At 72.0% G+C, this 226,304-nt stretch carries 205 protein-coding genes and 7 tRNA genes (1 of these 212 running past the window's edge); 85 read left to right on the forward strand and 127 right to left on the reverse strand.

The annotated features are described in order from the left end of the window. Positions 1–78: 78 nt before the first annotated feature. Positions 79–150, reverse strand: a tRNA-Val gene (locus tag ABT070_RS19990). Positions 151–228: 78 nt separating this feature from the next. After that, positions 229–690 (reverse strand): TIGR02611 family protein, encoded by a 462-nt coding sequence (locus tag ABT070_RS19995; protein WP_351762228.1) that lies wholly within the window; start codon positions 688–690, stop codon positions 229–231. A gap of 191 nt (positions 691–881) precedes the next feature. On the opposite strand from ABT070_RS19995, the gene ABT070_RS20000 reads away from it, so the two are divergent. Next, entirely contained in the window at positions 882–1,295 is a 414-nt protein-coding gene (locus tag ABT070_RS20000) for an SsgA family sporulation/cell division regulator (protein ID WP_004002642.1), read from the forward strand. 275 nt (positions 1,296–1,570) lie between these two features. Further along, positions 1,571–2,131 carry a CGNR zinc finger domain-containing protein gene (locus tag ABT070_RS20005; protein ID WP_351762231.1) on the forward strand — a complete coding sequence of 187 codons (561 nt, stop codon included), beginning with the start codon at positions 1,571–1,573 and terminating at the stop codon, positions 2,129–2,131. Positions 2,132–2,316: 185 nt separating this feature from the next. On the opposite strand, the gene ABT070_RS20010 is transcribed toward ABT070_RS20005, so the two are convergent. Both ABT070_RS20010 and ABT070_RS20015 read right to left on the reverse strand, forming a co-directional pair. Continuing rightward, on the reverse strand, positions 2,317–2,469 hold the full coding sequence (locus tag ABT070_RS20010) for a hypothetical protein (RefSeq protein ID WP_199825075.1): 153 nt from the start codon (positions 2,467–2,469) through the stop codon (positions 2,317–2,319). A 179-nt stretch (positions 2,470–2,648) separates the two neighbouring features. Continuing rightward, the gene (locus ABT070_RS20015; RefSeq protein WP_351762233.1) at positions 2,649–3,095 is read right to left on the reverse strand and encodes a hypothetical protein; all 447 of its coding nucleotides are present in this window, start codon (positions 3,093–3,095) and stop codon (positions 2,649–2,651) included. A 265-nt stretch (positions 3,096–3,360) separates the two neighbouring features. Between ABT070_RS20015 and ABT070_RS20020 the strand changes: the two genes are divergently transcribed. After that, complete coding sequence (locus ABT070_RS20020) at positions 3,361–3,909, forward strand: DsbA family protein (protein ID WP_351762235.1); 549 nt, start codon at positions 3,361–3,363, stop codon at positions 3,907–3,909. A gap of 22 nt (positions 3,910–3,931) precedes the next feature. On the opposite strand, the gene ABT070_RS20025 is transcribed toward ABT070_RS20020, so the two are convergent. The 3 genes from ABT070_RS20025 to ABT070_RS20035 all read right to left on the reverse strand — a co-directional run bounded on the left by ABT070_RS20025 (position 3,932) and on the right by ABT070_RS20035 (position 6,702). Beyond that, positions 3,932–4,756 (reverse strand): GNAT family N-acetyltransferase, encoded by an 825-nt coding sequence (locus tag ABT070_RS20025; protein ID WP_351762236.1) that lies wholly within the window; start codon positions 4,754–4,756, stop codon positions 3,932–3,934. A gap of 75 nt (positions 4,757–4,831) precedes the next feature. Continuing rightward, positions 4,832–5,653: an aminotransferase class IV gene (locus ABT070_RS20030; protein ID WP_351762239.1), complete on the reverse strand. Its 822-nt coding sequence runs from the start codon at positions 5,651–5,653 to the stop codon at positions 4,832–4,834. Further along, entirely contained in the window at positions 5,650–6,702 is a 1,053-nt protein-coding gene (locus ABT070_RS20035) for a chorismate-binding protein (RefSeq protein WP_351762242.1), read from the reverse strand. Before ABT070_RS20035 ends, ABT070_RS20030 begins: the two co-directional genes overlap by 4 nt. Before the next feature lie 189 nt (positions 6,703–6,891). Here ABT070_RS20035 and ABT070_RS20040 point away from each other — a divergent pair. The 5 genes from ABT070_RS20040 to ABT070_RS20060 all read left to right on the forward strand — a co-directional run bounded on the left by ABT070_RS20040 (position 6,892) and on the right by ABT070_RS20060 (position 7,353). Beyond that, positions 6,892–6,964, forward strand: a tRNA-Gly gene (locus ABT070_RS20040). Positions 6,965–7,002: 38 nt separating this feature from the next. Further along, positions 7,003–7,076 (forward strand) — tRNA-Cys (locus tag ABT070_RS20045). Position 7,077: 1 nt separating this feature from the next. Next, positions 7,078–7,149, forward strand: a tRNA-Val gene (locus ABT070_RS20050). A gap of 26 nt (positions 7,150–7,175) precedes the next feature. Then, positions 7,176–7,247 (forward strand) — tRNA-Val (locus ABT070_RS20055). Between the two features lie 34 nt (positions 7,248–7,281). Continuing rightward, a tRNA-Val gene (locus tag ABT070_RS20060) sits at positions 7,282–7,353 on the forward strand. Positions 7,354–7,408: 55 nt separating this feature from the next. Here the strand turns inward: ABT070_RS20060 and ABT070_RS20065 are convergent. The 3 genes from ABT070_RS20065 to ABT070_RS20075 all read right to left on the reverse strand — a co-directional run bounded on the left by ABT070_RS20065 (position 7,409) and on the right by ABT070_RS20075 (position 9,165). Next, positions 7,409–7,708 carry a TFIIB-type zinc ribbon-containing protein gene (locus tag ABT070_RS20065; RefSeq protein ID WP_351762245.1) on the reverse strand — a complete coding sequence of 100 codons (300 nt, stop codon included), beginning with the start codon at positions 7,706–7,708 and terminating at the stop codon, positions 7,409–7,411. 81 nt (positions 7,709–7,789) lie between these two features. Further along, complete coding sequence (locus ABT070_RS20070; protein ID WP_351762247.1) at positions 7,790–8,725, reverse strand: phosphotransferase enzyme family protein; 936 nt, start codon at positions 8,723–8,725, stop codon at positions 7,790–7,792. 245 nt (positions 8,726–8,970) lie between these two features. After that, positions 8,971–9,165 carry a hypothetical protein gene (locus ABT070_RS20075; protein WP_351762250.1) on the reverse strand — a complete coding sequence of 65 codons (195 nt, stop codon included), beginning with the start codon at positions 9,163–9,165 and terminating at the stop codon, positions 8,971–8,973. Between the two features lie 613 nt (positions 9,166–9,778). Between ABT070_RS20075 and ABT070_RS20080 the strand changes: the two genes are divergently transcribed. Continuing rightward, on the forward strand, positions 9,779–11,143 hold the full coding sequence (locus ABT070_RS20080; protein ID WP_351762862.1) for a serine/threonine-protein kinase: 1,365 nt from the start codon (positions 9,779–9,781) through the stop codon (positions 11,141–11,143). Positions 11,144–11,188: 45 nt separating this feature from the next. Here ABT070_RS20080 and ABT070_RS20085 read toward each other — a convergent pair whose 3' ends face one another. The 3 genes from ABT070_RS20085 to ABT070_RS20095 all read right to left on the reverse strand — a co-directional run bounded on the left by ABT070_RS20085 (position 11,189) and on the right by ABT070_RS20095 (position 13,039). Beyond that, the gene (locus ABT070_RS20085) at positions 11,189–11,941 is read right to left on the reverse strand and encodes an anti-sigma factor (protein ID WP_351762253.1); all 753 of its coding nucleotides are present in this window, start codon (positions 11,939–11,941) and stop codon (positions 11,189–11,191) included. After that, positions 11,938–12,504: an ECF RNA polymerase sigma factor SigK gene (sigK, locus tag ABT070_RS20090; RefSeq protein WP_351762255.1), complete on the reverse strand. Its 567-nt coding sequence runs from the start codon at positions 12,502–12,504 to the stop codon at positions 11,938–11,940. Before sigK ends, ABT070_RS20085 begins: the two co-directional genes overlap by 4 nt. A gap of 94 nt (positions 12,505–12,598) precedes the next feature. Further along, a complete protein-coding gene (locus tag ABT070_RS20095) occupies positions 12,599–13,039 on the reverse strand; it encodes an ATP-binding protein (protein WP_351762258.1) in 441 nt (146 codons plus the stop codon). 373 nt (positions 13,040–13,412) lie between these two features. On the opposite strand from ABT070_RS20095, the gene ABT070_RS20100 reads away from it, so the two are divergent. Beyond that, a complete protein-coding gene (locus ABT070_RS20100) occupies positions 13,413–13,754 on the forward strand; it encodes a hypothetical protein (protein ID WP_351762260.1) in 342 nt (113 codons plus the stop codon). 70 nt (positions 13,755–13,824) lie between these two features. Here ABT070_RS20100 and ABT070_RS20105 read toward each other — a convergent pair whose 3' ends face one another. The 8 genes from ABT070_RS20105 to ABT070_RS20140 form a co-directional block, all read right to left on the reverse strand. Beyond that, the gene (locus ABT070_RS20105; RefSeq protein WP_351762263.1) at positions 13,825–14,679 is read right to left on the reverse strand and encodes a TrmH family RNA methyltransferase; all 855 of its coding nucleotides are present in this window, start codon (positions 14,677–14,679) and stop codon (positions 13,825–13,827) included. A gap of 63 nt (positions 14,680–14,742) precedes the next feature. Next, positions 14,743–15,975, reverse strand: a complete 1,233-nt coding sequence (cobA, locus tag ABT070_RS20110) for a uroporphyrinogen-III C-methyltransferase (RefSeq protein ID WP_351762266.1) — start codon at positions 15,973–15,975, stop codon at positions 14,743–14,745. Between the two features lie 147 nt (positions 15,976–16,122). Further along, the gene (cobT, locus tag ABT070_RS20115; RefSeq protein ID WP_351762269.1) at positions 16,123–20,436 is read right to left on the reverse strand and encodes a nicotinate-nucleotide--dimethylbenzimidazole phosphoribosyltransferase; all 4,314 of its coding nucleotides are present in this window, start codon (positions 20,434–20,436) and stop codon (positions 16,123–16,125) included. A gap of 458 nt (positions 20,437–20,894) precedes the next feature. Then, positions 20,895–22,118: a precorrin-6y C5,15-methyltransferase (decarboxylating) subunit CbiE gene (gene cbiE / locus ABT070_RS20120; RefSeq protein WP_351762272.1), complete on the reverse strand. Its 1,224-nt coding sequence runs from the start codon at positions 22,116–22,118 to the stop codon at positions 20,895–20,897. A gap of 96 nt (positions 22,119–22,214) precedes the next feature. Next, positions 22,215–22,853, reverse strand: coding sequence for a GNAT family N-acetyltransferase (locus ABT070_RS20125; RefSeq protein ID WP_351762275.1), 639 nt, complete (start codon positions 22,851–22,853; stop codon positions 22,215–22,217). A gap of 169 nt (positions 22,854–23,022) precedes the next feature. Then, on the reverse strand, positions 23,023–23,850 hold the full coding sequence (locus tag ABT070_RS20130) for a MetQ/NlpA family ABC transporter substrate-binding protein (RefSeq protein ID WP_351762278.1): 828 nt from the start codon (positions 23,848–23,850) through the stop codon (positions 23,023–23,025). 76 nt (positions 23,851–23,926) lie between these two features. Next, entirely contained in the window at positions 23,927–24,664 is a 738-nt protein-coding gene (locus ABT070_RS20135) for a methionine ABC transporter permease (RefSeq protein ID WP_351762281.1), read from the reverse strand. Continuing rightward, complete coding sequence (locus ABT070_RS20140; RefSeq protein ID WP_351762284.1) at positions 24,661–25,704, reverse strand: methionine ABC transporter ATP-binding protein; 1,044 nt, start codon at positions 25,702–25,704, stop codon at positions 24,661–24,663. The genes ABT070_RS20135 and ABT070_RS20140 overlap by 4 nt, the downstream gene beginning before the upstream one ends. Before the next feature lie 671 nt (positions 25,705–26,375). Here ABT070_RS20140 and ABT070_RS20145 point away from each other — a divergent pair. Both ABT070_RS20145 and ABT070_RS20150 read left to right on the forward strand, forming a co-directional pair. Further along, positions 26,376–26,735: a hypothetical protein gene (locus ABT070_RS20145; protein ID WP_171396173.1), complete on the forward strand. Its 360-nt coding sequence runs from the start codon at positions 26,376–26,378 to the stop codon at positions 26,733–26,735. 1 nt (position 26,736) lies between these two features. Then, positions 26,737–27,159 (forward strand): hypothetical protein, encoded by a 423-nt coding sequence (locus ABT070_RS20150; protein WP_351762287.1) that lies wholly within the window; start codon positions 26,737–26,739, stop codon positions 27,157–27,159. Here the strand turns inward: ABT070_RS20150 and ABT070_RS20155 are convergent. The 3 genes from ABT070_RS20155 to ABT070_RS20165 form a co-directional block, all read right to left on the reverse strand. After that, positions 27,149–27,646, reverse strand: a complete 498-nt coding sequence (locus ABT070_RS20155) for a GNAT family N-acetyltransferase (RefSeq protein WP_307167523.1) — start codon at positions 27,644–27,646, stop codon at positions 27,149–27,151. The genes ABT070_RS20150 and ABT070_RS20155 overlap by 11 nt on opposite strands. Before the next feature lie 45 nt (positions 27,647–27,691). Next, positions 27,692–28,198, reverse strand: a complete 507-nt coding sequence (locus ABT070_RS20160) for an RNA polymerase sigma factor (RefSeq protein WP_351762290.1) — start codon at positions 28,196–28,198, stop codon at positions 27,692–27,694. A 67-nt stretch (positions 28,199–28,265) separates the two neighbouring features. Further along, positions 28,266–29,447: a glycerophosphodiester phosphodiesterase gene (locus ABT070_RS20165; RefSeq protein ID WP_351762293.1), complete on the reverse strand. Its 1,182-nt coding sequence runs from the start codon at positions 29,445–29,447 to the stop codon at positions 28,266–28,268. Between the two features lie 312 nt (positions 29,448–29,759). Between ABT070_RS20165 and ABT070_RS20170 the strand changes: the two genes are divergently transcribed. Further along, positions 29,760–30,431 carry a lysophospholipid acyltransferase family protein gene (locus ABT070_RS20170; protein ID WP_142269965.1) on the forward strand — a complete coding sequence of 224 codons (672 nt, stop codon included), beginning with the start codon at positions 29,760–29,762 and terminating at the stop codon, positions 30,429–30,431. A 115-nt stretch (positions 30,432–30,546) separates the two neighbouring features. Here the strand turns inward: ABT070_RS20170 and ABT070_RS20175 are convergent, their stop codons facing one another. From ABT070_RS20175 to argH, 4 genes are all read right to left on the reverse strand, one after another. After that, entirely contained in the window at positions 30,547–32,070 is a 1,524-nt protein-coding gene (locus ABT070_RS20175; RefSeq protein ID WP_351762296.1) for an MFS transporter, read from the reverse strand. A 171-nt stretch (positions 32,071–32,241) separates the two neighbouring features. Continuing rightward, the gene (locus tag ABT070_RS20180; RefSeq protein ID WP_351762299.1) at positions 32,242–32,802 is read right to left on the reverse strand and encodes a TetR/AcrR family transcriptional regulator; all 561 of its coding nucleotides are present in this window, start codon (positions 32,800–32,802) and stop codon (positions 32,242–32,244) included. 101 nt (positions 32,803–32,903) lie between these two features. Further along, entirely contained in the window at positions 32,904–33,875 is a 972-nt protein-coding gene (locus ABT070_RS20185; RefSeq protein ID WP_351762302.1) for an aldo/keto reductase, read from the reverse strand. Positions 33,876–34,040: 165 nt separating this feature from the next. After that, positions 34,041–35,474 carry an argininosuccinate lyase gene (gene argH, locus ABT070_RS20190; protein ID WP_351762305.1) on the reverse strand — a complete coding sequence of 478 codons (1,434 nt, stop codon included), beginning with the start codon at positions 35,472–35,474 and terminating at the stop codon, positions 34,041–34,043. 211 nt (positions 35,475–35,685) lie between these two features. On the opposite strand from argH, the gene ABT070_RS20195 reads away from it, so the two are divergent. The 7 genes from ABT070_RS20195 (at position 35,686) to ABT070_RS20225 (ending at position 43,364) form a co-directional block, all read left to right on the forward strand. Next, complete coding sequence (locus ABT070_RS20195; protein WP_351762308.1) at positions 35,686–36,576, forward strand: hypothetical protein; 891 nt, start codon at positions 35,686–35,688, stop codon at positions 36,574–36,576. Positions 36,577–36,716: 140 nt separating this feature from the next. Next, on the forward strand, positions 36,717–37,298 hold the full coding sequence (locus ABT070_RS20200) for a pyridoxamine 5'-phosphate oxidase family protein (RefSeq protein WP_351762311.1): 582 nt from the start codon (positions 36,717–36,719) through the stop codon (positions 37,296–37,298). Positions 37,299–37,438: 140 nt separating this feature from the next. Then, complete coding sequence (locus ABT070_RS20205; protein WP_351762314.1) at positions 37,439–39,139, forward strand: peroxidase family protein; 1,701 nt, start codon at positions 37,439–37,441, stop codon at positions 39,137–39,139. 83 nt (positions 39,140–39,222) lie between these two features. Further along, a complete protein-coding gene (locus ABT070_RS20210; RefSeq protein ID WP_351762317.1) occupies positions 39,223–39,930 on the forward strand; it encodes a L,D-transpeptidase family protein in 708 nt (235 codons plus the stop codon). Between the two features lie 116 nt (positions 39,931–40,046). Further along, positions 40,047–41,429, forward strand: a complete 1,383-nt coding sequence (locus ABT070_RS20215) for a ferredoxin reductase family protein (RefSeq protein ID WP_351762320.1) — start codon at positions 40,047–40,049, stop codon at positions 41,427–41,429. Between the two features lie 56 nt (positions 41,430–41,485). After that, a complete protein-coding gene (locus ABT070_RS20220; protein WP_351762323.1) occupies positions 41,486–42,571 on the forward strand; it encodes an FMN-binding protein in 1,086 nt (361 codons plus the stop codon). Further along, on the forward strand, positions 42,564–43,364 hold the full coding sequence (locus tag ABT070_RS20225) for an FAD:protein FMN transferase (protein WP_351762326.1): 801 nt from the start codon (positions 42,564–42,566) through the stop codon (positions 43,362–43,364). Before ABT070_RS20220 ends, ABT070_RS20225 begins: the two co-directional genes overlap by 8 nt. Positions 43,365–43,754: 390 nt before the next feature. On the opposite strand, the gene ABT070_RS20230 is transcribed toward ABT070_RS20225, so the two are convergent. From ABT070_RS20230 to argC, 5 genes are read right to left on the reverse strand one after another with little or no spacing between them, the layout of a single operon-like run. Further along, positions 43,755–44,300, reverse strand: a complete 546-nt coding sequence (locus tag ABT070_RS20230; protein ID WP_351762329.1) for an arginine repressor — start codon at positions 44,298–44,300, stop codon at positions 43,755–43,757. A 31-nt stretch (positions 44,301–44,331) separates the two neighbouring features. Next, complete coding sequence (locus ABT070_RS20235; protein ID WP_351762332.1) at positions 44,332–45,516, reverse strand: acetylornithine transaminase; 1,185 nt, start codon at positions 45,514–45,516, stop codon at positions 44,332–44,334. Continuing rightward, positions 45,513–46,466 carry an acetylglutamate kinase gene (gene argB / locus ABT070_RS20240; protein ID WP_351762335.1) on the reverse strand — a complete coding sequence of 318 codons (954 nt, stop codon included), beginning with the start codon at positions 46,464–46,466 and terminating at the stop codon, positions 45,513–45,515. The genes ABT070_RS20235 and argB overlap by 4 nt, the downstream gene beginning before the upstream one ends. Further along, on the reverse strand, positions 46,463–47,614 hold the full coding sequence (gene argJ / locus ABT070_RS20245; RefSeq protein ID WP_351762338.1) for a bifunctional glutamate N-acetyltransferase/amino-acid acetyltransferase ArgJ: 1,152 nt from the start codon (positions 47,612–47,614) through the stop codon (positions 46,463–46,465). Before argJ ends, argB begins: the two co-directional genes overlap by 4 nt. Further along, a complete protein-coding gene (gene argC, locus ABT070_RS20250; protein WP_351762340.1) occupies positions 47,611–48,639 on the reverse strand; it encodes an N-acetyl-gamma-glutamyl-phosphate reductase in 1,029 nt (342 codons plus the stop codon). Before argC ends, argJ begins: the two co-directional genes overlap by 4 nt. A gap of 126 nt (positions 48,640–48,765) precedes the next feature. On the opposite strand from argC, the gene ABT070_RS20255 reads away from it, so the two are divergent. Then, positions 48,766–49,476 carry a hypothetical protein gene (locus ABT070_RS20255; RefSeq protein ID WP_351762343.1) on the forward strand — a complete coding sequence of 237 codons (711 nt, stop codon included), beginning with the start codon at positions 48,766–48,768 and terminating at the stop codon, positions 49,474–49,476. Positions 49,477–49,532: 56 nt separating this feature from the next. Here ABT070_RS20255 and ABT070_RS20260 read toward each other — a convergent pair whose 3' ends face one another. After that, positions 49,533–52,031, reverse strand: a complete 2,499-nt coding sequence (locus ABT070_RS20260; RefSeq protein ID WP_351762346.1) for an alpha-L-arabinofuranosidase family protein — start codon at positions 52,029–52,031, stop codon at positions 49,533–49,535. Between the two features lie 159 nt (positions 52,032–52,190). Between ABT070_RS20260 and ABT070_RS20265 the strand changes: the two genes are divergently transcribed. After that, positions 52,191–52,688, forward strand: coding sequence for a DUF6314 family protein (locus ABT070_RS20265; protein ID WP_351762349.1), 498 nt, complete (start codon positions 52,191–52,193; stop codon positions 52,686–52,688). Here the strand turns inward: ABT070_RS20265 and ABT070_RS20270 are convergent. From ABT070_RS20270 to ABT070_RS20280, 3 genes are all read right to left on the reverse strand, one after another. Beyond that, on the reverse strand, positions 52,670–53,263 hold the full coding sequence (locus tag ABT070_RS20270) for a histidine phosphatase family protein (protein ID WP_351762351.1): 594 nt from the start codon (positions 53,261–53,263) through the stop codon (positions 52,670–52,672). The genes ABT070_RS20265 and ABT070_RS20270 overlap by 19 nt on opposite strands. A gap of 254 nt (positions 53,264–53,517) precedes the next feature. After that, a complete protein-coding gene (locus tag ABT070_RS20275; RefSeq protein WP_351762865.1) occupies positions 53,518–53,970 on the reverse strand; it encodes a GNAT family N-acetyltransferase in 453 nt (150 codons plus the stop codon). Positions 53,971–54,015: 45 nt separating this feature from the next. After that, positions 54,016–55,500 carry an aminotransferase-like domain-containing protein gene (locus ABT070_RS20280; RefSeq protein ID WP_351762353.1) on the reverse strand — a complete coding sequence of 495 codons (1,485 nt, stop codon included), beginning with the start codon at positions 55,498–55,500 and terminating at the stop codon, positions 54,016–54,018. Between ABT070_RS20280 and ABT070_RS20285 the strand changes: the two genes are divergently transcribed. Further along, on the forward strand, positions 55,499–56,485 hold the full coding sequence (locus tag ABT070_RS20285; protein ID WP_351762356.1) for a DMT family transporter: 987 nt from the start codon (positions 55,499–55,501) through the stop codon (positions 56,483–56,485). The two genes, ABT070_RS20280 and ABT070_RS20285, sit on opposite strands and share 2 nt — an antisense overlap. A gap of 43 nt (positions 56,486–56,528) precedes the next feature. Further along, a complete protein-coding gene (locus ABT070_RS20290; RefSeq protein ID WP_351762358.1) occupies positions 56,529–56,729 on the forward strand; it encodes a DUF1918 domain-containing protein in 201 nt (66 codons plus the stop codon). 1 nt (position 56,730) lies between these two features. Here ABT070_RS20290 and ABT070_RS20295 read toward each other — a convergent pair whose 3' ends face one another. Continuing rightward, on the reverse strand, positions 56,731–57,951 hold the full coding sequence (locus ABT070_RS20295; RefSeq protein WP_351762360.1) for a glycoside hydrolase family 10-like protein: 1,221 nt from the start codon (positions 57,949–57,951) through the stop codon (positions 56,731–56,733). Positions 57,952–58,131: 180 nt separating this feature from the next. On the opposite strand from ABT070_RS20295, the gene ABT070_RS20300 reads away from it, so the two are divergent. Together ABT070_RS20300 and ABT070_RS20305 are read left to right on the forward strand one after the other, a co-directional pair. Continuing rightward, positions 58,132–59,004 carry a 3-hydroxybutyryl-CoA dehydrogenase gene (locus tag ABT070_RS20300; RefSeq protein WP_307162312.1) on the forward strand — a complete coding sequence of 291 codons (873 nt, stop codon included), beginning with the start codon at positions 58,132–58,134 and terminating at the stop codon, positions 59,002–59,004. 183 nt (positions 59,005–59,187) lie between these two features. Continuing rightward, positions 59,188–59,445, forward strand: a complete 258-nt coding sequence (locus ABT070_RS20305; protein WP_351762363.1) for a hypothetical protein — start codon at positions 59,188–59,190, stop codon at positions 59,443–59,445. Here the strand turns inward: ABT070_RS20305 and ABT070_RS20310 are convergent. From ABT070_RS20310 to infC, 10 genes are all read right to left on the reverse strand, one after another. Next, the gene (locus ABT070_RS20310) at positions 59,393–59,989 is read right to left on the reverse strand and encodes an NUDIX hydrolase (protein WP_351762868.1); all 597 of its coding nucleotides are present in this window, start codon (positions 59,987–59,989) and stop codon (positions 59,393–59,395) included. The two genes, ABT070_RS20305 and ABT070_RS20310, sit on opposite strands and share 53 nt — an antisense overlap. Before the next feature lie 142 nt (positions 59,990–60,131). Beyond that, entirely contained in the window at positions 60,132–61,472 is a 1,341-nt protein-coding gene (locus ABT070_RS20315) for an NsdA family TPR-like regulatory protein (protein WP_351762366.1), read from the reverse strand. A 209-nt stretch (positions 61,473–61,681) separates the two neighbouring features. Further along, positions 61,682–62,740 carry a PP2C family protein-serine/threonine phosphatase gene (locus ABT070_RS20320; protein WP_451100843.1) on the reverse strand — a complete coding sequence of 353 codons (1,059 nt, stop codon included), beginning with the start codon at positions 62,738–62,740 and terminating at the stop codon, positions 61,682–61,684. A 224-nt stretch (positions 62,741–62,964) separates the two neighbouring features. Further along, the gene (gene pheT, locus ABT070_RS20325; RefSeq protein ID WP_351762368.1) at positions 62,965–65,487 is read right to left on the reverse strand and encodes a phenylalanine--tRNA ligase subunit beta; all 2,523 of its coding nucleotides are present in this window, start codon (positions 65,485–65,487) and stop codon (positions 62,965–62,967) included. Further along, positions 65,487–66,608, reverse strand: coding sequence for a phenylalanine--tRNA ligase subunit alpha (pheS, locus tag ABT070_RS20330; protein ID WP_351762370.1), 1,122 nt, complete (start codon positions 66,606–66,608; stop codon positions 65,487–65,489). Before pheS ends, pheT begins: the two co-directional genes overlap by 1 nt. Before the next feature lie 151 nt (positions 66,609–66,759). After that, complete coding sequence (locus ABT070_RS20335) at positions 66,760–67,899, reverse strand: sensor histidine kinase (RefSeq protein WP_351762373.1); 1,140 nt, start codon at positions 67,897–67,899, stop codon at positions 66,760–66,762. Between the two features lie 53 nt (positions 67,900–67,952). Continuing rightward, complete coding sequence (locus tag ABT070_RS20340) at positions 67,953–68,813, reverse strand: TrmH family RNA methyltransferase (RefSeq protein ID WP_351762376.1); 861 nt, start codon at positions 68,811–68,813, stop codon at positions 67,953–67,955. 214 nt (positions 68,814–69,027) lie between these two features. Next, complete coding sequence (gene rplT / locus ABT070_RS20345) at positions 69,028–69,411, reverse strand: 50S ribosomal protein L20 (protein WP_319094073.1); 384 nt, start codon at positions 69,409–69,411, stop codon at positions 69,028–69,030. Between the two features lie 98 nt (positions 69,412–69,509). After that, complete coding sequence (gene rpmI / locus ABT070_RS20350; protein WP_006374321.1) at positions 69,510–69,704, reverse strand: 50S ribosomal protein L35; 195 nt, start codon at positions 69,702–69,704, stop codon at positions 69,510–69,512. Positions 69,705–69,811: 107 nt separating this feature from the next. Then, positions 69,812–70,531, reverse strand: coding sequence for a translation initiation factor IF-3 (infC, locus tag ABT070_RS20355; RefSeq protein WP_351762379.1), 720 nt, complete (start codon positions 70,529–70,531; stop codon positions 69,812–69,814). Positions 70,532–70,903: 372 nt separating this feature from the next. Here infC and ABT070_RS20360 point away from each other — a divergent pair, with 372 nt between their 5' ends. Then, on the forward strand, positions 70,904–71,284 hold the full coding sequence (locus tag ABT070_RS20360) for a DUF1844 domain-containing protein (protein WP_351762381.1): 381 nt from the start codon (positions 70,904–70,906) through the stop codon (positions 71,282–71,284). A 9-nt stretch (positions 71,285–71,293) separates the two neighbouring features. Here ABT070_RS20360 and ABT070_RS20365 read toward each other — a convergent pair whose 3' ends face one another. Further along, positions 71,294–72,025 carry an SseB family protein gene (locus ABT070_RS20365; RefSeq protein WP_351762384.1) on the reverse strand — a complete coding sequence of 244 codons (732 nt, stop codon included), beginning with the start codon at positions 72,023–72,025 and terminating at the stop codon, positions 71,294–71,296. A 151-nt stretch (positions 72,026–72,176) separates the two neighbouring features. On the opposite strand from ABT070_RS20365, the gene ABT070_RS20370 reads away from it, so the two are divergent. Continuing rightward, entirely contained in the window at positions 72,177–73,169 is a 993-nt protein-coding gene (locus ABT070_RS20370; protein ID WP_351762387.1) for a serine hydrolase, read from the forward strand. Here the strand turns inward: ABT070_RS20370 and mycP are convergent, their stop codons facing one another. Beyond that, on the reverse strand, positions 73,170–74,372 hold the full coding sequence (mycP, locus tag ABT070_RS20375; RefSeq protein ID WP_351762390.1) for a type VII secretion-associated serine protease mycosin: 1,203 nt from the start codon (positions 74,370–74,372) through the stop codon (positions 73,170–73,172). Next, the gene (locus ABT070_RS20380; RefSeq protein ID WP_351762393.1) at positions 74,369–76,576 is read right to left on the reverse strand and encodes a hypothetical protein; all 2,208 of its coding nucleotides are present in this window, start codon (positions 76,574–76,576) and stop codon (positions 74,369–74,371) included. The genes mycP and ABT070_RS20380 overlap by 4 nt, the downstream gene beginning before the upstream one ends. Positions 76,577–76,854: 278 nt before the next feature. Between ABT070_RS20380 and ABT070_RS20385 the strand changes: the two genes are divergently transcribed. Next, positions 76,855–78,057: an amino acid deaminase/aldolase gene (locus ABT070_RS20385; RefSeq protein WP_351762396.1), complete on the forward strand. Its 1,203-nt coding sequence runs from the start codon at positions 76,855–76,857 to the stop codon at positions 78,055–78,057. A gap of 21 nt (positions 78,058–78,078) precedes the next feature. Here the strand turns inward: ABT070_RS20385 and ABT070_RS20390 are convergent, their stop codons facing one another. From ABT070_RS20390 to ABT070_RS20400, 3 genes are read right to left on the reverse strand one after another with little or no spacing between them, the layout of a single operon-like run. Continuing rightward, positions 78,079–78,870, reverse strand: coding sequence for a 3-oxoacyl-ACP reductase (locus ABT070_RS20390; RefSeq protein ID WP_351762399.1), 792 nt, complete (start codon positions 78,868–78,870; stop codon positions 78,079–78,081). After that, positions 78,867–80,267, reverse strand: a complete 1,401-nt coding sequence (locus ABT070_RS20395; protein ID WP_351762402.1) for an aldehyde dehydrogenase family protein — start codon at positions 80,265–80,267, stop codon at positions 78,867–78,869. The genes ABT070_RS20390 and ABT070_RS20395 overlap by 4 nt, the downstream gene beginning before the upstream one ends. A 38-nt stretch (positions 80,268–80,305) precedes the next feature. Then, entirely contained in the window at positions 80,306–81,670 is a 1,365-nt protein-coding gene (locus tag ABT070_RS20400; protein ID WP_351762404.1) for a glutamine synthetase family protein, read from the reverse strand. A 104-nt stretch (positions 81,671–81,774) separates the two neighbouring features. On the opposite strand from ABT070_RS20400, the gene ABT070_RS20405 reads away from it, so the two are divergent. Next, a complete protein-coding gene (locus tag ABT070_RS20405; RefSeq protein ID WP_351762407.1) occupies positions 81,775–82,509 on the forward strand; it encodes a FadR/GntR family transcriptional regulator in 735 nt (244 codons plus the stop codon). A gap of 53 nt (positions 82,510–82,562) precedes the next feature. Then, a complete protein-coding gene (locus tag ABT070_RS20410; protein WP_351762410.1) occupies positions 82,563–83,273 on the forward strand; it encodes a gamma-glutamyl-gamma-aminobutyrate hydrolase family protein in 711 nt (236 codons plus the stop codon). Positions 83,274–83,362: 89 nt separating this feature from the next. Here the strand turns inward: ABT070_RS20410 and ABT070_RS20415 are convergent, their stop codons facing one another. Next, entirely contained in the window at positions 83,363–84,292 is a 930-nt protein-coding gene (locus ABT070_RS20415) for a LysR family transcriptional regulator (RefSeq protein ID WP_351762413.1), read from the reverse strand. Positions 84,293–84,362: 70 nt separating this feature from the next. On the opposite strand from ABT070_RS20415, the gene ABT070_RS20420 reads away from it, so the two are divergent. Further along, complete coding sequence (locus ABT070_RS20420) at positions 84,363–85,529, forward strand: TDT family transporter (protein ID WP_351762416.1); 1,167 nt, start codon at positions 84,363–84,365, stop codon at positions 85,527–85,529. On the opposite strand, the gene ABT070_RS20425 is transcribed toward ABT070_RS20420, so the two are convergent. The 4 genes from ABT070_RS20425 to ABT070_RS20440 form a co-directional block, all read right to left on the reverse strand. After that, positions 85,441–86,160 carry a helical backbone metal receptor gene (locus ABT070_RS20425; RefSeq protein ID WP_351762419.1) on the reverse strand — a complete coding sequence of 240 codons (720 nt, stop codon included), beginning with the start codon at positions 86,158–86,160 and terminating at the stop codon, positions 85,441–85,443. The two genes, ABT070_RS20420 and ABT070_RS20425, sit on opposite strands and share 89 nt — an antisense overlap. Beyond that, positions 86,160–86,744 (reverse strand): helix-turn-helix domain-containing protein, encoded by a 585-nt coding sequence (locus ABT070_RS20430; protein ID WP_057607009.1) that lies wholly within the window; start codon positions 86,742–86,744, stop codon positions 86,160–86,162. The genes ABT070_RS20425 and ABT070_RS20430 overlap by 1 nt, the downstream gene beginning before the upstream one ends. Positions 86,745–87,154: 410 nt before the next feature. Next, positions 87,155–88,969, reverse strand: a complete 1,815-nt coding sequence (locus ABT070_RS20435) for an ABC transporter permease/substrate binding protein (protein WP_351762422.1) — start codon at positions 88,967–88,969, stop codon at positions 87,155–87,157. Continuing rightward, positions 88,962–90,047 carry a quaternary amine ABC transporter ATP-binding protein gene (locus ABT070_RS20440; RefSeq protein WP_351762424.1) on the reverse strand — a complete coding sequence of 362 codons (1,086 nt, stop codon included), beginning with the start codon at positions 90,045–90,047 and terminating at the stop codon, positions 88,962–88,964. The genes ABT070_RS20435 and ABT070_RS20440 overlap by 8 nt, the downstream gene beginning before the upstream one ends. Before the next feature lie 204 nt (positions 90,048–90,251). Here ABT070_RS20440 and ABT070_RS20445 point away from each other — a divergent pair, with 204 nt between their 5' ends. Together ABT070_RS20445 and ABT070_RS20450 are read left to right on the forward strand one after the other, a co-directional pair. Further along, complete coding sequence (locus ABT070_RS20445; protein WP_351762426.1) at positions 90,252–91,193, forward strand: 5'-3' exonuclease; 942 nt, start codon at positions 90,252–90,254, stop codon at positions 91,191–91,193. Positions 91,194–91,354: 161 nt separating this feature from the next. Continuing rightward, entirely contained in the window at positions 91,355–92,200 is an 846-nt protein-coding gene (locus ABT070_RS20450; RefSeq protein WP_351762429.1) for a siderophore-interacting protein, read from the forward strand. Positions 92,201–92,316: 116 nt separating this feature from the next. On the opposite strand, the gene ABT070_RS20455 is transcribed toward ABT070_RS20450, so the two are convergent. The 3 genes from ABT070_RS20455 to ABT070_RS20465 form a co-directional block, all read right to left on the reverse strand. Continuing rightward, entirely contained in the window at positions 92,317–93,093 is a 777-nt protein-coding gene (locus tag ABT070_RS20455; RefSeq protein WP_351762431.1) for an ABC transporter permease, read from the reverse strand. Next, entirely contained in the window at positions 93,090–94,118 is a 1,029-nt protein-coding gene (locus tag ABT070_RS20460) for an ABC transporter ATP-binding protein (RefSeq protein ID WP_351762434.1), read from the reverse strand. The genes ABT070_RS20455 and ABT070_RS20460 overlap by 4 nt, the downstream gene beginning before the upstream one ends. Positions 94,119–94,282: 164 nt before the next feature. Beyond that, on the reverse strand, positions 94,283–94,906 hold the full coding sequence (locus tag ABT070_RS20465) for a PadR family transcriptional regulator (RefSeq protein ID WP_351762437.1): 624 nt from the start codon (positions 94,904–94,906) through the stop codon (positions 94,283–94,285). A 238-nt stretch (positions 94,907–95,144) separates the two neighbouring features. Here ABT070_RS20465 and ABT070_RS20470 point away from each other — a divergent pair, with 238 nt between their 5' ends. Next, the gene (locus ABT070_RS20470; protein WP_351762440.1) at positions 95,145–96,701 is read left to right on the forward strand and encodes an amino acid permease; all 1,557 of its coding nucleotides are present in this window, start codon (positions 95,145–95,147) and stop codon (positions 96,699–96,701) included. Positions 96,702–96,807: 106 nt separating this feature from the next. On the opposite strand, the gene ABT070_RS20475 is transcribed toward ABT070_RS20470, so the two are convergent. Next, complete coding sequence (locus ABT070_RS20475; RefSeq protein ID WP_351762442.1) at positions 96,808–97,389, reverse strand: GNAT family N-acetyltransferase; 582 nt, start codon at positions 97,387–97,389, stop codon at positions 96,808–96,810. 68 nt (positions 97,390–97,457) lie between these two features. Between ABT070_RS20475 and ABT070_RS20480 the strand changes: the two genes are divergently transcribed. Beyond that, complete coding sequence (locus tag ABT070_RS20480) at positions 97,458–98,429, forward strand: RluA family pseudouridine synthase (protein ID WP_351762444.1); 972 nt, start codon at positions 97,458–97,460, stop codon at positions 98,427–98,429. Here ABT070_RS20480 and ABT070_RS20485 read toward each other — a convergent pair. The 6 genes from ABT070_RS20485 to ABT070_RS20510 all read right to left on the reverse strand — a co-directional run bounded on the left by ABT070_RS20485 (position 98,423) and on the right by ABT070_RS20510 (position 104,005). Then, complete coding sequence (locus ABT070_RS20485; protein WP_351762447.1) at positions 98,423–99,931, reverse strand: cytochrome P450; 1,509 nt, start codon at positions 99,929–99,931, stop codon at positions 98,423–98,425. The two genes, ABT070_RS20480 and ABT070_RS20485, sit on opposite strands and share 7 nt — an antisense overlap. A gap of 58 nt (positions 99,932–99,989) precedes the next feature. Then, the gene (locus ABT070_RS20490) at positions 99,990–100,610 is read right to left on the reverse strand and encodes a GTP-binding protein (protein ID WP_351762450.1); all 621 of its coding nucleotides are present in this window, start codon (positions 100,608–100,610) and stop codon (positions 99,990–99,992) included. Next, positions 100,591–101,022: a DUF742 domain-containing protein gene (locus ABT070_RS20495; RefSeq protein ID WP_351762453.1), complete on the reverse strand. Its 432-nt coding sequence runs from the start codon at positions 101,020–101,022 to the stop codon at positions 100,591–100,593. The genes ABT070_RS20490 and ABT070_RS20495 overlap by 20 nt, the downstream gene beginning before the upstream one ends. Next, on the reverse strand, positions 101,019–101,426 hold the full coding sequence (locus ABT070_RS20500) for a roadblock/LC7 domain-containing protein (RefSeq protein WP_062646899.1): 408 nt from the start codon (positions 101,424–101,426) through the stop codon (positions 101,019–101,021). Before ABT070_RS20500 ends, ABT070_RS20495 begins: the two co-directional genes overlap by 4 nt. Further along, entirely contained in the window at positions 101,423–103,051 is a 1,629-nt protein-coding gene (locus ABT070_RS20505) for a sensor histidine kinase (RefSeq protein ID WP_351762456.1), read from the reverse strand. The genes ABT070_RS20500 and ABT070_RS20505 overlap by 4 nt, the downstream gene beginning before the upstream one ends. Before the next feature lie 327 nt (positions 103,052–103,378). Then, on the reverse strand, positions 103,379–104,005 hold the full coding sequence (locus tag ABT070_RS20510; protein WP_351762459.1) for a TetR/AcrR family transcriptional regulator: 627 nt from the start codon (positions 104,003–104,005) through the stop codon (positions 103,379–103,381). 185 nt (positions 104,006–104,190) lie between these two features. Here ABT070_RS20510 and ABT070_RS20515 point away from each other — a divergent pair, with 185 nt between their 5' ends. From ABT070_RS20515 to atzF, 4 genes are read left to right on the forward strand one after another with little or no spacing between them, the layout of a single operon-like run. After that, positions 104,191–105,018 carry an urea amidolyase associated protein UAAP1 gene (locus tag ABT070_RS20515; RefSeq protein WP_351762462.1) on the forward strand — a complete coding sequence of 276 codons (828 nt, stop codon included), beginning with the start codon at positions 104,191–104,193 and terminating at the stop codon, positions 105,016–105,018. Further along, positions 105,015–105,623 carry an urea amidolyase associated protein UAAP2 gene (locus ABT070_RS20520; RefSeq protein WP_351762465.1) on the forward strand — a complete coding sequence of 203 codons (609 nt, stop codon included), beginning with the start codon at positions 105,015–105,017 and terminating at the stop codon, positions 105,621–105,623. Before ABT070_RS20515 ends, ABT070_RS20520 begins: the two co-directional genes overlap by 4 nt. Next, a complete protein-coding gene (locus tag ABT070_RS20525) occupies positions 105,620–109,132 on the forward strand; it encodes a 5-oxoprolinase/urea amidolyase family protein (protein ID WP_351762468.1) in 3,513 nt (1,170 codons plus the stop codon). Before ABT070_RS20520 ends, ABT070_RS20525 begins: the two co-directional genes overlap by 4 nt. 52 nt (positions 109,133–109,184) lie before the next feature. Then, positions 109,185–110,840 carry an allophanate hydrolase gene (gene atzF, locus ABT070_RS20530; protein WP_351762471.1) on the forward strand — a complete coding sequence of 552 codons (1,656 nt, stop codon included), beginning with the start codon at positions 109,185–109,187 and terminating at the stop codon, positions 110,838–110,840. Between the two features lie 99 nt (positions 110,841–110,939). On the opposite strand, the gene ABT070_RS20535 is transcribed toward atzF, so the two are convergent. From ABT070_RS20535 to ABT070_RS20590, 12 genes are all read right to left on the reverse strand, one after another. Then, the gene (locus tag ABT070_RS20535; protein ID WP_351762474.1) at positions 110,940–113,798 is read right to left on the reverse strand and encodes a DEAD/DEAH box helicase; all 2,859 of its coding nucleotides are present in this window, start codon (positions 113,796–113,798) and stop codon (positions 110,940–110,942) included. 63 nt (positions 113,799–113,861) lie between these two features. Continuing rightward, a complete protein-coding gene (locus tag ABT070_RS20540) occupies positions 113,862–114,752 on the reverse strand; it encodes a diacylglycerol kinase (RefSeq protein WP_351762477.1) in 891 nt (296 codons plus the stop codon). 31 nt (positions 114,753–114,783) lie between these two features. Beyond that, positions 114,784–115,743: a twin-arginine translocase subunit TatC gene (tatC, locus tag ABT070_RS20545; RefSeq protein ID WP_351762479.1), complete on the reverse strand. Its 960-nt coding sequence runs from the start codon at positions 115,741–115,743 to the stop codon at positions 114,784–114,786. A 47-nt stretch (positions 115,744–115,790) separates the two neighbouring features. Continuing rightward, positions 115,791–116,078 (reverse strand): Sec-independent protein translocase subunit TatA, encoded by a 288-nt coding sequence (gene tatA / locus ABT070_RS20550; RefSeq protein WP_351762481.1) that lies wholly within the window; start codon positions 116,076–116,078, stop codon positions 115,791–115,793. 283 nt (positions 116,079–116,361) lie between these two features. Further along, positions 116,362–116,556 carry a hypothetical protein gene (locus tag ABT070_RS20555; protein ID WP_351762483.1) on the reverse strand — a complete coding sequence of 65 codons (195 nt, stop codon included), beginning with the start codon at positions 116,554–116,556 and terminating at the stop codon, positions 116,362–116,364. 20 nt (positions 116,557–116,576) lie between these two features. Beyond that, entirely contained in the window at positions 116,577–116,867 is a 291-nt protein-coding gene (locus ABT070_RS20560) for a hypothetical protein (protein ID WP_351762485.1), read from the reverse strand. After that, positions 116,864–117,943 carry a helix-turn-helix transcriptional regulator gene (locus tag ABT070_RS20565; protein ID WP_351762488.1) on the reverse strand — a complete coding sequence of 360 codons (1,080 nt, stop codon included), beginning with the start codon at positions 117,941–117,943 and terminating at the stop codon, positions 116,864–116,866. Before ABT070_RS20565 ends, ABT070_RS20560 begins: the two co-directional genes overlap by 4 nt. 18 nt (positions 117,944–117,961) lie before the next feature. After that, the gene (locus ABT070_RS20570; protein ID WP_351762490.1) at positions 117,962–118,939 is read right to left on the reverse strand and encodes a helix-turn-helix transcriptional regulator; all 978 of its coding nucleotides are present in this window, start codon (positions 118,937–118,939) and stop codon (positions 117,962–117,964) included. A 130-nt stretch (positions 118,940–119,069) separates the two neighbouring features. Beyond that, positions 119,070–119,441, reverse strand: coding sequence for an FKBP-type peptidyl-prolyl cis-trans isomerase (locus ABT070_RS20575; protein WP_351762493.1), 372 nt, complete (start codon positions 119,439–119,441; stop codon positions 119,070–119,072). A gap of 62 nt (positions 119,442–119,503) precedes the next feature. Then, entirely contained in the window at positions 119,504–120,499 is a 996-nt protein-coding gene (locus ABT070_RS20580; protein ID WP_351762495.1) for an FKBP-type peptidyl-prolyl cis-trans isomerase, read from the reverse strand. Positions 120,500–120,634: 135 nt separating this feature from the next. Next, on the reverse strand, positions 120,635–121,996 hold the full coding sequence (pafA, locus tag ABT070_RS20585) for a Pup--protein ligase (protein ID WP_351762497.1): 1,362 nt from the start codon (positions 121,994–121,996) through the stop codon (positions 120,635–120,637). 9 nt (positions 121,997–122,005) lie between these two features. Continuing rightward, positions 122,006–123,265 (reverse strand): MFS transporter, encoded by a 1,260-nt coding sequence (locus ABT070_RS20590; RefSeq protein ID WP_351762500.1) that lies wholly within the window; start codon positions 123,263–123,265, stop codon positions 122,006–122,008. A gap of 120 nt (positions 123,266–123,385) precedes the next feature. On the opposite strand from ABT070_RS20590, the gene ABT070_RS20595 reads away from it, so the two are divergent. Next, entirely contained in the window at positions 123,386–124,402 is a 1,017-nt protein-coding gene (locus tag ABT070_RS20595) for a LacI family DNA-binding transcriptional regulator (protein WP_351762503.1), read from the forward strand. A gap of 63 nt (positions 124,403–124,465) precedes the next feature. Here ABT070_RS20595 and prcA read toward each other — a convergent pair whose 3' ends face one another. The 6 genes from prcA to arc all read right to left on the reverse strand — a co-directional run bounded on the left by prcA (position 124,466) and on the right by arc (position 130,608). Beyond that, positions 124,466–125,203, reverse strand: coding sequence for a proteasome subunit alpha (prcA, locus tag ABT070_RS20600; RefSeq protein ID WP_351762506.1), 738 nt, complete (start codon positions 125,201–125,203; stop codon positions 124,466–124,468). 62 nt (positions 125,204–125,265) lie between these two features. Beyond that, complete coding sequence (gene prcB, locus ABT070_RS20605) at positions 125,266–126,111, reverse strand: proteasome subunit beta (protein ID WP_351762508.1); 846 nt, start codon at positions 126,109–126,111, stop codon at positions 125,266–125,268. After that, a complete protein-coding gene (locus ABT070_RS20610; RefSeq protein WP_351762511.1) occupies positions 126,063–126,656 on the reverse strand; it encodes an endonuclease VII domain-containing protein in 594 nt (197 codons plus the stop codon). The genes prcB and ABT070_RS20610 overlap by 49 nt, the downstream gene beginning before the upstream one ends. A 33-nt stretch (positions 126,657–126,689) precedes the next feature. Further along, a complete protein-coding gene (locus ABT070_RS20615; RefSeq protein ID WP_020128324.1) occupies positions 126,690–126,908 on the reverse strand; it encodes a ubiquitin-like protein Pup in 219 nt (72 codons plus the stop codon). A gap of 188 nt (positions 126,909–127,096) precedes the next feature. Then, positions 127,097–128,608, reverse strand: coding sequence for a depupylase/deamidase Dop (gene dop / locus ABT070_RS20620; protein ID WP_351762514.1), 1,512 nt, complete (start codon positions 128,606–128,608; stop codon positions 127,097–127,099). 233 nt (positions 128,609–128,841) lie between these two features. Next, entirely contained in the window at positions 128,842–130,608 is a 1,767-nt protein-coding gene (gene arc, locus ABT070_RS20625) for a proteasome ATPase (protein ID WP_351762517.1), read from the reverse strand. Between the two features lie 243 nt (positions 130,609–130,851). Here arc and ABT070_RS20630 point away from each other — a divergent pair, with 243 nt between their 5' ends. Next, the gene (locus ABT070_RS20630) at positions 130,852–131,157 is read left to right on the forward strand and encodes a ferredoxin (protein WP_351762520.1); all 306 of its coding nucleotides are present in this window, start codon (positions 130,852–130,854) and stop codon (positions 131,155–131,157) included. Between the two features lie 57 nt (positions 131,158–131,214). On the opposite strand, the gene ABT070_RS20635 is transcribed toward ABT070_RS20630, so the two are convergent. The 3 genes from ABT070_RS20635 to ABT070_RS20645 form a co-directional block, all read right to left on the reverse strand. Beyond that, positions 131,215–131,793, reverse strand: a complete 579-nt coding sequence (locus tag ABT070_RS20635) for a hypothetical protein (RefSeq protein WP_351762523.1) — start codon at positions 131,791–131,793, stop codon at positions 131,215–131,217. 261 nt (positions 131,794–132,054) lie between these two features. After that, complete coding sequence (locus tag ABT070_RS20640; protein ID WP_351762526.1) at positions 132,055–132,957, reverse strand: tRNA (adenine-N1)-methyltransferase; 903 nt, start codon at positions 132,955–132,957, stop codon at positions 132,055–132,057. Between the two features lie 52 nt (positions 132,958–133,009). Continuing rightward, the gene (locus tag ABT070_RS20645; protein WP_351762529.1) at positions 133,010–134,569 is read right to left on the reverse strand and encodes a site-2 protease family protein; all 1,560 of its coding nucleotides are present in this window, start codon (positions 134,567–134,569) and stop codon (positions 133,010–133,012) included. A gap of 187 nt (positions 134,570–134,756) precedes the next feature. Between ABT070_RS20645 and ABT070_RS20650 the strand changes: the two genes are divergently transcribed. Both ABT070_RS20650 and ABT070_RS20655 read left to right on the forward strand, forming a co-directional pair. Continuing rightward, on the forward strand, positions 134,757–135,803 hold the full coding sequence (locus ABT070_RS20650) for a RecB family exonuclease (protein ID WP_351762531.1): 1,047 nt from the start codon (positions 134,757–134,759) through the stop codon (positions 135,801–135,803). Positions 135,804–135,817: 14 nt separating this feature from the next. After that, complete coding sequence (locus ABT070_RS20655) at positions 135,818–136,489, forward strand: response regulator (protein WP_020128315.1); 672 nt, start codon at positions 135,818–135,820, stop codon at positions 136,487–136,489. 84 nt (positions 136,490–136,573) lie between these two features. Here the strand turns inward: ABT070_RS20655 and ABT070_RS20660 are convergent, their stop codons facing one another. The 4 genes from ABT070_RS20660 to metH form a co-directional block, all read right to left on the reverse strand. After that, the gene (locus ABT070_RS20660) at positions 136,574–138,157 is read right to left on the reverse strand and encodes an ABC transporter substrate-binding protein (protein ID WP_351762534.1); all 1,584 of its coding nucleotides are present in this window, start codon (positions 138,155–138,157) and stop codon (positions 136,574–136,576) included. A gap of 64 nt (positions 138,158–138,221) precedes the next feature. After that, positions 138,222–139,829: an ABC transporter substrate-binding protein gene (locus ABT070_RS20665; RefSeq protein WP_351762537.1), complete on the reverse strand. Its 1,608-nt coding sequence runs from the start codon at positions 139,827–139,829 to the stop codon at positions 138,222–138,224. 477 nt (positions 139,830–140,306) lie between these two features. Next, complete coding sequence (locus tag ABT070_RS20670) at positions 140,307–141,005, reverse strand: HAD family hydrolase (RefSeq protein ID WP_351762540.1); 699 nt, start codon at positions 141,003–141,005, stop codon at positions 140,307–140,309. Positions 141,006–141,118: 113 nt separating this feature from the next. Continuing rightward, positions 141,119–144,640, reverse strand: a complete 3,522-nt coding sequence (gene metH, locus ABT070_RS20675) for a methionine synthase (protein WP_351762543.1) — start codon at positions 144,638–144,640, stop codon at positions 141,119–141,121. Positions 144,641–145,013: 373 nt separating this feature from the next. Here metH and ABT070_RS20680 point away from each other — a divergent pair, with 373 nt between their 5' ends. The 4 genes from ABT070_RS20680 (at position 145,014) to ABT070_RS20695 (ending at position 150,224) form a co-directional block, all read left to right on the forward strand. Further along, positions 145,014–145,778: an IclR family transcriptional regulator gene (locus ABT070_RS20680; RefSeq protein ID WP_351762546.1), complete on the forward strand. Its 765-nt coding sequence runs from the start codon at positions 145,014–145,016 to the stop codon at positions 145,776–145,778. Positions 145,779–146,190: 412 nt separating this feature from the next. Continuing rightward, a complete protein-coding gene (locus ABT070_RS20685; RefSeq protein ID WP_351762548.1) occupies positions 146,191–146,985 on the forward strand; it encodes an MIP/aquaporin family protein in 795 nt (264 codons plus the stop codon). A gap of 74 nt (positions 146,986–147,059) precedes the next feature. Next, complete coding sequence (gene glpK / locus ABT070_RS20690; protein ID WP_351762550.1) at positions 147,060–148,598, forward strand: glycerol kinase GlpK; 1,539 nt, start codon at positions 147,060–147,062, stop codon at positions 148,596–148,598. A 9-nt stretch (positions 148,599–148,607) separates the two neighbouring features. Continuing rightward, a complete protein-coding gene (locus tag ABT070_RS20695; RefSeq protein ID WP_351762553.1) occupies positions 148,608–150,224 on the forward strand; it encodes a glycerol-3-phosphate dehydrogenase/oxidase in 1,617 nt (538 codons plus the stop codon). A 167-nt stretch (positions 150,225–150,391) separates the two neighbouring features. Here the strand turns inward: ABT070_RS20695 and mtnK are convergent, their stop codons facing one another. Genes mtnK through ABT070_RS20715 form a run of 4 tightly spaced genes read right to left on the reverse strand, consistent with a single transcriptional unit; the run spans position 150,392 to position 155,285 of the window. Next, positions 150,392–151,564, reverse strand: coding sequence for an S-methyl-5-thioribose kinase (mtnK, locus tag ABT070_RS20700; RefSeq protein WP_351762555.1), 1,173 nt, complete (start codon positions 151,562–151,564; stop codon positions 150,392–150,394). Positions 151,565–151,578: 14 nt separating this feature from the next. Then, positions 151,579–152,625, reverse strand: coding sequence for an ABC transporter permease (locus tag ABT070_RS20705; protein WP_351762558.1), 1,047 nt, complete (start codon positions 152,623–152,625; stop codon positions 151,579–151,581). A gap of 37 nt (positions 152,626–152,662) precedes the next feature. Beyond that, positions 152,663–154,201 (reverse strand): sugar ABC transporter ATP-binding protein, encoded by a 1,539-nt coding sequence (locus tag ABT070_RS20710; RefSeq protein ID WP_351762561.1) that lies wholly within the window; start codon positions 154,199–154,201, stop codon positions 152,663–152,665. Next, positions 154,188–155,285, reverse strand: coding sequence for a substrate-binding domain-containing protein (locus ABT070_RS20715; protein WP_351762563.1), 1,098 nt, complete (start codon positions 155,283–155,285; stop codon positions 154,188–154,190). Before ABT070_RS20715 ends, ABT070_RS20710 begins: the two co-directional genes overlap by 14 nt. A 542-nt stretch (positions 155,286–155,827) precedes the next feature. Here ABT070_RS20715 and ABT070_RS20720 point away from each other — a divergent pair. From ABT070_RS20720 to mtnB, 3 genes are read left to right on the forward strand one after another with little or no spacing between them, the layout of a single operon-like run. Next, a complete protein-coding gene (locus ABT070_RS20720) occupies positions 155,828–156,427 on the forward strand; it encodes a 1,2-dihydroxy-3-keto-5-methylthiopentene dioxygenase (protein ID WP_351762566.1) in 600 nt (199 codons plus the stop codon). Continuing rightward, entirely contained in the window at positions 156,424–157,158 is a 735-nt protein-coding gene (gene mtnC / locus ABT070_RS20725; RefSeq protein WP_351762569.1) for an acireductone synthase, read from the forward strand. Before ABT070_RS20720 ends, mtnC begins: the two co-directional genes overlap by 4 nt. Further along, positions 157,155–157,763, forward strand: coding sequence for a methylthioribulose 1-phosphate dehydratase (gene mtnB / locus ABT070_RS20730; RefSeq protein ID WP_351762572.1), 609 nt, complete (start codon positions 157,155–157,157; stop codon positions 157,761–157,763). The genes mtnC and mtnB overlap by 4 nt, the downstream gene beginning before the upstream one ends. Positions 157,764–157,883: 120 nt before the next feature. Here the strand turns inward: mtnB and mtnA are convergent, their stop codons facing one another. Continuing rightward, on the reverse strand, positions 157,884–158,915 hold the full coding sequence (gene mtnA / locus ABT070_RS20735; protein WP_351762575.1) for an S-methyl-5-thioribose-1-phosphate isomerase: 1,032 nt from the start codon (positions 158,913–158,915) through the stop codon (positions 157,884–157,886). Between the two features lie 380 nt (positions 158,916–159,295). Between mtnA and ABT070_RS20740 the strand changes: the two genes are divergently transcribed. From ABT070_RS20740 to ABT070_RS20775, 8 genes are all read left to right on the forward strand, one after another. After that, complete coding sequence (locus tag ABT070_RS20740; RefSeq protein WP_351762578.1) at positions 159,296–160,351, forward strand: BMP family ABC transporter substrate-binding protein; 1,056 nt, start codon at positions 159,296–159,298, stop codon at positions 160,349–160,351. After that, positions 160,332–161,888: an ABC transporter ATP-binding protein gene (locus ABT070_RS20745; protein WP_351762581.1), complete on the forward strand. Its 1,557-nt coding sequence runs from the start codon at positions 160,332–160,334 to the stop codon at positions 161,886–161,888. The genes ABT070_RS20740 and ABT070_RS20745 overlap by 20 nt, the downstream gene beginning before the upstream one ends. Beyond that, positions 161,885–162,931: an ABC transporter permease gene (locus tag ABT070_RS20750; protein ID WP_351762583.1), complete on the forward strand. Its 1,047-nt coding sequence runs from the start codon at positions 161,885–161,887 to the stop codon at positions 162,929–162,931. The genes ABT070_RS20745 and ABT070_RS20750 overlap by 4 nt, the downstream gene beginning before the upstream one ends. Further along, positions 162,931–163,797, forward strand: coding sequence for an ABC transporter permease (locus ABT070_RS20755; protein WP_082412605.1), 867 nt, complete (start codon positions 162,931–162,933; stop codon positions 163,795–163,797). Before ABT070_RS20750 ends, ABT070_RS20755 begins: the two co-directional genes overlap by 1 nt. After that, positions 163,794–164,552: a nucleoside phosphorylase gene (locus ABT070_RS20760; RefSeq protein ID WP_351762586.1), complete on the forward strand. Its 759-nt coding sequence runs from the start codon at positions 163,794–163,796 to the stop codon at positions 164,550–164,552. Before ABT070_RS20755 ends, ABT070_RS20760 begins: the two co-directional genes overlap by 4 nt. Next, positions 164,549–165,844, forward strand: coding sequence for an amidohydrolase (locus ABT070_RS20765; protein WP_351762589.1), 1,296 nt, complete (start codon positions 164,549–164,551; stop codon positions 165,842–165,844). The genes ABT070_RS20760 and ABT070_RS20765 overlap by 4 nt, the downstream gene beginning before the upstream one ends. Positions 165,845–165,959: 115 nt before the next feature. Next, a complete protein-coding gene (locus ABT070_RS20770; protein WP_328482883.1) occupies positions 165,960–166,631 on the forward strand; it encodes a FadR/GntR family transcriptional regulator in 672 nt (223 codons plus the stop codon). A 231-nt stretch (positions 166,632–166,862) separates the two neighbouring features. Then, positions 166,863–167,798 carry a PAC2 family protein gene (locus ABT070_RS20775; RefSeq protein ID WP_351762592.1) on the forward strand — a complete coding sequence of 312 codons (936 nt, stop codon included), beginning with the start codon at positions 166,863–166,865 and terminating at the stop codon, positions 167,796–167,798. Positions 167,799–167,884: 86 nt separating this feature from the next. Here the strand turns inward: ABT070_RS20775 and mshC are convergent, their stop codons facing one another. The 4 genes from mshC to ABT070_RS20795 all read right to left on the reverse strand — a co-directional run bounded on the left by mshC (position 167,885) and on the right by ABT070_RS20795 (position 171,449). Further along, entirely contained in the window at positions 167,885–169,114 is a 1,230-nt protein-coding gene (gene mshC / locus ABT070_RS20780; protein ID WP_351762595.1) for a cysteine--1-D-myo-inosityl 2-amino-2-deoxy-alpha-D-glucopyranoside ligase, read from the reverse strand. A 149-nt stretch (positions 169,115–169,263) separates the two neighbouring features. Further along, entirely contained in the window at positions 169,264–170,097 is an 834-nt protein-coding gene (locus tag ABT070_RS20785) for an SCO1664 family protein (RefSeq protein ID WP_351762597.1), read from the reverse strand. After that, positions 170,061–170,651: a DUF3090 domain-containing protein gene (locus ABT070_RS20790; RefSeq protein WP_020128287.1), complete on the reverse strand. Its 591-nt coding sequence runs from the start codon at positions 170,649–170,651 to the stop codon at positions 170,061–170,063. The genes ABT070_RS20785 and ABT070_RS20790 overlap by 37 nt, the downstream gene beginning before the upstream one ends. Before the next feature lie 111 nt (positions 170,652–170,762). Beyond that, a complete protein-coding gene (locus tag ABT070_RS20795) occupies positions 170,763–171,449 on the reverse strand; it encodes a histidine phosphatase family protein (protein ID WP_351762600.1) in 687 nt (228 codons plus the stop codon). A 62-nt stretch (positions 171,450–171,511) separates the two neighbouring features. Between ABT070_RS20795 and corA the strand changes: the two genes are divergently transcribed. Next, a complete protein-coding gene (gene corA / locus ABT070_RS20800; RefSeq protein ID WP_351762603.1) occupies positions 171,512–172,507 on the forward strand; it encodes a magnesium/cobalt transporter CorA in 996 nt (331 codons plus the stop codon). A gap of 140 nt (positions 172,508–172,647) precedes the next feature. Here corA and ABT070_RS20805 read toward each other — a convergent pair whose 3' ends face one another. Both ABT070_RS20805 and ABT070_RS20810 read right to left on the reverse strand, forming a co-directional pair. Beyond that, entirely contained in the window at positions 172,648–173,436 is a 789-nt protein-coding gene (locus tag ABT070_RS20805) for a ferritin family protein (protein WP_351762605.1), read from the reverse strand. A 284-nt stretch (positions 173,437–173,720) separates the two neighbouring features. Continuing rightward, on the reverse strand, positions 173,721–174,776 hold the full coding sequence (locus tag ABT070_RS20810; protein WP_351762608.1) for an LLM class F420-dependent oxidoreductase: 1,056 nt from the start codon (positions 174,774–174,776) through the stop codon (positions 173,721–173,723). 199 nt (positions 174,777–174,975) lie between these two features. Here ABT070_RS20810 and ABT070_RS20815 point away from each other — a divergent pair, with 199 nt between their 5' ends. After that, positions 174,976–175,962 (forward strand): aldo/keto reductase, encoded by a 987-nt coding sequence (locus tag ABT070_RS20815; RefSeq protein WP_351762611.1) that lies wholly within the window; start codon positions 174,976–174,978, stop codon positions 175,960–175,962. Then, positions 175,959–178,370, forward strand: coding sequence for a helix-hairpin-helix domain-containing protein (locus ABT070_RS20820; protein ID WP_351762614.1), 2,412 nt, complete (start codon positions 175,959–175,961; stop codon positions 178,368–178,370). The genes ABT070_RS20815 and ABT070_RS20820 overlap by 4 nt, the downstream gene beginning before the upstream one ends. 100 nt (positions 178,371–178,470) lie before the next feature. On the opposite strand, the gene ABT070_RS20825 is transcribed toward ABT070_RS20820, so the two are convergent. Continuing rightward, positions 178,471–179,151 (reverse strand): hypothetical protein, encoded by a 681-nt coding sequence (locus ABT070_RS20825; protein WP_351762617.1) that lies wholly within the window; start codon positions 179,149–179,151, stop codon positions 178,471–178,473. A gap of 47 nt (positions 179,152–179,198) precedes the next feature. Here ABT070_RS20825 and ABT070_RS20830 point away from each other — a divergent pair, with 47 nt between their 5' ends. Further along, complete coding sequence (locus ABT070_RS20830; RefSeq protein ID WP_005485166.1) at positions 179,199–179,387, forward strand: DUF5703 family protein; 189 nt, start codon at positions 179,199–179,201, stop codon at positions 179,385–179,387. Positions 179,388–179,456: 69 nt separating this feature from the next. Here the strand turns inward: ABT070_RS20830 and ABT070_RS20835 are convergent, their stop codons facing one another. The 3 genes from ABT070_RS20835 to ABT070_RS20845 form a co-directional block, all read right to left on the reverse strand. Next, positions 179,457–180,344, reverse strand: coding sequence for a chaplin (locus tag ABT070_RS20835; RefSeq protein WP_351762620.1), 888 nt, complete (start codon positions 180,342–180,344; stop codon positions 179,457–179,459). Positions 180,345–180,530: 186 nt separating this feature from the next. Next, entirely contained in the window at positions 180,531–180,764 is a 234-nt protein-coding gene (chpH, locus tag ABT070_RS20840; protein ID WP_028806602.1) for a chaplin ChpH, read from the reverse strand. A gap of 177 nt (positions 180,765–180,941) precedes the next feature. Then, on the reverse strand, positions 180,942–182,270 hold the full coding sequence (locus ABT070_RS20845; protein ID WP_351762624.1) for a M20/M25/M40 family metallo-hydrolase: 1,329 nt from the start codon (positions 182,268–182,270) through the stop codon (positions 180,942–180,944). Positions 182,271–182,477: 207 nt separating this feature from the next. On the opposite strand from ABT070_RS20845, the gene ABT070_RS20850 reads away from it, so the two are divergent. Together ABT070_RS20850 and ABT070_RS20855 are read left to right on the forward strand one after the other, a co-directional pair. Next, positions 182,478–182,562 (forward strand) — tRNA-Leu (locus ABT070_RS20850). Between the two features lie 206 nt (positions 182,563–182,768). Continuing rightward, the gene (locus ABT070_RS20855; RefSeq protein WP_351762626.1) at positions 182,769–185,552 is read left to right on the forward strand and encodes a SpoIIE family protein phosphatase; all 2,784 of its coding nucleotides are present in this window, start codon (positions 182,769–182,771) and stop codon (positions 185,550–185,552) included. 84 nt (positions 185,553–185,636) lie between these two features. On the opposite strand, the gene ABT070_RS20860 is transcribed toward ABT070_RS20855, so the two are convergent. Then, a complete protein-coding gene (locus ABT070_RS20860; protein ID WP_351762629.1) occupies positions 185,637–186,515 on the reverse strand; it encodes an ABC transporter substrate-binding protein in 879 nt (292 codons plus the stop codon). 440 nt (positions 186,516–186,955) lie between these two features. Here ABT070_RS20860 and ABT070_RS20865 point away from each other — a divergent pair, with 440 nt between their 5' ends. The 3 genes from ABT070_RS20865 (at position 186,956) to ABT070_RS20875 (ending at position 192,849) form a co-directional block, all read left to right on the forward strand. Further along, positions 186,956–190,822 (forward strand): Pls/PosA family non-ribosomal peptide synthetase, encoded by a 3,867-nt coding sequence (locus tag ABT070_RS20865; protein WP_351762632.1) that lies wholly within the window; start codon positions 186,956–186,958, stop codon positions 190,820–190,822. Between the two features lie 77 nt (positions 190,823–190,899). Next, on the forward strand, positions 190,900–192,252 hold the full coding sequence (locus ABT070_RS20870; RefSeq protein WP_351762635.1) for a M1 family metallopeptidase: 1,353 nt from the start codon (positions 190,900–190,902) through the stop codon (positions 192,250–192,252). A 162-nt stretch (positions 192,253–192,414) separates the two neighbouring features. Further along, positions 192,415–192,849 (forward strand): YchJ family protein, encoded by a 435-nt coding sequence (locus tag ABT070_RS20875; RefSeq protein ID WP_351762638.1) that lies wholly within the window; start codon positions 192,415–192,417, stop codon positions 192,847–192,849. Between the two features lie 12 nt (positions 192,850–192,861). Here the strand turns inward: ABT070_RS20875 and ABT070_RS20880 are convergent, their stop codons facing one another. Further along, complete coding sequence (locus ABT070_RS20880) at positions 192,862–193,563, reverse strand: FadR/GntR family transcriptional regulator (RefSeq protein ID WP_351762640.1); 702 nt, start codon at positions 193,561–193,563, stop codon at positions 192,862–192,864. A gap of 140 nt (positions 193,564–193,703) precedes the next feature. Between ABT070_RS20880 and ABT070_RS20885 the strand changes: the two genes are divergently transcribed. Further along, the gene (locus ABT070_RS20885; RefSeq protein ID WP_351762642.1) at positions 193,704–194,219 is read left to right on the forward strand and encodes a gluconokinase; all 516 of its coding nucleotides are present in this window, start codon (positions 193,704–193,706) and stop codon (positions 194,217–194,219) included. 62 nt (positions 194,220–194,281) lie between these two features. Further along, positions 194,282–195,679 (forward strand): GntT/GntP/DsdX family permease, encoded by a 1,398-nt coding sequence (locus ABT070_RS20890; protein ID WP_351762645.1) that lies wholly within the window; start codon positions 194,282–194,284, stop codon positions 195,677–195,679. 14 nt (positions 195,680–195,693) lie between these two features. On the opposite strand, the gene ABT070_RS20895 is transcribed toward ABT070_RS20890, so the two are convergent. The 3 genes from ABT070_RS20895 to ABT070_RS20905 all read right to left on the reverse strand — a co-directional run bounded on the left by ABT070_RS20895 (position 195,694) and on the right by ABT070_RS20905 (position 198,150). Then, entirely contained in the window at positions 195,694–196,317 is a 624-nt protein-coding gene (locus tag ABT070_RS20895; RefSeq protein WP_351762648.1) for a cytochrome b/b6 domain-containing protein, read from the reverse strand. Next, positions 196,301–197,071: a molybdopterin-dependent oxidoreductase gene (locus tag ABT070_RS20900; RefSeq protein WP_351762651.1), complete on the reverse strand. Its 771-nt coding sequence runs from the start codon at positions 197,069–197,071 to the stop codon at positions 196,301–196,303. The genes ABT070_RS20895 and ABT070_RS20900 overlap by 17 nt, the downstream gene beginning before the upstream one ends. A gap of 101 nt (positions 197,072–197,172) precedes the next feature. Then, the gene (locus ABT070_RS20905) at positions 197,173–198,150 is read right to left on the reverse strand and encodes a hypothetical protein (protein ID WP_351762654.1); all 978 of its coding nucleotides are present in this window, start codon (positions 198,148–198,150) and stop codon (positions 197,173–197,175) included. A 403-nt stretch (positions 198,151–198,553) separates the two neighbouring features. Between ABT070_RS20905 and ABT070_RS20910 the strand changes: the two genes are divergently transcribed. From ABT070_RS20910 to ABT070_RS20925, 4 genes are all read left to right on the forward strand, one after another. Continuing rightward, complete coding sequence (locus ABT070_RS20910; RefSeq protein ID WP_351762657.1) at positions 198,554–199,447, forward strand: DMT family transporter; 894 nt, start codon at positions 198,554–198,556, stop codon at positions 199,445–199,447. A gap of 98 nt (positions 199,448–199,545) precedes the next feature. Further along, positions 199,546–200,061: an NUDIX hydrolase gene (locus tag ABT070_RS20915; protein ID WP_351762659.1), complete on the forward strand. Its 516-nt coding sequence runs from the start codon at positions 199,546–199,548 to the stop codon at positions 200,059–200,061. Positions 200,062–200,167: 106 nt separating this feature from the next. Next, on the forward strand, positions 200,168–200,560 hold the full coding sequence (locus tag ABT070_RS20920; RefSeq protein ID WP_351762662.1) for a YidH family protein: 393 nt from the start codon (positions 200,168–200,170) through the stop codon (positions 200,558–200,560). Next, the gene (locus ABT070_RS20925) at positions 200,557–200,883 is read left to right on the forward strand and encodes a DUF202 domain-containing protein (RefSeq protein WP_351762664.1); all 327 of its coding nucleotides are present in this window, start codon (positions 200,557–200,559) and stop codon (positions 200,881–200,883) included. Before ABT070_RS20920 ends, ABT070_RS20925 begins: the two co-directional genes overlap by 4 nt. Positions 200,884–200,908: 25 nt before the next feature. On the opposite strand, the gene ABT070_RS20930 is transcribed toward ABT070_RS20925, so the two are convergent. Further along, entirely contained in the window at positions 200,909–201,868 is a 960-nt protein-coding gene (locus ABT070_RS20930; protein WP_351762667.1) for an NADP-dependent oxidoreductase, read from the reverse strand. A 113-nt stretch (positions 201,869–201,981) separates the two neighbouring features. Here ABT070_RS20930 and ABT070_RS20935 point away from each other — a divergent pair, with 113 nt between their 5' ends. The 3 genes from ABT070_RS20935 to ABT070_RS20945 all read left to right on the forward strand — a co-directional run bounded on the left by ABT070_RS20935 (position 201,982) and on the right by ABT070_RS20945 (position 204,706). Further along, complete coding sequence (locus ABT070_RS20935; protein ID WP_351762669.1) at positions 201,982–202,278, forward strand: hypothetical protein; 297 nt, start codon at positions 201,982–201,984, stop codon at positions 202,276–202,278. A gap of 185 nt (positions 202,279–202,463) precedes the next feature. Then, the gene (locus ABT070_RS20940; RefSeq protein WP_351762671.1) at positions 202,464–203,486 is read left to right on the forward strand and encodes a phosphotransferase family protein; all 1,023 of its coding nucleotides are present in this window, start codon (positions 202,464–202,466) and stop codon (positions 203,484–203,486) included. 5 nt (positions 203,487–203,491) lie between these two features. Further along, complete coding sequence (locus ABT070_RS20945; RefSeq protein ID WP_351762674.1) at positions 203,492–204,706, forward strand: acyl-CoA dehydrogenase family protein; 1,215 nt, start codon at positions 203,492–203,494, stop codon at positions 204,704–204,706. 54 nt (positions 204,707–204,760) lie between these two features. On the opposite strand, the gene ABT070_RS20950 is transcribed toward ABT070_RS20945, so the two are convergent. The 3 genes from ABT070_RS20950 to ABT070_RS20960 form a co-directional block, all read right to left on the reverse strand. Beyond that, a complete protein-coding gene (locus ABT070_RS20950) occupies positions 204,761–205,354 on the reverse strand; it encodes a TetR/AcrR family transcriptional regulator (RefSeq protein WP_020128252.1) in 594 nt (197 codons plus the stop codon). Between the two features lie 108 nt (positions 205,355–205,462). After that, the gene (locus ABT070_RS20955; protein WP_351762676.1) at positions 205,463–207,136 is read right to left on the reverse strand and encodes a class I adenylate-forming enzyme family protein; all 1,674 of its coding nucleotides are present in this window, start codon (positions 207,134–207,136) and stop codon (positions 205,463–205,465) included. Continuing rightward, positions 207,133–207,897, reverse strand: coding sequence for an SDR family oxidoreductase (locus ABT070_RS20960; RefSeq protein ID WP_351762679.1), 765 nt, complete (start codon positions 207,895–207,897; stop codon positions 207,133–207,135). Before ABT070_RS20960 ends, ABT070_RS20955 begins: the two co-directional genes overlap by 4 nt. Before the next feature lie 222 nt (positions 207,898–208,119). On the opposite strand from ABT070_RS20960, the gene ABT070_RS20965 reads away from it, so the two are divergent. After that, the gene (locus ABT070_RS20965; RefSeq protein ID WP_351762682.1) at positions 208,120–209,400 is read left to right on the forward strand and encodes a serine-threonine protein kinase; all 1,281 of its coding nucleotides are present in this window, start codon (positions 208,120–208,122) and stop codon (positions 209,398–209,400) included. Between the two features lie 89 nt (positions 209,401–209,489). Here ABT070_RS20965 and ABT070_RS20970 read toward each other — a convergent pair whose 3' ends face one another. After that, positions 209,490–212,276: a penicillin acylase family protein gene (locus tag ABT070_RS20970; RefSeq protein WP_351762685.1), complete on the reverse strand. Its 2,787-nt coding sequence runs from the start codon at positions 212,274–212,276 to the stop codon at positions 209,490–209,492. Positions 212,277–212,486: 210 nt separating this feature from the next. Here ABT070_RS20970 and ABT070_RS20975 point away from each other — a divergent pair, with 210 nt between their 5' ends. From ABT070_RS20975 to ABT070_RS20985, 3 genes are all read left to right on the forward strand, one after another. Next, the gene (locus ABT070_RS20975; protein WP_351762688.1) at positions 212,487–213,089 is read left to right on the forward strand and encodes a hypothetical protein; all 603 of its coding nucleotides are present in this window, start codon (positions 212,487–212,489) and stop codon (positions 213,087–213,089) included. Between the two features lie 166 nt (positions 213,090–213,255). After that, a complete protein-coding gene (locus tag ABT070_RS20980) occupies positions 213,256–213,966 on the forward strand; it encodes a 3-keto-5-aminohexanoate cleavage protein (RefSeq protein WP_351762691.1) in 711 nt (236 codons plus the stop codon). Between the two features lie 124 nt (positions 213,967–214,090). Further along, positions 214,091–215,158 (forward strand): RNA ligase (ATP), encoded by a 1,068-nt coding sequence (locus ABT070_RS20985; protein ID WP_351762694.1) that lies wholly within the window; start codon positions 214,091–214,093, stop codon positions 215,156–215,158. Between the two features lie 281 nt (positions 215,159–215,439). On the opposite strand, the gene soxR is transcribed toward ABT070_RS20985, so the two are convergent. After that, positions 215,440–216,000 (reverse strand): redox-sensitive transcriptional activator SoxR, encoded by a 561-nt coding sequence (soxR, locus tag ABT070_RS20990; RefSeq protein ID WP_351762697.1) that lies wholly within the window; start codon positions 215,998–216,000, stop codon positions 215,440–215,442. 130 nt (positions 216,001–216,130) lie between these two features. On the opposite strand from soxR, the gene ABT070_RS20995 reads away from it, so the two are divergent. Beyond that, a complete protein-coding gene (locus ABT070_RS20995) occupies positions 216,131–216,592 on the forward strand; it encodes a MaoC family dehydratase (protein WP_351762700.1) in 462 nt (153 codons plus the stop codon). A 31-nt stretch (positions 216,593–216,623) separates the two neighbouring features. On the opposite strand, the gene ABT070_RS21000 is transcribed toward ABT070_RS20995, so the two are convergent. From ABT070_RS21000 to ABT070_RS21010, 3 genes are all read right to left on the reverse strand, one after another. Further along, positions 216,624–217,250 carry a TetR/AcrR family transcriptional regulator gene (locus ABT070_RS21000; protein WP_351762703.1) on the reverse strand — a complete coding sequence of 209 codons (627 nt, stop codon included), beginning with the start codon at positions 217,248–217,250 and terminating at the stop codon, positions 216,624–216,626. Between the two features lie 72 nt (positions 217,251–217,322). After that, positions 217,323–217,610 carry a YiaA/YiaB family inner membrane protein gene (locus ABT070_RS21005; RefSeq protein WP_351762705.1) on the reverse strand — a complete coding sequence of 96 codons (288 nt, stop codon included), beginning with the start codon at positions 217,608–217,610 and terminating at the stop codon, positions 217,323–217,325. Between the two features lie 74 nt (positions 217,611–217,684). Further along, the gene (locus tag ABT070_RS21010) at positions 217,685–218,836 is read right to left on the reverse strand and encodes an acyl-CoA dehydrogenase family protein (protein ID WP_351762873.1); all 1,152 of its coding nucleotides are present in this window, start codon (positions 218,834–218,836) and stop codon (positions 217,685–217,687) included. Between the two features lie 91 nt (positions 218,837–218,927). On the opposite strand from ABT070_RS21010, the gene ABT070_RS21015 reads away from it, so the two are divergent. The 3 genes from ABT070_RS21015 to ABT070_RS21025 are packed head-to-tail and all read left to right on the forward strand — an operon-like array spanning position 218,928 to position 221,537. After that, complete coding sequence (locus ABT070_RS21015) at positions 218,928–219,569, forward strand: TetR/AcrR family transcriptional regulator (protein ID WP_351762708.1); 642 nt, start codon at positions 218,928–218,930, stop codon at positions 219,567–219,569. A gap of 34 nt (positions 219,570–219,603) precedes the next feature. Beyond that, on the forward strand, positions 219,604–220,506 hold the full coding sequence (locus ABT070_RS21020) for an ArsR/SmtB family transcription factor (RefSeq protein WP_351762711.1): 903 nt from the start codon (positions 219,604–219,606) through the stop codon (positions 220,504–220,506). Positions 220,507–220,556: 50 nt separating this feature from the next. Then, entirely contained in the window at positions 220,557–221,537 is a 981-nt protein-coding gene (locus tag ABT070_RS21025) for a DMT family transporter (RefSeq protein WP_351762714.1), read from the forward strand. A 320-nt stretch (positions 221,538–221,857) separates the two neighbouring features. Here the strand turns inward: ABT070_RS21025 and ABT070_RS21030 are convergent, their stop codons facing one another. From ABT070_RS21030 to ABT070_RS21045, 4 genes are all read right to left on the reverse strand, one after another. Next, positions 221,858–222,940 (reverse strand): Zn-dependent alcohol dehydrogenase, encoded by a 1,083-nt coding sequence (locus ABT070_RS21030; RefSeq protein WP_351762717.1) that lies wholly within the window; start codon positions 222,938–222,940, stop codon positions 221,858–221,860. A 15-nt stretch (positions 222,941–222,955) separates the two neighbouring features. Then, complete coding sequence (locus ABT070_RS21035; RefSeq protein WP_351762720.1) at positions 222,956–224,344, reverse strand: aldehyde dehydrogenase family protein; 1,389 nt, start codon at positions 224,342–224,344, stop codon at positions 222,956–222,958. Positions 224,345–224,483: 139 nt separating this feature from the next. After that, complete coding sequence (locus ABT070_RS21040; protein WP_351762722.1) at positions 224,484–225,821, reverse strand: ABC transporter ATP-binding protein; 1,338 nt, start codon at positions 225,819–225,821, stop codon at positions 224,484–224,486. A 236-nt stretch (positions 225,822–226,057) separates the two neighbouring features. After that, positions 226,058–226,304, reverse strand: partial view of a class F sortase gene (locus ABT070_RS21045; protein ID WP_351762725.1) — the 3' portion only. Its footprint extends 473 nt past the window's final position; 247 of the gene's 720 nt are visible here — the last part of the coding sequence; its start codon lies beyond the right edge, outside the window — the gene reads right to left on this strand; its stop codon occupies positions 226,058–226,060.

Here is a 226,304-nt window from a genome sequence, read left to right on the forward strand (position 1 = left end):
GCCCCGGCCCCGCCCCACACCGCGCCTCCTACCGGGTCCGGGGTTTTTTTCTTCTCGCAGACGGGCCGACGTTCCGGGTGGGCGATACTGGGTTCGAACCAGTGACCTCTTCGGTGTGAACGAAGCGCTCTCCCACTGAGCTAATCGCCCGGACGCAGGGAGAACATTACCCCATGTCAGCGGGTGGCCGTGACCACGGCCGGCCCGCCCCCGCGCCTCCGCGGCGGCTCACTGGTCCTTGATCTTCCAGGGCATCTCGACGCCGAACTTCCACAGGTAGACACCCGTCAGAACGGCGATGATCACGAGGCCGATCGCGGTCAGGGTGATGTTGCGGCGGCGGACCTTCGGGTCGAGCGCGCGCTGGGCCGCCTCGGTGACCTTGCGCTTGGTCCAGCGGAGCACCAGCTGCGCCCAGACGAACTCGGTCGCCCAGATCGCCATGCCGCCGAAGATCACCACCCAGCCGGGACCGGGCAGCGGCAGCATGACGATGCCGGCGGCCACCACGGCGAGGCCGATCACGAAGACCCCGACCTGCCAGCTCAGGTGGAGCATGCGGCGTGCCTTGACGAATTCGGGCGCCCTGGAGCCGAGACCCTGGGCCTCCTGCTCCTCCGCCGCACCGCCCGGCTTCGACCTCTCCGCCGCCATGACTGCCTCGCCCGACTCGTCACTCCCCGTGTTCATACAGCCTGACCCTACCCGAGAGAATCCGGTCACCGGAATGGTGGTACCGGGCGAACGCACTGTCGGCCGGAAGAGTTACGTAAAGGCACGCAAAACACTCAGAGGGGTTTACAACGGCACCGTAGGTGGCATGTCGATTTCGCCGACGTGCGAATCCCCGAGCGCACACTGAGCGAAAGGCCCTGGCGCTTATGAACACCACGGTCAGCTGCGAGCTGCACCTGCGCCTCGTTGTGTCGAGCGAGTCCTCCCTGCCTGTCCCCGCAGGCCTGCGGTACGACACGGCCGACCCCTACGCCGTGCACGCCACCTTCCACACCGGTGCCGAGGAAACCGTCGAGTGGGTGTTCGCCCGCGACCTGCTCGCCGAGGGCCTGCACCGGCCCACGGGCACCGGCGACGTCCGTGTCTGGCCGTCGCGCAGTCACGGTCAGGGCGTCGTCTGCATCGCCCTGAGCTCTCCTGAGGGCGAAGCACTGCTAGAGGCCCCTGCGCGGGCCCTGGAGTCCTTCCTGAAGCGGACGGACGCCGCCGTGCCCCCTGGCACGGAACACCGGCACTTCGATCTCGATCAGGAGCTCTCGCACATCCTGGCGGAGAGCTAGGGCGAGGCTCACACCGAGCTGCCCGGCGCCGTCCACTCGGGGAGACGGCTCGGGCCAGGACAACCGAATAGGGCATGCGCCGACGCCGTGCCACGGGCCTCCCGTGGGGCGGCGTCGGCGTGCGTGCGGCACGTGCGGGCGGGACTCCCCCGGCCTCCCGGTGTCGGACGCCCGGGGATCCGGTCCACGAGTGGCCGTTGCCCGACCGCCCGGTGCGGCTACCATCGGCCAGCATCGGCGGGCGCTCGCCCGACCCCCAGGCCAGGGAGCGAAATGTGCTGATCACCCACGACACCCGGTGTGCGCTCGATGCCGTGGTGGAACTGGTGAACACCGCACCGGAGGAGGACGCGGCTCCGGACGCGCTGCCGGATGTCTCCGCTCTCGCGGATTTCGTACGAAAGCACGAGATCAGTGACGTCGGCGTGCTGTCCGAGTTCGACCTGTCCGCGGTGCGCAAGATCCGTGGGCGGTTCGCCGGGATCTTCGCGGCGTCGGACCCGCGGGCCGCCGCCGCACTGATCAACGAGCTGGTCGCCGCCGCGGGCACCACGCCACGCCTCACGGATCACGACGGCTACGACTGGCATGTGCACTACTTCGCGCCCGGTGCCTCCGTCGCCGACCATCTGGCGGCCGACTGCGGCATGGCACTGGCGTTCTTCGTGGTGGCCGGGGAGCAGGAGCGGCTTCGCCGCTGCGAGGCCCCGGACTGCCGACGTGCCTTCGTCGACCTGTCCCGCAACCGGTCCCGCCGGTACTGCGACAGCCGTACCTGCGGCAACCGTCTGCACGTGGCCGCCTACCGGGCGCGCCGCAAGGAGGCGGCGGGCTGAGGCCGGCCCCGCCGCGAGGGGTCCCTCGGGTCCCTCGCTGAGTTCCACGCGGGCCTCGAGGTCTTCGACGTCTCCTGGCGTCCCTCGGTGCCCCCTCGGCGCCCTCGGCGCTCCCTTGGTGCCTCGTGACGTCCGTCGATGCCGACGCGGCCCCGGCGGGTGACGCCGGGGACCGCGGGTACGGCTCAGAGCAGCAGCAGATCATGCAGCGAAGCCATGAGCAGCAGACACCCGATCACCGCTAGAAAGATCATCAGCGGTGGCTGGGAAAGGGCGAAAAGGCACCCGCGCGGCTCGTCCTGCTTCGGCGCGGCGTCGCTCTGTGTCGTGTCCAGCATCTCGCGGGCGATGATGACGCAGGTGACGCCCCTCGCGCGATCACGCGCCCGGATTGAGCGGGAGTGCACCGGATTCCATGACGTCGCTGTCGGGCCGTGATCACTTCCGCGCACGGTCGGTCTGACTGTGTCGTTTCAATCGCCGGGCCACCCCACGGGCACGGGTGATCGGCCCTGGTTCAGATGCCGTGCTTCTTCAGGATGGCCTCGATGTCGCTGAAGTCCTCGGAGCCACCGGTCGCGCGGGGTGCGGCCGCGGGACGGGACGCCGGACGGGAGGCCTGGCCCAGGGAGGGCGCTGAGGCGGCGGGGGCCACCGCCTCGGCCTGCGCGGCGCGGGCCGCCGCTCTGCGCTCCTTGCGGGTGCCGCCGCGGCGGCGCTCCACGACACGGGTGGTCGCGAACAGGGCCCAGGCCGCGCCGAGCACGGCGAAGCCCGCCCAGGCCGTCGGGCTGAAGGCGGTGTCGGCGATCCATTCGACGACGCCGGTCATCACCAGGCCCAGCGGCACCAGGGCGTAGGCGGCGATGCGGGCGGCCGCCAGGAAGCGCTTGCGATAGGCGGTGACCACCGCGATGCCCAGGCCGGCCACGGCGGCGGCGGAACAGACGGTCTCGGCAATCATCCGGTCCTCCAGGCGTGGGTTCACTCGGGCAGAGGTCGTGTCGACTCGGCACCGCGGCCGGCCGGCCCGCGCCTCGTCCCTTCCATCCTGCACCTGTGCACCGCTCTCGGGCCATGCTCCGGCCGGACATCAGGGACATCTCCGGGTCGGCTCCTCCGCAGGTGCCGGCCCGGGTCGTTCCCGCGGTCCCGGCCGAGAGCTCCGGGTCCGGGCGGCCGGCGGTCCGGATTGGGGCGGCCGGGGTCGGGGCTGGAAGACTGGTGTCATGAACGACTCGTCCCCGACCTCCGCCTCCGCGCCCGGCACGGCGGCCGCCCGTCCCGCCGTCGTCCTCGACATCTGGTGCGAGCTCCAGTGCCCGGACTGCCGCGGCGCCCTCGACGACCTGCGCGCCCTGCGCGAGCGGTACGGCGACCGGCTGGAGCTGCGGCTGCGGCACTTCCCGCTGGAGAAGCACAAGCACGCCTTCGCCGCCGCGCAGGCCGCCGAGGAGGCCCTGGAGCAGGGCCGGGGATGGCCGTACATCGAGGCCGTGCTGGGCCGGGTCGAGGAGCTGACCCGGGCGGGAGAACCCTTCCTGGTCGAGGTTGCCGGTGAACTCGGGCTCGACGCCGAGGAGTTCGACACCGCCCTGATCGACGGACGGCACATCCTGATCGTGGACGCCGACCAGGCCGAGGGCAAGGCGATCGGCGTCACCGGCACCCCGACGTACGTCATCGGCGGCGAACGGCTCGACGGCGGCAAGAGCCAGGAGGGGCTGCGCGAGCGCATCGAGGAGATCGCCGACCGGCTGCTGGCCGAGCAGGCGTGAGACGGGTTCCGCGCGGGCCGGTTCAGAGCAGGTTCTTGTACATCGAGTAACCCACGGGCAGATAGCCGAGCGACTCGTAGAGCCGCTCGGCCGGGGTGTTGCCGGCGAAGACGTTGAGGCCGAGAACGCGCTTGCCCGCCTCGATCGACCGGGCCTCGGCCAGCAGCATCAGGGAACGCCCGTGGCCTCGGCCGCGGAAGGCCTCGTCGGTCTCGACGTCGTACACGAACGCCTTGTCGCCGATGAAGGCCACCCAGAGCGTGCCGACCCGTTCACCCTCCTGCTCCAGGACGCTGAACAGCATGTTCTCCGTCGCCCGGCCCTGTGGCAGCAGCAGTTCGTGGTCCCGCCGCGACCTGGCCCACGCCTCGTCCTCGGGCACTCCGCGATCCGCCAAGTCCTGGGCGTAGGACGCGACACCGTGTTCGAGCCAGGGCAGGTACTCGGCCTCCGTCATGGGCCTGCCCCGGCTGCCCTCGGGCAGCCGGGGAGCGATGGCGCCCAGAGGCTTCTCCATGCCGCGATTGCGGTGGACGTAGCCGAGTGCCGTCGCCAGCCGCAGTGCGGTTTCCGCGTCGGCGGGCACCCGGAGCTCGATCCGCTTGCATCCCCAGCCGCGGGCCACTTCCTCGGCGGCCAGCGCGGCCACCGTGCCCCGGCCGCGCCCGCGGTCCGGTTCCTCGATGCTCAGGTCGGCGATCCGGGCGACCTCGGCGCCGAAGACCGCGGAGGTCGAGAGGTGGACCGCTCCGACGGGACGGCTGTTCACACAGACCTGATAGTGGCGCGAGAGCGCCCCGTCGGCGGTGCGCTGAAGCGGCTCGGTCGGCCGCAGGGTCGTGGTCATCAGGGGCTTTTCTACCCACCGCGGCGAGCGGCGTCAGCCTGTTTTCCCGGGCTCTTCCGGTCCCGGGCCGGGACTTTACGGGTCGAGGTCGTCGGCGGCGCGCTCGGCGAAGACCCGCATCGCCTTGGCGGTCACCGGGCCCGGCGTGCCCGGCAGTTCGCGCTCGTCGACGCGGTGAACGGCCTGGACGTCGCGCAGGGTGGAGGTGAGGAAGACCTCGTCGGCCCGTGCCAGCACGTCCAGCGGCAGGTCGGTCTCCTTGGCGCCGGTCCACTCGACGGTCAGCTCGCGGGTGATGCCCGCGAGGCAGCCGGAGGCGAGCGGCGGGGTGTGGATCTCGCCGTCCAGGACGACGAACACGTTGGACCCGGTGCCCTCGCAGAGCTGCCCGACCGTGTTGGCGAACAGGGCCTCGGTGGCACCGCTTTGGTGGGCGCGGGCCAGGGCGACGACGTTCTCGGCGTACGAGGTCGTCTTCAGGCCGGTGAGCGCGCCGCGTTCGTTGCGGGTCCAGGGGACCGTGACGACGGTCGTGGAGTCGGCGCGCCGGGTGGTCTCCCCGAGGGCGACGACGAGGGTGGGGCCGTGTTCGCCGCGGTCGGAGCCGAGGGGGCCCTGGCCGCCGGTGTAGGTGATCCGCAGCCGGCCGAGCGGCATCGGGTTGGCCTCGATGACGGCGGCGCAGGCGCGGCGGACCTCGTCGTGGTCGGGATCCGGCAGGCCGAGACCGCGCGCGGAGCGGGTCAGCCGGTCGAGATGGCGGGTCAGCGCGAACGTCACGCCGTCCACCGCCTTCACCGTCTCGAAGATGCCGTCGCCCACGGTCAGTCCGTGGTCGAAGACGGAGACACGGGCGGACTCGGTGTCCTGCAGCCCGCCGTCGAGCCAGATCTTCACGTCAGTCCCTCTCCCTTGGCCTCGTACGTTCCCGACGCTATCGCGAGCAGTCGGGAGGCCTTCAGCTCGGTCTCCTCCCACTCGGCCTCGGGGTCCGAGCCCCAGGTGATGCCCGCGCCGGTGCCGAAGCGCAGCACGGCCGGGCCCCCGCAGGCGCGGTCGATCCAGAAGGTGCGGATGCCGACGGCCAGCTCGCCGGTCCCCCGGTCGGCGTCGACCCAGCCGATGCCGCCGCAGTACGGGCCGCGCGGCGCCGTCTCCAGCGCCTCGATGATCCGCAGGGCGCTGGACTTGGGGGCGCCGGTGACCGAGCCGGGCGGGAAGGCGGCGTCGATCAGCTCGGGCCAGCCTGCGCCGTCGCGCAGTTCGCCGCGGACCATGGACACGAGGTGGACCAGACCCGGGTGCTTCTCGACGGCGCACAGGTCGGGGACGGTCACGCTGCCGGTGGCGCAGACCTGACCGAGGTCGTTGCGGACGAGGTCCACGATCATCACGTTCTCGGCGTAGTCCTTCTCCAGGAGATCCGCCTCGGTGCGTCCGGTGCCCTTGATGGGCCCGGACTCGACGACCCGGCCGTCGCGGCGCAGGAAGAGTTCGGGTGACGCGGTGGCCGTCTCTATGCCGTGCGCCGGGAGACGAATCGTTCCTGCGTACGGCGCCGGGTTGCCCCGGGCCAGCAGGGCGGTCAGCGCGTCCACGTCGGCGTCGGACCCGACCGGCGCGGACAGGACCCGGCAGAGATTGGCCTGGTACACCTGACCGGCCGCGATGTGCTCCCGGACGCGGCGCACCCCCGCCGTGTACGCGGCGCGGTCGAGCGAGGACGTCCAGTCACCGGCCGAGGGTCCGCGCCACGCCCCGGGCACGGGAGCCGGCACGGGCTCCTCGCGCACCTCGGCGAAGCGCGCGCAGACCGGACGGCCCTCGAAGTCGGCGCAGACGGCCCAGAAACCGGCGCCGTCGAGGGCCGCCACATCGCTGGTCACGTCGAGGAGGCCGGTGGCGACTCGGGTGCCGAAACGGGCGAGAGGAGGGAGGTCGAGCACGTGGTCGAGTGTATGGCGGGTCACTCGAGAGGTGGTCCGGGCAGGTCCCGCACGACCCGGCCGGGGGCCCTGACCAGGTCCGCGAGCAGACACAGGGCAGCACGCTGCACAAACGCGTTTTTGTACTGGCCCGGGAATCCGCTAGAGTTCAACACGTCGCCGGGACGCGAGAGCCGACCGAACCGACAGGCGGACGTAGCTCAGTTGGTAGAGCGCAACCTTGCCAAGGTTGAGGTCGCGAGTTCGAGCCTCGTCGTCCGCTCGAAGGAACAAGGGGTCCTCCGGGTCCCCTGCACTCCTGGTGGAGTGGCCGAGAGGCGAGGCAACGGCCTGCAAAGCCGTCTACACGGGTTCAAATCCCGTCTCCACCTCCAAGGACGATTAGCTCAGCGGGAGAGCGCTTCCCTGACACGGAAGAGGTCACTGGTTCAATCCCAGTATCGTCCACTGGATCTGTTCGAAGATCCGAACCCGCGCGATTAGCTCAGCGGGAGAGCGCTTCCCTGACACGGAAGAGGTCACTGGTTCAATCCCAGTATCGCGCACGCAGTGCACACGGCCTTCGCGTCGTGATCCCGAGGACGATTAGCTCAGCGGGAGAGCGCTTCCCTGACACGGAAGAGGTCACTGGTTCAATCCCAGTATCGTCCACGCACCGAGAGCCCCCGGCCGCCTTCGCGGTCGGGGGCTTCTTGTCTGCTCCGGTTCAGCTGGAGAACAGCATGTGGCCGAAGCCCTTCTGACGGTGGTGACCGCCGTAGTGGCCGCCACCGTGGTGACCGCCGCCGTGCTGGGCTCCCCACGCGGGAGCGGCCGGGGCGGCGGGGTAGGCCTGCGGGGCGCCCGGGGGCGGCGGAGCCGGCTGGGACCACTGGGACTCGACGCGGGTGAGCGCCTCCAGCTCGCCGTAGTCGAGGAAGATCCCGCGGCAGTTGCTGCACTGTTCGATCTGGACGCCGTTGCGGTTGTACGTGTGCATCTGAGCGTGACACTTCGGGCACTGCATGGTTCGGCTCAACTCCTCGCCGGTCGGTGCTGTTTCGCGTACCGCCAGGACAGACACTGTCCGGCTGCGGTCGGTTGCACCCTACTTCGCGCGGCTCGCCGTCAACTGCGGGGGGACGGAACCCATTCGGGCACAGGCGTCGACCAGGCACTGCTCGACCTCGTCCAACGCCCGTCCCTGCGCGACCGACTTGGTGACGGATCGTGCCGCGCTCTGCACGGTGAGTGCGCGAGCCGGGACGTCGAGGGCGATCCAGGGGTCCCCGTCCCCGGGGACGGCGGGGCCGCCCTCGGCACGGTAGGCGGCCAGGAAGCGGGCCCACTCCTCGGGCGGGAGCAGCCCGCAGGCGTACCAGGCGGCCGGACGGGCGAGATCCCAGGCGGGGACACCGACGCCGAGGTCGTCGACGTCGATCAGGCGCCAGGGCCCGTCGGGTGCGGGGTGGCGGACGAGCTGGCCGAGGTGGAGGTCGCCGTGGCAGAGGGTGGTGGTGTCCGGCATGGGGGCCTCGGCGCGGGCCCAGGCGGGAAGCGCGCGCCAGGCGCTCAGGACGGGAGCGACGGCGGGGTGCGGTCCGGCCGCGCGCAGGCGGACCACGGCGTGGGCGGCCTTGGCGGGACCGCGCATCTCCGGGAGCGCGGTCGGAGCCGGGGTGCGGTGCAGACGGGCGAGCAGGGCGCCCGCGGCCTCCCAGGGGGCCAGGTCGGGATCGTCCGGATCCACCGGAGTGCCGTACGGCCAGAAGGTCACGAGCCGGCCGTGGAGGGCGGCCGGAGCCGGTGCGAGCGGCGGCAGGAGGATGTCCGGGATGCGGGCCGCCAGGGCGAGGCGCGGGGTGAGTCCGGCCGGGTCGGTGTCGGGTGCGTGCGCCTTCGCGACGGTGTCGGCATGCCGGACGACGGTGGCGTCGGGACGGTCGGCGAGGGTGGCCGCGCCGCAGGGGCAGGCCGGTGTGGCCTCGTGCGCCTTGGCTCCCGCCCGGCGGGCGAGCTCGGTGAGCAGGGGGTGCGCGGTCACGGGGCTCCCTGGGCGGCGGCGTGCGGGTCTTCCCGCGAGGGTACGCAGGCGAGGTCACCGCGGTCGCGGCGCCGTCGCCGTCGCGGACGGCCGGCAGGGGCGTCGCGGGCCGCCGGGAAAAGCAATGCAGGCGCAGCTCCCCAGCTGCGCCTGCATTTTTTGCCGTCCGCCGCACCCCCGTCCCCACGGGGTTTCATGGGTGGATGTCCCCGCCCGAACCGCTCTTCCGGGCCTGGGGTCGCCGCTCAGCGCCCCAGCATCACTCCCACGGACGACGCCTGTGTGGCCACTGTCTCCCAGCCGTCGAAGACGACGAGGAGCAGGACCGCCAGGGGAAGGGCCATCAGTGTCGCCACCAAGGGGTGGCGGCGGCCCGTGCGACGAGGACGCGTACCGCGTCCCTGTGTGCGGATCATCGTCCGCGGTGCCGTAAGGGCCATGGTCCCTCTCCTGACCTGATCAGTTGTGGTCGGCAGCGGCGGGTGTCTGACCTCGGGGGACGAGTGCTGCACCCGCCGCTTGACCTCAAATCTAGGCGCGGGGCGGCCGGCGGGCGTCATGCCCTCGTACCGATTGCCGGGCCTCCCGGAGGATGAGCCATGACCTGCGGAGTACTCCCCTGGGTGGAGAGACGGTCCTGAGTCTCGGGGTCTTCCCGGAGGGGCTCTCCGGTCCCGGCCGGATTCCCGTACCGCCTCAGGACCCGAGGCCGGACGCCCGGCCGTGACTTCGCTCACTTCGGGCGCCCCCTGCCGGGCCGCCGTCACCCCTCGCGGGCCCGCCCGGCGGGCCGTCACCCCCCGGGCCCGCCTCCCGTCGCCGGCGTCGGCGCCGGCCCGCACACGGCCACCCGCCTCGGGTTCAATCCACCTTGCCCGACAGGCGGTTGGGTTCGCCGGGCCGCCAAAGCCCGCCTGTTCGCAGGGGTGCTGACCACCCTTCACATCCCCCACCCGGCACTGACAATCGATCGGTACGAGAGGGCGCGGCCTCTGCGCGCGAACGGCCGTGGAAACGTAAGCTGTGCCACGTCACACGGACCGGGCAGCGGGGATGAACATGGCGATGATGCGCCTGAGGCGCGAGGACCCGCGCGTCGTCGGCTCGTTCAGGCTTCACAGACGGCTCGGCGCGGGCGGGATGGGCGTCGTCTATCTGGGGTCCGACAAGAAGGGGCAGCGGGTCGCGCTGAAGGTGATCCGGCCCGATCTGGCGGAGGACCAGGAGTTCCGGTCGCGGTTCGCGCGCGAGGTCTCGGCCGCTCGGCGGATCCGGGGCGGATGCACGGCGCGGCTGGTCGCGGCGGACCTGGACGCCGACCGGCCGTGGTTCGCCACCCAGTACGTGCCCGGGCCCTCCCTCCACGACAAGGTCAACGACGAGGGGCCGCTCGGGGCCGCGGAACTGGCCTCGATCGGAGCCGCGCTGTCGGAGGGGCTCGTCGCCGTCCACGAGGCCGGGGTCGTGCACCGGGATCTGAAGCCCTCCAACATCCTGCTCTCCCCCAAGGGCCCGCGGATCATCGACTTCGGCATCGCCTGGGCGACGGGCGCCTCCACGCTGACGCATGTCGGTACGGCGGTCGGCTCCCCCGGCTTCCTCGCGCCGGAGCAGGTGCGCGGGGCCCTGGTAACCCCGGCCACCGACGTGTTCTCGCTCGGCGCCACGCTCGCCTACGCCTCGACGGCCGATTCGCCCTTCGGGCACGGCAGTTCCGAGGTGATGCTGTACCGCGTGGTGCACGAGGAGCCGCATCTGCACGGCGTACCTGACGCGCTGGCCCCGCTGGTGCGGGCCTGTCTGGCGAAGGACCCGGAGGAGCGGCCCAGCACCCTCGATCTCTCGCTGCGCCTGAAGGAGATCGCGACCCGGGAGGCCCAGGGTCTGGCGGACGCGCGTCCTCCGGCGCCTCGGGCGGCCGAGGCGGATCGGCCCACGGGGCGGCTCTCCGAAACCGGTTACCCGGAGCGCACCCTGCGCCACCAGGCCGGGCCCGGCACTCCACCGCCGCGGAACGGGGCGCCGCCCTCGCGCGGTGCGGTTCCTTCGCGGGGCGCAGCGCCGGCTCGTGGGGGCAACGCCGCACGGGGTGCCGGTGCCTCGTCGTCGCGGTCGGGGGCCCGGCCGGCTCCCTCGCGCAACACCCGCCCCGGCAGCGGCAACCGTCCGGCGTCCCGCGGCGGGGCCCGGCGTCCGGGGCCTAGGACCACGGGTACCGGGCGGCGGCCCGCCAATCCGCGGCTGCTGCGCCAACGGCTGTTCGTGTTCGTCGTGGTGACCGTGCTGGTCGCGCTCGGCATCGCGGTCGTCCAGGGCTGCCAGGGTCCGGCGCGCGGGCTCGGCGGCGGCGACGGCGTCGTGCGGCAGGAACAGCAGCAGCAGCTCCGGCCTCAGCCGGGCGGCCCGCTCGGCGACTGACCCGGGTCGAGTCCGCGGGCTGCCGGGGAAGCGGGCGGGGCCGTGTCAGACGTCGAGCGGGATGACGCCGAGGGGCTCGGTGGTGGGCTGCGGTGAGCCGCCGGCCGGTTCGACGGTGATCCCCACGGCGACGGCGTCGGCGGGCGATCCCTTCAGGACGTGGGAGCCGTTCGGCGCGCTGCCGGTCACCAGGCCCGCCGAGCGGACGTCTCCCGCCTCGGCCGCGTACCAGAGCTCGTAGACCTTGCCGCCGGTCAGGGCGGGAAGACCGTATGCGGCGAAGACGGCCCGCGCCTGGTCGAGGGAGACCACGACGGCGGCGGTGGTCCCGCCGGTCAGGCTTCCGGTGTGGACGGTGGCGTCGGGTGCGGTGAGGACCTCGGTGATCGCGGCGCCCGCGGTGCGGGCCTGCTGCTCGGCCCGGACCGCCCGGGTGCGCGCGTCGTCCGCCTCGACGTGCTGCCGGACGGCGATTCCGCCGAGCACGGCGGCCGCCGCGATGCTCGCCGCGAGCGCGAGGCGCAGCACCCGCCGGCCGGGGGCCCGTGGGCGGTGCGGGACTCGGTCCTGGCGGGTGTGGGCGACGGCCTGCAGCGTGCGGGCGCGTGCCTGCGCGGTCACCGGGACGCTCCGCACCGAGGCGCCGAGCAGGGCGGTGGTCTCCAGGAGGCCGACGGCCTCCCGGTGGCACTGTTCACAACCGGCGAGATGGTTCTCGAACGCGGTTTCCTCGGCGGGCGGCAGGGCGTACAGCGCGTACGCGCCGATGGCCAGGTGGCGGTCCTCCTCAGGTGTCATGAGTCCGCCTCCAGACAGGCGCGCAGTCGCCGCAGCCCCGCGCGCATTCGGGACTTCACCGTTCCTTCGGGGGTGGCGAGGGCGTCGGCGACCTCGAGATAGGTCAGGCCCTGGTAGTAGGCGAGCATCAGCGGGACTCGCTCCTGGCGGGCGAGCGCGGTGAGGCAGCGGTGGAGCCGCCGCTGTTCGTCGTGGTCCTGGACGATCTCGGCCACTTCGTCGAAGGGGCGCTCCGGCGCGAGGATGCCCGTGCGCTGTTCGCGTTCCGCGCCGGCCTGCGCGGAACGTACCCGGTCCACCGCCCGGCGGTGGGCCACGGTGAGCACCCAGGCTTTCGGCGTTCCCCGCTCGGGGCTGTAGCGGTCCGCGGTGCGCCAGACCTCGATCATGACCTCCTGGGTCACCTCCTCCGCCTGAGCGACGTCCCGCAGGATCCGGCAGGCCAGTCCCATGACACTGCCGGACAGCGCGTCGTAGACGCCGGTGAACGCGTCCTGGTCGCCACCCGCCACCCGGGCCAGCAGGTCCTCCACTCGGGCGTCCGGATCGAAGCTGTGCGGCAAAGTCCTGCTCCCCTCGTGCCTCGTGCCTCGTGCTGGGTTCGGACGGCCCGCCCGCGGCGTGTGCGGAGGGAGGGGACCTGCGCCGGGAAGCTCCTCACCGCTCCGGGGACGGGCCGCTCGGGGATCTCAGGTCGAGCAGGACGTGGACGGTCTTGCCGCCGAGGGCGGGGACCAGCCTGATCTGTCCGCCCAGCCCGCGGATGACCCCCATGCCGAAGCCGCCGCGCTCGTCGCCGTCCGAACGGCGGCGGAGCTCGGGGAGCTCCTCGCTGTGGTCGGCGACGGCGATGTCCAGCCGGCCGTCGCGCACCGTCAGCGTCAGCACGCAGGGACCACAGGTGTGGCGGACCGCGTTGGTCACCAGTTCGGAGACGACGAGGACCGCGTCCGGCACGCGGTCGACCGGGTCGGTCGCCTCCAGCCATCTCTCACTGACCTGACGGGCGAGGGACGGGGCCCGCCTGGAGTGCGGCAGGGCGACGGCACAACACGCCGTCGTGGGCGGTGACGTCGGCGGTGACGTGGTCATGGTCATGAGAGCTCCCCTGGAACGACTCGTCGGGGACGGCTTTGGTTCGCAGGGGATTCGTAGCCGCACAGCACGCGGATGCCGCCGTGTTGTACACGAAAGCCCCAGGTTCTCACCCGCCCGGGCGAGCCCGGGGTCCGCGGATCCGCGGATCCGCAGATCCGCGTGGACGGTCTCGGTCTTTATGCTGCCGCTACATTTTTCCGCTTTGTCGTCATCCGTCCGGCTTTCGGGTCCGAATCCCCCGCGTCCGGCACAGCGAGACGAGGAACGGCGTTCCTCACGGATCCACCCCACCCCACCGGCGTGGCCGGTGGACGGGAACGGACCGCCCTCGTCGCCCGTGCTCTTCGCTGAACGTTCAAGGGAGATGTGTCCGATGACCGCTTTCCTGCGAGCCCGCCGCCTGGTGGCCGGGGCCGCCGCGACGGGCCTACTGGCCGGAGGAGCCCTGCTCGGCATGTCCGGCGTGGCGACCGCGGCCCCCGCTCCCCCTTCCCCCTCGTCCGTGGTGACCACCGACCACGACGGTAAGTGCCACTGGGTGAAGGGCCACTGGGAGAAGAAGTGGGTGAAGGGCCACTGGGAGAAGAAGCGGGTCAACCACAAGACCTGGCACCACGGCCACTGGGACAACCACTACACCTACAAGTGGGTCTACGTTCACGGCCACTGGGACCACCAGTGGGTCAAGGGGCACTGGGAGTGCCACCACCGCTGACCATGGCCACGCGCAGGTGAGGGCCGGACGCACTCTGTGCTCCGGCCCTCGTTTCGCGTGCCGTCGGCTCTCAGGCGGGCCGCGGCCGGGTCGCGTAGAACGCGACGGCGGAAGCGGCCGCCACGTTGAGGGAGTCGACCCCCGCGGACATGGGGATGCGTACCCACTCGTCCGCCGCGCGGAGGGCGTACGTGGAGAGTCCGTGACCCTCCGAGCCCAGCATGATGGCGCTCTTCTCGAAGCGTTCCGGGTTCAGCTCGTCGAGGGGGGTCGCCTTCTCGTCCGGGGTCATGGCGAGGATGTCGTACCCGGCGTCGCGCACGACGTCGAGGCCGGCCGGCCAGGCCTCGAACCGTGCGTAGGGGACCGAGAAGACGGCGCCCATCGACACCTTGATCGCCCGCCGGTATAGGGGGTCCGCGCAGTCCGGTGACAGCAGGATCGCCTTGATGCCGAGCGCGGCGGCACTCCGGAAGGCCGCTCCGAGATTCGCGTGATCGACGAATCCCTCGAAGATCGCGACGCGCTCCCCGGCCCCGTCCTGCCGGTCCCCGGCGACGACACCCCGGCGGGCGGACACGAGGAGTTCGGCGGCGTCCGGCAGCGGCTTGCGCTGCATGGAGGCCAGCGCGCCGCGGTGGACGTGATAGCCGGTGACCCGTTCCGCGAGCTCCGGGCTGACGGCGTAGACCGGTGCCGGAAGCTCGTCGATGACGTCGCGCATGACGTCGACCCACTTGGCGGAGAGCAGCATGGAGCGCATCTCGTACCCGGCGTCCTTGGCCCGGCGGATGACCTTCTCGCCCTCGGCGATGAACAGGCCCTCGGCGGGCTCGCGCTTGCGGCGCAGCTCGACGTCGGTCAGGCCGGTGTAGTCGCGCAGGCGCGGGTCGTCGGGGTCCTCAACGGTGATGAGATCGGCCACAGGGTGATACTGCCTTGTCCTGGGTGTGCTGCCAACGGCTCGGAACGGTTGCGTTACCCGCGGTTACTCGGAGCTCCGCGCGCCGACGGCGACGACCGCGCCGACGATGATCACCGCCGGGGGCCTGACCTCCTGCGTGCGGACCGCCTCGGCGACCGTCGCCAGGGTCGCGTCCACGCGGCGCTGGGCGGCCGTCGTGCCCTCCTGGACGAGGGCGACCGGGGTGTCGGGCGACTTGCCGTGCGCGACGAGCGTCTCGGCGATCTTCCCGATCTTGTCGACGCCCATGAGGATCACCAGGGTGCCGGTGAGCTTCGCCAGGGAGGGCCAGTCGACCAGGGAACGCTCGTCGTCGGGAGCGACATGCCCGCTGACCACGGTGAACTCATGGGCCACGCCCCGGTGGGTGACCGGGATGCCGGCCGCGCCCGGCACCGAGATCGAGCTGGAGATGCCCGGCACGACCGTGCAGGCGATGCCGGCCTCCGCGAGGGCCTGGAGCTCCTCCATGCCACGGCCGAAGACATACGGGTCCCCGCCCTTGAGACGGACCACCGACTTGCCCTGCCTGGCGTGCTCGATCAGCGCGTTGTTGATGGCCTCCTGGGCCATGTACCGGCCGTAGGGGATCTTCGCCGCGTCGATCACCTCGACATGCGGCGGGAGTTCGGCGAGGAGGTCGCGCGGTCCGAGCCGGTCGGCGATGACGACGTCCGCCTCGGCGAGGAGACGACGCCCGCGCACCGTGATCAGGTCCGGGTCGCCGGGACCGCCGCCGACCAGCGCGACGCCGGGGGTCCGGGTGCGGTGGTGGGGGGCGACGAGGGTGCCGTCGCGCAGGCCCTCGACGACCGCGTCACGGATGGCCGCGGTGTGGCGCGGGTCGCGGCCGCGGGCGTCGGTGGTGAGCACGGCGACCGTGACACCCTCGCTGTGGCCGGTCGCCGGGGTCCAGGCGGTCGCGGCGTCGGCGTCGTCGGAGCGGACGCACCAGACGCGGTGCGCCTCGGCCTCGACGGAGGCCCGGCCGTTCGCCTCGGTGTCGCTCGTGGCGATGAGGGCGTACCAGGCCTCGGCGAGATCGCCGTCGGCGTACGGACGCCTCGACCAGGTGATCTCGCCCGCGTCCGCCATCGCCTCCACCGACGGCGTCGCCGCCGGGGACACGAGGTGGATGTCGGCGCCGGCCGCGATCAGCGCGGGCAGACGGCGCTGGGCGACCTGGCCGCCGCCGAGGACGACGACCCTGCGGCCGGCGAGACGGAGGCCTACGGGGTAGGCGGGGTGTTCGGCCATGAGGGTGCGGCTCCTCGTACGGGCAGAGAGCAGAGGGTGGGCGCTGCGGCTCTGGAGCGGCCCTGACGTGCGCATTTTAGAGGTGACTTCAGCATGCGGCGGGGCCGGGGGCAGCACAAGCGCGTGCCCCCGGCCCCGGAGCGGGCCCTACTTCTCGGTGACGCCCGCCGAATCGAACGTCGCCACCTCGTGCATCGCCCGTGCGGTGCTCTGCACCAGCGGCAGGGCGAGCAGGGCGCCCGTTCCCTCGCCGAGGCGGAGGTCGAGGTCGACCAGGGGGCGCAGACCCAGCTTGTTCAGGGCGGCGACATGACCGGGTTCGGCGCTGCGGTGGCCCGCGATGCAGGCCGCGAGGACCTCGGGGGCGATGGCGCGGGCGACCAGGGCGGCGGCGCCGGCGCTGACGCCGTCCAGGATCACGGGCGTACGCAGGGAGGCGCCGCCGAGGAGGAGGCCGACCATCGCCGCGTGTTCGAAGCCGCCGATCGCGGCCAGGACGCCGATGGGGTCCGCCGGGTCGGGCTGGTGGACCTCCAGGGCGCGGCGCACGACCTCGGTCTTGCGGGCGAGGGTCTCGTCGTTGATACCGGTGCCACGGCCGGTGACCTCGGCCGGGTCGGCGCCCGTGAAGACCGAGATGAGAGCCGCGGACGCCGTGGTGTTCGCGATGCCCATCTCACCCGTGAGCAGCGCCTTGTTGCCGGCGGCGACCAGGTCGCGGGCGGTCTCGATGCCGACCTCGATGGCCTGCTTGGCCTCGTCGCGGGTCATCGCGGGGCCGGTGGTCATGTCGGACGTGCCCGCGCGGATCTTGCGGGGCAGGAGGCCGGGGGTCGCGGGGAGGTCGGCGGCGACGCCCACGTCCACCACGCAGACCTCCGCGCCCACCTGGGTGGCGAAGGCGTTGCAGACCGCTCCCCCGCCGAGGAAGTTGGCGACCATCTGGGCCGTCACCTCCTGGGGCCAGGGGGTGACCCCCTGCGCGTGAACACCGTGGTCGCCGGCGAAGATCGCGACGGCCGCGGGCTCCGGGATGGGCGGCGGGCACTGCCGGGACAGGCCGGACAGCTGGGCGGAGATGATCTCCAGCATGCCGAGCGAGCCCGGCGGCTTCGTCATCCGCTTCTGCCGCTCCCAGGCCTCGCCGAGCGCCTTGGCGTCGAGCGGGCGGACACTGGCGACGGTCTCGGCGAGCAGGTCGTGCGGGTCCTCGCCGGGCAGCGCGCGACGGCCGTACGTCTCCTCGTGGACGACCCACGACAGCGGACGGCGCTTGGCCCACCCGGCCTGCATCAGCTCGGGCTCGTCCGGGAACTCGTCGACGTATCCGACGCAGAGGTAGGCGACCACCTCGAGGTGGTCGGGCAGGCCCAGCGCGCGGACCATCTCGCGCTCGTCGAAGAAGCTGACCCAGCCGACGCCGAGACCCTCGGCGCGGGCGGCGAGCCAGAGGTTCTCGACCGCGAGCGCGGAGGAGTACGGCGCCATCTGCGGCTGGGTGTGCCGGCCGAGGGTGTGGCGGCCGCCGCGGGTCGGGTCGGCGGTGACGACGATGTTCACCGGGGTGTCGAGGATGGCCTCGATCTTCAGTTCCTTGAACTGCTTCGCCCGGCCCTTCGGCAGCGACTTCGCGTACGCGTCGCGCTGACGGGTCGCCAGCTCGTGCATCGCGCGCCGGGTGTCGGCGGAGCGGATGACCACGAAGTCCCAGGGCTGCGAGTGCCCGACGGAGGGCGCGGTGTGAGCGGCCTCCAGGACACGCAGCAGCACCTCGTGCGGGATCGGGTCGGCGCGGAATCCGTTGCGGATGTCCCGGCGCTCACGCATGACCTTCAGGACGGCCTCGCGCTCGGCGTCGTCGTACGCGGGCGCGGCGGGGCCGGTGGACTCTCGAACTTCTTCCACTGGGGCCGGGCTCTCTTCCTGGTCGGCGGCCCTGGTCTCCAGGTCCTCCGGGCTCTGTGCGACATCGGGGTCGATGCCGGTCTCGGGCTCCGTGTCCGGGATCGCCGGGGCGGGAGCGGGGTCGGCGCCGCGAGGGGCGGGGACCGTGAGGGCGGGAGCGGCGGCGCCGGTGTCGGCGACCTGGTGCGGTTCCGCCGGCGGGTGTTCCACCGCCGCGTGGGCGGCCTGCTCCTGTGTGGGGAGCACGAGCGGGTGCGGCGGGGTGGGGGCGAGGTGCGGGGTGGTGGGCACCAGGCCCTCGACCGGGACGAAATGGCCCAGGGGCTGGTCCGCGGCGGGCCGGTTCGACGGCGCCGACCGGTCCGGCTGCTCGGACTGCTCCGGCTGCTCCGGCTGGAGAACCAGGGGAGCGGGAGCCGGCTGCCGGAGGGGCTGCGGGTGCGGGTGCGCGAACTCCGGCTGCGGGAGCTGCGGGACGGCGGTGGCGTCCACGGGGACGGAGACCGGGACCGCCACGGGCTCGGGGGAGGCCGGCGCGGCGGGTGCCTCGATCGGCGACTCGGCCGCCGACGGCTCCGGCTGCGGCTCCGGCTCCGGCTGCGGTTCCGCCAGGGTCGCTGCCGGGACGGGCTCCAGCTGCTCGGTCAGGACCTCGGGCGCGGGTTCGGCTTCGGCTTCGGCTTCGAGTGCGACCACGGGCTCGGGCTCGGGCTGCGGAGTCGTGTCGGGAGCGGGTGCATCCGGGATGAGAGACGCGGGGGCCGCGATGTGGGCGGCCTCCGCCGAGGTCCCGCTCGACGCCTCCACCTCCGGCTCCGGTTCCGGTGTCGGCCGGACGTCCTGGGCCGACGGGACGGCCTGCTCCGGAGCGGGTTCCGCCTGCGGGGCCGTCGGCTCGACGGGCTCGAGGGAAGCCGCGGCGGCCATCTCGGCGGACGCCACGAAGGCGTCGACGAGCAGGACGGGCTCGGGAGCGGCGGCGGGCACGGGGGCGGAGACCTCCGGCACGGAGGGTGCCTCGGGGGCGACGGCCTCGGCCACGGGGCCGGGCGGTTCCGGGGCGGGCGCCGCGGGCTCGGGCACATCGGGGCCGACGGTCGTCGTGGGTTCGGGAAGCTGGGCGACCGCGGGCGCGGGGGTGGGCTCAGCAGGGGTGGGCGCCGGGACCACGACGGGATCCGGCACGGGCGCTTCGGAAGCGGCGGCGGGTGCGGGAACGGACTCGGCGGCCGGGACCGCCTCCGCCGTGGGCGCCTCGTGGGCCTGGGCCGGCGTGTCGCCGAGATCCGCGTGAGGCGCCTCGTGCTCCTGGGCCTCCTGGGCCTCCTGGGCCTGTTGAGGTCCTTGGGGCTCGTGCTGCTGAGGCGCCTCGACCGGGCTCGTCCGCCCGACCTCGGCCACGGAGGCCTGAGCGACGGTCTCCGCAACGGAGTGCGCGTCAGGAACCTCGGTGGGTTCTGCCGCCTCGCTGAGCTCTGCCACCTCGGCGGGCTCTGCCGTCTCAGCCGCCTCGCTCACCTCAGGCGCCCCGGCCACGGCAGGCGCCTCGGCCACGGCGGGTTCGGCCGGCGGGGTGCCTTCGGCGGCGACGGCGACGGCGACGGCCGGCTGCTCCGCGTACGCGGCATCGGGGTCCTGTGCGGCTTCCGGTGCCGGCACCGCTTCCACCGGCGTGTCGACGGCCGACACGGCGCCGGCGTCCGGGGTCCCGTCGTCCCCGGAGACGGGGACGGGGACGTCGGCCGCGTCCTGCCCGGTCTCCGCGACCTCGGCCGTGGGTGCCTCCTCCGCCTCCGCCATCATCGCGGCGCCGAACAGCTCACCGGGGTCGACGACTCCGTAGGTCCCGGCGGTCTGCGCGGGTACGGGCGTCGCAGCGTCGACGACCACGGACTCCTGGGACTCCTGGGACCCCTGCGGCGCGGTCGCGGCGATGGCCTCGGTCGCCACCCGGGCCACGACGGCCTGGGCCACGCCGACCGGCTCGCGCTGCTGAGCTGCCGCGACCGTCGCCGGAGCAACCGTTTCCGCGGCCGTCGCCCCGTGCACGACCGGCGGCTGCGCGGCGCCCCAGGGGGACGCTCCCTGCGGGGGCATCTCGCGCAGGTGCGGGACGTCGAGGTACTCGGGGCCGGACGCGGACGGGCCGGACTGTCGCACCGGCGCGCCCGCGGGGCCGCGATCGGCGAGGGAGCGGACCGGGCTCGCGGAGGCGTCGGGGATCTGCGGGCCGAGGTGCAGGGGGCGGCGCGGGGCCGCCTGGGGCACCGACGGGCCGGGCAGGCGGACGGCGCTGAGGTCGACCGAACCGCTGTCGCGGCCGGCCGTCTCGTGCGGGCCCGGCTCGTGCACCGTCTCGACCACCGGCTCGGGGGCGGGCGGCGCCACCTCGTTGCCCCACGCGCTCTGGGCACCCGGCAGCAGCAACAGGTCTTCGTCCTCGGCGGTGGTCTCGGAGAGGTAGGTGTACGCACCGTGCGCGGGGGCGCCCGGCTGTTCCACCATGCCTACGCTCTCCGGCAACCCCTCGCCCGGGACCTGGCCGGTGTCGGTCATGCGTACCCCTCGCCCATCGGTTAGTGCTTCTACGACCAGCTCACCCGGAGCGGCGCACCGACCGCCCCGTAGTGAAGAACGAGCGTCCGCGCCCAGCGGCACGAACGACCCGCCCGAAAAAGCGACAAAGCCATTCAGTGGCATTGTCCCGGCCGTAGTCGCGTCGCGACAGCTTGATCCGCGACGCCCCGCTGTGGACTGCGCCACGTTGCGCGCCCTCCGGTTCTGCCGTACCACACCCACCCCAAAAGGGATGCGTTTTCCGGACATTGACCGACGAAGCGCCGGGCGACCGGAAGCGGTACGACGATCGGCCAGCCTACCGCGCGCGGTACGACAACAGGATCACGGGGAGGGCGCGCCGGGTCACGATCGGCGGTCGGAAAGGCCCTGGCCGCCGCCCGTCCGACACCGGCCCCTCACGCGTCCCTCACGTGTCCCTCACCTGTCCGCCGGCCTCAACGAGGCGATGCGCGCCGCACGATTTCCCCGGTGAGGAGGAACGCGACGCTCCGCTCCCGTTCCGTCCAGGCCCGCGTGTCGAGTTCGACGGACTGGACGAGGGAGCACTCGACGCGGTAGCCGTGCTCGGTCAGGTCACGGCCCACGAGTTCGGCGGCGTCGCGGGTGCCGGCGTGGGTGACGATGCGCTGCGGTCGGCGGTCGGCGACGGCGGACACCACGGCCGCTCCCCCACCGCCGATCCGTACGACGTCGGGTTCGGGCAGGTTCTCCAGGACGTGCGGGGCGGTGCCGTGGACGATCTGGAGCTGGACGCCGTGGCGGCGCGCTGAGCTGTCGGTGCGGGCGCACGCGTCGAGGTCCCGGTCGACGGCGATCACGGCGGCGCCCGCCCGCGCCGTCTCGGTCGCGAAGGCGCCGCTGCCGCAGCCGATGTCCCAGACGAGGTCGCCGACGCGCGGTCCGAGCCGGGCGAGTTGGGCGGCGCGCAGCAGCTCCGCCTCGCCCTCGCCGAGTCCGCCGCCGTACGCCTCGGCGGGCAGGGCCCAGCCGCGCGGGCCGGCGGCGGGGTCGCGGCCGGCGATCCAGCCGCTGTCCCCGGAGACGACCGGCCCGGTGGGACCGCCGATGACGATGACGACGTTGGGGTCGCGCCAGGTGTGGTCGGCGGCCTTGTCGGAGGTGACGACGCTGACCTGTTCGCGGGTGGTGCCGAGCTCCTCGCAGACGACGAACGTGCGGTGCACGCCCTCCATCAGCAGGCCGAGCTCGGCGGGGCCCGCGCCCGGGGAGGTGAGGACGGCGACCTTGGTGTGGGCGCGGCAGACGTTCACGGCGCGGCGCAGGGTGCGCCGGTGGGCGACGACCACCTGGGCGTCGTCCCAGGGCATGCCGGCCCGGGCGAACGCGGCGGCGACGGCGGAGACGGCCGGGACGACCTCGACCTCCAGGCCGAACTCGGGTGCGCGCAGGGTCCGTACGACGCCGAAGAAGCCCGGGTCGCCGTCGGCGAGGACGACCGCGGTGCCGCGGTGGCCGGCGATGCGGCGGGCGGCGAGGGAGACGCTGCCGAGCCGGACGCGTTCCGCCGCGGGCGGCACCTCGGGCAGCGTCAGGTGGTGGGGGGCACCGGCCACCAGCGTGGCGGCACCCAGGGCGGAGCGGGCCGCGGCGGTCAGCGGCGAACCGTCCCATCCGATCACCGTGACGCGGTCGGCCATCGTCGTCAGTCTCCCCCGGGGTTCACGCAGGTAGCGGGCTCCGTGAGGGTACCTGGTCGGTGGGTCACGGCAATGGGGGCGGCACCGGCCCGGGGGTCAGTTCCAGTCGGTGTACGACGTGAAACCGCCGCTCTCCGCGAAGTGCTCCCCGGGTCCCTCCAGGTCCTCCGGGAGGAGGCTCCACACGATGTAGTCGGTGCGCACCTCGTTCCACCTGCCGTCCTCGGCCCGGGCACGCGCTATGCAGGCGCCGCGCAGCACGCCCTCGCTGATACAGCCGATCTTCTGCGCGACCTGCTGGGAGGCGGTGTTGTCGGCGGCCGTGCGCAGCTCGATGCGCTCGAACTTCTGGTCGCGGACCAGCCATTGGGCGGTGGCCAGCGCCGCTTCGGAGGCGTAGCCCTCACCGCGCGCCCAGGGCGCGATGATGTACGACAGTTCGGTGGAACGGACGTGCCAGTTGGTCTTGGCGAGCTGGACGACGCCGACCAGGCGCTGGGTGAGGAACTCGGTGACGGCGAGGTCGAGGCCGCGGCCCTCGGTGCGTTCGGTGGGCGCGTGGTCGGTGATCCAACGGCGGGCGGCCACCTGGTCGTAGGGCTGCGGCACGGCCGTCCAGGCCGCGACCTGCTCGTCGTTCATCATGTCGGCCAGGGCGGGCACGTCGTCCTCGTCGAGGGGACGCAGCACCAACCGCTCCGTGCTGATGGAGATGTTGGGGAAGGTGCTCGTCATGCGCCGCTCCGTAACCTTCGAGACTTCGGGGTGTGACCTGCCGCCCCGTCAGGGTCCGCTGAACTGCCCAGCATGCAGCATGTGAGCACGGAACCACACCACGGGGTCCACACCAAGTGAAGGAGTGGACCCCGGGCGCACCTGCCGGTCCCCCGGCCGGTCACGGTGTTCAGAACGAGGCGATGACGGAGCCGTCGTACTTGTCCTGGATGAACTTCTTGACCTCGGCGGAGGTGAGGAGCTTGGCCAGCTTCTTCACTCGCGGGTCGTCCTCGTTGCCGTCCTTGACGGCGAGGAAGTTGCCGTACGGGTTGTCCGTGGCGGACTCCAGGACGAGGGCGTCCGAGGCGGGCTTCAGGTCGGCCTCGATGGCGTAGTTGCCGTTGATGACGGCGGCGTCCACGTCGTCCAGGGAGCGCGGGGTCTGGGCCGCCTCCAGCTCCTTGAACTTGAGCTTCTTCGGGTTCTCGGTGATGTCCGCGGGGGTCGCCTCGTTGCCCACGCCGTCCTTGAGGGTGATCAGCTTGTTCGCGGCCAGCAGCTTGAGCGCGCGGGCCTCGTTGACACTGTCGTTCGGGACGGCGATCGTCGCGCCGCTCTTCAGGGCGTCGGCGCTCTTGACCTTGTGGGAGTAGAGGCCGAGCGGCTCCAGGTGCACCGTGACGACGGGCACGATGTGGGTGCCGTTCTTCTTGTTGAAGTCGTCGAGGTACGGCTGGTTCTGGAAGTAGTTGGCGTCCACCGAGCCGTCCTCCGTCGCCGTGTTCGGCGTGACGTAGTCGGTGAACTCCTTGACCTCCAGGTCGAGTCCCGCCTTCTTCGCCAGGTTGTCCTTGACGAAGTTCAGGATCTCGGCGTGCGGGGTCGGGCTCGCGGCGACGACCAGCGGACCGCTGGTGTCGGAGGCGGAGTCCTTGTCCGAGCCGCAGGCGGTGAGTCCCAGGGTGAGGGCGCCGACGGCGAGGACTGCGGTGGTGAGTTTGGCGGTGTTACGCACGAAAAGTGCCTTTCCTGAGGGTGTGACGACCCGCGTGGGGTGTGCGGGGGATCTGTGGGAACGGCCCGGGGAGGGCTCAGGCGACCTTGCTGATGTCCGCGGCGGCCGGCTCCTTGGCCTTCAGGAGGCGGAGCCTGGGCGCGGGGCCCGAGCTGCCGCCGCGGCGGTGCAGCGAGCGGGCCGCGTAGTCGCCGGCGAACTGGATGAGCGAGATGACGACGGCGAGGATCGCCACCGTGATCCACATCAGCTCGGTCTCGAAGCGCTGGTAGCCGTAGCGGATGGCGATGTCGCCGAGTCCGCCGGCGCCGACCGTGCCGGCCATGGCGGAGTAGCCGATCAGGGCCACGATCGTGGTCGTGGTGCTCGCGATGAGCGAGGGCAGGGACTCCGGCACGAGGACCTTGCGCACGATCGTCCAGGTGTTGCCGCCCATCGCCTGCACGGCCTCGACGAGTCCGCCGTCCACTTCACGGACGGCCGTCTCGACCAGGCGGGCGAAGAACGGGATGGCCCCGATGGCGAGCGGCACGATCGCGGCCTCGCGGCCGATGGTCGTCCCGGTGATCGTGCGGGTGAAGTTCATCAGCGCGACCATCAGGATGATGAACGGCAGCGAGCGGGCGATGTTCACGACCTGCCCGATCACCCGGTTGGCGACGAGGTTCTGCAACAGGCCGCCCCGGTCGGTCAGGACCAGCAGGACGCCGAGCGGCAGACCGCCGACGACGGCGATGAGCGTGGACCAGCCGACCATGTAGAGGGTGTCCCAACACGCCTGGGACAGCAGGGGCTGCATCTCGGACCAGGTCACTTGGCACCGTCCTTCAGCAGAACGGGCTCCTGGGCCGCGTTGTCCACGATGTCGATCTGGAGGCCCTGTTCGCGCAGGAAGCCGATCGGCACGACGTTGTCCTCGTAGCGGCCGGGCAGTTCGATGCGCATCCGGCCGACCTGGAGCCCGCCGACGGTGTCGATGGCGGCACCGAGGATGGAGATGTCGATGTTGTAGGTGCGCGACAGCCGGGAGATGACGGGCCGGGTGGCGGCCTCGCCGTGGAAGGTCACGTCGACGACCGTGCGGTCCTCGTCGGTGGCCTCGCCGCCGACCGGGAAGAGCGCGCCGGCCAGTTCGGAGCCGGGGGTGGCGAGCAGTTCGCCGACCGTGCCGGACTCGACGACGCGGCCGTTCTCCATCAGCGCGGCGGAGTCGCAGATCGACTTCACCACGTCCATCTCGTGGGTGATGAGCAGGACGGTCAGGCCCAGCTGCCGGTTCAGGTCGCGCAGCAGCTGGAGGATGGAGCGGGTGGTCTCCGGGTCGAGCGCGCTGGTGGCCTCGTCGGAGAGGAGCACCTTGGGGTCGCCGGCGAGCGCGCGGGCGATGCCGACGCGCTGCTTCTGACCGCCGGAGAGCTGGGCCGGGAAGGACTTCGCCTTGTCGGCCAGACCGACCAGGTCGAGCAGCTCCAGCGCCTTGCGGGAACGTTCCTGTCCCGAGACGCCGAGAATCTCCAGGGGCAGTTCGACGTTGTCCTGCACGGTCCGTGAGGACAGCAGGTTGAAGTGCTGGAACACCATGCCGATCCGGCTGCGCGCCTGCCGCAGCTCCTTGCCGGCCCGGGGTCCGCGCCCGGCGAGGGCGGTGAGGTCCTGCCCGGCGACGGTGACCGTGCCGGCGGTGGGACGCTCCAGGAGGTTGATGCAGCGGATGAGCGAGGACTTGCCGGCGCCGGACTGGCCGATGACGCCGTACACCTCGCCTTCGCGGACGTGGAGATCGACGCCGTCGAGGGCGGTGACCTCACGGCCGCGCGAGCGGTAGACCTTGGTGAGGCCCGTGGTGGTGATCACGTGGATTTCCGTCACTGTCGAGTGCGCGGGCGTGGGTGTGCCCGGGCGCACGGGTGCAGGCTGTCAGGGACGCGACACGGCTCTCGCTGTGGCGGGGAACCGGGGAGAAACATGTGCGCGGGGCGCGGCTACGTCATGTACGGCGGACTTGCGGCGCACGGACATGCCACGGCGTCTCGCTTCGGGGCGCGAGCTCGGGGTGGTGCGGGGGCCCTCTAGAAGGCGCACATTCGACACATACAACGAGCACCGGGCGTCATGGTCGCCTCGGTCGCAAGGGTGCGGCTGCTCGTAGTGGTCATGAGCATCAGTAAAGCAGACGTACGGTCCTGACCAAGACCCCGCCGTCCGCATGCCGGACAGCCGTGGACAGCCGGGGCCGGCCGTCGGACCACCCCCGGCCGCGCCCCGAGATCCCCGCCGCCCCGCCCATGACCAGCGCCCGCAAGGCTGACAGGCCCTTCACAGCGAGGCCGGCGGCGGGCCCGCGGGCCTGGCGGGCTGTGGCCAACGCCACGGCCGCCGGACCGCGGGCCGGGCAGCCCCGACGCCCGCCCCGGACCGGCCTCCGGGGCCTGCCTCCGGGACCGGGCCAGGACCCGGGCCCGCGCCGGACACCGGGGCCCGGGGCCGATCGCGGGACGCCTGATACGCCGTAATAAGGTCACTGCATGCTTGATGCCCTGACGCTGGTGACCGGCGTCGCCGCGTTGCTGCTCGCCGCCTGGTGCGGCTGGGCCGCCTACCGCGACCAGCCGACGAAGGACTGGCATTTCATCGGGATGGCCGTGGTCTCCCTGCTGGCCGTGATCCAGCTGGTGGTCGGGATCGTCCAGCTGGCGCGGGGCGAGAAGCCGGAGCAGGGTACGACGATCTTCGTGGCGTATCTGCTCGGAGCGGTCGCGTGCGTTCCGGCGGTGGGGTTCATGTCGCTGTCCGAGCGGACCCGCTGGGGTTCGGTGACGGCCGCCGCGGGCGGTGTGGTGCTCGCCGTGCTCGAAGTGCGGCTCTATGACATCTGGGGAGGCTGAGATGGCGGCGGTCGACGACAAGCCGGACCGGCTCATCAGCGGGCCGGGCATGCTGCTGGTGTGGTTCTACGGCGTGATGGTGGTCGGGGCCGTGTCGCGGTCGGCGTACCAGATCGCGACCGAGTTCGACCGGGCGCCGCTGGCCTACACGCTGTCGGCCGTGGCGGGCGTGGTGTACGGGTTCATCACGTACTCGCTGGTGCGGGGCGGCGAGACGGCCCGCAGAGCGGCGCAGGTCTGCTGCGCCGCCGAGCTGGCGGGGGTGCTGATCGTCGGCACCTGGACCCTGGTCGACCCGTCGGCCTTCCCGGACTCGACCGTGTGGTCGAAGTACGGGATGGGCTACGTGTTCATTCCCGTGCTGCTGCCGCTGTCCGCCCTGTACTGGCTGCGGAAGTCCCGTACGGCCACGGCTACGCCGTAGCCGCGTACTCCCCGGCCTGCTTCTCCAGGACGATCATCGGTACGCCGTCGGTGCCCTGCGAGGTGCCGACCGTCTCGTAGCCGACCCTGCGGTAGAGGCGCAGGTTGCCCTCGCTGCGGTGGCCGGTGAAGAGGCGGAACTTCTTGGCGCCGCGCTCCTCGGCCAGCGCCGCCTCGGCCGCGCGGAGCAGCCGCGCCCCGATGCCGTGGCCCTGGAGGCGCGGGTGGACGCAGAGCTTGCCGATGGCGGCGGCGCCGTCCTCGGTGAGACTGCCTCGTACGGAGCCGACCACCTCGTCGCCCAGGCGGGCCACGAAGACGCAGTCGGCGGCGAGTTCCTGCCGGACCGAGTCGAGGCTCTGGACGAGCGGGGCGATGCGGTAATTGGCGTACAGCGCGGCTTCACTCTGGAAGCACAGGTACTGCAATCTGAAGATCTGCTCGGCATCCTGCTCGGTCGCCACCGAGATGGTCACGCTCATGCCCATGTGCGCACGCCTCCCGCTCACCTGATCGCCTGTGGTCCTTCACTCCTATCCCCGCACTTCCCGGGCCGCAACCTCCGGCGCCAGCAAACGCCGCAGACATCCCAGACATCTGGAACGTTCCGGTCCGAGACTGCCCTGTGAGATACCCAACTCCCCCGCGATCTCGCGGTAGGTGAGGTCCCGGGACGAGAGCAGCGCCTGGAGGAGACGGGAGCAGCGGCCGGGCAGCCGGTGCACCGCCTCGCGCAGGGCGCGGTGCCGGGCGGCGGTGAGCGCGAGCTGCTCGGGGCCGCGGTCGGGGTCGTCGGCGGGCTCGCTCTCGTACGGCCGCTCGCGGCGGGTCGTGCGGCGGGCGCGGCGGACCTCGGCGCGGACGGCCCTGCGCAGCCAGCCCTGAGGGTCGGGCGGCGGGCCGTCGGTGGCGAGGTGCTCCAGCAGACGGAGCCAGACCGCCTGTTCGAGGTCGCCGGGTTCGGTGGCGGTGGCATGGGCCTCGGCGGAGGCCTCCGCGGTGAGGAGCGGGCGCAGGGTGGTGAGCAGGTCGTGCGTCATGTGCCACACGATGCGGCCGCCCGGGCGGCTGGTTGCCGGGGCGGCCGACTGTCACTCCAACGGGGACTCAGCCGTTGACGAAGTCCGCGCGGGCCAGCAGTCCGGTGTCCGGGTTGTCCGTGAAGACACCGTCGATGCCGGTCGCGAAGTAGGTGCGGAACACGCTGAAGGAGTCACCGTAGGCGTCCGCGTCCGTGCCCTTGCGGAAGCTCGTGGGCAGGAAGGGGTTCTCGTTGCGCATGGTGTACGGGTGCAGCACCAGGCCGACCGCGTGGGCGTCCTTCACCAGCGTGGTCGGCGTGGTGAGGTTGCCGGCGGCGTCCTTCGGGATCACCAGGTCGAGGGTCGGGCCGATGCCCTGGGCGTAGCCGGCGATCTCCCTGAGCCCCGCCCGGGTGACCAGGTCGGCGACCGTGCGCGGGTCGCCCGCCTCGACGAAGTCCCAGGGGCGCGAGGTCGCGCCGGACAGCAGCACCACGAGGGGGTTGTCGACCAGCTTGTTCAGACGCTGGATGCTGGTCGGCTCGAAGGACTGCACGATGACCGGCGAGTTCTTCCGGTCCTTGCCGTGCTTGTGCAGCAGCTTGGCGACCCGCTCCTCCAGGCCCAGGCCCAGCTTGCGGAAGTAGGTGGGGTGCTTGGTCTCGGGGTAGATCCAGACCTGCTTGCCGCGCTTGCGGGTCTGCTCGTCCTGCCACTTCAGGACTTCCTCGAAGGTGGGGATCTCCCAGCGGCCGTTGTAGAGCGTGTTGTGCGGGCGGTTGGCCGGGATGCGCTCGATCGCGCGCAGGGTCTTCAGCTCGGCGAGGGTGAAGTCCTCGGTGAACCAGCCGGTCGTGGAGACGCCGTCGAGGACCTTCGTGGTCCTGCGGGCGGCGAACTCCGGATGGTCGGCGACGTCGGTGGTACCGCCGATCTCCGGCTCGTGACGGCACACCAGATGACCGTCCTTGGTGGGGACGAGGTCCCCCGCCTCGACGATGTCGGCGCCCAGGTCGAGGGCGAGCTGGTACGAGCCGAAGGTGTGCTCCGGCCGGTAGCCGCTGGCGCCGCGGTGGCCGATGATCGTCGGCACGGGCAGGCTCTTCAGGCCCTTTCCGGAGCGGGACGACTCGGCGGCTCTCGCCGTGCCCGACAGACCCAGGACCGTTCCGGTGGCGCCGAGCACGGCGGCGCCGAGGAGCGCCCGCCGTCCCGTTCCGCCCGCGCTCGCCTGCTGGTTCGACTCCTGCTTGCCCTGCGTTCCCATGAGGGGTCTCCTGCCGTCGGCTCGTCCGTGCGGCCCGATGGTAGGGGCGTGGACATGACCGTCGGGAGACCTCGGTCCTAACACGCGGGTGACGGCGGATGGCATGTGCCGTACGGCCGTCCGGCCGGTTCCGCGCGGTGGTTCGCTTCGTTCCGGGCAGATGACAAGGAGGAGACGATACCGCCGTACAGGTAAACGTACGTCAACAGTGCGTAAGACCTGGGTGACCCGATGTGCGTCAGCCCCGGCGCCGCGAGTATCGTCCTCACCTGCACAGACTCATACCCTTTTCCCTTGACATCGGAGGGCTCGTTGTCCCGCTTCGTGCTCATCAAGGCAGTACTCGGACCGGTCATGCGCCTGATGTTCCGCCCCCGGGTCGAGGGCGCGGAGCACATCCCCGGCGACGGCCCCGTCATCCTGGCAGGCAATCACCTCACGTTCATCGACTCGATGATCCTGCCGCTCGTGTGCGACCGGCAGGTCTTCTTCATCGGCAAGGACGAGTACGTCACCGGCAAGTCCCTCAAGGGCCGGTTCATGGCCTGGTTCTTCACCGGGGTCGGCATGATCCCGGTGGACCGCGACGGCGGCCGCGGCGGCGTGGCGGCGCTGATGACCGGGCGGCGCGTGCTGGAGGAGGGGAAGGTCTTCGGGATCTACCCCGAGGGCACGCGGTCGCCCGACGGCCGGCTGTACCGGGGCCGGACCGGCATCGCCCGGCTGACGCTGATGACCGGGGCGCCGGTCGTTCCCTTCGCGATGATCGGCACGGACAAGTTGCAGCCGGGCGGGGCGGGGATGCCCCGGCCGGGTCGGGTCACCGTCCGGTTCGGCGAGGCGATGGAGTTCTCCCGGTACGACGGGATGGACCGGGACCGGTATGTGCTGCGTGCCGTGACGGACTCGGTGATGACCGAGGTCATGCGGTTGTCGGGACAGGAGTACGTGGACATGTACGCCACCAAGGCGAAAGCGGCGTAAGCCTCCGGCGGTCGGGCGGGTGCGTCGGGTTCGGGGCGGGTGCGTCGCAGTTCGGGGCGGGTGCGGGTGCGTGGTGGCTGGTCGCGCGGTTCCCCGCGCCCCTGGGCTGCGTGGCCTAACCGGCGTTCTCCAGGTGCTGGCCCCTGAGCATGAACCAGGCCGCCACCGCGGTCGCCAGCAGTACCGCCGCGCCTGCTCCGGATGCCACGTTCAGGCCGTCGACGAAGGCCCCTCGGGCCGACGACAGCATCTGATCGGCCGCGGTCGGCGCCATGTGCCCCGCCGCCTCCACCGCGCCGCCCAGTGACTCGTGGGCGCCCGCGGGAGTGCCCGCGGGGGCGGTGAAGTCGCGGTAGACGCCCGTCACGATCGAGCCGAGTACGGCGATGCCCAGGGCCGCGCCCAGTTCGTACGCCGTCTCGGAGACCGCGGAGGCGGCGCCCGCCTGGTCCTTGGGTACGGAGCTCAGGATGACGTCCGAGGTCACCGTGAACGAGAGGCCTGCGCCCACGCCGACGACCAGCAGGGCGGCTCCCAGCATCGGGTAGCCGGTGTTCCGGTCGATGAGCGCCAGCGCGGCCAGCGCGAGGCCGATCGCCGCGAGGCCGCCCGAGACGACGGCCCGTACCGAGAAGCGGCGGGCCGCTCGGCCCGCGAGCAGACCGGCCACCACCGCGCCGACGGCGGCGGGCAGTTCGGCCAGACCGGCCTCGAACGGACGCCGGCCCTGGACGAGCTGGAGGTACTGGGAGAGGAAGAACACCAGGCCCGACAGGCCCAGGATGGTCAGCAGGTCGGCCAGGACGGCGCCGCTGAAGCCGCGGTTGCGGAACAGCCGCATGTCCAGCAGGGGGGCCGGCAGGGTCAGCTGGCGGCGGACGAAGCCGTACAGCGCGGCCGCGCCGAGCAGGCCCGTGCCGAGCGGGACCCCGGTGAGACCGTGTGTGGCGGCCTCCTTGACGGCGTACACGACGCCGATCATGCCCACCAGGGACAGCAGCACGCTGGGCAGGTCCCACGGGCCGGGGTTCGGGGTGCGGGACTCGGGGAGCGTCCGGATGCCGACGACGACCAGGACGACCATCACGGGCAGGTTGATGAGGAAGACCGAGCCCCACCAGAAGTGTTCGAGGAGGAAGCCGCCCACGATGGGACCGACGGCGGTGCCCGCGGAGGCGGTCGCACCCCAGATGCCGACGGCGAGGCTGCGCTCGCGCGGGTCGTGGAAGAGGTTGCGGATCAGGGCGAGGGTGGCGGGCATCAGGGTCGCGCCGGCCACGCCGAGCAGGGCCCGGGCCGCGATCATCGTCTCCGGGGTCGTCGCGTACGCGTTGAGGACCGATATCAGCCCGAACGCGGTGGCGCCCATGAGCAGGATCCGCTTGCGGCCGATGCGGTCGCCGAGGCTGCCCATCGAGACGAGCAGGCCGGCGATGACGAAGGAGTAGACGTCGCCGATCCAGAGGAGCTGGGTGCCGGAGGGCTCGAGGTCCTCGCTGATGTAGGGGGTCGCCAGGCCGAGGACGGTCGCGTCGACGGCCACCAGCAGCACGGCGAGCACGAGGACGGAGAGCGCGAGCCAACGGTCCGGGCGCTTCACCGCCCCGGTCGTGGTCGCCGGCCGCAGGGTGCTGGTCATGATTCCTCTCACTGTGGTGCGGGGTTGTGTCGTGCCGGGCTGTGCCGTGCCGGGCTGTGCCGTGCGGGTTCTGTGGTGCCGGGTGCCACGGTCACGGGTGGCCGCGGTCACGGGTGGCCGCGGTCACGGGTGGCCGCGGTAAGGGGTTGGGCGCGGTAAGGGGTTCCGCGGTCAGGGGTTCTGGGGTGCGGGAGGCCTCAGGGCGCCGCCGAGCAGCAGCTCGGCGATCATGTGCTGGAAGTCCTTGGGGGCGCCCTTGCCGCACTGCACCATCCAGGCGCCGGAGGCCAGCAGGCCGTACAGCGCCTCGGTGAGCCAGGCGGGTGTGAGGTCGATGCGGAACTCGCCGCCCAGCTGTCCGCGCCGGAACAGATCCGAGATCAGGTCGTCGATCCGGGTCCAGCCCTGGTTCTGCTCCTCGCCCTCGAACAACTGGTTCTCGGTGTAGAGGAAGGCGAGCAGGCCGGCGGCCGGTTCGATCTCCTGGACGAGCCGGCGTACGGCGTCGCGCGCGGGCCCCTCGTCCAGCCGCGCCGCGTCCAGGGCGCTCTCGCACTCCGCGATGCCGAGGGCCTCCAGGGCCCGCACCAGCGCGTCGCGGCCGGCGAAGTGACGGTGCAGGGTGGCCCGGCTGATCCCGGCCGCCTTGGCGACCTCGTCCATCGTCGCCGTGGATTTGCGGGTCAGCAGGGCCGCGGCACTGCGCAGCACGTGGTCACGATCGACAGCCATGAGACAAGAGTAGCGCAAGTGAGACAGTGGTGTCTCATTCCGAGGGTGCGCGCATCACTCAGGGGTGCTCGCTGCCGATCGTCGACGGTCCGGCGGACGTCTCAGTGCCAGGGCAGGCTGCCGCGCCGCTCCCAGTACTCCCGCGGCTCCTCCGCCAGCCCGGCCAGCCGGTCCACCTGCTCGTCGTCGAGGTCCACGACCGCCGCGTGCAGGTTGGAGGCGAGCTGGGTGGCGGTCGCCGCGCCGGAGAGGACGACGCCGGCCCAGGGCTGCCGCAGGATCAGGGCGAGGGCGACCGCGTCGCAGCCGAGCGACGTCTGTGCCGCAACAGACCTCAGGGCGTCCGGCGCGTGGGGCTGCGCGAGACGCCCGTTGGCCATGCCCTCCTTCACGATCACCGTGAGCCCGGCGTCATGGGCCTCGGCGAGGGCGGGACCGGCCGAGGGCTCCAGCGCGTTGTACGTCGACTGGACGGTACGGAAGAGGGGCTCGCCGTCGACCGTCACGGCGAGGGCCGCGCGGATGGCGTCGGCCTGGGCGGGGCCGCTGGTGGAGAACCCGACGGTGAGGCCCTGCGCGGCGGACTCGGCCAGCCTCGCGTGGAGTTCCTTGTCGGTGAGGGCGGGACTGTCCGGGGTCACCGAGTGGATCTGGTAGAGGTCGAGCCGGTCGCCGAGCAGTTCCGCCGTCTCGGCGCGCTGACGTTCGTACGTCGGGAGCCCGTGGTCCTTGACCTCGTGCCGGTCCGCGTCCGTGGTCCAGTCGGCGGTGTAGGTGTAACCCCACTTGCTGCCCACCACGATGTCGTCCACGTCGGGCCTGGCCTTCAGCCAGCCGGCGAGGAACTCCTCGGAACGGCCGTAGGAGCGGGCCGCGTCGAAGTAGCGGACGCCCTGGGCGTAGGCGGCGTCGAGGAGTTCGTGGGTGCGGGCGCGCAGCGTCTCGACGCCGCGGTCCGCTCCGAGGTCCTCGTCCCGGCCGAGGGTGATGTAGCCGGGGCGGCCCACGGCGGCGAGGCCGAAGCCGATGTGGCAGGTGGGGGTCGTCGCTGTGGCCAGTCGGGCGAAGGGCATCGCGGGCTCCGTTGGTCGGCTGCGGTACGGCTTCCGACCAACGTAGTCCGTCGTGACCTTCGGCGAGCGCGGGGCGCCTCAGAGCTCGGGAGGTACGGCTCGTCGGCGACCGCGGATGGTGCGTGGCCCGTCGCGCGGTTCCCCGCGCTTCTCAGGGCGTCGCGCTCAGCGCTTGTCCTTGGCCGTCGCCCACTCGTGCTGGGCCGCCACGTTCTGCTTCACCTCTGCCAGCTGGATCGCCACCGCGCTGGGCGCCGTACCGCCGCGGCCGTCGCGGGAGGCGAGGGCGCCGGGGACGTTGAGGACCGAGCGCACCTCGGGGGTGAGGTGGACGGAGATCTTCGCGAACTGCTCGTCGGTGAGACCGTCGAGCTCCTTGCCGTCGGCCTCGGCGACCTTGACGCAACTGCCGGCGACCTCGTGCGCGACCCGGAACGGCACACCCTGCTTGACCAGCCACTCGGCGATGTCGGTGGCGAGCGAGAACCCGGCCGGGGCCAGCTCCTCCATGCGCTCGCGGTGCACGGTGAGGGTGGCGATCATGCCGGTGAAGGCGGGAAGCAGGACCTCGAGCTGGTCGCAGGAGTCGAAGACCGGCTCCTTGTCCTCCTGGAGGTCGCGGTTGTACGCGAGCGGGAGTGCCTTGAGGGTCGCCATGAGGCCGGTCAGATTGCCGATCAGGCGGCCCGACTTGCCGCGCGCCAGCTCCGCGATGTCGGGGTTCTTCTTCTGCGGCATGATCGACGAGCCCGTGGAGAACGCGTCGTGCAGCGTCACGAAGGAGAACTCCTTCGTGTTCCAGATGATGATCTCCTCGGAGATCCGGGAGAGGTTCACGCCGATCATCGCGGTGATGAAGGCGAACTCGGCGACGAAGTCGCGGGACGCGGTGCCGTCGATGGAGTTGCCGACGCTGCCGTGCTCGAAGCCGAGGTCCTTCGCCACCGCCTCCGGGTCCAGGCCGAGGGAGGAACCCGCCAGGGCACCGGAGCCGTACGGCGACACGGCGGTGCGCTCGTCCCACTGACGCAGGCGTTCCGCGTCCCGGGACAGCGACTGCACATGCGCGAGGACATGGTGGGCGAAGAGCACCGGCTGGGCGTGCTGGAGGTGGGTGCGGCCGGGCATCGCCACGTCCGGGTGGGCCTCAGCCAGGCCGATCAGGGCGTCCTGGAGCTCGGCGATCAGGCCGCCGACGATCCGGGCGTGGTCGCGCAGGTACATGCGGAAGAGGGTGGCGACCTGGTCGTTGCGGGAGCGGCCCGCGCGCAGCTTGCCGCCCAGGTCGGCGCCGAGGTGCTCCAGGAGGCCGCGCTCCAGGGCGGTGTGGACGTCCTCGTCGGCGATGGTGCCGACGAAGGAACCGTCGGCGACGTCCGCCTCCAGCCGGTCGAGGCCCGCGATCATCCGCGTCAGCTCGTCCTCGGTGAGCAGGCCCGCCTTGTGCAGCACGCGCGCGTGGGCACGCGAACCGGCGATGTCGTAGGGCGCGAGGCGCCAGTCGAAGTGGACGGAGGCGGACAGCTTCGCCAGGGCCTCGGCGGGACCGTCGGCGAAACGGCCGCCCCAGAGCCTTACGTCACCGCTGTTGCTGCTCACTTGCGTTGCTCCTCACCACTGCGCTCAACGTCATGCATGAGTATGCAGTGCTCTGCATGATTCGTCAATTCAACTCCGGGTCACCGCCCGGTTCCGGATCCCGAGAAGTTTTTGAAAGGAGTTTGAACAACAGCAACCGCTTACCCGTACTCACGACTGAACGCCGGCGCCGCGTTTGTACACCCACTCCTGACCCAAGTGAGGCATCCGCATGTCCAGGGCTCTTCCGAAGTACAACAAGCGTCGCGTAGTGGTCATCGGCGCGGCCGCCGCTCTGGCACTGTCCGGCGCGGTCGTCGTCAACTCCGCCCTCGCCGGGGAGTCGTCCAAGAGCAGCGGCTCGACCGACGCCAAGACGCTCGCCAGCCCCGGCACCATCTCGTGCCCGGACGTGGCCTCCCAGCTTCCCGCGATCCCCGCCACCGCGCAGGCCGAGGTCGACCGCAACCTGGCACTGCTCCAGACGCAGATCGCGGAGGCCAACAAGCGGCTGGTCGACACCGTGGGCCAGGGCGGGGCGAACTTCGTGCAGAACGCGATCCTCGGCCCGCTGGAGGGCAAGCGGGTCTCCACGATCGACCGCATCGCCATCTCCATCGGCCGCCAGGGCACCAAGCCGCAGGGCCTCGACGCGCTCGCGCCGTGCGCCCTCGACGCGGGCGGCATCGCGGACACCGGCGAGGACGCGGGCGCGGACGACGCCGCGGGCGACGAGGCCGAGGCCACCCCCGGCGCGGAGGAGACCGCCGCCGAGGGAGCGAACGACGGCGCGGCGGAGACGGGCGACGACACCGGCGACGCGGCCGGCGTGGGCACCATCAGCTGCCCGGACGTCGCCTCGCAGCTCCCGGCGATCCCCGCCACCGCGCAGGCCGAGGTGGACCGCAACCTGGCACTGCTCCAGACGCAGATCGACGAGGCCAACACCCGCCTCCAGAACACGGTCGGCCAGGGTGGCGCCAACTTCGTGCAGAACGCGATCCTCGGCCCGCTGGCGGACAAGCGGGTCTCCACGATCGACCGCATCGCCATCTCCATCGGCCGTAAGGGCACCAAGCCGCAGGGCCTCGACGCCCTGGCCGCCTGCGCGTTGAACAAGTGACGTGACAGGCGCAGTGGCCGCCCCGAGAAGCGCCGGCCGGGGCGGCCACTGCGGCGTACCCGCACACCCCCGCACACCCTGCGCACCACATCCCGCATTTCCTTAGACACGCGAAAGGCTTTCCCGGATAATCGTTAGCCATGGGAAAGACTTACGAGCGCATCGACGGAAGACTCCGCACGTTCATCGAGGAACAGCCCCTCTTCTTCACCGCGACCGCCCCCCTGTCCGGCGACGGCACGGTGAACCTCTCCCCCAAAGGCCTCAAGGGCTCGTTCGCCGTCCTCGACGAGCACACGGTGGCCTACCTGGACTTCGCCGGCTCCAACGCGGAGACCATCGCGCACCTGCGGGAGAACGGCCGGATCACGCTGATGTGGTGCGCTTTCCAGGGACCGCCGAACATCGTGCGGGTGCACGGCCGCGGCGAGCCGGTCTTCCGTGACGACCCCCGCTTCCGGGAGCTCCTCGCCCGCTTCGCCGGCCTGGACCCGACCCCGCACGGGCTGCGCGCGATCATCCTCGTGCACGCCGAACTCGTACGGGACACCTGCGGGTACGCGGTGCCCTTCATGACGTACGACGAGGACCGCGACCTGCACGCCAAGCGGTTCGCGCGGGAGGACGACGAGTCGCTCGGCGCGTACTTCGCGAAGAAGGAACACGTCGCCACGAGCATGGACGGACTGCCCGGACTGCCGTTGCCCCTGAGTCCGATTTGACGCGCATACGCGTTCTGTACAGACAGTCAACACTTGGGCTGCTTGGGGTATTTGACGGAATTCCCCCTTCCGCCGCACTCGTCCCCTAGCGTGACTCACGCCTGCGCGCTCTCGCGCAGGCGCGAACACATGGGGGATACATGTTCCGAACCGCACGCGAACCACAGAGCAAACGTCATGTCCGGTCCTCGTTCTACGTCGTCGGCGAGGGCATCCTCGCCGAGTCCCGGGACGGCGGCCCCACGGAGCCGCTGGCCGCCTCCACCGTGGCGGACCTGCGCAAGTTCCGCTTCTCCCGGCTGGGCCCCCGCTCCAGGCCGGCCCACCAGCTCGACCGGAACGCCCGCATCGAGCTGGCCGAGGCGATGACGGACCCCGAGCGGGACCACCCCGACCAGCCGGGGGTCCCGTCGGGGTTCACCTATCTCGGCCAGTTCGTGGACCACGACCTCACTCTGGACGCCACCGCGGTGCGCCTGGAGGACGAGATCACGGTGCGCCAGCTCCTCCAGGGCCGCTCCCCGGCCCTCGACCTCGACTCCCTCTACGGCCTCGGCCCCGACCACCGCTTCGACCGCCGGTACTACGAGGACGACGGGCTCCGGCTGAAGTCCGGCACCACCCAGGGCGTACCGAACGACCCCTCCGTCGTGGGCCGGCCGCTCACCGGGTTCGACCTGCCCAGGCAGGGCTCGGGCTCGCTGAAGTCCGAGCGGCGCCGGGCGCTGATACCGGACCCGCGCAACGACGAGAACCTGGTCGTCGCCCAGGTCCACGCCGCCTTCATCCGGTTCCACAACCGGGTGGTGGCCGACCTGGTCGGCAAGGGCGTGTCCAGCGCGGTCCTCTTCGAGACGGCACGCGAGACCGTCGTCAAGCACTACCAGTGGATGCTGCGCCACGACTTCCTGCGCAGGATCGTCGACCCCGAGATCGTCGAGGACGTGTTCGGCAACGGCCGCCGGGTGTTCGAGCCCTCACCGGGCGAGTACGACCTGCCGACCATGCCGATCGAGTTCTCCGTGGCCGCCTACCGGCTGGGGCACAGCATGGTCCGGGGCCGCTACAACTGGAACCGGATCTTCGACCGGGGCCGGGGCACGCTGGAGCTGCTGTTCCAGTTCAGCGGCACCAGCGGCGTCCTGTCGCCGCCGCCCGCCGACCCGGCGGACCCGGAGTCGGGCGACTTCGAGCGTCTGCCCACCAACTGGATCGCCGACTTCCGGCGGCTGTTCGCCTTCCAGGAGGCGGTGCCCGAGCGGACGGACCTCCTCGTGCCCGACGCGCAGTTCAACCTCGCCAAGCGGATCGACACCCTGCTGGTCGACCCGCTCGCCGACCTGCCGCTCGGTTCCTTCGGCGGACGCGGTCAGCCGAAGCCTCCGCAGGCCGAGCTGAACCTCGCCTTCCGCAACCTCACCCGGGCCTCGATGCTGCGGCTCGCCACGGGACAGCAGATGGTCGAGCACTTCATCGACCGCAAGGTGGACGTGGAACCGCTGACCGCGGCCGACTTCGCGCAGGGCGGCGGTGCCCGGCTCTCCGCAGGCCTCGCGGAAACCGTCGCCAAGAACACCCCGCTGTGGTTCTACCTCCTGCGGGAGGCCGAGGTGAGGGGCGACGGGAAGCTGACCGGCGTCGGCGGCCGCATCGTCGCCGAGGTGTTCCACCGGGCCATCGAGGGCAGCCGGCACTCCATCCTGCGCGACCCGTTCTGGCGTCCGTTCCTCAGCCCGGTCGGGGACCGCAACTCCCGGCACGTCTTCGAGATGACCGACCTGCTGCTGTACGCCTTCGAGGGACAGGCGGACCAGCTCAACCCGCTGGGTCCGGTGACCTGAGCGGCCGGGACGGGTGGGCCGGCACCCCGCACGGTCGGCCCACCCGGCCTGCCGGTGCCGCCGCCCCCGCTTAGCGTCTGATCATGCGCCCTCGTGTCGTCGCCACCGCCCTCGTCTGCGCGTCCCTCGGCCTGCTCGGTGCCGCTCCGGACACCGGAACCGCCCCGCCGCTGCCCGCGCGGATGGCCGACACGGGCGGCGGCACCCAGCTGATCACCGCCGTGGCCCCGAGGTCCGGTTCCACCTCGGGCACGCTCACCTGGTGGGACCTGCGCGACGGCCGGTGGACGCCGGCCGGTTCCACGCCGGCCCGGTTCGGCGCGAACGGCCTGGTCGAGGGCGCCTCGCGCCGGCAGGGCACGAACACGACGCCGACGGGCCTGTACGGCCTCCCCTACGCCTTCGGCATCCGGCCGGCCCCGCGCGGGACCTCGTACGCCTACCGGCCGGTGCGCCGGGATTCCTGGTGGTGCCAGGACAACACGTCCGGCGCCTACAACCGCTGGACCGAGCCGCGTCCCGCGGACTGCCGCGCGGCCGAGTCCGAGCACCTGGTCACGTACCGCGCGCAGTACGCGTACGCGCTGGTCATCGGGTTCAACTACGACAAACCGGTGCGCGGCCGCGGGGCGGGGATCTTCCTGCACGTCAACGGGCGCGGGGCGACGGCCGGTTGTGTGTCGGTGCCGGCGGGGGCGATGCGCCGGCTCCTGTCGTGGGCCCGGCCGTCGGGGCGACCGCATCTCGCGATCGGCACGACGGACGGGCGGACGGCGATCGTCCGCTACTGAGCCGCCTCGCGACGATCGCCGGTGGTCGCGTCCGGTGAGCGTCTCCGCGGTGCGCTGAACACTCCGCGACCGTGGCCCGTATCTGAGGGCCAAGGGTCCGTATCCACGGAGGAACAGTGACCACGACGATCGCCGGCGGCCGTGCCGCCCGCCGCCAGACGATGCGCCGCATCCGCCCGCGCCGCTCCCCGGCCGTCCCGTTGCTGCTCGCCGTATGGGCGGGCGCGGCGGGTGTGCTGTGGCTGTGGTGGGCCAACACGCCGAACATCGCGGACGACAACAGCAGGATCCTCAACGCGGGACGGATCACCGGGCTGCTCGCCGGGTACCTGATGGCGCTGGTGGTGCTCCAGATGGCACGGGTGCCCGCGCTGGAGCGGCGGGTGGGCTCGGACCGGGTCGCGCGCTGGCACGCCATGAGCGGCCGCTACACGCTCTGCCTGGTCTTCGCGCATGTGTTCCTGATCATGTGGGGGTACGCGCTCCAGGCCGGCAAGACGCTGGGGGACATCGTCCAGCAGACGATCGACTCCATCAACCAGCTTCCGGACATGGGCAAGGCGGCGATCGGCACCGGTCTCTTCCTGCTCATCGGGCTGGTGTCGATCGGACCCGTGCGCCGACGGATGCCGTACGACACCTGGTACCACATCCATCTGATGACGTACGCGGCCGTGTTCCTGACGTTCTGGCACCAGATCACCTCGGGCAACGACTTCGCGATCGAACCTACCGCCAAGACCGTCTGGTACGCGCTGTACGGGTCGGTCACCGCGCTGGTCGTCTGGTACCGCGTCATCGTTCCGGTCCGGCTGAACCTGCGCCACCGGCTGCGCGTCGAGGCGGTCATCGAGGAGACGCCCGGCATCGTGTCGGTGCTGATCGGCGGGCGCAAGCTGCACCGGATGGGCGCGGAGGCCGGGCAGTTCTTCCGGTGGCGGTTCATGGCGCCGGGGATGCGGTTCAGCTCCCACCCGTACTCGTTGTCGGCGGCCCCCCGGCCGGACCTCCTGCGGATCACCGTCAAGGCGATCGGCGACCACAGCGCGGCCCTGCGTGAGCTGCGGCCCGGCACGAAGGTGTGGGCCGAGGGCCCGTACGGTGCGATGACGGCGTCCCGGCGCAGCCGCGGCAAGGTGCTGCTGGTGGCCGGCGGAGTCGGCATCACGCCGATGCGCGCGCTGTTCGAGACGCTGCCGGGCGCGGCCGGTGACATCACCCTCCTCTACCGGGCCAACAGCACCCAGGACCTGGCGCTGTGGGACGAGCTGGCGAAGATCGCCGACGAGCGCGGGGCGCGGCTGATGTACGCCGTCAACAGCCCCGACGGGGAGCGCCCCGACATCTCGGCGGAGTCTCTCCAGCGGAAGATCCCCGACATCGACAGCCACGACGTCTTCATGTGCGGACCCAACGGCTTCGCCCAAGGGGTGTACGAGGCACTGCGCGGCGCCGGGGTCCCCGCCCGCCGCATCCACCACGAGTCGTTCGAGATGTGAGCGACCCGTACTCACGGGAACCTCGCCACCAACGGGAATCAGGAGCTCAGGCAGAGATGAGGAAGAGCCACCCTCTTCGGCGCGTCGTACTCGCCACCGCCGCCACCGTGTCCGGGATCGTGCTGCTGCTGTCGCTGAAGCCGTCGTCCGACCCGGGCGCGGCCCAGGCGGCCGGCGCGGGCGCGGCGGCGCAGGGAGCGGCCCAGGGCGGATCCGGGGCGGTCGTGTCGGGGACGATGACCGGTGACGCGGCGCAGACGCAGTACGGGGCCGTGCAGGTCCGCATCACCGTCGTCAACAACAAGATCACCAAGTCCGAGGCGGTGCAGGCGCCCAAGGGCGGCACCAGCGACCAGAAGACCGCGCTCGCCGTCCCCAAGCTCAACGCCGACGTGGTCGCCAAGCAGAGCCCGGACATCGACACGGTGTCGGGCGCCACGTACACCAGCGAGGGCTACAAGAAGTCCCTCCAGTCGGCGATCGACAAGGCGAACGCGAGCGCCGGGTCCGGGTCCTCCCAGGGCTCCGGCAGCGCGCAGGCGTCCGGCGCCTTCACCGGGGACGTGGCCCAGACGCAGTACGGCGCGGTCCAGGTCCGGATCACGGTCGCCGGCGGGAAGATCACCAAGGCCGAGGCCGTCCAGGCACCCAAGGGCGGCACCAGCGACCAGAAGACCGCGCTCGCCGTCCCCAAGCTCAACGCGGCGGCGGTCGCCGCCGGCAACGCCGACATCGACACCGTCTCCAGCGCGACGTACACGAGCGACGGCTACAAGAAGTCCCTCCAGTCGGCGCTGGACAAGGCGAAGGCGGCAGCGGGCCAGGCCTCCGGGTCCGGCGACGCGGGGGCCGCTTCGGGGGCCGCGCAGGCCAAGACCGTCACCGGCACCGTCGCGCAGACGCAGTACGGCGCGGTCCAGGTCCGGATCACGGTCGCCGGCGGGAAGATCACCAAGGCCGAGGCCGTCCAGGCACCCAAGGGCGGCACCAGCGACCAGAAGACCGCGCTGGCCATCCCGAAGCTCAACGCGGCGGCGGTCGCCGCCGGCAACGCCGACATCGACACCGTCTCCAGCGCGACCTTCACCAGCGAGGGCTACAAGAAGTCCTTGCAGTCGGCGCTGGACCAGGCCGGTGGCTGACACGGTGGCCGAGTCGGCGGCGGCTCCCGCCGTGCTGCGTCACGCGGAGGAGGTCATGGGGACCGTCTTCTCCTTCGACGTCCGCGGCGGGGAGCCCGGGGCGGTGCGGGCGGCGCTGGAGGAGGCGATCGCCTCGCTGCACCGGGTGAACGAGGTGTTCAGCACCTACCGCGAGGACAGCCAGGTGTCCCGGCTGGTACGCGGTGAGCTGACCGTCGAGGAGTGCGATCCGGAGGTCGCCGAGGTGCTGGAACTGGGCGCCGAGGCGGAACGGGTGAGCGACGGCTGGTTCAGCATGCGCTACCAGGGCCGGCTCGACCCGACCGGCATCGTGAAGGGCTGGGCCGCCGAGCGCGCGGCCCGGCTGGTCGCGGCGGCGGGCGTGAGCGGGGTGAGCGTCAACGGCGGCGGGGACGTGCAGCTGCTGGGTGTCCCCGGGCCCGAGCGGCCGTGGCGGGTCGGTGTGTCGGACCCGCTGCGCCCGGGCGGTCTCGCCGCGGTGGTCTCGGCGGCGGGAGCGGACGAACTGGCGGTCGCGACCTCCGGTACGGCGGAGCGGGGCGCCCATATCGTGGACCCGCGAACGGGCCGCTCCGCGGTGACCGACCTGGTCGCCGTGACGGTGGTGACCCCCCAGCTGACCTGGGCGGACTGCTGGGCGACCGCCGCGTTCGCGATGGGGTCGCGGGAGGCACTGGGCTGGCTGGAGTCCCTGCCGGACGTGGAAGCCCTGCTGATCACGGCGGGCGACGAGGTGCGCTGCACCGGGGGCCTGGCCGGCCGGCTCGGCTGAGTGGGACCGCCCCGCGGCGGGTGGCGCGACCCGGCACCGACGGACTGCCGCCGCGCCCCGCACGGCGGCAGGCGGCACGGGCGGGCCCGGGCGATTCGAACGGGCCCAGGCCGGAACGAGCCCGGGCCGGAACGGGTGCCCGGGCCGGAACGAGCCCCAGGCCGCACCCGGACGGCTGCGCAGCGCGGGCGGGCGCGGGAGGGCCCCACCCGGCACGGACGGGCCCCGGCGGCGCGAGGACGGCCGAACAGCGCAAACGACGGCACTCGCCCGGGGAACGGGGCCGCGTCGGTGTGCGGCCCCGCCACGCGGGCGGCGCGATCAGCCACCACTCGCCCGCGGCCTCACCCTCGGTCGGCGAGCAACCCGCAGACGCCCCCTCGGGAACCGTCAGTGGCCGTTCTGAGCGAGCCGCAGCAAATGATCCGCGAGCGCCTGTCCGCCGGTCGGCTCCCGGCTGATCAGCAGCAGCGTGTCGTCGCCCGCGATCGTCCCGAGGATGTCCTGCAGCTCGGCCTGGTCGATCGCCGAGGCGAGGAACTGGGCCGCACCCGGCGGGGTACGCAGCACCACGAGGTTGGCGGACGCCTCCGCGGAGATCAGCAGCTCCTGCGAGAGCCGCCGCATCCGCTCCTCCTTCGCCGACTCCCCCAGCGGCACCCGGGGAGTCCGGAAACCCCCCTCGCTGGGCACCGCGTAGATCAGGTCGCCGTCGTTGTTGCGGATCTTCACCGCGTTCAGCTCGTCCAGGTCCCGCGACAGCGTCGCCTGGGTGACGCTCAGCCCGTCGTCGGCCAGCAGCTTCGCCAACTGGCTCTGCGACCGCACCGGTTGCCGGTTGAGGATGTCCACGATCCGGCGGTGACGCGCGGTGCGGGTCTGCGGCACGGCGGGCCCGCCCGCGCCCGGCTGCTCATGGTCCTGCGCCTGACTCATCGTCGTCTCATTCTCCGGGGTCTCCGGATCGTCACTCCCCGCTCGCGGCTGCGTCGAGGATGCCGGGCAGTGCCCCGAGGAACGCCTCCACCTCCTCGTCGCCGAGGTTCAGCGGCGGCATGAGGCGGACGACGTCGGGGGCGGGTACGTTCACCAGGAATCCGGCCTCCTGAGCCGCCGCCCGCACCTGGGGCGCGCGGGGCTCGGTGAGCACGATACCCAGGAGCAGGCCCGCGCCCCGGACATAATCGATCAACGGGTGGCCCGCACCCTCGATCCCGGTCCGCAACCTCTCGCTCTGCCGCTTGACGTTCTCCAGCAACCCCTCGTTCTCGACGGTGTCGAGAACGGCGAGTCCGGCGGCGCAGGCGACGGGGTTGCCGCCGAACGTGGTGCCGTGGTGGCCGGGCCGCAGCAGCTCCGCGGCGCGCCCGAAGGCGATCGTCGCGCCCAGCGGCAGTCCGCCGCCGAGGCCCTTGGCCAGCGTCACGACATCCGGCAGGACGCCCTCGTGGGCCTGGTACTCGAACCAGTGCCCGGTCCGGCCGACGCCGGTCTGCACCTCGTCGAGGACCAGCAGCGCGCCGGTCGCGGCGGTGATCGCGCGGGCGGCCTTGAGATAGCCGGCCGGCGGCACCACGACACCCAGTTCGCCCTGGATCGGCTCCAGGACGACGAGCGCCGTCTCCTCGGTGACCGCGGCGGCCAGCGCCTGCGCGTCGCCGAACGGCACATGGGTGACGTCGCCGGGCAGCGGCAGGAACGGGTCCCGCTTGCCGGGCTGGCCGGTGAGCGCGAGCGCGCCCATGGTCCGGCCGTGGAAGGCGCCCTCGGTGGCGACGACGTGGGTCCGACCGGTCAGCCGGCCGATCTTGAAGGCGGCCTCGTTGGCCTCGGCGCCCGAGTTGCAGAAGAAGACCCTGCCGTCCCGGCCGAAGAGCTGGAGCAGCCGTTCGGCGAGCGTGACGGTCGGCTCGGACAGGAAAAAGTTGGAGATGTGGCCGAGGGTGCCGATCTGCCGGCTCACGGCGTCGACGACGGCCGGGTGGGCGTGGCCGAGCGCGTTGACCGCGATGCCGCCGACGAAGTCGAGGTACTCCTTGCCGTCGGCGTCCCAGACCCGGCTGCCCGCGCCGCGCACGAGGGGCAGCAGCGGGGTGCCGTAGTTGTTCATGAGCGCGCCCTGCCACCGCGCGGTCAGTTCCTCGTTGCTCATGACGGCTCCCCCTGTGCGTCCGGCCGCGCGGCCGGCTGTGCGTGCGGCTGTGCGTGCGGCTTCTCGTCGGGCACGACCATCGTGCCGATGCCCTCGTCGGTGAAGATCTCCAGCAGGATCGAGTGCTGGACCCGCCCGTCGATGACACGGGCCGTGTTCACACCGTTGCGGACGGCGTGCAGACAGCCCTCCATCTTCGGGACCATCCCGGAGCTCAACTCCGGCAGCAGCTTCTCGAGTTGGGAAGCGGTGAGGCGGCTGATCACCTCGTCGCTGTTCGGCCAGTCCTCGTAGAGGCCCTCGACGTCCGTGAGGACCATGAGGGTTTCGGCGCCAAGTGCCGCAGCGAGTGCCGCAGCCGCCGTATCAGCATTGACGTTGTAGACATGTCCGTCGTCCTGGGAGCGGGCGATCGACGAGACGACCGGGATGCGGCCGTCGGCGAGCAGCGCCTCGATGGCGCCCGTGTCGATCGCGGTGATCTCGCCGACCCGCCCGATGTCGACCAACTCGCCGTCGATCTCGGGTTGGTGCTTGGTGGCGGTGATGGTGTGCGCGTCCTCGCCGGTCAACCCGACGGCGAGCGGCCCGTGTTGGTTCAGCAGCCCGACCAGCTCGCGCTGGACCTGTCCGGCGAGCACCATCCGTACGACGTCCATGGCGTCCTCGGTGGTGACCCGCAGGCCGGCCTTGAACTCGCTGACGATGCCGTGCTTGTCGAGGGCGGCGCTGATCTGCGGGCCGCCGCCGTGCACGACGACGACATGGAGGCCGGCGTGCCGCAGGAAGACGACGTCCTGGGCGAAGGCGGCCTTCAGGTCCTCGTCGATCATGGCGTTGCCGCCGAACTTGATGACGACCGTCCTGCCGTTGTGCCGGGTCAGCCAGGGCAGCGCCTCGATGAGGATCTGCGCCTTGGGCAGCGCGGTGTGCTTGCGGGTAGTGCTCATGACGAGTACGCGCTGTTCTCGTGGACGTAGTCGGCGGTGAGGTCGTTGGTCCAGATGGTGGCCGTCTCGGAACCGGCGGCGAGGTCCGCGACGATGTGCACCTCGCGGTAGCGCATGTCGACCTTCTCGCGGTCCTCCCCGACGCCGCCGTTCTTGCAGACCCAGACGCCGTTGATGGCGACGTTGAGCCGGTCGGCCTCGAAGACGGCTCCGGTCGTGCCGATGGCGGACAGCACCCGGCCCCAGTTGGGGTCCTCGCCGTGGATCGCGCACTTGAGGAGGTTGTTGCGGGCGATGGAGCGGCCCACCTCGACGGCGTCGTCCTCGCTCGCGGCGTTGACGACCTCGATCCTGATGTCCTTGCTCGCGCCTTCGGCGTCCCGGATCAGCTGCTGGCCGAGGTCGTCGCAGACGGTCCGCACGGCGGCGGCGAACTCCTCGTACCCCGGGGTGACCTCGGAGGCGCCGGAGGCGAGCAGCAGCACGGTGTCGTTGGTCGACATGCAGCCGTCGGAGTCGACGCGGTCGAAGGTGACCCTGGTGGCGGCGCGCAGCGCCTTGTCCAGGGTCTCGCTGTCGAGGTCGGCGTCGGTGGTGAGGACGACCAGCATGGTGGCGAGACCGGGGGCGAGCATGCCCGCGCCCTTGGCCATGCCGCCGACGGTCCAGCCCCCCTCGGTGACGACGGACGTCTTGTGGACGGTGTCGGTGGTCTTGATGGCGATGGCGGCCTTCTCGCCGCCGTGCTCCGAGAGCTGACCGGCCGCGGTGTCGATCCCCGGCAGCAGCTTGTCCATCGGGAGCAGGACGCCGATGAGGCCGGTGGAGGCGACGGCGACCTCGCCCGCGCCCAGCCCCAGCACCTCGGCGACCTTCTCCGCGGTCGCGTGGGTGTCCTGGAAACCCTTCGGCCCCGTACAGGCGTTGGCGCCGCCGGAGTTGAGGATCACGGCGGACACCTGGCCGCTTTTCAGCACCTGCTCGGACCACAGCACCGGCGCGGCCTTCACGCGGTTGGAGGTGAAGACGCCCGCGGCGGACAGACGGGGCCCGTTGTTGACCACGAGGGCCAGGTCCGGGTTGCCGTTCTGTTTGATCCCGGCGGCGATGCCCGCCGCCGTGAATCCCTTGGCTGCCGTGACGCTCACGGTGCGACTCCGATCGTGGAAAGCCCGGTGGTCTCGTCGAGCCCGAGGGCGATGTTCATGCTCTGGAGGGCGCCGCCCGCGGTGCCCTTGGTCAGGTTGTCGATGGCGCTGATGGCGATGATCCGGCCTACGGCGGCGTCGTACGCGACCTGCACCTGAACGGCGTTGGAACCGTGGACGGACGCCGTGGCGGGCCACTGCCCCTCGGGGAGCAGGTACACGAAGGGCTCGTCGGCGAAGGCCTTCTCGTACGCGGCGCGGACGGAGTCGGCGGTGACGCCGGGCTTCGCCTTGGCGCTGCACGTGGCGAGGATGCCCCGGGACATCGGCACCAGGGTGGGGGTGAAGGAGACGGCGACCGGCTCCCCGGCCGCCGCGCTCAGGTTCTGGATGATCTCGGGCGTGTGCCGGTGGCCGCCGCCGACGCCGTACGGGGAGACCGAGCCCATGACCTCGGAGCCCAGCAGGTGCGTCTTGGGCGACTTGCCGGCGCCTGAGGTGCCGGAGGCGGCGACGATCACGGCCTCCTGCTCGGCGAGGCCCGCCGCGTACGCCGGGAACAGCGCGAGCGAGACGGCCGTGGGATAGCAGCCCGGGACCGCGATGCGCCTGGTCCCCGTGAGCGCCGCGCGGCCGCCCGGCAGTTCGGGGAGGCCGTAGGGCCAGGTCCCGGCGTGCGCGGAGCCGTAGAACCGCTCCCAGTCGGCCGCGTCCGTCAGCCGGAAGTCGGCGCCCATGTCGACGACGAGGACCTCCGGACCGAGCTGTTCGGCGACGGCGGCGGACTGGCCGTGCGGCAGGGCGAGGAAGACGACGTCGTGTCCGGCGAGGACGTCGGGGGTGGTCTCCTGGAGGACCCGGTCGGCCAGCGGCAGCAGATGCGGCTGGAGCGCGCCCAGTCGCTGGCCCGCGTTGGAATTGCCGGTCAGGGCGCCGATCTCGACCTCGGGGTGCGTCAGGAGCAGGCGCAGCAGCTCTCCGCCCGCGTACCCGCTCGCTCCGGCCACCGCCGCACGTACCACCATGACTCCTCCTCCTGGATGGCATGACTATACGTTTCCATGCACGTTTATGCAATCCATGCCGGGGCGGGGCCCGGAGCGATCTTTGCCCAGACCGTGGGTCTGCGTAACCTCGACCCGGTGATCGCCATGACACCTGTAACCAGCCTGGACCTGACCGGCTTCACCGAGCGTGAGCCGGGGGTGTGGACCGACGCGGCGGGCCTCGTCCTGTCGGTCCACTTCTTCCCGCTCGTCCCGGACCTGCCCGCCCCGCTGCACGAGCCGCAGCGCCTCGGGGCAGGGCTCGCGCAGCTCGTGGCCGGTGCCGGCGGTGGGCTGATCGAGGCGGCGCCCGGCTCCGTGGACGGCGTCCCGGCGGTCCGCCAGCTGGTCAAGATGCCGCTGGGAAGCCGGCCCGGGCAGGCGTTCCTCGGCTCCTGGACCGTGCCCAGGGCCGGGTCCAGCACGGTCGTGAAGGTGCAGGCCGCCGAGGGCGCCACGACCGGGATGCGGGAGGCCATGATCATGGCGCGGGTGGGCCCGGCCGAGTACTTCCGGCCCCACCCCTACACGGGCGGGCAACCGGGCGGACAGCCTGGTGGACAGTCGGGCGGACAGTCGGGCGGGCTTCCGTACCACGTCGGCGACGACGAGCAGTGGGACGCGCAGTTCCCCGACCACCCGCTCACGCTCGTACGGGCCGCGCTGCACCGGATCACGCCCACGATCACCTTCGACGACCGTTTCAAGGCCCTGCCGCCGTTCGGCGGGCCGGCCGCCCCGCAGCAGCCGGCGTCGCCGTCGGTGCCCCACCTGCCGCCGGTCAGGCGCGGCTGGTTCCGGCGCAGGGGCGTCTGAGGGGCAGCAGGCGCCCGGCGGGCGTGGGCCGCGACAGCCCACGCCCGCCGGATCCCCTACCGCTGCCTGATCCTCAGGAAGGTGATCGAGTTCGCCGGGAAGGTGTAGGTGAACTCGTCCGCGACCCCGGTGAAGGTGGAGGTCACCGGCGCCACCGGGGTCCCGGCCTCCGTGTTGACCGCGTCCGGCGCGGCGGCCAGCGTGGTCACCCTCGCCTTGGACGCGACCTTGGCGCCACCGAGGTCGATCGCCGTACGGGCGTCCGTGGACTGGGCGTTGACGACCTTGACGATCAGGTCGCCGCTCTTCCTGTCCTTGGTGACGACCTGGCGGAACGGCTCGGCCGGCTTGTCGTCGGTGAAGCTGCCCCACTCCTGACCGTCGAGGTAGAGGGTGACCTGGCGGCCCCGCACCTTGACGTCGATGTCGTAGGCGCGGCCCGTCTCGACGGACCCGGCCTTGGAGATCAGCGTCGACTTGCCGCCGTCCACGGCCTGCTCGACGGCGGACTGGGTGTTGTTCCAGCCACCGAGGTTCCACCAGTAGTAGTTGCCGGTGTCCTTGACGCCGAAGGCGACGAGGAAGCCCTCCTTGCCCGCCTTCTTGGTGGCCTTCACCCGCAGGTCGTAGTCGTGCCAGCCGGCGTCGCCGGCCGAGACCATGGTGTTCTCGGCGGCGGTGTCGGTCTGCACGTACTGCCCGTCCTGGAGCGACCAGCTGCCGCCGCCCGTGTGCGTCCACCGCGAGGCGTCGCCGGAGAAGTCGTCGCTCAGCAGCGTGCCGCCGGCCGCGTCGGTCACCTTCACGTCGTCGTACGCCGCGCTGGTGGCCCAGGTGGACAGGCCGACGGCGCCGGTGATGGGGCCCTGGAGGGACGGGGTGCCGGTGGCCGTGGACGGCACCACGCGGTCGCCCACGTTCGTCATGAACAGCTTCTGGACCTCGTAGTTGGCCGAGTTCCACGAGGCGTGGTTGTTGAACCACACCAGGTCCGGGCTCCACTGCACATAGTCCTCGTTCGCGAACAGCGGCGCGTAGGAGGCGAGCTGGACGACGTCCGCGTTGCGTTCGAGGCCGGTCATGAAGGCCGCCTCGGCGAGCCCGTTCTTGAAGGCGTTGCCCCAGGAGGCGTACTCGCCGAGGAAGACCTTGGGGCCGCCGCGGTCGTAGGTGTCGTAGCGGTCGTTGTTCTGGAGGAACCACTGCGGGCTGTTGTAGTAGTGCTCGTCGACCATCGCCACGCCCGCGTCCCGGTTGAGCTGCCAGGCCGTGTCGAAGGTCTGACCCGCGTCGTCGGGGCCGGAGTTGGAGATCACGGTGATGTCCGGGTACTTCGCCTCGATCGCGGTGCGGAACTGCGCGAAGCGGGCGAAGAACTCGACGGGCAGGTTCTCCTCGTTGCCCACCTCGAGGTGGGTGAGGTGGAAGGGCTCGGGGTGGCCCATCCGGGCGCGCTTCCTGCCCCAGGTGGAGGTGACCGGGCCGTTGGCGAACTCGATGAGGTCCAGGGTGTCCTGGATGTGGCGCTTCAGGAGCGCGTCGTCGACGACGGCCCTGTTCTGTCCGCAGCCGGTCACCAGGGCCGGCACGACGGGCAGCGGCATCGCCCCGATGTCCTCGGCGAAGCGGAAGTACTCGTAGTAGCCGAGGCCGTAACTCTGGTTGTATCCCCAGAAGTTGGAGTTGGTGGCGCGCTCCTCGACGGGTCCGACGGTGTCCTTCCACTGGTAGGAGCGGGCGCGCTGCCAGTCGGAGGCCTCGCTGTAGTCCTGCATGGAGCCGGTGTTGACCAGACATCCGCCGGGGAAGCGCACGAAGCCCGGGTCGAGGGCGGCGATCTTCTCGGCGAGGTCCTTGCGCAGACCGTTGGGCTCGTTCTTGTACGTGTCACGGGGGAACAGGGACACCATGTCGAGGGCGGCCGCGGCCGAGGAGGCCACCGACAGACGGCCGGCGCTGCTGGTGCGTGCACCGGTGAAGGTCGTCCGGTACCGGACCCAGCCGTCCGTGCGCACGGCGACCTTGCGGGCGGTGGCCAGCGCGCCGTCGGCGTCCTGGAGGCTCACGGTGAGCGTGCTGCCGCTCCCGGCGCGGGCCCACACCGAGAAGTCGTACTTCTTGCCCTGCTCGACCCGGACACCGGTGTTGTAGCCGGCGTTGGTCACGGAGGAACCGGCGCCCAGGGAGAGGTAGTTGCGGTTGCGGTCGTTGAGGCGGCCCGCGTCGTCCAGGACCTGCGCGGTGCCGTCGACCGTCCAGGAGGTCAGCGGGGTGTACGACCGGTTGTCGACGGTGGAGTACTCGAAGGACCGGTTCTGTACGAGTTCGGCGTACAGGCCGCCGTCGGCCGCCCGGTTGATGTCCTCGAAGAAGACCCCGTACATCGTGTCGTCGATCTTCGCGCCCTTGGCGGCGGGGTCGACGGTGATGGCGTAGTCGGTCACGGACTCGGCGTGCGCCGGGGCGGGGACGAGGGCGGCGGCCGTCAGGAGGGCGGTGGTGGTGAGACCCAGTCTCCAGCGGGTGCGGGTGGCGCGGGTGGTGCTGCGTGACATGGATAACTCCGCGGCTCAGTGATGCGAGTTGTATGTCAGGGGGAATATCGTTGTTCGAGATGTCGGACATCGATCAGCACTTCGAACGGCAAGATAGGGAGGAGGCCGAGACGCGTCAATGGGGCCTACGACGACGGATGTGACGGAGGGCGGCACCGTATGGGCGAGTTCCGGCCAGTGCCGGACGTACTGGCGTACCTGGCGGGGAGCTGGCGGGTGCGGCGGTCGGTGCGGGACCGCGCGAGCGGCGACGAGGGCCGCTTCGAGGGCGTCACGGTGTTCGGCGCGCTGCACGAGGACGGACCGCCACAGGCGGACGGACCGCCTCGGACGGACGGGCCGCCCGGCGAGAGCGGGCTGCTGCACCAGGAGTCCGGCACGTTCGTCTGGCTCGGGGTCCCTCGCCCCGCGGAGCGCACCCTGCGCTTCCTGCCGGGCCCGACGCCCGGCACGGCCGACGTACGGTTCGCCGACGGCCGCCCCTTCCACGACCTGGACCTGACGACCGGGCGGCACATCGCCGACCACCCCTGCTCCGCCGACCTCTACCGGGGCGAGTTCACCGTCCGGGACGCGGACCACTGGCGGACGGTCTGGCGCGTGGCGGGCCCCGCCAAGGACCTGCTGCTCACCACCGACTACGTACGGGTGGGCTGAGCCGAAGCCCCTTCGAGGCGGAGGTTCCACCGGCCGGCCCGGCCGGTGATCGTGGTCGTCGACAACGGACGCACATCGATGTTCCAGTACGTCGCGGGCGGCGCCTTGAGCGCGTACACCAGGGCCGCGCGGATCACGCTCGGCTCGGCCACGGCGACGATACGTCCACCGTCACCCACCGGCCGGGTGTCGAGCCAGCCGGCGACCCGGGTGATGAACGCGAACAGCGACTCGCCGCCGTGCGGGGTGGCGAGCGGATCGGAGAGCCAGGCGTCCACGGCTTCCGGCTCGCGGGCCATCGCCTCGCCCAGCGTGAAACCGCGCCAGCGGCCCATGTCGCAGTCCCGCAGGGCGAGCTGCACCAGCGGGGCGTAGCCGAGCGCGTCCCCGGTGGCACGGCTGCGCGGGGTGGGCGAGCAGTAGCGCAGCTCGGCGGCCGCGAGGGGCAGCAGAGCGTCGGCCACCTGCAACACCTCACCCCAGCCGTCCTGGTCCAGCGGCCGGTCGTCCTCGAAGCGTTCCGCGAGCAGCGAGGAGCTGCGAGCGGCGGCGACGAACGTGACCCGAAGTGGCATGCGGTGATGGTGAGCCGCGTAACTGCGCAGGTCAAGGGGTGTTGGCCGACGGCCGGAAGAAAACTTACCGGCGAGTCAGGACCTGCCGGACAAGTCGCCAAAAAGCAGTGCCCCCCTCACTCCGTCCCGATCACGCCGTCCCGATCACGGCATCCCCCTCACGCCGTCCCGATCACCGCGTCCCGCCGGCCCCTCCCGCCGGCGCCTCCCGTCGGCGCCCTCCCGCCGGCGCCCTCCCGCTCGTCCGGTCCCGGTCACGCCGTCGCGGGCTTCTCGAAGATCAGCGCCATCCACTGGTCCGGCTTCTCCAGCGCCTCGAAGCCGACCTGCCGGTAGACCCCGTGCGCGTCGTGCGTGGCGAGCAGGATGCGGCGCAGCCCGTGCGGCCGCAGACGGTCTCGGACGGCGGCGACGAGAGCGGTCCCGATGCCCTTGCCGCGCACCGCCGGGTCCACGTACACGTCGCACAGCCACGCGAAGGTCGCGAGGTCGGTCACTACCCGTGCGTAGGCGACCTGCTCCCGCGACGCCGTGTCGTAGACGCCGAAGTTCAGCGAACCGGCGATCGCCCGCTCGTGCTTCTCCCGCTCGCGCCCGAGCGCCCAGTACGCGTCCGTGGACAGCCAGCGGTGCACCCGCCCGACGTCGACACGGGCGGGGTCGGTGGAGAGCTCGTAGCCCTCGGCGAGGGGCGGGGTGGCGTTCATGGGGTCCGTGGCGTTCATGGCCGGATCCTCACAGGACGGCGTTCATCATGTCGAACGCTTTCCGGGGAACACCTCGTCGCACGCAGCCCGCAGCCGTCGCACCCCCTCCGCGATCTCCTCGGTCCCGGCGACGGCCGCGAAACTCAACCGCACGTGGGCGGCCGGGGGTTCGGCACTGAAGTAGGGGCGGCCCGGGGTGAGGGCGACGCCCGCGCGCAGGGCGGCCGCCGTGAACGCGCTCTCTCCCCCCGAGCCGAAAGCCGGGGAGGCGCCCCCACTGCCGTCGGGCAGCCGCAGCCACAGGTGGTAGCCCCCGGACGGGATGTGCGGGAGGGCCAGTTCGGGCAGCCGCGACCGCAGCGCGGAGGTCATCGCGTCCCGCCGGACCCGCAACTCGGCGGCGATGGTGCGCAGATGGCGTGGCCAGGCGGGCGAGCCGACGAGTTCGAGGGCCGCCTCCTGGAGCGGGCGGGGCACGAAGAAGGTGTCGACGACCTGAATGGCGCGCAGGCGTTCCAGGACCGGGCCGCGGGCGGCCAGCGCGCTGACCCGGAAGCTCGGCGAGGTCGCCTTGGTCAGCGAGCCGACGTGCACGACGACGCCGTCGGGATCGTCGGCGATGAGCGGGCGCGGCAGCTGCCCGGCGTCCTCGTGCGCGAGCCGCCGCACGAAGTCGTCCTCGACGACGAACGCGCCCGCCTCCCGGGCGATGCGCAGCACCTGCGCGCGCCGGTCGGGGGCGAGGACGGCGCCGGTCGGGTTCTGGAACAGCGGCTGGCAGACGAAGACCCGGGCGCCGGTCGCCCGGAACGCGTCGGCGAGCAGCTCGGGCCTGACCCCGTCCGGGTCGACCGGGACCGGCACGGGACGCAGCCCCGCCGCCCTGGCGATCGCGAGCATGCCCGGGTAGGTGGGCGACTCGACGAGCACCGGCGCCCCGGGCGGGGCGAGGGCTCGCAGGGCGGTGGTGAGTGATGTCTGGCCTCCCGCGCTGACCAGCACGTCGGCCGCGGTGACGGAGCCGCCGATGGTCCGCGCGAACCACTCGCGCAGCTCGGGCAGGCCCTCCATGGGCGGTCGGCCCCAGGCGCCCGGCCGCCGCCCGGCCCGGGCCAGGGCCGCGGCCATCGCCCGTTCCGGCTGCAACGAGGCGTGCAGATAGCCGCCGCTGAACTCGATCACGCCGGGTGGCGGGGCCGCCAGCGACACGATGACGCCGGTGGCGTCCACCGAGCGCGGGACGAGGTCGGCGGCGCCGTCCGCGCTCAGCGCGACCTCCTGCCAGGAGGTGTCGCCCACGGGGCCGGCGGTCGCGCGCGCCGGCCGGGCCCGGAAGGCGCCGGCGCCGGGCCGGGTGACCACCAGCCCCTCGGCGGCCAGCTGGGCCAGTGCCCGCGAAACGGTCACCGGGCTCACCCTGAACCGTTCGACCAGGGCCCGACTGGACGGGAGCTTTCCACCAGGAGAGTAGCGGTCGAACTCCCGCCGCAGCTGATCCGCCAGCTCACCCACACTGCTACGCTCATGCATGAAGACACAGAGTAGCGCTATCGACCGGGCCGCGATAGCGGTGAGCACCCCGGCGGCCACCCCGGCCGGCACACGGGTCGGCACCCGGGCCGGCACACCGGCAGCCGACCTCGCCGGCGGCCCGCAGGCGAGTGGCTTCGGTACCCTCCTGGCCGGCCTCGGTGTCGTCGCCTTCTCCCTGACCTTCCCCGCGACCGCCTGGGGTCTGGAGGGGTTCGGCCCCTGGTCGCTGGTCGCCGTGCGCAGCGTCCTGGCCGCGCTGATCGCGGGCGGGTGTCTGCTGGCCCTCCGCGTGCCGCTGCCCGCCCGGCGGCACTGGGCGGGGCTCGCCGTCGTGGCCGCCGGGGTCGTCGTCGGCTTCCCGCTCCTCACCACGCTCGCGCTGCGGACGTCCACCACCGCGCACGCCGCCGTCGTGGTCGGCCTGCTGCCGCTGACGACCGCGTCGCTGTCCGCCCTGCGCACGGGAACCCGTCCCTCCCGCACCTTCTGGGCGGCCGCGCTGGCGGGTGCCGCCGCCGTGGTGGCGTTCACCGTGCAGCAGAGCGGCGGGGCCCTGACCACCGCCGATCTGTATCTGTTCGGGGCGCTGCTGGTGTGCGCGGCCGGCTACACCGAGGGCGGCCGGCTGGCCCGGGTCGTGCCGGGCTGGCAGGTCATCGGCTGGGCGCTGGTGTTCTGCCTGCCGCTCACGGTGCCGGGGGCCGCGCTCGCCCTGGCCCACGAACCCGCGCAGCTGACCGCGCACAGCGTGGCCGGGCTGCTGTGGGTCGCGGCGGGCTCGCAGTTCCTCGGCCTGGTCGTCTGGTACCGGGGCATGGCGGTCATCGGCATTCCGAAGGCCAGCCAGTTGCAGTTGGCCCAGCCCCTGCTCACACTGGTGTGGTCGGTGCTGCTGCTGGGCGAGCACCTCACGCCCGCCGCTCCGCTGACGGCCGCCGCCGTGCTCGTCTGCATCGCCGTCACGCAGCGGGCGCGCGGCTAGGCACGGCAGACGTACCGTCGCACCCGGTGAGGAGGCCCCGCAGATGCGCGCAACCAAGGGCGACCAGTTCGTCCAGCACGGCAGGGTGGTCGGCCAGCACGACAAGGTCGGCGAGATCGTCGAGGTCATGGGCCAGGGAGGAAATCCCCCGTACCGCGTCCGCTTCACGGACGGGCATGTGGGCGTGTGCTCGCCCGGCCCCGACACCGAGATCCGTCACAGGACGGCCGAGGACCAGCGATAGATCAGCGCGGGGGCTCCGCCGGCTGCCGGTAGTGGTCGGCGACCACCCGCGCCATCGCCCCGATCCGGTCCGTCCGCACGTCCTTGGCGGCGAAGAAGACATGTCCGCGCACCTGGGGGTGAGCGGCGGCCAGTTCCAGGTGGTCCGACAGCTCGGCCCGGTTCTGCCAGGCCGCGGGCTGCGTCGGGTCGCCCGCCCGGTAGAGGGCCTCGCCGAGGTAGAGGCGGGTGCGGCTGCCCTTCGCCACCTCCGCCCACCAGGGCACGAGCTTGGCGTAGTCGGCGACCGAGAGCCCGATGTTCCAGTAGAGCTGCGGGACGACGTAGTCGATCCAGCCCTCCCGCACCCACTTACGGGTGTCCGCGTGGATGTCGTCGTACGACTGGAGCGCCCGGGTGTCCGAGCCGCGCGAGTCGGTGGAGGCGTTGCGCCACACCCCGAAGGGGCTGATCCCGAACTGGGTGCCGGGCCGTACCGCCTTGATCCGGGCGGCCGTCTCCAGCACCAGCTGGTCGACGTTGTGGCGCCGCCAGGCCGCCCGGCCGGGGAAGGCGCCGCCGTAGGTGTCGTACGCCGCCCCGTCGTCGAAGGTCTGGCCGGCCACCGGGTACGGATAGAAGTAGTCGTCGAAGTGCACGGCGTCCAGGGGGTACTTCTTCACGGCGTCGAGGATCGCGTCCTGGACGAAGGCGCGGACCTCGGGCAGGCCGGGGTTGTAGTAGAGCTTCCCGCCGAACGAGATCACCCACTTCGGGTGCCTGCGCGCCGGGTGGGAGGCGACGAGCCTCGAGGGGTCGTCATGGGTCGCGACCCGGTAGGGGTTGAACCAGGCGTGCAGCTGAAGGCCCCGCGCATGCGCCTCCGTGACGGCCGTGCCCAGCGGGTCCCAGCCCGGTGACCTGCCCTGGGTGCCCGTGAGGACCTGCGACCACGGCTCGTGGGGGGAGGGCCACAGCGCGTCCGCCGTGGGCCGCACCTGGAAGATCACCGTGTTGAGCCGCCGGCTCACCGCCAGGTCGAGCATGGCGATCAGTTCGGCGCGCTGCGCGGCGGCGGTCAGGCCGGGGCGGGACGGCCAATCCCGGTTGGAAACGGTCGCCAGCCACATCCCCCGCATCTCGGTCGCCGCCCGCCGTTCCCCCACGGGAGCGGCCGCCGCGCCCGTCGTGGTGAACGTCGACAGCGCTGCCAGCGCGAACGCCCGCCGGGTCAGTCGCCCCATCGCACACATCCCCACACTCTGCGGATCCGCTCGGTCACGGATCGTTTCGCGCTCCAGCATGCCTCCACCCCGACGATCGATCATCGATACTTGCTAGTAACGTGCACGATCGGAGCAGGGCGGCCGGAACCCGGCAGACCTGCCCCTGCCATCTGAGTCAGCGCGGCGAAAGGGACTGATGTGACGGGCACCCCAGCGGGAGATCTCTCACGGGTCGGAGTGGTGGGCTGCGGCCAGATGGGAGCGGGCATCGCAGAGGTCTGCGCCCGCGCCGGTCTCGACGTCAAGGTCGCCGAGACCACCGGCGAGGCCCTGGAGATCGGCCGTACCCGGCTGTTGAACTCCCTGGCCAAGGCCGCCGAGCGCGGCAAGATCTCCGAGGAGGAGCGGGACGCCACCCTCGCGCGCCTCAGCTTCACCACGGATCTCGGCGAGTTCGCCGACCGTGACCTGGTCATCGAGGCCGTGGTCGAGAACGAGCAGGTCAAGACCGAGATCTTCCAGGTCCTCGACCAGGTGGTGACCCGTCCGGACGCGATCCTCGCCTCCAACACCTCCTCCATCCCGCTGGTGAAGCTGGCGGTCGCCACCTCGCGGCCCGACCACGTCGTCGGCATCCACTTCTTCAACCCGGCTCCGGTGCAGCAGCTCGTCGAGCTGATCCCGGCGCTGACCACCTCCGAGGGCACGCTCAGCCGGGCCCAGCTGTTCGCCGAGAAGGTGCTGGGCAAGCACGCGATCCGCGCCCAGGACCGGTCCGGCTTCGTCGTCAACGCGCTGCTGATCCCCTACCTGCTCTCCGCGATCCGGATGTTCGAGACGGGCATCGCCAGCCGCGAGGACATCGACAACGGCATGGAGATGGGCTGCGCCCACCCGATGGGTCCGCTGAAGCTGTCCGACCTGATCGGCCTGGACACCGTCGCCTCGGTGGCGCAGAGCATGTACGACGAGTACAAGGAGCCGCTGTACGCCGCTCCCCCGCTGCTCCAGCGCATGGTGGACGCGGGCCGGCTGGGCCGCAAGACCGGCTCGGGCTTCTACGCCTACTGATCACCCGCTGTGTTCCTCGCGGGCCCGGCACTCCTCGGAGTGCCGGGCCCGCGGCATTCACACACCGTGTGCGCCACGGGTTCGCATATGCCCCGCGCACACTCTCCTCACCGGCCCACCAGGCGAGTTCACTCATCATGCGCATGCAAGGGATGTGAGACGACTACGGAAAGGAGCGGACACGTGACCGCCGACCCCGAGCATCCCGTCGTCCACGGAGACGTCGCGGAGTTACGTCGCCGGCTCGATGTGGCCTACGCCCGCGTCGAGGGCGGGCTGGCCCTGCTCTCCCACCGCACGGAGGAGACCGCCAAGGAACTGGACGCGCTGAACACCCGCATGATCTCGCTGGAACACGCACGCTGGCCGCTGCCCTCGCTCGCGGCGCTCACGGCCCTGGGAGCACTGGTCGCGACGGTATGGCAGGCACTGGCCCACTGACCCTCCGCCGGCCCTCGGCGAGCCTGAGGTGGTGCAGCAGCATCAGCGCGGCCGCCATGTTGGCGGCCGGGACCTCCCCCCGGGCGACCAGGTCGGGAACGACCTTGAGGGGAACCCATTCCCGGCGGTCCGACTCGAAGTCGTCCACCGGGTGTCCCACGTACTCCCCGTGGTCCGACCAGTAGATGTGATGGACGGCGTCGGTGAGCCCGTTGGACGGCTCCACGCTCATCAGGTGGTGCAGCGGCCCCGGCCGCCAGCCGGTCTCCTCCTCGAGTTCCCTGGCGGCCGCGCGGGCGATGTCCTCGCCGTCCTCCACGACTCCCGCCGCGAGCTCCCATCCCCAGCTGTCGGTGATGAAGCGGTGGCGCCAGAGCAGGAGAACCTCGTCGGCCCGGTTCACGACCGTCGCGACCGCTACCGGCCTCAGCCGTATGAGGAAGTGGTCGAGGTGCCGGCCGTCCGGCAGCTCCACATCTGCCAGGTTGACGCTGAACCAGCGGTTTTCATACACAGTTTGTTCGTTCTGTTTCGTCCACTGCACGGTTCTGCCACCTTCCGTCGAGTGAGTGGCAATATCGCAGCAGGAACTATGCAGCGTCGGCGTAGCCGCCGGTGTCGATGCCTGTGCAGGTGTCGTGACGGTGTCGACGGTGCCGGTGGTCAAATACCCCGCCGCGCCGCGCCTACAGCGGTACGCGCAGTGCCCCGTCGATGAGTTCGGCGGCCTCGGCCGTGCCCGCGCAGCCGCTGCGCACCAGGTGCTCGCGCACCGCCCGGAGTCTGTCGCGCAGGCGCTGGGACTCCATTCCCCGGGCCTGCTCGGCCATCTGCACCGCGGTGACCACCGCCTTGTCGGTGTTCCCCTGGCGCAGTTCGATCGTGCTGAGCATGGCGAGCCGGTGCACCCGCCCCCGGTCGTGCGCCGGGGTGTCGACGGCGGCCGCGGCGTGCTCGGCGGCGGCGGTGAGGTCGCCGAGACTCAGCAGCGCCTCCGCCACCTGGACGTTGACCAGGCCCGGTTGGACATAGCCGGTCTCGTCGGGCTCGTGTCCGCGCCGGATGTGCTCGGCGGCGGTCTCGGCACGCCGGATGCACGACAGGGCGCTCGTGCCGTCGCCGAGGTGGGCGTACGCCTTGGCCTGCATCGCGTACAGGTCGGAGGCGAGGGCGGGCGTGATGTGCCGGCCGGCCGCCCGCAGCGCGGCCTCCGCGAAGGCGACGGCCTGCCGGTACTCCCGCATGAACAGCGACTGGTTGACGAGGAGGGCGATCACGTACGCGCCGAGTCCCCGGTCCCCACTGGCCTTTGCCAGGCGCAGCGCCTGGTGGAAGTACCGCTGGGCCAGGCCGTGCGCGTCCGAGTCATAGGCGCAGATCCCGGCGACCGCGACCAACCCGCCGGTGGCACGGTGCAGTTGACGACCCGTCTCGTCGGTGTAGCTGCCGCGCAGCAGGGGCGCCGCCTCCGCGTTGAGGAAGCCGACGATACGGCTGCGGGTCGCGATGCCGCCCGCCTTGCGGTACATCTGCTCGTAGTGGGCGCGGGCGGCCCGCAGCATCTCGAGGTCGGCCGAGGTGACACGGTGCCGGCCGCCCCGGGAGACGTCGACGTCCTCGGGCGGGTTCTCCCACTCCCACACCGGCATGACGGCCGGCGTGCCGGTGACGGCGGGCGCCCCCAGGAGGTGCGGTCGCTGCTGCTCGTCGGAGCGCCACAGGGCGGTGGCCCGTTCGACGAAGCCGGAGAGCGAGGTGCCGTGCGGGCCGGCCGGTTCGCCCGGCACGCCGAGGCCGATGTCGTCCAGGGTGACCGGCCGGCGCAGCCGCCCGGCGAGCACCTCGCAGATCAGGTCGGGCACCTGGCCCCGCGGTCGTTGGCCCTTCAGCCACCGGGCCACCGCCGTGTGTTCGTAGCGCAGCGCCAGGCCTCGGGCCCGTCCGGCCTGGTTGACGTGGGCGGCGAGGCCCGCGTGCGAGACGCCCGCCTCGTCCAGGATCGCGTCGAGCAGAGTGTTGGGCTGCATGGGTGCCCCCCGGTGCCTCGGTGCCGTCAGAGTAGTGGGTCCGTCCTCACACGGGGTGTGAACGGAGTACGCGCATTCGCAGGGTGCGCGCGCTGTCGCGGAGCGTTCCCGGTCGGTTGACTGGAATGCCTCGCAAGAGGTTCGCCGGGCCGTCCGCTCCCCCTCATAAAGCGACGGCCCGGCGATTCGCTCCGCGGGTGGCGCGGGGGCTATCGGTGCGTTGTCGGCTGCGGGTGGGTTGTGGCCGGTCGCGCGGTTCCCCGCGCCCCTGGGACGGGTGCGGGAAGCCGCCCGTTCTGAAGCACCAGTACGGCGATGTCGTCGGTCGGTCCGGCCGCCGTGTGACGGAGAAGTGCCGTCAGTACCGCGCGCAGGATCTGCTGGGCCGTGACGGGGAGGTCCCGCGCCGCTGTCTCCAGCGTCCCCGACAGGGAGAAGAACCTGCCCCGCGCGTCCCTCGCGTCCTCGGCGCCGTCCGTGAACAGGACCACGGACTCGCCCCGGAGCAGCCGGCCGCAGGGCATGGGCGACAATTCGACCGGCAGGGGGAAGGGGCCCAGCGGCGGGAGGGGATCCGCCCGCGACATCGGCCGCACGCTCGTGCCGCTCAGCAGATACGGCCACGGATGCCCGCAGTTCAGGACGTGCAGCTCGCCGTCCTCCCCGATCTCCAGCACCAGCACGGTGACGAACTCCTCCGCCACCGTGGCATCGGGGGTGTCCCGGGCCCGTTCGCGCAGATGCCGCTCCAGGGCACGCTCCAGGCGGCGCAGGACACGGCCGAGGTCGGGCTCGTCGTGGGCCGCCTCGCGGAAGCTGCCGAGGAGGGCCGCGACGGTACCGAGCGCGGGAAGGCCGTGCCCGCGGACATCGCCCATCACGACCCGCACACCGTGCTCGGTGGCGATCACCTCGTACAGGTCACCGCCCACGCTCGCGCCCCGGTCCGCGGAGAGCTGGGCGGCCGCCGCGTTCAGCCCCTCGACGCGCGGCGGCGGCGGACGCAGCAGCACGCGCTGCGCGGCCCCGGCGACCCGCCGCGCCTGCTTCAGCTCACGCACCAGGGCCTGCCGCATGTGCAGTACCAGCCCGGTGCCGACGGCGAAGAAGACGGCGCTGGTGACGATCCTGGCCTCGAGCCCGTCCTGTCGGGCCAGCGGGCAGAACAGCTTGTACGTGATCGCCAGGGCGCCCCAGGCCGTGGGCAGCCCCAGCGAGAGGGCCCGCCGCAACGGCCGCCTGATGTCGAACATGTCGCTGGTCAGCATGTCGCTGGTCCCCCGTCCAGGCCCCCGACAACGCAGATCGGACCGGCCCCGAAAGGCCGGTCCGATTCTGTCGGGGCCACGGCCCGGAAGACCAGATCATCAGGAGATCTCACCCGAAGGAGTGAGGTGACCCGAAGGGTGGGGGCAGGGGGCGAAGCCCCCGTCCCCAGGGGCGCGGGGAACCGCGCGACCGGCCACGGCGAACCCGTGGCCGGTCTTTGGCATCAGCCCCGCAGCACCGCTCCCGTACGCTCGCCCGCCAGGGCGACCGCCGCGTCCCGGGCGGCCGACGCCTCGTCGACGGTCAGCGTCCGGTCGTCCGCGCGGAAGCGCAGCGCGTACGCGAGCGACTTCCGCCCCTCACCGAGCTGCTCCGCGTTCTCGTACACGTCGAACAGCCGGATTCCCTCGAGCAGTTCACCGGCGCCGTCGCGCAGCGCGGCCTCGACCTCGGCGTGCGGGACGAACCTGTCGACGACGAGGGCGACGTCCTGCGTGGCCACCGGGAACACCGAGATGCTCGGCGCCCGGGGCGTGTCGTCGCCGACCTGCTCCAGGACGTCCAGGTCCAGCTCCATCGCGGAGGTGCGCGAGGGCAGCCCCAGTGCCTTCAGCACCCGCGGGTGCAGCTCACCGGCGTGGCCGACGACGCGCTCGGCGCCGTCCACGACGACCAGCAGCTCGGCGCACCGGCCGGGGTGCCACGGCCCGTACTGCCCACTGCGGACGACCAGTTCGGCCCCGGCCTCACGGGCGACGGCACGCGCCGCCTCGACGGCGTCGGCCCAGTCCGCCGGACGGCCCTTGCCCCACCAGCCGGCCTGCTCGCGGGCGCCCGCGAGAACGGTGGCGACATGGCGCGGCTGCGCGGGCAGCACGGCGTCCAGCGACGCGATCTCCTCGCTGGTGGGACGGCGGTCGACGGGCAGGTGCCCGGCGACGCGCTGCTCCTCCTGCGGGAGGAACACCAGCCCGGTCTCGAAGAGCGCCAGGTCGTGCGAGCCCCGGCCGTCGTTGCGGCGCAGGGCGGCCAGCAGGCCCGGCAGCAGCGACGTACGGAGCGCGGGCTCCTCGTCGTTGAGCGGGTTGGTGAGCTTCACGACACGGCGGGCCGGGTCGTCGGCGTCCAGGCCGAGCTGGTCGAAGACCTGCTCGCCGATGAACGGGTAGTTCGGCGCCTCGACGTAGCCGGAGGCGGCCAGGACGCGGCCGACGCGGCGGTGGAGACGCTGGCGGTGGGTGAGACCGCGGCCCGAGGGCGGCTTGGGCAGCGTGGAGGGCAGGTTCTCGTAGCCCTCCAGCCGGATGACCTCCTCCGCCAGGTCGTTGACCTCGGCGAGGTCGGGCCGCCAGGACGGGACGGTGACGAGCAGCTCGTCCTGCCCGTACACGTCGCAGCCGATCTCCTGGAGGCGGCGGACGACGGTCTCGCGGCCGTACTCCACGCCCGCGACCTTGTCCGGGTGGTCGGCCGGGACGCTGATCGTGTGCGGGGCGGACGGGGCGATGATCTCCGTGACGCCCGCGTCGGCCGTACCGCCCGCGAGCAGGACCAGCAGGTCGACCGTGCGCTGCGCGGCGGCCGCCGCGGCCTGCGGGTCGACACCGCGCTCGAAGCGCCTGGACGCCTCGGAGGACAGCTTGTGCCGGCGGGCCGTACGCGCGATGGACACCGCGTCGAAGTGGGCGGCCTCGATGACCACGTCGGTCGTCGGGGCGCCCCCGTTCCCGGCGGCCTCGTGATCGGCGATCTCGGTGTTGGCGCCGCCCATGACACCGGCGAGGCCGATGGGACCGCGGTCGTCGGTGATCACCAGGTCCTCGGCGTGCAGCTCGCGCGTCACCCCGTCGAGGGTGACGATCCGCTCGCCCTCCCCGGCCCGGCGCACACCGATGGTGCCCTGGACCAGCGAACGGTCGTAGGCGTGCAGCGGCTGGCCGATCTCCGTCATCACGTAGTTGGTGATGTCGACGGCGAGCGAGATCGGGCGCATGCCGACCTTCTGGAGCCGGCGCTGCAGCCAGATCGGGGAGCGCACCTCGGGGCTCAGACCGGTGACGGTACGGGCGGTGAAGCGGTCGCAGCCCATCGGCTCGGAGACCTGCACCGGGTAGCCGAAGGCGTTCGGCGCCGGTACGTCGATCAGCGCCGGGTCGCGCAGCGGCAGACCGTAGGCGATGGCCGCCTCGCGGGCGACACCCCGGATGGACAGGCAGTCGCCGCGGTTGGCGGTGACGGCGATGTCCAGGACCTCGTCGACCAGCTCGAGCAGCTCGATGGCGTCCTTGCCGACCTCGGTCTCCGGCGGCAGCACGATGATGCCGTGGCTGCCGTCGTCGCCCATGCCCAGCTCGTCGCCGGAGCAGATCATGCCGTGCGAGGTCTTGCCGTACGTCTTGCGCGCGGCGATGGCGAAGCCGCCGGGGAGGACGGCGCCCGGGAGGACCACGACGACCTTGTCGCCGACGGCGAAGTTGCGGGCGCCGCAGACGATCTCCTGGGGCTCGCCGGTTCCGTTGGCGGTGCCGACGTCGACGGTGCAGAAGCGGATCGGCTTCTTGAAGCCCTCGAGCTCCTCGACGGTGAGCACCCGGCCCACGACGAGCGGGCCCTTGAGGTCGGCTCCGAGGGGCTCGACGGTCTCGACCTCGAGGCCCGCCGAGACGAGCTTGGCCTGCACGTCACGGCCGGTCTCGGTGGCCGGGAGGTCGACGTACTCCCGCAGCCAGGAAAGCGGGACCCGCATCAGATCTCCATCCCGAACGGCCGGGTGAACCGGACGTCACCCTCGACCATGTCTCGCATGTCTTCGACGTTGTGGCGGAACATCAGCATCCGCTCGATGCCGAACCCGAAGGCGAACCCGCTGTACTTCTCCGGGTCGACGCCGCAGGCGGCCAGCACCTTGGGGTTGACCATGCCGCAGCCGCCGAGCTCGATCCAGCCCTCGCTGGAGCAGGTGCGGCAGGGGCGGTCGGGGTTGCCGACGGACTCGCCGCGGCAGACGTAACACACCATGTCCATCTCGGCGGACGGCTCGGTGAAGGGGAAGAAGTTCGGCCGCAGCCGGGTCTTCATGCCCTCGCCGAACAGCGACTGGACCATGTGGTCCAGGGTGCCCTTGAGGTCGGCCATGGTCAGGCCCTCGTCCACGGCCAGCAGCTCGACCTGGTGGAAGACCGGGGTGTGCGTCGCGTCCAGCTCGTCGGTGCGGTACACGCGGCCGGGGCAGATCACGTACACCGGCAGCTCACGGCCGAGCAGCGAGCGGATCTGGACCGGCGAGGTGTGGGTGCGCAGCACGACACCGGACTCGGTGCCGCCCTGCGGGCCCTGCACGAAGAACGTGTCGGCCTCGCCGCGGGCCGGGTGGTCCGGGCCGATGTTGAGGGCGTCGAAGTTGAACCACTCGGCCTCGACCTGCGGGCCCTCGGCGACCTCGTAGCCCATGGCCACGAAGACGTCCTCGATGCGCTCCGACAGCGTGGTGAGCGGGTGGCGGGCGCCGGCCGGCCGGCGGTCGTACGGCAGTGTGACGTCCACCGCCTCCTCGACCAGCACGCGCTGGTCGCGCTCGGCCTCCAGCTCCTCCTGGCGGGCGGCGAGGGCCTTGTTCACCGCGCCCCGGGCCTGGCCGACCAGCTTGCCGGCGGCCGCCTTGGCGTGCGGGGGCAGGGCGCCGATCTCGCGGTTGGCCAGGGCCAGCGGCGATGTGCCGCCGGTGTGGGCGACCTTGGCCTCCTGGAGTGCGTCGAGGGAGTCCGCGGCGGCGAAGGCGGCGAGCGCCCCGTCCCGCATGCGCTCGATCTCTTCCGGTTTCAAGGCCTCGACCTCTACCGGGTCGTACGACTTATTCGGTGCCGACATCTCTTCCCGTGCTTCCGATTGGCTGGCTGAAGGTCCCCGTCACCGACTCACGCAGAGGTCAGAGGGCCGTCCCTGGGACACAAAGGTGCCAAAGGCCGAGTCTAACGGGGTGGAGGTGTACGAATGCGCCCGCGGGCCGTCCGGCAGGTTCTCAGGTGAGATACGCCGGGATGCTCACGGGCAACGTAAATCGGAACTCGGCGCCGCCGCCGGGGGCGCGGCCGACCGTGATGATGCCGCCGTGGGCTTCGACGATGCCCTTGACGATGTACAGCCCGAGGCCCGTGCCGCCGCGCTTGCTGCCCCGCCAGAAGCGGGTGAAGACGCGGTTCATGGACTCCTCCGGGATGCCGGCGCCCTCGTCGCTCACGGTGACCGATGTGCCGGTGTCCTCTCCCTCACGGGGAGAAGCGGCGGGCGTGACGTCAATCGTGACGGTTCCCTCGCCGTGGCGCACCGCATTTTCCAGAAGGTTGCTGAGCACCTGGTCGACCTTGTCGGGGTCGGCCCACAGGGCGGGCAGCGGCTGTTCGAGGCGCAGCAGGAACCGGTCGGCGGGCTGTCCGGCGGCGACGTAGGCCTGGATGTGCCGTCCCACGGCCGCGCCCATGTCGACGGGCTGGCGGCGCAGCTCCAGCCGTCCCGAGTCGATGCGCGAGATGTCGAGCAGCTCGGCGATGAGGCGGGTGACCCGGTCCGCGTCGGCGTCGACGGTCTCCAGCATCAGCCGCTTCTGGTCGTCGGTGAACCTCGACCACTTGGCGAGCAGGGTGGCGGTGAAGCCCTTGACCGAGGTCAGGGGCGAGCGCAGCTCGTGGGCGACGATGGCGATCAGCTCGGCGTGGCTGCGTTCCGTGCGGCGGCGGGCCTCGGTGTCGCGGATCGAGACGACGACCCGGCGGACCGGTCCGGTGGGTTCGCCGCGGACGTACCGCACCGTGACGAGCACCTCGCGTCCGCCCGGCAGCAGCAGGTTGCGCTCGGGCTGTCCGACCCTGATGGCCAGGCCGCCGTAGGGGTCGGTCAGCTGCCACCAGCGGCGGCCTTCGAGGTCCTCCAGCGGCAGGGCCTTCTCGAGCCGCTGTCCGAGGGCGTCGGCGGCGGGGACGGCGGTGATGCGCTGGGCGGCGGCGTTGAAACAGACGACGTGCCCGTGTTCGTCGGCGACCACGAGCCCGTCGGGCAGGTCGTCGGGGTCGATGCCGAGGCCGGCGAGGTCACCGGCCGGCCGGGGTGCGGAGGCGTCGGGACCGGTCCGCGCATCCCGAGTACCGCTCATGCCGACGCTCATTCCCCGTACCCCACCTCTCAGACGACTGAGGGGCCCCCGAGCTGGTCACCCTACTAGCTCTCGGTGACGGAGCGGCACCCTCCGGAGGCACGCTGTGCACGGGCCGATGCATAGAGACATACGGCGGCGGCGGTCGCGAGGTTCAGGCTCTCGGCCTTCCCGTGGATCGGAACCCGCACGACGGCGTCCGCGAGGTCCCGGGTCTCCTCGGGGAGTCCCCAGGCCTCGTTGCCGAACACCCACGCCGTGGGCCCGCCCATCGTCCGCTTGTCCAGCTCGTCGTCGAGATCGTCGTCCCCTGCGCCGTCGGCGGCGAGGATCCGTACCCCGGCCTCCTTCAGCCCGGCCACGGCCTGTTCGACGGGGACCCCGACCGCCACGGGAAGGTGGAAGAGGGAGCCCACGGAGGCGCGGACGGCCTTGGGGTTGTAGAGGTCGACGGAGGCGTCGGTCAGGACGACGGCGTCGGCGCCCGCGGCGTCCGCGCACCGCAGGACGGTGCCGGCGTTGCCGGGGTCGCGCACATGGGCCAGTACGGCGACCAGCTTCGGCCGGGCGGCGAGGATATGCTCGAAGGGCGTGTCCAGGAACCGGCAGACCCCGACGAGCCCCTGCGGGGTGACGGTGGTGGAGATGTCCTCGATGACCTGCTCGTCGGCGAGGTGCACCCGGGCACCGGCGGCGCGGGCCTCGCCGATGATGTCGGCGTAGCGCTCCGCGGCCTCGACGGTGGCGAACAGCTCCACAAGGGTCGCGTCGCCGCCGGCCCGGTGCGCGGCCGCCTCCCGGACGGCCTGCGGCCCCTCCGCGAGGAACAGCCTCTCCTTGCCCCGGAAGTTCCGCCGCGCCAGCCGCCGGGCGGCGGACACACGGGGGGACCGGAGGGAGATCGGCTCGGGGCTGGCGGAGGGCATGTTCTGGTTCACCTTCGATATCCGTGCAGCTCGCATGGCGGCGAGGGACGACTGCGACCCCTCGGGGGCGCGGGGAACTGCGCGAGGAGCCACCGACGGCCCGGACCCGAACGACGGCCGGAACCCGAACGACGGCCGGAACGGGCAGAAGCAAAGGACCCGCAGGCCGTCAGACCTGCGGGTCCCTTCACGTCGGCCTAGAGCCGGCGCAGCGTCACGCGGCCTTGGGCGCGTTCACGTCCGCCGGGAGGGCCTTCTGCGCGACCTCGACCAGCGCGGCGAACGCGGTGGCGTCGTTCACGGCCAGCTCGGCCAGGATCTTGCGGTCGACCTCGATGTTCGCCGCGTTCAGACCCTGGATGAAGCGGTTGTACGTGATGCCGTTGGCGCGGGCAGCGGCGTTGATGCGCTGGATCCACAGCCGACGGAAGTCGCCCTTGCGCTTCTTGCGGTCGTTGTAGTTGTAGACCAGCGAGTGGGTGACCTGCTCCTTGGCCTTGCGGTACAGGCGCGAACGCTGACCGCGGTAACCCTTGGCGGCCTCGAGGATCGCCCGGCGCTTCTTGTGGGCGTTGACTGCCCGCTTGACGCGTGCCACTTGTTTAACTCCTTGTAGCGGGGCCGTGGTGGGACTCACACGGCCCGGAATCGATTGGGTCCCGGTCTGAGGTCAGGCGCGCATCGACGCGCCCGACGTCACTTGCCGAGAAGCTTCTTGATCTTCGCGGCGTCGCCCGGGGCCATCTCGGCGGTGCCGGTGAGGCGGCGCGTCACGCGGGACGACTTGTGCTCGAGCAGGTGGCGCTTGCCGGCGCGCTCACGGAGCACCTTGCCGGAGCCGGTGATCTTGAAGCGCTTGCTGGCACCGCTGTGCGACTTGTTCTTCGGCATAGCGCCGTTCTCTCCTCGTCGGTGGCGTTCCGGTGCCCGGTCGTGAAACCGGGCACGGTGGAACGTCGCTGGTATCGGTTATGTCCTGGGGACTCGCGTCCCGCGGATCACGCCTCGGCGGAAGCCTCGGCAGGGGCCTCGGCGTCAGCCTCGAGCTCGACGCCGTCCTCGACGTCACCCTCGGCGTTCACGGCGTCGGCGTCCGCGGCGTTCTGCGAGCGGCCCGGGTTGGCCTTCGCCTCGGCCTTGCGGGCCTCCTGCGCCTGGCGCGCCTCGGCCATGGCCTCGGTCTTCTTCTTGTGCGGGCCGAGAACCATGATCATGTTCCGGCCGTCCTGCTTCGGGTTCGACTCGATGAAGCCGAGGTCCTCGACGTCCGACGCGAGACGCTGCAGCAGTCGGTAGCCGAGCTCCGGCCGGGACTGCTCGCGACCACGGAACATGATCGTGATCTTGACCTTGTCGCCCTGCTTGAGGAACCGGACGACGTGACCCTTTTTGGTGTCGTAGTCGTGCGGGTCGATCTTCGGCCGGAGCTTCATTTCCTTGATGACCGTGTGCGCCTGGTTCTTGCGCGCCTCACGGGCCTTCATGGCCGACTCGTACTTGAACTTCCCGTAGTCCATGAGCTTGCAGACCGGCGGGCGAGCGCTCGCCGCCACCTCGACCAGGTCGAGGTCGTACTCCTGCGCAAGCTCCAGGGCCTTGGCCAGCGGCACGATGCCGACCTGCTCGCCACTGGGACCGACAAGTCGCACTTCGGGAACGCGAATCCGGTCGTTGATGCGGGGCTCGGTGCTGATGGATCCTCCTTGGTAGCACCACACGGCAGTCTGGCGGACGGCCGCGTAACGTCTGTGTTCGGTAGTCTTATAACCACGCCGAAGCACAAAAAATGCCCCGAACGATCACATGCGGGGCTCCAAGCACTACCGGAGCACCGCCGCAAGGATCGCGGGGCGCACTACCGGGCGACTCCATCGTCCGTACGGAACGATGGTGGCCGCCTGACCGGGGTGACCCGCCATCCCTGGGGACGGTCGGGTGGGAGTTCGGAGCCTCCACTTGTGGGCCGGATCCGCCTGCTGAGGGGCACGCGTGTCCGACCGGTCGATACACGAGATTACCAGTCGGCGCCAGGAACGGCCAATCGAGCCTCGGTACGAGGTCCGGTCCGGCCTGCGCCTATCGTGTGGGGCATGAGTGAGACCTCCCCCGCCGCCGGCTCCGCCGAGACCCCCGGTACCCCCGACTTCGACGAGATGACCCGCGACATCGCCGAGGTCCCCGCCGTCGAGGTGATCGTGACGGTCGCCGTCAACCTGATGAGCGCCGCCGCCGTGAAGCTGGGCCTCACCGAGGAGGGCGACAAGTACAAGGACCTCGACGAGGCCCGCAAGCTGATCCACGCCCTCGCCGGCCTGCTGGACGGGAGCGCGACCGAGATCAGCTCCTTCCACGCGGCGCCGCTGCGCGACGGTCTGAAGTCGCTCCAGCTGGCCTTCCGCGAGGCGTCCCTCGTCCCGGACGAGCCGGGCCAGGGCCCGGGCGAGAAGTACACGGGCCCGATCTACGGCTGAGCCGCCGGTTCAGTTCCGCACGTACAGGGGCTCGCCCGGAGGCGTCGTCCCGGCCGGCAGCAGTGCCAGGTCGAGGCCGCGCACCAGGCGGGCCCTCAGTGTCTCGTCGGCGGCGAGCCGCTCGGCCACCGCCCGGGCCGCCTCGGCGGGGGCGGCCGCCGGGTCGAGGACGAGGGCGAGGGTGCCGTCCGCCCGCCCCGGCCCGAGGTGGGCGCTGAGGACCTCCGGCGCTGCGGCCACGGCGGCCCGTACCGCCGCCCGCACCGCCGGATCGGCGAGCGGGTCGGCCGAGGTGCGGCCCTCGGCGAGCGCCAGCAGCGCCGGTCCCGTCAGTTCGAAGGCCACCGGTCCAGCCAGGTCGAGGACGACCGTGTCCGCCTTCTCGTGCGCGGCGGCCTGAAGCGCCTGGTGCAGGGGGACGGCGACCGGGCGGGCCTCGGGGTCCCAGCGGGCCAGGGAGTCCGTGGACGTGAAGGCGGGCAGCGCGGTGCGGGCGCCCGCCTTCAGCGTCGGCACGGCCATGTCGCTCGTCTTCTCACGGCGCAGCCCCTTCTCGTCCTCCTCCACCTCGCCGAGCACGGCCACCACCGGCACGAGCAGCCGGGCCCCCTTGAGGGCCGCCAGGACCGGTCCCACGGCGGTGCGGTCCTCGGCCCAGGCGGCCAGCGCCGCGCTCAGCCGGGGGTCGGCGGAGCCGTCGTCGTCGGAGAAGCCGGAGTCGGGAATGTTCTTGTTCGCCACGGTCGTCGACCCTATCGGGGGGATGATGCCGAGCTTGTGCGGGGCCCGAAACACGGCGGTCACGCCTTTCACGGGATTCTCAGACATCCCTGACGTGCCTCTAACCTCCGTCTAACGGCGCGCACAGTCAGCGCCCCCAGCATCAACGGTCATGGAGTCCTCCGGAGCACGTCGCAGCCGCCGCGCTCACCCCTCCCGGCGCCGTACGCTCCTGTCCGCCGCGCTCGCCACGGTCGCCGTCCTGGGGGCGACGGCGGGCGGGACCGTGTATGTGAAGGCACAGGCGCACTCGGGGACGGGAGCCGTATCGTCGTCCTCCGCGACGCCGTCGGCGTCCGGGTCGGGCAGCGGAAAGGTGTCGGTGGAGACGGTGGCGGCGCCCGAGGTGGACCACGACGCGTTGCTGGCGTCCGCGCTGAAGTCGGTGACCGTGCCCGGCGACGCGGCCGTGTCCGCGGCCGTGCTCGACCTGGACTCCGGCGACAACGCCACGTACGGCGAGAACGCCTTCGACACGGCGAGCATCGTCAAGGTGGACATCCTGGCGACGCTGCTGCTCCAGGCGCAGGACGCGGACCGGCATCTCACGGCGGCCGAGAAGACGTACGCCACCGCGATGATCGAGAACAGTGACAACGACTCGGCGTCGGCGCTGTGGCGGATCATCGGGAAGGCGCAGGGGCTCGACGCCGCGAACGAGCGGTTCGGGCTGACGGACACCGCGGGCGGCGACGACATGCTGTGGGGTCTGACGCAGACCACGGCCGCCGATCAGCTCATCCTGCTCCAGCAGGTCTTCGGGGACGACTCGGAGCTGAGCGAGGCGTCGCGGACGTACCTCGAGGGCCTGATGGGGCAGATAGCCGTCGACCAGCACTGGGGTGTCTCGGCGGCGGCCGACGGGTCCTCGTGGGCGCTGAAGAACGGCTGGCTGGCACGCAGCACGACCGGGCTGTGGGACATCAACAGCATCGGCCGGGTCACCGTCGACGGCCGTGACTGTCTGGTGGCCGTGCTCTCGAACGGCAACGCGACGCAGACGGCCGGGATCTCGCTGGTCGAGCAGGTGGCGCGGGCTGCGGTCTCGGCGCTGCGGGACGGTGACGCTTCCGCGTCGGCGTCCGCCTCGCCGTCCGCCGACTAGCTAGAGCGCCTCGTAGGCCTCGGGTCGCCCGCGCTCGCGGCGGCCCCGCCACAGGACGACCGCCGTCACGAGCAGCACTCCCCCGGCACCCCCCGCGAGCAGGCCCGCCCAGCCGGCCGTGTCGTCGTCCGCCTCGGGCTTGTCCGGGCCGGAGCCGAAGTACTGCTCGCCGTAGGCCGCGGACTGCAGGCCCTCCGGTTCGAGCCCGGCGGCGGCCTTGATCGCTGCGGCCGGGTCGATGAACCCGAAGCCGCGGGAGTCGTCACGGCCGCCGGTGGGCGCGTTGCGGGCGGTGTCCTCCAGGAGCTTCTTGATCTGGGCCGGAGTGAGCCCGGGGTGGGCGCCCTTGATGAGCGCCACGGCCCCCGAGACGAAGGCGGAAGCGGCGCTGGTGCCCCATCCCTCGTAGTACTTGTGGTCCGGGTCGGCGATGACGACGTCGACGCCGGGCGCGCTGACCGTGGCGTACCAGCGGCGGGTGGAGAAGGAGGCGCGGGTGCCGTAGCGGTCCACCGCGGTCGCGGCGATGACGCCCGGGTAGGCGGCCGGGTAGGAGATGTGGTCGCCCTTCTCGCCGCCGTTGCCGGCCGAGGCGACGACGACCGAGCCCTTCTTCAGCGCGTACTGGACGGCCTCGTCCTCGGCGGGCTCGGGGTGGGCGGAGGCGGAGTCGTCGCCCAGGGAGAGGTTGATGACGTCCGCACCCTGGTCGGCGGCCCAGCGGATGCCCTCGGCGAGGGCGTTGCCGCGGGTGTTGCGGGCCTTGGTGCGCTGCGCGTCGCCGTCCTCCAGGATCACGCGGACGGGCAGGATCTTCGCCTCGGGGGCGATGCCGAGCACACCGTCGGCGTTGCCGTAGCCATGGCCGTGACCGGCGATGATGCTCGCCATCGCGGTGCCGTGGCGGGCCCACGCGCGATCTCCGGGGCCGGCTCCGAAACCGACCATGTCCTTGCCGGTGAGCACATTGCCGGCGAGGTCGGGGTGGTCCGCCTCGACGCCGGTGTCCAGGACGGCGACGGTGATGCCCCCGCCCTTGGTGGTCTGCCAGACCTCCTGGGTGTGCAGTGCCTCCAGGGCCCACTGCTTGGCACGGATGCCGTCGGCGTAGGCGGTGGAGGGCGGCACGAGGGCGACGGCGGCGGCGAGCAGACAGCACACAAGCCCGGCCCGGCGGGTCGTACGGGTCCTACGGGTGCTCATGAGGGCTGCTCCGAGGGCGTGACGGCGGTCTTGCGCAGGCCGCGCTCGACGCGGTCGGCGAGGCCCTGGGCCTCGTTGCCGAGGCCCGCCTGGCCGGGGGCGGTGGTGGCGCCCGCCGCGGTCGCCGCCGAGGCGGGCTGCGGGGTGTCGACCACGCGGCCGTCGGCCCAGCCGGAGACGGCATAGACGACGACGGGCGCGTCGGTGAGGACGGAGACCGTCCACGCCGCGCGCTGCCCGGCGCCGAAGGCGGCGGCGACGGTGCCCTTGGCGGCGTACGGCCGGGGCATCAGGTCCGTCCGCTCGGCCAGCCCCTCCTTGGTGAAGCGGGTGTCGAGCGAACGCATGGCGGCCGCGTCGGCCGTGGTGAACAGCAGACCGACGGTGGTCACATAGCTCTGGGTGGCGTCGGTGTAGGTGGCGCGCAGGAGCCGCTGGCAGCCGACCGGGGCGAGAGCCTTGAGCAGCAGCGGGTCGAAGGCGCCGGCGCAGTCGCTGTCCGGGGCGACGGCGATCCGTGTCCAGGTGCGGTCGGCGCCGCCGGGACCGGCGCCCTGACCGTCGACCGTGGGCGGGAACAGCTGATCGACCGGCACGTTGTGCCACAGACCGCCGGCGGTGACGTAGGTGCTGCGTTCGGCGGCGTCCGCCGAGTCCCCGACCAGCCAACTGCCGGTGACCGCACCGCCGATGAGCCCCAGGCCGAGGACGACACAGGCGGCGGCCACGGCGAGGCGTCCCCGCCGGCCGAAGGTCCGGGGCGTGTCCCCGTACCCCTCGGGCCGCGCGAAGGTCACCACGGGCCGGGTCGCGCCGGGGGTGGCGCCCGGAGCCATGGGAGCGCTCCACGAGAGCGACGGATCGGGGCCGCCCGTCGTGCCCGGTCCGCCGTCGGTCCGCCGCGCCGTCTCCGGTGCGGGGGGTGCGGCGGGGGCCGGCGGTACGGCGAACTCGGGCTGCCGCACGGCCGCGCCGGGGCTCCAGGCCGGCCCGTCGTCCGCCACCGCGGGGACCGTCAGGGAGTCGCCGCGCAGACCGCCCCCGGTGCTCTCCGCCTCGGTCTCCCGCCGGCTCCGCGCGGGCGCGGGCACCCAGCCGCGGGGCAACGGCGACCAGGCGCTCTCGGACGCGGGCGCGGCCGAGGGGGCGCCCGTCGAGCCCGCGGGGCGGGAGGGCGGCGGCGGGGCGACGGGACGGGACGGCGGAGGCGGCGGGGGAACGACAGGCCGGGAAGGCGGCGACGCGACCGGCCGGGAGCCCTCGGGGGCGGCGGGACGGGTGCCCGAGCCGACGGAGAAGAGGTCATCCGAACCGGCGGGACGGGAGCCGATGGTGCCGGTGGTGCCGGTGGGAGGGGAGCTCTCGGGGGCGGCGGGGCGTGTGGTTGCGTCGCCGGCGGGACGGACGCCCGGGGTGACCGTGGCAGAGGAGCCTTCGGGGCCGGCCGGGCGGGCGGGCTCCCCGTCGGCGGGACGGGGAGCAGGCGTGGCCGCGCGGAAGGCGGCGCCGCCCGCGGGACGGGAGTCGTCCGCGGAGCCGGGGCGGGTGGCCGGCCTGGGGGGCCGGGGGGCGCGGCGGAAGTCGTGGGGCGGGGCGGGGCGGGAGACGTGGGGGGCGGCCGGGCGTTCTTCGGCTCGTGCGGGCGTCCCGGTGTCGTCGCGTCGTGGTGCCTGAGCGGGGTGGGCCGGCTGCGGCGCGGTGTCCGGGAAACGGGCCGACGCGGGCGGCGGGGGCGGGGGCACGGCGTCCGTGGGCCGGCCGCGCAGGCCGGTGGAGCGGGAGGCGGGGCGGAAGAAGGGGGAGTCCGTGTCCGAGGAGGGGAAGCCGTCGCCGGCCGTGCCCTCGCCCCGGTCGGCCGCCTGGGCTCCGGTCGGACCCGCGGGCCCCCGGCGACCGCCCTGCGGCTCGGCCGGGCCGGGAGTCGCCTCACGCGCGCCCTCACGCACGGCAGCCTGCCGCGGCGGCGGGTCGGTGGGCGTCCGAGGCGGTACGGCGGGCTCCCGCGGCTCCGTGCCGGGGGTCGCCCGGCCTGCGGGATCGCGATGCGGCGGCTCGGCGGGGGCCGGTCCGGCGCCGTCCCGGTCCGTCGGGTCGGCCGGGGGCCGGGACGGACGGGGAGGGGTGGCCGGGCGAGGCGGGACGCCGGGCTGGGGCGGCACGTCCGGGCGCGGGGGGACCGAGGCGCGGCGTGCTTCCGTGCTCATGCACCCCCCGTTTCCTCGTCCCCGGGCCGTCGTTCTGGTACGCGGGCGGTCGGTCTTCTGCCCGGGCGCCCGCGCGGACGCGGCAGTCCGTCCGGGCAGGCATACCCGCACGGGCGGACCGGCATCCCGACACGGTTGCCCGGCCGGAGCCGTCCTCCGTGCGTGCGCGTCACTCTACGGCTTGTCGCAGGGCGAACGGGAACCGGTCCGCGACGCCCGGGGCTTCTGCCCGGAACGTCCCCCTACCCTGCGGTAATCCTGTCTGGCAGGCTGCGTTCATGACTGCGCGCTCCGCCGACCGGGCCCGTTACGACCGGGCCACCGCCCATCTCGACGCCCCTCTCGCCCTCGTGGACCTGGACGCCTTCGACGCCAACGCCGAGGACCTGGTCCGCCGGGCCGGCGGCAAGCCGATCCGCGTCGCCAGCAAGTCCGTACGCTGCCGGACGCTCCTGGAGCGCGTCCTGGCCAAGGACGGCTTCGCCGGCATCATGTCCTTCACCCTCGCCGAGTCCCTGTGGCTGGCCCGGTCCGGGTTCGAGGACATCCTGCTCGCCTACCCGTCGGCCGACCGCACCGCCTTCGCCGAACTGGCCGCCGACCCCAAGCTCGCCGCCGCCGTCACCGTCATGGTCGACGACGTCTCCCAGCTCGACCTGATCGACGGCGCGCGCGGCGAAGGGCGCGAAGTCATCCGGGTCTGCCTGGAGTTGGACACCGCGCTGAAGCTCTTCGGCGGCCGGGTGCGGGTCGGCGCCCTGCGCTCACCGCTGCACTCCCCCGCCCAGGTCGCCGACGTGGCGAGGGCGGTCGCCGGGCGGCCCGGTTTCAAGCTCGTGGGGATCATGGCCTACGAGGGGCACATCGCCGGGGTCGGCGACGCCGTCGCCGGGCGGCCCTTCCGGTCCCGGGCCATCCGGCTGATGCAGGCCACCGCCCGGCGCGAACTCACCGAGCGCCGCGCCGCGGTCGTGCGCGCGGTGCGGGCCGTCGTACCGGACCTGGAGTACGTCAACGGCGGCGGCACGGGCAGTGTGCAGCACACCGCGGCCGAGGACGCGGTCACCGAGATCGCGGCCGGGTCGGGGCTGTACGTGCCGCGTCTGTTCGACAACTACACGTCCTTCAGCGGGCGTCCGGCGGCCCTGTTCGCGCAGCCCGTCGTCCGGCGGCCGGGGGTGGGGATCGTGACCGTCCTCGGCGGCGGCTATCCCGCGTCCGGTGCGGCGGGGCCCGACCGGCTGCCCGTGCCGTACCTGCCGGAAGGGCTGCGTTACGACCCCCAGGAGGGGCCGGGCGAGGTGCAGACGCCGCTGCTCGGCTCCCCCGCCGACGATCTGCTGATCGGCGACAAGGTGTGGTTCCGGCACGCGAAGGCCGGTGAGCTGTGCGAGCGGTTCGACGTGCTGCACCTCGTCGAGGGCGACGCGGTGACGGCGACCGTGCCGACCTACCGGGGCGAGGGGCGGACCTTCCTGTAGGCCGGGCCGGCGCTGGGTGTCCTACAGCGGGGTGACGTAGGCCCCGGAGATCCCGCCGTCCACCAGGAAGTCGGAGGCGTTGACGAAGGAGGAGTCGTCGCTGGCCAGGAAGGCGACGGCGGCGGCGATCTCCTCGGCCTCGGCGAACCGGCCGACGGGGATGTGGACCAGCCGGCGGGCGGCCCGCTCCGGGTCCTTGGCGAACAGCTCCTGGAGCAGCGGGGTGTTGACCGGCCCCGGGCAGAGGGCGTTGACGCGGATGCCCTCCCGCGCGAACTGCACGCCCAGCTCACGGGACATGGCGAGGACGCCGCCCTTGGACGCGGTGTACGAGATCTGCGAGGTGGCGGCGCCCATCCGGGCCACGAAGGACGCCGTGTTGATGATGGAGCCCCTGCCCTGGCGCCGCATGTAGGGGATCGCGGCCTTGCAGCACAGGTAGACGGAGGTCAGGTTGACCTCCTGGACGCGCTTCCAGGCCTCGAGGCCGGTCTCCAGGATGGAGTCGTCGTCGGGCGGTGAGATGCCGGCGTTGTTGAAGGCGATGTCGACGCTGCCGTAGGTGTCGTACGCGGTCCTGAACAGCGCCTCGACCTGCTCGGGGTCGGTGACGTCGACCTTCACGAAGGTGCCGCCGACCTCCTCGGCCGCGGCCTTGCCGCGGGTCTCGTCGACGTCGCCGCAGACGACGTGCGCGCCCTCGGAGGCGAGCCGGCGCGCGGTGGCGAGGCCGATGCCGCTGCCGGCTCCGGTGATGACGGCGGTGCGGCCGACCAGACGGCGGCAGATGATCTCGTCAGGCGATGCGGTCACTGTGCGGGGCCCTCCGTGCTGATGAAGACGTTCTTGGTTTCGGTGAAGGCGGTCAGGGAGTCCGGCCCCAGTTCACGGCCGACGCCGGACTGTTTGTAGCCGCCGAACGGGGTCCAGTAGCGGACGCTGGAGTGGGAGTTGACGGACAGGTTGCCGGCCCGGACTGCCTGGGAGACGCGCAGCGCCCGGCCGACGTCCCGGGTCCAGATGGAACCGGAGAGGCCGTAGGGGGTGTCGTCGGCGAGCCGGATCGCGTCCGCCTCGTCGGTGAAGGGGAGCAGTACGGCGACGGGTCCGAAGATCTCCTCGCGGGCGGCGGGCGAGTCGGATGCGGCGCCGGTCAGGACGGTCGGCGGGAACCAGAAGCCGGGGCCTTCGGGGGCGGTGCCGCGCAGCGCCTCGGCGTCGTCCGGCACGAACGACCGTACGCGGTCCACCTGTTGCCGGGAGATCAGCGGGCCCATGCGGGTCTTCTCGTCGGCCGGGTCGCCGACCGTCACGGCGGCCAGTTCCCGCGCCAGGTGGTCGGCCACCTCGTCGTAGACCGATTCCTGGACGAGGATCCGGGTGCGGGCGCAGCAGTCCTGGCCGGAGTTGTCGAGGAAGGAGAACGGGTCGGCCGCGGCCTTCAGGTCGGCGTCCGCGAAGACGATGTTGGGGCTCTTGCCGCCGAGTTCCAGGGTGACGGGCTTGACCTGCCGGGCGCAGCGTTCCATGACCTCGCGGCCGGTGCGGGTGGAGCCCGTGAACACGATCTTCGCCACGCCCGGGTGGTCGACGAGCGCGCGGCCGGCGACGGCTCCGTGGCCGGGCAGCACCTGGAAGAGGTGCTCCGGCAGGCCCGCCTCCAGGGCCAGTTCGGCCAGGCGCAGGGCGGTGAGCGGGGTGGTCTCGGCGGGCTTGAGGACGACGGCGTTGCCTGCCGCGAGGGCCGGGAAGGAGCCCCAGGCGGCGATGGGCATCGGGAAGTTCCAGGGGGCGATCACCCCGACCACGCCGAGCGGCTCCTGGAAGGTGACGTTCCAGCCGCCGGGTACGGGGATCTGCCGGCCCAGGAGCCGTTCGACGCCACCGGCCGCGTACAGGAGCAGGTCGCGGGCGTTGCCGGCCTCCCAGCGGGCGTTCCCGAGGAGGTGGCCGGCCTCGCGGACCTCGAGCAGCGCCAGTTCCTCGACGTGTGCGTCGACGACGTCGGCGAAGCGGCGCAGCAGCCGGGCCCGGTCGGCCGGGGCGGCGGCCGCCCAGGCCCGCTGCGCGCCGCTCGCGCGGGCGACCGCCCGGTCCACGTCGGCAGCGTCGGCGGCCGGGACGGTGGCGACGACCTCTTCGGTGGCCGGGTTGAGGACGATCAGCTCGTGCGGGTGCGGCGGCAGGCCGGACAAGGAGGGACCGGACAAGGAAGGACCTTTCGCGGGCGGGTGCGCGGGGCGGGTGCTCAGAGACGTTCGAAGGAGCGGCGCAGCTCCCAGTCGGTGACCGCCGCGTCGAATGCCTCCAGCTCGACGCGTGCCATGTTGCGGTAGTGCGCGACGACCTCCTCGCCGAACGCGGCCAGCGCGATCGGGCTGTTCGCCCAGAGCTCGGCGGCTTCGCGCAGGGTGGTCGGGACGTGTGCGTACTCGGCGGTGTAGGCGTTGCCCGGACAGGCCTCGGGCAGCTCCAGCTTCTGTTCGATGCCGTACAGCCCGGCGGCGACCAGGCCCGCGACCGCGAGGTGGGGGTTGACGTCGCCACCGGGCAGCCGGTTCTCGAAGCGCATCGAGCGGCCGTGGCCGACGACGCGGAGGGAGCAGGTGCGGTTGTCGTGTCCCCAGGCGACGGCGGTCGGGGCGAAGGACCCCGGCTGGAACCGCTTGTAGGAGTTGATGTTGGGGGCGTAGAGGAGGGAGAAGTCGCGCAGGGCGGCGAGCTGTCCGGCGAGGAAGTGCCGCATGACGTCGGACATCCCCCCTTCCCCGTCGCCGGCCATGACGTTGGTGCCGTCGGCGTTGTTGAGCGAGAGGTGGATGTGGCAGGAGTTGCCCTCGCGCTCGTTGTACTTGGCCATGAAGGTCAGCGAGACGCCCTCCTGGGCGGCGATCTCCTTGGCGCCGGTCTTGTAGATCGCGTGCTGGTCGCAGGTGACCAGGGCCTCGTCGTAGCGGAAGGCGATCTCGTGCTGGCCGGGGTTGCACTCGCCCTTGGCGGACTCGACGGTGAGCCCGGCGCCGGCCATCTCGTTGCGGATGCGGCGCAGCAGCGGCTCGACCCGGCCGGTGCCGAGCACCGAGTAGTCGACGTTGTACTGGTTGACCGGGGTGAGTCCGCGGTAGTTCGCGTCCCAGGCGGCCTCGTAGCTGTCCTTGAAGACGATGAACTCCAGCTCGGTGCCGACCTGGGCGGTGAAACCGTGCCCGGCGAGGCGCTCCAGCTGGCGGCGCAGGATCTGGCGCGGGGCGGCGACGACGGGTGAGCCGTCGTTCCAGGCCAGGTCGGCGATGAGCAGGGCGGTGCCGTCGTTCCAGGGCACGCGGCGCAGGGTCGACAGGTCGGGGCGCATGGCGAAGTCGCCGTAGCCGCGATCCCAGGAGGACATGGCGTAGCCGTCGACGGTGTTCATCTCCGTGTCGACGGCGAGGAGGTAGTTGCAGCCCTCGGTGCCGTGCTGGAGGACCTCGTCGAGGAAGAATCCGGCGGCGAACCGCTTGCCCTGGAGACGCCCCTGCATGTCGGGGAAGGCCAGGACGACAGTGTCGATCTCGCCGCTCGCGACATGAGCGTGCAGCTCCTCGACACTGAGCGGGGGTGTGCGGTCTGCCACGGGAGGGCCTCCTTCGGCTTCCCCGGCTCCTTCGTCTTCTTCGGGCGGGCCGGGAGCCATAAGGTATTGCCGAGAACCATTGCTTGGGAAGGGGGCACGGCCAGATGCCTGTGGACGCTGACGGCGGACCGGACGACCGGCTGACGCCGGTACTGCGGCCGGTGCGGGCCGGGAACGGCTTCGAGGAGGCGCTGGAGCAGATTCTCCAGGTGGTACGGCTGGGCCTGGTGCCGGGGGGCGAACGGCTGCCGGCCGAGCGGGACCTGGCGGAGCGGCTCGGGATCAGCCGGGTGACGCTGCGCGAGGTGCTGAAGGTCCTCCAGGACCAGGGCCTGGTCGAGTCCCGCCGGGGACGCTACGGCGGAACGTTTGTCCTGCCGCGCGCGGACGCCGGTGGCGAGGACGAGCTGCGGCGGCGGATCGCGGAGGTCGACGTCGAGGACGTCCTGCGCTTCCGGGAGGTGCTCGAGGTGGGCGCGGCGGGACTGTGCGCGGCACACGGCCTGGACGACGAGCAGGCGGACCGGCTGCGCGAGGCGCTGGCCCGCACGGCGGACGCGCCGCTGGCCGACTACCGCCGCCTGGACACGATGCTCCACCTCACCCTGGCCGAGCTGAGCGGCTCGCCCTCGCTGACCGCGCGCTACGCGGCGGTCCGGGCCACGGTGAACGACCTGCTCGACTGCATCCCGCTCCTCGTGCGCAACCTGGAGCACTCGCAGCGCCAGCACATGGCGCTGGTCGAGGCGGTGCTGGACGGGGACGCGGACGGGGCGCGGGAGATGATGCGGGAGCACTGCGCGGGGACGGCGGCCCTGCTCAGGGGCTTCCTCACCTGAAATGGTATGACTACGATCCATTGCGGCGATCCATTGCGGGAGCGGGAGGGCACATGACGGACGGCGCACGGCCGCTGATCGGCGTCAGCACGTATCTGGAGTCCGCGGCGCGCTGGGGCGTGTGGGCGCTGGACGCCGCGCTGCTGCCCGCCGGGTACCCGCGGCTGGTGCAGCGGGCCGGCGGGCTGGCCGCGATGCTCCCGCCGGACGCCCCCGAGCACGCGGCGGCCGCCGTGGCCCGCCTGGACGGCCTGGTGATCGCGGGCGGCCCCGACGTCGAACCGGCCCGCTACGGCGCCGAGCCCGACCCCCGCACCGGGCCGCCGGCGCGGGAGCGGGACGCCTGGGAGCTGGCCCTGATCGAGGCGGCGCTGGCGGCGGACCTCCCGCTGCTGGGCATCTGCCGGGGCATGCAGCTGCTGAACGTCGCGCTCGGCGGGACCCTGACCCAGCACATCGACGGACACGCCGAGGTCGTCGGCGCCTTCGGCCGGCACCCGGTCAAGCCGGTCCCCGGCACCCGGTACGCCGCGGCCGTCGAGGAGGAGGCCTCCGTACCGGCCTACCACCACCAGGCCGTGGACCGTCTCGGCACGGGCCTGATCCCGTCGGCGTACGCGGCGGACGGCACCGTGGAGGCCATCGAACTACCGTCGGCGGCCTGGGTACTGGGCGTCCAGTGGCACCCGGAGATGGACGAGGACGTACGGGTCATGCACGCCCTGGTGACGGCGGCGCACCCACCCGGCCCGTCCGGCGTCTGAGGACGAGGCCCTTGCGGGGCCGAAGGGGGCTGGGGGCACCGCCCCCAGGGCCGGGAAGAGAAGGGAAGGGGCGGCGGGGGCGGGAGAACCTACCCCCGCGTCAGCGACAACAGCTCCCGCGCCGGCCCCGCGGGCCGATGCCCCGTGGGCCACACCGCCCGCAGATCACGCGCCAGCACGACCCCCTCGACCGGCACCTTGACCAGCCGCCGCAGCCCCAGCTCCTCACCGACCGCCAGTTCGCTCAGCACCGCCGGCCCCGCCCCACTGACCGCCGCCGCCTTGACCGCGGTCGTCGAGGAGAGCTCGATCAGCGGCCGGGCCAGTCCGCCCAGCGCCGTGTCGAGCACCTGACGGGTCCCCGACCCCTGCTCGCGCAGGATCAGCGGCGTCGAGGCCAGCTCGGCCGCGGGCAGCGGCCGCCGCCGACGGGCCCACGGATGGGCGGGCGCGACCACGACGATCAGGTGGTCGTGGGCTATCACGGCGGAGTCCAGGCCGGGCGGCACCGTGAGTCCCTCCACGAAACCGAGGTCCGCCTCCCCGGAGAGCAGCCGCTCGGCGACGGCCGCCGAGTTGCCCGCGAGCAGCGACACCGCCGTGTCCGGCCGCCCGGCGCGCAGCGCGAGCAGCCAGCCGGGCAACAGGTACTCGGCGATCGTCATGCTCGCCGCCACCCGCAGCCGCGAGTCACGGCGTACCCGCAGCGCCTGCGCCCCCGCGTCGAACGCCCGTGCCGCCTCGACGACCCGCCCCGCCCAGTCCGTCACCAGCGCGCCGGCGTCCGTGAGCCGGGAGCCGCGCGGCGAGCGGTCCACCAGGGCCACGCCCAGCTGGCGTTCCATGGAACGCACCCGGCTGCTCGCGGCCGGCTGTGTGATGCCGAGCTCCCGCGCGGCCGCGCCCAGACTGCCCAGCCGCGCCACCGCCAGCAGCAGCTCCAGCGCGCCCAGGTCCGGGACACGGTGCGCGATCGAACCCGCCGCGGTGTCCGCGGGCCGTCCCTCGACACTCCCCATAAGCCCAGCTTATGCCCTCATAGAGGCGTCCTCCCTGGTCGCGGCCGGGCGGCCGGGCGACCGTGGAGGCATGGTCACCGCCGCCCATCCCCTGTACGCCCTCCCCCGTGCGCGCGCCGGCGCCGTCCGTCACCTCGGACCCAACTGGTACGCCACGGTCATGGGCACCGCGATCCTCGCCACGGCGGGAGCCGCGCTCCCCGTCCGCCCGCCGGGGCTGCGACCGCTCCTCGCCGTCTGCTGGGTCCTCTCCCTCGTCCTCCTGACGGCCCTGCTCGGCGCCCGCGCCCTGCACTGGCGCCACCACCGCGACCAGGCCCGCGCCCATCTGCTGGATCCGGCCACGGCGCCGTTCTACGGCTGCCTGGCGATGGCGCTGCTCGCCGTCGGGGGCGGCGCCCTCACCGTCGGCCGGGACTGGATCGGCACCCGGACCGCGGTCGCCCTCGACGCCGTGCTGTTCACCGTCGGGACGGCGGTGGCCCTCACGGCCGCCGTCGCCGTCCCGTACCTGATGGCCGTAACCCATCGGGTACGGGCGTCACAGGCCACGCCCGTGTGGCTGCTGCCGCTCGTCGCGCCCATGGTGTCCGCCGCGCTCGGGCCGCAGCTGGTGCCGTATCTGCCGGCCGGGCAGCCGCGGCAGACGCTGCTCCTGGCGTGTTTCGCGCTGTTCGGACTGAGCCTGCTCGCCACGCTCGCCATGCTGCCGGTGGTGTTCGCGCGGCTGATGACCGGCGGGCCGCTGCCCCTCGCCCTCACCCCGACCCTGTTCCTCGTCCTGGGCCCGCTCGGGCAGTCCACGACCGCCGTCGGCAAGTTCGCGGAGCTCGCTCCGGGGGTGCTGCCCGGCCCGGACAGCCGCGGTCTCGCCGTGCTCGCGGTGCTGTACGGGGTGCCCGTCATGGGGTTCGCGCTGTTCTGGCTGTGCCTGGCCGCCGCGCACGTGGTGCGGGCCGGCCGGCACGGGATGGGCTTCGCGATGACCTGGTGGGCGTTCACCTTCCCGGTCGGCACCTGTGTGACCGGAGCGGCGGCGCTGGCCCGGCACACCGGACTGGTCGCCTACGACGTGCTCGCCTGCGCGCTGTACGCCGTCCTCGTCGCCGCGTGGGTCGTGGCCGCCACGCGCACCGTCCGCGGGCTGCTCAGCGGTGAGCTGCTCGCAGCGCCTCGCCCAGCACCTTCGGCGCCTCGGCGAGCGACGGGCCGTACCACGTCAGGTGCCGTCCGCTGAGCAGGGCGCAGGGCAGGGAGGGGAAGGCCTCCGGGCCGTCGTCGGCGGTGAAGCGGTAGGGCTCGTCCGGCAGCACGACCAGGTCCGGCGCCGCCGCGAGCAGGTCCCCGACCGGGATCCGCGGATACCGTTCGGCGTGCCCGGCGTACAGCTGGTCGACGCCCAGGCGGGCCAGCACGTCGCCGGCGAAGGTGTCACGGCCCAGCACCATCCACGGCCGGCGCCAGATCGGCACGACGGCGGTCCGACGGCGGGTGAGCGGCGACGGCGCCGCCCAAGCCTCCTCCGCCTCGTCGAGCCACCGCGGTCGCGAGGGCGCCCCGCACGCCCGGAGCACCCGCGCCAGCTCGCCGAAGGCCTGCGGGACGTCCCGGACGTCGGTCACCAGGACCTCGAGGCCCGCCGCGCGCAGAGCGGCCAGGTCCGGTTCCCGGTTCTCCTCCTCGTTGGCGATCACCAGGTCGGGGGCGAGGGCGACGATCAGGTCGACCCGGGGGTTCTTGGTTCCGCCGATCCGCGCCACGTCGAGACCGGCCGGGTGGCTGCACCAGTCGGTGGCGCCGACCAGGGCACCGGGCACGGAGGAAGCCACCGCCTCGGTGAGCGACGGCACCAGCGAGACGATCCGCACTACCGCTTCCGGCCCCGGTCCCGGTCCCGTACGGCCTCGATGTGCTCCGCCACGGCGACGACGACCACCCGGGTGTCCGGCACGGTCGCCCGCCAGCGATGGCGGACCCCGCCGGTCAGGTACAAGGTGTCGCCGCGGCCGAGACGGTAGGCGCGGCCCTCCGCCTCGATCTCCACGGCGCCGTCCGCCACGTACATCAACTGGTCGTTGCGGTACTGGAATTCACGGCCCGCGTCATGGTCGCCGGTGAACTCCGAGGCATGCATCTGGTGGTGACCGCGCACCAGGGAACGGGAGCGCGGCTCCGGCCCCGGACCGGGCTCGGTCACCTCGGCGCGCACGACGTCCACGCTGCACGCGGGGTCGGCGGCGGCGAGGAGCTCGACGGCCGTGGTGCGCAAGGCGTCGGCGACCTTCTCCAGGGAGCTGGTGCTGGGCCGCGCCCGCTCGTTCTCGATCTGGCTGAGGAACGGGACCGACAGGCCGCTGCGCTCGGCCACGACGGCGAGGGTGAGCTCGAGGGAACGGCGTCGGCGCCGCACGGCCGCGCCCACCCGCAGGGGCTGTTCTTTGTGGTCGCCCATCGCTCCGGCTCCCTCCTTAGCTCGTCGCTGCCGTGACGTCCTCCACGCCCTCTGAGGAGTTGTCTGCACCCTACGCATGTTCGGCAAACCGTTTCATGCGCCCGTCACATCGAGGACACCGGGCGTAACACCGGACCTCACAGTTCGCGCCAGCCGATCGGACCCCGGACACGCCGGGCGGGGGTCCGCTCCCCGGCTCTCCGGTTCAATGCGCGAACGGCCGCGCATGTTCCCGCTCGTCCCCGGCTTCGCGGGGCGCCGGTTCGGGGATGGGCGTAGCTCTCCGTACTTGGCCGGATCCTTGCCGTGGCAGGCGACCGCGGAACGACACGAGGGGCGGGCCCCGACGCGGGCCCGCGGGGCCGTACGTCGGTGCCCGCCCCTCGTAGGGCGGTCGCGGTGCTGTCAGGTCACCGGGCCGCCCGGCTTTCCTGCCCCGAATCGGCGACCGGTACCCACTTCTCGACCAGAGTTGGATTCTCCTTCAGCCAGGTCCGGACCGCGTCCTGCTCCTTGCCCTTGCCGGCGTCCTGGATCCGCGCCTCCAGACCGGTGAGCTGGGCCTCGGTCATCCTGAAGTCCTTCAGCCACTTGCCGACCTCGGGGTTGTCGGCGGCGAAGCCCTTGCGGGCGACGGTGTGCACGCCGTCTCCCTTGCCCCAGGCGCCCCGGGGATCCTCGAGCTTGCGCAGCTTGTAGTCGCTGTACGCCCAGTGCGGCGACCACAGGGTGACGACGATCGGCTTCTTGGCGGCGTACGCGCGCTTGAGTTCGGCGAGCATGGCCGGGGTGGAGCCGTCGACGACGGTGTAGGAGTCGTCGAGGCCGTACTGCTTGAGGACCTTGTCCTTGAGCAGGCCCATCATCCCGGCGCTGGGCTCGATGCCGGTGATCTTGCCGTCGAACTCGGCGGCATGGCTCTTCAGGTCCGCCAGGGAGCCGACGTCCTTCACGTACGAGGGGACGGCGAGCTCCAGGGAGGTGGGGCCGTACCAGGAGCCGAGGTCGTCGAGCCGGTCGCCGTACTTCTTCCAGTACTCGTCGTGGGTGGTGGGCAGCCAGGCGTCGGTCTGGAAGTCGATCTGCCCGGTGGCGACGCCGGTGTAGAGGGGGCCGGCGGCGTACTGGGTGGTGGTGACCTCGAAGCCGCGTTCCTCCAGGAGTTCCTTCCAGAGGTAGGTGGAGGCGATGCCCTCGTCCCACGGGATGTAGCCGATCTTGACCTCCTTGCCCTTGCCGATGTCCGAGGCGGAGGCCTCGGCGGTGCCGGAGGAGGAGCCGAAGACGTTCATGCCGCCGGCGACCAGGGCGAGCACGACCACGCCGACCACGGCCACGGCCGGACGCGGACGGTACGTCCACACCGTGCCGCGGGCCTTGGCGGCGGCGCGCCGGCCGAGCGGGGAGATCCGGGTGCCGAGGGCGCCGGTCATCCGGTCCAGGTAGATGGCGAGGACCACGATGCCGAGGCCCGCCTCGAAGCCGAGGCCGATGTCGAGCTGGCCGATGGCCTCGTTGACGGCGCCGCCGAGGCCGCCGGTGCCGACCATGCCGGCGATGACGACCATCGACAGGCCCAGCATGATGACCTGGTTGATGCCCGCCATGATCGTCGGCAGGGCGAGCGGCAGCTGCACGCGCAGCAGGGTGTCGCGGGGCGTCGTGCCGAACGCCTCGGCGGCCTCCACGAGTTCGGCGTCGACCTGGCGGATGCCGAGCTCGGTCATCCGGACACCCGGGGCGAGCGCGAAGATCAGGGTGGCGATGACGCCCGCGGGGACGCCCATGCCGAAGAACAGGATCGCCGGGATCAGCAGAACCATCGACGGCATCGTCTGGAGCAGGTCCAGGACGGGCCTGAGGGTGGCGCTGACGGCCTTGGAACGGGCGGCCCAGATGCCCAGCGGGAGGGAGATCACCAGGGCGATCACCGTGGCCACGAGCACCAGGGAGAGTGTCGACATCGCCTCGTCCCACAGGGCGAGGGAATCGATGAGGACGAACCCGGCGAAGGCCAGGACACCCGCGACGAGGCCGCGCAGCCACCAGGCGAGCACCGCGAGGATGCCCGCGAGGAGGAGCGGTTCGGGGGCGGTGAGGACGGCGTCGAGGCCGTCGTACATGCCTTCGACGAGCGCCTTGATCGCGTCGAAGAGCCAGGACATGTGGGTGACGAGCCAGTCGACGCCGGAGTCGACCCAGTCGCCGAGGTGCAGCCTAGGCACGGGCCATCACCTTCTTCCCGCCGTCGCGCGGACCGTCGCAGGCCGTCGCCGGGCCCTGTTCGTCGCCGAGGAAACGGACGAGGCGCTGTCCCGACGCGACGCCGACGAGTGTGCGCTTCCCGTCGAGGACGGCGACCGGATGGCTCAGGCGGGCGCTGAGCGCGCACAGCGCGGTGAACGGGGTGTCGGGGGTGGCGGTCTCGCAGCCGCAGTCGGCCTCGTCGCCGCGCACGGCGGTGTCCATGACGGCGGAGGCGGTCAGCACGCGCGAGCGGTCGACGTCCTGGATGAAGGAGGCGACGTAGTCGTTCGCGGGGCGGATCAGGATGTCCTCGGCCGTGCCCGTCTGCACGATGCGGCCGTCGCGCATGACGGCGATCCGGTCGCCCAGGCGCATGGCCTCGTTGAGGTCGTGGGTGATGAAGACGATGGTCTTCTTCAGCGTCTGCTGGAGCGTGAGGAGCTGGTCCTGCATGTCGCGGCGGATCAGCGGGTCCAGCGCGCTGAAGGACTCGTCCATCAGGAGCAGGTCGGCGTCGGTTGCGAGGGCGCGGGCCAGGCCGACGCGCTGCTGCATGCCGCCGGACAGCTCGTCCGGCCAGGACTTCTCCCAGCCGGCCAGACCGCAGAGCCGCAGTGCCTCGGCGGCCCGCTCCTCGCGTTCGCGGCGGGGGACGCCCTGGACGGCGAGGCCGTAGGCGGCGTTGTCGAGGACGCTGCGGTGCGGGAAGAGCGCGAAGTGCTGGAAGACCATGCTGATCTTCTTCGCCCGGACCTCGCGCAGCGGGCGGTCGGCGAGGGCGGTGAGGTCCTGGCCGTCGAAGAGAACGCGCCCGGCGGTCGGCTCCAGCAGCCCGTTGAGCATCCGCAGCAGGGTGGACTTGCCCGAACCGGACAGACCCATGACGACGAAGATCTCGCCCGGTTCCACCGTGAAGGAGGCGTCGATGACGGCGGCCGTCGTGCCGTCGGCACGCAGCTCCTCCCGGTCGGCTCCCTCCCGGAGCCGCTCGACTGCCTGCTGCGGTCGTCTGCCGAACACCTTGTGCAGATGCTCGGCCTCAAGCCTGGAGGACACGCGTACCTCTCGTCGGGGACAGGAATCGGAGCACTCGGCAACAGCAAACAGTTGAAAGCGCAACCGGGCATTGCTCCGAGGCCGCCCCTGCCCTGGTCCGATGGGGGCAAACGTACGAGTGGTTCAGTTCACAGCAGGTTTCACAAGAGGTTCGCTCCTGCCACGGGAGTGAATACGCACCGGTCACCAGGGCACGCGTGCGGCATGATGCGAGGCGTGACCGGACGACTGATGCTCCTCGACACCGCCTCGCTCTACTTCCGCGCCTACTTCGGCGTCCCCGACTCCGTGAAGGCGCCGGACGGCACCCCGGTGAACGCCGTGCGCGGACTGCTGGACTTCATCGACCGGCTGGTGAAGGACCACCGGCCGGACGAGCTGGTCGCCTGCATGGACGCCGACTGGCGCCCCCAGTGGCGGGTCGACCTGATCCCCTCCTACAAGGCGCACCGCGTCGCCGAGGTGCGCGAGTCGGGACCGGACGAGGAGGAGGTGCCGGACACGCTCTCGCCCCAGGTGCCGATCATCGAGGCGGTCCTGGACGCGGTCGGCATCGCACGGGTGGGCGTCGTGGGCTACGAGGCGGACGACGTGATCGGCACGTTCACCGGCCGGGCGAAGGGCCCGGTCGACATCGTCACCGGCGACCGCGACCTCTACCAGCTGGTGGACGACGCACGCGAAGTGCGCGTGCTGTACCCGCTGAAGGGCGTCGGCACGCTCCAGCTCACCGACGAGGCGTGGCTGCGCGAGAAGTACGGCGTCGACGGGAGCGGCTACGCGGATCTGGCGCTGCTGCGCGGCGACCCGAGCGACGGCCTGCCGGGCGTGCCGGGCATCGGGGAGAAGACCGCGGCCAAGCTGCTGGCCGAGTTCGGCGACCTGGCCGGGATCGTGGCGGCGGTCGACGACCCGAAGGCGAAGCTGACTCCGTCCCAGCGGAAGCGGCTGGACGAGTCGCGGCCGTATCTCGCCGTCGCGCCGAAGGTGGTCGAGGTCGCCGACGACGTGCCGCTGCCGGACGTGGACACCGCCCTGCCGCACGCGCCGCGGGACGGAGAGACACTGGAGGCACTGGGGCGGCGCTGGGGGCTCGGCGGGTCGCTCCAGCGGCTGCTGACGACGTTGGGCGCACCGCCCGCGTAACCAATGTTCCCGTGTCGGGGAATGACATCGGCACAGGCCGAGAGTCATCCTCTGCATGAGTTCCGGATGAGAGGTGGCCGACCTCTCGAAGGGGGAGGGCATCACCGGGGGGAGAGATGCTAACTTAGGTAAACCTAACCATACCCACATGGGAGGCCGTCATGGCAGAACGTCCGGCACGGAAGCCGCGGAAGCCCCACTCCGCGCAGGTCGTCCGCACCGAACGGCTCACCCCTCATATGCAGCGTGTCGTGCTCGGCGGCGAGGGCCTGGCCGAGTTCACCGCGGGCACCTGCACCGACCACTACGTCAAACTGCTCTTCGGTCCCGAGGGCGTGACCTACCCCGAGCCCTTCGACCTGGAACACATCCGCGCCGAGTTCCCCCGTGAGCAGTGGCCCGTGACCCGCACGTACACCGTGCGCAACTGGGACGCCGAACTCCACGAGCTGACCCTGGACTTCGTGGTCCACGGCGACGAGGGCCTGGCCGGGCCGTGGGCGGCGCGCGTCCAGCCGGGCGAGACCGTCCGCTTCATGGGCCCCGGTGGCGCCTACGCGCCCGACACGGCCGCCGACTGGCATCTGCTGGCCGGCGACGAGAGCGCCCTGCCCGCCATCGCGGCCGCCCTGGAGTCGCTGCCCGCCGGCAGCGTCGCCCACGCCTTCATCGAGGTGTCGGGCCCCGAGGAGGAGCAGAAGGTCGACTCCGACGTGGAGGTCGTCTGGCTGCACCGCGGCGACCGCCCGGTCGGCGAGAGGCTCGTCGAGGCGGTACAGGCGCTGGAGTTCCCCGAGGGCCGCGTGCACGCGTTCGTGCACGGCGAGGCCGCCTGCGTGAAGGAACTGCGCAAACTCCTGCGCGTCGAACTGCAGATCCCGCGCGAGGACCTGTCGATCTCCGGCTACTGGCGGCTCGGCCACAACGAGGACGGCTGGCAGGCCTCGAAGCGGGACTGGAACGCGCGCGTGGAGGCGGAGCAGGAAGGCGCGGCACCGGCCGCGTGACCTGGCGGAAGCGGCCCGCACTCGTGGCGCGGGCCGCCCCGACGACTCCGTGAGGGCCGCACCGGCGCCCCCCTGAGGCCGCGTCTGCGACCCCGTGGGGCCGCACCGGCCCGCCGCTACACCGACCGCTGGTACGACCGGAACGTCCTGATCGAGAGCCACACGGCCGCCGTCGCGAGCACGAGGAGCGCCCCGCCGCGCAGGAGCACCGCGTCCCGGTCAGGGTCGGCGGACAGGGCCGAGCGGCCCGCGACCATCGCCCAGTCCAACGGGTTGAAGCGGGCCACCTGCCGTATCCAGCCGGGCATCCGGTCCGGCGCCATGAACGCGCTGGAGAGGAAGGTCAGCGGCAGCAGCAGGAACGTGTTGACGCCGATGATCGACTCCCGCTCCCGCACCAGCATGCCCAGGGCGTTGGACAGCGCCCCGAAGACCGTGCCCAGCAGCACCGAGGCGACGACCAGGACGACGACGCCCACGACGCCGCCCGGGTACTCCGCACCGCCCGCCAGGCCGAGCAGCACGATGACGGCCGACTGGAGGGCGGTCACGATGCCGTTGTGGACGACATTGCCGTTCATCAGCGCGGCCCGGCTGGCCGGGGTGGTCAGGAAACGGTCGAGGGTGCCGCGCTGGATCTCCTCCAACGTGCCCATGCCGGCCCACAGGTTGGAGGCGAGCGCGCTCATCACGACCACGCCCGGCACCAGGTAGTCGAGGTAGGAGGCCGTGCCGAAGCCGCCCAGCGCCACGACGTTCTTGAAGAGGCTGCCGAACAGGAACAGCCAGATCACCGGCTGGATCAGCGTGATCACGGCGTACGCGGGCTGGCGGGCGAACACCATCAGCTGGCGTTGCGTCATGTACCAGGTCTGGACGATCGCGGTGCTCATCGCGCACCCCCGGCGACGGTGAGGGCGTCGGCGGCGACGGTCCCGCTCGCGGCCTCGGCCTCGGCGTAACGGCGGCCCGCGTAGCGCAGGTAGACGTCGTCCAGGGAGGGGCGGGCGACGGTCGCGGTGGCGACGGCCACCCCGGCCCGCTCCAGTGCGCCGAGCAGCGCGGGCACCGCGGCAGCTCCGTCCGCGGCGCGGACGCTGACCCGGGGCCCGTCGCACACCACCTCGTGGACACCCGGCAGCCCGCCCAGGGCGCCCTCCAGCAGGGTGCGGCCGCTCTCGCCCGGCGCGGAGCGCAGCTCCACATGCACGGCGTCACCGCGGAGTTCGCCCTTGAGGGCGTCGGGAGTGCCCGTGACGACGATCCGGCCGCGGTCGACGATGGCGACGCGCTCGGCGAGTCGGTCGGCCTCCTCCAGGTAGTGCGTGGTGAGCAGGATGGTCAGCCCCTCCTCGCCGGCCAGCCGGCCGATCTCGTCCCACATCGCGGTGCGGGCCTCCGGGTCCAGACCGGTGGTGGGCTCGTCGAGGAAGAGCACCTCGGGCCGGTGCACCAGGCCGAGCGCGACGTCGAGCCGGCGCCGCATACCGCCGGAGTAGCCCTTGACCGGGCGCCGGGCGGCCTCGGCGAGCGCGAAACGTTCGAGCAGCTCGTCGACGCGCCGGTCGAGGGCGGCGCCCCGCACGCCGTAGAGCCTGCCCTGGAGGCGGAGGTTGTCGCGGCCGGTGGCGACCGGGTCGGCGCCGGAGTTCTGGGCCACCACGCCGATCGCGCGGCGCACCCGGTCCGGGTGGCGCAGCACGTCGTGCCCGGCGACGGTGGCGGACCCGGAGTCGGGGCGGGCCAAAGTGGTGAGGATCTTGACGGTGGTGGACTTGCCGGCGCCGTTGGGGCCGAGCAGCCCGAAGACGGTGCCGGGCTCGACGGTGATCTCGAGGCCGTTCAGGGCGGTGACGCCACCGGGGTAGGTCTTGACGAGCTGACGCGCCTCGACCGCGGGCGCGCGGGTGTTGCTCATGACGGTGCTCCTTCGTGAGCGGACAGGACTGCTGATCCGCGTGAAGAGCGCCGGGCTATCCTGGGTGTGCCGCACCTCGATGGCCCGGAGCCGCCTCACGGCGGATTCCGTTCGGGGTTGGGGACCCCGGCGGAGCTGCTGCAACAGCCCTGCCGGGGTCGTTCTCAAGAGGTGAATTCCGTCGGCAGCTCCCCCGTCTCGTGGAAACGCCGCCATTCCTCGACGCCGGGCAGTGAGCCCTTCCTGATCTCCTCGAGGAATCCGCCGACCCACCCGGCCTGCGCCTCGACCATGTGCAGCTGGTACTCGACCTCGACGAGGAAGAGCCTCGGCAGCGTCTCGTAGAGCTTCTCGAGGGCGCCCCGGCCGCTGGCCACCTGGACCTCCAGCGAACTCAGCCGGGTCTCCAGCAGGCGCACCACCTCGTCGGGAGGCAGCGCCGCCATCAGCGAGAGCGCCGTCTCGAAGATCGGGTACTCCTTCGCGGGGATGGCGATCAGGTCGGACAGCCATTCGGCCATCTCCTCACGCCCGGCCTCGGTGAGCCCGTAGACCGTGCGCTCGGGGCGGTTGCCCTGGCGTTCCACACCGGTCACCTCGACGAAGCCGTACTTCTCGAGGTTCTGCACGACGGTGTAGAGCGAGCCGTAGTTCGTCTTCGTACTGGTGTCCTTGCCCTGGCTGCGCAGGGTCTGGGCGATCTCGTACGGATGCATCGGCTTCTGCCAGAGCGTCGTCATCACGGCGAGCGCCAACGGATTGCTGAGCTTGCGGCGCTTCCTCGCCACGACGACCACCTCACTCCCCGGCTCAGGGCTCGCTTCCGAATATCCGTAGCCGAACATATCGCGAGTCCTCGGACCCCCGCAAGAGACGCGATGTAACGCGATCGAGTGAGGTGCGCGAGGACGTGAGGACTTGGGCCCGCCCCGGACACGGCGGCGTGACGCGCAGGAAACAGCGCGTCCCTAATTTCTGTCGCCCGACAGGAATTACGTTCCCTCTGGGCCCAAGGCAGGTTCCGCCGTGACGACAACAGCCCCTTCCGACGTACGCCCCGACCCGCCGCACTCCCCCGACCCGGGCGACGGCACCCTCGCCGAGTTCGGCTACCGCCAGGAACTGCACCGCAGCCTGGGCCGGTACGCCTCGTTCGCCGCCGGGTTCTCCTTCATCTCCGTCCTGACGACCGTTTTCCAGTTCTTCGCCTTCGGTTACGCCTTCGGCGGCCCGGTCTTCTTCTGGGCCTGGCCCGCCGTGCTGATCGGTCAGCTGCTGGTCGCCGCCTGCTTCGCGGAACTGGCGGCGCGCTACCCGATCTCGGGCGCGATCTACCAGTGGTCGTCACGGCTGTCGACGCCCTCGTTCGGCTGGTTCGCCGGCTGGATCATGGTGATCGGGCAGATCGTCGTGGTCGCCGCGGCCGCGCTGGCGCTCCAGATGGTGCTGCCGGCGATCTGGTCGGGCTTCCAGCTGATCGGCACCGACCCGGCGCCCACCTCACCCGACGGCGCGGCGAACGCGGCGCTGCTCGGTGTGCTCCTGCTGGCGCTGACCACGTTCGTGAACGTCGTCGACAACCGTGTGATGTCCGTGATCAACCGGGTCGGCGTGACCGCCGAGATCATCGGCGCGGTACTCATCGTCGTGCTGCTGCTCACCCACTCCGAGCGCACCCCGACCATCACGTTCCACACCGCGGGGGCCGCGCAGAACGGCCTGTTCGGGGCACTGCTCGTCGGCTCGTTCACGGCCGCGTACGTGATGATCGGCTTCGACAGCGCGGGCGAGATGAGCGAGGAGACGCACCACCCCCGCCGTACGGCGCCCCGCACCATCCTCACCGCGCTCGGCGCCGCCGGTCTGCTCGGCGGGCTGATCGTGCTGGGCGGACTGCTGGCCGCGCCCAGCCTCACCGACGGGCGCCTGGGGGTCGACGGTCTCAGCTACGTCCTCACCAGCAGCCTCGGCGACGGCGTCGGCAAGGTGCTGCTGGCCGACGTGGTGGTCGCGATCGCGGTGGCGACGCTCGCCATCCAGACGGCGGCCTGCCGGATGCTGTTCTCCATGGCCCGCGACGGACAGCTCCCGTTCTCCGGCCGCCTCGCGCGCGTGAACCCCCGTACCGGCATGCCGAGCGCCCCGGCGCTGGTGGTCGGCGTCCTCGCGGCGGCCCTGCTGCTGCTCGACTTCGCCTCACCGGAGGCCTTCCTGGCCATCGGCACGACCTGCATCGTGATGCTGTACCTGGCGTACGCGATGGTCACCGGACCGCTGCTGGTGCGCCGGCTGCGCGGCGGGTTCTCCTCGGCCGGCACGGACGAGACGGGCGCCCCCGTGTTCTCCCTGGGCCGCTGGGGCGTCCCGGTGAACGCACTCGCGCTCCTCTACGGCCTGCTGATGACGGTCAACCTGGCCTGGCCGCGCGCGGCGGTCTACGACCCGGCGGGCGGCCACTGGTACTTCCAGTGGTTCACCGTGCTGTTCCTCGGCGCGACGCTCGCGACCGGCGTGGCCTTCCGCGCCTACCGCAGGCGGGCCCCGGCCCCCGCCCCGGCCGTACCGGAGACGGCGGCCGCGTAGACCGCAAGGCGGGCGGGCGGGCGGGCCGGCGGGCTCGCGGCCGCGAAGCCGTGCGGCGCGCGACGTCCGGTGCGCCTCGCTCGGTCGCCCTGCACGCGCGCGTGCATCAGTCGCCCTGCACGCGCGCGTGCAGATGCATGTCGTGCCAGCCGTCCTGGTGGAGGGCGGCGCTGCGCCTGGTGCCCTCCAGGAGGAAGCCGGCCTTGCCCGCGACCCGGCAGGAGGCCTCGTTGGCGATGGCGTGCATCAGCTCCAGCCGGTGGAAGCCGATCTCGTCGAAGGCCCAGCGGGTGAGGGCGGTCGTGGCCCGGGGTGCGACTCCCCGGCCGCGGGCCGCCCTTGTCGTCCAGTAGGCGACCTCGGCCACGCCCTCGGCGAGCAGGATGCCGCGCAGCGCCACGCGCCCGAGCAGTTCGCCGGTGTCCGTGTCGACGACGGCCCACTGGGCGCTCCGCTCCTCCGCCCAGTTCGAGCGCCACTCCTCGATCCAGCCGGCGACCTCCTCCTCGGAGTCGGCGGCCCTGATGTGCCACTGGTGCATGGCCGGGTCCTGGAAGGCGGTGTACACGGCGGGGGCGTCCTCGGCCCGCCAAGGACGCAGGAGCAGTCCGTCGCCGCTGCGGAGCACGGGCTGCGGGGCCCCCGAGAGGGTTCCGGCGGGCAGGACGGAGCCGGCGGTGTAGGGCATGATCCGCATCCTGCCAACCGGCCAGGGCCCGGACCAACGGGATTTCCGGCCCCGTAGGCTTGACCCCGATGAGACGCCGTACGCCTCCCCCGCCCTCCCCGCTGCCGCAGCGCGACGGGATCGACCCGGTGCGGGTGCGGTTGCCCGGCGAGGGCGCCTGGGCCACCGTGCGGGAGCACCTGGTGGAGCGGCTGGGCGCGGCGCGCGCCGGGGTCGTGGACGGGATGCTGGAGGCCGGGCTCGTCGTCGGCGCCGACGGGCGGGCGGTGGCGCCGGACGCGGCCTACGTGCCGGGGATGTTCGTCTGGTACCACCGCGAGCTGCCGCCCGAGGTGCCCGTGCCGTTCCCGCTGGAGATCGTGCACCGCGACGAGCACATCGTCGTCGTCGACAAACCGCACTTCATGGCCACCACCCCGCGCGGCGGCCATGTCACCGAGAGCGCGCTGGCCCGGCTGCGACGGGAGCTGGGCATCCCCGCGCTCGGCGCCGCGCACCGGCTCGACCGGCTCACCGCCGGGCTGGTGCTGTTCACCGTGCGCCCCGAGGAGCGCGGCGCGTACCAGTCGCTGTTCCGCGACCGCCGCGTGCGCAAGGTGTACGAGGCCGTCGCGCCGTACGACCCGGAGCTCGCCCTGCCCCGGACCGTGCGCAGCCGGATCGTCAAGGAGCGCGGGGTCCTGGCCGCCTACGAGGTGGCGGGCGAGCCGAACGCCGTGAGCCGTGTCGAGCTCGTCGAGCACGGCGGGCGGGGACTCGGCCGGTACCGGCTGCTGCCCGCCACCGGGCAGACCCATCAGCTGCGCGTCCACATGAACACGCTCGGCGTGCCCCTCCTCGGCGATCCGCTCTACCCCGAGGTGACCGCCGCCGTGCCGGCCGGCGACTTCCGGCGCCCGCTCCAACTACTGGCGCGGGAGCTGGAGTTCACCGATCCGGTCACGGGGACGGAGTACCGGCTGCGGAGCGGCCGGGTGCTCGAGGCCTGGACGTCGTACGACGGCTGGGCCGCCGCTCCGGCGGCGGGCGCCGCTCAGTAGCCGCGCCACCAGGACAGGAAGCGCCGCCAGGCGTCGGGCCTGCGGACCGGCCCCGCCGGCTGCGGGACGGGCGGCGCGGAACTCGGCGCCGGACGCGGCGCGGGCGCCGGGGCGGCCACCGGTTCGGGGGCGGGCGCCGGCGCGGGCCGCGGCTGCGTGCCCACCGGCCGCGTCAGGCGCTGCGGCGGGATCGGGGCGTGGCTCGGCTTGTGCTTGACGTCCTGCTGGTCCTTCGGCTCGAACCGGACCGGCAGCTCCACCAGGTGCCGCGAGGCGATCGACATCGTCCATCGCAACTCGTCCTCGTCGCAGTCGAGTTGCACGTCCGGCAGCCGCGTCAGCAGTGCGTCGACGCCGACGTCGGCGATGGCGCGGCCGATGTCCTGGCCGGGGCACTCGTGCGGACCGCTGCCGAAGGCGAGGTGCGAGCGGTTGCCCTGCATGTGGGCGGACAGGTCGGGGCGTACCCGGGGGTCCACGTTGCCGGGTGCGGGCGCGAAGAAGAGACCGTCGCCCCGGCGGATGCGCTGACCGCCGAGCTCGGTGTCCTGCTTGGCGAAGTAGCCGAAGATGGTGCTGAACGGGGGTTCGTCCCACAGGGACTGTTCGACCGCCTCCGCGACCGTCATCTGGCCGCCGTTGAGCTGGGCGAGGAAGCGCGGGTCGGTGAGGACCATGCGCAGCGCGTTGGAGAGCAGGTTGACGGTGGCCTCGTAGGCGGCGAAGAGCACCAGGCGCAGATGCTCCCTGACCTCGTCGTCGGTGAGTTCCGCCGGGTGGCCGATGAGGTGGCTGGTGAAGTCGTCCTCGGGCTCGGCACGGCGGCGGGTGGTGAGCCGGCCCAGCGCCCCCACGACGTACTCGTGGCTGGCGACCGCGGTCTCGCTGCCCTTGAGGGCGTCGCGGGCGGCGTGCACCATCTTGTCGTTGTACTCGTCGGGCATGCCGAGGACATGGCACATCACGGCCATCGGGAGGTGCTCGGCGAAGTCGCCCACCAGGTCGGCCCGGCCCTCTTCGCAGAAGCGGTTGACCAGGCGCTGGGTGGAGCGGTTGATGTAGCGGCGCACGCTGCGGTCGTCGATGGTCGCCATGGCCGCGGTGACCGCGCCCCGCAGCCGCTTGTGCTCGTCGCCCTCGGCGTGGGCGCAGATGGGCTGCCAGGCGATGTGCGGCATGAGCGGGTGGTCGGGCCTGACCTTGCCGTCGAGCAGTTGCGACCAGGTACGGGTGTCCTTGGTGAACTGCGAGGGCGTGCGCACCATGCGCAGGTTCTCGGCGTGCCCGAGGACCATCCACATCGGCAGGTCGTCGTGGAGCAGGACCGGCGCCACGGGGCCGTGCTCCTCGCGCAGCCGCTCGTACAGTTCGTTCAGGTCCTCCGCGCCGGGGCCGTAGAGGCGGGCCAGTCCGCCGGGGCCCCGGCCGTGCGCGGGGCAGCCGGCCGGCGGGTCCAGGGCGAGGCCGTGCGGGCCGGTCGGGGTGGGGTGTTCGGGAGTCACAGGGGGTCGCTCCGAAACTGTGCTGGATCCGGTGTGTGGGGAAGTGCTGCCGTGCGGGTCAGGTGAGGCTGCGGGTCAGGGCCAGGGAGTGCAGGAAGCGCATGAGGGTCATCAGGACGTCGCGGCTGGAGGCGCGGCGGCGCACGTCGCACTCCACGATCGGGATCTCGGGCGGCAGATCGAGGGCCGCGCGCAGGTCGTCCATGGGGTAACGGGGGCCGTCGGGGAAGGTGTTGACGGCGACGACGAAGGGCACGCCGCCCTCCTCGAGCCGGCCCATGACCTCGAAGCTGACCTCGAGGCGCCGGGTGTCGACCAGGACGACCGCGCCGAGCGCGCCCTCGAACAGTCCGTTCCACAGGAACCAGAAGCGTTCCTGGCCGGGTGTGCCGAAGAGGTAGAGCACGACCTGTTCGGTGATGCGGATCCGGCCGAAGTCCATGGCCACGGTGGTGGCGGTCTTGGTCTCGGAGCCGTAGTTGTCGTCGACCCCGATGCCCGCCTGGGTCATGGTCTCCTCGGTGGTCAGCGGCCTGATCTCGCTGACGGAGCCGACCATGGTGGTCTTGCCGACGCCGAAGCCGCCCACGATGACGATCTTCGCCGCGGCCGTGGTGGTGTGCGGCAGATGGTCCTCGGCCCGTGGGCCGGGGATCGTGTCAGAGCCGTTGAAGTCCATGCATCACCGCTTCGAGAAGGGAACGGTCGGGGAGCTGCTGCCGGACGATGGGGGCGCGTGCCTGTACGAGTTCGGCCGCCAGCATCTCGGTGAGCAGCACCGTCACCACACTGAACGGCAGGCCGAGGTAGGCCGAGATCTCGGCCACCGACAGCGGGGCGGCGCACATCCGCAGCACCGCCGTCTGCTCCGGGGTGGCCGACGAGGGCGGTTCGGCACGCGCCACGACTAACGTGACGAGGTCGACGGGTGCGCGCTCGCCGTCCGCACCCGTGATGATGTAGAGCCGCTCGGGGTTCTTGCCCTCCCCCTCGGCTCCCTCCTTCGCGTCCTTCGGGAGCGGCGGAAGCGGCGGGGGCGGCGGGGGCGGTTGCGGCAGGGGTTGTCGCCGGCGGCGTTGCGGAGGCGTCATACGCTCTGCCCGTTGCGCCGGGGCGGACTGGTCAGATGGGCGCCGATGCGGACCACGAGGTCGCGCATCATGCCGCTCATCCGACTGGCCTCGCAGCGCACGTCGGCGAGGACGGCGAGGTAGGCGTTGGCGCCGGCCGACATCATGTAGAAGTAGCCGCCGCTCAGGTCGATGACGACCATGTCCATCTCGCCGGTGCTCGAGTGGATCTCCTGGCCGACCGCGGCGGCCAGGCTCTGGAGGCCGGCGCAGGCGGCGGCGACCCGGTCGGCGGCGTCGGGGTCGCCGGCGTAGCGGGCGATGCGCAGTCCGTCGGCCGACAGGACCACGATCATCTCGATGCCGGGAACCCCGTCGTAGAGCTCCTTGAGCAGCCAGTCGAAGTTTTGGCGCTGCTGGATCACGTGAGGTCCCCTTCATCGTCGGCCTCGGGCTCGGCCTTGTCTTCGATCAGGTGCAGATACGCGGTGGGATTGCGGGTGAAGTCGGTGGGGTGCACGCCGGGCGGGGCCGCCTTGACCAGGCCCTCCCAGAAGGCCTCGAACGCCAGGCCGGGCTCCCGCTTCTTCTGGGGCTCCGGCTCGGGCTCGGGCCGGCGCTGTGCGAACGGGTCGGGCTTGCCGAGGCGTTCGGCCTCCTGGGCGGCGTACGCCTCGGCGTAGCGCTGGGTGATCGGGATCGTGGTCTTGCTGCGGCGCTGCGGCAGACCCTGATCGGTCCACTCGGTGACCTCGGGCACCTCGTCGTCGGTCAGGGAGACTCCGGCCGGGATACGCGCGTTGGTGGGGCGGCGCTTCTTCGGCGGGCGCTTGGGGCCCTCGCCGATCTGGCTCAGGTCGATCTGCGGTACGGCGGTGGCGCCGATGCCGTGCGCGAAGCCGGGGGCGGGATCGCAGGTCTGCATCTCGCTCGGCACGATGAGGACGGCCCGCACGCCGCCGTAGGCCGAGGTGCGCAGCGACACCTGGAGGTTGAACGACGTGCACAGACGGCCGACGACCGCGAGACCCAGGCGCGGGGTGCCGCCGACGTCCTGGATGTCGACGCCCGCCATGGCCTGTTCCAGCATGCGTTCGGCCTTGGCGCGGGCCTCCTCGCTGAGGCTGACGCCGGCGTCCTCGATCTCGATGGCGATGCCCGTCTGCACCTCGACGGCGTTGACGTGCACCTTGCTCTGCGGGGGCGAGTAGCGGGTGGCGTTGTCCAGGAGTTCCGCGAGCGCGTGGATGAGCGGCTCGACGGAGAGGCCGCCGATGTTCACCTTGGCGATGGAGTCCAGCTGGATGCGGCGGTACTCCAGGATCCGGGACATGGCGCCGCGCAGCACGCTGTACAGCGGGACCGGCTGGGGCCAGTTGCGGCTGGGCCGGCCGCCGCCGAGCACACCGATGGAGTCGGCGAGGCGGCCGATCAGCGATGTGCCGTGGTCGATGCGCAGCAGGTCGTCGAAGACCTCGGGGTTGCGGCCGTGGTCCTCCTCCATCTCCCGCAGTTCCGCGGACTGCTGGTGGACGATGGCCTGCACCCGGCGGGCGATGCTGACGAAGGAGCGCTGCGCCGAGTCGCGCAGGGACTCCTCGTGGTCGACGATGTCGAGGATCTTCCTGATCACGGCGCGCTGCGCGTCGTCGAGTTCGCGGAAGTCGGGATCACCCTCGCTGAAGTCGCGCATCACCTCCCTGGGGGAATTCCCGGCCCGCAGCCACGCCACGGCGTTGGGCACGAACTCCTCGGCGAGGCGGCGGTTCTGCTCCGCATGGCCGGCCACCCGCCGTTCCAGGTGCCCGACGCTCCGGTCCCGCTCCGCGCGCAGCTCCCGCAGGCGCCGCCCACGGCGCACCGACTCGGCTCCCGCCGCGATCACCAGGAGGGTGGCGACGGCTCCGCAGACGCCGACGGCGAGCCGGGCCTGCGTCGCCACCAGGGCGACGGCGGCTCCGGTCGCCGCGGCCATCAGTATCGCCGGCAGCAACAGCACGCGCGCGTAGGGAAGTTCTCGGCGACCGGGTGGGGACTGAACACTCACCATGTGGGCACCCTCTGTAGGGATCTGTCGGCATCTTCGGGAAGTTTGGGAACAAGCGCACGAATACGCCTCAACTCGGTGCGCCGCGGGCGAGCTTAGTCCGACCGGATCATCGCCGTGTCATATTCGGCGACTGCCTGAAACCGCTTCCGTACGTGGAGTAACCTCAGCCCATTTGCACGTTCGGCATTCACTCGAACACGCTCCGTGATGTCGCACGGGCGTCCGAAACAGTTCACCGGGACGGATGAGACGAGCGCCCGCGACCGGCCCGGGCGGAGTGCGGTGCCCCGCGAGAGGCGGTGTTCAGTTCCCCGCGAGAGGCGGTGTTCAGTTCCCCGCGATGCGCAGTGCCGCGTCGGCGGTGGCGCGGGCGAACTCCGAGACCGAGCGGTCGGGATCCGAGCGGTGCACGAGGATGACGCCCTCGATGAGGCCGAAGACGAGGTCCGTGCGCAGATCCAGCGCGCCCTTCGCGAGCGCGCCGCCCGCCACGGTAGCGGCGATCAACTGGCGGTAGGTGTCCTTGAGTTCGGCGCGCACGGCATGGAAACCGGCGAACCGCTCGGTGCGCACCTCGGGCAGCAGATAGAGGCCGCCGAGGTTGTGCGAGCCGCCGCACAGCAGCTCGACGTCGGTGCGGCACAGCTCCCACAGCCGGTCCTCGGCCGGCCGCGCGTCGTCCGCGAGCAGCTCACGGGCGTACGTCAGCGAGGGAGTGACCGTCGACTCCAGCAGCGCGGCCAGCAGCTCCTCCTTGCCGGAGACGTAGTGGTACATGGAGGCCTGGCGCATTCCCGCGCGTTCGGCGACGGCCCGGGTGGTGGTGGCGGCGTAGCCGCGCGTGGTGAACAACTCCGCGGCGGCCACGAGCAGTTCCGCGCGCGGCGCGAGCCCGCTGTCCGGGCGCTGCGCGGCGCGTGGGCGACCCACTCGACGTCCGCTGCTCGTCCCCATGCGTTCGATCCTCGCACACGGCCCCGGGCGGCGATCTTCGGGCGATCCGGCGCGGGCGGCCCGGTGAGGAGTCGGTAACCGTCCCGCAACCGGCGGGCAACGGCGGCGACCTGCCCCGGACCTAATTTCTGTCGGGCGACAGAAATACCACGACAGCCACGGAACCGAGCTGCGGAGGTCCGCACATGGCGGCGACAGCGACCACATACGGAGCACGCGCCCACGCCCGGGCGCAGGAGGGCGGCCGCGCCGAGGCCATGCCGGTCGTCCCGGCCCGGGACTGGCAGGACCCGCCCTGCGAGGCCGGCCACCTGGTGTGGGCCGAGACGGTCGCGGGCGGCAACTACACCCACCGGGTCCTGGCGCGCGGCACCGAGCTGCGCCTGACCGACCTGCACGGCGACGCCTGCGCCCATCTCCTGCTGCACGTGGAGGGCCGGCCCTGGGAGCGGCTGAACGTCGCCGACACGGTCAAGGTCCAGTGGAACGCCTACCTCGGCGAGGGCGTGCTGCTCCTGTCCGACCAGGGCCGCGTCCTGGCCTCGGTCGTCGCCGACACCTGCGGCCGGCACGACGCCCTGTGCGGCACCTCCACCCTCGTACGCAACACCGAGCGCTACGGCGACGGCAGCCCGCAGTCCGCCTCCCCGGCCGGCCGGGAGCTGTTCAAGCTGGCCGCCGCGAAGAACGGTCTGGAGCCGCGCGATCTGCCGCCCTCGCTCTCCTTCTTCCAGGGCGTGGAGGTCCGAGGCGACGGCACCCTCGACTTCACCGGCTCGGCGGGCCCGGGCGGCAGCGTCACCCTGCGCGCCGAACAGGACGTGACGGTCCTGATCGCCAACGTGCCGCACCCGGCAGACCCCCGGCCGGAGTACGTCAGCACCCCGCTGGAGGTCCTCGCCTGGCGGGCGGCGGCCACCCGGCCGGGCGACCCGCTGTGGGAGGCCACGCCCGAGGGCCGCCGCGCCTTCCTCAACACCGCCGAATCCCTGACCGCGAGGGGGCTCGCATGAGCACGAAGACACTGGTGGCGGCCCGCGCCTCCTGGTCCGCGGTCGTCCGCGAGGGCGAGACGCTGACCATCACCGACCTGCACGGCAACCAGGCCGTCGACTTCCTCGTCTACGACGCCCACGACACGTCCGTGCGCTACAGCGCGCCCGACACGATCCACGCCCAGGGCGGCATCTTCCTCACCACGGGCAGTGTGCTGATGTCCAGCGAGCACACCGCGCTGATGACGGTGACGGCCGACGGCGTGGGCCGCCACGACACGGTCGGCGGCGCCTGCTCCAAGGAGTCCAACACCCTGCGCTACGGCCACCACACCTACGCGCAGCACGCGTGCGTGGACAACTTCCTCGCCGAGGGCGCCCGGCACGACCTCGGCAAGCGGGACCTCGTCTCCAACGTCAACTGGTACATGAACGTGCCCGTCGAGCCGGACGGCACCCTCGGCATCGTCGACGGGCTCTCCGCGCCGGGCCTCTCGCTCACGCTCCGCGCCGAACGGGACGTCCTCGTGCTGGTCTCCAACTGCCCCCAGATCAACAACCCCTGCAACGGCTTCGAGCCGACGGCGGTGGAGATGACCATCGAAGAGGCGGGCACCGCATGACCTTCGACACGCTGCTGGTCGCCAACCGGGGCGAGATCGCCGTCCGCATCATCCGTACGGCCCGCGAACTCGGCCTGCGGACGGTGGCGGTGTACTCCGACGCCGACCGCTCGGCGCCCCACGTCCGGCTCGCCGACGAGGCCGTACGGCTGGGCCCGGCCCCCGCGAAGGAGTCCTATCTCGACGCCGAGCTGGTGCTCAGGGCGGCCAAGGACACGGGAGCCGGGGCGATTCACCCCGGGTACGGCTTCCTGTCCGAGGACGCGGCCTTCGCGCGTCGCTGCGAGGACGCCGGGATCGTGTTCGTGGGCCCGACGCCGGAGCAGCTGGAACTGTTCGGCGCCAAGCACACGGCCCGGGCGGCGGCCGAGGCGGCCGGGGTTCCGCTGGCGCCGGGGACAGGGTTGCTGGGGTCGCTGGACGAGGCGCTCGAAGCGGCCGCCGCGATCGGCTATCCCGTCATGCTCAAGGCGACCGGCGGTGGCGGCGGTATCGGCATGTCGGCATGCCGCTCCGCCGAAGAGCTGACGGACGCCTGGGAGCGCGTCCAGCGGGTCGCCGCCGCCGCCTTCTCCTCCGCCGGCGTCTTCCTGGAGCGGCTGGTCGAACACGCCCGCCATGTCGAGGTGCAGGTCTTCGGGGACGGCGACGGCACGGTGGTCACCTTCGGCGACCGCGACTGTTCCCTCCAGCGGCGCAACCAGAAAGTGCTGGAGGAGGCCCCCGCACCCGGACTCCCCGACCGGGTGCGGGACGAACTCGCCACATCCGCCCGTGATTTGTGCGGCTCGGTCGACTACCGCTCCGCCGGCACGGTCGAGTTCGTCTACGACGCCGCCCGCGAGGAGGCCTACTTCCTCGAGGTCAACACCCGCCTCCAGGTGGAGCATCCGGTCACCGAGGAGATCTACGGCGTCGACCTGGTCGCCTGGATGCTCCGCCTGGCACGCGGGGAGAGGCACGTCGTCCGCGCCCCGGGCGTACCGCGCGGCCACGCCGTCGAGGCCCGCCTCTACGCCGAGGACCCGACACGCGACCACCGGCCCGGCGCCGGCCTGCTGACACGGGTCGAGTTCCCGGCCGGGGTGCGCGTCGACGGCTGGGTGGAGACGGGCACCGAGGTGACGACGTCGTACGACCCGCTGCTCGCGAAGGTGATCGCGTACGGCTCGGACCGGGAGCACGCGCTGCGACGCCTGGACGAGGCGCTGGCCCGAACCCGCGTCGACGGCATCGAGACGAACCTCGGGCTGGTCCGGGCGGCGCTGGCGGACTCCCGGTTCATGACGGCGGCCCACTCGACGGCGACCCTCGCCACCGTCACCGACCCGACCCCCCGCGTCGAGGTCGTCTCCGGCGGCACGCTCACCACCGTGCAGGACTGGCCCGGCCGCACCGGCCACTGGCAGGTCGGCGTGCCGCCGTCCGGCCCGATGGACGACCGCTCGTTCCGCCTCGGCAACCGGGCCCTCGGCAACCCGGAGGGCGCGCCCGGTCTGGAGTGCACCCTCCAGGGCCCGGCCCTGCGCTTCACCCACGCCACCACGGTGTGTGTGACGGGCGCGCCCGCCCCGGTCACCGTGGACGGTACGGCGGTGGCGCGATGGGAGCCGGTGACCGTGCCGGCCGGGGCCCTGCTGGAGATCGGCGCGCCCGGCGAGCACGGCCTGCGGACGTACGTCCTGTTCGCGGGCGGCCTGGACGTCCCCGCGTTCCTGGGCAGCGCGAGCACGTTCACGCCGGGCCGGTTCGGCGGCCACGGCGGCCGGGCGCTGCGGACGGGCGACGTCCTGCACGGCGGGACGGTCGTCGAGGGCACATCCGTGCCCGTCCCGGACCGCCCGGAGTTCACCCCGGTCTGGCACCTCGGCGCGGCCGAAGGCCCGCACGCGGCACCGGAGTTCTTCACCGAGGACGACATCCGCGACTTCTACGCCGCCGACTGGAAGGTGCACTTCAACTCGGCCCGCACCGGTGTGCGCCTGGTCGGTCCCAAGCCGCGCTGGGCCCGCACCGACGGCGGCGAGGCGGGTCTGCACCCGTCCAACATCCACGACACCCCCTACTCCGTCGGCGCCGTCGACTACACCGGCGACATGCCGGTGCTGCTCGGCCCGGACGGCCCCTCCCTCGGCGGGTTCGTGTGCCCGGCCACGGTCATCGGCTCCGAACGCTGGAAGCTGGGCCAGCTGCGGCCGGGCGACACGGTCCGCTTCGCGCCGGTGGACGTGGACGGCGCGCCGCGCCCCGAGATCGTCGACGGGGGCGTGCTGGCCCGGGACGGCGACGTGACCTACCGGCGCAGCGGCGACGACAACCTGCTGGTCGAGTTCGGGCCGCTCCAGCTGGACCTGGCGCTGCGCATGCGGGTCCACGCGCTGATGGAGGCGGTGGCGGCGGCGGACCTGGCCGGCGTCACCGATCTCACCCCGGGCATCCGCTCCCTCCAGATCCGGACGGACCCAGGCCGCCTCCCCCAGCACGAACTCCTCACCGTGGTGCGGGAGATGACGGCCGCCCTGCCGCCCTCGGACCAACTGGTCGTCCCCTCCCGCACCGTGCACCTCCCGCTGTCCTGGGACGACCCCGCGACCCGCGAGGCCATCGCCCGCTACATGGCGGGCGTCCGCGACGACGCCCCCTGGTGCCCGTGGAACATCGAGTTCATCCGCCGGGTCAACGGCCTGGACACGGTGGCGGACGTCTACGACACGGTGTTCGCCGCGGAGTACCTGGTCCTGGGACTGGGGGACGTCTACCTGGGCGCCCCGGTCGCCACCCCTCTCGACCCGCGCCACCGTCTGGTGACGACGAAGTACAACCCCGCGCGCACCTGGACGGCCGAGAACTCCGTGGGCATCGGCGGGGCGTACCTCTGCGTCTACGGCATGGAAGGCCCCGGCGGCTACCAGTTCGTGGGCCGGACGACCCAGGTGTGGTCGCCCTGGCAGCAGCGCGGCGCGTTCGAACCGGGCTCGCCCTGGCTGCTGCGCTTCTTCGACCGGATCCGCTGGTATCCGGTCGACGCGGACGAACTCCTCGAACTGCGGGCCGACATCACCTCGGGCCGCTTCGTGCCGCGTATCGAGGAGGGCACCTTCTCGCTCGCCGGGTACCAGGCCTTCCTCGACGAACACGCCGACCCCATAGCGGAGTTCAGGTCCCGTCAGCAGAGCGCGTTCGCGGCGGAGCGGGATGCCTGGGAGGCGGCGGGCGAGTTCGCGCGGGCGGCGGCCGCCGAGGCGCCGGCCCCTCCCCCGGCCGAGGTGGCGGTACCGCCGGGCGGCCGCCTGATCGAGGCCGAGTTCGCCGCCTCCGTCTGGCAGTTGAACGTGGCGCCGGGCGACACGGTGACGACGGGGCAGCCGCTGCTCGCCCTGGAGGCGATGAAGATGGAGTCCAGGGTGCACGCGCCGGTCGACGGCGTGGTGACGCAGGTCCTGGCCCGGCCCGGCGACCAGGTCGAGGCGGGGACGGCGCTGCTCGTCCTGGCCCCGGCCGCGAACTGACCGAGCCGACCGAACCCGACCGCCCCGACCCGACCCCTTGCAAGGAGCACGCATGTCCACGACCGTCTCCCGCGTCCGCGCCGCGTACGCCCGCATCGAGGCCACGGACCGTCCCGAGATCTGGATCGATCTCCGGCCGCCGGCGGACGTCGAGGCCGAGGCCCGCACGCTCGACGAACGGCTGGCGGCCGGCGAGCGCCTCCCCCTCGCCGGCCGGCTGCTCGCCGTCAAGGGAAACATCGACGTGGCCGGACTGCCCACCACCGCGGGCTGCCCGGCCTACGCCTACCGGCCCGCCGCCGACGCCTCGGCCGTCGCCCGCCTCCGTGCGGCCGGAGCGCTGGTGCTGGGCACCACGAACCTGGACCAGTTCGCGACCGGTCTGGTGGGCACCCGCTCCCCGCACGGCGCGGTGCGGGGAGCCGTCGACCCGTCGCGGGTGAGCGGCGGCTCCAGTTCCGGTTCGGCCGTCGCGGTGGCCCTCGGCATCGCCGACCTCGCCCTGGGCACGGACACGGCAGGTTCGGGGCGGGTCCCGGCCGCCTTCAACGGCATCGTCGGCCTCAAGCCCACCCGGGGACTGGTCCCCACGGAGGGCGTCGTCCCGGCCTGCGCCTCGATCGACTGCGTGACGGTGTTCGCCCGCACGCTCCCCGAGGCGGAGCGGGCCCTGGCCCACATGGCGTCGCCGGCCGGCCGGGCCCTGCCCGCACTCCCCGCCCGCGGCCCCGGCCCCTGGCGGATCGCGGTCCCGGCCCTCGACCAGCTGGGCGAACTGGACCCGGGCTGGGCGGCCGCCTACGAGGCGGCGGTACGGCAGCTCGCGGCGGCCGGGGCCGAGATCCGCGGCATCGACCTCAGCCCGTTCACCGAGGCCGCGGCGATGCTCTACGAGGGCGCGTTCGTCGCCGAGCGCTACACCGCCGTGGGTGCTTTTGTCGACAAGTTGACCGCGGAGGGCGGCGAAGGCCTGGACCCGACGGTCGCCGGCATCATCACCCGGGCCCGGGACATCCCGGCCCACCGGCTCTACGCCGACACCGAACGCCTGACGGCCCTGCGCACCCGTGCCCTGGCCGGACTCGCCGACTCGGACGCCCTGCTGCTGCCCACCGCCCCCGGCCACCCCACCCTCGCCGAGGTCGCCGCCGACCCCCTCGGCGCCAACGCCCGCCTGGGCCGCTTCACCAACTCCACCAACCTCTTCGACCTGGCGGCCGCGGCCGTCCCGGCCGGCGAGGTGGACGGCCTGCCCTTCGGCGTGATGCTGGTCGGCCCGGCCTTCACGGACGAGCGGCTGGCCCGGATCGCCGTCCTGCTGCGGCCCGACGTGTACGTGGCGGTGGCGGGCGCCCATCTGACCGGCCTGCCCCTCAACCCCCAGCTGCTGTCCCTGGGCGCGGTGCTGGACCGTACGACCACGACGGCCCCGGTCTACCGCCTGCACGCCCTGCGCACGGCCCCGCCCAAACCGGGTCTCGTGCATGTGGGCGAGGGCGGCGCCGCGATCGAGGTGGAGATCTGGCGCCTCCCCGCGGAGGGGCTCGGCCGACTGCTCGCCGCACTCCCCCGCCCGATGGCCCTGGGCAGCGTCGAACTCACCGACGGCGCCGAGGTGCCCGGCTTCCTGTGCGAACCGTCCGCCCTCACCGACGCGGAGGACATCACGGCGTACGGGGGCTGGCGCTCCTATCTCGACAAGCGCTGAGGTGAGGCCGCTTCAGGGGCGCGGGGCCGGGCCGGTATGCGGCTCCGCCGCGCGGGCGCGGGGCAGCCAGGGACTCCCCGCGCCCGCCGCCGGACCGGATCACCCCACGGACGAGTAGGCCACGACCCCTCGGAGCAGCTCGTCGACCGCCTTGCGGGCGTTCTTCGCCACGGTCGAGCCCTCGCCGGAGACGGGAGCCGCCGCCGCGATCTGCCCCAGCACGTCGATGACCTGCTTGCACCAGCGCACGAAGTCACCGGCGGGCATCTCCGCCTCCCGCAGCACCTCGTCGAGGCCCTTGCCGGAGGCCCACATATAGGCCGACCAGGCAAAGCCGAGATCGGGCTCGCGCTGCCCGACGCCCTCGGTCTGGCTGATCCGGAAGTCCTCCTCCAGGGCGTCCAGCCGGCCCCAGATGCGCACCATCTCGCCGAGCGCGGCCTTCGCCTTGCCCGAGGGCAGCTTCGGCGCCATGGCGTCGTCCCCGGCCCGCGACTCGTAGACCAACGCCGAGACACAGGCCGCCAGTTCGGCCGGGGCCAGCCCCTCCCACACGCCTGCGCGCAGGCATTCGCTCGCGAGCAGGTCGAGCTCGCCGTAGAGCCGGGCGAGCCGCTTGCCGTGCTCGGTGACCTCGTTGCCCCGCAGATAGTCGAGCTCGGTCAGCAGCGCCACGATCCGGTCGAAGGTACGGGCGATCGTGTTGGTGCGTCCCTCGATACGACGCTCCAGCTGCGAGGTGTCCCGCACCAGCCGGTGGTAGCGCTCGGCCCAGCGGGCGTGGTCCTCACGGTCGGAGCAGCCGTGGCAGGGGTGCGCGCGGATCGCGGTGCGCAGCCGGGCGATCTCACGGTCGTCGGCGGCCTGCGCCCGCTGCTTGCGGGCCCGCTCCGGCGGGATGTGCCCTGCCTTGGTGCGCAGCGCGGAGGCGAGATCGCGGCGGGACTGCGGCGAACGCGGGTTGAACGACTTCGGGATCCGCATCCGGTCCAGCGCTTCCACCGGCACCGGGAAGTCCATCGAGGCCAGCCGCTTGACCTGCCGCTCGGCGGTGAGGACCAGCGGACGCGGGCCGTCCTGGTGGTCGAAGCCGCGGTGTCCGTTGACCCGGCCGGCGGGCAGCCCCGGGTCGAGCACCAGCGCCAGCCCGGCGTACTTGCCGGTGGGCACGTGGATGACGTCTCCCGGCTTGAGCTTCTCCAGCGCCACGGCGGCCTCGGTGCGCCGCTGGTTCGCGCCCTGCTTGGCCAGTTCGGTCTCGCGGTCCTTGAGGTCGCGGCGCAGCAGCGCGTACTCCTCGAAGTCGCCGAGATGGCAGGTCATGGAGGCCTTGTAGCCCTCGAGCCCCTCCTCGTTGCGCTGCACCTGCCGGGAGATCCCGACCACCGACCGGTCCGCCTGGAACTGCGCGAACGAGGTCTCCAGCAGCTCGCGCGAGCGGTGCCGCCCGAACTGCTCGACCAGGTTGACCGCCATGTTGTACGACGGCTTGAAGCTGGAGCGCAGCGGGTAGGTGCGGGTGCCCGCGAGCCCGGCGAGGTGCTCGGGGCTCATCGCGCGCTGCCACAGCACGACGGCGTGTCCCTCGATGTCGATGCCCCGTCGGCCCGCACGGCCGGTGAGCTGGGTGTACTCGCCGGGTGTGATGTCGGCGTGCTGCTCGCCGTTCCACTTGACGAGCTTCTCCAGCACCACCGAGCGGGCGGGCATGTTGATGCCCAGGGCGAGCGTCTCGGTCGCGAAGACGGCCTTGACCAGGCCGCGCACGAACAGCTCCTCGACGACCTCCTTGAAGCTCGGCAGCATGCCCGCGTGGTGGGCGGCGATGCCTCGCTCCAGGCCCTCCAGCCACTCGTAGTAGCCGAGGACGTGCAGGTCCTCGTGCGGGATGGCGGCGGTGCGCTCCTCGACCAGGGCGCGCACCACAGCGCGCGACTCCTCGTCGTTCAGCCGCAGCCCGGCGTGCAGGCACTGCTGGACGGCGGCCTCGCAGGCGGCACGGCTGAAGATGAACGTGATGGCGGGCAGCAGTCCCGCCGCGTCGAGACGCTCGATGACCTCCGGTCGCCCCGGCGTCCACACGCGCGAGCGCTGCCTGCGCTCCCGCTCACGGTCGGCCTCGCGCATGTTGCGGCCACGCCTGCGGTCCTGGTACGAGGGCCGGCTCGCCTCGGTACGGGCCAGCCGCGTGAGGTCGGGGTTGACGGCTCTGCGCTGGCCCTCGCCCTCCTCGAACAGGTCGTACATCCGCCGTCCGGCGAGCACGTGCTGGAACAGCGGCACGGGCCGGTGCTCGGAGACGATCACCTCGGTGTCGCCGCGCACGGTGTCCAGCCAGTCGCCGAACTCCTCGGCGTTGGAGACGGTCGCCGACAGCGAGACCAGGGTCACCGACTCGGGGAGGTGGATGATCACCTCTTCCCACACGGCGCCCCGGAAGCGGTCGGAGAGGTAGTGCACCTCGTCCATCACCACGTACCCGAGGCCGAGGAGGGTCTGCGAACCGGCGTACAGCATGTTCCGCAGCACCTCGGTGGTCATCACGACCACCGGGGCGTCGGAGTTGACGCTGTTGTCGCCGGTGAGCAGGCCCACCTTGTCGCTGCCGTAGCGTCGGCACAGGTCGGAGTACTTCTGGTTCGACAGCGCCTTGATGGGTGTCGTGTAGAAGCACTTCTTGCCCTGCTGGAGGGCGAGATGGACGGCGAACTCGCCCACGATCGTCTTGCCCGAGCCGGTGGGGGCGGCCACCAGGACGCCCTTGCCCGCTTCGAGCGCCCGGCAGGACTCGATCTGGAAGGGGTCGAGACCGAAGTCGTACATCTCGCGGAAAGCCGCGAGCGCGGTGGCCTGCTCGACGGCGCGCTTACGTGCTGCCGCGTACCGCTCGGCCGGTGAGAGATCGTCTGTCATCGTGCTTTCGAGCGTACCGGGCCGCACTGACAACAGGACGATCATTATCCGGATCCGGTGCCGCCAAACCTGGGTACGCCCAGCTCACGGGCGCACGGGCAGCCCGTTTCAGGGGCCGATGACCCGCACCGCGCCCGGCACGCACCGCGCGGTGAGCGGCAACGCCCCGAGGCGCTCCCCGTCCGCGTATCCCGAGACGCCCGCGGCGGCGATCCCGACCTTCGCCGCCCGATGCACGGTGACCTTCGGATGGTCGGTGTGCGTCCCCCGGTACACCTTCGGGAACACCCTCAGCAGCGTCGTCCGGCTGCAGTCCCCGACGACCGTGACGTCGAACAGCCCGTCGGCGAGGTCGGCGCCGGGGCAGATCCGCATGCCGCCGCCGTACGAGGATCCGTTGCCGACGGCGACGAGGGTGGCCTCGACCTCCCGGACGGCTCCGTCGTCGAGCGTGATCCGGTACGGGAACGGGCGGAACGCGGCCAGTTCGGCCAGCATCGCGAGGTCGTACCTGGCGCGTCCGGTGGGCCATCGCATGCGGTTGCCCCGGTCGTTGACGCGGGAGTCGAAGCCGGAGGCGAGGACGGTGCCGAACCAGCGGTCGCCCACCCGGCCCAGGTCGATGTCGCGGATCCGGGCGCCCTTGAGGGCGTCGGCGACCAGCCGGGCCGCGGCGGCCGGATCCCGGACGGGCAGACCGAGGGCGCGGGCGAAGTCGTTGCCGGTGCCTGCGGCGATCAGGCCGAGCGGGGTGCGGGTGCCGGCGACGGCCTGGAGGGCGAGGTGGGCCAGCCCGTCGCCGCCGACGGCGATCAGGGCGCCGGTGCCGCCGGCGACGGCGCCGCGCGCGCGGGCCAGGGCGTCCTGGGCGTTCGCGCCGAGGACCGTGTGCACCGTGTAGCCGGCCGCCCGCAACGCGGAAGCGGCCGGCGGCGCTGCGTGAGCGCCCCGGCCGCGGCCCGCCGCGGGATTGACGAAGAGGGTGATCTCGCTGGTCACGGGGATGACCTTAAGAGCTCTTCGACGCCTCTCAGGTCACGTCGTCATAACCGTTGACGCGGTCCGTGCTCGTCTGTTCCGGCAGCGTGCGGCTCGCGGTCACCGACTCGACCTCGCCGATGGCCTCGGGGCTGAGGTCCAGCTCGGAGGCCTCGTCGTCGGCGGGGCCCAGCGCGTCGCGGCGGCGCCTGCGCCGGTCGTTCAGCAGGGAGAAGGCCGTCGCGCCGAAGTACAGGATCCAGATCGGTCCGGCGAGCGCCAGCATCGAGATGGGGTCGGTGCTGGGGGTGGCGACGGCGGCGAACACCGTGATGCCGATGATCATGGCCCGCCACCAGCCGAGCATGCGCTTGCCGGTGACCATGCCGGTGAGATTGAGGAAGACCAGCAGCAGCGGCAGCTCGAAGGAGAGGCCGAAGACGACGACCATGCGCGTGACGAGCTGGAGCAGGTCGTCCAGCGGCAGCAGGTTGCTGACGCCGCCCGGGGTGAAGTCGATCAGCACCTTCGCGGTGGTCGGCAGCACCCGGTAGGCGAAGTAGCCGCCGCCGATGAAGAGCGGGGCGCCCATGCCGACGAACGCGTAGGCGTACCTGCGCTCGTGGTTGTGCAGACCGGGGGCGATGAAGGCCCACAGCTGGTAGAGCCAGACCGGCGAGGCGAAGACGACTCCGGCCATCAGGGAGACCTGGAGGGCCAGCGTGAAGGGCGCGAGCAGACCGTTGATCGTGATGCTCGCGCACTTGTTGGTGGAGTCGCCGGAATTGAGCTGGCCCGCGATCTCTTCGAAAGTCTTCCCGCAGCCGACCGAGTCGAGGATCGGCTTGGTGAGGAAGTTGATGATGTCGTTGTAGAAGAAGGCGGCTACGACCGTCACGACGACGATGGCCAGCATCGCCTTCGCGAGCCGGTTGCGGAGCTCACGAAGGTGATCCGCGAGGGGCATCCGCCCCTCGGGGTCCTTCTCCTGTTTGCGGGCAGGCTTCAGCAACCCACGTTCCCATCTCGTGCGGCGGGCCGGAGGTCACCGGCCCTGCGTCAGCGCTTGGTCGTGTCCGTCGGCTCGGTGACCGGACGGGAGCTGGTCACGTCACCGGGGGAAGCCTGGATGGTGCGCTGAGCCGGGGGCTGCTCGTCGTTGTTGGGCGGGCCGGCCGGGGTGGCCGTGCTGCCGCCCTCTTCCTTCATCGCCTTCGCCTCGCTCTTGAGGATGCGAGCGGACTTGCCGAGCGAGCGCGCCATGTCGGGAAGCTTCTTGGCGCCGAACAGCAGGATGACGACGACGAGGATGAGAATGATCTCGGGGGCGCCGAGCCTTCCGAACATAAGTCTTTACCTTCTCACCGAGGCTGCGGGGGTGGGTTGCCGTCCGATCGGTCGGACACCTGTCCGAGCGATCGTGTTGACAGCGATCGTAACGCTCAGGGGTAAACGTGAGGCAATCCCCGTGCGTACTCCCGGTCCGCGGTCCGGGCCTCGTTCTCCGAGCCGCGACCAGCAGCGTACCTGCCCTCCCTGCCGGGGCGGGAGGGCGAAGTGGCCCAAAACGCATGAGCCGCAGGACTCACAGGACGCCCACAGCGCCCGCCGGGAGTCGCCACAGCGACCGTCACAGAGTGTCCACGGCACGGGCCGCGCTCGCGGCGGCCCGTTCCAGATCCTGGGCAGCCCGGTCGATCCGGCGCGCGGACTCCGCGACCTGCCGTCCCAGCCGCCGGGCCTCCGAGAAGACCCGTACGGCGAACACCGCGAGGACGGCGAGACCTGCGAAACCCACGGCAACCGCGAACATCGGCCAGAACATGGGGCCGAGCCTAGACCGTCCTACGGGGTCTGCAGCCGCAGGGTCCTGACCCCGCCGCCGGTGAGCAGTTCGACGATCCGCTCGCCGGCCGGCTTGCGCACGGCGGCACCGCAGTCGGGGCAGGTGAAGGAGTAGAACGTGGTCCGGCTCGACGCGCCGATCGCCAGACGCAGGGCACTCGCGGCCAGCTCGAAGGCGCCCCGGCAGTCGGGGCACCCGGCCCGGAAGCGCACCGGCCCCGCGCTGCGCATGCCGGCGAACGCGGAGGCCACCGAGATGCCCCGCACACCGGACCCCGTCGACTCGCTCAAAGCCCCTGCTCCCGCCCCTCGAACCGACTTTCGCCCCGCGGTCCCGGCTGCTCGCCGGGCACCGCGTGCGGCCCGGCGGCCGCGCCGCGCGCCTCGATCCCGTCGTACGCCGCCAGCGCCTCACGGGCGGCCCGGCGGGCGCTGTCGGCGAGCTCCGGCGGCGACACGATCCGGCCGTCGCGGCCGAGTCGCAGCGCCAGCCGCCTGAGCGAGGCGGGTTCGGGCGTGCGCAGGGTAATACGCAGTCCGCCGTCGGGAAGCTCATCGGCGCTGTCGTGCGGGTAGTACTCGGCGACCCAGCGGCCTCCCGGACCGACCTCCACGACGACCTCCGGGTCCTCGGCGGCCGGCTGCACGAGCCCCTCCGACAGATCCCGGAGCTCGATCTCGGGCGGTGCGGACGGCTCGTCGAGGATCTTGATCTCGGCGACCCGGTCCAGCCGGAAGGTGCGGCGCGCCTCCGAGCGGCGGCACCAGGCCTCCACGTACGTGTGCCCGACGCTCACCAGCCGGATGGGGTCGATCTCGCGCTCGGTGACCTGGTCGCGAGCGGGCGAGTAGTAGCGGATCCACAGCCGGCGCCGCTCGGAGATCGCCCGGTCGACGTCCGCGAAGACCCCGCCCTCCGACTCGAACGTCACCGACAGCCTGGCGCTCGCGCCCGCCGCCTCACCGGCCGCGGCCTCCACCTTGGCCGTCGCCCGCAGCAGCGCCTGCCGGTCGCCCTCCCGCAGTCCGGGCAGTGTGGACACCGCCCGGGCCGCCACCAGCAGCGCGGTCGCCTCGTCGGCGGCCAGCCGCAGCGGCTCGGCGGCCTCCGCGCCGAGCGCGGCCGGGTTGTGCCACCAGATGCGCTCGCCGTCGGTGTCGATGTCGAGGAGATCGCCGCCGCGGAAGCTGGTGCCGCACATGGGCAGCACGTCGAGGTCCGAGACCAGCTCGTCCTCGGTGATCCCGAACGCGCGCGCCACGTCCTCGATCCGCGCGCCGGGGCGCTCCCTGAGATACGTCACCAGGGAGAGCATCCGCCGCGTCTGGTCGATGGCGTTCGTCGGCCTGACCGGTTTGCCTGCCACTGTGTTGCTCGCTCCCCCTCAGCCCTTCGCCACGGCCCGTAGCCGGTCCACGACGTCCGCGCGCAGCTCGGCGGGATCGAGGACCACCACGTCCGGCCCGAACTCCACCAGCCAGGCGTCCAGCCCGTGCCCGTACGGAATCTCCAACTCGTCCCAGCCGTCCCCGAGTTCCCGCACGGCGGTGGCCTTCGCCCGCAAGGGGTACCCGGCGTCCGTCCGCAGCCGGATCAGCGCGCTGCGGTCGGCGTTCTCTCCCGCCCAGCTCGCGACCGTCTCACGGACGGTGACGACATCGGGGACCGGCGCGGTGAAGCTCGCGCCGCGCGAGCGCACCCTGCCGGTGATCCGCGACAGCCGGAAGACCCGCTCGGCGCCCCGGTCGCGGTCGAAGCCGGCCAGGTACCAGTGGCCGCGCCAGCACTCCAGCGCCCACGGCTCGACGTGCCGGGGCTCCGGGTGCGCGGCGGTGGCCTTGCGGTAGTCGAACATGACGGGCCGGCGGTCGCGGCAGGCCAGCATCAGCGGCTCGAACGCGGCCTCGTGCACGGGAATCCGGGGTTCCAGGGCGCCGTGCGGCTCGTACGGGTCGACGTCCTCGGGAAGACCGGCAGCGCGCAGCTTCTGGAGGGCGCCGCTCGCGGCACCCGCCAGCCGGGCCTGCTGCCACACCTTGGCGGCCAGGCCCAGCGCCGCGGCCTCCTCGGCGTCGAGGGTGATGGCCGGCAGACGGTTGCTGTCGCGGCGGGCGAGGTAGCCGATCTCGCCGTCCAGGCTCTCCACGGTCTCGATGACCAGGCCGAGCTCTCGAAGATCGTCCTTGTCCCGCTCGAACATCCGGTTGAACGAGTCGTCCGACCCCGCCGCGCCGCCGCCCGGCCGGAAGGTCTCGACGTACGCCTCGATGGAGTCGCGCAGCTCGCGCTTGCTGAGCGGGCGGCGCGTCCCGAGCAGACACAGCGCCAGGTTCATCAGCCGCTCGGCCTTGGCAATGGCCATCGACGCCCTTCGCCTCCCCTATGGTGCTTACGATCGACGACCGTACCGCCCCGCGGCGCCCGGACAAAAGCCGAGGGTCCATGCCCGGGCGGGCATGGACCCCAGGTGATCAACACTGGTCGTGCGACGGTCAGACCCCGAGCAGGTCCACGACGAAGATCAGCGTCTCGCCGGGCTTGATCGCCGGGGTGGGGCTCTGGTCGCCGTAGGCGAGGTGGGCCGGAATGGTCAGCTGGCGACGGCCGCCGACCTTCATGCCCTGCACGCCCTGGTCCCAGCCCTTGATGACCCGTCCGCCGCCGAGCGGGAAGCGGAACGGCGTCCCACGGTTCCAGCTGGCGTCGAACTCCTCGCCGGTGCTGAAGGCGACACCGACGTAGTGGACGCTGACGTTGTGGCCGGCCTGGGCGACCTCGCCGTCGCCCTCCCAGATGTCCTTGATCTCGAGGTCCGCCGGGGGCGCGCCTTCGGGGAAGTCGATCTCGGGCTTGTCAATGCTCACGTCACTGGCTCCTGCATGTCTCACGGAAAGGCAACACGGACAGTCTTACACCTTCGCCGGGCTCAACTCTTGGCGATGATGTCCACCGAGAAGACCATGGTGGAGTCCTTCTCGATACCGCTGCCGCTCGGCGGGCTGTCGCCGTAACCCAGCGCCGGCGGGACGACGATGACGACCCGGCTGCCCACCTTCTTGCCGGTCAGACCCTGCGCCCAGCCCTTCACCACCTGCTGGAGCGAGAACGAGGTCAGCGAACTGCGGCTGTACGAGGAGTCGAACTCCTTGCCCGTGGCCCAGACGACGCCCTTGTACTGCACCAGCACGGTGTCGTCGGCCGCGAGCTTCGGGCCGTCCCCCTCGATGACGTAGTTCGACACCAGCTTGGTCGGCGGGTCCGACTTGGGGACCTCGATCGAGGGCGCCTTGCCGTCGGTGTTCGTCCCCACCTTCGGCAGGGCGGCGTCGTCCTGCGGCACGTCCTTGCCCTTGGCCGAGCTCTTCGCGTTGAACGTGTCCTGGATGTCGAAGACGAACACCAGCGTGTCGGTGCCCTTGATGCCCGTGTCCGCGTCGCCGTCCTTGCCGAAGGCCCAGGTCGGCGGCACCGAGAAGAGCACCCGGCTGCCGGTCTTCTTGCCCGTCAGCGCATAGCGCCAGCCGTCGATGGTGCCGCCCTTCGCGAGCTGGGTGAACAGCGGCTTCTTGGTGTCGTAGGTGTTGAGGAGGACCTTCCCGGTGTCCCAGATCTGGCCGAGGCAGTTGGACTGGATGTAGTCGTTCTCCGCGACGATCTTGCCGGTGCCCGCGATCACCGTCTTCACCGCGAGTTGGTCCGAGGGCTCACCGGTGCCCTTGGCGACCGTCGGCTTCTCGTCGAACTTCACCCCCGCCGTGATGGCCGGCAGCGGGCCGTCGACGATCTTCGGTGGAGGCGTCCCTCCGGCGGAGGACGACGCGCTGTCGCTCGCCTTGCTCGAGTCGGACTTGTCGTCGCCGCACGCGGCGAGAGTGACCAGTCCAGCGGGTACGGCGGCAAGGATGACTGAGCGTCGGCGCACGATGAAGCCTCGTAATCGGTCGATCTTCTGATGGCGTGCGCGCTACCTTAGCGACGTTTGTCGACGTGCGAAGGGCGCCGTACGGGAACGTACGGCGCCCGTGTCGCGTTCCGCAGCGCGTGCGGAACGCGTCACTCACATTCCGGCGATCAGCTTCTCCACCCGGTCGTCCACCGACCGGAACGGGTCCTTGCACAACACGGTGCGCTGTGCCTGGTCGTTGAGCTTCAGGTGCACCCAGTCCACCGTGAAGTCCCGGCGCTGTTCCTGCGCACGGCGGATGAAGTCGCCGCGCAACCGTGCCCTGGTGGTCTGCGGCGGCACCGACTTGCCCTCGAAGATCTTCAAGTCGTTGCAGATCCGCGCCGCTTGGCCCCTTCGCTCCAACAGGTAGTACAGACCACGACGACGGTGGATGTCGTGATAAGCGAGGTCTATCTGCGCCACCCGCGGATGCGACATGGTCATGTTGTGCTTGGCCCGGTACCGCTCGATGAGCTTGTACTTCATCACCCAGTCGATCTCGGTGCCGATCCGGTCGAGGTCCTCCGCCTCGATCGCGTCCAGCGTGCGGCCCCACAGCTCCAGGACCTGGTCCACGGTGCCGGTACGCACACCCCGGCGCTCGACGAAGTCCACGGCCTTCTCGTAGTACTCCCGCTGAACCTCCAGCGCGGAGGCCTCCCGGCCGCTGGCCAGCCGCACCTTGCGCCGGCCCGTGATGTCGTGACTGACCTCACGGATCGCCCGGATCGGGTTCTCCAGCGTCAGATCCCGCATGACGGTGCCCGCCTCGATCATGCGCAGCACCAGGTCGGTCGCGCCGACCTTGAGCAGCATGGTCGTCTCGGACATGTTGGAGTCACCGACGATGACATGCAGACGGCGGTAACGCTCGGCGTCCGCGTGCGGCTCGTCGCGCGTGTTGATGATGGGCCGGGAGCGGGTCGTCGCGGAGGAGACGCCCTCCCAGATGTGCTCGGCCCGCTGACTGACGCAGTAGACCGCCCCACGGGGCGTCTGGAGCACCTTGCCCGCGCCGCACAGCAGCTGGCGGGTCACCAGGAACGGGATCAGGATGTCCGCGAGCCGGGAGAACTCCCCGTGCCGGGCCACCAGGTAGTTCTCGTGACAACCATAAGAGTTGCCCGCCGAGTCCGTGTTGTTCTTGAAGAGGTAGACGTCGCCCGCGATTCCTTCCTCGTGCAGGCGTCGTTCCGCGTCCACCAGGAGTCCTTCGAGAATGCGCTCGCCGGCCTTGTCGTGGGTGACCAACTCGGTCACGTTGTCACATTCCGGTGTCGCGTATTCCGGATGCGATCCCACGTCGAGATAGAGGCGGGCGCCGTTTCGCAGAAAGACATTGCTGCTTCGGCCCCATGACACGACACGGCGGAAGAGGTACCGCGCCACCTCGTCGGGAGACAGCCGGCGCTGTCCCCTGAACGTACATGTGACGCCGTACTCGTTCTCCAGCCCGAAAATGCGGCGGTCCATGAGTGAACATTACGCCCGATCCCCTGAACTGAAACGGGGTTCGGCAGCACGGTTTGGATCATTTTCCGATGAAGCCGCAACGACCCCACTTCCGGCGGGAACTGCCATTACCCGCCCTGTGGCCAGCAAAACCACCAGCGACACGGCGCCCGCGACGGCCGGCACGGTGAACCCCCACAGCGCGCCGCCGGCCTCTACGACCGGACCCGCCAGGCCCGTTCCCACCGACGCGCCGACCGTGAACGTCGTCACCAGCCAGGAGAACGCCTCCGTGACCGTCCCGCGCGGCGCGTGCCGGTCCACGATGACGAACGCGCACGCGATGGCGGGCGCCAGGAACACGCCCGCGAGCGCCGTCAGCGCCACCATGGCCACCGCGCCCGGCATCAGCGTCAAAGGCAGGTAACACACCGCCAGAAGCGCCACCAGGGCCTTCAGTCGCCGTTCCGGCGGCCCCGCCCACTGCCGCGCCCCGTACACCACGCCACCGACCAGCGCGCCGAGCCCCAGCGCCGCCATCAGCCAGCCGTACACCGCGTCACCCCCGTGGTCGTCCGCGTACGGCACGGACGCCACCGTGATGGACCCGAGCGCGACACCGATGAACAGGAACGCGCCGAGGAGCGCCAGCAGACCGGGCGAGCGCAGCGCGCCCAGCCAGTGCGCCTCGCGCGGGGCCGAGCGCCACGCGCGCGAGGGCGGCGACACGACCACCGACAGCGCGCCCACCACTCCCACCGCGTTCAGCAGCAGCAGGGCGCCCTGCGCCGACCACACCGACACGCACAGGGTCACCAGCAGCGGCCCGACGGTGAACATCACCTCCTGCGCCACCGCGTCCATCGCGTACGCCGTGTGCACCTGGTCCTCACGGCGCAGCACCGCCGGCCACAGCGCCCGCAGGCCGCCCTCCAGGGGCGGCGTGAAGAGTCCGGCGGCCGCCACCGCCGTGTACGCGAGCGGCAGCGGGTCCGTCCCCACGAAGGCGAAGGCCGCCATGGCGAGGGCCGAGACGAACGCCGCGGGCAACTGGACCCGCGGCTGCCCGTGCACGTCGACGAGCCGCCCCAGCAGGGGCTGCCCTACGGCGTTGGCGACGCCGTACACGGCCGCCAGCGCGCCCGCGAGGCTGTACGTGCCGCCCCCGGCGCGCACGAACAGCACGATCGCGATGGCGGCCGTGGCGTTGGGCAGCCGTCCGACGAGGGTGCCGGTCAGCAGCCGGGCGGCATGCTTCGCCCTGAGGATCTCCAGGTATCCCGCGGCCAATGTCCCGCCTCCGTCGGCTCGCCCGAGGCAGTGGCCCGCCTCGGGGTTTTACGTATAACGTCTCTTGTCATACGTACCATGTGCGCTGTTCGCCAGTCCAGACGAAGGAGCAGGCCCCCGGTGGCACGAGGTAGCACGCGCCCGACGAGCCGTGACGTCGCCCAGGCCGCGGGGGTCTCCCAGGCCGCCGTCTCCCTCGTCCTCGGCGACAAGTGGCGCGGCCGCGTCTCCGAGACCACCGCCGAACGCGTCCGGGAGGCGGCCCGCGACCTCGGCTACCGGCCCAACCTCGCCGCCCGCAACCTCCGCCTCGGCCGCACCCGCACGGTCCTGCTCGTCGTCCCCGCGCTCACCACGGAGTTCTTCGCCGGCGTCTACACCGGGGCGGCGCGCGTGGCGGCCGAGCACGGCTTCGGAGTGGTCCTCTACCCCTCCCCCGAGGGCGTCGGCCCCGCCCGCGACCCCTTCGCCTCCGCCCAGGCCGCCCTCGACGGCGTCCTCGCCTCGTCGATGGCCGCCGACGCGCTGAGCGCCATCCGCGGCGACCAGCTCCCCCTGGTGATGCTGGACAGCGACCCCTTCGGAAGCCTCGGCGCCGCCACGGTCAACCTCGACATCGCGGACGGCGTCCGCCAGGTCGCCGACCATCTGCTGGGTCTCGGCCACCGCCGCTTCCTGCACCTCGCGGCCGACATCCCGTCCTGGACCTTCGAGGTGCGCGCGCGTGAGCTCGCCGCCCGGGTCGGCGCGGCGGCGGGGACCTCGCTGCGCACCGCCGCCGCCCCGATCTCCATCGACGGCGCCCTGGCCGCCGCCGAGGCGGCACTGCGCGCTCCGGGACCGCGGCCCACCGCCGTCGTCTGCGACGACGACAAACTCGCGGCAGGCGTCTACAAGGCCCTGCGGCGCCTCGGCCTGCGCGTCCCCGACGACGTGTCCGTCACCGGCCTGGACGACCTCGCCCTGGCCACCGCCCTCGACCCCGAGCTGACGACGGTACGACTGGACGCCGAGCTGTTCGGCGAACGAGGCATGCGGGCCCTCCTGGCCGTCCTGGAGGGCCGCACACCGGAAGGTGGGGACATCCCCGTCGAACTGGTCGTACGGGCCTCCACGGCGCCTCCGAACGCCTCCTGAGACGCCCTGCGCCCCGGCCGAATCATCGACCGGGGCGCACAAGGGCGTGAAACGCGGACGGCGCTACTCCTCGTCGGAGCTCTCCGCCTCCGTGGCCGCTCCGTCGATCTCCAGCAACCGGCCCAGCTGACGGCCCACGATCCGCTTGAACTTGCGCGACTGCGGCCGGGTACGGTCCAGCACCGCCACCTCCAGGCGCTCGGCGGGAATCTCCCGCTCCGTGCCGTTGGTGTCGCGCGACAGGGCCTGCACGGCCAGCTTCAGCGCCTCGGCCAGGCTCATGCCGTCCTGGTGACGCTGATCCAGGTAGCTGCTGATCTGCTCGGCGTTGCCGCCGACCGCCACCGATCCGTGCTCGTCCACGATCGAACCGTCGTGCGGCAACCGGTAGATCTGGTCCCCGTCCGGCGTGGCGCCGACCTCGGCCACCACCAGTTCCACCTCGTAGGGCTTCTCGCCCGCCGAGGAGAAGATCGTGCCCAGCGTCTGCGCGTACACGTTGGCCAGACCACGGGCGGTCACGTCGTCGCGGTCATAGGTGTAGCCACGAAGGTCGGCGTACCGGACGCCGCCGATCCGCAGGTTCTCGTACTCGTTGTACTTGCCGGCGGCCGCGAAGCCGATCCGGTCGTAGATCTCGCTGAACTTGTGCAGCGCACGGGACGGATTCTCACCGACGAACACGATGCCGTCGGCGTACTGGATCACGACGAGGCTGCGCCCGCGCGCGATGCCCTTGCGGGCGTACTCGGCGCGGTCGGCCATCGCCTGCTGGGGTGAGACATAGAACGGCGTCGACACCGGTTATCCGTCCCTTTCTGTCGAAGTCACTGGATCACCTGGGATGAGAACGGGGCCGCCGGCTACAGCAGGGCGGCGCGAGGGCCGTCCGGCTGCTCCAGGCGACGCGCCAGGATCGAGCGGGCGATCTCCGCCGACTCCTCATCGGTGAGCCGGCGGAAGCCGTCCTCGGTGATCACGGTGACGATGGGGTAGATCCGGCGTGCGACATCGGGACCACCGGTCGCCGAGTCGTCGTCCGCCGCGTCGTAGAGGGCCTGGACCACGAGGGTCGTGGCCTCCGACTCGGACAGGCCGTTGTGGAAGAGCTTCTTCATCGCCCCGCGCGCGAAGATCGAGCCGGAGCCGGTGGCGGCGTAGTTCAGCTCCTCGGAGCGGCCGCCCGTGACGTCGTAGGAGAAGATCCGGCCCCGGTCCCGGTCCACGTCGAACCCGGCGAAGAGGGGCACGACCGCCAGGCCCTGCATGGCCATGCCCAGGTTGGAACGGATCATGGTCGACAGCCGGTTCGCCTTGCCCTCGAGCGAGAGCTGGGCTCCCTCGACCTTCTCGAAGTGCTCCAGCTCCAGCTGGAACAGCTTCACCATCTCGACGGCCAGGCCGGCGGTACCGGCGATTCCGACGGCCGAGTACTCGTCAGCCGGGAAGACCTTCTCGATGTCCCGCTGCGCGATGACGTTGCCCATCGTGGCGCGACGGTCACCGGCGAGCACGACACCACCGGGGAACGTCACGGCGACGATCGTCGTGCCGTGCGGCGCCTCGATCACACCCTGCGTCGGGGGCAGCTGCCGCTTGCCGGGCAGCAGCTCCGGCTGGTGGTCGGAGAGAAAGTCCATGAAGGACGAGGACCCGGGCGTCAGGAAGGCAGCCGGTAGACGCCCGGTGCTACGAGTGTTGGCTTCCATGGAGTTCCTTCCAGGTAAGCGGCTGCCCGACGAACAGCGTCGGGATCGTCTCCCAACTTGCCGATGGCCGAATTGCAGTTGAAGCACAGTACGCCTCGGACCCTACCCGTCTCGTGGCAGTGATCCACATGCGCGGCAGGAGCTTTCAGGCAGATCACGCAGAGACCCATCTGGGAGGCCACCATCGCGTCACGCTCGGCTTCCGTCATGCCGTAATGACGCTTGAGGTGTCCGCGGCGCCCCTTGACTGCTTTGCACGCCTTGCAGCAGGTCGCAAGGCCGTCGGACGCTGTCGCGTTGCGGTGCCACTCAGTGTGCGGCTTGATCTCCTCACAGCTGCGGCAGAACTTGTGTCCGTCGGGCGTCTCCACCCGAGGCCGCACGTTCCGGCCCTTCGCGAGTTGACGGGCCTGGTGATATGCCGCCCAGCATTCCCGGCAGTAGGCCTGCAACCCGTCCCGGGCCGCCCTGTTGCCGGCGAAGGCTGCCCGTGGCTTCGACTCCCTGCACCGCGAGCAGCTCTTCACCGCCTCTTCGCTTGTCAAGTTCAGAGCCCCCCATAGCCTTCAATTCGAAGGCTACTCGCCACCCTTCTGAACGAAACTTCGAACGAAGTCCTCTGCGTTCTCCTCGAGGACGTCGTCGATCTCGTCGAGAACCGAGTCCACGTCGTCGCTCAGCTTCTCCTGACGCTCCTTGAGGTCCTCCGACGCCTGCGCCTCGGGCGCCTGCTCCTCGACCTCCTCCGTGGAGCGCGTCGCCTTCTGCTGGCCGCCGCCGGTGTCCTTGGTCGCCATAACCCTCACCCCGCTCTTTCGCCCGACATGGTCGACAGGTCGGCATTCCTGCCGATCGGTGATGATCAGACCCTACAAGCCGGGTCCGACATCGGCCCCGCAGTTGCCACAACGTACGGGGGCCACCTCGATGATTCCCGGACGGGAGGGTTTCCACCCCGTCCCGGAGGTTGCGTCCGGGTGGTCGTTCAGCCGCCCGAGAGGACCTTGACCAGGTCTTCTGCCGTGCGGCAGCGGTCCAGGAGCTCCTTGACGTGATTTCGCGTTCCGCGAAGAGGTTCGAGGGTTGGGACGCGCTGGAGCGAATCCCGACCCGGCAGATCGAAGATCACCGAGTCCCAGGAAGCGGCGGCGACGTCGTCGGCGTACTGCTCCAGACAGCGGCCGCGGAAGTACGCGCGGGTGTCCTCCGGGGGCTTCGTGATCGCCCGCTCGACCTCTGTCTCGTCCAGCAGGCGCTTCATGCGGCCACGGGCCGCGAGACGGTTGTAGAGGCCCTTGTCGGCCCGTACGTCGGCGTACTGGAGGTCCACGAGGTGCAGGCGGGCGGCGTCCCAGTCGAGGCCGTCACGGCGCCGGTAGCCCTCCATGAGCTCCCGCTTGGCGACCCAGTCCAGTTCGCCGGAGAGGCTCATGTGGTCGTTCTCCAGACGGTTCAGGGTGTCCTCCCAGCGCGCGAGGACGTCCTTCGTCTGGTCGTCGGCGTCCGAGCCGAACCGCTCCTCCACGTACTTGCGCGACAGCTCGAAGTACTCCATCTGCAACTGGACCGCGGTGAGCGTACGACCGCTGCGCAGGGTGACCAGCCGCTTCAGGGTCGGGTCGTGGGAGACCTGGTGGAGGGTGCGGACCGGCTGGTCGACCGCCAGGTCCACCGCGATGAAGCCGTCCTCGATCATCGACAGGACCAGGGCCGTCGTGCCCAGTTTCAGATACGTCGAGATCTCGGAGAGGTTCGCGTCGCCGATGATCACATGGAGGCGGCGGTACTTCTCCGCGTCGGCGTGCGGCTCGTCGCGCGTGTTGATGATCGGGCGCTTCAGCGTCGTCTCCAGGCCGACCTCGACCTCGAAGTAGTCGGCGCGCTGGCTGAGCTGGAAGCCGTGCTCATGGCCGTCCTGGCCGATTCCCACGCGGCCGGCGCCGGTGACCACCTGGCGCGAGACGAAGAAGGGCGTCAGGTGGCGCACGATGTCCGAGAAGGCGGTCTCCCGCTTCATCAGGTAGTTCTCGTGCGTGCCGTAGGAGGCGCCCTTGTTGTCGGTGTTGTTCTTGTAGAGGTGGATGGGCTGCGCGCCGGGCAGTGCGGCGGCCCGCTCGGCCGCCTCGGCCATGATCCGCTCGCCGGCCTTGTCCCAGAGGACGGCGTCACGGGGATTGGTCACCTCGGGCGCGCTGTACTCGGGGTGTGCGTGGTCGACGTAGAGGCGTGCGCCGTTGGTGAGGATGACGTTGGCGAGGCCGATGTCCTCGTCGGTGAGCTGGCTCGAGTCGGCGACCTCGCGGGCGAGGTCGAAGCCGCGCGCGTCCCGCAGCGGGTTCTCCTCCTCGAAGTCCCAGCGGGCCCGGCGGGCCCTGTGCATCGCCGCCGCGTAGGCGTTGACGATCTGGGACGAGGTGAGCATGGCATTGGCGTTGGGGTGGCCGGGGACGGAGATGCCGTACTCCGTCTCGATGCCCATTACTCGCCGTACGGTCATGCGGCCCTCCTTGCCCGGCGGCACCCTCGGTCGTGGGCGCCGCTCAGATACCGGTGGTGCTCCGGCGCGTGTGCGGTGCCCGTCCCCGCACTGCGCGACCCGGCGGTACGGAAGAGCCTAGAACGCCTCCGCGCTGGTGGGGAGATCATTTGCGTCATTGCCTTGCTCCAGCCGTGGCCCGGAAAGCAGTCGGCTGCGGGTACCCGTGGTGGGCACCCGCAGCCGCCCTGTTCTTACAGGTACTGTCCGGTGTTCGCCACCGTGTCGATGGAGCGTCCGGTGTCCGCGCCCTGCTTTCCGGTGATGAGGGTACGGATGTACACGATCCGTTCGCCCTTCTTTCCGGAGATCCGGGCCCAGTCGTCGGGGTTGGTGGTGTTCGGCAGGTCCTCGTTCTCCTTGAACTCGTCCACGCAGGCCTGGAGGAGGTGGGAGACCCGAAGGCCCTTCTGGTTGTGGTCGAGGAAGTCCTTGATGGCCATTTTCTTGGCACGGCCGACGATGTTCTCGATCATCGCGCCGGAGTTGAAGTCCTTGAAGTAGAGGACTTCCTTGTCGCCGTTGGCGTAGGTGACTTCCAGGAAGCGGTTTTCCTCGGATTCGGCGTACATGTGTTCCACGGCCGTCTGGATCATGCTCTGGACGGTGGTGGTCCGGTCGCCGGCGTGTTCGCCCACGTCCTCCGGGTGCAGCGGGAGGCGCGTGGTGAGGTACTTCTGGAAGATGTCCTTCGCCGCTTCGGCGTCCGGACGCTCGATCTTGATCTTCACGTCGAGGCGGCCGGGGCGCAGGATCGCGGGGTCGATCATGTCCTCACGGTTGGAGGCGCCGATGACGACCACGTTCTCCAGACCCTCGACACCGTCGATCTCGGCGAGGAGCTGCGGAACGATGGTGTTCTCCACGTCCGAGCTGACGCCGGATCCGCGGGTGCGGAAGAGCGACTCCATCTCGTCGAAGAAGACGATGACGGGGGTGCCCTCGGAGGCCTTCTCCCTCGCACGCTGGAAGACGAGGCGGATCTGCCGCTCGGTCTCACCGACGTACTTGTTGAGGAGCTCGGGACCCTTGATGTTGAGGAAGAAGCTCTTGCCGGTGGCCTGGCCGGTGACCTCGGCGACCTTCTTGGCCAGCGAGTTGGCGACGGCCTTGGCGATGAGCGTCTTGCCGCATCCGGGAGGTCCGTAGAGCAGGACGCCCTTGGGCGGGCGCAGCTCGTGCTCCTTGAAGAGGTCCGGGTAGAGGTACGGGAGCTCGACGGCGTCGCGGATCATCTCGATCTGGTTGCCCAGACCACCGATCTGCTCGTAGCCGATGTCCGGGACCTCTTCGAGGACGAGTTCCTCGACCTCGCTCTTGGGCACGACCTCGTAGACGTAGCCGGAGCGGGGTTCGAGCAGGAGGGCGTCGCCGGGCCGGATGACGACGTCGAGGAGCGGCTCGGCGAGCCGGACCACCCGTTCCTCGTCGGTGTGCCCCTGCACGAGGGCGCGCACGCCGTCCTCGAGGATCTCCTTGAGGGTGACGATGTCGCCGACGCTCTCGTACTCCATGGCCTCGACCACGTTGAGCGCTTCGTTGAGCATCACTTCCTGGCCGCGCCGGAGCTCTTCGAGCTCGACGCTGGGGCTGACGTTCACCCGGAGTTTGCGGCCCCCGGTGAAGATGTCGGCCGTGCCGTCCTCGTTCGCCGTGAGGAAGACACCGAAGCCGGCCGGCGGCTGGGCGAGCCGGTCGACTTCTTCTTTGAGGGCCACGATCTGGTCGCGGGCCTCACGGAGTGTGTTCGCGAGCCGCTCGTTCTGGGCGGACACGCCGGCCAGGTTTGTCTGTAGTTCGACGATCCGCTCTTCGAGAATCCTCGTGTGCCGCGGAGAGTCGGCGAGCTTGCGTCGCAGGACGGCGATCTCCTGCTCAAGGTAGGCAATCTGCCCGGACGGGTCGTCGGACCCTCGTCCCGGGCGGATGCCGCGGTTCATGTCGTCGTCGTGGGCTGCCACGGTCCTCACCTCCTCCAAGGGGAGCTGGACGCTTCCAGACCCTACCTGGGTGGGTGTCGATTGAAACCCCTAGATCACAAAGACTGTCGGGGTGTGTCCGATCTTCACCCTTGCGCTCTCCCTCACGCCAGGGGAATACCCACCGAACACGGTCCGGAAGCCGCCGAGGGTAGGGTCGAAGTGTTCAACACCCGTCAGAGCCTGCATGGTTCCCTTGCGGCTCGACAGTAAACGGCAGGAGATATGGGCGTGCAGCAGGAGACCGGTGTCGGCAGCGAGGAGCTGGAGGTCTGGATCGACCAGGATCTCTGTACCGGCGACGGGATCTGCGCCCAGTACGCGCCCGAGGTGTTCGAGCTGGACATCGACGGCCTGGCCTACGTCAAGAGCGCCGACGACGAACTGCTCCAGGCCAAGGGCGCCACGACCCCGGTGCCGTTGACGTTGTTGACGGACGTGGTGGATTCCGCGCGGGAGTGCCCGGGCGACTGCATTCATGTGCGACGCGTTTCGGACAGCGTCGAGATCTACGGTCCGGACGCGGAGTGAGTTCCCGGACACGGAACGTCACGGCTGTCTGATTTCTCACAGGGCCGGTGGCCCGGATCAGACGCTGTGGGCACCCGCGGGTGTCGAGCGGATGAACCTGTCGTCCTTCCACTGCCACTTGGCGCTGTCCTTCACGTCGGGGCAGCAACTGGGTACGTCGGCGGTGGAGTAGCCGAGGAGCGTGGCGAGGACGGCGCCGTCGGTGACGGAGAGGCTCGTGACGGTGTTGCGGGCCTTGGGGTCGACGAGGGTCGCGACCACGCGCGCGTGTGTGCTGTCCGCGCCCTGGGTGAGGACGTAGACGCCGTCGGGCGGGGTTCCCATGGGGGCGTCGCAGTGGACCACGGCGACGGTCTCCGGCGTGCCGTCGCCGTCGAGGTCGCCACTGGCTTTTTTGACCACGAGGGCCTGCACGGGGCCGCATTCGAGCGGGAAGTCGACGCCGGTGGTGGCGGGGGCCGCGGTGGTGACCGGGGCAGGACCGGCCGCCGGGCCCGCGGCCTGGGCGGCTGTCGCGGGTTTGGGCTGCAGGAGCGAGGAGAAGGCGACGACGCCGGCCAGGGCGGCGGCGGTCGCGACCCAGTGGATCGGCCGGGTGTGGGTGTGTGCCAGTTCCGGGACGGCGGATTGCTGCACTGGCAGTGTCTCCTGTGGTGGCTGTGCCGGTGGGGGTGGGGGATTGGCCAGCATCGTGCCACACGTCACAGGGTGGGGGAACGGCGGGGTACGGGATATCGGACGCGGATCCCGGACGCGCGCCCCTCGGCGCCCAGGCGTGCCGGCGGACGCGGGACCGGTGTCCGGCCGACGCCAACGACAAGGCGCCGTGGCCGAGTTCCGGGTGGTCCGGGAACGCGGTCACGGCGCCTTGTCGTCGAACGCTGTGCTGGGGCGGCGTCAGCGGCCGCTGCCTCCGTCGGCGTTGGGACCGGTGTAGTCCTCGCCGTAGGCGCCCTTGGCGGGGCGGCGGCGGCGCATCGGCGGCTCGACGCCGTCGGCGAGCCGACGGGCGGTGAGCAGGAAGCCGGTGTGGCCGATCATCCGGTGGTCCGGGCGGACCGCCAGGCCCTCCACGTGCCAGTTGCGGATCATCGACTCCCAGGAGGTCGGCTCGTTGAAGGAGCCGATCTCGCGGATGGACTCGACGGTGCGGGCGAGCTGGGTCGTGGTGGCCACGTAGCAGCACAGGATGCCGCCGGGCACGAGGGCCTTGGAGACGGCCTCCAGGCACTCCCAGGGGGCGAGCATGTCGAGGATGACGCGGTCGACGTCGGTGTCGGACAGGTTGTCCTGGAGGTCTCCGACGGTGAGCTGCCAGGCGGGGTGCGGGCCGCCGAAGTAGCGCTCCACGTTCGCCTGCGCGATCTCGGCGAAGTCCTCGCGGCGTTCGTAGCTGTGCAGCATGCCCTGGTCGCCGATGGCGCGCAGCAGGAAGCTGCTGAGCGAGCCGGAGCCGACGCCGGCTTCGACGACGCGGGCGCCGGGGAAGATGTCGGCGAAGGCGAGGATCTGCCCCGCGTCCTTCGGGTAGACGACGGCTGCCCCTCGGGGCATGGACAGGACGTAGTCGGGGAGCAGGGGGCGCAGCGCGAGGTAGGCGACGTTCCCGGTGGTGCGGACAACGCTGCCCTCGGGAGCACCGATCAGCTCGTCGTGCGGGAAGGAACCCTTGTGGGTGTGGAAATTCTTCCCGGCCTCGAGCGTGAACGTGTAGTGGCGGCCCTTGGGGTCGGTCAGCTGAACCTGGTCCCCGACCTTGAAGGGCCCGCGCCTGCGGGCGGCACCGGTCGGTTCGGACATGTGAACAGCCTACCGGGGTTTGCCGGGGCCGCCGACCACGGGGACGGCCCCGCTAGGACGGCCTGGCCATGGCCTTGACGAAGGCGCGCTCGACGTCGGCGGCGGACAGGACGCCGAAGATCTCGCCGGTCTCCTCGACCACGAGGTACTCGGTGGCGGGGGTGGCCCGCAGGACGTCGAGCAGGTCCTCGCCGGCCAGCTCGGCGGAGACCCGCATGCCGTCGGTGAGGTCCTGGGCGAGACCGCTGACGGCGACCCAGGGGCGGCGGTGTTCGGGCACCCCGACGATGGCGGCCTCGCGGACGAGGGAGAGGGGTTCGCCGTGGGCGTCCACGACGACGAGGGCGCGGGCGCCGGCGTCGTTGGCGCGGCGCAGGGCCTCGGAGAGGGGGGTGTGGGTCTCCACGGGGACGGCACGCCGGGTGAGGGTGCGGGCGCGCAGTTCGGGAAGGTGTTCGCGCAGGCGGGCCATGCGCAGGCTGTTGCCGGCGCCGGTCCAGATGATCGCGGCGAGGATGGCCGCGAGGAGGGCGTCGGTGACGGTGTCCATGCCGACGCTGTCCTCGGCGCTGGAGCCGAGGGCGCCGGACTGGGTGAGCAGGGGCAGGCCGATGAGGACCGAGACGGCGAGGGCCCGGCCGACCCAGGCGGCGGCGATGGTGCCGTTCATGGGCTTGCCGGTGAGCTTCCAGACGACGGCGCGGAGCATGCGGCCGCCGTCGAGGGGAAGGCCGGGCAGCAGGTTGAAGATCGCCACGATGAGGTTGGAGATCATCAGTCCGGCCAGCAGGACGCCCGGGACGGTGCCGGGCTCCACGGGCTGCATGGCGAGGTAGAAGAGGCCGACGAGGACGAGGGAGAGCAGCGGGCCGACGAAGGCGAGCCAGAACTCCCGGCCGGGGGTCTCGGCCTCCTTCTCGATCTCGGAGACGCCGCCGAAGAACTGGAGCTGGATGCGGCGGACCGGGAGCTTGAAGCGGAGGGCGGCGATGGTGTGGGCGAGTTCGTGGATGAGCACGGAGGCGTAGAAGGCGACCGCGAAGAAGAGGGAGACGAGGTAGCGCAGCGCGCCGAGTTCGGGGAGCACGCGGTCGAGCTGGTTGCCGAAGACCCAGGTGATCAGGGCGGCGACGAGGAACCAACTGGGCGCGACGTAGACGGGGACACCGAAGGGACGGCCCATGAGGAGGCCACCGCGCGGCTGCTCCGGGGGGCGCTGGGGCGGGGGGCCCTTCGGGAGCATCGGGGCGGGGGCGGGTGCCTGCGCGGGGGTGGGAGGTGCCGGTTGCCCGGCCGCGGTCCCGGTCCCGGTCCCGGTGTCGTCCTCGGCGTCTCCGTTCGCACCGGGGGCGCGGTGGTCGTCACCGGGTGACGAGGGCCCCCGCGGGGTGTCCCCGTCGTCGGCCGACGCGGCTTGGGCGGACGCGGTCCCGCCCGGCTCCGGCGCCTCGGACGTGGTCGGCGCGGGTTCCGCGTCGGGCGTGGCCGGGCCGGGGGTGCCGGGGTCCGGGGTCTGCGCGAGGTCGGTGGCCGGAGACGCAGGTGTCGCGGGGTGCTCGGCCGACTGCTCGTTGTCCGGCCGCGGCCGCCCGGTCCCGCCGCTTTCCACCACGGTGTCCCCTCGTCGAAGCGTCTCCCGCTCGTACAGGGCGGGAGGGTCTCGAACTGATGGTATGCGGCGGTCGTGACGTGTTCCGCCCCGGCACCCCCCGTGTTTCCGTGGTCGTCGCCGGTGTTCGCGGCGAGCCGGGGTGCGCGGGCTGGGTGACTGTCAGTGGTGGGCCGTAAGGTCTGGGGTCATGGAGAGCAGCAGCGAGGGCGTCGCCCGGGTGGGCGACGGCGGTGTCGTGGAGGATCCGGCGCGCACGGAGGCAAACACCCAGGAGCCGGCCGCCCCGGAGTCAGCCGCTGCGGAGCCGGCCGCTGCGGAGGCGATCGACCCGGGGCCGGTGGTCCCGGGGTCGGTGGCTACGGCCGTCGCCGCCAAAGCGCCCGCATCGCTCTCGCCCTCGCGGGCGGGTGACTTCATGCAGTGCCCGCTGCTGTACCGGTTCCGGGTGATCGACCGGCTGCCGGAGAAGCCCAGCCCGGCGGCCACGAAGGGCACGCTGGTGCACGCGGTCCTCGAGCGGCTGTTCGACGCGCCGGCGGCCGAGCGGACCGCACCGCGGGCCAAGTCGCTGATCCCGGGCCAGTGGGACCGGCTGCGGGAGACGCGGCCGGAGGTCGTGGAGCTGTTCGCCGACGATCCGGAGGGCGAGCGGCTGGCCGGCTGGCTGGTGGAGGCGGAGCGGCTGGTCGAGCGCTGGTTCACGCTGGAGGACCCGACGCGGCTGGAGCCCGCCGAGCGGGAGATGTTCGTCGAGGCCGAGCTGGAGTCGGGGCTGCGGCTGCGCGGGATCATCGACCGGGTCGATGTCGCGCCCACCGGCGAGGTGCGGATCGTCGACTACAAGACGGGCAAGGCGCCCCGGCCGGAGTACGCCGAGGGCGCGCTGTTCCAGATGAAGTTCTACGCCCTGGTCGTGTGGCGGCTGAAGAACGTCGTCCCCCGGCGGCTCCAGCTCGTGTACCTGGGCAGTGGTGACGTGCTGACGTACGACCCGGTCCTGGCCGATCTGGAGCGCGTGGAGCGCAAGTTGCTCGCCCTGTGGGAAGCCATCCGGCTGGCGACGGAGACAGGTGAGTGGCGGCCCCGGCCGACGAAGCTGTGCGGCTGGTGCGACCACCAGGCGCACTGCCCGGAGTTCGGCGGCACTCCCCCGCCGTATCCGCTTCCCGTGACGCTGCCGGTGAGGGCGGCGGAGTCCGAGGGCGGAGCTCAGGGCAGAATGGGCCCGGGCTAAAGAAGGAGACATACGTGGCCATCCGCGTCCTACTCGTCGACGACCAGCCGCTGCTGCGTACCGGCTTCCGGATGATCCTGGAGGCCGAGCAGGATCTCGCGGTCGTCGGCGAGGCCGGAGACGGCCTCCAGGCTCTCGACCAGGTGCGGGCGTTGCAGCCCGACGTGGTGCTGATGGACATCCGCATGCCGCGGATGGACGGGGTGGAGGCGACCCGGCAGATCACCGGGCCGGGGCGGGACGGGCCGGCGAAGGTGCTGGTGCTGACCACCTTCGACCTCGACGAGTACGTGGTGGAGGCGCTGCGGGCCGGGGCGAGCGGGTTCCTGCTGAAGGACGCGCCCGCCAACGAACTGGTCCAGGCGATCCGGGTGGTGGCCTCGGGCGAGGCCATGCTGGCGCCGAGCATCACGCGTCGGCTGCTCGACAAGTACGCCACGCATCTGCCCTCGGGCGACGAGCCGGTGCCGGACACGCTGCACACGCTGACCGACCGTGAGGTGGAGGTGCTGAAGCTGGTGGCGCGCGGGTTGTCGAACGCCGAGATCGCCGCCGACCTCTTCGTCAGCGAGACCACCGTGAAGACACACGTCGGCCACGTGCTGAACAAACTGGGCCTGCGCGACCGGGTGCAGGCCGCGGTGTACGCGTACGAGAGCGGTCTGGTGCGCCCCGGCGCGCAGTAGCACCGGGAGAGCCGAGGAGACCGGAAGCAACAGGAAGGCGCCCCCTGGTCGGTGGGCGCCTTCCCGCGTGTGGCTGCCGGGTCGTCAGCCCTTGCTGAGTTCCCAGAAGCGGAACACCGTGGAGGCGTCCAGGCAGTTCTCCAGGCCGTAGACGTTCTCGCCGACGACCGCGTACTGCTTGGCCTGCCACAGGGGCAGGACCGGCACTTGCTCGGCGACGATGTTCTGCAGCTCGGCGTAGTCCGCGTCGGTGGCGGTGCGGTCGCTCTGCGCGGCGGTGCGCGGGATGAGCGTGCCGGTGATGGTGGTGTCGGCGAAGTTGTTGCTCAGCACGTTGCCCTTGCCGAAGAAGGGCGAGGTGAAGTTGTCGGCGTCCGGGTAGTCGGGCACCCAGCCCTTGACGTAGACGCCGTACCTGCCGTCGGCGATGCCCTTCTCGTACTGCCCGTAGGAGACGGACCGGACGTCGGCGTCGAACAGGCCGCTGGCGTTGAGCTGGGCCGCGATCGCCTTCAGTTCCTGGTCGGTGGCCGGCCCGTAGCGGGTCGGGGTGGACCAGAGGGTGAGCTTCACCTTGTCGGTGATGTCCTCGTCGGCGAGCGCGGCGGCGGCCGCGGCCCGGGACGGGCGGGCGCCGTAGCGGTCGAAGAAGGCGGTGTTGTGACCCGCGATCCCGGCCGGGATGATCGAGTAGAGGGGTTCCGCCGTGCCCTCGTAGACGTCCTTGATCAGGGCTTCGCGGTCGATCAGGTGGGCGATGGCCCGGCGGACGCCGAGCTTTCCGGCGACCGGGTCGTCCATGTTGAAGACGAGGTGCTGGACCTCGGCGCTGCTGCCCTCGACGACCTCGGCGCCGCCGTCGGCGGTGCTCTGCTGGATGTCGGAGACATCGGCGGCGGTGAGGCCCCGGTAGGCGATGTCGATCTCGTTCGCGAGCAGGGCCTGCTCGAGGGCCTTCTGGTCGCCGCCGAAGAACTTCAGGGTGACGCCTGTGTTGTCGGCTTCACCGGCGCTGCCCCGGTAGTGGTCGTTGACGGAGAAGACGGCCTCGTCGTCGCCGAAGGAGTCCAGCTTGTAGGGGCCGGAGCCGACGGCGGCGCCGTCCTCACGCAGGCCGTCGGCGTCGTACTCCTCGTGGTCGACGATGGAGCCGGCGCCCGAGGCGATCTTGCTCGGGAAGGTGGCGTCGGGCACCTTGAGCCGGAAGACGACCGTCCGGGCGTCGGGTGTCTCGACCTTGTCGAGCATGGGGAACATGATCGCCGGGCCCGCGTCGTCGTCGATCTTCAGCATGCGGTCGAAGGAGAACTTGACGTCCTCGGAGGTGAGCGCGTCGCCGTTGCTGAACTTCAGGCCGTCCTTCAGCGTGCACGTGTAGACCTGGGTCCGCGTGTCGGTGAAGGAGCACTCACGGGCGGCGTCCGGTTCGGGTTCCGTGCCGCCCTTGGGGAAGCTCAGCAGTGACTGGAAGACGTTGTTGAACAACAGCCAGGAGCCCGGGTCGTAGCCGGAGGCGGGGTCCGTGGCCAGAACGTCGTCGGACATCCCCAGGACCACGGAGGAGGCGTCACCCCCGGAACCTCCGCTCTGGGTGCCACAGCCGGTCAACAGGCCGGAGGCCAGTCCCGCCACGATCGGCAGGACTGGCCACTGGTTACGCATGTTCACAAAATGCCTTGTCGTTGTTTCTCTGCTCACCGGGGCCGTCGTACCGGGCCCCGGAGGGGGTGCGTCAGTTGCTCACACCGTGGCCGAGCTCCCACAGCTGAAGGGTCGCGGAGGAGTTCAGCACGTAGGCCGTGCCGGTCACGTCGTTGTTGGCGGCGACGTACTGCTTGCCCTGCCACAGGGGCAGGATCGGAACGTCGCGGGCGACGATGTCCTGGATCTCCGTCAGGTTCTTCGCGGCGCTGAGGCGGTCGGCCTCGCGGCGGGAGGCGGGGATCAGGTTGTCGATGATGTCCGCGTTGGAGTACGGGGACTTGAGGAAGTTGTCCTTGTCGAGGAACGGGGCGACGAAGTTGTCGGCGTCGGGGAAGTCGGGGAACCAGCCCATGCCGTAGACGGCGTACTCGCCCTTGCGCTCGGCCGGGACGAACGCGTCCCAAGAGGTGCCCTTGATGGTGACGTCGAACAGACCGCTGTCGTTGAGCTGCTTCTGCAGCACCTCGAACTCCTGCTTGGTGGCAGGGCCGTAGTGGTCGGTCGTGTAGTTCAGGGTCAGCTTCACCGGGGTGGTGATGTCCGACTCCTCCAGCAGGTCCTTCGCCTTGGCGACGCTCGGGTCGCCGTAGGTGTTGAAGAACGAGTTGGAGTGGGCGGTGAGGGTGGCCGGGACCAGCGAGTAGAGGGGCTCGGCCTGGGAGCCGTAGACCTCGGAGACGAGCTCGCTGCGGTTGATGATCTGGGCCATCGCCTGGCGTACGGCCTTGGACTTGACCGCCGGGTCGGTGGTGTCGAAGGCCAGGTAGCGGATCTCGAGGCCGTTCAGCTCGACCAGGCTGGTGTCGCCGGCCGCGGATGCCTCGGAGAGCTTCTGGATCTGCTCCGGCGACATGGTGCGGGTCATGAGGTCGATGTCGCCCTTTTCGAGGGCGGTGCCCATGGCGTCGGCGTCCTCGTACGAGACCATGTCGACCTGGTCGTTGTTCACCTTCAGCGTCCCCTTGTAGTTGGGGTTCTTGGTGAACACGGCCTTGGTCATCTCGTCGCCGTCGGTCTCGGCCTTGAGGGTGTAGGGGCCCGAGCCGTCGATCGAGAAGCCGTCGCGCAGCTTCCCCTTCTCGTAGTCGTCGGGATTGACGATGCCGGCGACCGGAGTCGACAACTTGAAGGGGAAAGTGGCGTCTGCCGTCTTGAGATGGAAGATGACTTCGTTGTCACCCTGCGTCTCGATGGTGTCGATCGTCGAGAGCAGGGCGAACACGCCGGAGTCGGCCTTGATGGTGCGGGCGCGCTCGATGGAGAACTTGACGTCCTCGGCGGTGACCGCGTCGCCGTTCGCGAACTTGAGTCCGTCACGCAGCTTGCAGGCGTAGCGCTCGTTGCCGGTGTCGGTGAAGCCGCAGCTCTGGGCCGCCTCCGGAACGGGTTCGCCCTCGCCCTTGGGCTGGATCATCAGGGTCTGCACGGTCTGGCGCAGGATGTTCCAGGTGCCGACGTCATAGGAGTACGCCGGGTCGAGCGGCGCCGGGGCGTCCTTGGTGACGGTGAACCGGTCGGTGGTGCCCATGACGATGGCGTCCCCACTGCCGCTACCACCGTCGGACCCGCCGCAGGCGGCGAGTACGGGCGCGAGCAGACTGACCACGGCCGGCAGCACCAAAGTCTTGCGGTTCATGCTCGAGTTTCTCCAGAGCTGTCGAGTCCGTGTACCCGGCATGCAGGGGTGTCGCGGCGGATCACGGGTTAGGGCGAGGTTCTCGCGATGAGGTTAGTCCGCGTCGGCACGAGGGTTCGCAGCCAGCGGAGTTGAAACTCCATCACGCTGCGAAACCGGCCGTGGACGCACTGAACAACCCTCAGCGGAAGGATTCGTACAGCCACCCATCAATCGGGACACAAAGACACGCTTAATCCCTGTTCACCTGGGCGTAATGCACACGGAGAGTCAACTGTCGACCCCCGCACGGGTGGGGAACGTCACATGCCGTACGGGGTTCGGGTGGGGTGGAATTCGGCCGCCGCCGAAGCCTTGCCGCAGATCGGAATTCCACCGCGCGCACACCCACCGAATTCGTCGTTATCGGCGGTGCACGCTGGGTGAACGCCTATCGCATTTCCGTCATCGGCCGATCACCAATGATCGGGGTGCCGATCATCGGAGCGGCATCAGGTCGCGCAGAAATGCCAGGTCGACCTGTTCCAGCGAGGAGACGACGGTGCGTCCGCGGGACGGCGCGATCGGCGCCACGGAGGGCACCGCGACCACGTGACAGCCCGCGGCCTCGGCCGAGGCGACCCCGGTCGCGGTGTCCTCGATGACGGCGCATCGGGTGGGGTCGACGCCGAGTCCGGCGGCCGCGAACAGATAGGGGTCGGGGTACGGCTTGGTCCGCGGGACCTCGTCGCCGGCCACGCTCAGGCGGAAGTTCTCGGCGCCGAGCGAGGTGAGGACGCGGTCGATGATGCGCCGGTGGGAGGCGGAGACGAGAGCCGTGGGCACCTCGTGCTCGGCCAGCTCGGCGAGGAGCCGAGCGGCGCCCGGCATCAGGGGCAGAGCGCGGATGATGCGGTCCTCGAACCCCTCGTTGAGCAGGACGGTGAGTGCGGCGAGGTCGATGTCGGCCCCGGTCGCCTCGATCAGGAACCCGGCGCTGCGGCTCATCGGGCCGCCGACCACGACATGGCGCCATGAATCGTCGAGGGTGTGACCCAGGCCGGCGAAGATCTCTACCTCGACGTCCCACCAGAAACCCTCGGTGTCCACCAGGGTGCCGTCCATGTCGAGCAGCACGGCCTGCAGGGCGGAGCCCTCGGCCGTACGGGTTACTGGCGCGGGAACCGTACTGGTCATCCACATACCTCCTTGAGGGACGAGCAGGCCGGTTCCCGCTGCGGGGAACCGGCCTTCGGTGGACCGACCAGTGTACGACTTATCCGATCAGTGTGCTCAGTGGCACGCCTGTGTCACCGGGCGTTGAAGTACTTCGCCTCGGGATGGTGGATCACGATGGCGTCCGTGGACTGCTCGGGGTGGAGCTGGAACTCCTCCGACAGGTGGACGCCGATCCGCTCGGGCCGGAGCAGCTCGGCGATCTTGGCGCGGTCCTCCAGGTCGGGGCAGGCGCCGTAGCCGAGGGAGAAGCGGGCACCGCGGTACTTCAGGGCGAACATGTCCTCGACCTCGGCCGGGTCCTCGCCGGCGAAGCCGAGCTCGGCGCGCACGCGCGCGTGCCAGTACTCGGCGAGGGCCTCGGCCAGCTGCACGGACAGGCCGTGCAGTTCGAGGTAGTCGCGGTAGGAGTTCGAGCCGAAGAGCCTCGCGGTCTCCTCGCCGATGCGCGAGCCGACCGTGACGATCTGGAAGCCGACGACGTCCGTCTCCCCCGACTCCTCCGGGCGGAAGAAGTCGGCCAGGCACAGGCGGCGGCCGCGGCGCTGGCGGGGGAAGGTGAAGCGGGTCCGCTCGTTGCCCTGCTCGTCCAGGACGATCAGGTCGTCGTCCTTGGAGACGCAGGGGAAGTAGCCGTAGACGACGGCCGCCTCGAGGAGGTTGTCGGTCTGGAGCTTGTCCAGCAGGCCGCGCAGCCGCGGCCGGCCCTCGGTCTCGACGAGCTCCTCGTAGGTCGGTCCGTCGCCGGCGCGGGCCTGCTTCAGGCCCCACTGGCCCTTGAAGAGGGCGCCTTCGTCGAGCCAGGAGGCGTACTCCTTGAGCTGGATGCCCTTGATGACCCGGGTGCCGTCGAACGGCGGCTTCGGGACGGGGTTGTCGATGGCGACGTCGGAACGGACGTGGCCCTCCTCCGGGCGTTCCTCGGCCTCGACGACGGCGGCGGCGCTCGGGCGGACCCGGCGCTGCTTCAGCTCGGGCAGCACGGCCCCGGGCACCCCGCGCTTGACGCCGATCAGGGCGTCCATCAGGCGCAGGCCCTCGAAGGCGTCACGGGCGTAGCGCACCTCGCCCTGGTAGATCTCGTGCAGGTCCTGCTCGACGTAGGCCCTGGTCAGCGCGGCGCCGCCGAGGATGACCGGGTACTCGGCCGCCAGCTTGCGCTGGTTCAGCTCCTCCAGGTTCTCCTTCATGATCACCGTGGACTTGACCAGCAGACCCGACATGCCGATGACGTCGGCCTTGTGCTCGGCGGCTGCGTCCAGGATCGCGGAGACGGGCTGCTTGATGCCGAGGTTGACGACGTTGTAGCCGTTGTTGGACAGGATGATGTCGACGAGGTTCTTGCCGATGTCGTGGACGTCGCCGCGCACGGTGGCCAGCACGATGGTGCCCTTGCCCTCGGCGTCCGACTTCTCCATGTGCGGTTCGAGGTAGGCGACCGCGGTCTTCATGACCTCGGCGGACTGGAGCACGAACGGCAGCTGCATCTGGCCGGAACCGAACAGTTCGCCGACCACCTTCATGCCGTCCAGGAGCGTCGCGTTGACGATGTCGAGGGCGGGGCGGGTCTGGAGTGCCTCGGCGAGGTCGGCGTCCAGGCCGTTCTTCTCGCCGTCGATGATCCGGCGCTTGAGCCGCTCGTCCAGGGGCAGCGCGGCCAGTTCCTCGGCCTTTCCGGCCTTGAGGGACTTGGTGGTGGCGCCCTCGAACAGCGCCATCAGCTTCTGCAGGGGGTCGTAGCCCTCGCGGCGGCGGTCGTGGATCAGGTCCAGGGCGGTGGTGACCTCCTCCTCGCTGAAGCGGGCGAGGGGGAGGATCTTCGACGCGTGGACGATCGCCGAGTCCAGGCCCGCCTTCACGCACTCGTCGAGGAAGACCGAGTTCAGCAGGACGCGTGCGGCCGGGTTGAGGCCGAACGAGATGTTCGACAGGCCCAGCGTGGTCTGCACGTCCGGGCGGCGGCGCTTGAGCTCGCGGATCGCCCCGATGGTGGCGACGCCGTCGCCCCGGGACTCCTCCTGGCCGGTGCAGATGGTGAAGGTCAGGGTGTCGATGAGGATGTCCGACTCCTGGATGCCCCAGTTCGTCGTCAGGTCCTCGATGAGCCGCTCGGCGATCGCGACCTTCGTCTCGACGGTACGGGCCTGGCCCTCCTCGTCGATGGTCAGCGCGATCAGCGCGGCGCCGTGCTCCCGGGCCAGCTCGGTGACCTTGGCGAAGCGGGACTCGGGGCCGTCGCCGTCCTCGTAGTTCACGGAGTTGATGACCGCGCGGCCGCCGAGCCGCTCCAGGCCCGCCCGGATGACCGGGACCTCGGTGGAGTCCAGGACGATCGGCAGCGTGGAGGCGGTGGCGAAGCGGCCGGCCAGCTCGTCCATGTCGGCGACGCCGTCGCGGCCCACGTAGTCGACGCACAGGTCGAGCATGTGCGCGCCCTCGCGGATCTGGTCGCGGGCCATCTCCACACAGTCGTCCCAGCGGCCCTCCAGCATGGCCTCGCGGAACTTCTTCGAGCCGTTGGCGTTGGTGCGCTCGCCGATCGCCATGTACGCGGTGTCCTGGCGGAACGGCACGGTCTGGTAGAGCGAGGCGGCGCCGGGTTCGGGCCGCGGCTGCCGTTCGGTCGGCGAAGCCCCCCGGACCCGCTCCACGAGCTGCCGCAGATGCTCGGGCGTCGTGCCGCAGCAGCCGCCGACCAGGTTCAGCCCGTAGTCGGCCACGAAGGTCTCCTGGGCGTCGGCCAGGCCTTCGGCGTCGAGCGGGAAGTGGGCGCCGTCCTTGGTGAGGATCGGCAGACCGGCGTTGGGCATGCACAGCAGCGGGGTGCGGGAGTGGCGGGCCAGATAGCGCAGGTGCTCGCTCATCTCGGCCGGGCCCGTCGAGCAGTTCAGGCCGATCATGTCGATGCCGAGGGGCTCGAGGGCGGTCAGGGCCGCGCCGATCTCCGAGCCGAGCAGCATGGTGCCGGTCGTCTCGAACGCCATCGAGACCAGCAGCGGCACGTCGACGCCGGTCGCCTCCATGGCGCGCTTGGCGCCCAGGATCGACGACTTCGTCTGGAGGAGGTCCTGCGTCGTCTCGACGATCAGGGCGTCCGCGCCACCGGCGAGCAGACCCTCCGCGTTGGCCTGGAAGCCGTCGCGCAGGGTGCCGTAGCCGATGTGGCCGAGCGTGGGCAGCTTGGTGCCGGGGCCGATCGAGCCCAGCACCCAGCGGGTGCGTCCGTCGCGTCCGGCGAAGGAGTCGGCGGTCTCACGGGCGATACGGGCGCCCGCCTCGGACAGCTCGAACACCCGCTCGGGGATGTCGTACTCGACCATGGCCGAGTGGTTTGCGCCGAACGTGTTGGTCTCGACGCAGTCCACGCCCGCGTCGAAGTACTCCTCGTGCACGGAGCGGACGATGTCCGGCCGGGTGATGTTGAGGATCTCGTTGCAGCCCTCGAGGTTCTCGAAGTCGTCGAGAGTCGGCTCCTGGGCCTGGAGCATGGTGCCCATGGCTCCGTCGGCCACCACCACACGGGTGGCCAGGGCCTCTCGGAGCGCGGACACACGGGTCCGGCTGTCGGCGGAAGGGGTCGGCGGCACAGAGGCCATGAAAGGGCTCCCTCAGATGCGACGGCTGTCGGCTTTGCGTCACCTCGGAATGCGGGCAGGAAGGCTTCCCGAGACGAGCACACGCCGTCAGGGTAGCCGGGACGGAGGCCTTATGGTCAGGGGCGTCCACGGGACGGACGGGCGTGGCGGCCTTTCACAGGGCGGCCGCGAGCCGGGCTGGAGCCGGACACGACCGGAGCGCGACCGGAACACGAGCGTGCGACGGCCGCGTCACTCCGTGGAGGCGAATGGCGTAACACGTATCGACCGAACATTAGCGAGAGGTCGACATGGACCGGTAGTGTTCGACATTGCCGAACGGCGGCAGTAGATGCCGCGCGTTGACGGTCGAGGGGACGGAGGCAGGACGGCGATGGCACGGAACATCCAGTCGGTCGAACGTGCGGCCGCGATGCTGCGGCTGCTCGCGGGCGGCGAGCGGCGACTGGGCCTGTCGGACATCGCCTCGTCCACGGGCCTGGCCAAGGGCACCGCCCACGGCATCCTGCGCACCCTCCAGCACGAGGGCTTCGTCGAGCAGGACGACGCCTCCGGGCGCTATCAGCTGGGCGCGGAGCTGCTGCGCCTGGGCACCACCTATCTGGATGTGCACGAGCTACGCGCGCGTGCGCTCGTGTGGACGGACGATCTGGCCCGGTCCAGCGGCGAGAGCGTGCACCTGGGGGTGCTGCACCAGCAGGGCGTGCTGATCGTGCACCACGTCTTCCGGCCCGACGACAGCCGGCAGGTGCTGGAGATCGGGGCCATGCAGCCACTGCACTCCACGGCCCTGGGCAAGGTGCTCTCGGCCTACGACCCGGTGGCGCACAGCGAGGTCCTGGAGGCCGAGCGCAAGCCGTTCACGGACCGCACGGTGTGCGAGCCGGAGGCCTTCGAGCGGGTCCTCGACCTGACCCGCGCGCGGGGGTACGCGGCCGACGTCGAGGAGACCTGGGAGGGCGTCGCCTCCGTCGCCGCGCCCATCCACGACCGGCGGCGCATGCCCGTGGGCGCGGTCGGCATCACCGGCGCGGTGGAGCGGCTGGGCCGGGACGGCGAGGTGCGCCCCGAGCTGATCGCCGCGGTACGGGACTGCGCCCGCGCGGTCTCGCGCGACCTGGGCGCCGGGCGGTTCTGAGCGACCCGTCGCTCACCCCCCGCCCCCCGCCCGCCACCACCGACCGCCGACCCACCGTTTCTGAGAAGTGCGCAAGAGCAGGCCGGGACGTCCTCCGACGTTCCGGCCTTTTTCATACGCCGAAAAAACTGTCCGAACTGGACAAACAGGGCGAGAGCATGCGCACCGGCGCGAAGATCGATAACTCGCATCGATCAATAACGATCGCACTTTCGACAACAACACTCTTGACGCGCACGTAACGCCACGGCAAGACTCCCGTCCACCGGTCGACATTGTCGAACACCTAACGGCAATACGCGCTAGAGTGTGACAACGCCAAAGGCCGGCATCGCTCTCACCCCCGAGGGCGCTCGAACCCCCGGCGGGACCCGGGGTTCGGCTTCCTGGACGAAGGACAAAGGAGTCGCGGGTGTCCAGCTCCGACATCTTCATCGGCGAGACCATCGGTACCGCCATACTCATCCTGCTCGGCGGTGGCGTCTGCGCCGCCGTCACGCTGAAGGCCTCCAAGGCCCGTAACGCCGGCTGGCTCGCCATCACCTTCGGGTGGGGTTTCGCCGTTCTGACGGCTGTCTACACCTCGGCGCCGCTCTCGGGCGCCCACCTCAACCCGGCGGTCACTCTCGCACTCGCGATCAAGGACGACGACTGGAGCAACGTTCCGGTCTACTGGGCCGGGCAGCTGCTCGGTGCCGCCATCGGCGCCACCCTGGTCTGGATCGCCTACTACGGCCAGTTCCACGCGCACCTCACCGACAAGGACATCGTCGGCGAGCCGGACGCGGAGGCCGCCAAGGCCAAGTCCGTCGAGGCGCGGGAACAGGGCGCCGGACCGGTCCTGGGCGTCTTCTCCACCGGCCCCGAGGTCCGGGTCGTCTGGCAGAACCTCGCCACGGAGATCATCGGCACCATCGTGCTCGTCCTCGCCGTGCTCACGCAGGGCCTGAACGACAAGGGCAACGGCCTCGGCAACCTGGGCGCGCTGATCACCGCGCTGGTGGTCGTCTCGATCGGTCTGTCCCTCGGCGGCCCGACCGGCTACGCGATCAACCCGGCCCGTGACCTCGGTCCGCGTATCGTGCACGCCCTCCTGCCCCTGCCCAACAAGGGCGGCTCCGACTGGAGCTACGCCTGGATCCCGGTGGTCGGTCCGCTGATCGGCGGCGCGATCGCTGCGGGTATCTACAACGTCGCTTTTGCTTAAGAGCACCAGCCACACCGCGTAGTCATCAGCGCCGTACAGACAGCCCCCTCACCACGGAACCCCAGGAGCACACCGTGACCGACGCGCACACCGCCGGCCCCTTCATCGCCGCCATCGACCAGGGCACCACCTCGTCGCGCTGCATCGTCTTCGACCGGGACGGCCGCATCGTCTCCGTCGACCAGAAGGAGCACGAGCAGATCTTCCCGAAGCCGGGCTGGGTGGAGCACAACGCCACCGAGATCTGGACCAACGTCGAGGAGGTCGTCGCCGGGGCCATCGCGAAGGCCGGCATCACCCGCGACGACATCAAGGCGATCGGCATCACCAACCAGCGTGAGACCACGCTGCTGTGGGACAAGAACACCGGTCAGCCCGTCCACAACGCCCTCGTCTGGCAGGACACCCGCACCGACGCGCTCTGCAAGGAGCTCGGCCGCAACGTCGGCCAGGACCGCTTCCGCCGCGAGACGGGCCTCCCCCTGGCCTCGTACTTCGCCGGCCCGAAGGCGCGCTGGCTGCTCGACAACGTCGAGGGCCTGCGCGAGCGTGCCGAGGCGGGCGACATCCTCTTCGGCACCATGGACACCTGGGTCATCTGGAACCTGACGGGCGGTGTGAACGGCGGCAAGCACGTCACCGACGTCACCAACGCCTCCCGCACCATGCTGATGAACCTGCACACCATGGAGTGGGACGAGAAGATCGCCGAGTCCATCGGCGTCCCGCTGAACGTGCTGCCGGAGATCCGCTCCTCCGCCGAGGTCTACGGCGAGGTCACCGGCGGCAAGCTGGGCGACCTGCTCGGCGGCATCCCGGTCGCCTCGGCGCTCGGTGACCAGCAGGCGGCCCTGTTCGGCCAGACCTGTTTCGCCGAGGGCGAGGCGAAGTCCACGTACGGCACCGGCACCTTCCTGCTGATGAACACCGGCGAGAAGCCGGTCAACTCGTACAACGGGCTGCTCACCACGGTCGGTTACCGCATCGGCGACCAGAAGGCGGTCTACGCCCTCGAAGGGTCGATCGCCGTCACCGGTTCGCTGGTGCAGTGGATGCGCGACCAGATGGGCCTGATCTCCACCGCCGCCGAGATCGAGACGCTCGCGCTCTCGGTCGAGGACAACGGCGGCGCCTACTTCGTGCCGGCCTTCTCCGGTCTGTTCGCCCCGTACTGGCGCTCCGACGCCCGCGGTGTGATCGCCGGCCTCACCCGGTACGTCACCAAGGCGCACCTCGCGCGCGCCGTCCTGGAGGCCACGGCCTGGCAGACCCGTGAGATCACCGACGCCATGACGAAGGACTCCGGCGTCGAGCTCGCGGCGATCAAGGTCGACGGCGGCATGACCTCCAACAACCTGCTGATGCAGACGCTCTCGGACTTCGCGGACGCCCCCGTGGTGCGCCCGATGGTCGCCGAGACCACCTGCCTCGGCGCCGCCTACGCCGCCGGCCTCGCCGTCGGCTTCTGGACCAGCACCGACGAGCTGCGCGCCAACTGGCGCCGGGCCGCCGAATGGACCCCCCGCATGGACGCGGAGACCCGCGACCGTGAGTACAAGAGCTGGCTCAAGGCCGTCGAGCGGACCATGGGCTGGCTCGAGGACGAGGAGTAAGAACCCCACATGACCAGTCAGACCACCCTGAAGTCCGTGCCTGCCCTGGGGACGCACCCGGCGTCCGGCTCGAACCCGAGCCGTGCCGAGACCCGGGAACAGCTCTCCAAGGCGTCGTTCGACCTTCTCGTCATCGGCGGCGGCATCCTGGGCATCTCCACCGCCTGGCACGCCGCGCAGTCCGGGCTCAGGGTGGCTCTGGTCGACGCCGGCGACTTCGCCGGCGCCACCTCCTCCGCCTCCTCCAAGCTCCTCCACGGCGGTCTGCGCTACCTGCAGACCGGCGCGGTGAAGCTGGTGGCGGAGAACCACTTCGAGCGCCGTGCGGTCTCCCGGCAGGTGGCCCCCCACCTGGCGAACCCGCTCACGTTCTACCTCCCCGTGTACAAGGGCGGGCCGCACGGCGCGGCGAAGCTCGGGGCGGGCGTCTTCGCCTACTCCGCGCTGTCGGCGTTCGGCGACGGCGTCGGTCACCTCCTGTCCCCGGCCAAGGCCGCGCAGGACGTGCCCGAGCTGCGCACCGACAACCTCAAGGCCGTGGCCGTGTACGGCGACGACCAGATGAACGACGCGCGCATGGCGCTGATGACGGTCCGCGCGGCCGTCGAGGCGGGCGCCGTCGTCCTCAACCACGCCGAGGTCAGCGGGCTGCGCTTCACCAAGGGCCGGGTCACGGGCGCCGAGCTGCGCGACCGGCTCTCCGGTGACGAGTTCGGCGTGAGTGCCCGGCTGGTGCTGAACGCGACCGGTCCGTGGGTCGACCACCTGCGCAAGATGGAGGACCCGAACGCGGCTCCCTCCATCCGTCTCTCCAAGGGCGCCCACCTGGTCCTGAAGCGCACCGCCCCCTGGAAGGCCGCGCTCGCGACCCCCATCGACAAGTACCGCATCACCTTCGCCCTCCCCTGGGAGGACATGCTGCTGCTCGGCACCACCGACGAGGAGTTCGAGGGCGACCCGGCGGACGTCGCGGTCACCGAGAAGGACACCGCCCAGATACTCGACGAGGCCGCGTTCTCCATCCGCGACCAGCAGCTGGACCGGGACCTGATCACGTACGCCTTCGCGGGTCTGCGCGTACTGCCGGGCGGTCCCGGCAGCACCGCCAAGGCCAAGCGCGAGACCGTGGTGACCGAGGGCCGGGGCGGCATGCTGTCCGTCGCCGGCGGCAAGTGGACGACCTTCCGGCACATCGGCCGTACGGTCATGCAGAAGCTGGAGGCGCTGCCCGGCCACCCGCTGGGCGACGACTTCGAGCCGATCTCCTCGCTGCCGAAGAAACTGCCGCTGCCCGGCGTCGCCAACCCGCGCGCGGTCGCCCACCGTCTGCTGGTCGACAACCCGGCGCCCGGCCCGCGCATGGCGGCCGACACCGCCAGGCACCTGGCCACCCACTACGGCTCGCTGGCCTTCGACATCGCGCGGCTGGCCAACGACAACCCCGAGCTGGGCGAGCGCGTCCACCCGGAGGCGCCCGAGATCTGGGCGCAGGTCGTCTACGCCCGCGACAACGAGTGGGCGGAGACGGCGGACGACGTGCTGCGCCGCCGTACGACGCTGACGATCCGCGGCCTTGCCACGGACGACGTCCGCGGCAAGGTCCAGGACCTGCTCGACAAGAAGTAGGTCCGGCGGAAGACCTCTCGCCGGCCCACTCCCCTGACCAGGGCCGGCGTCAGGGGACGGCCCCACCGTACCGGGGCCGACACCACGGGACGGGGCGGCTCCACAGCTGTGGAGCCGCCCCGTTTCGTCATGCGCCGCCGAGGGGCCGGGGGCCGGTGCCGGTCGGTTCAGCCGAGCCCGTCCACCGCCGCCCGCACCGCTGCCGCGTCCGTCAGTTCCTCGCGGCGCACGATCAGTTCGCGGCCCAGGAGCAGCGCGCGCCGGGACGCGGGTACCGGGTCGGGGAGGGTCGTCAGGTCGGTCAGGTGGGCGAAGCCGATGATGCGGCGGACGATCTCCGTGCCCGCGTAGCCGACGGAGTCGGTCCAGACGCGGCGCAGGAAGCGGTCGAGATAGGCGTCGTCGAAGAAGGTGTCGACGCGGGTCGGCCACAGCCGGCGGAACTCGGCCTCGAACGCCTCCCAGGTCAGGCGGAGCTGGTCGGCGTGGTCGGCCAGGGTGCCGAGGGCGCGGGCCCGTTCCTCGGAGACCAGCACGTTGGCCCAGTAGAGGCCGAGGTCGTAGCCGATCGGGCCGACGAAGGAGAACTCGGGGTCGAAGACCCGTACGACGGGCGCGCCTTCGCGGGTGCCCACCATGACGCTGCCGGTGTGCAGGTCGCCGTGCAGGAGGGCCTGGGCGCCGGTCATGAAGGTGTGGCGGAGGTCGGCGACCTCGGTGCGCAGCCGGGTGTCGGCACGGAAGGCGGCGGCCAGGTCGTCGAGACCGGGGTGCCAGTGGTTGTGTTCGTGCTCGACGTACGGCTCGGACAGCACGACGTCCTCGGTGATCTTGCACAGCTCCGGGCTGACGGAGGCCGCGATCAGCGCCTTGCGTTCGGCGGACGGCATGCCGAAGTCGCTGGTGGCGAAGGAGAACTGGGCGACGAACTCGCCGATCCTCGCCGAGGTGTGCGGGCCGTAGGCCACGCCCTCGTTGAGCAGCGTGCGCAGCACCTCGAGGTCGGACATGTCCTCCATGACGAGGGCGTAGTTCTCGGGGTCGTAGCCGTGCACCACCGGGATCTTGTCGGGGGCGACCTTGGCGACCTGCTCGTAGGCGCGGGCCTCGGCGTCGGCGCGGTCGGGGTTCATCGGCCAGGAGGGGCCGGCGACGCGGACCCAGGGCAGGGCCTGCTTGACGGCGAGGCTGCGGGTGCCGTCGGCGGAGGAGGCCAGGAACACCCGGTTCATGTTGCCGTCCGACACCTCCCGGACCCGGATGTCCGCGAGGTCCTCCCAGTGGCCCCGCTCGCCCAGGTAGGCGGGGATGTCGTCGGTCTCCAGGATGCGGTAGCCCATGGTCGTGAACTCCCTTATGCGGTGCGGCGCTTGGACAGGGTGAAGCTGAAGACCAGGGCGAGTATCAGCACGGTGCCCTCGACGACGTCCTGCGTGTAGTACGGCAGACCCTTGATGGTCAGGCCGGTGGTGATGATGCCGATGAGCACCGCACCGAGGGCGGTGCCCCAGACGTTCGGCCGGCCGCGGCCCAGGACGGAGGTGCCGACGAGTGCCACCGCCACCGCCTCCAGCAGCTGGGAGGTGCCGGCCGACACGTCGCCCTGGCCGATCCTGGACGCCAGGATGAGGCCGCCCACCGAGGCGAGCACGCCGGAGATGACGTAGGCCAGGGCGCGGTAGGCGCCGACCCTGATGCCGGCCAGCCGGGCGGCCTCGGGGTTGGCGCCGATGGCGTACAGGACGCGGCCCCAGCGGGTGCGGGCGAGGAAGACCCAGGCGGCGATCGTCAGACCGCCGAAGATCAGCACGGAGATCGGGATGCCGAGGACCGTGCCGCGGTCGATCTTCAGAAAGCCGTCGGTGAACCTGCCGGGCGCGGTGGACCCGTCGGACATCGTCATGCCGGGAGTGATCGACTGGCCGTCGACGAGGATCAGTTTGCTGCCCTGGATGACGAACATCGTGCCGAGCGTGGCGAGCATGTCGGGGATCTTCAGTACGACGATCAGCAGGGCGTTGAGCAGGCCGGCGAGCGCGCCCGCCACCAGGACCGCGAGGATCGCGACCGTGCCGACCTGGTTGAACACGACCATCGTCTGCGCGGCGACGGAGACGCCCAGTCCGGCGACGGCGCCGACGGACATGTCCATTCCGCCGACGGCCATGGTGAGGGTGACGCCGAGCCCGAGGATCGCGGCGACGGAGACGTACCGCAGGGTGTCGAGCAGGGTGGCCGACTCGCGGAACGAGCCCTCGCTCAGCGCGAAGTACAGGAACAGCGCGACCGTCACGAAGATGAAGCCGTACTTGATCACGGCGTTCTGGACGCGCACCGCCGTGGTGGTCGCCGGCCGGATCGCCGCCTTGGTGGGGACCTCGGTGCTCTGGGTGGTGGTCATGGGGTGCTTCCTGGGCCTTCGTGGGGGCGGGCCGGCGTCAGACGGACGCCGAGATGGTCTGGATCACGCGGTCGCGTTCCGCGTCTTCGCCGTACGCGTCGAGATGGACCTCACCGGCCGCGAGGACGACGACCCGGTCGGCCACCTCCAGGACCTCGTCCACGTCGGCTGACAGGACGAGGACGGCCGCGCCCTCGGCGGCGAGGGCACGGGCCCGGCGGCCGATGTCGCGCCGGGCGCCGATGTCCACGCCTCGGAACGGCTCGTCCAGGATGAGGACGCGCGGGGTGTGGGCGAGCCAGCGGCCGACGACGACCTTCTGCTGGTTGCCGCCGGACAGTTCCTCGACGGTGCTGTGCTCGTCGCGGGTGACGACACCCAGGGCGTCGATCATCTCGCGGCCCAGGGCGTCCTCCTTCGGTCCGTTCATGAGACCGGCCCGGGAGAAGGACCTGAGGAACGGCAGCGAGATGTTCCGCGCGACCGACCAGCCGGGCACCAGGGCGTCGGCGTGCCGGTCCTCGGGAACGAGGTGGACGCCGGCCCGGATGGCGTCGGAGGGGCGGCGGGGCGCGTAGGCCGCGCCGTCCAGTTCGACGGTGCCGACGGCGAAGGGTTCCGCACCGAACAGGCCGCGGGCCAGCTCGGTCTTGCCCGCGCCCAGCAGGCCGACGACGCCGGTGACCTCGCCGGAGCGCAGATCGAGGTCGAGGGGGGCGCGGCCCTCGAAGAGGCGGACACCGCGCAGCGAGAGGGCGACCTCCCCTTCGGCGCCTTCCCTGACGGGCCGGGCGGTGGTCACCTCCTGGGACTGGGCCAGCATCGCGCGCAGGGCCGCGTCCCAGTCGAAGGGCCTGGCCTGGTCCTCGGTGAGGAGACCGTCGCGCAGGACGACCAGCCGGTCGGCGAGCGCGTCGATCTCGCCGAGCCGGTGGGAGACGTAGAGCACGGCGATGCCGTCCGCGCGCATCCTCTCGACGAGGGCGAACAGCCGCTGTGCCTCGGCGGCGGAGAGCGCCGAGGTCGGCTCGTCGAGCACGAGCAGGCGGGGGCGGGTCGCCAGCGCGCGGGCCAGGATCAGCAACTGCCGGTCGGAGATGCCGAGTTCGCCGACGTCCTGCTTGAGCACCGGGTCGCTCCAGTCCAGGCCGAGGCCGGCCTGGATCTCACGGGCGCGGGCGAGCGTGCCGCGGCCGCTCAGGAACGGGTTGCCGCGTTTCTGCGCGAGCTCCTCGAAGACCAGGTTCTCGGCGACCGTGAGGCCGGGCACGATGCCCTCGCCGATCCGCTGGTGCACCGTCTGGATGCCCAGCTGACGGGCGGCCAGCGGCGAGGCGAGGGCGACCGGTGCGCCGTCGACGCGCACCTCGCCCCCATGGTCCGTGTGGACGCCCGAGAGGATCTTGATCAGCGTGGACTTGCCGGCGCCGTTCGCGCCGAGCAGCGCGACCACGCTGCCCGGTGCGATGTCCAGCGTCACGGAGGCGAGCACCGTCTTGCCGCCGAAGGCCATGCTGACGTCGGTGAGACCGACCGCCGGGACGGCCCGCGAGGGGCCGGTCTCAGTGGGCGACATTCGAGATCCAGTCCGCGGTGGAGACCTGCGACAGGTTCAGCGCGGGCAGCGCCTCCCGCAGCTGGTCCATGTTCGCGATCTTCTTCTCGCGCAGGAAGTCCTGCGTGATGGCGACGGCCGGGAACTCGACGGAGGTCTTGTTCAGCTGACCGGCCAGCTCCAGCGCGGCGGTGCGCACGACGGCCGCGCCGACCGCGGACGGGTCGGTGCCCGCCGTGGCGACCCAGGGGCTGTCGGCTGCGGTCATCTGCTGGATGTCGGCGTTGGACACGTCGGCGCCGAAGACCTTCACCTTGTCCTGGAGCTTCTTGTTCTGCACGGCGAGCACGGTGCCCTTGGCGAGCTCGTCGTAGGGCGCGAAGACGCCGGCCACGTCGGAGTGCTGGGTGAGCGCGGCGGAGACGAGGGGAACGTTGTCAGTGGCCGTGGAGTCGGTGACCTTGCCGACCTTGAACTGCTGCTTCCAGGCCTGCGAGGTCACCGTCGACTTCCAGACGCTGTCGCGCTTGTCGAGGGCCGCGTAGCCGGCGACGTTGACGTAGCCGACCTTGGCGTCCTTGCCGACCTCCTCGGCCATCACGTCGAGGACGGCCTGGGCCATGCTCGCGTCGTCCTGCTTGGTGGAGACGACACCCTTCGTGGCGGTCTCGACGTCGTAGACGACGACCTTGATGCCCTTCTTCACGGCCTTGTCGATCTCCGGCTGGATCGTCGCAGGGAAGCCGTGGTCGATGATGATCGCCTTCGCCCCGGAGTTGATCGCCGAGGACAGGTCGGTGGCCTGCTTGGCGTTGTCGGCCTGGGCGTCGTACACGGTCAGGTCGATGCCGAGCGCCTTGGCCTGGGCCTTCGCGCCGTTGCCCCACTGCTCGAAGTAGTCGCCGGCGCCGCTCTGCCGGACCAGGGCCACCTTGACCGCGCCGGCGTCGAAGGGGGCGGGCTTCTTGCCGGTGGCGGCGGACGCCGAGGCGGCGGAGTTGCCGGTGTCCTTCGAGGCGTCGGTGGACTGCGCGCAGCCGGAGAGGACGAGGGCGGAGACGGAGGCCAGCGAGAGCGCGGCGAGAGGCAGACGGACACGGGACATGAGGGGCTCCAGGTGCGGGGTGACGCAGAGGGGTGGGGCGAGGGGGATGTGCGGCAGGGGTGCGTGAGCCCGGAGCGAAGGACGGGAACGAGCCACCGCGCGTGGCGGGGAGCGCCCCGGGAACGGGGGCGCGTCGGAGCTCCGGGAGGGGTCAGCGACAGCTGGCTGTGGTCGACCGGAGCAAGTCCACGTACAGCCGCCGCACGAGCAGCAGCGTCTTCATACGCAGATCATGAGAACGATTCCAGCCACCCGTCAAAGGAATGGACGCCGCATCTCAATATTCGAGACAACGATTACGTCACAGGCGGTCGACCTGCCGCCGGGAGTTACCATCACGGAACCGGCATCCGACCCGGCACAGTGAGGCCCCGATGACGACATATCGCGCGAACGCGCTGCGCATGCCCCGCATGCGGCGCTGTCCCGGCGCGCCGTGTCGCGGCTGAGTGACCGTCCCCGCCGCCCGCCTCGCTCTTCCCCACCCCGTCCGATCCGTCTCGGTATCCGGACATCCCTTCCAGAATCCTGGAGTTGCTTCCATGACGCTGCTGACGACCTGGTCCGAGTCCGGCCCGGAGACCCTGGTCCGCCGTACCTCCGACCCCGCCGAGATCGCCACGGCCCTCAAGCCGCTGGGCGTGCGCTACGAACAGTGGCCGGTCCGCTCGGACGTGCCGTTCGACGCCGACAGCGAGACGGTGTTCGCGGCGTACGGCCCGGAGATCGAGAAGCTGAACGCGGAGGAGGGCTTCACCACCGTCGACGTCCTCGGTCTGCACCCGAGCGACGACCCGGAGTTCCCCGCGAAGGCGAAGGCGGCCCGCGAGAAGTTCCTCCAGGAGCACACCCACGACGACGACGACGAGGTCCGCTTCTTCGTCTCCGGCTCCGGCATCTTCTACCTGCACGTGAACGGCGAGGTGCACGCGGTCTTCTGCGAGAAGGGCGACCTGCTGGGCGTGCCGCGCGGCACCACCCACTGGTTCGACATGGGCACGAACCCGTCGTTCACGGCGATCCGCTTCTTCCACGAGGAGGACGGCTGGATCGGCAGCTTCACCGGCTCCACCATCGCCGGCCGCTTCCCGGACTACGACACGATCGCCGCCGGCTACGAGGCCGACCGGGCCGCCGCGTGAGCGTGCGCGGCCTGACGTACGACGTGGACGCCGTGGTGCTCGACATCGAGGGCACCACGAGCGCCACGGGCTTCGTCGTGGACGTGCTGTACCCGTACTCGCGCGCCCGCTTCGCCGAACTGCTCACCGAGCGTGCCGGGGAGCCCGCGGTGGCACGGGCGATCGAGCAGGTGCGGGAGCTGACCGACCGGCCGGACGCCGACGCGGCCACGATCGAGAAGACGCTCAACGCCTGGCTCGACGAGGACCGCAAGGCGACCCCGCTGAAGAGCCTCCAGGGCGTCATCTGGTCCGAGGGCTTCACACGCGGCGACCTCGTCTCGCACTTCTACGACGACGTCGTGCCGCGGCTGCGCGCGTGGCACGCGGCGGGGCTGCGGCTGTACGTCTACTCGTCGGGGGCGGTCTCCGCCCAGCGGGCGTGGTTCACCAACAGCCCCGCGGGCGACCTCACCTCGCTCGTCTCCGGTCTGTACGACACCGAGAACGCCGGCCCCAAGCAGGAGGCCGAGTCGTACCGCCGTATCGCCGGGTCGACCGGCGTGCCGGCCGACCGGCTGCTCTTCCTCTCCGACCGGCCGGGGGAGCTGGACGCGGCCCGCGAGGCCGGCTGGCACGCGGTCGGGATCCGGCGGCCGGGAGAGCCGTATTTCCAGCAGGGCGTCGGCGACCACGCGCAGGCGGGGACGTTCGACGAGATCACCGTCAGCAACTCCGGGAGCACCTCATGACCGCCGACCCCACCGCACGCGACCTGGAGGAGGCGGGGGCGGTCCTCGCCGCCGAGTCCGCCCGGTTCGCCTCCTTCGGCTGGATGCGCGGCACCTCCGGCAACCTGTCGGTGGTTCTCACCCGCGACCCGCTGCGGCTCGCGGTCACCGCGAGCGGCCACGACAAGGGTGAACTGACGCCCGCGGACGTGGTGCTGGTCGACGGGGACGGCGCCGCCGTACAGGGGGGCAAGCCGTCCGCCGAGGCCGAGCTGCACGCGCGCGTGGCCGCGCTGACCGGCGCGGGCGCGGTCGTGCACGTGCACACGGTGGCCTCCGTGGCGCTCGGTCACCGGCACCCGGGCGGGATCGTCTTCAAGGACGTGGAGATGCTCAAGGGCGTCGGCCAGCCGGCCCACGACGTCGAGGTGACGCTGCCGGTCATCGCCAACAGCCAGGACATGAAGGTTCTCGGCGACCGGCTGGAGGCGGCCCGCGACGCGCGGATGCCCGCGGTCGTCGTGGCCGGGCACGGCCTGTACGTGTGGGGCGACACCCCGCGCCAGGCCCGCCACCACACCGAGGTCGTCGAATGGCTCCTGGAGCTGGAGCTGACGCGGCGCTGAACGCAGCGAGCGCGAGCGCCACGGGAACGCGGGCGACACGAGAAAGGCCACGGTCCGTCGACCGTGGCCTTTCTGGTGTGCTCGGCGCGGCCGGTGTACCCGGCGCGGCCGCCCCGCCGCTCAGCGCAACCGGTCCCCGGGCAGCTCCCCCGTGGACACCTCCAGGACGCCCCGCTCGGTCACCAGGCCCGTCACCAGCCGGCCCGGCGTGACGTCGAACGCCGGGTTGTGGCCGCGCGACTCCGCGGGCGCCGTGCGCACCCCGCCCCACTCCAGCACCTCGTCCTCGCCGCGGAGTTCGATGTGGATCGCCCCGCCGTCCGGCGTCGAGAGGTCGACCGTGGTGGTGGGCGCCGCCACCAGGAACGGGATGCCCGCGTCGGCGCAGGCGAGGGCGACCCCCACGGTGCCGACCTTGTTGGCGGTGTCGCCGTTGGCCGCGATGCGGTCGGCGCCCACGATCGCCGCGTCGACCTCGCCGCGCAGGATGGTGCCGGCGGCGGCCCCGTCGGCCTGGACGAAGTGCGGGATGCCCTCCTGGACCAGCTCCCACGCGGTCAGGCGCGACCCCTGGAGCAGCGGGCGGGTCTCGTCGGCGTAGACGACCTCCAGGCGTCCGCGCGCGTGCAGTTCGCGTATGACGCCGAGGGCGGTGCCCCAGCCCGCGGTGGCCAGCGCGCCGGTGTTGCAGTGCGTCAGGATCCGCAGCGGGCGGTCCGCGCCGACCCGTTCCAGCAGCCAGTCCGCGCCGAACGCGCCCATCGCACGGTTCGCCTCGACGTCCTCGCGCTGGACCGCGGCCGCCTCCGCCAGGACCGCGTCGAGCCCCTCGTCGAAGCGGGTCATGACCCGGTCCACGCACACCATGAGGTTCACGGCGGTCGGGCGGGCCTCGCGGACGCGGGCGACGGCCTCGCGCGTCTCGTCCTCGGTCCAGCCCTCGCGCTCGCCCTGGAGCAGCGCGATCGCGACACCGTAGGCGCCGGCGGCGCCGATCGCGGGGGCGCCGCGCACGACCAGGCGCTGGATCGCGTCGACCAGAGTGTCCACATCGTGGACATCGACGGTCGCGGTGCGGTGCGGAAGCGCGGTCTGGTCGATCAGCGCGAGGCCGGTTCCGGTCCACTCGACGGCGCGCAGTTCCTGGGACATAACGGGACGCTCCTGATGTTCCATTGGTGTTCGATACCGTACATGACCTCGAAGAACCCTCGAGAAACGGTGGGCGAACCACAGTTCGAGACACCTCGGCGGATGTCCGGAAACGAGTGTTAGAGTCCAGCACCTGCATCCGCAGGGCGATACCAGCATCCCGCAGATCGAGACGAAGGGGGAACGCATGCCGCTGCTCACCAGGCGCCGCTTCCTCGACTTCGGCCGCTGCGCCGGCGACGGCTGTCGCGGCTGAGTCCGTCCCCTCGGCCCTCCCTCGCGGCTCGTCCCGCACCGAGCACCGTCGCTCACCTCACCCCGCCGTACGCGCGCACCTCAGCGTCGTGATGCGCCTCTCGGCATACCCGGAAGGTTCCCCGATGCCCCGCAGACACCGCCGCTCCGTGCAGCTCGCCGCCCTCGCGACCGGCACCGTGCTCCTCGCCACCGCCTGCAACGCCGCCGCGAAGAAGGACGACTCCGCCACGAGCGCGAGCGGCGGCAGCGGCAAGTCCTTCACCCTCGTCACCCCCGACGCGGTCGGCCAGAACGAGTTCCTCAAGCTCGCGGTGACCGGCGTCGAGAGCGCGGCGAAGCAGCACGACGGGACCCAGAAGGTCTACGAGTCCACCGACACCGCTTCCCAGCAGCAGAACGTGCAGGCCGCGGTGGACGCCAAGCCGGACGTCATCGTCCTCGTCGGCTTCGAGTTCGCCGACATCGTCGCCCAGCAGGCCGCGAAGAACCCGAGCCAGCAGTTCCTGATCATCGACGCGTGCACCACCAAGACCTTCAAGAACGTCAGCTGCGCGGTCTTCCGCGAGCACGAGGGCGTCTACCTCGCCGGCGCCGAGGCGGGCCTGCTGAGCAAGTCCGGCAAGGTCGGCGCGGTCGACGTGCTCGACACCCCCCAGTTCCGCCGCTACAGCGACCCGTTCGCGGCCGGCGCCAAGAAGGTCGCCGCCAAGACGGAGGCGTCGACCCGCTTCGTCGGCGGCCAGTCCCCCTTCGACGACTCGGCCCGCGCCAAGGAGCAGGCGAACACCCTGCTCGCCAAGGGCTACGACCAGATCATGGCGGCCGCCGCGGCCGGCAACTACGGCGTCTTCGAGGCCGCCAAGGCCAAGGGCGCGTTCGCGTACGGCGTCGACGTCAACCAGTGCGCCTCGGCGCCCGGTACGGTCGTCGACAACGTGATCAAGCGCACGGACATCGCCGTGGAGAAGGGCATCGAGTCGGTCCTCGGCGGTACGACGGGCACGACCGTCTCGTACGGCCTCAAGGAGGGCGGCATCAGCCTGACCGGCCTGGAGGACGGCGTGGACACGTCGAAGTGCGTGATCGCCGACCACAAGGACGTCCTGACGAAGGTCGAGGCGCTGCGCGACCAGATCGTCTCGGGAGAGCTGAAGGTCGATGACCCGGCCGCCAGCTGAACCCGCGAGCGGCGCCGGCGTGACCGGCGCCGCCGTCGAGCTCCGGGGAATCACCAAGCGGTTCCCCGGCACGCTCGCCAACGACGCCGTCGACCTGACCGTCCGGCACGGTGAGATCCACGCCCTGATGGGCGAGAACGGCGCGGGCAAGTCCACGCTGATGTCGGTCCTGTACGGCATGGAGCGCGCCGACGCCGGGTCGATCCGGATCGACGGGCGGGAGGTGCGGTTCACGAGCCCCTCCGACGCCATGGCGGCGGGGCTCGGCATGGTCCACCAGAGCTTCAAGCTGTTCGACTCGCTGACGGTCGCCGAGAACGTCGTCTACGCCGCCGAGCCGCGCCGCTTCGGCCTGGTCGACCGGGCCGCGGCCCGCCGCCGGGTGCGCGAACTCGCCGCGGAGCACGGGCTGGCCGTCGATCCCGAAGCCCGGGTGGGCGACCTGCCGGTCGGGCTGCGGCAGCGCGTGGAGATCCTCAAGCTGCTGCACCGGGGCGCCCGGACGCTCATCCTCGACGAGCCGACGGCCGTGCTCACCCCGGCCGAGGCGGACGCCCTGTTCGGCGTGCTCAAGTCGCTGACCGCGCAGGGCCGTACGGTCGTCCTCGTCACCCACAAGCTGCGCGAGGTGCTGGAGGGCAGCGACCGGGTGACCGTCCTGCGGGACGGCCGGGTCGCCGCCCGGCTGGTCACCTCCGACACGACGGCCGACGAGATCGCCGCCGCGATGACCGGGCGCGCGGTGGAACTGGACCGCGTCCACGCACCGGGCACGCCCGGTGCGGCGGTGCTGCGGGTCACCGGTTTCCACACGGATTCCGTCCACGATGTGGACCTCACCGTGCGCGCCGGTGAGATCGTCGGTATCGCGGGGGTCGCCGGGAACGGCCAGAGCGAGCTGGTCGAGGCGCTGGCCGGGCTGCGTCCGGTCGCCGCCGGACAGGTCACGCTCCAGGGCGACGACATCACGCACGCCTCGGCCACCGAGCGGCGCGCGAAGGGGCTCGCCTACGTCCCGGAGGACCGGCACGCGGTCGGTACGGCCCCCGCCGCCTCGGTCGCCGACAACCTGGCGATGGGCCACCACCGCAGCACCCTCTCCACCCGCGGTCTGCTGCCGCCCGCGGCCGTCCGCGCGCACGCCCGGCGGCTCGTCGAACGCTTCGGCATCAAGGCGGCGACCACCGAGGTCCCCGCCTCCGCGCTGTCCGGCGGCAACCTCCAGAAGCTGCTCATCGGCCGCGAACTCGCCCATGAAGCACCACTGTTGCTGGTCGAGCAGCCGACCCGGGGCGTCGACATCGGCGCCATCCAGAACATCCACGACCAGCTGATCGCCTACCGCGACGCCGGGCACGCCGTCCTCCTCGTCTCGGCCGAGCTGAGCGAGATCCGCGGCCTCGCGGACCGTGTTCTCGTCATGTACGAGGGCCGGGTCGCGGCCTCGTACGCCAAGGAAGAGGCGGACGAGCGGACGCTGGGCCTCGCGATGGCGGGCGCCCCCGTGGAGGCCACCGAGATGAACCCACTGACATGACACGCATATCAGGAGCCCTGCGCTCCCCCCTCGCCTTCTCCGTCCTCGCGGGCCTCGTCATCGGCGCGCTGTTCCTGCTCGGCACCGGCGCGGACCCGGTCTCGGCGTACGAAGCGGTCGTGACCGGCGCGCTCGGCGCCGACGGCATCGGCTCGACCCTGACCACCGGCACCAGCGTGCTCGGCCTGGCGCTCGCGCTGGCGATCCCGCTGCGGGCCGGGCTGATCAACCTCGGCGGCGACGGGCAGATGGTGCTCGGCGGGATCACGGCCGCCGTGACCGGCCTCTACTCGCCGCTCCCCGCGCCCCTCACCGTGGCCCTGGCCCTGCTGGCCGGCATGGCGGCGGGCGCCGGCTACGCCGTCCTGGCCGCCCTGTGCGAGAACCACCTCGGGGTCCCGCTGCTGGTCAGCAGCCTGCTGCTGAGCTACCCGGCGGTGTCGCTCGCCTCCTACCTGGCCCGCTATCCGCTCAAGGAGCCGGGCTCCAGCCTGCCCCAGACCCGTGCGCTGCCCGACGGGGTGGCGCTGCCCGCGTTCGGGGACTCCACGGTCACCCTCGGGCTCGTCCTCGTCGTGCTCGCCGCCGCCGCGTACTGGTTCACCGACCGGCGCACCGCCGTCGGCTACGAGATCCGCATGACGGGTCTCAACCCGCGCTTCTCCGCGTACGCGGGCGTCGAACGCCGGGGCCTGACCCTGAAGTTGATGGCACTCTCCGGAGGCCTCGCCGGACTCGTGGGCGCCATCGGGGTGCTGAGCTTCCCCTACCGCTTCGTGGACGGCTCGCTCACCGCCCCCGGCTACACCTGGACCGGCCTCACCGCGGCCCTGCTCGCCGCCGCGGCTCCGCTGGGCACGGTCGTCGCCGCGTTCTTCTTCGCCGTCCTCCAGGTCGGCGGACTGGCGATGGAGCGCACCACCGAGGTGCCGCGCGAACTGACCCAGGTGCTCCAGGCGATCGTGATCGTGTTCCTCGCGGCCCGGCTGCGCTTCCCCAGCCGCCTGTTCGGCCGCCGCACCCGGGAAAGCGAGGCGGTGTGATGTTCCTCGACTCCGATCTCCTCATGTCGGCGCTGCGCGCGCTCACCCCGATCCTGCTGGCGGCCCTCGGCGGCGCCCTGTGCGAGCGCGCCGGGGTCTTCAACATCGGCCTCGAGGGCATGATGCTGATGGGCTGCTTCACCTCCGTGGCGACCAGCTGGTTCACCGGCAGCCCCTGGCTCGGCGTGCTGGCGGCGGCCCTCGCGGCGGCCGCGTACTCGCTGATCCTGGCCGTGGGGGCGGTCACCCTGCGCGGGGACGCGGTGGTCCTCGGCATCGCCATGAACCTCCTGGCCGTCGGCCTGACCAGCTTCCTGCTGCGCACGGTCTTCGGCGTGCAGGGCACCTTCGACGATCCGTCCCTCGCCGGGCTGCCGCTGATCGGTGGCTTCACCCCGCTCGCGTACCTCTCGTGGGCGGCGGTCGCGGTCGCCGCGCTGCTGCTGTCGCGGCATGTGTGGGGACTCCGGCTGCGCGGGGTCGGCGAGGCGCCCGACGCGGCGGCCACCCTCGGGGTGAGCCCGGCGAAGTACCAGTACGGCGCGATCCTGCTGTCGGGAGTGCTGTGCGGCCTCGCGGGCGCCCAGCTCGCCCTCGGCAACGTCACGTTGTTCACCGAGAACATGACGGCGGGCCGTGGTTGGATCGCTGTCGTGGCCGTCATGCTGGGCCGCGCCGCGCCCCTGGGCGTGCTGCTCGCCGCGCTGCTGTTCGGGCTCGCCGAAGCGGCCGGGTTCCGCCTCCAGGGTCTCGGCCTGCCGCAGCAGGCGACCGACGCCGCGCCCTACGTCGTCACGCTCGGCGCCCTCTTCCTCACGACGGCCCGCCGCCGTCGCCGCCCCCGTACCACCGGAGCCGTCCAATGACCCAGGACCTGCTGCCCGTCACCCGCATCCCGCGCACCGGTCTCCCGGCGCACGCCGTGGTCGTCGGCGACCCGGCCCGCGCCGCGGCCGTCGCCGCACTCCTCGACGGCGCCGAGGAGGTCTCGTACCACCGCGAGTACCGGGTGTTCAGCGGAAGCTGGAAGGGCGTGCCGGTCGTCGTCGCCTCGCACGGGGTGGGCGCGCCGGGCGCGATCCTGCTCTTCCAGGAGCTGGCGGACGCGGGCGTCACCACGTTCCTGCGGTTCGGCACGGCGGGCGCGATGAAGCCGGGCATCGGGGACGGCGACCTGGTCGTCGCGGAGGCGGCCGTCCGCGACGACGGCGTCACCCACCAGCTGCTGCCCCCCGAGTACCCGGCGGTCTCCGCGCCCGAGGCGGTCCTCGCCCTCCAGCGGGCGGCCCGCCAGGCCGGCGCCCCGCACCACCGGGGCGTCGTGTGGACCCGGGCGGCCTTCCAGCCGGGCCTGCTGCCGCTCTTCTCCTACGCCGGCGCCGGGCTCGCCGCCATCGAGATGGAACTGTCCGCGCTGCTGGTCACGGCCTCGCTTCGCGGCCTGGTCGCGGGCGGTGTGCTGGTGATCGACGGAGCCAACGCCGACGAACTGGTCGACGAGCAGACCACGGGCGGCTACGACCCGCACCGCGAGGTCGTCGCGGCCGGCGTCGAACGGGGCGCGGTGGTGTCCCTGGAGGCGCTGCGGCTGCTCGCGGAAGCCGAAGGTGGGCAGGCGTGAGCATCGACCTGCTGGTGCACGGCGGCGACGTCCTGACGATGGACGACGACGCGACCGTCGTCCCGGGCGGGGCGGTCGCGGTCCACGAGGGCGCGATCCTCGCCGTGGGACCGGCCGACGAGCTGCGCGAGCGGTACACCGCCGCCGAGGAGATCGACGCCGCCGGGTGTCTCGTCCTCCCCGGACTGATCAACACGCACACCCACCTCGCGATGACCCTGCTGCGCGGCCGCGCAGACGACGTCACGCTCCAGGGTTTCCTGGAACGCGTCCTGAAGTGGGAGGCGGAGCTGCTGGCGCCGGAGAACGTGGCGGCGGCGGTGCGGCTGGCGGTCGCGGAGAGCCTGCGGGCCGGAGTGACGTCGGCGCTGGACATGTACTGGTTCCACGAGGCGGCCGAGCGGGCGGCCCGCGAGACGGGCTGGCGGCTGCACACCGGACCGACCTTCATGGACGTGCCCGGCCCGCCCGACGGCATCGCGTACGAGGAACGGCTCGGGTGGGCACGGCGTGACCTCGAGGCGCGCGGACCCGCGCGGCCCGGCCACCGGCCCGTCGTCTTCGCGCACTCGGCGTACACCCTCTCCCCCGGCCAGCTCACCGAAGTCTTCGCGCTGGCCCGGGAGTTCGGGGCGCTGGTGCACATCCACGCGGCCGAGAACGCCACCGAGGTCGCCACCGTCGAGGTGCAGCACGGCAAGCGGCCGGTGGAGCTGCTGGACTCCCTCGGGCTGCTCGGCCCCGATGTGCTGCTCGCGCACGCCGTCGACCTCACCGGGCCCGAGATCGCGGCGATGGCCCGCACGGGCACGGCCGTCGCCCACTGTCCGGTGTCGAACCTGAAACTGGGCTGCGGCATCGCGCCCGTGCCACGGCTGCTCAGCGCGGGCGTGACGGTGGGGCTGGGCACGGACGGCGCCGTCAGCTCCAACTCGCTGGACGTACTGGGGGCCGTACGGCAGGCGGCGCTGGTGCACAAGGCGGCGGGCGATCCGACGGCGGTCGGCGCCGAGCAGGCCGTACGGATGGCGACGATCGAGGGCGCGCGGGCGCTCGGGCTCGGCGGGCAGCTCGGCTCGCTGGAGGCCGGCAAGCGGGCCGATCTGATCGTCCTCGATCTGGACGCACCGCATCTGCGGCCGCGCCACGACCCGTGGTCGACGCTGGCGTACGCTGCGCACCCGTCGGACGTGCGGGACACCGTCGTCGACGGGCGGGTGCTGATGCGCGATCGTGGCCTGACCACGGTCGACGAGCGGGCGGTGATCGCGGACCTGGAGGCACTCCTCTGATCTGCCCCCATAATGGCGCTGAGACATCGGATGTCTTGCTCCGATGTCTTCATCCGATATCCGGATCCGACCCCCGGGTCCGATGTCCGGGCGGCGAGCGACAGGGAGGCCGGTCATGGCAGTCACCGACGAGGCGATCGAGAAGATCAAGGGCATGATCGTCTCGGGCGCGCTGCGGCCCGGGGACCGGCTGCCCAAGGAGAGCGAGCTGGCCGCCGAGCTGGGCCTGTCCCGCAACTCCCTGCGCGAGGCGGTGCGCGCCCTGTCGCTGATCCGGATCCTGGACGTGCGGCAGGGCGACGGCACCTACGTCACCAGCCTCGACCCGCAACTCCTCCTGGAGGCGCTGAGTTTCGTCGTCGACTTCCACCGCGACGACACGGTCCTGGAGTTCCTCGCCGTGCGCCGCATCCTGGAGCCGGCCGCCACCGCGATGGCCGCCCTGCGCATCAGCGAGCAGCAACTTGACGCGCTCGACGCCCAGTTGGACAAGCTCGGGGCCGAGCCCTCGGTGGAGGAACTGGTCGCGGGCGACCTGGAGTTCCACCGCGGCATCGTGCAGAGCGCCGGCAACTCGGTGCTGTGTTCACTGCTCGACGGACTGTCCGGGCCCACCACCCGGGCCCGCATCTGGCGCGGCCTGACGCAGGAGGACGCGGTCGCCGGCACCCTGCGCGAGCACCGGGCGATCCTGGCGGCACTGCGCGACCGGGACGCGGAGGCGGCACGGTCCTGGGCCACGGTCCACATCGCGAGCGTGGAGCAGTGGCTGCGCTCGACGCTGTGAGTCCGCGACGTGCACCCACCTTGCGCACCCACCTTGCACACCCGCGCTGGACACCCACCCTGTGCGCCACCTGTGAGTCGATGCCGTGAGTCGGGTCCGGCAAGGGGTGTTCGCGGGTGACGAACGGGGCAGTGATCCGTTCACTCCCCCGTGCAAGGGGGCTGCGAGCGCCCCCGCGGAACGCCGTAAGGTTGGGTGGTCAAGCGAGGGCACGTCGGAAGGAGGCGCTGGGTGATCGAGCTCGAGGGGGTTCCCGAGCTGATCGACCCGGTCATGGTGGCCGCGTTCGAGGGCTGGAACGATGCCGGCGACGCCGCCTCCACCGCGGTCGGGCACCTGGAGCGGGAGTGGAAGGGCGAGGTGTTCGCGGCACTGGACGCCGAGGACTACTACGACTTCCAGGTGAACCGCCCCACGGTGTGGATGGACGCCGGCGTGCGCAAGATCACGTGGCCGACGACAAGGTTGTCGGTCGTCCGGGTGGGCGGCGACAAGCCACGCGACCTGGTGCTCGTCCGCGGCATCGAACCGTCCATGCGCTGGCGCTCGTTCTGCAACGAGCTGCTGGGTTTCGCGCACGAGTTGGGCGTGGAGCTGGTGGTCATCCTGGGCGCCCTGCTCGGTGACACCCCGCACACGCGTCCGGTGCCCATCAGCGGCACCACGTCCGACGCGGACCTGGCGCAGCGGATGGACCTGGAGGAGACCAAGTACGAGGGCCCCACGGGCATCGTCGGCGTCCTCCAGGAGGCCTGCACGCACGCGGGCGTGCCCGCGGTGAGCCTCTGGGCCGCCGTGCCGCACTACGTCTCGCAGCCGCCGAACCCCAAGGCGACGCTGGCGCTCCTCAACCGCCTCGAGGACCTGATCGACGTACGCATCCCGCTGGGCGAGCTGCCCGAGGACGCGCGTGCCTGGCAGGTGGGCGTGGACCAGCTGGCCGCCGAGGACACCGAGGTCGCCGAGTACGTGCAGACGCTGGAGGAGGCGCGGGACACCGCGGAGCTGCCGGAGGCGTCGGGCGAGGCGATCGCCCGCGAGTTCGAGCGCTATCTGCGGCGCCGGGACGGCGGCGGCCCGCCGGGCCCCGGGGAACGGACCCGGCCGCCGAAGCCGCCGAAGCCGAGCGGCGACGTCGCCGACGACAGCGATTCCTCGGAGGACTAGTACGGCGGGCAGGACACAGGGACCGGAAGGGGCGGTGCGCTTCGGCGCACCGCCCCTGGTCGTGTCCGGTGGAAGGACGCCTTCGGCTACAACGCCACACCCAGCAGTGCGTCCACGGCCCGCGAGACGACACCGGGAGCGCCGATGTCCGTGCCGCCCCGCTCCTGCTGGAGCGCCGCCCAGCGGTCGACGGCGGCGAGTGCGGCCGGGGCGTCGAGGTCGTTGCCGAGCGCCTCACGGATCTCGTCGACGAGCGCCTCGGCGGGCGGTCCGTCGGGCCGGGAGACGGCGGCACGCCAGCGCCCGAGCCGGGCCTCGGCGTCCACCAGGACCTGGTCGGTCCACTCCCAGTCGGCCCGGTAGTGGTGGGCGAGGAGGGTGAGCCGGATGGCGGCGGGGTCGACGCCGTCCTGGCGCAGCTTCGAGACGAAGACGAGGTTGCCCCGGGACTTGGACATCTTCTCGCCGTCCAGGGCGACCATGCCGGCGTGGACGTACGCCTGTGCCATGGGGAACTCGCCGGTCAGCACCTGGGCGTGCGAGGCGCCCATCTCGTGGTGCGGGAAGGCGAGGTCGGAACCGCCGCCCTGCACGTCGAAGCCCATCCCGAGGTGGTCCAGGGCGATGGCCACGCACTCGATGTGCCAGCCCGGCCGGCCGCGGCCGAGCGAGCCGCCGTCCCAGCTGGGCTCGCCCTCACGGGCCGCCATCCAGAGCATCGGGTCGAGCGGGTTCTTCTTGCCGGGGCGGTCGGGGTCACCGCCGCGCTCCGCGGAGAGCAGCCGCATGGCGGCCGCGTCCAGGCCGGAGACCCGGCCGAAGTGCGGGTCGGACCCGACGGAGAAGTAGACGTCGCCGTCGAGCTCGTAGGCGGCGCCGGCGTCGCGCAGCCGCTCGACGAGCGGGACGATGCCGGGTATCGCCTCGACGGCGCCTATGTAGTGCCGCGGCGGCAGCATCCGCAGGGCCGTCATGTCCTCGCGGAAGAGCGCCGTCTCCTTCTCGGCGAGGGCGACCCAGTCGACGCCGTCGCGTTCGGCCCGCTCCAGGAGCGGGTCGTCGACGTCGGTGACGTTCTGGACGTAGTGAACCTGCCGCTTGGTGTCGAGCCACACGCGCTGGACGAGGTCGAACGCGTTGTAGGTCGCCGCGTGACCCATGTGGGTCGCGTCGTACGGCGTGATGCCACAGACGTAGATACGGGCGACGGGACCGGGGTCGAGGGAGACCAAGCCGCCGGTCGCGGTGTCGTGGATCCTCAGGTCGCGGCCCTGACCAGGCAGGGCGGGGACCTCGGAAGCGGGCCAGGCATGCATGTCATGAGCCTAACCGGACGGAAGTTGCGTATACGAACCGGAGCAGGCCAGATGGCCGGGAAGGCCCTCTTGTGCGATTCCGTCCGGCATGCATGACGGCCTGTGTCCCGGCATACGGGTGGCAGGCCTGTGTCCCGGCGTACGGGTGGTCAGACCGGGGGCCAGGGGATGGCCGGCCAGTCGCCGCTCGGCTCCGGGTGCCTGCCGGCCTCCAGCAGCGCGTCGACACGCGCGCGTGTGGCGTCGACCTCGGCGGGGGTGATCAGCGCGGCCAGGGTGACCGCCAGCCGCCCGCCGGGCTCCAGGGCGCCTCTGAGGCCCTTGAGCACCTCGACGGCCTCGCCGGTCAGGGACTCCCCCGCCCAGCCCCACAGGAGCGTGCGCAGCTTGTTCTCGGCGTTGAAGGTGACCCCGTGGTCGATGCCGTACAGCCGGCCGTCGGCGGTGGGCAGCAGATGGCCGCCCTTACGGTCGGCGTTGTTGATCACCGCGTCGAGGACGGCGAGCCGGCGCAGCCGTTCGTCGTCGGCGTGCACCAGCAGCGCCGTCCGGCCCTCGCCGACCTCGGCGAAGCCGATCGCCCGCCAGCCCGGCCCGGGCTCCTCCGCGTCCACCAGGGCGAGCAGCTCGGACTCCGGGGCCGTCTCGATCCACAGCTGGCACATGCCCTCGCCGTAGGGCCCCTCCCGCAGCACGGTCGGCGGCACGAGGCCCCAGCCGGTCGCCTCGGAGACCTCGTAGGCGGCGACCTCGCGCTGGGCGAGGGTGCCGTCGGGGAAGTCCCACAGCGGCCGCTCCCCGGCGACGGGCTTGTAGACGCAGGCGGCCTCGCGGCCCTCGTGCCCGACGGTGCAGTACAGGGCCGCGTTGGAGGCGTCGCTGATGCGTCCGCGGACGGTGAGCTCGCCGCGCGCGAGGAGTTCGGCGGCGGCCGGGTCGATGGTCGTCACGCCCCCCGGCGGTATCCGTTCTGGCGCGGACATACGTGTCCTTCCGGATCGAGCGGCAGGCTGCACAGCGGACACGGCGGCCGGCCCGCGTTGACGACGTCGAGGGCGCGTTTGGCGAAGGCCCTCGCCTGCGCGCCGCTGAGCCGGACCCGCAGCATCGGGGGCCCGTTCTCCTCGTCCTGGAGGAGCTTCTCCTCGGCCTCGGCGAGGTCCTCCTCGGAGTCCGCGTCGAGCTCCACGAGGGCCTGCGCCTCGACGATCATGCGCTGTTCCTCGCCGTCCCAGGCGAGGGCCATGGTGCCGACCCGGAACTCCTCCTCGATCGGCGTGTCGAGGGGGGCCGTGTCGGTGTTCTCGGCGGGCGACATCGCGGGCACGGGGGCGCTGCCGCCGGTCCGGCGTACGACCTCGTCCAGCAGTTCGTCCATGCGCTCGGCGAGCGCGGCGACCTGGGTCTTCTCCAGGGCCACGCTGGTCACTCGGGAACCGGCGGTGGCCTGGAGGAAGAAGGTACGGCGCCCGGGCAGTCCGACCGTACCGGCCACGAAGCGGTCCGGGGGGTCGTAGAGGAACACCTGACGGGACACGTCCTGTCTCCATGGGAATCGTGGGTCATCGTGGGCCGGGGAACGAGTGGGGGAACGTCCCTGCGGGTACGCGCGCGTTTGCGGACCGCTTCACCCTACTGCGGCCGACGATCACGGTGCGCCCGCACCACCCCCGACCGTCGCGTCCCCGGCCGGCGGCTCCTCGCGCGGGGCGAGCGACGCGAAGTCGCCGGTGTCGCCGAGGCGTACGAGAAAGGGGCGCAGCCGGGTGTAACGGATCGCGGTCACGGAACACGGTTCCACAGAGATCCGCTGGAAGAGGTCGAGATGAAGCCCGAGGGCGTCCGCCACGAGCGACTTGATGATGTCGCCGTGCGAGCACATCAGATAGACGGCGTCGGCGCCGTGGTCGCGCTCCACGCGCGCGTTCCACTCCCGTACCGCCTCCGCGGCGCGGGTCTGCATCGCCCGCATCGACTCGCCGCCGGGGAAGGCGGCGGCGGAGGGGTGCGCCTGCACGACCTCCATCAGGGGCTCGTCCATCAGTTCGGCGAGCTTGCGTCCGGACCAGTCTCCGTAGTGGCACTCCCCGATCCGCTCGTCGGTGTGGGCGCGCAGCCCGGGGCGGGCGTCGAGGAGCGGCCGGATCGTCTCCTGGCAGCGCTGGAGGGGGCTTGCGACGACCTCGGCGATCGGCAGCGCGCCGAGCCGCCCCGGCAGCGCGGCGGCCTGGGCGGCTCCGCGTTCGTCGAGGGCGACGCCGGGCGTCCAGCCGGCGAGCAGTCCGGAGGTGTTGGCGGTGGACCGGCCGTGCCGGACGAGGATCAACGTGGGCATGCGGCCCAGGGTAGGCGCACGCGGGCGTGCGTCGGTGGGCGTCCGACGGGAGAGTGCGCAGAGTGATCGTCGACTGCGCCGTCTATCGCGACGGGCGCCGCACGGAGGGCCCGGAGGACTTCTCGGACGCCCTCGCCGAGGCACGGGCCGCGGGCGGCTTCGTGTGGATCGGACTGCACGAGCCGACGGAGAAGGAGTTCGACCACGTCACTCGGGAGTTCGGCCTGCACCCGCTCGCCGTCGAGGACGCCCTGAAGGCCCACCAGCGGCCCAAGCTGGAGATCTACGACGACTCGCTCTTCCTGGTGTTCAAGCCGGTCGTCTACGAGCCCGAGAGCGACGCGGTCTCCTCCGGTGAGGTGATGGTCTTCCTCGGCGACGGCTTCGTGGTGACCGTCCGGCACGGCGAGGGCGCTCCGCTGGCCGCCGTACGGCACCGGCTGGAGCACGAGCCGCAGCTGCTCGCCAAGGGCCCCACGGCGGTGGTGTACGCGATCGCCGACGCCACCGTGGACCACTACCTGGACGTGGCGACGGAACTCCAGACGGACCTGGAGGAACTGGAGGCGGAGGTGTTCTCGCCGGACGGCGGCGGCTCGCGGCACACCGCGTCGCGGATCTACCGGTTCAAGCGGCAGATCCTGGAGTTCCGGCGGGCCACCGGTCCGCTGGGGCCGCCGCTGACCCGGCTGGCCGGCACCAGCGCGCCCGGGCCGGGAGTGCCCTTCGTGGACGAGCGGGCGCGGCCCTTCTTCCGGGACGTCAGCGACCATCTCACGCGGGTGAACGAGTCCGTGGAGGGGCTGGACCGGCTGGTCACGGACATCCTCTCGGCGCACCTGGCGCAGATGAGCGTCCGGCAGAACGACGACATGCGGAAGATCTCGGCGTGGGCGGCCATGGCCGCGGTCCCCACGATGATCGCGGGGATCTACGGCATGAACTTCGAGCACATGCCGGAGCTGCGGTGGGTGTGGGCGTATCCGGCGGTGATCGCGCTGATGGCCGTGCTCGAGGTGCTGCTGTACCGGTTGTTCAAGCATCGGGGATGGCTCTAGGTCCGGGTCCGGGTTCCGGGTCCGGGTCCGGGTCCGGGTCCGGCTCGGCTCGGCTCGGCTCGGGGACGGTCCAGGGGGCGGCCCGTGCGGCGGAAGCCCGCGCGTTGGAGCCCGCGCGGTCGTGCCCGCGCGGTCGGGGCTCAGGCGAGCTCGGGAGCCGCGACCGCCGGGCCGCCCAGCGCGTCGCGGCGCTCGGGCATCTCCAGGGAGACCATCCGCCGCCAGCCCGCGAACCGCTCCCACGCGTACACGGCGTGGATGCCGGCCGCGAGGAACGCCGACCTGGCCCTCGGCCAGCCGAGGATGTCCCCCATGTGGGCCATGACGGCCAGGCTCACGTCGCGGTAGATGCGGATCTCGGCGAGCGCGCACCCGCGCAGCGTCCGCTGGATGGCGCGGCCGTGCCCCGCGCGGGCCAGGCGCAGCAGCTCCTCGTGACAGTAGGCGAGGTGGTTGTCCTCGTCGTTCGAGATCATCTTCACCGCGCGGCCGAGGTCGGGGTGGTCGGCGAAGTGCCTGCGCAGCAACTCCATCTGCTCGGAGGCCCGCTGTTCGGTGACCCGGCTGTGGGCAAGGTAGGTGACGAGGTCGTGCACGGTCAGCGGATGGTCGGCCCGGAGCCTGTCGTGCGCGAGACCGACGCCGGCGCGCTCCAGGAGCATCGTGTAGTCGGTGTCGCGCGGGACCGGCACGGGGGCGAGCCCGCGCTTGCGCATCAGGGCGTTGAAGATCCGCCCGTGCTTGTCCTCGTCGGCGCCGTGCCGGGCGATCCTGGGAGCCAGGTGGTGTTCGCTCTGCGGGACGAGCGCGGCGATCCGGGCGTTCTCCCAGCCGCCCTGCGACTCCCCGCCGGCGGCGATGGAACAGAAGAGCGCGAAGGACTCGTCGTTGTCGATGATCTCCTGGAACAGACTCTTGGCCGAAAGCATCGTGGGGCACCTCTCCGCATTGCGCAGGATTCCGCAGCATTCCGCAAGGAACGAGTCAAATGCGGCACGGGAGGCGCTGCAACAGGTGTGTCGGACAACTCCGCCAAAAGAGGGACCCCAGGAGTCGGCCCGGGAGCGTAACCGCGCGCCGGATGGCGCGTTGTTCTGCGTGACGGCCGTGGCGGGGATGACCCCCGAGCCCCCACCACGGCCGCTGAAATTCCCGGACCCCCGGACCCGGACACGCGGTCCCGGTCAACTCAGACCGGCCAGCTCCAGACCGGCTAGCTCAGACCGGCGAGTTCGACGGCCTGCGCGCCGGCTCGCAGCGAGGCGAGACGCTCGTCCAGGGTGAAGCCCGCGGGGGCGAGGGTGAGCGTGGTGACGCCGGCCGCAGCGTAGGCCTTCATCCGGTCGGCGATCCGCTCCACCGAACCCAGCAGCGTGGTCCGGTCGATCAGCTCGTGCGGTACGGCGGCCGCGGCGCCCTGCTTGTCGCCGGACAGGTACTTGTCCTGGATCTCGTCGGCCGCGGCCTCGTAGCCCATGCGGCGCGCGAGCTGGTTGTAGAAGTTCTGCTTACGGCTGCCCATACCGCCGACGTACAGCGCGGTGTAGGGGCGGAAGGTGTCGGCGAGCCGCTCGACGTCCTTGTCCTCGCCGAGGGCCAGCGGCAGCGTCGGGCAGACGTCGAAGCCCTCGAGGGTCTTTCCGGCCTTCTCGCGCCCGGCCCGCAGGTGCTTGATCGCGGTGTCCTCGAGGTGCTCGGCGGACGGGAAGATGAGCAGGGCGCCGTCGGCGATCTCGCCGGTCTGCTCGAGGTTCTTCGGGCCGATCGCGGCGATGTACAGCGGGATGTGCTCGCGCTCCGGGTGCACGGTCAGCTTGATCGGCTTGCCCGGGCCGCCGGGCAGCGGCAGCGTCCAGTGCTCGCCCTCGTACGACAGCCGCTCCCGCGTCATCGCCTTGCGGACGATCTCCACGTACTCGCGCGTGCGGGACAGCGGCTTGTCGAACTTGACGCCGTACCAGCCCTCGGAGACCTGCGGTCCCGACACGCCGAGACCGAGGCGGAAGCGGCCGCCGGAGAGCGAGTCGAGGGTGGCGGCGGTCATCGCGGTCATCGCCGGCTGGCGGGCGGGGATCTGGAAGATCGCCGAGCCGACGTCGATGCGCTCGGTCTGCGCGGCCACCCAGGTGAGCACGGTGGCCGCGTCGGAGCCGTAGGCCTCGGCGGCCCAGCAGACGGCGTATCCGAGGCGGTCGGCCTCCTGGGCGACGGCGAGGTTGTCGCCGTCCATTCCGGCACCCCAGTAGCCGAGGTTGATCCCGAGCTGCATGGCCGATCCCCTTACTGATCAGTAACGACGCTGTTGCGGAGACCTTAGCGCGGGGGCCGGGGGCCGGGGAGGGTGGTGTGGCGAGGGTCGCGCCGATCGGGGCCGGGGCCGCGGCCTGCGGAACTGACCTCCCCCTCCCGGAAATTCGGTTATCCACAGGCAACCCACTGCCCAGTTCTGGCCAGTAATCTCGGCGTTCATGGAGCAGAGGCATCTCGGCCGCACCGGCCTGCGCGTGTCCCGCATCGGGCTCGGCACCCTGACCTGGGGCCGCGACACCGACGAGCACGACGCCGCGGACGTCATGAAGACGTTCTGGGAGGCGGGCGGGACCCTCGTCGACACGGCCGACGTGTACGGCGACGGGGACGCCGAGTATCTGCTCGGACGGCTGCTGGAGGGCCTGGTGCCGCGCCGGGACCTGATCATCTCGACCAAGGCGGGCAGCGTCCCCGACCCGGACCGCCCCTACGACGGCTCACGGGGGCACCTCCTCGCCGCGCTCGACGCCTCGCTGGTCCGGCTGGGCACGGACCATGTCGACCTGTGGCAGGTGCACGCCTTCGACGCCGACACCCCGCTGGAGGAGACCCTCCAGGCCCTCGACATCGCTGTCGCCACCGGCCGTGCCCGCTACGCCGGGGTCTCCAACTTCTGCGGCTGGCAGCTCGCCAAGGCGGCCACCTGGCAGCTCTCCGCGCCGGGCACCCGGACCCGCCTCGCGGCGACGCAGATGGAGTACTCGCTGCTGCAACGCGGCGTCGAGCGCGAGGTGCTGCCGGCCGCGCTGGATCTGGGCGTCGGTCTGCTGCCCTCCTCGCCGCTGGGCCGCGGCGTGCTCACCGGCAAGTACCGGGGCGACGCCCTGCCGCCCGGCTCGCGCGGTGCCTCCGACCACTTCGGCCTCTTCGTCGAGCCGTATCTCGACGACACCGCGAGCCGCATCGTGGACGCCGTATCGACCGCCGCGGACGGCCTGGCGGTGACGCCGCTCCAGGTCGCCCTCGCCTGGATCCGCGACCGGCCCGGCGTGGCCGCCCCGATCGTCGGCGCGCGCAACGCGCAGCAGCTCACGGCGGCATTGTCAGTGGAGGCCCTTAGTCTTCCTGACGAGATCTGCCGGGCTCTCGACGACGTGTCGGCGCCCGTGCACCGCTATCCCGATCACGACTGGAGCACGCTGTGAGCACGGAGTCGGTTCCCCCGGAGAGCACGGAGAACGCCGGACCGGCGACGCCGGACGCGGCCGGGGAGCCCGGGACCCCGGACGACACCGCGACGGCGCGGCCCGAACCGGCGCCGGCCGACAGCGCCCCGACGAGCGACGCCGACACCCCGTCTCCCGCCCCCGGCGCAGAAGCCGTGAGCGACGGCGACGGCGACGGCGACGGCGACGGCGACGGCGGGGAGACGCTCGCCGCAGGGGCCGAGGCAGATCCGGAAGCAGATCCCGAAGCGGAAACAGAGACGGAAGCAGAGGCGGAAGCCGGCAAGACCGGCGACGGCGAAGCGGCCGCGCAGCTCTCCGAGGCGCAGGCCGAGCTCGCCGCGCAGAAGCGCGAGCGGGAGCGGATCGAGCGGCGCCGGGCCGAGAAGGCGGAGCCCATCGACAGCGGGACCAAGCTGAGCGGGAAGGCCGCCGACCTGCTGGCGGCCGTGCGCGCGGTGGAGGGCGGGGCGAAGCCCCCGGCCACCGTGTTCGCCGAGCCGGCGCCCGCCCCGCGCCGCCCCGCCCCGGAGCCGGAGCGGCGCTCCCAGCCGGTGACCGCCGGACCGGCCGCGGACACCGCACCGGCGCCCGCGGCGGAAGCCGTCGAGGGGGTGCGGCGCGTGCTCGCCGACGGCGGCGCGCCCGAGGCTCTCGCGCCGCAGGCCGCAGCGGCGCTCGGCGAGGGCGCCGAGGAGCTGCTGCGCGAGGACCCGTGGCAGCTGCTGCGCGTCCCGAGTGTGCGTCCCGAGCAGGCCGACGGGTTCGCGCGGGCGCTGCTCGGCCCGGAGTGCGCCCCCGACGACGAACGGCGCGGCCGCGCGGTGACGGTCTGGCTGCTGGAGCAGGCCGCCCTGGCCGGACACACCGCCCTGGAGCTGCCGACGCTCACCGCCGCTCTCGGCCGCCAGGCCGTGCCGGACGCCGAGGCGGCCGTGCAGAGCGCGCTGGCCGAGGGCGACGCCCTCGTCTTCCAGGACGCCCTGGACTCGGTGGACGCCGCCCGGGCCGCCCAGCCCGGGGCGACCGCCGAGAACAGCGCGCACGGCCGGGAGGAGAGCGGCGAGGACGAGAGCGGCGAAGACGGCGAGGAGGCCCGGCCGGTCCGTGTCCTGGTGGGCCTGGAGCGGTACGCGCTGGCGGAGGAGAGCCTCGCCGACGCGCTGGCCCGGGTGGTCAACTCCCTGGCCAAGGAGGCCTCCGCGCCGTGGGAGTCGGTGACGGCCGGCGCGTCCGGCAGCACGGCCGAACTGCTGCGCGCCGTCGCCGGACACGGTCTGGTGCTGCACACCGGCGGCGACGCCTCGCACTCCGAACCGGCGACGCTGCTCACCGCGGCCCGGACCCTGGGCCTGCGCGCGGTCGCCGCCTGTCACACGCCGGACGGACGGCGGCGGTTCACAGCTCTCCTCGGCGAGCGGGCGGCGGACGGCGCCGTCGTCACCGTCGACGGTCTGCTGGCCGGCACCGAGGGTCCCGGACGGGACGCCGACGGGGCCTTCGCCCTCGACCTGCTGGTGCTGCTCGACGCTCCGCAACTGGACGTGGAGAACGCCGCGATGCTGGCGGAGTCGCTGCCGGACGGGGCGCGGCTGGTGCTGAGCGGGGATCCGGCGGTGCTGTGGTCGGCCGGTCCGGGCCGGGTCTTCGCCGATCTGCTCGCGGCGCGCGCCTGCCCGCAGGTCGCCTCGCGCACACCCGATCCGGGGCCGATCGGCGAACTCGTCTCCGGCGTCGGCATCGGCGAGCTGAACCAGGTCGACGCGCCCGGCAAGGAGATCGTGATCGTGCCGGTGCGGGAGGCGGGCGAGGCCGTGCACCGGACCGTGCAGCTCGTCGCCGACTCGGTGCCGCGGGCCTTCGGGATCACCCCCGAGGAGACGGTGGCGATCACCCCCGGGCACGGCGGCGCGGCCGGCACACGCGCGCTGAACGCCGCCCTCAAGGAACGGCTCAATCCCGGCCCCGGCCGCTTCGGCGGCTTCGACCCCGGTGACCGGATCGCCTACTCGCCCGCGCCCGGCCGTACGGTGCCGGGCCGGGTGGTGACGGCCGACGCGGACGGGCTGCATCTGTCCTGTGCCGACGGCCCGGTGGTCGTCCCGAGGGAACGGGTGGAGCAGGCCGTACGGCACGGGTGGGCGCTGACCGCGCACCAGGCCGTGGGCAGCCGGTGGCCCGCGGCGGTCGTGGTCCTGCCCGGGGACGCCGCACAGGCCCTCTCCCGTCCCTGGGTGTACACGGCGTTCGGCCGGGCGGAGCGCCATCTGTCCGTGGTGCACGGGGTCGAGCAGGCCCTGCCGAAGGCCGTCGCCGAGATCCCGGCGAAGCCCCGCACGACGCGGCTGCCGGTGCTGCTGCGCACCCAGGTCCCGGCGGCCGAGTAGCGCGGACGGCGGCGGTCCCGAAGGGTCTCCCCCTCGCGACCGCCGCCGTCATGAAGCCTCGGAGGCTCCCGCGTCCCGTCGGCCCGCTGTCGGCCGCCGACTAGCGGTCCGCGTCCAGTGGCTCCAGTTCCTCGTCCTCGATGTCGTCCGCGAGATCCTCGTCGTCGTCACCGTCGTCGAGCTCGTCGAAGACCGAGCTCACGTCGAAGCGGCAGACGACCCGCCCGGGGTCGGCCTGCTCGAACGGTGTCTCCAGCCACTCGCCCGGCTCGGCCGGTTCGTCCGCCGCCAGCACCCACAGCGTGGAGTCGCCCTCCTCCAGGCCGAACTCCTTGTGCCGGGAGGCGATCTCGTCCGGCTCGAACTCGCCGAACAGAATGCCCAGCGCTCCGTGCACCGTGTCCGAGACCGCGCCGCCCACTCCCTCGTCGTCCGCCGCCTCGATCCGCTGGGCCTGCGCCAGCAGCCGCTGCGGCTCCGCGACGGCGTAGTCGCGGCGGATCAGCACACTCAGCGCGTTCGGCTCCTCGGGACCCGCGTACGGCGGCAGGGAGTCCTCCGCGCCGGGGATCTCGAAGGGCGTGACCTCGTCATAGCGGTCGTAGAGCAGTTCGTCGTAGACCTCGGCGGCCGCGGCCAGCTCGTTGAACGCCTCGTAGACAGCCGGGTCGTCCTCCCCCGTCCTACGTTCGACCGCCGCCAGGTGGCGGTCGAGCGCGGTCTTGACCGCCTCGGCGGCGGCGCGTACCTCGGCAGCGGTGGGCTGCGCAGCATCAGACATAGTGCAGACGCTATCCGTACCGGACCCCAGACCGCACAATAGATGCGATGCCGGAATACGAATTTGTCGACGTCTACGTACCGCGCGGAGTCTCCCGCAAGGACGCGACCCGACTGCTGACCGACCATGCCGAGTACGGACACTGGGAGTTGGACCGCCTGAGCCTGCTGCGTGACGGCAGCCGCAGGGTGCGGCTGCGCCGGCGGATCATCCGCCAGGTGCGGGCCACGTGGTGAGGTGAGCCGACGGATACGGAGCGGGCCCCGCCGAGGCGGGGCCCGCTCCGTCGTGGGCTCACTCGGGGTTCACGCGGAGGGGCGTGCCTTGCGGTAGAGCACCGCGCCCGCGAGCAGCGCGCCCACGCCGGCCGGCAGGGCGAGGCCCATCGGCAGTTCGCTGCCGGTGTGCGCGAGTTGCGCGGTGTGGGCGGCGGGCCGCTGGACGCCGGAGGCGCCGGCCGGGGTCACGTGATCCGAGGTGGACGGTACGTTCCCGGGGCGGGACGGGTTGGACTGTCCGTGCCCGCCCGGCTTGCCGGGGCCGTGCCCTCCGGGCTTGCCCGGCGTCTCGTGGCCGCGGGAGGGAGGCGTGTGGGCGCCGGTACCGCTGTCGTTGGCGCAGTCGTTGCCGAAGGACGGGTTGAGGATCCCGACGACGTCGATGCTGTTGCCGCACACGTTGACCGGCACGTCGATCGGCGCCTGGACCTGGTTGCCGGAGCCGACACCGGGCGATCCGCCGGTGTACCCGCCCGCGTGCGCGCCCCCGGAGCCGCCGTGGCCGCCGCCGTGGTGACCGCCGTGGCCGCCGCCGTGGTGACCGCCCCGGCCGCCACCGCCGCCCTGGTGGTCGCCGTAGCCCCCGCCCTGATGGTCGCCGTAGCCGCCGCCCTGGTGGTGGCCGTGGCCGCCGCCCCGTTGGTCGCCGTAGCCGCCCGACCGCGCGCCGCCGCCCTTGTTGGCGCAGGAGTTGCCGAAGGTCGGGTTGAGCGCCCCGACGACGTCGACGGTGTTGCCGCAGACGTTCACCGGAACGTTGACCGGCGCCTGCACCGAGTTGCCCGACAGGACGCCGGGCGAGTCCGTGGCGGCACCGTTCGCGCCGGAGTCGGCGTGGGCGTAGCCGCCTGCGGCGGCGATCACCCCCGTCGCCGCCGCCACGGTCATGAGGCTTTTGCGGGTGACCTGTCGCATTGCTGAATCCCTGCTTTCAATCTCGTCACTCGGCCCGAATTGCTCGCATCATGGCAGCTGTTCGATTAGTTTCGGGCTCTTCGACTTCTTCGGCTTTTCCTTCGGAGAAATACCGTCGGCCCCGGAGCGCATGGCGCGCGCTCCGGGGCCGACGGTGTGGACGGACGACCCCTCAGCGGGTCGGCGTCACTTGTTGATGCAGGTGTTGCCGAAGGCGGGGTTCAGCAGCCCGATCACCGAGATCGTGTTGCCGCAGACGTTCACCGGGACGTGCACGGGCACCTGGATCACGTTGCCCGAGGCGACACCCGGGGAGTGCACGGCAGCACCCTGGGCACCGGCGTCGGCAACAGCCAGACCCGCGCCCGCGAGAACCAGCCCACCAGTGGCAGCCGCAGCAGCGACGACCTTCTTGATCATTATTCCTCCTTGTTGGCAATGCGATCCCAAGCAGCGGATCGCATCACCAGTAACGAGGGGGAATTAATGAGGCTACGCGCTTATCGGCGCATTCACTCTTCCCAGTCGCGCCCGCACAGGCGGCCGATTCCCTTCGTCCGTTCTCGGTCCGGTGAAATCTCGTTTCAGCGGGACAATTCAGGACGCGTCGATGAACCGGTCGAGCACACGCACCCCGAACTGGAGCCCGTCCACCGGAACCCGCTCGTCCACGCCGTGGAACATCCCGGCGAAGTCCAGCTCCGGCGGCAGCTTCAGCGGGGCGAAGCCGAAGCCGCGGATACCGAGGTCGTCGAAGGACTTGGCGTCGGTTCCGCCGGAGAGCATGTAGGGGATGGCCTTGGCGGTCGGGTCCTCGGCGAGCAGCGCGGACTGCATCGCCTCGACCAGCGGCCCGTCGAAGGAGGTCTCCAGCGCCTTGTCGGAGTGCACGTCCTCGCGGCGCACCTTCGGGCCGAGGATCCGGTCGAGGTCGGCGAGGAACTCGTCCTCGTGCCCCGGCAGGAACCGTCCGTCGACATGCGCGGTGGCCTCGCCCGGGATGACGTTGACCTTGTAGCCGGCGCCCAGCTGGGTCGGGTTGGCGGTGTTGCTCAGGGTCGCGCCGATCAGCTTGGCGATCCCTCCCAGCCTGGCGAGGGTCGACTGCATGTCCTCGGGGTCGAGCTGGGTGCCGAGCGCGTCGCCGAGTTCGTCGAGGAAGGCGCGGGTCGTCTTGGTGACCCGTACCGGGAAGGTGTGCCGGCCGAGCCGCGCGACCGCCTCGGAGAGCTCGGTGATCGCGTTGTCCCGGTGGATCATCGAGCCGTGTCCGGCGGTGCCGGCCACGGTCAGCTTCATCCAGTGCATGCCCTTCTCGGCCGTCTGGATGAGGTAGAGCCGCCGCTCCTCGCTCACGGTGAACGAGAAACCGCCCACCTCGCTGATCGCCTCGGTGACGCCCTCGAGCAGGTCGGGGTGGTTGTCGACGAGGTGACGGGCGCCGTAGGTGCCGCCCGCCTCCTCGTCGGCGAGGAACGCGAGCACGATGTCCCGGGGCGGCTTGCGCCCGGTGCGCAGCCGGTCGCGGACGACCGCGAGCGTCATCGCGTCCATGTCCTTCATGTCGACCGCGCCCCGGCCCCAGACGCATCCGTCGGCGACCTCGCCGGAGAAGGGGTGGTGGGTCCAGTCGACCGCGTTCGCCGGTACGACGTCGAGGTGACCGTGGATGAGCAGCGCGGGCCTGGACGGGTCCTCGCCCTCGATGCGGGCCACGGTGGAGGCGCGTCCCGGGTGCGACTCGAAGATCTTCGGTTCGAGTCCCACTTCGGCGAGCTTCTCGGCGACCCACTCGGCCGCCTTGCGTTCACCCGGGCCCGAGTGGTCGCCGTAGTTGCTGGTGTCGATCCGGATCAGCTCGCGGCAGAGGTCCACGACCTCGTCCTCGCCGGTGACGCTCCTGGCCGTGCCGTCGGTCGCGCTCACGCTGGTTCCTCCCGCTGTCACTGCTGGTGGGTCCCCCTCATCCTCTCTCTCCCCCGCCCCCCGCCCAAGGCCGGTCCCGGCCCGTCACACGCCGTTCACGCGGGATACGGCATCCGGCGGGGGCGACTGCCCGTGATCGGGCACCCCGGAAAGCCTGGTAATGTTTACGACGTCGCCGCGGGGGAAACCCCGCACGACAGACACCTTGTCCGGGTGGCGGAATGGCAGACGCGCTAGCTTGAGGTGCTAGTGCCCTTTATCGGGCGTGGGGGTTCAAGTCCCCCCTCGGACACAGAGGCAGAACCAGCCGGGACGTTCACGAGATCGTCCTCGATGGATCTGCGAATTGCCGGTGAGTCACGTGACTCACCGGCAATTCTTCGTTCCTGGAGCCCTTCGGACCTTCGGGCTCCCCGCTCGTCGCGGCACCGGCCCGCCCGTACCAGCCCGGGCCCGTCCTGAGCCGCGCCCGTCGGGCCGGTCACCGATACTGGGAAAATGGGCAAACTTGGGCAACATGCCCCAGCGAGCCGACGGGCCGACCCCTTGCCACCGAAGGCCGGGCCACCGCGAGCCGGTCCGAAGGCCCGTCACCGTTCGGCAGGCCGACGTCTGCTGTCGTTGCGGAAACCGCGCAGCGTCGCCGGTCAGGTCTTCCTGCTGCAACTGGCGGTCGTCCTCCTGCTCATCGCCACGGCCGTCGTGGTGCTCGTCATCCAGGACCGCAATCGCGCGATCCAGGAAGCCGGCGACCGGTCGCTGGTGGCGGCCGAGTCGTTCGCGAACGCCCCGGGCACCGCGGAGGCGATGAAGAGCGACGACCCGACGGCGGCACTCCAGCCACACGCCGAGGCGGTGCGCAAGAAGACCGGCGTCGACTACGTCGTGGCACTGAGCCCCTACGGCTTCCGCTGGACCCACCCGGACCCGGACCAGATCGGGAAGCACGTCTCCACCTCCTACGGCCAGGCACTCGAAGGCGAGCCCCACCAGACCACGTTCGACAGCAGTCTGGGGAAGGCGGTCGACTCGACGGTGGCCGTCTTCGACGAGAAGGGGACCGCGGTCGGCCTCGTCACCGTGGGGGTCACCGCGGACAAGGTGACCAGCGTGGTGCAGCACCAGCTGCCGGTGATCTTCGCCGCCGGCGGTGTCGCGCTGCTGCTGGCCGCGGGCGGGTCGGCCCTGGTCAGCGGGCGTTTGCGGCGCCAGACCCGGGGCCTCGGACCGGTGGAGATGACCCGCATGTACGAGCACCACGACGCGGTGCTGCACGCGGTCCGCGAAGGCGTGCTCATTCTGGACGGTGGCGGCAGGCTGCTGCTGGTCAACGACGAGGCGCGCCGGCTGCTCGCACTGCCGCCGGAGGCCGAGGGCAGGCCGGTCACCGGACTCGGGCTGAGCCCGGCCCTGGCCGGGCTGCTGGGATCCGGGCTGGCTGCCACGGACGAGGTCTTTCTGGCCGGGGACATCCTGCTCGCGGTCAGCGTGCGGCCGGTGGTCGGCCCGCAGGGGGGCAGCGTGGCCACCCTGCGGGACACCACGGAGCTGCGCGCCCTCGCGGGCCGGGCGGACGTGGCGGGCGGGCGCCTGCAACTGCTCTACGAGGCCAGCACGCGGATCGGTACCACCCTCGACATGACGCGCACCGCCGAGGAACTGACCGAGATGGCGGTCCCGCGCTTCGCCGACTTCGCCACCGTCGAGTTGCTGGAGCCCGTGCTGCAAGGGGGCGAACCGACGGGGGCGAGTACGGGGATGCGCCGTATCGCCTCCGAGGGCATCCGGGACGACGTGCCCCTCTACCCCGTCGGGAGGCGTATGCGCTACGCGCCGGACAACCCCGTGGCCATCGGTATGGCCACCGGCCGGCCGGTCCTGGTGGCGGACCTCGCCATGGCCGACGGATGGCGGGCCCAGAACCCGGAGCGGGCCCGGAAGGTCATCGAGTTCGGTATCCGCTCCATGATCTCGGTGCCGCTCCGGGCCCGAGGCCAATTGCTGGGTGTCGTGGAGTTCTGGCGTTCGGAGCAGGACCCCTTCGAGGCGGACGACCTGTCCCCCGCCGAGGAACTCGCCGGCCGGGCGGCCGTGTGCATCGACAACGCGCGGCGATACACCCGCGAGCACACCACGGCCGTCACCCTTCAGCGCAGCCTGCTGCCCGGCGTGCTCCCCGAGTTGTCCGCCCTGGAGGTCGGGCACCGGTACCTGCCCGCCCAGGCGGGGGTGGGCGGTGACTGGTACGACGTCATCCCGCTGCCGGGGGCCCGGGTGGCCCTGGTGGTCGGCGACGTCGTCGGGCACGGTCTGCACGCCGCCGCGACGATGGGTCGCCTGAGGACCGCGGTGCACAACTTCGCCGCCCTGGACCTGCCTCCGGACGAGCTTCTCGCGCACCTGGACGACCTGATCACCCGGATCGACCAGGACGCGGCGGCGCAGGGGAACACCGAGGCCGTCACCGGCGCCACCTGCCTGTACGCGGTCTACGATCCGGTCTCCGGGCGGTGTGTTCTCGGCCGGGCCGGTCATCCCGGTCCGGCGCTGGTCTCGCCCGACGGCTCCGTGACCTTCCCCGACATCCCCGTCGCCCCGCCGCTCGGCGTGGGAGGAGGCCTGCCGGTCGAGACGGCCGTACTCCGGCTGGCAGCCGGCAGCCGGCTGGTCCTGTACACCGACGGTCTGGTCGAGGCCCGCGGCCGTGACATCGACACCGGGCTCGGCATGCTGAGGCAGGCGCTCGCCCATACGGACGGCGCCGACCCGGACGACACCTGCCGGGCGGTGCTCGACGCGATGCTGCGCACCAGGTCGAGTGACGACGTCGCCCTGCTCGTCGCACGCACCCGGCTGCTCGACCCGGGCCAGGTCGGGGAGTGGGAGGTGCCCGGCGACCCCGCGGCCGTCTCCCGGATCCGCGCCGAGGCCACGCGCAGGCTGGAGTCCTGGGGGCTCGGCGCGGCCGCGTTCACGACCGAGCTGATCCTCAGCGAACTCGTGACGAACGCCATCCGGTACGGAGCGAGCCCCATCAGCCTGCGGCTGCTTCGCGACCGCGACAGTCTGATCTGCGAGGTCGCCGACGGCACCAGCACCTCCCCGCACCTGCGCCGTGCGGCCTTCACCGACGAGGGGGGGCGTGGTCTGTTCCTCGTCGCGCAGATGTCCCGCCGCTGGGGGACCCGGTACACCGACCGAGGCAAGATCATCTGGGCTGAGCAGGCGCTCGACGCCGGAGCCGCCGGGGACCTAGGCGGTCTCCCGATGGCGGACCTGTGAAGCGGGGAGCGGGACGGAGACCGGGCCGCGGCTCCGGGCCGCCGCTCCGGGCCGCCGCTCCGGGCGGGCCCGCGCCCGGAGCGTTCAGGAGCCGTCGCCGACCGTGAAGTACGGGATCTTGGCCGGGTCCTGGCCGAAAGCGGCCCCGAGATAGACGGCCGACAGTTTGGTGAGCGTCCCGTCGTCGATCAGCTGTCTGATGATCCGGTCCAGCTCGTCCTTGTCGGGTGACCCCTTCGGGTAGAGGGCGCCGTAGCCCTGGTCCGTCCGGTACTGGCCCACGAGGCGCACCTTGCCCTCCCGCTTCTGGGGATACGCCAGCAGGATCGTCGTGTCGTGGACGACCGCGTCGACCCGTCCCTCCTCCAGCGCCGTGACCATCTCCGGGTCGTTGGGGAAGGCGGTGACGGGCTTGGTCGGCTTGAGGCGCTTCTCGACGAACTCCTCGCCCGTGGTGCCCTCGGCCACTCCGATGCGGACGTCACGGATGTCGGCTTCGTCGATCTTCTCGTCGTCCCTGATCAGCACTCCCAGGGTCGAGGAGAGGTAGGGCGGGGAGAACTCGGCCACCTTCATGCGTTCCGGGGTGATCGTGATCTGCGCCAGGGCCAGGTCGAAGTCCTTGGTCCGGCCGGACACGACCTCCGGGAAGGGGGCGTTCTCCACCTTCACCCGGTCGAGTCCGGACCGATAGGCGATGTTGGCGGCCATGCAGTACTCGTAGCCGCTCTTGATGGAGTCCGGCGTGTCGCCGTTCCACCAGCCGGGCGCGGGCAGGGTCGTCTTGACCGTGAGGGCGCCCGCCGTCTCGGGTGTCAGGTGGAACTCCCCGTAATGTCCCGAGACCGGGCAGTCGCCGTAGCGGACGTTCGGCGACCGCGACCCGCCCTGGTCACAGGCCGATGTCGCGACGATGAGCGCCACGCCGACAGCCAGGGAGCCGATCGCTGCCGCGGCGCGCATCATTGCACCTCCGGTAGGGGCATACTCCTTGATTCACCATAAATCACCCCGAACCATACGACTGCCGGAGCCGTGCGGGAGGGCTCCGGAGCGCGGGTCGGGCCACCGCCTTCCAGCGGTGCCGAGCGGCCGGCCGCCCGCCTCGGCCCCGTTCCCGTCCTCGGCGCGTGCCACGCCAAAGCGGGACATCAGGGCGGCAGAGGCGTCCTTCCCGCCGATGTGGGGCAAGTCTCTCCGCGGTGCGAAGCTTCCAGGTCAGAGCGTTGCCGTTGATCTTCCACGGCACCCCGGACGGCCTCCCCGAGTGGCCGCTCCCCTGCGGCGAGCCTAGCGTCGTACTAAAATTTCCGGCTTGTTACGGAGCTGGACCGGACAACCCCAGGCAGACCTGCGGGCCCGCCGGCGCCCCGGAGGCTTCCGGGATCGAGACGCGAGGACCGATGGCAGCCATTCACGAGAGCAGTGCTCTCGGCCTGCTCGACGAAGAAATCCACGCTCGACTCGGTGACACCGCACGCTTCTCCGGCGGCCCCGCCGCCTCCCCCCGCACCCTCGTCGACGTCTTCGACGCGTCCGTACGGTCGTTCCCGGACGAGCTCGCCCTGGACGACGGCAGCACGCCCCTCACCTACCGCGCCCTCGCCGTCGAGGTGGAGAACCTCCGGCGCCGGCTCTCCGCCGCCGGGGTCGGGCTCGGCGACCGGGTGGGCATCCGTGTCCCGTCCGGCACCAACGACCTCTACGTGGCGATCCTCGCCGTCCTCGCCGCCGGCGCCGCCTACGTCCCGGTGGACGCCGAGGATCCCGACGAGCGGGCCGAGCTGGTCTTCGGGGAGGCGGACGTGCGGGCCGTCGTCGGCGCCCGGCACGAGATCACCGTCCACGGCACGTCCGGGGCGGCCGCCGCCCGCCCAGGCACCGAGCACGACGCCTGGATCATCTTCACCTCCGGCTCCACCGGGAAGCCCAAGGGCGTCGCCGTCAGCCACCGCAGCGCCGCCGCCTTCGTGGACGCCGAGGCCGCGCTGTTCCTCACCGAGGAGCCGATCGGGCCCGTCGACCGGGTCATGGCCGGGCTCTCCGTGGCCTTCGACGCGTCCTGCGAGGAGATGTGGCTCGCCTGGCGCTACGGGGCCTGCCTGGTGCCCGTGCCCCGCTCCCAGGTCCGCAGCGGCGCCGATCTGGGGCCCTGGCTGGTCGAGCAGGAGATCACGGTCGTCTCCACGGTGCCGACGCTGGCCGCGCTGTGGGAGCCCGAGACCCTCAACGACGTACGGCTGCTGATCTTCGGCGGTGAGGCCTGCCCGCCCGAGCTGGTGCAGCGGCTGGTGACGGAGGGGCGGGAGGTCTGGAACACGTACGGGCCGACCGAGGCCACCGTCGTCGCCTGCGCCTCCCTGATGTCCGGCGAGGAGCCGATCCGGATCGGACTGCCGCTCAGGGGCTGGGAGCTGGCCGTCGTGGACGAGGCCGGGGAGCCCGTGCCGCTGGGCGGCAGCGGGCAGCTGGTGATCGGCGGGGTCGGGCTCGCGCGCTATCTCGACGCCGAGAAGGACGCGGAGAAGTACGCGCCGCTCGAGTCGCTGGGCTGGGAGCGGGCGTACCGCAGCGGTGACCTGGTGCGCGCCGACGTCGAGGGGCTCGTCTTCCTCGGACGGGCCGACGAGCAGATCAAGCTCGGCGGGCGGCGGATCGAGCTGGGCGAGGTGGACGCGGCACTCCAGGCGCTGCCGGGTGTCGCGGGGGCCGCCGCCGCCGTGCGGACCGCCCGCGGCGGCAATCAGCTCCTGGTGGGATACGTCGTGACGCAGGACGGCTGGGACCAGGCGGCGGCCGTGCAGCGGCTGCGCGCCGAGCTGCCCGCCGCCCTGGTGCCGCTGCTCGCGCCGGTGGACGACCTGCCGACCCGGACCTCGGGCAAGGTCGACCGCAACGCCCTGCCCTGGCCCCTGGAAGGGGTGGAGACGGGCGGCCCGGCCGAGCAGCTCTACGGCACCGAGGCCTGGCTGGCGGAACAGTGGACCGAGGTCCTCGGCATCCCCGTGGGCAGTGCCCGCGACGACTTCTTCGCGATCGGCGGCAGCAGCCTCGCCGCCGCCCAGCTGACGACGCGGCTGCGCACCCGCTACCCCAGCGCGGCCGTCCTCGACATCTACCAGCAGCCCACCCTGCGCAAGCTGGCCCGGCACCTGGAGAAGTCCGCGCAGGACGACGGGGCGACCCGCGTCATCGCGCCGGTGCCCGCGCGCGCCAAGGTGATCCAGACGCTGCTGCTCGTACCGCTGTTCACGCTGCTGGGGCTGCGCTGGACGGTGCCGCTGGCCGCGCTCGGCAACCTGCTGCCCGCGTACGCCTGGCTGCCGACCGCCCCGTGGTGGCTGGTCGGGTCCGCCGCCCTGCTGCTGTTCAGCCCGCCCGGACGGCTCGCGATCGCCGCGGGCGGGGCGCGGCTGCTGCTGCGCGAGGTGCAGCCGGGGCGGTACCCGCGCGGTGGCGGCGTCCATCTGCGGCTGTGGACGGCGGAGCGGCTGGCCGAGTTCAGCGGGGCGACCTCGCTGACCGGGTCCTGGCTGGAGCGCTACGCACGGGCCCTGGGGGCCAAGGTCGGGCCGGACGTGGACCTGCACTCGCTGCCGCCGGTGACCGGCATGCTGAAGCTGGGCCGGGGCGCGGCCGTGGAGTCCGAGGTGGACCTGTCCGGCTGGTGGCTGGACGGCGACCGGCTGGAGATCGGGACGGTCAAGGTGGGCGCGCACGCCGTCGTCGGCACGCGCAGCATGCTCTTCCCCGGCGCCCGGGTCGGCAAGCGGGCCGAGGTGGCGCCGGGTTCGGCGGTCACCGGTCAGGTACCCACCGGTCAGCGGTGGGCGGGCGCGCCCGCGGTCAAGCTCGGCAAGGCCAAGCGCAACTGGCCCAAGGAACGGCCGGCGCGGGGCACGTCCTGGCGTGTGCTGTACGGCCTGGCCGGTTTCGCGCTGACCGCGCTGCCGGTGCTGGCGGGCGGGGCGGCCCTGCTGGTGGCGAGCCGCTTCGTGACCCCGGACGGCGGGCTGGGTGAGGCCCTGCGGGGCGCCGCGCTCGCCCTGGTCCCGGCCACGCTCGCCTTCGGTCTGGCGTACGCCGTGCTGCTGCTGATCGCCGTACGGCTGCTGAGCCTCGGTCTGCGCGAGGGCACGCATCCCACGCACAGCAGGATCGGCTGGCAGGCCTGGACCGTCACACAGCTCATGGACCACTCGCGCGAGACCCTCTTCCCGCTGTACGCGGGGCTGGTCACGCCGGTGTGGCTGCGGCTGCTCGGGATGCGGATCGGCAAGGGCGCGGAGGTCTCCACGGTCCTCGCGCTGCCCAGCCTGACCACGGTCGGCGAGGGCGCGTTCCTCGCCGACGACACGCTGACCGCGCCGTACGAGCTCGGCGGCGGCTGGATGCGGATCGGGCGGGCGGAGATCGGGCGGCGGGCGTTCCTCGGCAACTCGGGGATGACCGCGCCGGGGCGGAGCGTGCCGGACGGCGGCCTGGTGGGGGTGCTGTCGGCGACGCCGAAGAAGGCGAAGAAGGGCAGCTCGTACCTGGGGCTGCCGCCGGTGAAGCTGCCGCGGAACACGACCGGCGGTGACCAGAGCCGGACGTACGAGCCGCCCGCGCGGCTGCTGTGGGCTCGTGCGCTGGTGGAACTGTGCCGGATCGTGCCGGTGTTCTGCTCGGCGGGGCTGGCCGTGCTGACGGTGGCGGTGCTGTGCGCGCTGGGCGTCTGGGCGCCGCTGCTGTCCGGGCTCGTCCTGCTCGGGGCGGGGGCCGCGGCGGCCGTCGTCTCGATCGTCGCCAAGTGGCTGCTCGTCGGGCGGCATCGCAGCGGCGAGCATCCGCTGTGGAGCGGCTTCGTGTGGCGCAACGAGCTGGCGGACACCTTCGTCGAGGTCGTGGCGGTGCCGTGGCTGGCGGGCGCCGTGCCGGGGACGCCGGTGATGACGGCGTGGCTGCGCGGGCTCGGCGCGCGGATCGGCAGGGGCGCGTGGGTGGAGAGCTACTGGCTGCCGGAGTCCGACCTGGTGACGCTCGGGGACGGGGCGACGGTGAACCGTGGGTGCGTCCTGCAGACTCACCTCTTCCACGACCGGATCTTGCGGACGGATACTGTGGTCCTCCGTGAGGGTGCCACGCTGGGCCCTGGCGGGATCGTGCTGCCCGGCAGCACGATCGGGGCCCGGACGACCCTGGGTCCCGCGTCGCTCGTCATGGCCGCGGAGTCCGTCCCGGACGACACCCGCTGGCTCGGCAACCCGATCGAGGCATGGCGTCCCTGAGAGGGGGCTACTCGGAGTCGGTGGGCGGTGCGCCGGCGGCGGGTGGTTCGATTACAGGTCAGGGAGCGGACGGGGAAGTGGCAGTTCAGCAGGCGGTCGGGCCGGATCCCTATTTCCCGGCGAACGGTGATTCCCGTTACCGGGTGCACCGCTACGAGCTCACGCTGGACTACCGGCCCGGCCCGAACCGGCTGTCGGGCGCGGCGCGGATCAACGCCATCGTGGGGCGCTCGGCGCTGCCGGAGTTCCAGTTGAACCTGGCCGACTTCAAGATCGGCCGGGTCCGGGTGGACGGCCGGCCGACGCATTACACCCACCGTGGCGGCCGGCTGCGCGTGCGGCCCGCCAAGCCGCTGCGCGCCGGGGCCGCCTTCACCGTCGAGGTGCACTGGTCGGGCAACCCCAAGCCGGTGAACAGCCCCTGGGGCGGGATCGGCTGGGAGGAGCTGGGCGACGGGGCGCTGGTGGCCAGCCAGCCCGTCGGGGCGCCCTCCTGGTATCCGTGCAACGACCGGCCCGCGGACAAGGCGTCGTACCTGATATCGGTCACGACACCGTCGGCGTACTCGGTGGTGGCGGGCGGCCGGCTGCTGACGCGGACCACGAAGGCCTCGACGACCACCTGGGTGTACGAGCAGGCGGCGCCGACGTCGAGCTATCTGGTCGGCCTGTCCATAGGCAAGTACCAGACCGTCCTGCTGGGCGACCCGGGACTCGGGGGCATCCCCCAGCACGGGCACCTTCCTGCCGAGCTGCTGGCGGAGTTCTCGCGGGACTTCGCGCGCCAGCCCGGGATGATGCACCTCTTCCAACAGCTCTTCGGGCCCTACCCGTTCGACGAGTACGCGGTGGTGGTGACGGAGGAGGACCTCGATGTCCCCGTCGAGGCCCAGGGGTTGTCGCTGTTCGGCGCCAACCACGTGGACGGCGCGCGGGGTTCGGAGCGGCTGGTGGCGCACGAGCTGGCGCACCAGTGGTTCGGCAACAGTGTGTCCATCGCCGACTGGCGGCACATCTGGCTGAACGAGGGGTTCGCGAAGTACGCGGAGTGGCTGTGGTCGGAGCGGTCGGGCGGGCGCAGCGCGCAGCAGCTCGCCGCGGTCGCGCACCGGTCGCTGTCCTCGCTGCCGCAGGACCTGCGCCTCGCCGACCCCGGCCGCAAGTCGATGTTCGACGACCGGCTCTACGAGCGCGGCGGGCTCACCGTGCACGCGCTGCGCTGCGCGCTGGGCGACGACGCGTTCTTCCGGATGCTGCGCGCCTGGCTCGGGCTGCACCGGGGCGGGTCGGTGACGACGTCGACGCTCGCCGCGCACGCGGCCCGGTTCGCGCCGGAGCCGCTGGACGAGCTGTTCGAGGCATGGGTGTACGGCACGGCGCTGCCGCCGCTGCCGGTCCCGTCGGTGGCCCGGGGCGCGGAGTCGGCGTAGGCGCTCCGCTGTGCTCGCGGTGCTGCACCGACCGGGTGGTGAGACGGCCGGCACGGTGTTCGGCCCGCGGGCCGGTGGGGGTCGATCGCACGGTTCCCCGCGCCCCCTACGGGGCACGGCGCCCTCCGACGGGCGCGATCGGCGGGCGGGCACAATGGGGGCATGGCCCGACGCACCGCCCGCCCGCGACAGCGCGCCTCCGCCGCCGTCCGCACCTCACCCGCCACGCCCGCCGGCTGCCCCTGCGGGCTGCCCGCGCCGTACGAGGCCTGCTGTGGTCGTCGCCACGCGGGCGCCGAGGCCGCGCCGACCGCCGAGGCGCTCATGCGGTCGCGGTACTGCGCCTTCGTGCGGGGTGACGTGGGGTATCTGCTGCGGACATGGCATCCGCGGACGCGGCCGGAGCGGCTCGAGCTCGATCCGGGGATGCGGTGGACGGGCCTGGAGATCCTCGGGACGGCGGACGGGAGCGCCTTCCACACGACCGGGACCGTGGAGTTCCGGGCCTCCTACCGGGGCGGCGCGCTGCACGAGCGCAGCCGGTTCGAGCGGGTGACCAGGGCCTGGGTGTACGTGGACGGGGAATTCCCCGAGTGACGCGCCGGCGCGTCAGGGCGCCAGGATGTCCAGTTCCTGGAGGGCGCCGGCCGTGATCTCCCGGGTGAGCCGCTCCGCGCGGGCCGCGTCCCTCTCGCGGACCGCCTCCGCGACCTGGACGTGCAGGGTGACGGCGGCCGGGTCGGGGTCCTCGAACATGACCTCGTGATGGGTGCGGCCCGCCAGGACCTCCGCGACGACGTCGCCGAGGCGGGCGAACATCTCGTTGCCCGAGGCGGCGAGGATCACCCGGTGGAAGGCGACGTCGTGGACGAGGTATCCCTCCAGCCGGTGGCCGCGTGAGTTGGCCACCATGCCGAGCGCGCACTCCGTGAGCTCGGCGCACTGCTGCGCCGTGGCGTGTCTCGCCGCCAGGCCCGCCGCGACCGGTTCGATCGCCGAGCGCAGGACGGTGAGCGAGCGCAGCTGGTGCGGGCGGTCGGCGCCGGCCAGCCGCCAGCGGATGACCTCCGGGTCGTAGACGTTCCACGCGGACCGGGGGCGGACCGTCACGCCCACCCGGCGGCGGGACTCGACCAGGTGCATGGATTCCAGGACGCGGACCGCCTCGCGCATCACCGAGCGGGAGACGTCGAAGCGCTGGGCCAGTTCGTCGGTGCGCAGAACGCTGCCCGGCGGGTACTCACCCGCGGTGATCGCGGGGCCCAGGGCGTCCAGTAGTTGGCCGTGCAGACCCCGGCCCGGAGTGGTCATGCACTCAGAGTACGGGGTAGATCACTGAGCCAAAAAGTCAGACTTATTTGTCACACACTCTTGAATTAGTCGGACCTAATCGGATTCAGTGTCGTCGGCGTCCGTTGACGTCAGACGTCGAGGCAGACAGTGAGGCAGAGATGCGTACCCCGCACGTCGTCGTGGTGATGGGCGTCGCCGGCACGGGCAAGACCACCATCGGTCCCCTGCTCGCCGCCCGGCTGGGCGTTCCGTACGCCGAGGGCGACGACTTCCACCCGCAGGCCAACATCGACAAGATGTCGGCCGGCACCCCGCTCGGCGACGACGACCGGTGGCCGTGGCTCGACGCCATCGGCGGCTGGGCGGACGAGCGGGCCGGGCTCGGCGGGGTCGTCAGCTGCTCGGCGCTGAAGCGGTCGTACCGCGACCGGCTGCGGGCCGCGGCCCCCGGGGTCGTCTTCGTACACCTCGCGGGCGACCGCGCGCTGATCGAGGACCGCATGGCGCACCGGCAGGGCCACTTCATGCCGACCGCGCTGCTCGACTCCCAGTTCGCCACGCTCCAGCCGCTCCAGGCGGACGAGACCGGCGTCGTCGTCGACGTCTCCGGCAGCCCGGAGGCCATCGCCGGGCGGGCCGTGACCGCGCTCGACGCGCTTCCTCAGCCTGCCTGACCACCTCGCACCGACCACCCCGCACTTCCCCCCCGTCCCCATATCTGCAAAGGGAATCACCCGTGACCAGACTCAGTGTCGAGATGCTGGCAGCGGACACCGTCGAGCCGATCACCTCGGCCGGCCACGCGCAGCTGGGCATCGCCGTCCTGGCGGGCATCGCCGTGATCGTCCTGCTCATCACTCAGTTCAAGCTCCACGCCTTCCTCGCGCTGACCATCGGCTCGCTCGCGCTCGGCGCGTTCGCCGGGGCGCCGCTCGACAAGGCCATCGCCTCGTTCACCACCGGACTCGGCGCCACCGTCGCCGGGGTGGGCGTGCTGATCGCGCTGGGCGCGATCCTCGGCAAGATGCTCGCGGACTCCGGCGGCGCCGACCAGATCGTGGACACGATCCTCGCCAGGGCGGGCGGCCGCTCGATGCCGTGGGCGATGGTGCTGATCGCCTCCGTCATCGGTCTGCCGCTGTTCTTCGAGGTCGGCGTGGTGCTGCTGATCCCCGTCGTGCTGATGGTCGCCAAGCGGGGCAACTACTCGCTCATGCGGATCGGCATCCCAGCGCTGGCCGGTCTGTCGGTCATGCACGGTCTCGTCCCCCCGCATCCCGGTCCGCTGGTCGCGATCGACGCGGTCGGCGCCAACCTGGGCGTCACCCTGGCGCTCGGCGTGCTCATCGCCGTGCCGACGGTCGTCGTCGCGGGTCCGCTGTTCTCGCGGGTCGCCGCCCGCTGGGTCGACGTCCCCGCCCCCGACCGCATGATTCCCCAGCGGCCCTCCGAGGACCTGGAGAAGCGGCCCGGCTTCGGCGCCACGCTCGCCACCATCCTGCTGCCCGTCGTGCTCATGCTGTCCAAGGCGCTGGTCGACATCGTGGTGGACGACCCCGAGCACACCGTGCAGCGTGTCTTCGACGTCGTCGGCTCGCCGCTGATAGCGCTGCTCACCGCCGTGCTCGTCGGCATCTTCACCCTGCTGAGGCCCGCCGGGTTCGCCAAGGACCGGATCTCGGGGCTGGTCGAGAAGGGCCTCGCGCCCATCGCGGGCATCCTGCTGATCGTCGGCGCGGGCGGCGGCTTCAAGCAGACGCTGATCGACTGCGGCGTGGGCCAGATGGTCCTGGACATCTCCAAGGACTGGTCGATCCCGGCGCTGCTGCTGGCCTGGCTGATCGCGGTGACCATCCGGCTGGCGACCGGTTCGGCGACCGTGGCGACGATCTCGGCGGCCGGCCTGGTCGCGCCGCTCGCGGCCGACATGTCGACCACGCACACCGCCCTGCTGGTCCTGGCCATCGGCGCCGGCTCGCTGTTCTTCAGCCATGTCAACGACGCCGGGTTCTGGCTGGTGAAGGAGTACTTCGGGCTCACCGTCGGCCAGAACATCAAGACCTGGTCGGTCATGGAGACCATCATCTCCGTGGTCGCCGGCGGTCTGGTCCTGCTCCTCTCACTGGTCGTCTAGCGGAGGGGGCTCGCCTAAGGACGCCACAGGCGGTGTTCCCGGTGGGCCCATTCCCGGCTCACGGAGCCCGTGCGCATCCCGCGCCGGGCCTCCGGGTCGCCCAGGGCCATGCCGATGTGGCCGGCCAGGACCACGCCGATGGTGAGGGCGAGCCAGTCGTGGACGAAGGTCGCGCTGGTGCGCCACATGATCGGGGTGAGGTGGGTGAACCACATGAGCAGGCCGGTGCCGAGCATCACGAGGCTCGCCCCGGCGATCCAGGCCGCGTAGACCTTCTGTCCGGCGTTGAACTTGGCCGCCGGACGCGACTGCCGCCGCTTGTCCCGGCGCAGGGCGGCGCCCAGCCAGCGGCGGTCGTGCGGGCCGAAGCGGTTGAGGTGCCGCAGGTCGGCGCGGAACGCGCGGGAGGCGAGGCCCGCGAGGACCGGGACGGGCAGGGCCAGGCCCGCCCACTCGTGGACGCGGACCACCAGCTCGCGGCGGCCGACGAGCTGGGCGAACTCGGGGATGTACAGCACGGCCGCCGTCACCACGCACACGCCCATCAGCAGGGCCGTGGTGCGGTGCACCCACCGTTCGGCGCGGGTGAAGCGGGGGATCTCCGTGGTCGCCGGCGGCGCCTCAGCTCGTAGGCTCATCGTCCCGTCCGTTCGAGCGGCCGACCCAGGCGTCGACGTCGTAGCCACGCTCCTCCCAGTAGCCGGGCTTCACCTTCTCGGTGACGGTGATGCCGGAGAGCCACTTGGCGGACTTGTAGAAGTACATGGGCGCCACATAGAGGCGGACGGGTCCGCCGTGGTCGTGGCCGAGGTCCTTGTCCTGCATGCGCAGCGCGACCAGGACGTCGGCGCGGCGGGCCTGGGCGAGGGTGAGGCTCTCGGTGTAGGCGCCGTCGAAGCAGGTGAAGCGGACGGCGCCCGCCTCGGCGCGGACTCCGGCCGCGTCGAGCAGGGTGGACAGCCGGACGCCCTCGAAGGGTGTGCCCGGCACCCGCCAGCCGGTGACGCACTGGACGTCCTTGACCATCCGGGTCTGGGGCAGGGCCCTGAGGTCGGCCAGCGTGTAGCCGGCGGGCCGGTCCACGAGACCGTCCACGGTGAGGCGGTAGTCCGTGGCGCTCCTGTGCGGGACCGAGGAGGTCACCGAGTAGTAGCGGAAGCCGCCGCCGTTGGGCAGCAGACCCGTGAGGCCGGTGGGGTCCTTGTCGGCGGCGCTGCCGAGGAACGCCTCCATACCGCGCTGGAGCGGGGGCGCCGCGACGACTCCCAGCGCGCCCAGGGCGAGCGTGCCGAGGAAGACCCGCCGGCCGACGGGCGCGCCGCGTTCCGCGGGTGCTGCGTGCGGACCGGACGCCTGGGGTGCCTCGGCCGGCTCGGGTGGTTCGGGGTTCACCCTTCCATTCGAGCACCCGGAGGGCCGCCGGGGCCAGGGATCCCGGGCGGACGTCAGATTTACGTCATCACTTCTCACCCGGCTCTCAGACCGAGCGCGTCCTACCCGGTTCCCGGACCGAGCGCGTCCCACCCCGTTCCCAGACCGAGCGCGGCGGCTCGGGCCGCGTGGAAGGCCGTTCCCGGGTCACGGTCCGGGTAGGACCAGGGCTCCGGGGTGGCGTGCCGGCCGATGCGGTGGAAGAGGGCGGCGGCCTCGGCGCCCCGGCCCTCCAGGACCTTGGCGTGGGCGAGGAAGTTCAGGTCGATCAGGTGGCGGGGGTGGTCGTCGTGCTCCCACTCCAGCCACCAGTCGAAGGCGGCCTTCATCACGCCCCGGGTCCGGCCGTCCCGCCAGTGCCCGGAGGCGGCGGGGTCGGCGGGCGCGAAGCCGTGGGCGGCCAGGACGCGGTAGCGCTCGGCGTGCGCGACGACCGGGAGGATCGCCAGCGGGGAGTCGGCGGGCGCCTGTTCGGCGGCCCAGGCGGCGAAGTCGTAGACCTCGTGCAGCGGGTCCGGGCCACCGTCCGCGCGACGCTCGGCGAGCCGGGCGACCATGAGGTGGTGCGCGTGGTGGTGGTCGCGGTGCCGGGCCCGGACCTCCTCGAAGATCCGCACGGCCGCCGCCCCGCCGTCCCGTTCCAGCTGGAGCAGGCCGAGCCAGGGGGTGGGGTCGGCGGGTGCGAGCGCGGCGGCCGAACGGCACGCCGCCCGGGCGAGCGCCGCGTCCTCCTCGCCGCGCAGGGCCCGGCCGACCCGGGCCAGGGCGAGCAGCACGGCGGCGTCGGCGCTGCCGGGTTCGGCGAGCAGCCACTCGTGGGCCCGGGCGGCCGCGCAGGGTTCGAGGGCGAGGACCGTCGTCCGGTGTGCGCGCCGGTCCCAGTCGGCGCCGGTCCTGGCCAGCAGGGCTCGGACGGGCTGCCGGCGGCCCTGGGCCAGCGCGGCGCGGGCGAGGCCGAGATCGGTGTCGTCCAGGGCCGGGTCGGGGGTCCGGGGGACGCGGTCGTGATCACGGCCGGGAGGGGGCGGGGATAAGGGCACCGCGGGACTTCCTCATCTCCCTCGGCGGCGGCTCTGACATCGGCCTGCGATCGACCGATCACGCACAGCCAATCCCTAGGGAACAGTCACCGTCAAGGGTCGGGAGGAGACGACGGACGACGGCCGCTGTCCGGTGACGGAATTCCGGTGGCGGAGCGCCGCTGGTGGGACCCCCTGCCACCGGGTGCCGCGGCGACCGGTGTGGCGTACGCCATGGCGCGGCCCGGCCGGAGCCCACACCATGGCCGTAGGGCCGCCCCGCAACCCCCGGTCCTGTTCCCGGGTGCCGCGGCCGGGTCAACCGCCCGGTTCCGGGTACTCGAGGCGCCGAGGGCGCTGGGACGCTACAGTCGGCCACTACGCATCCCGTCCGTGGTCCGACCGGATGATCGAGGTAGGCAGCGTGTCGGTTCTGGTTCTGGTTCTCGCCGTGAGTGCCGCCTGCTGCCTGGGCTTCGGGTTCGTACTCCAGCAGAACGCGGCCCAGCGGGCGCCGCTCGGTGACTTCCTCTCGCCCCGGCTGCTGCTCGACCTGATGAAGGTGCCCCGCTGGCTGGGTGGCATCGGTCTCATGGTGGCGGGCATGGCACTGGGTGCGGTCGCGCTCGGACAGGGCGAGATCTCCCTGGTGGAGCCGCTCCTCGCGACGAATCTGCTGTTCGCCCTCGCGCTCTCCCGGCACCAGACGAAGCAGTCGCTGGGCCGCCAGGGCTGGGCGGGCCTGGTCCTGCTCGCCGGCGGGGTGACCACCTTCATCGTGGCGGGCGAGCCGCGCGGCGGCACCGCGGTCGCGGATCCGGTACGGCACTGGCTGATCATGGGAGTGATGATCGGGCTGGCCCTGCTGCTCACCACCTACGCCAAACGCTCCCGGCTGAGCTCCGGCCCTGTGCTGCTGTCCCTCGCGGCCGGTCTGCTGTACGGCGTCCAGGACGCGCTGACCAGGGTCAGCGGGCAGCGCTTCTCGGCGGGCGGTCTCGGCGAGCTGCTGACCGGCTGGCAGCCGTACGCGGTGCTGGCCCTCGGCGTGACCGGTCTCGTGCTCGTCCAGAGCGCGTTCGAGACGGCGCCCCTGCGGCTGTCGCTGCCCGCGCTGACCGCGGCGCAGCCTCTCGCGGGGATCATCTGCGGGGTGGGCTTCCTCGGCGACCGGTTGCGCACCGACACCGGCGCGCTGGCCTGGGAGGCGGCGGGGCTCGCGGCGATCGTCGCGGGCATCGTGCTCCTCGGACTGCACCCGGCGATGCCGCGCGGCACGGCGCCGCGGGAGCGGGTCCCCGACCTCCAGCCCCAGTAGCCGCCGGCCGGTGACCGGCCGTCGGCACCAATGACCGGCGGCCTGCGGCACCGGTGACCAGCCGTCGGCACGGGTGGCGGGCCTGCTTGGATGGGCCCATGAGCGCTGCTGACGAGATCCTCGACATCGTCGACGAGAACGACCGGGTGGTCGGACAGGCCCCTCGCGGGCACGCATACGCCGAGGGGTTGCGTCACCGCTGCGTCTTCGTCCGGGCCAGGGACGCCGAGGGCCGTGTCTTCGTCCACCGCCGCACCCCGACCAAGCTGGTCTTCCCCTCGCTGTACGACATGTTCGTCGGCGGTGTGGTCGGCGCGGGCGAGGCCTACGACGACGCCGCCCTGCGCGAGGCCGAGGAGGAACTGGGGGTGAGCGGCCTGCCCCGCCCGGAGTTCCTCTTCAAGTTCCTGTACGACGCGGGGGCCGCCGGGAGCTGGTGGTCGGCCGTCTACGAGGTCCGCTGCGATCTGCCGGTGGACCCCCAGGTGGAGGAGGTGGCCTGGCACGGCTTCCTCCCCGAGGAGGAGGTCGAACGGCGGCTTCCCGTCTGGGAGTGGGTGCCGGACGGGCTGGCGGCGTACGAGCGGCTGAAGGCGCACCGGGCGACCGGCTGAGCCGGTCGGACACCACCCTCGCGGACCCACTGACCCACCCTCGCGGACCCACCCTCGCGGGCACCGCGATCCGGGCGGCCGGCGGGCGGCGGGTAGGGTCCAGCGGGTGATCGAGATCGTACGGAACGTCCGGTTGTGGTTCGCTCCCGAGCAGGCCCGGGAGGAGGGCCGCACACCCGACTACCGGTTCTCGCTGGCGAACGAGCGCACGTTCCTGGCCTGGCTGCGCACCTCGCTCGCGCTGATCGGCGGGGGCTTCGCGGTGGACCAGTTCCTGCCGGATCTGCGCTGGGGCTGGCGGGTCGGGCTGGCGCTGGCGCTGCTGGCCGCGGGCGTGCTGTGCTCCCTGCGCGCGGTCAACCACTGGATGCGCTGCGAACGGGCGATGCGCCGGGGCGAGGACCTGCCGGCGTCCCGCTTCCCGGCGCTGCTGGGCGTGCTGATCGCGGTGGTGGCCCTGGCGATGGCCGTCGTGGTGCTGTTCGGGTGGGAGGGATGAGCGAAGAGGCCCGGCCGGCGCGCGACCCCGGTCTTCAGCCCGAGCGGACCCGGCTCGCCTGGCGGCGTACGACGCTGGCGAGCACGGTGGCCGCCGTGCTCGCCGTGAAGGCGGCGCTGCACGGCGGGGTGTCGGTGTCCGGGATCGTCGCCTGCGCGCTGTACGGCGGCCTGTGGCTGGCGTTCCTGCTGCTCGCCCACCACCGGATCCACGCCCTCTCGGCCGCGACGAGCCCGGCGGCCCTCGCCCCGCGGCACGCCACGGCGGCGGTCCTGTGCGCGGTGGCGACGGCGGTGTGCGCCGCCGCGCTGGTGGTGGTCTAGGACCTCGTCCGCGACCTCGCAGGACTCACTGTTCCCCGTTCTCCGGGGCCTCGTCCGCCCAGTCCACCGTCACCACGATCTTGCCCCGGGTGCGGCCCTGCTCGTTCAGCCGGTAGGCGTCCGCCGCGCGCTCCAGCGGGAACGTGTCGGAGACGTGCACGGACACCACACCCTGTTCGGCCAGTTCCGACAACCGGGTGAGGTCGTCGGCGTTCGGCCGGACCCAGAAGTACCGGCCGCCGTAGCCCACGACGTCCCCGTCGGCGATCGACGCCAGGCGTCCCTCCGGGGCCAGCAGGTTGGCGGAGACCTTCAGCGTGTCGCCGCCGACCGTGTCGAAGGCCGCGTCCACGCCCTCGGGGGCCAGCCCGCGGACCCGTTCGGCGAGCCCCTCGCCGTAGGTCACGGGCTCGCCGCCCAGCGAGCGTACGAAGTCGTGGTTGGCCTCGCTCGCCGTGCCGATCACCCGGGCGCCCAGATGGCGGGCGAGCTGCACGGCGACCGAGCCGACGCCGCCCGCGGCCGCGTGGACGAGGACGGTCTCGCCGCGCTTCACCCGGAGGGCCTCGGTGAGCACCTGGTAGGCGGTGAGCCCGGTCAGCGGCAGGCCCGCGGCCTCCTCCCAGGTGAGGTTGCGCGGCTTGCGGGCGAGGGTGCGCACCGGAGCGCCGACGTACTCGGCGAAGGTGCCGCGGGAGAGGAAGTCCTCGCGGACGTAGCCGATGACCTCGTCGCCGACCGCGTACTCCGCGACGGACACCCCGAGCTGCACGACGACCCCGGAGACGTCCCACCCGGGGATCACCGGGAAGACGGCGTCGAGCATCGGGTCCAGATAGCCCTCGCGGGCCTTCCAGTCGACGGGGTTCACGGCCGCCGCCCGGACCTTCACCAGCACCGAGTCGGGACCGATCTTGGGCTCGGGGACGTCCCCGTACGCGAGCGTCTCGGGGCCGCCGTAGCGTGAGTAGCTGATGGCCTTCATGGGTCCGACCCTCCGGGGTACCCGGACGCCACGCAAGCCGAATGACCCGATATGCGGAGTTCGCGTGGCAGCGTGTCCGACGTCATCACCCCGCAGCTTCGAAGGTGAGCAGCATGACCACCCTCCATCTCGAGCACTCCGCCCACACCCACACGCACGGCCCGGACTGCGGGCACACCGAGGTGCGGCACGGCGACCACCTCGACTACGTCCACGACGGGCATCTGCACCGCGAGCACGGCGGCCACTGGGACGAGTGCGAGCCGGGCGGGCACGTGGCCCACGACGGGCACGAGCACCGGCACGGCGAGGACTGCGGGCACGCGCACGTGCGGCACGGCGACCACCTGGACTATCTGCACGACGGGCACCGGCACGCCGAGCACGACGGCCACTGGGACGATCACTGAGCGGTCCCCGGGAGCACGGCCCAGGCGGCCGAGAACCGCTCTTCGACGGCTCCCCGGGCACTGCCCGGGGAGCCGTCGTCCTATCGTGGCCCCGATCACGTTGGGCGTGACCACTGGACGGCATACCGACCGGTCGGCATCATGGTGCGCATGCTGATTTCCCGTCCCGTCCGCAGGAGCTGCGCATGAGCCCCGACCATCCGCCCGGACTCGACCTCGACCGGCTGCGCGCCCTGCTGGAGCGCGAGCGTCCCGGTCTGGTCGACGGCCCCCTCACCGGCCGGCTGATCGAGGGCGGACGGTCGAACCTCACCTACGCGGTCTCCGACGGCGCCGCGAAGTGGGTCGTGCGGCGCCCTCCGCTCGGGCACGTCCTGGCCACCGCGCACGACATGCGGCGCGAACACCGGGTGATCAGCGCCCTGCACCCGACGAGCGTGCCGGTGCCGCGCCCGGTGCTGCTGTGCGAGGACGAGGAAGTGCTCGGAGCGCCCTTCTACGTCATGGAGTTCGTCGAGGGCACCCCCTACCGCACCGCCCACGAGCTCGCCCCGCTCGGCGAACGGCGCACCAGGGACGCGGTCCTCTCGCTGGCGGACACGCTGGTGGAGCTGCACGCGGTGGACCCCGCCTCGGTGGGCCTCGCCGACTTCGGCCGGCCCGAGGGCTTCCTCGACCGGCAGCTGCGCCGCTGGGGCAAGCAGCTGGACGCCTCCCGCAGCCGCGAGCTGCCCGGGATCGACGAGCTGCACGCGGCGCTCGGCCGCGGGCTGCCGCACTCCCCCGCCCCGGCGGTCGTGCACGGCGACTACCGGCTCGACAACGTCCTGATCGGGCCCGACGACACCATCCGGGCGATCCTCGACTGGGAGATGTCGACGCTCGGCGATCCGCTGACCGACCTGGGGCTGCTGGTGATGTACAGCGTGCCGCTGGAACTCCCGAACTCGCCCATCTCCACGACCGCCTCGGCTCCCGGGCACCCGTCGCCCGCCGAGCTGATCGAGCGGTACGCGAACCGCTCGGGGCGAGACGTGTCGGCGGTCTCCTGGTACACGGCGTTCGCCTGGTTCAAGCTCGCCGTGATCCTGGAGGGCATCCACTACCGGTACACGCTGGGCCAGACGGTCGGGCGCGGCTTCGACCGCATCGGGGAGCTCGTCCCCGTCTTCATCGAGCACGGACTGACCACTCTCCAGGAAGGCTGACCGGCATGGACTTCGCGTTCGACGCACGCACCGAGGAGCTCCGCGCCAGGCTGCTCGCCTTCATGGACGAGTACGTGTACCCGGCCGAGCCCGTCGCCGAGGAGCAGCGCGCGCTGCTCGCCTCGCCGTGGGACACCCCGGCCGTGGTCGAGGAGCTGAAGGAGCGGGCCCGCAGCCAGGGCCTGTGGAACCTGTTCCTCCCCGACGCCGAGCACGGCGCCGGTCTGACCAACCTGCAGTACGCGCCGCTGGCCGAGATCACCGGGCGTTCCCCGCAACTGGCGCCGACGGCCCTGAACTGCGCCGCCCCGGACACCGGGAACATGGAGGTGCTCGCCCAGTTCGGTGACGAGCGGCAGCAGAAGCAGTGGCTGGAGCCGCTGCTGGCCGGGGAGATCCGCTCGGCGTTCGCGATGACCGAACCAGAGGTGGCCTCCTCCGACGCCACCAACATCACCACCCTCATCGAGCGGGACGGCGACGAGTACGTCGTCACCGGGCGCAAGTGGTACATCTCCGGGGCGATGAACCCGGACTGCAAGATCTTCATCGTGATGGGCAAGACGGACCCGGACGGCGCCGACATCCGCCGTCAGCAGTCCATGGTGCTGGTGCCGCGCGACACGCCCGGCGTCACCGTCAGGCGCGCCATGAAGGTGTTCGGCTACGAGGACCACTCCCACGGCGGCCACGCCGAGGTGGTCTTCGACCGGGCGCGGGTGCCGGTGACGAACCTGATCGGCGAGGAGGGCGGCGGCTTCGCCATCGCCCAGGCCCGGCTCGGCCCCGGCCGCATCCACCACTGCATGCGGCTGATCGGCATGGCGGAGCGGGCGATCGAGCTGATGTGCCGGCGGGCGGTCTCCCGTGACGCCTTCGGCAAGGCGCTGGCCCAGCAGGGCGTGGTCCACAACTGGATCGCGGACGCGCGCGTGACGGTCGAGCAGCTGCGGCTGCTGGTCCTCAAGACCGCGTGGATGATGGACACGGTCGGCAACCGGGGCGCCCACACCGAGATCCAGGCCATCAAGATCGCGACGCCCCGCGCGGTCGTCGACATCCTCGACCGGGCGATCCAGCTGCACGGCGCGGGCGGCGTCAGCCAGGACTTCCCGCTGGCCGAGCTGTACGCCGGGGCGCGCACCCTGATGATCGCCGACGGGCCCGACGAGGTGCACCAGCGGTCACTGGCACGGCGCGAGCTGAAGAAGTACCTCTAGGTCCACGCGGTGAGGGGCGGTCGCCGTGGCGACCGCCCCTCACCCGTCGGCTGTTCAGGGACGCAGGGCCCGCAGCAGAAGGTCCGCCAGATGGTCGGCGACCTCCTGCGGCCCCATCGAACCGTCCGGGCGGTACCAGGTCGACAGGTGGTGGACCGAGCCGAAGTGGTAGTCCACGACCAGGTCGGCCGGGGTCGCCGTGGAGAAGACACCGGCCTCCTGGCCCTCCTCGACGAGGGCGCGGAAGCGTTCGTGGTAGCGCCGGCGCTCGGCCCGCACCTGCTTGTTCTTCTCGGGGCTCAGGTGGTGCATCGAACGGAAAAAGATCGACGCGTCGTCGAGGTTCTCGATCGTCGTGACGACGACGTCCGCCGCCGCGCCCCGCAGCCGCTTCTCGATCGGCTCGTCGGCGTTGGCGAAGGCGTCCAGACGCTCCTGCTGAACGCGCAGCACGCGCGCGTACACCTCGTGCAGCAGGTCGTCCTTGGAGCCGAAGTAGTGGTACAGCGCACCCTTGGTGACGCCGGCCGCCTCGACGATCTCCTGCACCGAGGTGCGGTCGTAGCCCTGCTCGGCGAAGAGCCGGGTGGCGGCGGCAAGGAGCCGTTGCGGGACAGGAGCCTCTGCACCGTCCGTCGTCCTGGGCACTGCCGCCACCTGCCTTCCTCGATGCCTTATCGGCGAGCCTTACCGGCTGTCGTACTGCTGACTTGCTGCTGTCGTACCGCTGTCGTACCGCTGACCTGCTGCTGATTGTTACCGAGTGTCCTGTGGGCGGGCACGCAGCTCCCGACGGAGGATCTTGCCACTCGCCGTCTTGGGCAGGTCGGGCAGGATCTCCACCTGACGCGGATACTTGTACGCCGCCAGCCTGTCCTTGCAGTAGGCCGCGAGCGTATCGGCATCCGCGTCGGCGCCGGGACGCAGGCTGATGTAGGCCTTGACGGTCTCGCCGCGATAGCCGTCCGGCACCCCGACGACGGCCGCCTCGCGCACCGCCGGATGCGTGTACAGCACGTCCTCGACCTCGCGCGGCCACACCTTGAAGCCGGACGCGTTGATCATGTCCTTCTTGCGGTCGACGACGTACAGCCAGCCCTGTTCGTCCATGAACCCGATGTCGCCGGTGCGCAGCTCTCCGCCGGGGAAGGTCTCGGCGGTGGCCTCGGGCAGGCGCCAGTACCCGGGGACCACCTGCGGACCCCGTACGACGATCTCGCCCTGCTCGCCGAACGGCACCTCCGCGCCCCGCTCGTCGACGATGCGCACGACCGTGTCGGGTCCGGGCACGCCGACGGCGAGGGTCCCGGAGGCCGGGTCGACCGGCGCCTCGAGCTGGGGCGGCACGGAGGCGCAGGGCGCCGTGCACTCGGTGAGTCCGTAGCCGTTGCGGATGTAGGGCCCGAAGCCCGCCCGGAACTTCTCCACCAGGGCGGGCGGCACCGGCGCGCCGCCGGAGGAGATGTTCACGAAGGACGCGAAGTGGTCCCGGGTGACGTCGGGGTGGGCGGCCAGCGCCATGAAGGCGGTGGACGGTCCCACCGTGTAGTGCGGCTTGTGCTCGGCGAACGCCTCCAGCACGACGCCCGCCTCGAAGCGGTACGTCAGGACCAGGGTCCCCGCGCTGTTCAGACAGGCGCCGAGCTGGCAGACCATGCCGGTGATGTGGAACAGCGGCGCGAGCGCGTAGTAGACGGGCGCCTCGGGCAGCCGCAGCCCGGTGCGCTGCCGCTCGGCGTTGACCATGATGTTGCGGTGGGTGTTGGTGGCGCCCTTGGGAGCGCCGCTCGTGCCCGAGGTGTAGCTGATCAGGGCGATGTCGGCGGGGGCGGCCTCGCGGCCCTCGGGGGCCTTGTGGCCGGCGCGGGCGACGGTGGTGAGGTCGTCGGCGTCCGGCGCCTGCGGGAGCCGTTCGAAGGCCAGCACGCGCGCGTCGCCCCGGGTCTGGAAGTCCAGCTCGCAGCCGGTGAGCACGATCCGCACCGGCGAGTCGGCGGCCGTCTCCCGCAGGTACGACTCCCAGGCCCGGTCGGAGCAGATCAGCGCGGCCACCTCGCCGTCCCGCAGGACGTGGGCGACCTCGCCCGACTTGTACATCGGGTTGACCGGGACGACGGTCGCGCCCGCCTTCCAGGCGCCGAGCAGGGCGATGACGAAGAGCGGGGAGTTCTGCAGCAGCACGGCGACCCGGTCGCCGGGCTCCAGGCCGCGGGCGGCGAGGTGACCGGCCACGGAGTCGCTGAGCTCGTCCAGCTCGCGGTAGCCGAGCCGCCCGTCGAAGTAGGCGAGGCAGGTGCGGTCGGGCGCCTCGGCGACGGACCTGCGGAACGCGTGCACGAGGGAGTCGGCGGGGTCGATCGGGGCCCGCTGGGCCTCGTCGAGGAGGGCCACCCAGGGCTTGTCCGCGTAACGGGAGGCGGGCGCGGTCATCCGGCGGTCTCCCACTTCTGCTGGAGGTGGTTCATGTTGGTCAGCCAGCGGTCGGGGTCACCGGCCCGTACCTGGTAGTACCCGGCGACCTCGGGGTGCGGCAGGATCAGGAAACGGTCCTCCGCGATGCCCTTGAACAGGGCGTCCGCCACGTCCTGGGGCTCGATCGCGGTCGGCTTGAGCACCAGGTCGCCCGCGCTGCCGGTGGCGTCCAGCATGTCGGTGCGCACGCCCTGGGGACAGATCGCGTGGACCTTGACCCCCCGGTGGCGGTAGGTCAGCGACAGCCACTCGGCGAAGGCGTAGGCGCCGTGCTTGGTCACGCTGTACGGGGCGGCGCCGATCATCGTGAGCAGCCCGGCGGCGGACACGGTCGAGACGAACCGGCCCCGGCCGCGCTCCAGCCAGTCCGGGAGCAGCGCGTGGGCCGCGCGGACATGGGCCATGACGTTGACGTCCCAGGCCAGTGCCCAGACGGCCTCCTCGGCCGACTCCGAGCCGCCCGAGGCGACCCCGGCGTTGGCGCAGTACACGTCGACAGTGCCGCCGAGCGCCTCCCGGGCCCGGCCGACGATCTCGGAAGCGTCGCCGGGGACCGCGATCCCGCCGATCTCCTCGGCGACGGCGTGCGCCCGGTCCGCGTCCAGGTCGTTGACGACGACCCGGGCTCCCTCGGCGGCGAAGCGGCGGGCCAGCGCGGCCCCGATACCGCCTCCCGCTCCGGTCACGACCACTCCGGCATCCTGCACGGCTTCCACCATCGGTCTCCTTCGACGCGACTGCGGCACGAATCGGCTCTACCGTCAGACTAACCAGTCGGTATGTTGCGGCGGAAGGGGTGCCCGGAATCGGCTCGGACCTGTTCCGGCGGACGGGACGGGATTGCCTCTTGTACGGATGAGCCGTGACGTATGGCCAATTGCCCCCGTTCGCAGGACGATGCGTGCACTTGGCGCACCGCTTCGGGGGACGAGGGGGCTGTCATGGCGGAACCGGCGATGAGTGTGACTCCCTACTGGGAGCTGACCTTCGACGCCGACGGGGACGTCGACGGCGGGCGGCGGGACCGGCTGCTGGCCGGGGTGAAGCGCGGCGGTGTCCGCGATCTGATCGTCTTCTCGCACGGCTGGAACAGCGACCGCTCCGGCGCGACCAGGCTCTACAGCCGCTTCTTCGCCCCGATCCCGGCGCTCGCCCCGGCGGCGCGCATCGGCTACGTGGGCGTGGTGTGGCCGTCGATGCGGTTCTCGGACGAGCCCATCCCCGACCTCCCGCGCTCCGCGGCGGCCGCGGAGACCAGGCCCCCGGCCCTGGACGGCGACACCCGGCACGCGCTGCTCGAGACCTTCCCCGGCCGGGCCACGGTGGTCGACCGGATCTCCCGGCTGCTGGAGCAGCGGCCGCCCGAGGAGGCCGAGCTGGAGGAGTTCGGCCGGCTGGTGCGGCTGCTGGTGGACGTGGTCCCGCCGGGACCGCAGGCTCTGTTCGGGGCGGACACGCTGGCGGAGGGTGTGCCGCAGGACGAGCCGGAGATGTTCGCCTGCCCGACGGCGGTGGCCTGCGAGGAGTTCGCGCGGGCCCTGTCCGGCCTCGATTCCGCACCGGGGGCCGGGGAGTTCGCGCTGCCCAACCCCTGGGACGGGGCACACGAGCTGCTGCGGCAGGCGACGTACTACGCGATGAAGCGGCGCGCCGGGACGGTCGGCGAGCGTGGACTCGGGCCGTTCGTCGGGCGGTTGGCGTCGGTGGCGCCGGCCGTCAGGGTGCATCTGGTGGGGCACAGCTTCGGCGGGCGGCTGGTGTCGTTCGCGCTGCGGGGGCTGCCGGACGGGGTGCGCACGGTGAAGTCGGTGACGCTGCTCCAAGGGGCCTTCTCGCACTACGCGTTCGCCCCGCGTGGGGTGCTCCAGGGCCAGCAGAACCGGATCGACGGCCCCCTGGTGTGCTGTTACTCGCGGTTCGACCAGGCGCTGAGCACGATGTACCCGCTCGCCTCGCGGATGGCGGGCGACGCCCAGGGGCTCGTCGGGGAGGCACTGGGCGCCAAGTGGGGCGCCATGGGACACGACGGGGTGCAGGCCGTGCCGGGCACGCACGCGCGCGTGCTCGCCGACGCGCTGTCCGGGCCGCTGCCGAAGTCGGGGTGCGTGAACGTCGACGCGGCGGCGGTGGTCCGGCGCGGCGGGGCGCCGGCCGGGGCGCACAGCGACATCGTGCACCCCGAGCTGGCGCGGCTGGTGCTGGCGGCGGGCCGCATCCGCTAGGACACGACCCGCCGCCGCAGGGACCACCGGCGTGGTGACCACCGGTGTGACGTGACTATCCGTGTGACGTGACTACCGATGGGACGTGACTACCTGTGTGACGTGAACTCCACCACCTGCTGGAAGGTGGGCCGGTTCTGCCAGCTGATGTTGCCGTGCTTGATGCCGCCCAGGGTGCGCTGGACGATCGAGTCGGCGCACCACTGGTTGCCCGCCGCGCACAGGGTGTCGCCCGGGTAGACCTGGGCCGCGGTCTTGCCGGCCGCCGTCTTCAGGGTGCTGATGAGGACGTCCCGGCAACTGCTGACGGTGCCGCTGCCGCAGTACTTCTGGGGCAGCGCGCCCTGCACCGACTCGCCGAGCACGGCCCGGATGTCCTTGTCGACATAGCTCCACCAGCCGTACTGGAAGGAGCTTCCGGCGTGCGCCCCGGTCGGACCGTGGGCGGCCGACGGGGCCTCGTCGATCGGCAGGTTGGCGGTGAACGCCGTGTACAGGCCGGCGCCGAGACCGGGTTCGAACTCGGCCTTCACCAGCAGCGGCCACCAGGCGTCCAGGATGCGGATCGCGTCGGCGTCGGCGTACGTCTTGGAACCGGCCGTCGTCTCCGTGCGCCTGCCCCCCGCCGTCAGCCAGGCCTGGAGCTTGGTCACCGCGGCCGCGGCCGTGGAGTCGGTGACCGTGGAGCTGTTGATCACCTTCAGCAGGTCGGGCAGGACGTTTTCGGCGCGCAGGTCGGCGAGCGCCGCCTCCCCCATCGCCTTGGTCAGGGACGCGCGCGTGACGCCGCCGGCGGCGACCAGTTTCTTCACCCGGTCCTCCAGCAGGTTGCCGCGGTGCACGGAACCGTCGCCCCAGGAGGCCGTCGAGTAGTCCTTGGCCTGCTTGTTGTTCCAGGAGATGTAGTAGTCCTGGTCGATGGAGTTGGGATGCGCCGAGGCCGGCGTGTACGCGGCCGTGTTGGTGGCCGGGACCCAGTCCTTCCACTCGTACGCCGACTGCGCCCACACCGGGAACTCGGCGTCGACGCCGCTCGCCCGCACCGGATTGTCGCCGCTGTTGTAGTACGCGGTGTGCGTGGAGTCGGCGTAGAACCAGTTGAAGGTGTAGTTGATGTGCTGCACCGCGCTCTGGAAGGTCTGCGGGCTCTTGACGTAGTCCGGGTCGTTCAGCATCTGGAAGCCGATGATCGAGTCGGCCTCGTGCATGAAGGACGAGCGCAAGGTCGTGTAGGCGACCTTCTTTCCGCCCACGGTCGCCCGGTACTCCACGGGACCGTACTTGGTGCGGTACACGCGCATCGTGTACGAACCGGCGGCCGTCCCGTCGGCGGTGGTGGGCTTCCAGACGTTCTTCTGCTCCACCACGTCCATGGCCGTGCAGGTGCCGTGGTAGAGGTAGTGGAAGTCGTCCTGGCAGAGTTCGACCGCGTAGGTGTCGATGATGTCCTGGCCGGAGGTCGTGGCGCTCCACGCGTAGTCCTGGCCGCGGCCGAGCTCGACGTACATGCTCAGCCCCGCGAAGGAGGCGCCGCGGGCGCTGATGCCCGGGCCCTGGATCTCCTGGAGCATGAGCAGCTGCGGGGCGAAGTAGCCGGTCTGCGGGCCGAAGACGGCGATCGGGTGGCCGCTCGCGGTGGCCTGGCCGCTGACGACGAGGGCGTTGGACATACCGCGCCTGGCCGAGCTGAGGGCGGTCGCGGTCGCCGTGGCGGAGGTGGCGGTCGCCGTGGCGTCGCCCCCGGTGCCCGTGGCGTCGTAGATCAGCGGCTCCGAGGCCACCGAGCCGGTGTCGGGCAGCGCCGCGCCCTGCGGGCTCGCGGGCTTGGTGGCGTACGGGAAGCTCTGGCCGTTGTGGACGGTGAGCACGGCCTCGGGGTCGTTGCGCTCACGGAACGCCTCCCAGACCTGGGTGCCCTGCTCCACGCCGTACTTCTCCTGCGCGGCGAGCAGGGAGACCGCGTTGTTGACCTCGCCGCCGCCGCCCGAGCCGAAGAGCGCGCCGATGACCGAGGCCAGCGCCACCAGGTCGGTGATCTTGAAGTGGTCGATGGTGCCCGCGTTGGTGATTGAGTCCTTGTGGCCGGTCAGGACGTATTCACCGGGGAAGTAGCGGCCGCTGTCGGAGGCGTCGATGTAGGCGTTGATGCCGGCCAGGTAGGCGTTGGCGTCGGCGAGGGCCTGCTGACCGCGGGTGCCGTTGTTGGCTACGGCGTTGTCGATCTGGGCCTGGAGGTCTGCCTCGGTGTACGGAGCGTTGCGCCAGAACTGCTGTTCAAGACCCTGGTTGGAGGGGTCGCCACCCGCGAAGGTGGTGAGCTGGCCTCGGCCGACGTGCCGGAACACGTCCATGAGCCACAGCCGGTCCTGGGCCGCCGCATACCCGGCGCCGAACTCGGTGCCGTATCTGGTGGTACCGGTGATGTGCGGTACGCCCGTCTTCTTGTCGCGGACGATCGTCACGTCGGTGCGGCCCGCGGGACTCAGGGTGGAGGCGACTTGATCGGAGGCGACACCGAACGACGCGTCGTTGAAGAACGTGTTGATCGTGGCGTTGGTGAGGGTGGGGTAGCCCTTGGCCAGGTTGGCGTAGGGACCGAGCTGGTCCTCGGCATGCTCGGGCTGGGTGCCGAAGGCCTGGTTGAGGAGGATCTGGGCGAGGGTGGCGTTGCCGTTCTCGCCGGGCGGCAGGATGTCGGAACACTGGCCGCCGCAGTAGTCGTTCGCCGCTGTGACCTCGGCGGCTGCCGCCATTTGGGAAAGCGGCGACAAAAGACCGGCGATCAGCGCGCATACGGAGGCTGTCTTCAGGAACCCGGGGAATCTGCCGGGAGTTCTCAGTCTGTCGAGAGTGAAGCGGGGGGTTCGCCGTGGCATCGGCTGCTCCTAGCGACGGGGGGGTCGGCGGAAGGTTACCGCCGGTATCCCCGGGATTGAAGATGAACATGCGTCAAGTTTTCGGCAGGGGGAGGTCCTCGGAAATCGGATGGAGCCGAATCGCATGTCGATACGTCTATTCGACGACGTCCGTACGACGACGCCGAAGTGACCGAAGTGCAGATGCAGATGTGACGGAGGTGCAAGGCGATGGCCGGTTTCCGGAGTCTGGCGAGACAGGTGCGGGACCCCCGGTGCGATCTCGCACTGCGGCGGTACTCACTGCGCAAGTGCCTTGAGCGGTTCGCCCCCTACGGACACCGCGCGACCTGGGACCACCTGAGCTCCCGGGCCGGGTTCGGTCCGGAGGACCGCTCCCCCGATCCGGCGCGGCTCGTGGCCGCGTTGGACGAGCTGGAGGAGGCGCGCGCGGTATGGCTGGCCTACGAGGTCGAGTTCGCCGAGCGCCGCAAGAAGGAGAAGCACGACGGACTGCGCAGGCCCGGCAGCGTCGACGACTGGCACCGGCTGACCTGGGGCGGTTTCGGCGTCGCCTGGTGCGACGACCCGCGGCTCCACCCCCGTGAGCCGCTGGCCGACGTGCTGCGCAAGCTGATCGCCGCGCTGGAGCGCGCGCCGGGTTCCGGCTGCCCGGTGTGCGGCGGCGAGCGGCTGCCCTGGAGGTACGACCTGGATCACGAACCGTCGGCCGGGCCGGTCTGCGCGGACTGCGGAATTCTCGTACCGCGCCCCGTGCTCACGCCCGAGGCACTGGCGTACGCCAGGAGCGGACGACTGCTGGTGTCGGCCTGACACCGGCCTGAGCTCTGCCCAAGGTCGGCCCGCGGCCGGCCTGAGAGCACGGCGGGGGTGCGCCGGGGATGCCGCACCCTCGGTCATGCCGGTGCGGCCGGCCGATACCGCCGGCCGACGCCGTCGACCGACGCCCGTTGTCAGTGGCGGGTGTCACCATCGAGCCATGGTGCAGGTCTGTCTCAACGGAGCGCGCGGCGCCGCGGACGGTGCGGTCGTGCCGCTGACGCCCGAGGCGATGGCGGACGCCGCGGCCGAGGCCGTCGCGGCGGGGGCCACGGATGTCCATGTCCATCCCAAGACGCCGTGCGGTCAGGACACGATGTCACCGCGGGTGGTCGCGGCGACCCTCGACGCGATACGGGCACGGGTGGCGGTGCCTGTCGGCGTGACGACAGGCGCCTGGGCGCACCCGGACCCGGCGGCCCGGCTCAGCCGGGTGCGCGACTGGACGGTCCTGCCCGACCACGCCTCCGTCAACTGGCACGAGCCGGGCGCGGAGGAGCTGGCCGCCGCCCTCCTCCACAGAGGTGTGGGCGTGGAGGCCGGCATCTGGTCCGGTACGGACGGGGCGGCGCGGTTCGCCCGCTCGCCCCTCGGCCCGAAGGTGCTGCGGGTGCTCGCGGAGGTGACGGACACCGTCCCGGACACGGCCGAGTCGACCGCGCACGCTCTCCTGGCCGGGCTGGGCGGCGCGTTCGGACGTCCGATCCTGCTGCACGGGGAGGACGGCGGCGCATGGCCGGTGCTGCGGCTGGCGGGGCGACTGGGCCTGCCGACCCGCGTGGGCCTGGAGGACACGCTGAGCCTGCCGGACGGCGAACCAGCTCTGTCCAATGCCCAGTTGGTGGCGGAGGCGCTGGCCGGGCACGGCTGAGCCACCGCGCGAGGAAGAGACGGTACCAGCCGCTAATCGGGTCGCTCCATCCCTTTCCGGCAGGGAGAGTTGGGGGCGATGAAACCCAACTGAGCCACCCTCAGCGGCCTTGAAGGAGCCCCACATGTCGACGCTGCGTGTCACCGCCGAAGTGCTGACCGTCCACGAACACCCCGACGCCGACGCCCTCGAACTGGCCCAGGTCGGCCTCTACCGGGCCGTCGTCGCCAAGGGCGCGTACCGCACCGGCGAGGCCGCTCTGTACATCCCCGAGCAGTCGGTGCTCCCCACCGCCCTGGTCGAGGAGCTGGGGCTGACCGGGCGGCTGGCGGGGAGCAGGTCGGACCGGGTGAAGGCGGTGCGGCTGCGGGGCGAGCTGTCGCAGGGGATCGTGTGCCGGCCCGAGGCGCTGGCGGACGTCGACCTGGCGCTGGCCGCCGTGGAGGGCACCGACTTCGCGGAGCGGCTGGGCATCGTCAAGTGGGTGCCGCCGATCCCGCCGACCATGAGCGGCGACGTCGAGTCGGCGCCGGATCTGCTGCCCTGGGTCGACATCGAGAACATCCAGCGCTACCCCGGCATCTTCGAACCCGGCGAGCCGGTGATCCTGACCGAGAAACTGCACGGCACGGCGTGCCTGCTGACGTATGTCGCGGACGAGGAGCGGGTGTACGTCTCCTCGAAGGGCTTCGGCTCGAAGTCCCTGGCGCTGACGGAGGATCCGAGGAACCTGTACTGGCGGGCCGTGCACGGCCATGACGTCCCCGGGGCCGCGGCCCGTCTCGCCCAGCGGCTGGGCGCGCGCCGGATCGGCGTCTTCGGGGAGGTGTACGGAGCGGGTGTGCAGGACCTGACGTACGGCGCGGACGGCCGACGCGACACCCTCGGATACGCGGTGTTCGACGTGTCCGCGGAGATCGACGGCGTGGTGCGCTGGCTGGACGCGGCGGAGCTGCTGGACGGCGAACTGCCGCTCGTGCCCCGCCTGTTCGAGGGCCCGTACGACAGCGAGCGGGTCCTGGAGATCGCGACCGGCCGCGAGACGGTGTCCGGACGCGGGCTGCATCTGCGCGAGGGCGTGGTCATCCGGCCCGCAGTCGAGCGGTACAGCCCGGTGACGGGGGGACGGGCCATCGCCAAGGCGGTGAGCGGCGCGTATCTGACCCGCAAGGGCGGCACCGAGTACGAGTGAGGAACCGAGCGGGAGAGGGGCCGGCGGCGCGGGCGGCGGCACGCGGGCGGGCGTGCCGGGGCGGCACGCGGGCGGGCGGGGTGTAGCGGGCGTGGCGGTGCAGGGGGGCCTGGGGCTGTAGGGGCGTGGGGCTGCCTGGGGCTGTAGGGGCGTGGGGCTCCGGACACAGCGGGGCGCCCGGGGGGGGCGCCAAGTGTCCGAGGAAGAGCGCCAAGTGGCCCGGGAGCGCCGGGGAGGGGCGCCGAGTGTCCGGGAGCGCCGAGTGCGTCACCGGGCCCGGCTCAGCAGCAGCCGGACGCCTTCTCCTCCTCCCGCTCCTCCCCCGCCGGCTCCTCTCCCGCCCTCCGGGCGGCCGCCCTTTTCTCCCCCGCCTTCTTCTCCCCCGCCCGCTGCTCCACCAACAGCCGTGAGCCGGAGCCCCGTTCGCCGAAAGCGTCGTCCGGGTTGGACAGGACGCAGGTGGCGAGGGACAGGCAGCCGCAGCCGATGCAGTCGGTGAGATGGTCGCGGAGCCGGTTGAGCTGCTTGATGCGTTCGTCCAGCTCCGCGCGCCACGCCGCCGAGAGACGAGCCCAGTCCTCACGGGTCGGGGTGCGCTCCTCGGGGAGCTCTGCGAGGGCCTCACGGATCGTGGCCAGCGGGATGCCGACGCGTTGCGCCGCACGGACGAAGGCGACACGCCGCAGCGTGTCACGGTGGTAGCGGCGCTGGTTGCCCGTCGTGCGACGGCTGCTGATCAGCCCCTTCGTCTCGTAGAAGTGCAGGGCGGAGACGGCGGCACCGCTGCGCGCGGCGAGCTGGCCGACCGTGAGCTCGTGGATCTTCTCGGGAATCTGGGGCACCCCTGGAAGCCTACCCACCGGCTCACCCACGGGTCCGTTGACATCGGCCCGGCACCCGACCATGCTAAGCAGTCGCTTAGACCTATGGCACGGTGACATGGGCAGCTAGTGACGCGAAAGGGCCGCAGACATGGCAGAGCCGAGGATCTTCACATCCGCCGACGACCTGAAGGCGGCGGTGGGCGAGCAGTTGGGCCACACCGACTGGCTGGAGGTCGACCAGAAGCGGATCGACCTCTTCGCGGAAGCCACCGGAGACCACCAGTGGATCCATGTCGACCCCGAGAAGGCCGCCGCCGGCCCCTTCGGCACCACCATCGCGCACGGCTATCTCACGCTCTCCCTGCTGCCGCTCTTCGGCCCGCAGCTGATCAAGGTCGAGAACGTGAAGATGGGCGTCAACTACGGGACGAACAAGGTCCGTTTCCCCGCCCCGGTACCCGTCGGCTCACGGGTGCGCGCCACCGCGACGATCACCGGCGTCGAGGACGTCACCGGCGGCGTCCAGGTGGCCGTCGCCTTCACCGTGGAGCGCGAGGGCGGGGACAAGCCCGTGTGCGTGGCGGAGTCGGTGGCCCGCTACTACCTGTAGGCGACCACCCGCGGGCGACCGCCCGTGGGTGCTACTTCGCGGCGCCCACCATCCGCAGCACGAGGTCGGCGTACAGCTCGCCGACCTCGTCGGGCGTGCGGGGGCCGTCCACGTTGAACCAGCGGGCCACGTCGATGCAGAGGGACAGCACGGCGAGGGTCGTGCCCTGCACGTCCGGTACGGCGAACTCGCCGCTCGCCACGCCGTCCTCGATGATCCCGCGCACCTCGGCGTCGACCTGCCGGCGCAGGCCGAGGATCTCGGCGCGGGCGTCGGGGCCGAGCGCGTCCAGTTCGTACTGGACGACCCGTGCCGTGGTGCGCCGCCCGGCGTGCCAGCGGACGAAGGAGCTCACGGCGTCCGCGAGGCGCCGGGTCGCGTCGCCCTCGCCGGCGGCCGCCGTGCGCAGGATGCCCAGCGCGCGGTCGTGGCCGATCCGACTGATGCGGTGGAGCAGCTCTTCCTTGGTCTTGTAGTGGATGTACAGGGCCGCCGGGCTCATCCCCGCACGGCCCGCGATGTCGCGGGTCGTCGTCGCGTGGTAGCCGCGCTCGGCGAAGGCCTCCACAGCGGCGACCAGCAGTCGCCGGGCCGCGTCAGGGGTGACCTCTTCCCACGGCTCGATCTCGCCGCCGGCCGTCTCCTCCGCGGTACTCATCGCTCGTTCGCCCCTCTCGGTACAGGAGCTACACCATACCGCCGAAGGTGAGCGGCCGCTTAGAGTGCCTGCTCAGATCTTCTCGAAGGGATCGTGGTCGGCGAGGAGCTTCTCCAGGCGGGCCTGGTCCACCCGGCTCACGATCTGCCCGGCCTCCTGACGGTCGCGGATCACCTTCGCCAGCGTGAAGGCGGAGGTCACCAGATACAGGACCGCGATCGCCAGGAAGCCGCGCACCCAGCCGTCGGTGTGGAGGTTGTAGATGCCGATGGCGGTGGCCGCGATGGCTATACCGAAGGAGGCCACGGCCTGTCCGTAGAACGCTGCCGTGCTCTGCTGCTTGACCGGTGTGTCACTCATGGGGACAAGCTTCGGCGGAGGTGGCCCGCGCCACATCCGCGCACCTACTCAGACTCGTACTCAGGTGCTCCTCCTCAGAACGCCGACACCCCCGTCAGCGCCCGCCCGATGAGCAGCTTCTGGATCTGGCTCGTGCCCTCGTAGAGGGTCATCACCCGGGCGTCGCGCAGGAGTTTGCCCGCCGGGTACTCGTCGACGTAGCCGTAGCCGCCGAAGACCTGGAGGGCGTTGTTGGCGGCGCGGACGGCGGCCTCCGAGGCGAACAGCTTGGCCTTGGAGGACTCGGTGGCGAAGGGCAGGCCCCGGTCGATCAGGTCGGCGACCCGCCAGGTCAGCAACCGGGCCGCGTCCACGTCGACCGCGATGTCGCTGATCAGTTCCTGGACCAGCTGGTGGTGGGCGATGGTCTTGCCGAACTGCTCGCGCTCGCCCGCGTACCGCACCGCCACGTCCAGGGCGGCCTGCGCGATGCCGACACAGCCGGCCGCGACCGACATACGACCCTTGGCCAGCGCCGACATCGCGACGGAGAAACCCTTCCCCTCGGGCGCCAGCATCGCGGAGGCGGGCACCCGGACGTCGTCCAGGACCAGTTCGGCGGTCGCCTGGCCGCGCAGGCCGAGCTTGCCGTGGATCGCGCGACGGCTCAGGCCCGGGGCGTCGGTGGGGACCAGGAACGCGGAGACGCCCTTGTGGCCCGGCGCGTCCGTCGAGCGGGCGAAGAGCAGGACCACGTCGGCCCAGGTGCCGTTGGTGATGAACATCTTGGTGCCGTTGATGACGTAGGAGTCGCCGTCGCGGACCGCGCGGGTGCCGAGATTGCCGGCGTCCGAGCCGGTGCCGGGCTCGGTGAGGCCGAAGCAGCCGACGTACTCGCCGGACGTCAGTCCCGGCAGCCAGCGCCGCTTCTGCTCCTCGTCCCCCCAGGCGGCGACGGACTTCGCAACCAGTCCCAAGGAGACGGACACGATCCCGCGCACGGACGAGTCCCCGCGGCCCAGCTCCTCCGTGACCAGGCAGTACGCGAGGTGGTCGCCGCCCGAACCGCCGTACTCCTCGTCGATCGTCAGGCCGAGGAAGCCGACCTCGCCGAGCTTCTTGACCAGGGACCGGTCGATGTCCTCGGCACGGTCCCAGGCGACGACGTGCGGGGCGACCTCTCGGTCCACGAAGTCCTTGGCGAGCCGCCGGACGGCCTCCTGCTCCTCGCTGAGCGCCAGATTCACCACGAGATCACCTCACAGAGGAAGGCCTTCAGGACCGCTTCGTCATTCGCATTTAAATTAGCACTGCTAGTTTACGCTGTGCAGCCCTACTATGTGCGCCATGGCCCGACCGCGCAAGCCCCTTCTCAGCACCGACCGGATCGTCGAGACCGCACGGACGCTCGTGGACGCGGAGGGCCTGCCGGCCGTCTCCACCCGGCGGCTCGCCGCCGAGCTGGGGGTGAGCGGACCCTCGCTCTACAACCACTTCCGCACGAAGGACGAGATCCTGGAGGCCGTCGCCGACTCGGTGAGCGCGCAGGTAGACCTGTCGATGTTCGAGGACGGCCGGGAGTGGCGGACCGCGCTGCACGACTGGGCCGTCTCCTACCGCGCCGCCCTGCGCGACCACCCGAACATCGTCCCGGTGCTCGCCCAAGGCCCCGGCCGCCGGCCCGCCGGGCTGCGGCTCGCCGACGCGGTGTACGGCGCGATGGTCCGCGCCGGGTGGCCGCCCGCGCAGGCCACCTCCATCGGCGCGCTGATGCGGTACTTCGTCATGGGATCCGCCCTCGGCTCGTTCGCCGGCGGATTCGTCGACGACGTGAGCGCCTACGACCCCGCCGACTACCCGCACCTCGGACAGGCCCACCTCCTCGCCGACCAGCAGGAGAAGATCGACGAGCGGGCGTTCGAGACCGGGCTGACGGCACTGCTGGACGGGCTCTCCCAGCAGTTCGAGCAGCTGCCCTAGCACGGTTCGGCGGCCACCGAACTGTCCGTCGCGCATGCTGGAACACGTGAGCATCACGGACACCGGGAACGACAGGGACGTACGGGCGCCGGGGCTGGCCGCCCTCGCCGCGCTCGTCGCCGACGAGACGCGGGCCGTCTGTCTGCTGGCGCTGCTCGACGGGCGGGCGTGGACCGCCGGTGAGCTGGCCCGGCACGCGGGAGTGGCCCCGTCGACGCTGAGCGAGCACCTGGGCAAGCTGGTCGGGGGTGGACTGCTGGCCGAGGAACGTCAGGGGCGGCACCGGTACGTACGGCTCGCCGACACCCGGGTCGCCCAGCTCGTGGAGGACCTGGCCGGCCAGGTCGCCCCGCACCGCGCCCACCGACCGCGCACCCTGCGCGCCGCGAGCGCGGGATCGGCGATGGCCCGGGGCCGGACCTGCTACGACCACCTCGCCGGCCGGCTCGGCATCGCCGTCACCGACGCGCTCACCGCCCACGGACTGCTGAGCGCGGCGAGTGAGCCTGAAGGGCGGACCGGCGGGGCCGGGACGAAAGCGACAGCCGTACCGGCAGCGCAAGCGGCAGCGACAGCGGCAGCGACAGCGGGGCTGGACGCGAGCAGACCCACGACACCGGCGGCCTCGGCGGCTCCGACGGCTCCGACCAGGGAACGGGCCACCGGGTTCCTGCTGACCGAGGCCGGGCTGCGGTGGTTCGAGGGCAACGGCATCGCGCTCGACCGCGCGACCCGCAGGCCGCTCGCCCGCGCCTGCCTCGACTGGACCGAGCGCCGCCCCCACCTGGCCGGTGCGGCGGGCGCGGCCCTGTGCCGGCACGCCCTCGACGCGGGATGGTGCGTGCGGATCGGCTCCGAGCGGGCCGTGAAGGTGACGGTGGCGGGCGAACGGGCGCTGGCCGAGCTGCTGGGCATCGAGGCGGCGGCGCTGCGCTGACGTCCGAAATCCGCGAGCTTCGACCCGCCCTTCTTCCTAGCCTGAGGAGCATGATGAACAGCCCCCGGCGTACCGAACGTCGTACAGAGTTGCTCGCCGCCGGTGCGGCCACCGTGACCGTCGTGCTGTGGGCCTCGGCCTTCGTGTCGATCCGCAGTGCGGGCGGGGCCTACTCACCGGGGGCGCTGGCGCTCGGGCGGCTGGCCTCCGGGGCGCTGGTGCTGGGGGTCATCTGCGCCGTACGGCGCGCGGGGTGGCCGCCGCGGGCCGCCTGGCGCGGGATCGCCGTGTCGGGCGTGCTGTGGTTCGGCTTCTACATGGTCGTCCTCAACTGGGGCGAGCAGCAGGTGGACGCGGGCACGGCGGCCCTGGTGGTGAACATCGGGCCGATCCTCATCGCCCTGCTCGGCGCGCGGCTGCTCGGGGACGTGATGCCGCCGCGGCTGCTGGCGGGGATGGCGGTGTCGTTCGCGGGCGCGGTCGCGGTGGGGCTGTCGATGTCGGGCGAGGGCGGATCGTCGGTGCTCGGGGTGGTGCTGTGTCTGCTTGCCGCGTTCGGTTACGCGGGCGGGGTCGTCGCCCAGAAGCCCGCCCTGAGCCGGGCGACCGCGCTCCAGGTGACGACGTTCGGATGTGTCATCGGGACGGTGGTCTGTCTGCCGTTCGCGGGGCAGCTGGTCCACGAGGCGGCCGACGCGCCGGTCTCCGCGACGCTCAACATGGTCTACCTGGGCGTCTTCCCGACCGCCCTCGCCTTCACCACATGGGCGTACGCCCTGGCCCGGACGACCGCGAGCCGCATGGGCGCGACCACGTACGCGGTACCCGCACTGGTCGTCCTGATGTCGTGGTTGGCGCTGGGCGAGGTGCCGGGGCTGCTCACCCTGGCCGGTGGCGCGCTGTGTCTGGCGGGAGTGGCCGTGTCGCGGTCGAGGCCCCGCACGCCGCCGACGCAGACGGCCGACGCGGCGGCGGACGCAACGCAGGGGACGGACGCGGCGCGGGTGGATGTTCCGAAGCCGGGGGCCTGACCAGGAGGTCGGCCCCCGGACGGGGCGAGGACGCCCAGCTCGGCAGAGACCGTGCGGGCGGGCTGAGGCCGCTGTCCGGACGGACTGAGGCCGCCGCCCCGGCCCGCACCGCCCCAGCGCGCTGTGCTGCCGGAGCGGGGCCGCGCCCCTGCTCGCCGAGCCCTAGCGGGCCGGGACCGAGCGGGCCGAGGCCGAGCGGGATCGTCGCCGGAACGAGGCCGGGTGGGCGGGATCGTCGCCGGAACGAGGCCGGGCGGGCGGGATCGTCGCCGGAACGAGGCCGGGCGGGCGGGATCGCCGCCGGACGGGCGGGGGCGCCGTCAGAACAGCACCAGTGCGCGTCCTCCCTTGCCCGCCAGCATGTTCTCGAAGGCGCCCGGGATGTCCTCCAGGGCGATGCGCTCCGTCACCAGGGCGCTCAGGTCCAGCCGGCCCGCCCGGACGTGGTCGGCGAGGACCGGGAGGTCCTTCGCCGGGTCGCAGTTGCCGTAGACGCAGCCGGCGAGGGTGCGGCCCCAGTGGAAGAGTTCCAGGGCGTTGAAGGTGACCTGCTGGTCCTTGCCGCCGATGCCGACGACCGTGGTGCGGCCGCCGCGCCGGGTCGACTCCCAGGCCGTCCGGATGGTGACCGCGCGGCCCACGCACTCGACGGCCACGTCGACCCCCTGCTTGCCGGTGAGGGCGCGGATCTCGCGGGCGGTCCGGTCGGAGGCGACCACGTACTCCGTGGCGCCGGCCGCCCGAGCCAGTTCCTCCTTCTCCGGGGAGACGTCGACGGCGACGATCGTCGAGGCGCCGGCGATCCGGGCCGCCTGGAGGGTGGCGAGGCCGACTCCGCCGACGCCGAAGACGGCGACCGTCTCGCCGGGACGGACCTGCGCGGAGTGGTGGACCGCGCCGTAGCCGGTGAGGACGGCGCAGCCGAGGAGGGCGGCGTCGGTGAGGGGGATGCCGTCCGGCAGGGGCAGCACGCAGGAGGCCGGGACGACGGTCTCCTCGGCGAAGGCGGCGACGTTCAGCCCGGGGTGCAGGTCCGTGCCGTCCGTCGTGCGGGCGTACACCTCCGCGGCCCCGTTGAGGGCGTTCACGCACAGCCACACCTCGCCGAGCGTGCAGGGGTGGCAACTTCCGCAGGAAGGAGCCCAGTTGAGGATGACGTCGGCGCCGGGCGCCAGGTGTTCGACTCCCTCGCCGACGGCGACGACCGTGCCCGCGCCCTCGTGCCCGAGGACGGCGGGGACCGGCACCCGCATGGTGCCGTCGGACAGGGACAGGTCGGAGTGACAGACTCCGGCGGCGGCGAGCCGGACGCGGACCCGGCCGGGGCCGGGGTCCGGAAGGTCGATCTCCGTGATCTCCAACGGAGCACCGATGGCGGGGAGTACGGCGGCGCGGACAGCCATGTTCGGGTGACTCCCTTAGAACTGGAGGGATTTGGTCTGGAGGTACTCGGCGAGGCCGTGGGCGCCGAGTTCACGGCCGACGCCCGACTGCTTGTAGCCGCCGAACGGCGCGAGCGGGTTGAAGCGTCCGCCGTTGATGTCGACCTGGCCGGTCTCCATCCGGCGGGCGAAGGCGACCGCCTCCGCCTCGTCGCCGGCCCAGACGGCGCCCGCGAGTCCGTAGACGGTGCCGTTGGCGATCCGCAGGGCGTCCTCCTCGTCCTCGTAGCGCAGGACGGACAGGACGGGGCCGAAGATCTCCTCCTGGGCGACGGCCATGTCGGGGGTGACGTCGGCGAAGACCGTGGGGCTGACGAAGTAGCCCTGTTCGTGCGGGGATTCGAGGCCGCCCGCGACCAGCCGCGCGCCCTCGGCGACGCCCTTCTCGATGTAACCCCGCACCCGGGCCCGCTGTTCGGCGTTGACGACGGGGCCGATGCGGTCGGCGTACTTGGCGGCCGCCGCCGCGGCGAGCTCGACCGCCTCGTCGTACCGGTCGCGGTGGACGAGCATCCGGGTCCAGGCGCTGCATGTCTGGCCGGAGTTGGACATCACGTTGGCGACGCCGACGTTGACCGCCCTGGCGAGGTCGGCGCTCGGCAGGATGACGTTGGCGGACTTGCCGCCGAGTTCCAGGGCCACCTTCTTGACGGCCGCGCCCGCCGTCGCAGCGATCCGCCTGCCGACGGCCGTGGAGCCGGTGAAGGACACCAGGTCGACGCCGGGGTGCTCGACGAGCGCCTGGCCGGCGACCGGGCCGAGGCCGGTGACCAGGTTGAAGACGCCGGCCGGGACGCCCGCCTCGTGGACCGCCTCGGCGAAGAGCTGGGCGGTCAGCGGGGTGTCCTCGGCGGGCTTCAGGACCACCGTGCAGCCCGCGGCGAGGGCCGGGGCGACCTTGGCGACGATCTGGTGCAGCGGGTAGTTCCAGGGGGTGACGGCGCCGACGACGCCGATCGGCTCCTGGAACACCGTCGAGTTGCCGACCTTCTCCTCGAAGGAGTGGGTCGCGGCCAACTCGGCGTAGGTGCCCGCGACCGCGATCGGCACGGCCGCGTGGACGGCCCGGGAGAAGGCCAGGGGCGAGCCGAGTTCGGCGGTGACCGTCTCGGCGATCTCGTCCTTGCGGGCCGCCAGGACGTCCCGGAGCGCGGTCAGGCGGGCGGCGCGCTCGGCGGGCGGGGTCGAGGACCAGCCCGGCAGGGCGGCGCGGGCCGCCCGTACGGCGGCGTCGACGTCGACGGCGTCGCCCGCCGGGACCCGGGCGATCACCTGCTCGTCCACCGGGTCGACGACCTCGATCACATCCCGGCCGGCAGCCGGGCGCCAGGCGCCGTCGAGATAGATGCCGTCATGTGCCTTCATCGCGTTCCCTTCGGGCGGGCCTCGTCGTCCGCGACCTAAACTAGCGCTGTTAGTTTTCTGGCACCAGAGGACGGCGGATTCAGGACGGAGAACGCGCGGGACGACCGGCCCCGGACCGCGGACGGCTCGGGACGCCCGCTCACTCGTCGAGGTCCGGCAGCCGGGCCGGAGCCGGGCTGATGCGCTCGCCGTGCTGGTCGAAGACGAAGAGATGGGCGATGTCGACGAGGAGCGGCACCTGCATCCCGTGCCGGAGGTCGAAGTCGGGCGTGGTCCGCACGACGAGGTCGCCGAGGGGGCGGGCCTCCGGGGACGCGGGCGGCCCCTCCTGCGCCGCCGGGTCGTCCAGGACGCCGACCGCACCGGACCGCAGGCCACCCGCACCCTTGCGCAGCCGGCCCAGGACCCCGCCCTCGCGACGGCGCCGCCGGGGCGGCCGCTGGACGGGGCGGGGCGCCTCCAGCTCCGGCACGACCGCGAGCCGGGAGCCGGTGTTGAAGTGGACGAGCACCTCGTGGCCCTGGAACTCCACGTGCTCCACCAGACCGGTGATGTGCGTCTCGCCGGGCCGGGCGTCGGCGGGCGTGGCGATACGGACCGCCTCCGAACGCAGTCCGACGATCACCTCGCGGCCCTGCTGCACCCGCAGCAGCTTGTGGTCCAGGCAGTGGGGTTCGGGCAGCCGCAGCGCCTGCTTGCCGAGGCTGATCGTCATGGCTCCGTCGAGCGGGGCGCGGACCAGGCCGCGCAGAAGGTTGATGCGCGGGGTGCCGATGAAGGCGGCGACGAAGACGTTGCGCGGCAGGGCGTAGACCGACCGCGGGGTGCCCACCTGCTGGAGGACGCCGCCGCGCAGTACGGCGACCCGGTCGCCGAGCGACATGGCCTCGGCCTGGTCGTGCGTGACGTAGACCGTGGTGACGCCCAGATGCCGGGTCAGTTTGGATATCTCGGCCCGCAGATGGTTGCGGAGCTTGGCGTCGAGGTTGGACAGCGGCTCGTCCATCAGGAAGGCGGAGGGGTGCCGGGCGATGGCCCGGCCCATGGCCACGCGCTGGCGTTCGCCGCCGGAGAGCTGGCCGGGGAAGCGGTCGAGGAGGTCCTCGATGCCGAGCATCCGGGCGGTGGCGTCCACGCGGGGGCCCGGGTCGGCGCCGGGGGCCTCGATGCGCAGCGGGAAGCCGATATTGTCCCGGCCGGTCATGTTCGGGTAGAGCGCGAAGTTCTGGAAGACCATCGCGATGTCCCGCCCCGAGGGCGCCAGGTCGTTGGCGTACTCGCCGTCGAGCCGTAACTCGCCCTCCGTGATGTGCTCCAGGCCGGCGATCATGCGGAGCACGGTGGACTTGCCGCAGCCGGAAGGGCCCAGCAGGACCAGGAACTCGCCGGGCGCGATGTCCAGCGACAGCCGGTCCACGACCCGGACGCCTCGGGTGTGGACCTTGCTGACGTCGTGCAACGAGATGGCGCGTGTCATGAGAAGTGTCCCCGGGGACTCGTGTGCCGGGCCGGCCCGGCCGGTGCTCCGCTGTCCGACCTGCCCCGTGCGGGTCGAACGGGGCTTGTGAGTCACGGAAGTTAACGGACTGTGTGCGCCCGGGGGAAGAGACACGCCCGGATCGGACGCTCCCGTCCGACAGGTGAGAAACCGGACTGCCTGATTCAGCGGGCGCCGGCCGCGGGCCGCGGACACCGGCGCGGCCCGGCGGCGGGTCAGCGGGTCGCCGTCAGATGGGCGAAGACGACGACGTTGCTGGTGTATCCCGTCGCGTGCCGGAAGAGGCCCCCGCAGGTGAGGACGCGCAGTTCGGGGCGGCGGGTCGGGCCGTACACCTCCTTGTCGGGGAAGGTGGCCTTGTCGAAGACGCGCACCCGGTCCACGGTGTAGACGGCCGTGTGTCCGTCGGCGCGCCGGGCCTCGATGCGGGCGCCCCGGGCCACGCGTGCGAGGCCCGCGAAA

It is taken from the genome of Streptomyces sp. NPDC002884, assembly GCF_040295245.1.
Classification (GTDB): domain Bacteria; phylum Actinomycetota; class Actinomycetes; order Streptomycetales; family Streptomycetaceae; genus Streptomyces.

Bases quoted from the DNA above. Each gene is read 5' to 3' on its own strand.
- ABT070_RS20830 (WP_005485166.1), top strand. From the start codon at position 179,199: ATGCCGGAATACGAATTTGTCGACGTCTACGTACCGCGCGGAGTCTCC.
- ABT070_RS20065 (WP_351762245.1), bottom strand. From the start codon at position 7,708: ATGCAGTGCCCGAAGTGTCACGCTCAGATGCACACGTACAACCGCAAC.
- ABT070_RS20695 (WP_351762553.1), top strand. From the start codon at position 148,608: ATGACCAGTCAGACCACCCTGAAGTCCGTGCCTGCCCTGGGGACGCAC.
- ABT070_RS20235 (WP_351762332.1), bottom strand. From the start codon at position 45,516: ATGAGCAACGAGGAACTGACCGCGCGGTGGCAGGGCGCGCTCATGAAC.
- ABT070_RS20985 (WP_351762694.1), top strand. From the start codon at position 214,091: ATGTCGACGCTGCGTGTCACCGCCGAAGTGCTGACCGTCCACGAACAC.
- ABT070_RS20915 (WP_351762659.1), top strand. From the start codon at position 199,546: ATGAGCGCTGCTGACGAGATCCTCGACATCGTCGACGAGAACGACCGG.
- ABT070_RS20080 (WP_351762862.1), top strand. From the start codon at position 9,779: ATGAACATGGCGATGATGCGCCTGAGGCGCGAGGACCCGCGCGTCGTC.
- ABT070_RS20430 (WP_057607009.1), bottom strand. From the start codon at position 86,744: ATGGGCGACCACAAAGAACAGCCCCTGCGGGTGGGCGCGGCCGTGCGG.
- ABT070_RS20280 (WP_351762353.1), bottom strand. From the start codon at position 55,500: ATGCATGAGCGTAGCAGTGTGGGTGAGCTGGCGGATCAGCTGCGGCGG.
- ABT070_RS20940 (WP_351762671.1), top strand. From the start codon at position 202,464: ATGAGCCCCGACCATCCGCCCGGACTCGACCTCGACCGGCTGCGCGCC.
- ABT070_RS20895 (WP_351762648.1), bottom strand. From the start codon at position 196,317: ATGAGCCTACGAGCTGAGGCGCCGCCGGCGACCACGGAGATCCCCCGC.
- ABT070_RS21005 (WP_351762705.1), bottom strand. From the start codon at position 217,610: ATGAGTGACACACCGGTCAAGCAGCAGAGCACGGCAGCGTTCTACGGA.
- ABT070_RS20980 (WP_351762691.1), top strand. From the start codon at position 213,256: ATGGTGCAGGTCTGTCTCAACGGAGCGCGCGGCGCCGCGGACGGTGCG.
- ABT070_RS20715 (WP_351762563.1), bottom strand. From the start codon at position 155,285: ATGTCCCGTGTCCGTCTGCCTCTCGCCGCGCTCTCGCTGGCCTCCGTC.
- ABT070_RS20935 (WP_351762669.1), top strand. From the start codon at position 201,982: ATGACCACCCTCCATCTCGAGCACTCCGCCCACACCCACACGCACGGC.
- ABT070_RS20505 (WP_351762456.1), bottom strand. From the start codon at position 103,051: ATGGTGAGTGTTCAGTCCCCACCCGGTCGCCGAGAACTTCCCTACGCG.
- ABT070_RS20155 (WP_307167523.1), bottom strand. From the start codon at position 27,646: ATGGGCATGAGCGTGACCATCTCGGTGGCGACCGAGCAGGATGCCGAG.
- argC (WP_351762340.1), bottom strand. From the start codon at position 48,639: ATGGTGGTACGTGCGGCGGTGGCCGGAGCGAGCGGGTACGCGGGCGGA.
- ABT070_RS20520 (WP_351762465.1), top strand. From the start codon at position 105,015: ATGAGCACGAAGACACTGGTGGCGGCCCGCGCCTCCTGGTCCGCGGTC.
- ABT070_RS20640 (WP_351762526.1), bottom strand. From the start codon at position 132,957: ATGTCCGAACCGACCGGTGCCGCCCGCAGGCGCGGGCCCTTCAAGGTC.
- ABT070_RS20825 (WP_351762617.1), bottom strand. From the start codon at position 179,151: ATGTCTGATGCTGCGCAGCCCACCGCTGCCGAGGTACGCGCCGCCGCC.
- ABT070_RS21040 (WP_351762722.1), bottom strand. From the start codon at position 225,821: ATGACACGCGCCATCTCGTTGCACGACGTCAGCAAGGTCCACACCCGA.
- ABT070_RS20615 (WP_020128324.1), bottom strand. From the start codon at position 126,908: ATGGCGACCAAGGACACCGGCGGCGGCCAGCAGAAGGCGACGCGCTCC.
- ABT070_RS20260 (WP_351762346.1), bottom strand. From the start codon at position 52,031: ATGTCACGCAGCACCACCCGCGCCACCCGCACCCGCTGGAGACTGGGT.
- ABT070_RS20450 (WP_351762429.1), top strand. From the start codon at position 91,355: ATGGCAGAACGTCCGGCACGGAAGCCGCGGAAGCCCCACTCCGCGCAG.
- ABT070_RS20415 (WP_351762413.1), bottom strand. From the start codon at position 84,292: ATGGGGAGTGTCGAGGGACGGCCCGCGGACACCGCGGCGGGTTCGATC.
- ABT070_RS20000 (WP_004002642.1), top strand. From the start codon at position 882: ATGAACACCACGGTCAGCTGCGAGCTGCACCTGCGCCTCGTTGTGTCG.
- ABT070_RS20075 (WP_351762250.1), bottom strand. From the start codon at position 9,165: ATGGCCCTTACGGCACCGCGGACGATGATCCGCACACAGGGACGCGGT.
- mtnA (WP_351762575.1), bottom strand. From the start codon at position 158,915: ATGTCCCAGGAACTGCGCGCCGTCGAGTGGACCGGAACCGGCCTCGCG.
- pheT (WP_351762368.1), bottom strand. From the start codon at position 65,487: ATGCGGGTCCCGCTTTCCTGGCTGCGGGAGTACGTCGACCTCCCGGCC.
- ABT070_RS20510 (WP_351762459.1), bottom strand. From the start codon at position 104,005: ATGGGGACGAGCAGCGGACGTCGAGTGGGTCGCCCACGCGCCGCGCAG.
- ABT070_RS20320 (WP_451100843.1), bottom strand. From the start codon at position 62,740: ATGCTGACCAGCGACATGTTCGACATCAGGCGGCCGTTGCGGCGGGCC.
- ABT070_RS20085 (WP_351762253.1), bottom strand. From the start codon at position 11,941: ATGACACCTGAGGAGGACCGCCACCTGGCCATCGGCGCGTACGCGCTG.
- ABT070_RS20405 (WP_351762407.1), top strand. From the start codon at position 81,775: ATGCCTGTGGACGCTGACGGCGGACCGGACGACCGGCTGACGCCGGTA.
- ABT070_RS21020 (WP_351762711.1), top strand. From the start codon at position 219,604: ATGCTGGAACACGTGAGCATCACGGACACCGGGAACGACAGGGACGTA.
- ABT070_RS20880 (WP_351762640.1), bottom strand. From the start codon at position 193,563: ATGACCACTCCGGGCCGGGGTCTGCACGGCCAACTACTGGACGCCCTG.
- ABT070_RS21000 (WP_351762703.1), bottom strand. From the start codon at position 217,250: ATGAGTACCGCGGAGGAGACGGCCGGCGGCGAGATCGAGCCGTGGGAA.
- ABT070_RS20180 (WP_351762299.1), bottom strand. From the start codon at position 32,802: ATGGCTGTCGATCGTGACCACGTGCTGCGCAGTGCCGCGGCCCTGCTG.
- ABT070_RS20370 (WP_351762387.1), top strand. From the start codon at position 72,177: ATGGAGTCCTCCGGAGCACGTCGCAGCCGCCGCGCTCACCCCTCCCGG.
- ABT070_RS20490 (WP_351762450.1), bottom strand. From the start codon at position 100,610: ATGGACTTCAACGGCTCTGACACGATCCCCGGCCCACGGGCCGAGGAC.
- ABT070_RS20995 (WP_351762700.1), top strand. From the start codon at position 216,131: ATGGCAGAGCCGAGGATCTTCACATCCGCCGACGACCTGAAGGCGGCG.
- dop (WP_351762514.1), bottom strand. From the start codon at position 128,608: ATGACCGTACGGCGAGTAATGGGCATCGAGACGGAGTACGGCATCTCC.
- ABT070_RS20525 (WP_351762468.1), top strand. From the start codon at position 105,620: ATGACCTTCGACACGCTGCTGGTCGCCAACCGGGGCGAGATCGCCGTC.
- ABT070_RS20295 (WP_351762360.1), bottom strand. From the start codon at position 57,951: ATGGGGCGACTGACCCGGCGGGCGTTCGCGCTGGCAGCGCTGTCGACG.
- ABT070_RS20975 (WP_351762688.1), top strand. From the start codon at position 212,487: ATGGCCGGTTTCCGGAGTCTGGCGAGACAGGTGCGGGACCCCCGGTGC.
- ABT070_RS21025 (WP_351762714.1), top strand. From the start codon at position 220,557: ATGATGAACAGCCCCCGGCGTACCGAACGTCGTACAGAGTTGCTCGCC.
- ABT070_RS20285 (WP_351762356.1), top strand. From the start codon at position 55,499: ATGAAGACACAGAGTAGCGCTATCGACCGGGCCGCGATAGCGGTGAGC.
- ABT070_RS20195 (WP_351762308.1), top strand. From the start codon at position 35,686: ATGTCCAGGGCTCTTCCGAAGTACAACAAGCGTCGCGTAGTGGTCATC.
- ABT070_RS20160 (WP_351762290.1), bottom strand. From the start codon at position 28,198: ATGACGCACGACCTGCTCACCACCCTGCGCCCGCTCCTCACCGCGGAG.
- ABT070_RS20385 (WP_351762396.1), top strand. From the start codon at position 76,855: ATGACTGCGCGCTCCGCCGACCGGGCCCGTTACGACCGGGCCACCGCC.
- ABT070_RS20665 (WP_351762537.1), bottom strand. From the start codon at position 139,829: ATGAACCGCAAGACTTTGGTGCTGCCGGCCGTGGTCAGTCTGCTCGCG.
- ABT070_RS20010 (WP_199825075.1), bottom strand. From the start codon at position 2,469: ATGCTGGACACGACACAGAGCGACGCCGCGCCGAAGCAGGACGAGCCG.
- ABT070_RS20020 (WP_351762235.1), top strand. From the start codon at position 3,361: ATGAACGACTCGTCCCCGACCTCCGCCTCCGCGCCCGGCACGGCGGCC.
- ABT070_RS20480 (WP_351762444.1), top strand. From the start codon at position 97,458: ATGAGACGCCGTACGCCTCCCCCGCCCTCCCCGCTGCCGCAGCGCGAC.
- ABT070_RS20535 (WP_351762474.1), bottom strand. From the start codon at position 113,798: ATGATCGTCCTGTTGTCAGTGCGGCCCGGTACGCTCGAAAGCACGATG.
- ABT070_RS20100 (WP_351762260.1), top strand. From the start codon at position 13,413: ATGACCGCTTTCCTGCGAGCCCGCCGCCTGGTGGCCGGGGCCGCCGCG.
- ABT070_RS21035 (WP_351762720.1), bottom strand. From the start codon at position 224,344: ATGAAGGCACATGACGGCATCTATCTCGACGGCGCCTGGCGCCCGGCT.
- ABT070_RS20420 (WP_351762416.1), top strand. From the start codon at position 84,363: ATGGTCACCGCCGCCCATCCCCTGTACGCCCTCCCCCGTGCGCGCGCC.
- pafA (WP_351762497.1), bottom strand. From the start codon at position 121,996: ATGGACCGCCGCATTTTCGGGCTGGAGAACGAGTACGGCGTCACATGT.
- ABT070_RS20255 (WP_351762343.1), top strand. From the start codon at position 48,766: ATGACACCTGTAACCAGCCTGGACCTGACCGGCTTCACCGAGCGTGAG.
- ABT070_RS20705 (WP_351762558.1), bottom strand. From the start codon at position 152,625: ATGACCACCACCCAGAGCACCGAGGTCCCCACCAAGGCGGCGATCCGG.
- ABT070_RS19995 (WP_351762228.1), bottom strand. From the start codon at position 690: ATGAACACGGGGAGTGACGAGTCGGGCGAGGCAGTCATGGCGGCGGAG.
- ABT070_RS20015 (WP_351762233.1), bottom strand. From the start codon at position 3,095: ATGATTGCCGAGACCGTCTGTTCCGCCGCCGCCGTGGCCGGCCTGGGC.
- rpmI (WP_006374321.1), bottom strand. From the start codon at position 69,704: ATGCCGAAGAACAAGTCGCACAGCGGTGCCAGCAAGCGCTTCAAGATC.
- ABT070_RS20810 (WP_351762608.1), bottom strand. From the start codon at position 174,776: ATGCAGCTCGGGATCAACCTCGGCTACTGGGGTGCCGGAATGGACGGC.
- ABT070_RS20930 (WP_351762667.1), bottom strand. From the start codon at position 201,868: ATGAAGGCCATCAGCTACTCACGCTACGGCGGCCCCGAGACGCTCGCG.
- chpH (WP_028806602.1), bottom strand. From the start codon at position 180,764: ATGATCAAGAAGGTCGTCGCTGCTGCGGCTGCCACTGGTGGGCTGGTT.
- mshC (WP_351762595.1), bottom strand. From the start codon at position 169,114: ATGCATGCCTGGCCCGCTTCCGAGGTCCCCGCCCTGCCTGGTCAGGGC.
- ABT070_RS20710 (WP_351762561.1), bottom strand. From the start codon at position 154,201: ATGTCGCCCACTGAGACCGGCCCCTCGCGGGCCGTCCCGGCGGTCGGT.
- ABT070_RS20970 (WP_351762685.1), bottom strand. From the start codon at position 212,276: ATGCCACGGCGAACCCCCCGCTTCACTCTCGACAGACTGAGAACTCCC.
- ABT070_RS20760 (WP_351762586.1), top strand. From the start codon at position 163,794: ATGACCCAGGACCTGCTGCCCGTCACCCGCATCCCGCGCACCGGTCTC.
- ABT070_RS20750 (WP_351762583.1), top strand. From the start codon at position 161,885: ATGACACGCATATCAGGAGCCCTGCGCTCCCCCCTCGCCTTCTCCGTC.
- ABT070_RS20795 (WP_351762600.1), bottom strand. From the start codon at position 171,449: ATGCCCACGTTGATCCTCGTCCGGCACGGCCGGTCCACCGCCAACACC.
- ABT070_RS20885 (WP_351762642.1), top strand. From the start codon at position 193,704: ATGCGTACCCCGCACGTCGTCGTGGTGATGGGCGTCGCCGGCACGGGC.
- ABT070_RS20265 (WP_351762349.1), top strand. From the start codon at position 52,191: ATGGGCGAGTTCCGGCCAGTGCCGGACGTACTGGCGTACCTGGCGGGG.
- tatA (WP_351762481.1), bottom strand. From the start codon at position 116,078: ATGTTCGGAAGGCTCGGCGCCCCCGAGATCATTCTCATCCTCGTCGTC.
- ABT070_RS20865 (WP_351762632.1), top strand. From the start codon at position 186,956: ATGGCAGCCATTCACGAGAGCAGTGCTCTCGGCCTGCTCGACGAAGAA.
- ABT070_RS20230 (WP_351762329.1), bottom strand. From the start codon at position 44,300: ATGAGTCAGGCGCAGGACCATGAGCAGCCGGGCGCGGGCGGGCCCGCC.
- ABT070_RS20220 (WP_351762323.1), top strand. From the start codon at position 41,486: ATGAGGAAGAGCCACCCTCTTCGGCGCGTCGTACTCGCCACCGCCGCC.
- ABT070_RS20460 (WP_351762434.1), bottom strand. From the start codon at position 94,118: ATGAGCAACACCCGCGCGCCCGCGGTCGAGGCGCGTCAGCTCGTCAAG.
- ABT070_RS20025 (WP_351762236.1), bottom strand. From the start codon at position 4,756: ATGACCACGACCCTGCGGCCGACCGAGCCGCTTCAGCGCACCGCCGAC.
- ABT070_RS20095 (WP_351762258.1), bottom strand. From the start codon at position 13,039: ATGACCATGACCACGTCACCGCCGACGTCACCGCCCACGACGGCGTGT.
- ABT070_RS20745 (WP_351762581.1), top strand. From the start codon at position 160,332: ATGACCCGGCCGCCAGCTGAACCCGCGAGCGGCGCCGGCGTGACCGGC.
- ABT070_RS20755 (WP_082412605.1), top strand. From the start codon at position 162,931: ATGTTCCTCGACTCCGATCTCCTCATGTCGGCGCTGCGCGCGCTCACC.
- ABT070_RS20835 (WP_351762620.1), bottom strand. From the start codon at position 180,344: ATGCGACAGGTCACCCGCAAAAGCCTCATGACCGTGGCGGCGGCGACG.
- ABT070_RS21015 (WP_351762708.1), top strand. From the start codon at position 218,928: ATGTGCGCCATGGCCCGACCGCGCAAGCCCCTTCTCAGCACCGACCGG.
- ABT070_RS20145 (WP_171396173.1), top strand. From the start codon at position 26,376: ATGCTTGATGCCCTGACGCTGGTGACCGGCGTCGCCGCGTTGCTGCTC.
- ABT070_RS20315 (WP_351762366.1), bottom strand. From the start codon at position 61,472: ATGCAGCCCAACACTCTGCTCGACGCGATCCTGGACGAGGCGGGCGTC.
- ABT070_RS20275 (WP_351762865.1), bottom strand. From the start codon at position 53,970: ATGAACGCCACCCCGCCCCTCGCCGAGGGCTACGAGCTCTCCACCGAC.
- ABT070_RS20175 (WP_351762296.1), bottom strand. From the start codon at position 32,070: ATGACCAGCACCCTGCGGCCGGCGACCACGACCGGGGCGGTGAAGCGC.
- mtnK (WP_351762555.1), bottom strand. From the start codon at position 151,564: ATGGGCTACCGCATCCTGGAGACCGACGACATCCCCGCCTACCTGGGC.
- argB (WP_351762335.1), bottom strand. From the start codon at position 46,466: ATGAGCACTACCCGCAAGCACACCGCGCTGCCCAAGGCGCAGATCCTC.
- ABT070_RS20150 (WP_351762287.1), top strand. From the start codon at position 26,737: ATGGCGGCGGTCGACGACAAGCCGGACCGGCTCATCAGCGGGCCGGGC.
- ABT070_RS20445 (WP_351762426.1), top strand. From the start codon at position 90,252: ATGATGCGAGGCGTGACCGGACGACTGATGCTCCTCGACACCGCCTCG.
- ABT070_RS20925 (WP_351762664.1), top strand. From the start codon at position 200,557: ATGAGCGAAGAGGCCCGGCCGGCGCGCGACCCCGGTCTTCAGCCCGAG.
- ABT070_RS20680 (WP_351762546.1), top strand. From the start codon at position 145,014: ATGGCACGGAACATCCAGTCGGTCGAACGTGCGGCCGCGATGCTGCGG.
- ABT070_RS20570 (WP_351762490.1), bottom strand. From the start codon at position 118,939: ATGGCCATTGCCAAGGCCGAGCGGCTGATGAACCTGGCGCTGTGTCTG.
- metH (WP_351762543.1), bottom strand. From the start codon at position 144,640: ATGGCCTCTGTGCCGCCGACCCCTTCCGCCGACAGCCGGACCCGTGTG.
- ABT070_RS20670 (WP_351762540.1), bottom strand. From the start codon at position 141,005: ATGACCAGTACGGTTCCCGCGCCAGTAACCCGTACGGCCGAGGGCTCC.
- ABT070_RS20380 (WP_351762393.1), bottom strand. From the start codon at position 76,576: ATGAGCACGGAAGCACGCCGCGCCTCGGTCCCCCCGCGCCCGGACGTG.
- pheS (WP_351762370.1), bottom strand. From the start codon at position 66,608: ATGTCGGCACCGAATAAGTCGTACGACCCGGTAGAGGTCGAGGCCTTG.
- atzF (WP_351762471.1), top strand. From the start codon at position 109,185: ATGTCCACGACCGTCTCCCGCGTCCGCGCCGCGTACGCCCGCATCGAG.
- ABT070_RS20200 (WP_351762311.1), top strand. From the start codon at position 36,717: ATGGGAAAGACTTACGAGCGCATCGACGGAAGACTCCGCACGTTCATC.
- cobA (WP_351762266.1), bottom strand. From the start codon at position 15,975: ATGGCCGAACACCCCGCCTACCCCGTAGGCCTCCGTCTCGCCGGCCGC.
- ABT070_RS20210 (WP_351762317.1), top strand. From the start codon at position 39,223: ATGCGCCCTCGTGTCGTCGCCACCGCCCTCGTCTGCGCGTCCCTCGGC.
- ABT070_RS20805 (WP_351762605.1), bottom strand. From the start codon at position 173,436: ATGCTTTCGGCCAAGAGTCTGTTCCAGGAGATCATCGACAACGACGAG.
- ABT070_RS20855 (WP_351762626.1), top strand. From the start codon at position 182,769: ATGGGCAAACTTGGGCAACATGCCCCAGCGAGCCGACGGGCCGACCCC.
- ABT070_RS20770 (WP_328482883.1), top strand. From the start codon at position 165,960: ATGGCAGTCACCGACGAGGCGATCGAGAAGATCAAGGGCATGATCGTC.
- ABT070_RS20125 (WP_351762275.1), bottom strand. From the start codon at position 22,853: ATGACGAGCACCTTCCCCAACATCTCCATCAGCACGGAGCGGTTGGTG.
- ABT070_RS20955 (WP_351762676.1), bottom strand. From the start codon at position 207,136: ATGACCGCGCCCGCCTCCCGTTACGCGGACAAGCCCTGGGTGGCCCTC.
- ABT070_RS20720 (WP_351762566.1), top strand. From the start codon at position 155,828: ATGACGCTGCTGACGACCTGGTCCGAGTCCGGCCCGGAGACCCTGGTC.
- ABT070_RS20650 (WP_351762531.1), top strand. From the start codon at position 134,757: ATGGAGAGCAGCAGCGAGGGCGTCGCCCGGGTGGGCGACGGCGGTGTC.
- cobT (WP_351762269.1), bottom strand. From the start codon at position 20,436: ATGACCGACACCGGCCAGGTCCCGGGCGAGGGGTTGCCGGAGAGCGTA.
- ABT070_RS20815 (WP_351762611.1), top strand. From the start codon at position 174,976: ATGGAGCAGAGGCATCTCGGCCGCACCGGCCTGCGCGTGTCCCGCATC.
- ABT070_RS20270 (WP_351762351.1), bottom strand. From the start codon at position 53,263: ATGCCACTTCGGGTCACGTTCGTCGCCGCCGCTCGCAGCTCCTCGCTG.
- ABT070_RS20515 (WP_351762462.1), top strand. From the start codon at position 104,191: ATGGCGGCGACAGCGACCACATACGGAGCACGCGCCCACGCCCGGGCG.
- ABT070_RS20335 (WP_351762373.1), bottom strand. From the start codon at position 67,899: ATGAGCGTCGGCATGAGCGGTACTCGGGATGCGCGGACCGGTCCCGAC.
- ABT070_RS20860 (WP_351762629.1), bottom strand. From the start codon at position 186,515: ATGCGCGCCGCGGCAGCGATCGGCTCCCTGGCTGTCGGCGTGGCGCTC.
- ABT070_RS20960 (WP_351762679.1), bottom strand. From the start codon at position 207,897: ATGGTGGAAGCCGTGCAGGATGCCGGAGTGGTCGTGACCGGAGCGGGA.
- mtnB (WP_351762572.1), top strand. From the start codon at position 157,155: ATGACCGCCGACCCCACCGCACGCGACCTGGAGGAGGCGGGGGCGGTC.
- ABT070_RS20360 (WP_351762381.1), top strand. From the start codon at position 70,904: ATGAGTGAGACCTCCCCCGCCGCCGGCTCCGCCGAGACCCCCGGTACC.
- ABT070_RS20495 (WP_351762453.1), bottom strand. From the start codon at position 101,022: ATGACGCCTCCGCAACGCCGCCGGCGACAACCCCTGCCGCAACCGCCC.
- ABT070_RS20340 (WP_351762376.1), bottom strand. From the start codon at position 68,813: ATGCCCTCCGCCAGCCCCGAGCCGATCTCCCTCCGGTCCCCCCGTGTG.
- ABT070_RS20785 (WP_351762597.1), bottom strand. From the start codon at position 170,097: ATGTCCGCGCCAGAACGGATACCGCCGGGGGGCGTGACGACCATCGAC.
- prcB (WP_351762508.1), bottom strand. From the start codon at position 126,111: ATGGAAGCCAACACTCGTAGCACCGGGCGTCTACCGGCTGCCTTCCTG.
- ABT070_RS21030 (WP_351762717.1), bottom strand. From the start codon at position 222,940: ATGGCTGTCCGCGCCGCCGTACTCCCCGCCATCGGTGCTCCGTTGGAG.
- ABT070_RS20290 (WP_351762358.1), top strand. From the start codon at position 56,529: ATGCGCGCAACCAAGGGCGACCAGTTCGTCCAGCACGGCAGGGTGGTC.
- ABT070_RS20165 (WP_351762293.1), bottom strand. From the start codon at position 29,447: ATGGGAACGCAGGGCAAGCAGGAGTCGAACCAGCAGGCGAGCGCGGGC.
- ABT070_RS20875 (WP_351762638.1), top strand. From the start codon at position 192,415: ATGGCCCGACGCACCGCCCGCCCGCGACAGCGCGCCTCCGCCGCCGTC.
- ABT070_RS20555 (WP_351762483.1), bottom strand. From the start codon at position 116,556: ATGTTCTGGCCGATGTTCGCGGTTGCCGTGGGTTTCGCAGGTCTCGCC.
- ABT070_RS20965 (WP_351762682.1), top strand. From the start codon at position 208,120: ATGGCGGAACCGGCGATGAGTGTGACTCCCTACTGGGAGCTGACCTTC.
- ABT070_RS20410 (WP_351762410.1), top strand. From the start codon at position 82,563: ATGACGGACGGCGCACGGCCGCTGATCGGCGTCAGCACGTATCTGGAG.
- ABT070_RS20945 (WP_351762674.1), top strand. From the start codon at position 203,492: ATGGACTTCGCGTTCGACGCACGCACCGAGGAGCTCCGCGCCAGGCTG.
- ABT070_RS20630 (WP_351762520.1), top strand. From the start codon at position 130,852: ATGGGCGTGCAGCAGGAGACCGGTGTCGGCAGCGAGGAGCTGGAGGTC.
- mycP (WP_351762390.1), bottom strand. From the start codon at position 74,372: ATGAGCACCCGTAGGACCCGTACGACCCGCCGGGCCGGGCTTGTGTGC.
- ABT070_RS20185 (WP_351762302.1), bottom strand. From the start codon at position 33,875: ATGCCCTTCGCCCGACTGGCCACAGCGACGACCCCCACCTGCCACATC.
- ABT070_RS20455 (WP_351762431.1), bottom strand. From the start codon at position 93,093: ATGAGCACCGCGATCGTCCAGACCTGGTACATGACGCAACGCCAGCTG.
- ABT070_RS20740 (WP_351762578.1), top strand. From the start codon at position 159,296: ATGCCCCGCAGACACCGCCGCTCCGTGCAGCTCGCCGCCCTCGCGACC.
- cbiE (WP_351762272.1), bottom strand. From the start codon at position 22,118: ATGGCCGACCGCGTCACGGTGATCGGATGGGACGGTTCGCCGCTGACC.
- ABT070_RS20475 (WP_351762442.1), bottom strand. From the start codon at position 97,389: ATGCCCTACACCGCCGGCTCCGTCCTGCCCGCCGGAACCCTCTCGGGG.
- ABT070_RS20205 (WP_351762314.1), top strand. From the start codon at position 37,439: ATGTTCCGAACCGCACGCGAACCACAGAGCAAACGTCATGTCCGGTCC.